The following is a 228,051-nucleotide window of genomic DNA, read 5'->3' as shown; positions in this document are numbered from 1 at the left end:
CCGCCCATCGTGGACGGCTCCAAAGGAGGTTTTCCTATGCCGAAGTTTGCGGCCAATATTTCATTGCTGTTCGCTGAGCTGCCCTATCTGGATCGCTTTTCAGCGGCGGCGCGGGCCGGGTTCGATGCGGTGGAAATCCTGTTTCCCTATGAGTTGGCCGCGAAGGAGACGCAGCGGGCATTGTTAGCAAACGGATTGGAGCTGTTGCTGATAAATGCGCCGCCGCCCAATTACACCGGGGGTATGCCGGGTTATGCAGCCTTGCCGATGGGATCCGACCGTTTTCAGCGCGATATCCGCCGGGTACTACGTTATGCGGAGGTCCTCAGGCCCAGGATGATTCACATCATGGCTGGGTATGCGAAGGGCGAGGTGGCGAAGGAGACACTGATCCGCAATTTGCAATGGGCTGCCGATTACGCGCCGGGCCAACAATTCACCATTGAGCCGCTGAACAATGGCGATCAGCCTGGGTATTTTCTTGATGACTACAATCTTGCGGTTGAGGTTCTTGAGGCCGTGGATCGCAAAAACGTTGGCCTGCAATATGATGCCTATCATGCGCAGCTGATCCATGGGGATGCAGCCAAGGTTTGGGAAGCCTTTGGAGACCGGGCCGCGCATGTTCAGATCGGTGCTGCGCCGGGTCGGTGTGAGCCGGGAACCGGGCCGGTCGATTTCGAGAAACTCTTTGCAGCTATTGATGAGAGCGGCTACGACGGGTGGGTTAGCGCAGAATACACCCCCAGCACCAAACGGACAGAGGACAGTCTGGCTTGGATAGGGAAGTGAGATTGATGTGACCGTCGGCATCATAATTTCGCGCAATAGGCGATTTATTGTGCGGCTAAGTGTCCATAAGCTGCATGTGCACATGTTCGCGAATTGAAACGTGATGATAGGCGGGGCATAAAGCGCAAAACAAACCCGGTTTGGAGTCTCTCATGTTCCCTGCGCGCTTCGCTCCTATTCTGTTTGGCCTGATACTCTCAGGCGTTATGTCTTTCATTGTTACCGGAGTGGCGACGCTCAAAGCAGTTGGCTTTGATGCTGATGCGCTGGGAGTATGGATGGCGGCTTGGAGTTTTGGCTGGCCGGTCGCTTTTGTTGTGGTTTTAGTGGTGGCACCCGCAGTGCGCCGACTGGTGGCATCGATGGTGAAACCACCCGCCACCACCAGTCACTGAACCAACCAACGCCGCCAAAGACAGCTGAAGCGCAACTCTCCCGCCCGTCTTCACAGCATCACAGATGCAGCTCTTTCCGTTGGGCCACGCGCCATGCAAAGGCATGGCGCGGTGTCTATTTGCCGATTGGGTTGTTCGGATACGCTAGAGAGGTGTTTCTGAGTAGAGACCCTGCCGAGACTAGTGTGCTTCGGCCCAGTTTTGTCCTTGGCCTGCATCAACCACCAGTTTCACATCCAGATGAACTGCGGGGTCTGCTGCGGTTTCCATCACCTGACGGGCGGTTTCGATGGTTTCCTCCACCGCGGCTTTGGGTACTTCGAACAGCAGTTCATCGTGAACCTGTAGCAGCATTCGTGCGGGCAGATGAGCGATCGCTGCTGGCATACGAACCATGGCGCGGCGGATCACATCGGCTGCGGTGCCCTGGATTGGCGCATTGATGGCGGCGCGTTTGGCAAAGCCGGCACGCGGACCTTTGGCGGCGATTTCCGGGGTATGGATCTTGCGGCCGAATAAGGTTTGAACGTGGCCGTGTTCTTTGGCAAAGGCGACGGTGTCATCCATGTAGCGGCGAATGCCCGGGAAGCGTTCGAAATAACGGTCAATAAACCCCTGAGCTTCGACGCGTGGGATGCGCAGGTTTCGGGCGAGACCAAACCCCGAAATGCCGTAGATGACACCAAAATTGATAGCCTTGGCCTGACGACGAATTTCGGGTGTCATCTCGTCCAGCGGAACATTGAACATTTCCGAGGCTGTGAGGGCATGAATATCTTGTCCCTCGGCAAAGGCCTGTTTCAGAGTGTCGATCCCTGCAACATGAGCAAGGATGCGCAATTCGATCTGGCTGTAGTCAAGTGACAACAATACGTTGCCATCTTCGGGCACGAACGCTTCACGGATGCGGCGGCCTTCCTCGGATCGGACCGGAATGTTCTGCAAATTGGGATCGGTTGAGGCCAGACGCCCGGTGTTCGCACCGGTCTGCACATAGGATGTATGCACGCGGCCCGTTTCGTCATTGATATGGTCCTGCAAGGCGTCGGTGTAGGTCGACTTCAGCTTGCTGAGTTGACGCCAGTCCAGCACCAAACCGGGCAAGGCGTGTTCGGTAGCGAGATCTTCAAGGATGTCAGCACCGGTCGCATAGGCACCGGTCTTGCCCTTTTTGCCGCCCTCCAGACCGAGTTTGTCAAAGAGGATCTCGCCCAATTGCTTGGGGGATCCAACATTGAAGCTCTGACCGGCCAATTCGTGAATTTCAGCCTCTAAACCGGCCATCTTCTGGGCAAATGCATTGGACATGCGCGATAGCGTATCGCGGTCAACCTTGATGCCCTCGCGCTCCATTCTGGCCAGGACCGGTACCAGGGGCCGCTCTAGTGTCTCGTAAACCGTGGTGACACTTGCCTGATGCAGCTGTGGTTTGAACACCTGCCAGAGGCGCAGGGTAACATCTGCATCTTCGGCGGCGTAGGCGACGGCATCACTAATTGGCACCCGGTCGAAGGTGATCGCAGATTTACCAGTACCCAGCAGCGGTTTGATCGGGATTGGCGTGTGGTTCAGATACCGCTCTGACAGGGTGTCCATGCCATGCCCGTGCTGGCCTGCATGCATAGCGTAGGACATCAACATTGTATCGTCGATTGGTGCCACATCAATGCCACGACGGGCAAAGATCTTGGCGTCATATTTCATGTTCTGACCAATCTTAACAATGCTGTCATCCTCAAGAATCGGCTTCAGCAGGGCGAGCGCCTCTTCCAGCGGCATCTGTCCCTCAGCAAGCTCGTCGGAGCCGAACAGATCATCGCTGTTGCCTGACTTATGTGTAAGCGGGATATAGCAGGCGGTGCCGGGCTCAACACAGAGCGAGATGCCAACAAGGTCCACTACCATTTCGTCGAAACCAGTGGTTTCAGTGTCTACGGCAACCCAGCCGCGTTCGCGGATCTGGGCGATCCACTTCGACAATGCCTCGGCATCGCGGACGCATTCATAAGTAGAGCTATCAAAGGGCAGGTCGATTAAGGCAGGCGCTTCTGCAGCTGATGCGCTTGTGACGGATGTCTCTTTTATTGCTGGCGCTTCCTTGCCGAACTGGTCAGCGACGCGTTTTGAAAGGGTGCGAAACTCCATCTCTGCCAGGAAGGTCAGCAGACGGTCGCCGTCCGGGTCGTTTACGCCCAAATCGTCGAGCGTGAAATCCAGCTCCATATTACAGTCCAGCTGAACCAGTTTCTTAGACATTTCGATCTGGTCGCGGTTTTCAATCAAGGTTTGGCGGCGCTTGGGTTGCTTGATCTCTTCGGCGCGGTCCAGAAGATCCTCCAGCGAGCCGTATTCGTTGATCAATAGCGCTGCGGTTTTGATCCCGATGCCGGGCGCGCCAGGCACATTGTCAACCGAATCCCCAGCGAGGGCCTGCACATCAACCACACGATCCGGCCCGACGCCGAATTTTTCTACTACACCGTCGCTGTCGATACGTTTGTTTTTCATCGCATCCAGCATTTCGACGCCGCCGCCAACCAGCTGCATCAGATCCTTGTCCGAGGAAATGATAGTGACGCGGCCGCCAGCGTCGCGGGCCAGGCAGGAGAGGGTTGCGATGATGTCGTCAGCTTCGAACCCTTCCTGTTCTTTGCAGGCAATGTTGAAAGCTTCGGTTGCGGTGCGCGTGAGCGGGATCTGAGGGCGCAGATCCTCGGGCATGGCTTCGCGGTTGGCCTTATATTGATCATAGAGGTCGTTGCGGAAGGTGTGTGACCCTTTGTCGAAAATCACTGCAACATGGGTGGGCGCGTCCGGGCCGGTATTTCCCTCGACATAGCGGTGAAGCATATTGCAGAACCCGGCAACTGCGCCAATTGGCAGCCCGTCAGATTTACGGGTAAGCGGCGGCAATGCGTGGTAGGCGCGAAAGATAAAGGCCGATCCATCGATCAGATGCAGGTGGCAGCCAGTGCCAAATGGGGTGGTTGTCATGGCCGATGCTCCGGGTTTTTCGCGTTGTCCCTGTTATCGGTGATCGTGCAAGGGAGAGCAATTGCCGTTTCACCTATTGCAGGTGCAAGCCAGTTTTGACCGTTGCATTCCAAACGCGCCCTTGGTGACCGGGCTGTACGCAAAACGCCGCCAAAATTGGCGACGTTTTCTAAGATGGAAATTTCGTTGATTGGCTAGGCGTGGTTTGCCCTAGCGTCTCTATGGACAAATTTGCAATCACAGTAGGGGCATACGACAAAGCCCTCGTCCTCTGGAATTTGCAGGTAGACCCGCGGATGTCCCAGCGCACCTTCGCTGCCGTCGCAGGCGACGCGGTAGCTGTCCACGATCTTGGTTTCCGGCGCTTCGATGGTCATCTCTGGCGGTCCTCTTGGTTATCAGTTAGGGGCTTTTATGAGCCAAGGCAAAACCGGGGGCAAGGGCCGCGATGACAGAGGACGCAATCCGTATCGAAGGTTTGCAAAAAACCTACAAGGGCCGCAGGGGGCAACCTGCCAAAGACGCGCTAAAGGAGGTGGATCTCTCTATTCCCCGCGGATCAGTCTTTGGTTTGCTGGGACCAAATGGTGCCGGAAAATCCACCATGATCAACATCCTGGCGGGTTTGGTTCTGAAAACCGCGGGCAAAGTTACAATCTGGGGTTTCGATCAGGATACCAATCCGCGTCAATCCCGCGCGTCCATTGGGGTGATGCCGCAGGAGCTCAACCTTGACCCGTTCTTTAGTCCACGCGGAGCGCTGGAAGTACAGGCGGGGCTTTATGGTGTGCCAAAATCCGAACGGCGTAGTGATGAGATTCTGCGCATGGTCGGGTTGGAGGACAAAGCACATGCCTACGCCCGGACCCTGTCTGGAGGCATGCAGCGACGTCTATTGCTAGGTAAGGCGCTGGTTCACCATCCAAATATTTTGGTCCTGGATGAACCTACAGCCGGGGTCGATATCGAGTTGCGCCAGATGCTGTGGGAAAACATCCGCAAGCTGAATGCGCAGGGTATGACCATTATCCTGACCACGCATTACCTCGAAGAGGCCGAGGAGATGTGCGACGAGATTGCGATCATTAATCAGGGTGAATTAGTTGCACGCGACACCACGGCGAACCTGTTGGGCCGATTGGATGGCAAGGCGATGGTAGTACATCCTGCCGCTCCGGTTACAGATCTGCCAACTGGCGATGGCATAACGTCGGAGTTGCGTGGCGATGGAGCTGTGATTTTGCGTTACCACGGCGATATCACCAGCGCAGAGGAAGTCTTATCGGCGGTGCGCAACGCTGGGATTTCCATTCGCGATGTAAAGACTGAAGAAGCGGATCTGGAGGATGTGTTCCTGGAGCTAACCAAGTCACGCAAGTGAGCGAGGCTGGTGCCAGCTTATGCCTTGGCACGTGAGCATGCTGTGATCATGTCAGAGGCTGATTTTTGGTATCCGCTGTTATTGGGTGTCGACACAATGACGGCGGAACGCGCGTTTCAACATATCCAGTTCTGCGCGCAGTAGCTCGACCTCGACCCGCAGCTCGTCGCCGGTCAGCTCACCGCAGACGAGAGTAAAATCGCCCAGTTTGGCATCACCGGTCAGGTCATAGATCACAAAACTCTGGACGCCATCGGCAATGGCTTCGGTTGGAATCGGAATTGTTAGCGACCATTCACGTGGGGTGTCGCTCTCCACAAGAGTGACATTTGAAACAGGACGATCCAAATGGCGAACCTCAACCACCGGTGCGTTTTCGGACTGTCCGGCATCAGCAATTCGTCCTTCCCACAGCCCGTCGCGAAAACGAATTTTGGTCAATGTCAGTTGGCTCATATCGGGCCTTTCGAATTCTGGTTACAGGCTGGCACGGCGGCTGCGCGATAGGGTGACATCCCGAAGTGTTACCTGGTTCATTTCCGGCGCTTCAAAGATCAGCTCGAGCCAAAGCCGCTCGACCCGTTTTTCATTCAACTCCGCATAGGCCAGGTCGTACTCAACATGAGTACGTTTCTCGCCCATTGGCATTTCACGGACCAATTGCTCGGTGTTTGGACCGTGTTTGATGTTGAGACGGGCAAAGATCTCAATCGGATTCTCTATTTCCAGCGTGCAGTCCACACGGATCAGATGTTCCCTGCTTATTCCATCGGTAACGTCTTTCGGTAGTTCGATCACCAATGACAGAAATGAACCGTCAAATCGGAACACGTCCAGACGCACGCCATAGGGCGCGAGGTCCTCTTCGCGATTGTTGCGCAGCTGGCGTAGAGTAAGTTCAGAGACAGTGCAGTCATGGAATAACTGCACCTCTTCGCCGAGTTTAGTTTTACTGGGAACTGCGGAAGCGCCGGGTACCGGCAGAGGGCCTCGCCACAATTCTGGCCTCCAGCTCCAGTCGGTACCATGTGGGCGTGGAAAGGCGCTTGAGCCGATTTGTGGTAGTGCCAGCCGCCCTTCGGCAGTGTGGATGAGCCTATCCAGATGCAGGCGCAGTGCTCGGGCTCGGTTGCGCAGCTCTCTCAGGCGGCTAAGCGGGATCTTGTGCGCTTCTTGTGCAATATTGCGCCAACGTCGGAGAACGCGCGTATAAAGCAGCTTTTCGATCATCCTGCCCATGGGCGAAATTTCCTGTCCTGCGCGATACGGTCATAGATGTGATGCGGAAGCCGCAGCGTGCTCGTTGTTTTTCCTGACCCTAGACAAAGCAGTGACCGCTGACAAACCTCTGGCGTCTTAAACTTGCAAGTCTGGGTGATATCAATGGCTCTATAGCGGTGCTAATATCGGTTTGACGACGGCTATTGCGTGATCTCATCTACCGAAAGGTCAAGGTCTGCAGTGACCGAAGCTTCAAGCGTCTTGGCAGTCAGTTCATTCAGCAACTGAGCGCCACGACGGCCAAGGTTACGACTGCCGCTGGGAGCATAAAGCGCGACTGCGACCAACTGATCGTTCAATACAAAGGCGCCGCGCCAATGGACCGGGCTGGCCCCACGCGCGCGATGATCTGGCATGTTCAACTTGACCAGCGGCAACATCATGTCGTTGCGTTCGGTCAGCAGGCGTGCTCCGCGTGCGTTTTGAAACAAGTCAGCATTGGTCAAGGCGGCGTCTGCAGGACCTGCCGGTCCAACCGTGACAGTAATCAACGCGCGATTGCGGTTGGAGGACCCTGGACGTAGGCTGGAACAGGGCACCACGATGGCAAACCCACCTTCGGCCCGATTGCCTGTCATGCGCGGATCAATGCAAAACCCGGCTGGCGGAACAACGTGAATGGTATCGCTGGCAAAGCTCATCCGAGTGATGTCACCGGGCTGATGTTCGGAACCGTTACTGGCGCGTGATACATCACTTTCGGAACTACAGGCGACCAGTGCGAGACCCGCAGCGGTCGCTAATGCCGCTCGGTGGAGCCTACGCCACCAGATCAAAAGGGCTATACGATGTGCGCTATCGCAAACGCGCTGTGCAGAGGCAGCGTTAAAATTGCAGGCGGATATTCGTACTTGCACAGATCGATATTCGTTGACCTGTTGTCCTTCAGTTGGGGTTTCGACGTGAATAAGCGCTATCTTTCCGCTGGTTAGAATGCTCACGGTACTCTCTGCCTGCCTTTGCCTTGCTTGACCACGGCATAGTCTGCGGCTCGTCTTGCGGCAAGCATTTCGCGCAAAAGTCGACGGGGTGTTGCCTTGTAATGTCAGGGGGCAATGATTAGGCTCTGAACGCTGCACAGCCAGCAGGCGAGTTCTCGCCATACTTTTCCGACACACAAAAGGAGCAGGGGATGCAACCCACCCTGTTTTCATTCATCTGGGCCTATTCGCGACGCCAGCAGATAGGTCTGTTGGCGCTGACTATGGTCACCTTTCCCTTTCTTTACGCGGCATTGGAATTGCCTAAGAGAATTATCAATGACGCTATCGGCGCACCGATGGACCGTGTTGAAGTCCTGGGTCGGGAGATCGGGCAGGTCGACTACCTGTTGCTGCTTTGTGTTGGATTTTTAGCTGCTGTCTTGATCAGTGGCTTGTTGAAGATGCGCCTGAATACAATCAAGGGGATCGTGGCCGAACGTTTGCTGCGACGCTTGCGATACACGTTGATCAACCGGATGATGCGCTTTCCAGCGCCTTATTTTCACACCACCAGTCAGGGTGAGCTGGTGTCGATGATCACGTCGGAATCAGAACCTATGGGCGGTTTGATGGGCGATGCAGTGGCGCAACCCGTGTTTCAGGCCGGGCAGATGCTGACGATTGTTGCATTTCTGTTTATGCAAAGTGTGTGGTTCGGCCTTGCATCGGTGGCTCTTATCCCTTTGCAGGCCTGGTTGATCCCGATGCTGCAAAGACAGATCAATCTGTTGAATAAGGATCGTATTCAGGAGGTGCGGGCGTTCTCGGCTGAGATCGGTGAAAGCGCGGCAGGCATCAGCGATCTGCGGATCAATGGCGGGCGTCGGTATCGGTTGGCCCAGATCTCAGCGCGTCTGGGGCGGCTGTTTGATATCAGGCGGCGTATTTACAGCAAAAAATACTTCATGAAGTTCCTCAATAACATGATCGGGCATTTGACGCCGTTTGTGTTTTATTCTGCCGGCGGGGTTCTGGCGATCCGCGGCGATATTACGGTGGGTGCACTGGTGGCGGCGTTGGCGGCTTATAAAGATCTGTCCGCCCCATGGCGTGAGCTATTGACCTATTACAATCAGGTACAGGACATGAGCTTGCGTTGGTCGATCATGACGGATCGTTTCAACCCCAAAGGGATGATATCCGAAGAGCTGATCGAAGGCGTGCCTGCCGACATCCCGCATCTGCGCGGGGCAATTGAACTGCGCAATGTGTCGGTGAAGGATGCCGACGGCAGTATGATCCTAGAGGATATATCTTTAACCATTCCTGCGGGTGGGCGTGTCGCCATCCAAGGTAGCAGCGAGGCAGAGCGTGCGGCGTTTGCGGCCTTGCTGACGCGGGAGGTCTGGCCATACCGGGGGTCTGTTACCATTGCGGGCCATCGGTTAGACCAGTTGCACCAGGGCGTGATCGCCGCTCGTGTCGGCTACGCATATTCTCGACCGTATCTGTTTAGTGGGTCGCTGGGCGACAATGTTTTGATGTCCTTACGTGATCAACCCCACATGCCCGCCGGGTCCGAAACGCGTGGCAAAAGTCGGGCCATGATTGAGTCTTGCCGGGCGGGCAACAGCCCGGATCCTCTTGCGGCGGATTGGATCAATCCAGCCTTGGCTGGGTTGGGTTCTGAGACCGAATTGCGTGACTGGTGGTTCAAGTTGGTTGAGGCGATGGGTATCGATGAGCAATTGTTTCGTCGCACATTGCACACCCGCTTTCAGATTGGGCCACATCTGGGTCTGGTCAAACAGCTTATATCGCTACGGCCACTGATCGCAGAACGGTTGGAACGCGCGGATCTTTCTGATGTGGTGCACCGCTTCGACCCTGATGTATTTAATCCGTCGGTTCCGCTGGGTGGCAATATTCTCTTTGCGGCACCAACCCGCCCAATCGCCCCGGAAGAACTAATTGCAGAAGACGGGCCGATTGTCAGTTCATTGCGAGACAATGGTCTGCAGGACGAGGTGATCTCTTTTGGTTTGGGTGTTATGGAAACCTTGCGGCAGACCTTTGGTCGGGCTGATACAGATCATCCGTTGTTCAAGCGGCTAGGACTGGATGAAACGCTATACCACCGCATTGCCGAAGTTGCCGAAAGACAGGCGACGGTTGGTGTGCTTGGGTTGCGGGAGGACGAGCGTGTGCTGCTGGCATCGGTTCCCTTTCTGATTTCAGAAGAGCAAATTGGTACGGCATTCCCAGACAAATTCAAACAGCGAATTCTCGACATTCGGCGCGATATGGCGCCAACCCTACAGGCGCAATTGGGGGATTTGTTTATATCGATCACGCCGGAGGCCTATTTGCCACGGCTTACGGTTTTGGAAAACATGCTCTACGGGCGGTTGTCGCTGAGCGCGGGGGCCAAGGCCAAGCAAGTTGAAGATCTGGTCGCTGAATTGCTGGAAGAAAATGGTCTGCGTGAACGTCTAGCGCTGATTCTCTATGATTTGCCCACAGGGCTGGGTGGTGCCGCATTGGAACCCGTGTTTCAGGAGCGCGCGGCATTCACCCGAGCAGCCATTAAGCGACCGGATATTCTGATTTTGGATCGCGCTTTGGCGAGCCATGACAGTGCCAGCCGGTTGCAATCGCGAGAACGGCTTGCAAAGCTGATGCCCAATGCAACTATGTTGTTTCTAGAAGACCAGTTTAACCATCCCGAACGCTATGATCTTTTCGTGAAAATCCAAAACGGACGTATTGATGGGGTTGAGGGAGAACTGACCGAGCCGATGGAGAAAGCTGCGCGCAACGATCTTAGCAAGAGGCTGGAATTGATTCAGAGTACTGAGCTCTTCTCCAAATTGGATTCGCGAAATCAGCGCTTGCTGGCGTTTTCGGCGCGGTGGCACGACGTGGCCAATGGGGAACATGTGTTCCGATATGGCGAGAGTGGCGATGCGGTCTTCCTGTGCCTTAGCGGTAAAGCGAATCTGTTCTGGCCAGATCGCAGCCCTGAATCCGCACCGATCTCTCAGATCGAACCGGGCCGCCTGATCGGAGATCTGGCTGTTATTCTGCGTGATACACGCCAGTTAGATCTGATTGCGGTAGAAGATTGTAGTTTCCTCAGGATCGGGGCGGAGGAATACCGCGCCGTGATTGAAGCCGATGCGGGTGTTGCGGTGCAGCTACTTGAAACCGTTTCACGGCATCTGGTGGCGGTTGCGGGCGTGGTACATGCCGCAGATCAGAATGTTGCAGACCAAGGAGCACCTGCTTTGGGCGCGACCACTAGTGGTACGGAGGAGCAACCCGGCAATGTCCATTGATCCTGCCACGAGCGCTTACGCGGCTCATGCGCGTTTGGTTGATCCAGCACGGCCTAGGTCAGAGATATGGCGCATCCTATTAGGTATTTTTCTGATTGGTGTGATCAGTTATGCGGCCACACATGCAGTACTACAATTCCTGATCGCTGTTTTTCCAGGAGCATGGATAGGTGATCTGCCGACGGGTAAATCCCCGGTGGCTATGTTGGTTCTGCTTGGCAGTTTCGTGTTCGTTACCTTTGCTGTGGCGGCTGTACTGCGCTTGTTGCATCAACGCCGCCTGGCTGGCCTGATCGGCCCGCTGCGTCTGACTCTGCACCAGTTTTGTCGGACCGGTCTTGGCCTGTTGTATCTGATGGGTGGACTATTGGTGCTGTGGCTGATCCTGCCGAGTGGGCTGGATGGCGGTGCGATGTCGAGTTTGGTGAAAAATTTTGATCTGGGGCAGTGGCTGCTTTTGCTGCCCTTGGCTTTATTCGCTGTATTCGTGCAAATCAGTGCCGAAGAGATCCTGTTTCGTGGCTACCTGCAGCAAGCTCTGGCCGCTCGGTTCTCTCACCCAGTGATCTGGCTCCTTGTGCCTTCGATCCTATTTGCGATTGGTCACTACGCACCAGCGGATGCCGGGGTGAATGCCCCGCTTATTGTGCTTTGGGCTGGTGGGTTTGGATTTCTCATGGCCGATCTCACCGCCAGAGCAGGCACGTTGGGACCGGCCATCGCGATTCACTTTGCGAATAATATTATTGCGATTCTGTTGTTCGGCTCACCAACTAGCTTGTCTGGCCTGGCCTTGTATCTGGTGCCGTTTGAACTGTCCGATCCGATCATCTTGCGACAGATGCTGTGGCTCGACTTTGCTATTGTCGGGCTTTGCTGGCTGGTTGCACGTCTTGCCATTCGGCGCTGATTGCAATTAGACGCGCGGGGCCTTATTTGAAGGTCCAAACCGCCCCTACAAAGGCATGGCTTATGAACTGGATCACCAACTACGTCCGGCCGCGGATCAATTCGATCTTCTCGCGCCGCGAAGTTCCCGAGAACCTTTGGCGCAAATGCGATGAATGCGGCACCATGCTGTTTCACCGCGAGCTGAGCGACAATCTGAATGTCTGCAATAACTGCGGACATCACATGCATATTACCCCACGCGACCGTTTCTTGGCGCTTTTTGACGGGGGCGTCTTCACAGAGGTTTCCGTTCCGGAGCCATTGGCTGATCCGCTGAAGTTCCGCGATCAAAAACGCTACCCCGACCGGATGAAAGCGGCGCAGAAGAAAACCGCTGAAAAAGAAGCGATGCTGGTGGCAGCAGGTGAGATTGGTCGCACCCCAATTGTCGCTGCTGCACAGGACTTCTCATTTATGGGCGGGTCCATGGGCATGTTTGTTGGCAACGCGATTGTCGCCGCTGCCCAAGAGGCTGTGAAACTAAAGCGTCCTCTGATCCTATTCTCTGCCGCCGGCGGTGCGCGCATGCAGGAGGGCATTCTGTCGCTGATGCAAATGCCGCGCACAACTGTGGCTGTACAGATGCTGAAAGAGGCGGGTCTGCCTTATATCGTCGTGTTGACTCATCCGACCACCGGTGGTGTGACCGCTTCCTATGCGATGCTGGGTGATGTGCATATCTCCGAACCTAATGCGTTGATCTGCTTCGCCGGCCCTCGCGTGATTGAGCAGACCATCCGTGAGAAATTGCCTGAGGGATTCCAGCGGGCTGAATATCTTTTGGACCACGGGATGCTGGACCGGGTGACCCCTCGTACTGAAATGCGGGATGAATTGATCAACATCACCCGCATGCTGATGGGTTTGCCTCCGCAAGTTGTTGGTGACCTGCCTGCACCGGATGAGAGCGAGCAAGCCGCGAATGACGCAGATGTTGACGCAGACGCACCCGCGCAAAGCAACTGAGCGCGCTAGAGTTTGATGCAACGGCCCGCCTGTTACATGGGCGGGCCGTTTGCATATTATCCCCAGGTTTTAACGCCAGTGAGCCGCAACATGACCCAGACCTCCGATGTGATTCTTGCCCGCATGATGGCACTGCATCCCAAGATTATTGACCTGACACTGGATCGGGTCTGGCGACTGTTGGAAGCGCTCGGAAACCCACAGGATGCTCTGCCGCCGGTGATCCATCTGGCAGGCACCAACGGTAAAGGGTCGACACAGGCGATGATCCGTGCCGGGTTTGAAGGGATGGGGAAATCTGTCCATGCCTATACCTCGCCGCATCTGGCGCGCTTTCATGAGCGGATACGGCTCGCAGGGACACTGATCTCTGAGGCGTATCTGTCCGAGGTACTGGACGAGTGCTACGCCAAAAACGGTGGTGAGACGATCACCTATTTTGAGATTACTACTGTAGCTGGGTTGCTGGCGTTTTCCCGCACGGCAGCCGATTATACCCTGCTTGAAGTCGGCCTCGGCGGGCGTCTGGACGCAACAAATGTAATAATCCCCGAGGTGTCGGTCATTACGCCTATCTCGATCGACCATGAGCAGTTTCTCGGGAATACACTGGCCAAGATTGCAGGCGAAAAAGCGGGAATTATCAAGCGTGGCGTGCCGGTTGTGGTCGGCCCTCAGCCGGAAGAGGCGATGAACGTGATCGAAGCAACTGCCGCCGGTCTTGGTGCACCGCTCATTGCCTATGGTCAGCATTGGCATGTTTACGAAGAGCGTGGTCGGTTGATTTTTCAAGACGAGGCCGGGTTGCTGGATCTGCCGCTGCCTGCGTTGCTCGGCGCACATCAGGTTCAGAACGCTGGGGCCGCATTGGCAGTTCTACGCCACCTCGGCGCGGATGAGGCCGCTTGTGAGGCGGCAATGGCAGACGCTGAATGGTCTGCCCGGATGCAACGGTTGAAATCCGGTCCAATGATGGATGCCGCGCCAATGGCAGAGCTATGGCTGGATGGTGGTCACAACGCAGCGGCGGGTTTGGCGCTGGCAGACGTTCTGGCCGGACTTCCCAAACGTCCAACCCATCTGATCTGCGGTATGCTGAACACGAAAGATGTCACCGGGTATATGACCCCACTGGCGGCTCAGGCGGAGAGCCTCATCGCAATTTCAATCCCAGATGAGGTGAATACCCTGCCAGCGGAGGAAACAGAGGCTGCGGCAAAGGAGGTTGGATTGGACGCAACGAGTGCCGACAGCGCCATGGATGCCTTGAAAGCCATTGTTGCGGATGATCCTCAGGCGCGGGTTTTGATCTGCGGATCGCTCTATCTTGCTGGTTACATTCTGCGCGAACACGGCTGATTTTATAGCCGTATTCGCTTGGGGTCGTACTCACCTAGGTCGCTTTCAGAAAGAGCTTGGGCGGTGTAAACTCTTAGCGGCAGAGGACTGCGCCGACTGTTCACATCTGCGAGGTCATGTGTCTTGTCCCCAATCTTTGTCCTGCATCTCACGCAGGCGTGAAGCGGTGCGTTCAAATTCAAACGTGCCTTCGCCCTCAACGTAGAGCATCTCCGGCTCAGCTGCCGCTGAACAAATCAAACGCACACCGGCTTCATAAATCGCATCGATTAATGTGACGAACCGCTTGGCTTCGTTGAAGTTATTCCGCGACAGGCGCGGGATGTCCTCTAACACTAGGACTTTCACGGCTTCGGCGATGGCCAGGTAATCGCCCGGTCCCAGCATCTTGCCACAGAGGTCGTAAAACCCAGCGCGGGCCACACCGTTGCGAAAGGCGGGTAGCGTTACTTCTCTCCCTTTGATTTCCAGTGTTAGCGGAAGGGCGAGACCGCCGGATAGATCCTCCCAGATCGCACGGATCTTGGCGTTGGCTTCTGCGTTTACAGGCGAGAAGTAGACTTGAGCGCCGGTCAGTCGATCTTGGCGGTAGTCAACGGGGCTAACCATTTCATGAACTTGCATCTGGTGCTTAATCAGTTCGATGAATGGTAGAAACAACTGACGGTTCAATCCGTCTTTGTACAGATCGTCCGGCACCCGATTTGATGTGGTGATCACCGTAACGCCAGCAGCGAACAGCGCTTCGAAAAGGCGCCCGACGATCATTGCGTCAGTGATATCGGTTATTTGCATTTCATCGAAGGCGAGGAGACGTACGGAAGCTGCAACCTCCGAAGCCACTGGGGCAAGTGCGTCTTCGATCCCTTGTTGGCGGGCCTCATGCATCTTGCTGTGGATCTCTTGCATGAATGCGTGGAAATGCACCCGACGCGAGGGCACGTCGTCAAGGCTATCCACAAACAGATCCATAAGCATCGACTTGCCGCGCCCGACCCCGCCCCAAAGATAAAGTCCCACGACCGGTTCATATGTGGCCTTACGAAACAGTCCGCGTTTGACAGGGGGAGCTTTTAGCTCTTCGGCGATGCGATCAAAATGCGGCAGAACGGCTTCCTGTGCAGGATCCGGTTTCAACACGCCTGCGTCGATTTTCTGCTGATAGAGCGCTGTCAGATGGGTCATATCGCAAGGGATAGCGCGGGCGCATTCGGATGGAAAGCCATGTCTGATTGCTGATGTGATCGCTCGCGTATCTGAAATGTGGAGATGGAAGTAGTCTGCGTGTCTAAATGATCCATTTCAAACACATCAATAATTCTTACCTATTGGCGCAAAAATCCTGATTTGACCGAATATGAAATTCCCGTACCGTCCGTCGGGCCGGAACAACCTCCGGGAAGGAGAAATATCATGCACCGCCCTGCGCCACTGTTTACCCCCGTGCTGATCGTGGGTTGCGTCATTATTATGGTCAGTTTCGCGGTGCGTGCGTCCTTTGGTGTGTTCCAAATCCCAATTGCCGAGGAATTCGGCTGGTTAAGATCTGAGTTCTCGCTGGCGATTGCGATTCAGAACCTGGCTTGGGGTATCGGACAACCGATTTTCGGAGCCATTGCTGAGAAGATCGGAGATCGCAAAGCGATCATAATGGGGGCGGTGGTCTATGCTGCGGGACTGGTGTTCAGTGCCTGGGCAACCACCCCGTTTGAAATGCAAGCCTATGAATGGTTGGTTGGTTTTGGCATCGCGGGTACCGGGTTTGGCGTTGTTCTGGCCGTTGTCGGACGGGCCAGCTCGGACGAGAACCGATCGATGTCACTGGCTATTGTCACAGCCGCAGGCTCTGCCGGGCAGATTTTTGGGGCTCCAACTGCCGAGTGGTTCTTGACGTTTCTAAGCTGGCAGAGCGTGTTTCTGATTTTTGCAGGCGTTGTTCTGGCATTGATCGCAACCTTACCGTTGATGCGGGCGCCCGAAGCGGCATCGAAGGCTGAGTTGGAAGAAAGCATGGGCGCAATCCTGAAAAAGGCGTTCAAGGACCCGTCCTATACGTTGATTTTTCTAGGCTTTTTCAGCTGCGGCTATCAATTGGCTTTTGTGACTGCGCATTTCCCCGCCTTTGTCACCGAAATGTGCGGGCCAATCCTACCGGGTGGAGCGCTCCATTCGATTGGCATCACCTCGACGTCTGCGCTAGGGGCTGTTGCGATCTCTCTGATCGGGGCGGCCAATGTTGGCGGAACGCTACTGGCAGGCTGGCTTGGCAATCGGTATTCTAAAAAATATCTATTGGCGGCGATCTATACCGGACGCACGATTGCGGCGGCTGCCTTTATCCTCATGCCGATTACGCCGGTGTCGGTTATTGTCTTTTCTATCGTGATGGGGTCGTTGTGGTTGGCAACAGTCCCGCTGACATCTGGTCTGGTCGCCCATCTCTACGGGCTGCGCTACATGGGAACGCTTTACGGGATCGTCTTCTTTAGCCACCAACTTGGTAGTTTTCTGGGCGTTTGGCTGGGTGGCCGGATGTATGACATTTATGGCGACTATACGCTTGTTTGGTGGATTGGTGTCGGTATCGGAGCCTTCAGCGCAATTGTTCACCTCCCGATCCGTGAGAACCGTCCCGCTCCGGTTGCCGCCTGATGCATGCAACCGGGGCGGCGGATCAGCATTCGCTTCGCCAACGGTCCAGAATGTGACGGCTGGTCATAAGATCGAGATGTGCGCCGCCGCCATTTTTGAACAGCGTGATCTGCGCCGGGTCAAATGTAGGAAAACGATCCAGATCGTAGAAATCGGCCAGTATGTCGCTGCGGTTGATCACACCCGCAGCGAGCGGGATTTTGAACTCACCGACATGATCAATGGTTGTCTCAAAGCTATCGCAATAGATCTGTGCGCGCTGCAGCGCATCGTCGTCCGCCTCGCGCATGTCAGGACGGTAGGCCCCTATCAGATTAAGATGCTGACCGGGCCTTAGCCAGTCGCCCTTGATAATGGGATTGGACGACATGGTGCAGGTGATGATGATATCTGCCGCCCGCACTGCGACCTCCAGATCAGGTGCGGTTATCGTACCGGGATATCTGCTTACCAATGCATCAGCTTTATCTGACGTGCGATTCCAGACGCGAATTTGCGCCGTGGGGTAGGCGGCGCTGAAGGCTTCGATCAAGGAGGCTCCGACAGTGCCCGCACCGACGATCAAGATTTCGCGGCTGTCTTGATTGGCCAGCCGCTGTGCGCCCAACAGACTGTCACCGGCGGTTTTCCATTTGGTCACCAAATGGAAATCAACCAAAGCCTCAAGCATGCCGTGCTGATCACCATATAGACAGACAGCGCCGTTTACCGTCGGTTGACCGAATTCCGGATTGTCGGGAAAGATCGTGGCGTTTTTGACAGCGAGGCCGAGGCCGTCAATCCAGGCTGCACGGTTCAGTAACGTGTCATTGCCACGGTACAGAAAACTGTCGGCGACTTCGGCCTTTGGCAGGCGATGACCTGCGGCAAGCGCGTCACAAAAAGACAGCCATTCTAGATTGGCCTCACCCTCATTGAAAGGGATTTGCAGAGTGTTGGTCATTGGGCAGCCTCCGCCGTCAGCAACCCTTCAGAAACCAGACGATCTGCCCAAGTCTGGGGATGTGTAAAGAGATGTGTCTGCCATCCCCGCGCGGCTGCTGCTTCGATGTTTTCGGGGCGATCATCGGTGAAGAGGAGCTGCTTGGGCGCTATTCCTGTCTCCTGTTCAAGATGGGCGTAGATCTCGGCCTCGGGTTTGATGGTTCTCAGGTGGCCCGATACAAACGCGCGGTCGAATTCACTGAAAAACGGATAGGTGATCTTGGCTAGTTCAAACGTGCCCACACCAAAATTGGTCAGCGCAAATACGGGAACCCCGTTCTGACGTAATTCGCGCATCAGGCGGACGGAGTGAGGAATGTCTGGGCTTGCCATTTGAAGCCAACTGTCATGCCAGTGGCGGATTTCATCCGCCCATTCAGGGTGCCGGTCTGCAAGGGCATAGACCGCGCCTTTGAAATCATCACCTCGATCAACCCCAAGGTTCATCCCATGGAGGTCGACCTCACGAAAAAGCGCTTCGCGTTTAGACTTGCCAATTTTGGCGTCATAGAACCGCTCTGGTTCCCATTCGATCAACACGCGGCCGATATCAAAAACAACAGCTTTGATGGTCATGTTGTGGCTTTCCTATCCGGTGGAGCGCGGTCGCGGACGAGGTGCGGGGCGACTGCGGCGGGTTTCGCGCCAGACGGAAATAAGTCCGGCGCCAATGATTAAGGCAGATCCGATCCAGACTGGCCCGTCGGGCCATTCATCAAAGACCAGAACGCCCCAGAAAACGGCCATAGGCATGGCGATATACTCAAAGGGGGCCACCAGACCGGCCTCGCATTGGCGATAGGCTTGGCTGACCAGATAGCCGCCGACAGATCCAGCAATCCCGACTGTAAAAAACAGGATCCAGTCCTGTGGTGCAGGCCAGATCCATGCGCGTAGGAGGAACTGCAGCCCCACGCTGTCGGAGGTGGCGAAGCGCCCATCGCCTGTTGCCAGCCCGATCGAGGCGCTGACCAGCAGAAAGCCCAGCGTTGGGTAGAATGATAGAGTTGCGGCTTTATCCGAACCGCCCGCACGTCGAGTGAGAACATGGAGGGTTGCATAGCCACAGGCGCCCAGAAACGGCAGGATCGCAGCAGCTTGAAATGTTCCTGGACCGGGGCGCATGATCATCAGGATACCCGCAAAGCCGATGACCACCGCCATCCAGCGCCAGGGGCCTACGCGTTCCTTCAGGAAAAGGACCGACAAGCTGGTCACGACCAATGGGGTTGCAAAGGCAATGGCTACGGCCTCGGCGATGGGCATGATTGCAAGACCGGTGAAGAAACAGAGATTGGCAAACAACACCGCGAGGCTGCGCAACATATGCAGTTTGGGTTGGTGCGTGCGCAGAATACGATACCCGCCTTCCAATGGGATGATCAGCGCCAACAGTACGAACATTGCGACGACGGATCGAAACATCACCACCTGATATAGCGGATAGTCCCCAGAGAGGAATTTGAAGATGACATCGATGATGGAGAAGCAGGTGGCGGCCCCAACCGCGGCAAAAACGCCAAACAGCGATATCTTTGCCTGTTGCTGCGTCACGGCTGCCTCTCTTGTGCTACTATTGTACGATCAGTGACCCAAAGGCAGACAAAGGGCAAGAGCGGCCGAGGGTGCCTGCGACTAGCCTGAGCTGGCGGCGCGGATCTCACGTTCAAGCGCGTCTAGAAACCGGGAACGATCGGCCTTGGTAAAGCCTTTGCCGCTGCCGCCTGCGCCCAGCGGATTGGCGGCCCTCAGATCAGCCATTAAGTCGCGCATGGCAAGTTGCTGGCCTATGTTTGCTTCGGTGAAGCGTTCGCCATTGTGCCGCAAAACGCGCGCACCGGTTTCGATGCATTTGGCGGCCAGCGGGATGTCCCCGGTGACCACAACATCACCTTGTCCGCAGCGTTCGGCGATCCACATATCAGCTACATCTGCGCCTTCGGATACGATCACAGTTTCCACCAGTGGGTTCTGGGAAGGTCGCAGCCCACCGTTGGAGACCACAAACATAGTAACCTTGTGACGTGTCGCCACCCGCTCTGCCTCTGCTTTGACAGGGCAGGCATCGGCGTCAATGTAGAGCGCCATTACTCTGCAGCCTTGGTCGATTTCGCCTTGGGAGCCGCTTTGGCCTTGGTAGCAGATTTAGGCTTTTCTTCGTCCGGTTTACTTACCTTGAATTCGTCCGGAATGGGCATCCGGTTGAAAGCATCAAGCCCTGCAATTTTATAGGCTTCTGCCAAAGTCGGATAGTTGAAGGTGTTCTGTACGAAATAGTCCACTGTGCCCTTGAGGTTGAGCACCGCCTGAGCGATGTGGATCAGCTCGGTCGCACCTTCGCCAACAATCTGAACACCTAAAACCCGACGTGTTTTGAGAGAGAACAACATTTTGAGCATGCCGTGCTCTAACCCCATGATGTGCCCACGCGAGGTTTCGCGGAACCGGGCGATACCGATCTCATAGGGGATGCCGCGTTCCTGCAATTCCTCCTCTGACATGCCACAGGTGGACATTTCTGGGACCGAATAGATTCCATAGGGGAACCAAGGGCTTTCGGGCAGAGTTGGGGTGTCCAGCGCATGACATGCCGCGACCCGGCCCTGTTGAAGCGAGGTTGAAGCCAGCGATGGATGGCCGATCACATCACCGGTCGCATAGATATGCGGTACGGCGGTCTGGTAGGACTTTCGATCCACATTGAGACGCCCGCGATGATCTGTTTTCAGGCCAACCGCGTCGAGGTTCAGTGCCTCAGTATTCCCCATTCGACCGGCAGCGAACAACAACATGTCGCCACGGACATGGCGCCCGTTTTCAAGACTGACCTCGATATGGCTGCCTTCATCATCGATCTTGGTGATGGCTGAACCCAATCGGAGATCCACACCGTTTTCACGGATTTGATGAGTGAAATCCTGGATCAATGTGCTGTCGATAAAATCAAGGAAGGTGTCACGGGGCTCAACCAGCGTTACACGAACATCCAGAGCCGAGAACATGGTGGCGTATTCGACACCGATCACCCCGGCGCCTACGACGACCAGAGATCTAGGAATCTCCTCCATCTCGAGGAATTCATCGCCGTCTACGATGGTTTTGCCGTTAAAGGGTACATAGTCAGGGCGATAGGTGCGCGTGCCAGTCGCAATTAGGAATTTCTCACCGGTGACGCGGGTGGTATCGCCTGCTTCGGTGGCGACTTCGACTTCGTTCGGGCCAGTAAAGCGTGCCAGCCCGGGCAGCACTTCAACGTGGTTGCGGTTGAATTGATGCTCCAGCACGTCGACCTCATGGTCGAGAGTCATATGAAGACGTGCTTTCAGATCTTTGGCTTTGATCTGATCCTTAACCCGATAGGCGCGGCCGTAAAAGCTGCGCTCCCGCCAACCGGAGAGATTCAGTACCGTTTCGCGGAGGGTTTTGGACGGAACGGTGCCTGTGTGCACTGACACGCCGCCAAGCCGATCTTTGCGGTCGATGACCAACACACGGCGGTGCAGCTTGCCCGCCTGAATTGCGGCGGTCCGGCCTGATGGCCCAGAGCCTATGATAATGAGATCGTAGTCGAAGTCTGTCATGATTAGCCCCGATAGAGCGCTTCTGCATGGAACGACACGTGGTCCTCCATGAAGGTTGAGACAAAAAAGTAGCTGTGATCATAGCCGGGCTGCATCCGCATCACAGCTTGTTGCCGTCTTTCCGCGCTGGCCTGTGCCAGAGCTTCGGGTTTGAGCAGATCGAGAAATTGATCGGACGTGCCGGTATCGATCAGGACCGGCCCGTCAAAACCAGTATCCTGCATCATCAGGGTGGCGTCGTGACGTTTCCAGGCGGCGGCGTCTTCACCTAGGTAAGCGGTCAGCTGCTTACGTCCCCAATCACTGGCAGAGGGATTACAGATAGGTGCAAACGCCGAAACCGAGCGGAAGCGCCCCGGTAGGTTCATCGCCATCGTCAGCGCACCGTGACCGCCCATGGAGTGGCCGGTGATCGCCTGACGATCCATATCCAGAGCATACTGTTCGCCGAGCAATGCTGGAAGCTCTTCGGTAATATAGTCCCACATCTGGAAGTGCGGTGCCCAGGGGTTTTGTGTCGCGTTCACATAAAAACCAGCGCCCTGACCAAGATCATACGCGTCATCGTCGGCCACGCCTTCACCGCGCGGCGACGTATCGGGGAACACGATCGCGATACCCTGTTCAGCACACCAAGCCTGCGCCCCGGCTTTGGACATGGCGTTTTCGTGGGTGCATGTCAGGCCGGACAGGTACCACAGCAACGGAACCGGGCCGTCAGCAACCTCTTCCGGGAGAAACAGGCCAAAGGTCATATCGCAATTTGTGCTACTGCTGGTGTGGCGATAGACGCCTTGCACGCCGCCAAAAGCTGCATTTTCTGAGACGGTTTCCATAGGACGATTCCTTTGTTCTGGTTGCACTATCGCTACCTGCGGTCAGCCATAGCGTCCAGTGACTGTGCGTCGATGGCCTTTGTTTTTGCGGCATATGATTGCAAAAACCTGAAGGCGGAGGTGTTTTTCTGTTGTCGAGGTGGTCAGAACAGGGTCAAGGCTGGGTAAAGGTTGTGACCCATGCAATCACCAAAGGCAGCGTCAGGATCGACAACGTGGTAGACAAAAGGATTGCAGCTGAGGCCCGGTGTGGCGCGACGCCGTAGTGTTGAGCCAGCATGTAGACGTTGCCTGCAACAGGCAGTGCTGCCGCCGCGATGGCCACTCCAGCGGCGTAGGGATCTACCGGAAATAATATCAATACACAGATCGCTACCAAGGCTGGGTGTAGCACCAGTTTGGCAAAGCTGAGCCAGCTTGCGATCTGCACCCGTTCCGCAGACTTTGATGCCAGAGAGGCCCCAATCGCAAATAGCGCACCGGGCGTGGCCGCATCACCGAGCAGTGCAAGAAACGCATTGGCAGGTGTAGCGATTGGCAGAGACAACGCTGACCAGGTTAGACCGGCACAGATTGATAGGATCATCGGATTTTGCAGCAAGCCGCGACCAACTAATCGGAACGTTTCCCCGCCCAAACCACTGCCACGGCCTACGTTTATCAGGATGACAATCAGAGAAGAAAACACAACAAGATCGACACTGAGGATAAGCATCATTGGCCCAATGGCCGCTGGGCCAAACAACAGAACCATCATTGGCAGACCCAGAAAGCCGACATTGCCAATGGCTGCGCATTGCGCCTCTACCGCTGCAGTCTGGGTATCAAGCTGTCTCATTGCTGCAACGAGGGTTGTCAGAAGATAGACGGCCATTGTGCCTAACAGATAGGCTAAGATTAGATGCGGATCGAAGATATCGGCAAAGGACAGGTTGGCAGCAAAACGAAAAATCATTGCAGACAGCGGGAAGTAGAAGACAAATTTTGTGAGGTGGGCAGTTGCTTCCTCTCCAAAGAACCGGCAGCGCCCAGCCCCGTAACCAAGGCCGATGATAGCAAAAAAAGGAAGGGTTCGAAGAAATATGTCGATCATTGCCGCAATTGGTAACCTGAATTGACCAACGCGGAAAGAGCGTTTCTGACGCCTTGAGATGCGGTTTCAATGTGAGGCAGGCCAGTCTACCAGCCTTCTGCAATTGGAGCCCATAGCGCGGAATCGCCTAAGGTGATTTCCATTCGCTCCATAGAACTATAGTTTTGTGGGTATCACGACGGATCAATCGTCTGCGAGGTCAAGATTGATCCGCTCCTCGATATGCAGGAGTGTGCAAAGATAGTGCAGTAACCTGTCGGGATTGCGCATCACAACAGAGAGAATTTATGAACCAACCAGCTGCCATCCCCCGCAAGGGTCGCAAATACGACCAAGTGCTGCAGGGCGCCCGTGATGTATTCATGGCTGAAGGGTTTGAGGGCGCCAGTGTTGACGAAATCGCCCGTAGAGCTGGGGTCTCTAAGGCGACGCTTTATAGTTACTTCCCGGATAAGCGGTTGTTATTCATGGAGGTTGCCCGCCACGGCTGTGCACGTCAGGCGGATACTACGGTGACCATTTCTGCCGGGTGCTGCAGTCCCAAAATAGCGCTGCGCGAGGCGGGGCTTCACGTCCTGTCGGTGATCCTGTCGGAATTCGGCGTAAAGATGTTTCGCATTTGCGTTGCCGAAGCGGACAGGTTTCCAGACCTAGGGCGTCGTTTTTACGAAAGCGGGCCGGCAACCATACGGACGCAGCTGCGGGAGTATTTTGCCGGGGCGACTGAGCGAGGTGAGCTTTTAATAGAGGATATGGATCTTGCTGCTGATCAGTTCGCAGAACTCTGTCGCGCTGATATGTTCCTGAGGTTGCTATTCAATATCGATGCTGAGATCGGCCAGGCTGAACGCGAGCGGGTGGTTGACGCAGCAATCAAGACATTCCTAGCTCGCTACAGTGCTGCGGACACGAATGCTGAACCCAACTAGCGGTAAGATGCTTGGTGCCGTTGCCGTTTTGAAGTCAATGAGTTGTAAACTCCCTCGGTGCGAGACGGTAGATCTGATGGCAGTTGTGGCAGGATGAAATCAAGCGAGGCAGACTGCGTCTTAGTCCAGCGGCAGATCGGACGTTGAGCGCGCGCGCTGCCTTTTTTGCACTATCTGCGTGTCGTGAAAAATCTTCCCAATTCACCCAGATGCCTCCGCGTGCATGGGAGGAGAGATCTGTAACATCCCGGCGAAAGCGTCGGGGAATGCGGCCCGCTGACCTTACCAGAATACGCTTGGCGGCGCGTGCGCTGGCGCGATCAAAGGCAATATAGTCACGGGTCATTGCCGTCAGTTCTTCTAATGCCCTCTTTTGTCCATTCATCAGGGCGATGCGCTGGGCGACAAGTGTATTGGAATGTGAGCTATCGGCCTTGGCCTTAGTCCCAAGTACTAGAAGGGCAGCAATCAACATAGCTGAGGCTAAGACAGCACAGATATTGGTTGGATTATTTGACGGGGGGCGCAGATATGCCGCAGTCATTGCAGGTTGAGGCAGATGTTTTTTCGGGGGGTTATGCATTGTCCGATGGTTCCTCATCCTGATGGCGGGCGACCTGCACAGGGTATGAGGATCTGGTTAGATCGCCGTTAATGCGTAGTTCGATGGTAAATCAGCCAACCATTCGATCGTGAGCGAAGTGTTTGAGCTAGGTTCTATTGACAACGATGGGCTATCTTTGGCCCATGAGCACACCACGATTTGATATTTTAGGACAAGCCCTTGCCGACGCCAGCCGGACGCGCATGTTATGCGAGTTGCTGGATGGACGGTCCTATACCAACAAGGAACTGGCCGCGGCGGCAGGAGTAACGCCGCCAACCGCTACTGCGCATTTGCAGATGTTGCAGTCTGCCGGACTGGTTATTGCCGAAAAACGAGGGCGCTGTGTCTTTCATCGTTTGGCGAGCGCAGAGGTGGCCCATGCCCTCGAACAGCTGGCCGCGATAGCACCTTCAGATCATCTACACCGGGCCCAGCAGAGAAAGGCCGGAGGCTTAGCACCGCTTCGCAGTTGCTATGATCACTTTGCCGGTCCATTGGCGGTCGCGATGACCGCTCGGTTTATTGATTTGGGAATCCTGATAGAACGAAACGGCGGGTTTGAGGTGGTCCCGGCGACGGAATGGTCCAAACTGGGCGTAGTCTTACCAAGTACAGTCGGTCGCCAGCCCTTTGCGAGGCCCTGCATGGATTGGACAGAGCGGCGTTTGCACATATCGGGAGCGCTGGGCCGACAAATACTGTCCCACGCACTGAAGGCAGGCTGGGTCAAGCGCCAATCTGTGAAACGTGGGCTGTTGCTGACCTCTCCGGGGCGGGCAGCATTTGACCAGATTATTGGTCTAAATATCCATGATGTGGCACCGGAAATTATTGCGTCCTGATATGTCTATGGCGGCTTATGTCAATAATAATACTTGATTTATTCGCCGATTGACGCAACGCTGATGTCATGAGCTTTGACCAAGTGCAGCCCTTCTCACCATCCAATGGCCCGCAACAGGTTGCCTTCCACCGCACGGAACTCTCGGTGATTCTGTCACTATATGGCCGCATGGTCGCCGCAGGAGAGTGGCGCGATTACGGTATATCGACCCTGCGGGACCTGGCCGTTTTCTCGGTTTTCCGCCGGACCGCTGAACACCCTCTCTATCGTATCGAAAAACGACCCAAACTGCGTGGGCGGCAAGGACAATATGCGGTTATCGGTATGGACGGTCAGATTTTGAAACGCGGGCACGACCTGAAGACCGTATTGCGCGTGTTGGAACGCAAGTTAATTCGCTCTGTGACATAGTGCGATTGCTGTGGGGGTTGCCTTAAATCTCAAGGCGTCGATGGGCGGTGACCGGGCCGTCACCTTGTGACATGATCCGTTCTACAGCACCGGCAACCGGTTCCAGTGCGACGGCCATATGGTAGGCATTGGCGTGGATCATAGTCTCACTGTCCTGCATCAGAGCGACGTGGCCTTTCCAAAACAACAAATCTCCGCGCCTTAAATCCGCTGGAACAGGGGTATTCCCTAGTTGTATCGATGTACCTAATTCGCGTTCTTGTTGGTCGCTGTCGCCGGGGCAGTTCACGCCGCAGGCTTGCATTGCAGTCTGAACCAGACCAGAGCAGTCGATTCCCAGGCGACTGTTTCCCCCCCATAGATAGGGAGTCCCTAGAAAAAGCTCTGCAACAGAAACCGCGTTGGCGTCCAGCTCTGCAAGCGGTCGCAGATGATGCGCCGGGACATATCCCTGATCGGTCTTCGCGAACTTTTCCGTCGTGGAGATTACTGCCAATTTGCTGCCATAGCTTAGGCTGCACAGGTCTGCAGATTTCATATCTGCAGTGCTATAGGCATGTGTAGCAGGGGTACAGACCCGATGGGTCACAGGTTCCGCGTCTTCTGTCAGTGCAGAGCTGGGCACATATCCGACATAGTCATCATAAACGGCCTGAACAAAGGCCCAGCCGTCACGCCGTTCAAAGGCCAATACGTCAGCCCCTAGTAGCAATTGGCGGTCTCTTGCTCCATTTGGCTGGCGCAGCAAGTCCACAACGGGCACCCCGATACGTGCGGGTTGCCCTTCAACGACGCTACGGTCGCCGGATGTCTGCGATAGATGAGCAGCAATTACGCGGTCGTTGGCGGGGGTGCGGCGCGGGTCAGGCATTTTAGAAATCAGAGCTTAAGCATCTGCGGGAGTGCCTCGAAGAGGGCCCGTGCACCCTGTAAGGCGCCTCCTTTTGGCCGCGCGGGCGCGTCGGTCGGTGTCCAACCGTAGATGTCGAAATGCATATAGCGGCTCTCTCCGGCGAACCGGCGCAAAAAGAGCGCCGCCGTAATTGATCCGGCAAAGCCGCCGCTGGGCGCGTTGTCGAGATCAGCGATCTGAGGTTCGATCATCTTTTCATAGGGGGCATGAAACGGCATCCTCCAAACTGGATCGGCTGACGCTACTGCTGTTGCGCAGATAGTCTGTGCGTCCGCGTCATCATCAGTGTAGAATGGAGCCAGATCCGGACCTACGGCCACCCGAGCGGCGCCGGTCAGTGTTGCCATGGAAATCAGCAAATCCGGTGACTCTTCTGCAGCATAAGCAAGTGCGTCAGCCAGGACCAAGCGCCCCTCTGCATCTGTATTGTTGATTTCAACGGTCATCCGATTGCGCGCAGTCAACACATCTCCGGGCCGGAACGCGTTGGCGGAGACGCTGTTTTCAACGGCTGGAATAAGGACACGCAGCTGCACAGGTAGCCCTAGCGCCATGATTATGTGGGCAAGTCCTAAGACGTTTGCTGCACCGCCCATGTCTTTTTTCATCAACCCCATGCTGCTGCCTGGTTTGAGGTTGAGGCCACCCGTGTCAAAGCAGACGCCCTTGCCTACAAGTGTTAGTTTTGGGCCGTTGTTGCCCCAGCGCATATCCAAAAGACGCGGACGACGGTCCGAGGCGCGACCGACCGTATAGATCATCGGGAAGTTTTGCGTTAGCAGATCCTTGTCCGCATTGATCTCGAGATGCGCGCCATGCTGGTCGGCCAGCTCTCTCGTGGCGTCTTGCAATTCGCTTGGCCCCATATCGGAGGCGGGTGTATTGATCAAATCTCGGGTCAGAAACTCTCCTGCCGCCAAAGTTTCGATGCGGCTGACATCGACGCCCTCTGGTGCAACCAGAAACTTGTCCGCTGCCTGTCCTGACTTGTACCTGTCGAACCGATATTGAGAGAGCAACCATCCGAGGCATTCTGCCGGGCGTTCTTCGTTCGCGATACCCTCGACTAAGCGGTATGTACCGCTGGGGAGTGCAGATAGAGCCCCTGCCAGAATGAAGCGGTGTCGTGTGCGATCTTTGGCAGTGCCATAGCCAACCAATGCCTGCTTGGGCTGGCCATTCTCACCCGGAATGGTGAGTGATTGACCGATAGAGCCGCGAAACCCGTTGGCTTGCGCCCAGTTCGCGGTTTCGGCAGGCGCACTGGCCAGCCAGTTCTTGCAGTCGTCTTGATTAAGAACATGCAGGTCTATGCTTGCCGCATCCGGCTTGGCGAAGGTCGGGCGCTTTGCTGAAGGCATGACAGAGAACTCCGGGTTCTGGGGATGATTTCATCGCCACAGTATCCGTCACAGCGCTGTCTGCAAGCCCTGCCGTGTTGTGTTCAACCAGTCGTTTCAACTGGTTGAACTGGGTAAGTTAGTTGTTTTGCAACGCAAATGGGGGCTCTTTTCAGAGCCCGAATATATGATAACGCCATACTGAAGACGCCTAGAGATCAGTGTGAGTCTTCGTTTCTGACAGGTAGAGAAATTCCCCGTCGCTGGCAGATCCGCGATCAAATTTATCCGGTCAAGTGCCCCTAGGGTTACTTGTCAGACCGAAAGGTCTTGTTGCTCCCAGACGGCAGTCAACGACCGTTCGCCAATCCGCATCAATCGGAAAAGTGTTGCTGAAATTGCTGCAAAATCGTCTATGTCAATTGCGTTGGTTACGTCACGGGATACCCCCGCCATGGCAGTCATACCGATCTGATCAGCGATTGCGATCAGCGACCGGGCGCTCTTGCGCAGGTTCGGCATATCATTCTGACGCCACAACCGTTCACAATGAGAAAGGCGTACGGCCAATTCTTCAATTGCGCGGCAGACCACATCTTCCGCCCCGGCTTCGCCAAGCTGCGCATAGAGGTCCGACAATTTGTCGGAATCCAAGCGCACGTTTTCTTTGTGTATTACAGTGAGTATTTGAGCCACCACATAAAACCCCATTTATTCATGCCCCCACGGCACGGGCCAAACTTGCGCCTCAGAAGTTGTCAAAAGGTTTCCAAGTGGATAGTCAAATCTCTCGAATTTGGTGACAATCCTTGATAACAGACTCGCCAGAGGACAATCGAGGAACGACAGATGCAATTTGCAAAACCCCTGCCAAGCTATCTGGTGACGCGCTATCATGGCTGGAAGGCCACGACCTATAGCGACAATCAGGGCTGGTATCGGCGGCTTGCCAGTGAGGGCCAACGCCCACGCGCTATGGTTATCTCTTGCTGCGATAGCCGGGTTCACGTGACTTCGATTTTTGGTGCCGATCAGGGTGAGTTCTTTATTCACCGCAATATCGCGAATCTGGTTCCGCCGTATCAACCGGATGGGGATCACCATGGCACCAGCGCAACGGTCGAGTATGCTGTCACCGTTCTAAAGGTCTCGCATCTGATTGTTCTGGGCCATTCACAATGCGGTGGTGTGCAAGGTTGCATCGATATGTGCAAAGGCCATGCCCCTGCGCTTGACGCCAAGGAAAGCTTTGTCGGACGCTGGATGGATATTCTGAAGCCGAAGTATTCTTTGGTGGAAGACATTGAGGATGCGGACGACCAAGCGCGCCAGTTCGAACGTCAAGCGGTTGTTGCCTCGCTTGAGAACCTGATGACGTTTCCCTTTATTGACAGCGCAGTACGTGATGGAACGCTGAGCCTTCATGGCCTGTGGACCGATATCGGTGAAGGCGGTTTGGAATGTTACGAACCCCGAAGCGCGAAATTCCAACCTGTCTGATTGGCGAGTTCGGGCTATCGGTGGCTTCCTCAGGTTACTGCTTGGTCTGAGGACGCGGCCATACTAAGCGCGGCCTGAGTATAGCCGCCAGCCGCGCCGTCGATGAAGTGCACATGATCGTCACGCATGACTGACGGTACGATACAGGTCACTAGCGCCTCCTCCTGCTCGTGCAGCCCGTAGCGCACAAGGCCTGCTGCGGCAGCTTGTCCAAGCGTGCGCGCGATCTCATCGCGTATCTTTGGTGGGCAATCGAGGGTCAGCTTGAGGCCATCGTCGAATTTTCGAAAGTCCGCATTTGCGGCCAGCATCTTGCGATAATGAGGCGCATCAAACCCGGCAAAAGGTCGTTTGCGGCTGAGCGCATATGCAGCCAGCATTGTCTGGATGAACAGCTGCATTTTTTTTAAAATCAGAGCTGTTTTTCCACGCGAAATCTGAGCTTCAAGGCTCAGGCCAGGTGGAGGGAAGCTGAAACTGGGGCCGTTCTCTGGTACCGGGTGGCCATTTCGTTGCAATTGATCAGCTAGGGAGAGGACATCGCCGGCAATCCTGGCAAAATCGCGTCCAGAGGTGCTTGGCTCGGGTTGCACTACTACAGATAAGATTAGCCCGTTGCGGGCGGGAATTGTATTCCAGCGGCAGGATAAGCCAGACAGGTCTGGCGGGTCTGGCAGGGCCGCATGGGGCACTTCGAATCCGCCCAGTTTCATCTGGCGTTCTGCCCAGTTCAGTCCACCGCCTGCAAACATAGCGTAGTCTGCGACATCTGACACAGCATAGCGGGCAACTGCCACATCGAGCCCTTCGGCCCTGATCCAGGAAACGGGCAGCAATGCCGCGCGTAGTTCGATATCAAACTCGGCGCTTGCCCAACTACGTAACCGGGCCAGGGTGTCGCGTGCAATATCAGCGTGTCCAGGAGCCACCGCAAAGGAGGCTCCGTCGCCGCCGAAGATATACGGAAATGGTGTGCCTTGCAGTGCGTTGATCATTGCAGCAATAGCGGAGGCTCCAATGGTGTTCACCGTTTTATAGCGCCCGGCTGCGATCAGGTCAGTGGAATTAACGATATCGCAGCACCCGACCATCCAATCCCTTGGTAGCGGGGTGAACGCCGCCGCACGGGTCAGACCGGAAAAGTCGCGACTGGGCGAGAGGCTTTGGTAAAAACCATCCTGTGTCATATGCGATCCGTTCATCCTGTTGGAACCATACCCTAGCGCTGGTATGGCACACGGCAAATCACAGCTAAGTAGTTTCGCACTCTTGTGAAATAATGCGAAATCGCCACTGTGGCCAGATATCAATTGCTGCGCTCTGTAATAGACCGCGTAATAGCATGCTATTCCGGGGGAGGCACCATGCAGGCCGGGCTTGTCATCTTATGTCTGGGTTATGTGCTCAGCCAGTTCTTTCGCGCGTTTCTGGCGGTGCTTAGTACTGCCTTGGAAAGCGACCTTGGGGCGATGCCTGAGGATCTTGCCTTTGCGTCTGGGCTTTGGTTTTTGACCTTTGCGGCAATGCAGTTGCCGGTTGGTTGGGCGCTGGATCGTGTTGGGCCAAGCCGCACGGCTTCAGTTTTGTTGTTGGTTGGCGGCGGGGGCGGGGCACTTGTGTTTGCGCTGGCATCCGCGCCAGTTCACATCAGTTTTGCAATGGTACTGATAGGCATTGGCTGCTCTCCGGTTCTGATGGCCTCCTACTATATTTTTGCGCGCGAATATCCCCCGCGACGCTTTGCAACACTGGCAGCGCTAATGCTTGGTGTCGGTTCGCTGGGAAATTTGGTGGCATCATACCCAACAGCTCTGGCGGTTGAACTGCTGGGCTGGCGTGGCACGCTATTTGGTCTCGCCAGTATTTCCACCGCAGTGGCGATCGGCATCGCGTTAACCGTGCAGGATCCTGCTCGAGTTGATGCCGCTGAGGGGCCTAAAGGATCTGTTCTAGATATCCTGAGAATGCCGGTTTTGTGGCCGATTTTTATTATGATGTTTGTGGCTTATGCGCCCTCGGCTGCATTGCGGGGGCTTTGGATTAGTCCCTATCTGAGTGATGTCTTTGACATGGATCGAGGGGCTGTCGGGATTGCCAGTCTCGTGATGGGAAGCGCAATGATCCTTGGAACCTTTGCTTATGGTCCGACGGATCGGTGGCTGGGAACGCGCAAAGGCGTCGTGCTTGGAGGCAGTCTGCTTGCATGCGTGTCGTTGGGTGGCTTGATGATATGGATCGATGGGCCGGTGTTACTCGTGATCGCTCTGATGGCAGCCGTCGGCTTTTTTGGTGCGTCTTTCCCGGTGATATTGGCACATGGGCGTGCCTTTGTACCTCCGCATATGGTTGGTCGCGGGGTCACTATGCTCAACTTCTTTGGCATTGGTGGCGTGGGAATCATGCAGTTCGCCAGTGGACGTCTGCACGCAGAAATGGTGGGACCGGACCTTTCCTTGCCCTATTTTGCTATTTTCGGTTTCCTATTGACGTTTCTACTGGTCGGATGCGCAATATATCTGCTCAGTCGCGACCGCTTGGATTGATCTGGCCTTTCCACACGCGATCTTTCCCGATAAGACATCGCAGCCGGTCACAAGGCCGGATATATTTGGAGAAATAATATGGGTTATCGCGTCGTTGTCGCCGGCGCCACGGGCAACGTGGGCCGTGAAATGCTGAATATCCTGGCCGAACGCCATTTCCCGGTGGATGAGTTGGCCGTTCTGGCTAGCCGAAAATCGCTGGGTACAGAGGTTATGTTCGGTGACAAGACGTTGACGACGCAGGACCTGGATACCTTTGATTTCACGGGTTGGGATATGGCGCTGTTCGCCATCGGTTCCGACGCGACAAAAAAATACGCCCCCAAGGCGGCGCGCGTCGGTTGTGTGGTCATCGATAACTCGTCGCTCTATCGCTACGATCACGATGTGCCGCTGATTGTGCCTGAGGTGAATCCAGAGGCTGTGCACGGCTACGCCAAGAAAAACATCATTGCCAACCCCAACTGTTCGACAGCACAGATGGTCGTAGCGCTGAAGCCGCTGCATGACCGCGCCAAGATCAAGCGCGTTGTGGTCTCGACCTATCAGTCGGTATCCGGTTCGGGTAAAAACGGCATTGATGAGCTGTGGGATCAGACCAAGTCGATCTATAACCCGACCGACGACAAGCCGCCGAAACAGTTCACCAAGCAGATTGCGTTCAACGTGATCCCGCATATCGATGTGTTTCTGGATGACGGCTCCACTAAGGAAGAGTGGAAGATGGTCGCGGAAACCAAAAAGATCGTTGATCCATCGATCAAGGTTACAGCGACTTGTGTTCGTGTTCCGGTTTTTGTTGGCCACTCCGAAGCGATCAACATTGAGTTTGAAGACTTCCTTGATGAAGACGAAGCGCGCGATATCTTGCGCGAAGCGCCAGGCATCATGGTGATCGATAAACGTGAAGACGGCGGCTACGTGACACCGGTAGAATGTGTTGGCGATTTCGCAACATTCATCAGCCGTATTCGCCAGGACTCGACTATCGATAATGGTCTGAACCTGTGGTGCGTCAGCGACAACCTGCGCAAGGGCGCTGCACTAAATGCGGTCCAGATTGCCGAGCTCCTCGGTCGCGAAGTCCTAAAAAAAGGCTAAAAACATATTCATTTAGCAGGGGGACTGTCTCGAAAGAGACGGTCCCTTTACCGTTTGTATAGCTGTTCTTGTCAGCCTTGGTGCCACTAATCTGTTGGGGGTTAGATAAAGGTATTTTGGGGGTAAGACTATGATACAAAAGAAGCCAGAAACCGTTGATGCAACACAAGGCCGTATTGGCGAGTCCGCTTGGGCTACTGCGCGCAATGGTTCGCGCCTCGACACCGAAATGGCGGCGCAGCTTCGGATGGTGCTGAGTGAGAGTTTCCGTACTGCCAGAAGTTGGCTGGACTTGATCCGGGCCTTGCGCAGTAAAGGTTTCTATCTACAGCAGAGTGAGGGGCGGATCCGTCTACGGGACGCACATAGCCATATCGAAATCTGTACCTGTCGGTTCCTAGGGTTCCCCGGCGCAGAGCTGGAAGCGCGTTTCGGGACTCCGCTACCTGACAACCTCAGACAAGCTTAAAGGTACAAACAGAAGGTAGGCAAAGCGATTGGCTATAGTCGGCTGGTAACATCCCGCGATGGTCTTTAGGCTTGGCAGCAGGCGGGGCATGAACCCGCGATGTTGATCAGCCGAGAGATGCCATGCGATCTGCTTTTTCAGTTATTGCCTTCGTAGCGGCCTCCGCCGCGATCACAAATATTCCGACAACTGTGGTTGCGGATGTGATCGCGGTGGACAGTCAAGTCACTGCGGTAACACTGTATCCCGGACTTGCTCAGATAACCCGCACGGCAGATATAGATCTTCCTGCAGGACGCCATCAATTGATCTTGCAAGGCGTGCCACACAGCGCTGAAACGGCTAGTTTGCAAGTTCAGATCTCGGGAGCGCGCCGGATCAGCACCATGACGAGGGAGGACTTCGTACCGCCCCGTGATGTTGCCAATCCAGAGATCGAGGCTGCCGAGGCGCGCATTCGCCAGATAGAGAAGCAGATCACTGTTGTGATGGACGATGCACAGCGTGCACGTGCGTCAGCCCTGGCGTCGCGCAGCTCAATCCAATTTCTTGAACATCTGGGTAGCAATGAGGGGCTAGCAGGTGCGGACGCATCAGCATTGGCGGACATCGCCCTGATGATCGAAAACCGGGTCGCCGCAAGCCACCGTGAGATTATTGATTCAGAGGCAGAAGCTCGTGATAAGGAACAAGATCTGACTGCCTTACAGGATGATTTATCTGATGCCCGTAAGGCGCTTGCCGCTATTGCGCTAGAGGACGAGGATCGCCTCTTCATCGAGCTGGAAGTAGACGTCGCAGAGGCTGGGCGTGCGAAGATCACGCTGAACTATCTGACAGGTGGAATGGGCGATATTGGCTGGTCACCATATTATGAACTGCACCTTGCAACGGATGATGAGCCCGAACTCACACTGGTGCGTAGCGTGATTTTGGCGCAGGGTACTGGCGAAAACTGGCAGGATATTGCGCTGACACTGTCGACGGCTGAACCCTTGGGGCAGTCCTCACCCTCTGTATTGCGCCCTCAGCTGCGGCGGATAGAAAAACCAGCTCCCCCACAAATCTCAAAGCAGCAGTTCTCATCTGATGCAGGATTGGGGGGGCTCGCCGATCAGATCGTGGAATCAGCGGTTATTGTCGAACAGCTCCCGCTATGGAATGTCGACACAGGTGGTGTTGCTGCCGTCTATTCCTTTGGCGAACCTGTATCCATTACCTCGGGAGCGGATACGTTGCGGCTTGAAATGGATAGTCTCACCACAACAGCCAAGCTGACGGCGCAAGCAGTCCCGTTACGCAATGAGACGGCCTATCGCATCGTCCAATTCACGAATGAGTTTAGCGAGCAACTGTTGGCGGCCACGGAGGTAGTCCATTTCGTAGACGATAAACTGGTCGCTGTTGCTGATTTTCCGGGGCTGGCACCCGGATCCGAGGCCAAGATTGGATTTGGTCCTATCAAGGGGCTTACGCTACGGCGTGATGTCATTGGTCAAAGCGAAGGTGAGCAAGGGCTGATATCGCGCAGTACCGAACAAGTCAGCCGGATTGAGATCGAGATTGAGAACCTGACCAACCGTGTTTGGCCGTTGCGGGTATTGGATCGTGTCCCTTATTCCCAACAGGATGCGCTGGAGATTACTTGGGATGCCAGCCCTGCACCGACGGAGCGGAATGTCGAAAAGCAGCGCGGTATTCTGGCCTGGGATCTGGAGATCGCCGAAGGGGAAGCTGAGACGATCCAGATTGAAACTGAGCTGAGCTGGCCTGAAGATCAGGTGCTGCGCTAGCAGGTCTCGGTCCGGTTGCTATCGATGACCGCGCAAACGGCCGACCACACCGCTGGGAAAGAAGTAGATGCTGAGGATGAACAGAACCCCCAGCCACAACAACCATCTGTCCGGGTTCAGTAGTTCGGGCAGCAGTGGCAAACCTTCGGCCGTTTCGGATAGTAAGCCCATAAGGTTTTGCAGGTAGTTCTGCGCCAGCACAAATAGAGTAGCTCCAATTACAGCGCCATAGATTGTCCCCATCCCGCCGATCACCACCATCAACAAGATATCGATCATGATTTCCATCGACAGTGTGGTATCTGGCCCGACATAGCGCAGCCAGATTGCATAAAGTGACCCAGCGAGTGCGGCAATTGCTGCAGACAGACAGGTAGCGCTGATCCGGTAGTAAATCACGCGGTAGCCTATGGATTCCGCCCGGAAGTCATTTTCACGTATCGCCTGCAGAACGCGGCCGAATGGTGAATTTACAATGCGCAGCAAGGTCAGGAACAAGACTGCGCTTCCTCCAAAGACTAGGTAGTAGGTCAGCAGCTTGCCATTCAGCTTTACACCGAACACTCTGCCGTCAAAGGTCTCTTGGCCGAATTTGAATGCAGGGCCTAGTTCACGCGGTGTTTTGAAAGAGAGCCCGTCTTCTCCACCGGTCAGAGCCGAGAGTTGACTGACCAGAACCGCAACAGCGGAAGCCACGGCAAGGGTGATCATCGCAAAGAAGATCGCACGGACCCTCAGTGAAAATAGCCCGATCAGAAGCGCCAATCCGGCGGCAACACCGGAACCCGCAATAGATCCTAACGCCAGCGCATCAAACCCGCGGCCCATATGGGTAGAGGTCAATGCTACGCCATATGCGCCAATTCCAAAAAACATCGTATGGGCGAAGCTGACGATACCGCCATAACCCAGTAACAGATCATAGCTCGCGACCAGCACAATAAAGATGCAGATGCGTGCGGCAGTATCGACGGTACGCACGCCGGGGAACAAAAACGGCGCAAAGGCCAGACAGATCAGAATTACGACCAGCGCTAAGGCTAGAACGCGAGAGCGCGGTAGGTCACCAGACAGAAGGGTACGGATCATTTTGCCTTTACCACCGGGATCATGCCCATAGGGCGCCACATCAGGATTGCGACCATTAGGGCAATATTGGAAATTAGGGCCAATTTCGGCTCTACAAAGGCGATATAGTTCTGCAAAAGCCCGACCAGTAATGCGCCGATAAAGCAACCTTCGACCGAGCCAAGCCCACCGATGATCACGACGATAAATATCAGGATCATGGCCTGATTGCCCATATGGGCGGTTATGACTTCTTGGTAGAGACCCCACATCACACCGCCGAGGCCAGCCAAGGCTGATCCGGCGATGAACACACCGATAAAGACCAGACGCAACCGATATCCAAGCGCAGCGACCATTTCACCGTTCTGCACTCCTGCGCGTACAATCAAGCCGATCTTGGTTTGTCGTAGCACGAAGCGCATCGCAGCAAATACCGCCAGACCGACAGCGACAGCGACCAAACGATATTTCTCGATTGCGGCATCGCCAAAAGTGAGCACGCCTTTCAGTGCCTCAGGGCGGGTGAAGTAGATTTCTTCCGGACCCCAAAGAACAATGATCAATTGCTCTGCGATGATAAGGCCACCCATTGTGACGAGTATTTGGTTCAGGTGATTGCCATAAACCGGTTTTACGATCACCCGTTCAAATGCCCAACCCATGCTGGCAGTTGCTGCCACAGCTGCCAAGACTGCGGCCAAGATGGCCAGAAGGTTCAATCCCAGAGAGGGTGCGTTGGTCAGATGGCCGAGTGACAGCAGAACTGATATACCGACAAAAGCGCCAACCGAAACAAATGCGCCGTGTCCAAAATTGATAACATCCATAAGGCCGAAGACCAGGGTCAGCCCGGACGCCATCAGAAAGATCATCATCCCCATGGCCAGGCCCGACACAGTTAGAGTCAACCAGCTGGACGGGTTTTGTACTGCGATGAAACCGGCGATGGCCAACAGCGGAACCAGCATCAAAGGCACATAGGGAGCAAGGCGCTCACTGAGCGTAGACCGCTTTATGTTAGGGGCGTGTTGTGGTGCTACGGTCATTTGTAGGTCTCGCATAGGGTGCAATGATCGAAGGGGAGGTCTTGAAGACAAGGCATTTGGGCTAATGCGCCTCCATGCTCAGGCCCATCAGCCGTTCCTGCAATGCCTCATCGCTGGCCAGCTCAGCCATCTCTCCGGACCAGATGAGCCGACCATTGTCCATTACGTTGGCAGTATCGCCTAGCGCTTTTGCCACCGCGAAATTCTGTTCGACCATGAGTATAGATGCCCCCTGGTTCTTCAGATCCTTAAGTGAGTGTGCCATGGTCGAAATGATAGCGGGGGCCAGTCCTTTGGTCGGTTCGTCAATCATGTAGAGCTTGCGCTCTTCAATCATTGCGCGGGCAATCGACAGCATCTGTTTCTGCCCGCCAGAGAGATTGCCCGCCTCGGATTTCCAAAATGTCTTTAGGGGCGGGAAGGCTTCAAAAACCCAGTCTAGGCGCGCAGCGTCAATCGGCCCTGAGACTGCGGCTAGCACCATGTTTTCCTCGACCGTTAGATCAGCAAATATGCCCATATCTTCGGGAACAAAACCAAGCCCGGAACGGGCGATGCTGGCGGTAGGCATTTCGGTGATATCTTCGCCATCGAACAGGATACGCCCTTTGTGAGCTCGCCAATGGCCGATGACGCTGCGCAGGGTTGTCGTTTTGCCAACTCCATTCCGCCCCAACAACATAGTGACTCCGCCACGCGGCACATCGAGATTGACCCCCCGTAAAATGTGATATTGGGCAATATTTGTATAGACCTCCTCTATCCGAAGGATCGGATCGGAGGCGGATGCGTCACGAGTTAGATCAGACATTGTCCAAGACCCCATCAAGCCCGCGGCCCATATAAGCCTCCTGTACCACGTCAGAAGCCATCACTTCGGCCGGTGGGCCATCGGCAGCCAACGCACCATTGTGCAAGACTATAATGCGGTCGGCGAGAGTCCTGATGACATCCATCTTGTGTTCGACGAGCAATATTGTGCGATCGGTTTGTTTCTTTAAATCGGCTATTAAATCCAGCACGACCGGGGCTTCGTCGACACTCATCCCGGCTGTTGGTTCATCAAGCATGTAGACCAGCGGGTCGAGTGCAATCAGCAGTGCGACTTCGAGTTTGCGCTGGTTACCATGAGACAGCTCCGAAACCAATTGATTGCATTCATCCAGTAGCCGCACACGGGCAAGGATCGCTTCGGCTTCGTTGCTGAGGTCTGTGTGACGCGTGACCATCGACCAAAGGTTGAACCCTCGTCCGGCCTTAGCCTGAATCACCAGCCTGACATTTTCTAGAACGGAGAGGTCGGGGAATAGATTGGTCATTTGGAACGCACGACCGATGCCTGCTTTGGTGCGGGCAGAGACGGGCTGTGTAGTGATGTCCCTGCCATTTAGTAGGACGCATCCCGAACTTGCAGGAATTTGGCCGGAAATCAGGTTGAAATAGGTGGTTTTGCCAGCGCCGTTAGGCCCCACGATGGCAGTCAACTCGCCGGGGTGAAAGGCACATGACACAGCGTCCACCGCTATGTGTCCTCCGAAGCGGACAGTAAGATCGCTAGTGGTCAAAAGCGGTGCGGGCATGAACGGATCCATGAAGAGGGATAAAGAGGATCAGCAATGATCTGATCAGCAGGCACAAATCATGCGCTGACTACCGCGCCCGGAGGCATGCCCTCGGACGCGGCTCTATAGGACGATCAGTTGCGCACAGGGATCGGCATGTCGTCGATGCTCAATTCACGCACCAGCTCTGGGATGGCCCATTCAACATCGTCGTCAACCCGCAGTTTGAAGTGGTACATCGTTTGCAAGGCCTGATGATCCTCGGCACGGAACTGCATGGTCCCCTTGGGGGTTTCCCATTCCATACCTTCCATTGCTTCAATCAACGTTTCGGTCTCGGTGGTTCCGGCCTTTTTGATTGCTTCAACGGCGGCGATGCCAGCGGTCATGCCACCAGCGGTGAAGAAGTCTGGCGGGCTGTTGAACCGTTCGAAATGGGTTTTTACCAGCCAATCATTCACCGGATTGTCGGGTAGTTCATAGTAGTAGTAGGTGCCACCTTCCATGCCTACGAAATCCTTAAAGCCCTTCAGAGCGGCAAGGATGTTACCAACTCCGGCAAACTCGATACCAAAACGGCCTGGGTCCATCGCGTTGATTTTAGCCCAGGGGTTGCCGCCTCCGGCCCAGATGATGAACAGTTTTTTATCGCCTTCGAGGTCTTTCATCGCATTAAAAATGCGTTCCCCAGCGGCGGTAAAGTCTGTGGTGTCGGTTGGGGCAAATTCTTCATGTACGATCTCATGACCCTGTGCGGCCAATGCTTCGCGGAAGGCGGCGATGCCATCACGGCCAAAAGCATAGTCTTGTGCCAGAGTGGCGATGTGTACGTTCTCACCCGCCAATGCGATGGCGCTGGCTACAGCGTCCTGCGATGAATTGCGCGACGTGCGGAATATATAGCGGTTCCAATTGGAGCCAGTGATGGAGTCCGCAACTGCCGGCTCCACAATCAGAAGCTTTTCATATTCTTCGGCGACGGGCAGCATTGCCAGTGCAACGCCTGAGCTGACCGGACCAATTGCCAGATCGACCTCGTCGTCGCCATATGCTTCTTCCAGCAAGGCTTTACCGTTTTCAGGCTTAAGCTGGGTGTCTTTTTCGATCACCACGATCTTTTCGCCATTTACTTCCATGGTGCCGCCGGTCGCGTATTCCAACCCGAGCATCAGCCCGTCATGGGATTGCTTGGCGTAGGCTTCAAATGGACCGGTCTTGCCATAGATATGGGCGATTTTGATATCAGCAGAGGCCGCGGTAGCCATGGCTGATGTTAGCGTTAGTGCGGAGACCATCCCCGCAACAAATGTGCGTTTCATCCTGTAACTCCCTCGTCGCGCACCAAGATGCTAGGTGCGGTCTCGCTCCTGTGGTGGCAGGCTAGCGGCAGGGTGTCAAACGGGTCAATTGCGCGAAAATAGGAATTTTTGCACCGGCTATTAGTCTCGCAGAAAACGGCGGCTATTTTGCTGCCCATTCTGCAGCAAGGGCGCGGGCACTTCGTGCCAGTACCATGACATCAATTCCAACAGCTAGGAATTGCGCGCCCATATCATGATAGACCTGTGTTGCCTCTGGTGATGTGCCCAAGATTCCAGGGGCTCTCCCCGACGCTTTGATCCGCGCCAGTGCATCTGCAATTACTGCCTGTACCTGCGGGTGTGCCGAGTTTCCTTGGTGTCCCATATCGGTAGACAAATCTGCGGGCCCGATGAAAACGCCATCGACGCCATCAACTGTCAGGATGTCATCCAGATTTTCGATACCTTTGCGGTTCTCGACCTGAAGTAACAGACAGATTTCCTGATCGGAAGTTTGAATATAAGCATCATGGCTGCCAAATTGTGTCGCGCGTGCAGCGGTTGCACCGACACCGCGAGTCCCCTGAGGAGGGTACTGACATGCGCGCACCAGTTCACGTGCCTGTTCGGCGCTTTCTACCATTGGAACCAGTAGGGTTTGCGCCCCGGAATCTAAAGCCTGCTTAATGATCCAGGTTTCGCCAATCGGTACTCGCACAACCGGGTGGCTGGGGGACGCCCCCAGAGCCATCAGCTGGTCGCGAATGGAGCGAATGTCGTTCGGCGCATGTTCTCCATCGATCACCAACCAATCGAACCCGCAGGTTCCCATTACTTCTGCTACCGCGGCCTCGCCGAAACTCATCCAGCAACCGATTTGACGATCGCCGTTGGACAGTGCCTGCTTGAACCGGTTCTTAGGGGCGGGCATGGGAAAAGCTCCTGTTTAGCAGATTGGAGAATATCTAGGTCGGGCGAGTGAGCAACCAGACATATGCTTGCTACGAGGGTATCGCCAGCAGACAGATCTTGTCCAGAAATTGGCCCCATCTGTGATGTTGGATCGTTCAGTTTTCTCAGAGGGTTCTGGCGATCTCAGTGATGACCTGGTGGGCCCGCATTACGTCGGCTTCCGTCGTTTCGAACTGGCCCGCCTGAAACCGGATTACCAGTGTGCCGTCGACGCGGGTCTGGGTCAGGTAGATACGGCCATCGTCGTTGATTGCATTCACAAGTTGCAGGTTCAGATCATCTAGATTCTCAACGCCGTCTGGGCGGTAGCGGAAGGACCATAACGACCACATCGGTGGCGTTACGATCTCGAAATCAGGCTCTAATTTGAGTTTGTCGTGCAGCTGGTTAGACCACGCTACATGATTGCGCAGCCGTTGGCGTAACCCTTCCAGACCATATGCGCGGATCAGGAACCAGATCTTCAGCGCCCGAAAGCGACGGCCCAGTGGCACCGACCATTCTGAGTAATTGATGATGCCGTCTTTGCCGTGTGTTTTGAGATATTCGGGGCTGATCGCGAGTGTATTGACAAGATCGTCTGGGTCTTTGAGGAAGTGAGCCGAGCAATCAAATTGCACGCCGAGCCACTTGTGCGGGTTGAACACGATGCTGTCCGCGCGTTCGATGCCGGGCCAATAATGCCGATATTCAGGGCAAATCATTGCAGAGCCGGCCCAAGCAGCGTCTACATGGGTGTAGAGGCCGTGTCTCTCGGCTACGTCCAGCACTTGATCAACGGGATCGGTCGCGCCTGTTCCAGTTCCTCCGACGCAAAGGATGATACCAGCGGGTTGGTGTCCTGCAGCGATGTCAGCTTGAATGGCGGCCTCCAAAGCAGTGGGATCCATGCCGCGCCAGTCACCTTTTACCGGAACGCGGATCAGGTTTTTTTGACCGACACCTGCGACCCAGATTGCCCGGTCAATTGAAGTGTGGACCTCTGATGAGCAGTAGATGCGCAGGTTTGTTTGCCCAAAAAGCCCCTGCTCATTTCCCTGCCAATTCAGGGCCTTTTCCCGCATCGTGAGGACTGCAGCAAGGGTGGCAGAGGAGGCGCTGTCTTGGATAACACCCCGGAATACTTCTGGCAGGTCCAACGACTGACGAAGCCAGTCCATCATCCGGGTTTCCATCTCGGTGGCGGCAGGAGACGTCTGCCAGAGCATGCATTGCGGCGCGATCGCCGAGGTCAGAAATTCAGCCAGAACCGATGGAGCAGCGGCGTTTGATGTGAAATAAGCAAAGAAGCGTGGGTGCTGCCAGTGGGTGATTCCGGGCATGACGATCTCTTCGAAATCAGCAAAGATGGCTTCCATGCCTTCCCCGGTTTCGGGCGGCGTTGTGGGAAGGGCATTCAGTACGTCACCGGGTTCGGTTCTGGCCCGCACCGGTTTCTCTCCGACTGTCAAATGATAGTCTTGTGCCCAATCGGCGACTTTCCGTCCCCAGTGAGAAAAATCACTCCAGTTCATTGCACGATCCTTTGGGCTGAAAGTTTGTACATCATTGCTTTGATTGTAATTAACATGTGCATCAGTTTGTGTCTATATTGCGCCTCTATCTGAAGACTGGAATGGTTCAGCGCTATTCCGCCAATTGACGCAAAGACAACGCAATATTGAGCAGCTTCGGAAGCAATCCTTCGTCAGATTGGGCACTGCGGATTTGCCTTTGTGTGCTTTGGCGGCAATAATCCGTCATGACCAAGCAGTTACCAAGCACAGACCGATCTTTGCCTATTGCTCTTTTGCGCGCGCGCGAGCGTGTGATGGGTCCAATTCGCGCATTGTTGAGCGATGCCGGGCTAACAGAACAGCAGTGGCGGGTGTTACGTGTTGTGCAGGAAGCTGGTGGCATTGATCCGACACAGATTTCTGAGCGTGCCTGTCTTTTATTGCCCAGTCTGACCCGCATCCTGCAAAAGTTGGAGGACAAGGGGTTGATCCAGCGTACAAAGGATCAGATCGACCGCCGCCGCCAGATTGTGAACATCACTGCTGCCGGCGGGCAGGTGATTGATAGCAATTTGCAGGCCAGCCTTGCTGTCATAGAAAAGACTCGCGATCAAATGGGCGATGAGCGCTACGAGGCGCTTTTAGATCTGCTGAATGAACTGCATCAGCTGGAAGAGTAGCTCTTTGACGCCATACTATCGCTCTGGCAATAACATGACTTGGACATCAGCGACATTGGTGCCCGTTCCTCCCGTTTTCAGAAGGTCACCCGCCATCGACAGTGCGGTGTTGCTGTCATTGTTGCTGAGTAAATCTTCCGGGTTTGCCCCTTTGTCATAAATCCGCTGCCATGTATTGCCATCGACAATACCGCCCGCCGCATCCGTGGGCCCGTCACGTCCATCTGTCCCACCAGTCAGGAAGGTCCAGCGTCCCCTTAGTGATTTTCTTCCGAGGCGCGCCACGTGCAATGCCAGTTCCTGGTTGCGCCCGCCTAAACCCGACCCGGTTAGTTGCACCGTGGTTTCGCCGCCAAAAATCAGCGCTGTCCTGTCTCTGAAGTCATGCGCCAGCGTGGCAGATACAATACGTTCGGCCGCTGCTTCAACGTCACCGGTTAACGCGTCATCAACGATGTGCGCTGACCAACCGCTACTTGAGGCCTTCTCTTGCATTGCTAATAGGCTGTGCCGGTTTGATCCGATCAGATGCGCCCTAGTTGCGCTTGTATCCGCTGAAACGTTCGAACTGCTCTCTGGCGTAGACAAATGTTCACGGACTGCGGTGGGGAGTTGCCCCCAAAGGCCATGTGACACAAGGCAGTCATGTGCCATTTTGCGCGAACCCAGTGGGGCGACTGTTGGGCCGGAGGCGATGGCTCTGAGATCATCACCAATTACATCCGACAGAATGTAGCTGGTTACTTGAGCAGGCCGAGCGCAGCGCAGTAGGCCGCCCCCTTTTAGATCGGACAGTTGCTGGCGCACGAGATTCATCTGGGTGATGTCAATTCCCGCAGCCAACAGAAGATCGGTTACCATTGTCTTATCTGCGAGCGTGAGGCCAGTTGCGGGCGCTACCGCAAGGGCGGAGCCTCCACCCGAGATCAATGCTACGACGCTATCATTTGGATTCAGGCCGCTAACTGCAGTACGAAGGGCTACCCCCGCTGCTACACTCATGCTGTTTGGTACCGGGTGGGCACCTGCCAAAACCTCAGCTCCGGTTACGTCAGCATGGTTTTCCGGGTTGGTTACAGCGACAGCAATGTCTGGATTTGGCAGTATTTCAATGGCCTTTCGCATCATCGGCACGGCGGCTTTGCCAAGTGCGATAAGGATCAGGCGGCCGTTGTGGTGCGGCGATAATGGCGGATGTTGTTGGAGACTCTCTGCGAGCGCCGCTGCCGGATTGGCCCGCGCAACGGCTGCTGCAAACAAGTCTCGGGCAGTTTTGCGAAGATCAGGCAGGTCATCCATTTTTACTATTCGCCTTTGAGAATGCAGTGGGCTGGTACCGTGTTTGTCTGCGTGGCCCCTTTGGTGTGATCGTATCAAGGGAAAGCGTATGATCCATGTTGCGCATACGGTGGCGTAGCATCTGCCGCGTCAGCCTGGCTAGATCAATCTGATATTCGGGGTGTTCGGCAACGTTCACTCGTTCGCCGTCGACCGCGTGATCAAACAGCAGTGGTGGCAGGTCGGCGGCAAATTCCACCAATGTGAATCGCGCGTTTCGCAAGATCGTGAGGCAAGAGTTACTGGCGTCCGTTCCAAGATGCTGCTGCCAAATACTGGGTTGTTCCGGCTCGGCAAAATCCAATTCGGAATAGCTGTAGTTGCGCCAATTGTCTGGGGTTTCACCAGCGAGAAGAGGCAGAAGGGAGCGCCCGTCCATTGCATTGGGTGGCGGTTGGCCGACCCATTCCAAAATAGTAGGTGTCATATCAATGGACTCGGTAATGTCCTGCACCACGGCTCCGGCCCTTGCCGCGTTACCTGGTTGGCGAATAATCAAGGGTGTCTGGTAAGCGGCATCATAGACCGAGAATTTGCCCCAGCTGTGCCGGTCACCAAGCATCTCCCCATGGTCAGCGCTGAGCACCACCAGCGTGTGTTCCAACTGGCCACTGTCACGCAGGTACTGCATGACCCGGCCGATATGGGTGTCTACTTCGCTGGCAAGACCCAGATAAATTGATCGAAGTGTCTGTACCGCCTCGTCGGTTGGCTTCAGATCCGGGAAGCCTTCGACAAAGGATGCAGGTGAAGAGGCTCGGGTTGTCGGATCAAGGAATGGATGCACAGCACGTTCATGTTCAACGCTGGCAAGCCGCTGCGGCAAAGGCAGGCTGGCGGGATCATACATTCGGTTGTAGGGCGCGGGCGCGACCAGTGGCGGATGTGGGCGTATATAGGTCAGATGCGCAAACCAGTTCTGGTCGCAATAGCCGGGCATCGTCGCCAGAAACCTATCGGTCAGAAAAGCGGTGTCGCTGTCTTCGGCCAAATAAGGTGCAGGATCATTCAGCTGCGCCGCGTCGCCATTTGGAGACAGTGGTTTGTAGATGTCCCAGTAGCGATCGAACTTATAACCTTTGCTTAGCAGATGCGCGCGCCAAGGGTGCGACATCTCCATTCTCATTTCCAGCATCTCGTGGAACCCACTCATGGGATATTCGTAGGTCTGCATTGCCGGATCGTTTGGGTGATAGACGCGAGGGTCGTGCGAGGTGTCAGTATAGCCAAACAGCATCGGTAAATAGCCCGCCTTCCGCATCTCTGAGGCGAGGTTCGGTGTGTCATGGCGTAGTGGCGTGCCATTGCGAACCGATCGATGGTTCATCGCATACTGGCCGGTCAGTATGGAGGCCCGTGATGGGCCGCATGGGTTCACGACAGTATAGTTTTTCTGAAACGTGACAGCATCTGCCATCAAAGCCTGAAGATTAGGTAGCGCCACATGTTCTGCCAACGCGCCAAACAGGCAATCCGCTCGCATCTGGTCAATCAAGATGAACAGGACATTCTTGCGCTGGTCTGAACGTGTATTCATGTGGTGCTTCCTTGCAGAGATCGCCGCCAGATAAGCCGGAATTTGAGAGCATAGCAAAGGGTTTGATGACCATATTACATCCCTATATGACCGAATATGTGGTGTTTTGTGCTTTTTTGTTTGATTGTATTGGTTGATGTGTGGTTTCATCCACCATGAAACTTTAGATATCTACCGAGGCTGCCAAGTGCCTGAAGATCAGAAGATGTCCCACCGCGAACTGGAGCTGCTAGAGGTCTTGCGCCGTCTGGGCGGTTCGGCGCGAAGTGGCGAATTGGCCAAAGTTCTGGGTGTGTCAGAAGAGACTGTACGACGTACGATCAAGGCCTTGGCCAAGCAAGGATTGGTGCAGCGGGTACATGGGGGTGCATATCTTACGGGGCCGGATGCAGCGGATAGTTTTTATCGGCGTATCTCCAAATATACGGAAGAAAAGCAATGTATTGCAGCCGGTGCTCTTTCCCATATCAGTGATGGGATGGCGGTCTTTCTCGATGTGGGGTCTACCACCGCATTCGTAGCAAAGGCGTTGCGCAGCCGAGCGAATCTGACGGTTGTGACCAATTCCATTGGTGTAGCTCAGACACTGGCCAATCATAATGGAAACAGGGTGCATTTTCTTGGAGGTGAGATCCAGAGCAATGAGCGTGGCACCTTCGGTCGTGTCGCAGAACAACAAGTGCGAGATTTTGCCCTGGATGTGGCGGTGTTGTCCGTGGATGCATTCTCTGCCAAACACGGTGCGCTTTATCAAAGTGCCACAGAAGCGCAGCTCGCGACTGTCGTCGCTGAGGCGGCGGAAGTGACACTGGTGGTTTTGGCTCACCCAAAATTTGAGGAGACCGGGCCGCATCGTGGACCGGAACCGGAAACACTGGATCTGCTTTTGACCGATGCGATGCCAGGCCGAAAGCATCGCCGCGCATTAGGAAATTGGGGCGTTCGCCTTGTGCTCGCTCCCGAGCCCGAGGGCTTTGAAGGGGCAAGCCTGGATGCCCAGAACAAAACAGTTGAGGCCACGGCTGAGTAAGAGGCTGATGAGACAGCGCGGCCTGTGTGGAACCATCACGCCAAGAAAAAACCGGCTGTCGAAAGGCAATGCCAAACAAAAGGATAAGACATCTCTCGATGGCTATTTTGAGCTTTCTTACCAGCCTCGCTGGCGCGGTCATGCTGCTGTTGTTCGCTGTGCGTATGGTGCGAACCGGCATCGAACGCAGCTATGGTGCAACGTTTCAGCGGCTTTTGACTGGGCAGCGTAGCCTGGTTCAGGCCTGTTGCGTTGGAGTTGGCATGGCCATTGTGCTGCAGAGCTCTGCCGCTGTAGCGCTATTGACCTCAGGCTTCGCCGCGAGCGGATTGCTTTCTTTTGCGTCGGGTTTGGCGATTGTTCTGGGCGGGGACCTTGGGTCGGCACTAATTATCCAACTGCTGTCGTTCCGGCTGGATTGGTTGGTACCTGTCTTGCTGGCGGTTGGCGGGTATTTGTTTGTTAAGGTCGAAGCCAAGAAAGCCCGTCAGATGGGGCGTATCTTGATGGGGGTTGCGTTTATCCTGATTTCGCTTCGCTTCCTGCGTGAGGCCATGGATCCGATCCGCGAAAGCGTTTTTCTACCCGCGATTGCCGAATACCTTGCGCGCGATTATATCACCGCATTCATCGTTGGTGCAGCATTGGCGTTTGTTATGCATTCATCTGTGGCGGCCATACTGATGTGTGTCACATTGGTACAGATAGACGCGATACCGTTTGCGGCAGGGCTATCACTAATGCTTGGCGCGAACTTTGGATCGGCTTTCATCCCGGTCTGGTTAAGCCGAGGCATGTCTGCAGCAGGACGGCGCATACCGCTGGCAAATCTGGGACTGCGCGGCACATGGGCGGTGATCTGCGTATTCGGAGCCAACATGGCGCTTCGGGCAGGTGTGTTAGGGGTTCCGGACGGAGGGCAGGCACTGGTCTATGCGCATCTGTTGTTCAACGCCACGCTGTTGATCTTGGCACTGCCTTTTTGCCGCAAGCTACATGAGGCCATGACCGATATCGTGCCGAACCCGATGACACCGCAAGACAATGCGCACGGTATGCCGGTCAGCGTGTTGAACACCGATGACTATTGCCAACCAAATCAGGCCGTCACCAGTCTTAAGCGGGAGCTTTTGCGAATGTCAGATTTGGTTGGGTCTATGTTTCGACCTATTCCTGACCTCTATCAGCATGGCGATCGCGAGCAGATCAAGGCGGTGCAGGCTCTGGATCAAGAGGTGAACAAGTGCCTTTCGGGTATCCGCAGCTATGTCGCCGGTATGCCAACTGAAGGGATTGGGAAAGAAAATGCCAAAGTAGCCCGTGATTTGGTGGAATATGCTATTCGGTTGGAGACAGCGGGAGATGTGGTTGATGAACGTCTCGCGGCCCTTGCCAGCACCATGCACAAGAAGGACGTCCGGTTTTCCAAAGAAGGCTGGAACGAGATCACCCGAATGCATGAGGTTATTGTTGCCAATATGCAGTTGGCATCCAATGTGCTGATCTCGGATGATTTGGAAAGTGCGCGCCTGTTGAGTCTTGAGAAGACAGAGGTGAAACGGATGGAGCGCGACAGCCGCAAACGCCATTTGCGTCGGCTACAGCGAGGCGCCACAGAGAGTTTTGAGAGCTCTGATATTCACCTTGAGACACTGCGTGCTCTGCGCGAATTCAACAGCCATATCGCTGCCATTGCCTATCCTATTCTGTATCGCAACGGACAATTGCTGGAGACTCGGCTTATCAACGATATGCCTGCCGACGAAATAGATCGGTTCCCGGACCGGGTCGAATAACCTGAAAGCCTGACATGACGCCCTTCGTAGTTGTCATCATTCTGTCGGCTGCCCTGTTGCACGCGATTTGGAATGCCATCGTCAAGACAGCAGTCGACCGGACCACAACATTGGGCCTGATCGCGCTGGGTCATGTGATTCCCGGCGCGGTCATGGTGGTTGCACTCCCCCTGCCTGCGGTGGAAAGCCTGCCGTATGTCGGACTCTCGACTGTCGTTCACTTCGGGTATTTCTATATGTTGTCGCGTGCCTATCAACATGGTGATCTCAGCGTAGTATATCCAATTGCACGCGGTATTGTGCCCGCACTGGTGTCGCTCTGGGCGATGATCTTTGTGGGTGAGATACTGCCATTGCAGGCCTGGGCGGGTATCGCATTGATCGCAGTAGGGATACAGCTCAGCAGCTGGAAGGCACTGAGGTCCGGCGTGGGACAGAAGCCGCTGTGGTATGCGCTGGGCACTGGGTTTTTTATATCGGTTTACTCTTTGGTGGATGGTGTTGGCGTCCGCCTGTCAGGCAATACAGTTAGCTATTGGGCTTGGGGCGCATTTTTACACGTGTTTGTTGCCGTGTTTGTTCTCAAGCGAAAACGCGAAACGCTGCCTGATTTGCCGCTTCGGGTGTGGGCATTGGGAATTGCTGGTGGCTTGGTGTCGATGTGCGCCTATGGGCTTGTGTTGTTTGCCAAGAATTTCGCACCTCTTGGCGCGGTGTCAGCCTTGCGCGAAACATCGGTCATCTTCGCGGCGCTTATTGGGTTTTTGATCCTGAAAGAGGGGAACTGGAAGCGCCGATTGGGTGCCGCGTTACTCATGGCCGGAGGCGTTGCGCTTATTGGTTTAGCGATATGAGGTTTACGTTGGTTTTGTGAACACTTCCGAGGTGTTGCGGCGTTGACGTGAGGGGTGTTCGAGGCGCAGACTGTTTGTTGTGGAACCATCTGAGAGTCGGCACTTACTGTCAAAATATGTGCAACCGTTTTGGTCCGGCTATAGACGGAGCAAAGCCAAAACTGGCCCCATAAATGTCCCGCTCGGACCTTTTCTGGCCTTATCGAATTCTGAATCTGTCACTGTAGCAACAGGAGTGTGTTTCGCAGAGTTCCACGACCAAAAGCAAAAGCAAAAGCAAAAACAAAAAACCAACAGATCCATAGGGAGAAAGACAATATGACTGCAAAGTCCAAAGTAAGCCGCCGCTCTATTCTGAAAGGGGCAGGCGCCGCAGCACTAGCCGCGCCGCTCTATTCCAAGAGCGCACTGGCGTCATCCGGCGAAATCAACATCCTGATGTGGTCGGACTATCTGCCACCCGAGTTTATCGCAGGATTTGAAGGCAAGACCGGAATCAAGGTGAACTACACCGGTATCGGGTCGAACGAAGAAATCATCAACAAGATGAAGGCCACCAAAGGCCAAGGGTTTGACATCGTCTCCCCGACCAACAACCGCTCTTTGCAGTGGGGACCTTTGGAATTGCTGAAGCCGTTTGACCTGAGCAAAGTCAACGTTGATGCAGTGAACCCTGCGATGGCCAAAATCGGCACAGACGCATGGAATTTTGACAATAGTGGAGCTCATTGGCTGCCCCACATCTGGGGGACCGAAGGCATTGCCTACCGGACCGACAAATGGCTGCCATCGGGTGATGCGCCGTCATATGGTGACGTCTGGAGTGAAGAGAACGCCGGTAAAACCATGGGTCGTGCGCATTCCATGATGTTGGGTGCTGGTCTCTATATGGAAGCTTCCGGCGAGATGGAGCCTGGCTCCATCTGGTCTGCATATGGCGATGAAGAAACCATGCGTAAAGTCTGGGGGCAGGTGACTGATTGGTGTGTGGCTCGTAAAAACCGCATCAAACTGATCTGGAACGACGCTGACTCTCAGAAAAACGGTCTGCTGAACGAAGGCGTCGTTGTTGGTCAGACTTGGGATGGTCCACCGCTGGCACTGAAGTCCGCAGGCGAACCTGTGCATTATCAGTCACCTGTTGAGGGTGCTATGGCTTGGGTGGACGGTATCTCGATGCCTGTTGGTGCGAAGAATGAAGAGCAGGTCTATGCTTTCATCGACTACGCATATGAACAGGAGCCCGCAGGTAAGGCCATCGACAGCCACGGATATAATTCACCTGTGCTGCAGGCTGACGATTACTCTGGCGATATCTATAAGAAGAACTTCGCCGAAGCCTATCCCGGCGACAGCCTTGCCAATCTGAACCCATGGCCTGCTGAGGCACCTTGGTATGCAGATGTGCGTACTGAGTTCGTCAACAAGTTCAAAAGCGCCTGATTTTCTGATCAGATGATCCTTCTGGCTCCCGTGTGAACGGGGGCCAGCCACACGCCTGAGGGCGTAAATTCAATGTATTATCAACCGGATGCTATCTGCATCGACCGGGGCTTTGTCGCCGGACGGACGGTTGCACCGAGGGAGAAGCCACATGAGTGCTGGGGTTGGCGTAGATCTTGAGAATCTCTGGATCCGCTTTGGAGATTTCGTTGCGGTACGCGACGCGAATGTCAAAATCAACGGAGGCGATTTCTTTTCGTTCCTAGGCCCGTCTGGCTGTGGCAAGACGACGATTTTGCGGGCTGTTTCAGGCTTTTTAGAACCGAGCGAAGGCAACGTGCTGATCGGTGGGAATAATATGCGCGGGATCGGCCCGAATAAACGTCCGACTGCGCTGATTTTTCAGAACTTGGCGCTGTTCCCGCTGATGAAGGTTTGGGAGAACATTACGTTCTCCATGGAAATCAACGGGGCCTCCGCCAAAGCCCGCCGCAAGCGTGCCGATGAGCTATTGGATATGATCGCACTGCCTGGCCAGGGCGACAAGCTACCATCGGAGCTGTCCGGTGGTCAGAGACAACGGGTTGCCATCGCGCGCGCGCTGTGTGCTGAGCCCGATGTTCTGTTGCTGGATGAACCGCTGTCGGCGTTGGATTTGAAACTGCGCCAGCATATGCGTACAGAATTGCGTGAGATCCAGCAGCGTGTCGGCATCACCTTCATTTATATCACGCATGATCAGGGCGAAGCGCTGACCATGTCAGACAATATCGCTGTGATGCGTGCAGGGGTGATTGACCAGATCGGTGACGGCAAGGCTGTTTACAACGATCCTGCCACAGCATTTGCGGCCTCGTTCGTGGGTGAAAACAATGTGTTTCGCGGTAAGGTCAAGCGCGTGATGGGCAATGAAGCGTTGATCGCCACCAACCGCTCCGGGGAGCTGGTCGCGCGAATTTCCTCTGCCAACCAAGGCAAATTGAAAGAAGGCGATGACGCGATGATGTTCATCCGTCCAGAAGCGTTTGCATTGGCGCCGCAAGGGAAGAGCGGAGACCGTGTCGTAACGGCCAAAGTCAACCACGAAGAATTTGAGGGCAATGCTTTCAATATCTTCATGGAGGGCGACGGTGGCAAGGAGTTGAAGGTCTCTATCCCCAACCTCGGCCAGTCGTTTGAGGACCATACAGGTCAGAATATCACCCTGGAATATGAGACGCAGAATGCTGTCATCGTACCCGCGGGTGAGCTGGCTGCAGAATAGGGAGGCCCAGACCATGCCAAGGTTCCTGAGGGAATTCTTCAATCGCAACGGCTATGGGCTTGGTTCCCTGATGCTGGGGTTGGTCCTATTCTGGACTATTGGCCTCATTATCCTGCCGCAGCTGTCGATGCTCGACTTTTCTTTCCGGCCTAATTTGCCGCCTCCGGAGATCGGGGGGCCGAAAGATGTGTATACACTGGAAAACTACAAATATCTGGTCTTCGGACCCGAAGGTGGTGGTCAGGACTTTAACGCGGTCGATCTGCGCGTGTTTTTCCGGACGTTGGTTGCTGCAGTCTGTGTGACTCTGTTCAATCTGGTCCTGTGCTATCCGATCGCTTATTACCTCGCACAGACCAAGGGAAATCACATTCGTATCTTCGCGTTGATGTTGATCATCCCTTACTGGATCAATGAAATTCTGCGGGCCTTTGCCTTGCGAATTATCTTTGGCGAAAGCGGAGTGTTGAATACGGCGCTTGTTGGTATGGGTGTATTCGACACCCCGTTTGATTTCATCCGCAACGATATCGCGCTCTATGCAGGGCTGGGATATGCCTACATCCTGTTGATGATCTTCCCAATCTATAACGTGATTGAGAGTCTGGACCGCAACCAGATTGAAGCCGCACGTGATATGGGAGCCAGCTGGTCGAAGATCCACCAACGCGTTGTTATACCCTATGCCAAACCCGGTATCAGCTCGGGCTGCACAATGGTGTTCATGCTATCCGCTGGTGCGCTTGCTGCACCTCAAATCCTTGGCGGGCCATCGTCTTTGTGGTTCACACAGCTGATCTATCAACAGTTCAACGATAACAGCGATTGGCCACAAGGGGCCGCCTATGCGGTGGTTCTACTGGTGACCTGTATTCTGTTGGTTCTGGCCGTCATGCGCCTGTTCAAGGTGAACATGGGAGATATCGGCAAATGAAGAACTTCTCCTTTCTGCGCCTGAGCGTCTGGTTCTATCTGGCGATTTTCTTCGCCTATCTGTTGGGACCGCTGTTGATCATGTCCGTCACGGCCTTCAATTCGCCGGGCTTCCCGCAGGCAACGCCTTGGGAATGCCTGACATTTGAATGGTTCTCGGCTCTATTTCAGGACGAACGTATTCTGAATGGAATCAAGAACTCGATCCTTGTGGGGGCTGGCACAGTAGTGTTGTCGGTGGCTATGGGTCTTGCGGGCGCGCTGATGCTGACCCAGATCTGGCCCAAGCTGCGCGCGACCTACTATACTGTTATCATTGCACCGATCCTGATCCCGGGTGTGGTGATTGGTATCTCCACACTTGTGTTCTGGGACCGTATCAATCGCCTGATCGGGTTGGAGGCTGATAGCTTCCTTTCAAACGGCCTGTTCCTGACAATCATCGGCCAGTCCACTTTTATCGCCAGCTATTGTATGCTGGTGTTGGTGGCACGTTTGCAGCGGTACGACATTGCGCTGACAGAGGCAGCCCTGGATCTTGGCGCGACACATGCGCAAGCATTCCGCAAGGTGCTGTTGCCGTTCATGAAGCCTGCGATCGCTTCTGCAGCTGTATTGGCGTTTCTCGCTAGCTTTGAAAACTACAACACCACCACATTTACCTTTGGTGAGTATCCAACCTTGACGATCGAGTTGGCACAGAAAGTTCGCTATGGGATTACGCCTGCGATTTCTGCTTTGGCCTTCATCATCGTTGTACTGACGGTCTTTGCTGCGCTCTTCAATGAGGCAACCATCCGTCGGCGCGAGCTTGTTGCTGCCGCACGTAAGGATGCGACGGTGGAAGAGTTGGAAAGTGGCCGTCTGCGACTTCCTGGTTTTCTGAGCTCAAACTGGGCTGCTCTCGGGTTGGTCGGAGTTGCCTGCTTTACCATTGTGATTGTTGGAACCGCGTCGGTCTATAGCCCTGCACAATGTATTGCGGACGTTAAAGAACAGAAGCGTTTGGAAACTGACCTGCGTATCCAGGAGTTGCGTCAGCGCCGGGCCGAAGATGCTGCCCGCCGGGCTGCGGAAGAGGCTGAAAACGGTGGCTCGAATACAACTGAAGTTCCCACTCAGCCTTCAACCGGTGGCGGAAACAACTCCGGCTTCGGGGGCGTATTCAACCCGAATGCTTTGGGTGGGGATAACAACTCCACTCCAGAGGCAGAGGAGAAAAGCAGCGCGCCTGCAGCACCAGAGACCGGAGGAAGTTCTGCCTTCGGGGGAGCCTTTGATCCAAATGCGCTTTCAGGTGGAGATGCCTCAGACGGCAACTAATTCCTATCTCCAGCAAGCGAAAACCCTGTCCAAGAATTGTTTTGGGCAGGGTTTCTTTTATGTAGAACGTCAATCTAAACTTTGAATAGGGCACTTGCCTCCAGCAAGGCCGGGTTCGTAGTGGTTTTTGTAACGATCTTACGACGAAGTAGCCTTGTTGCATCCTATGTCGTAATTTTGCTTGTTCAGTTGCTCATCCGGCGTGTGCGCGGGCAGCGACCGAGCGGCGGGCTGGCGCTTGAGCGGAACCAAAACGGCGCAGTTTGTGCCAACCTGTAAGGCGTCCGGTAAGGATCCGCCACAATGACCGATAGACATTGATGATCAGCAGCTGACGATAGATCAGTCGGTTCAGCAGCAACAGAAATACCATGGCTCGTGGCGTTGATGGCTCCGACCGTACCGCGTAGTCGGCCATAATCATTTCGAGAAGCGGTAACGCAAGGAAAATAGCGAGCACTGCATAGTCTCGGACAGTGAAAGCATCAAAGGTAGTGCCATCAAAACTGGAGACAAAACGGACGAGCATAAGCACCAAAAGGAGGTCGATAATCGGACCAAGCAGCGGCATGATCACTCCGAAAACCACTAGATCGGTAAGTCCGACCAGCCCGATGGCGTGCCCTTTTCGGATGGTACTACGATGTTTCCACGCCGATTGAAGGATCCCGATCGACCAGCGCATCCGCTGTTTCATCAGTGTTCCAACCGAAGCCGGAGCTTCAGTATAAGCATAAGCCCGCTCGGCTGCTCGGACTTCATACCCTCGCTCCAATAGGGAGATCGTAAGGTCTGTATCTTCGGCCAGGGTTTGGCTGGAATAATAACCACATTGGCGGACTGCCTCTGTCCGCCAAGCGCCAAACGCACCGGGGACCACCATGATTGCGTTGATCGTCTCATAAGCGCGGCGATCGATGTTCTGGGCGACGGTGTATTCCAACTTTTCAAGTTTGGTCAGAAGGTTGTCAGAATTCCCAACCATGATTTTTCCGGCTACTGCGCCGACTTTTGGATCCCGTAGTGGCTGCATTAGGCGGCGTATCGCATCCGGTGCGACGATGGTATCGGCGTCAATTGCCACAACGTAGTCAGTCGTTACATGTGCAAAAGCGAGGTTGGCAGCCTTCCACTTGCCACCGTTTGGCTGGCGTAGAATTTGGACGTTGGGATTGTGTCTATATGTTTTGGTGACCAGTTCGTATGTTGCATCGGTTGATCCGTCATCGACAACAAGTACGGATAGGTTCTGGTAATCTGAATCCAGTACGCTATAGATCGTTTTGAGAATGCCTTTTTCTTCGTTGTAGGCAGGGATCACGACAGTAACGGGGGCTGAGAAGTCGCCGGTCCGATGTCGAAGATCTGCACGGTCAGCCCGACGGGACCGGATAGCCATAACAAACAATACAAGAGCGCGGACCACTCCCAGCAGCACTGCAAAGGGAACGAGAAACGCGACCCAGGTCGCACTGTTGCCAACGCCTGTGAATGCGAGCGCTTCGAATGGCTCAAGGCTGGTGACCTGACGCGTTTCATAGGGGGTTCCGAACCCCGCCATTGCCTGGTCAAGAGTCAGAAATTGATAGCCACGCGCTTTCAGCTCCGGCACCAAAAGACGCAATGCCTCGATAGTATTGCTGCGCTTGCCACCGCCATCATGCAACAGAAGCACTTGGCCGCTACCGTCCAGCGCGTCCGTGGTATAGTTTACAAGCTGCTTGGGGCTAAGGCTGCGCCAATCTGGTGGGACGATATCAGCGCCCAAAAGATGGTAGCGCTGGTCGATTATCGTTTTCAACCGGCGCGCCAGATCGCCTTCTAGCGGACCTGGGCCACGCATATAGGGCGCGCGGAAAACGACAGGTGTACGGTCGGTCAGCCAAGAGAAAATCCGCGATTGCAAGGCCAGCTCCACCTGTACTCGGGCGGGCGATGTCTTATCAAGCTGAGGGTGGGAGAATGTATGAAGGCCGAAGTCAAATTCAGATCTCGCAAGTGCATCAACTACATTCTTCTGTTCGAACATCTGATTGCCGACCATGAAAAATGTCGCAGGCACATTGGCGTGGTTCAGTATGTCCAGGATTTCCTGTGTGTGACCCTGTGCTGGCCCGTCGTCGAATGTCAGCAGGATAGATTTGTCAGGCAACGCCCCGTAGCGTTCAGCAATAACGGGGGTCGGAAGTGGGTCGGTTACTGCATCGGTTACCATCAATGTCTCGGCGTCGCGGGTAACATGACGACGTCCAAGGACCTCGGTTTGGTCGAACCGAAGAAATGCGCCTGTTCCGCGATACGAGACGAAGCTGCCAAGATCGATTTCACGCAGCGTGTCGAACGCATCATCCGATAGGATATCGGGCTTGGTGAGAAGCGGCCAAATTGACGGGTCCTCTTGTCCTAAACCCCAGATCGCGACACCGTCGATCCCGGATTCGGCGATGCTAAGCAATTGGCTATAGTGGCTCACGGCATCCAAATACCAGATCATGTTCCGCTCGCCGTTGTCATCCATATAGGAAATCAAGCCATGGCCTTTGCCCGGAGCATATCCTGCGAAAGCGCCATATTGATCGGCTTGGGACATTGCATCTGCGTAACTGATGAATTCGGGTGTTGATGCGCCTGTGGTCCAATGAACTCCACCGGCGGCAAGGCCAATCACAAGTTTTTCGCTTGGAATGGCATCGCGTGCCCGTTCCAGAACAGTCTGAAACCAGTCCAATGGTGCAGGCGATTCTTCATAGATGCTGAGACGATAACTATTTTGTACCGCAGGTAGAATTACCCTGTCTGGCAACTCTGTCCCAGACGGTAGTGCCTCAATCTGATCAGGTGCAATGACAGCGCAGGATTCCAACCCTTTGGCGATGAAATCGTCTTTTACGTCACCCAACTGGGTCAGCGCCTTTTGCAGGTTCTGAGTTTCTAGCCGCCGCAAATCAAAACATAGGCCTGACCATCCGTGCCGAACGGCGAGTGCTGCTGCCTTGGACCAGTGTTTGGAAGCCCTTCCGTCAAGCGCATTGGCTTGTACGTGCATCAGAGGTTGGATTGGATGGTCGCCAAAGGGATTTGTACGCACCACATACGGGGTGCCGAAATCTTGATTGCCGGACTGCAACCAATCGATCCCGTTCTCGCTGATTATTAACCATTCCGGAACGAACACATTGATCGTGTCGCAGGTCCGCTGGACTGAGTTCGAGACATCTTCCAGATCGGCGGTCACAAAGGCGTATAGCCGAGAGGGATTATTGTTTGCACTGCGGGGGGTACCGGGTTCTTGCTGGCAATAATCTGAGAACGTAGAGGAGGTGTTGTGATGAAAGCTGTCGAGTTGATCGTTGCCGCCATTACCTTCCAGGCTATCGCTTTTGGGTAAGAAGCGACGCCAGTCCTGGCTGATAGTATTTTTCGGTTCACTATGTTGAAACAATGTGCGTGCCAGCTTGAATTCCACTATGACGCTTTGGGTCACAGCCACAACCATCGCAATCGCCAGCCCTAGAGCTATGACGAATAGGGCCGCTGCCAAAAACGGTCGAGTTGAACTTGTTGCCTTGAAAATCTGTTTTTGCGCATCCGTCGAGTTGGTCATCTCGGCGGGTAAGATTTCAGTTGGAAAGGTCTTGTGATGATAAGCACCCTGTGCAGAATCTTGCGATCTGCATGATGCTGGCTCCGGCCGGTTCTTAGTTTCTGTATACATCACTTGCCAACCCGTTCGAATAACGTGCTACTTTTTCAGTTACTAATTTGGGGGGCAGGCGATTCTCGCCAGAAGTCACATCCGCATGAACCATTTTGATTCCACGTCCGATAATTAAGTTTTTAACAAAGTCCTAATGATAATTCAAGATGGGCATTGCGAGTCGTTGCAGTTAAACTTGCCCGCGCTGAAACCAGAAAGTTGGACGATATTAATGCCATGGAAACGCCGTGAGTTTCTGGGTTTGGCCTCAAGCGGCCTGCTGAGCTCTGCATGGCCTGCTCTGGCTCAGACCGAGCAGGCGGACGCCATTCGAGCGTTCTCTATTCTTTTGACGGGTGTTCACCCGTCTTTGCCGGAAAACGCACTCGGGTCGCTGATCTTTGCATTTCTATCGCAAGGGGTGTCACTCTCACTCGAAGTGGAATTCGAAGAATTTGCCAAGCACGCACAGGATGGTGTTCACCCGGTTTTGACGATGCTCAGCGATACAGCCTCTCAAAATCGTACGTTTGTCGAAGTTGTTCCATCCACACGGAACCTTATGAGCAAGACCGGGTACTTCAAGGCACGGAGCCTGTGGAACCTCCGCTCTGATATCGATCAACTGTTGCCGGGATCGATAGCCGCCGCGGCCCAACCCGCACATTTTTCGACCGTGTCAACCAACACGATCGAAGGCGAGTTGCGGCAGGATGGTTTGCGGACCGGAGGATGTACTACGGTAATTTATGATGCCGTTGATGTTTCCGAACGCGAAGCGGTGCTTGGACCCGCCGCTGTGTTGATGCTGCCATTGAAAGCACGTCTGGATCTTCGCGAGGCACAGAAAAACATGACGTCCGAGCTGTTCTCCCAGCTAGGGGATGGAACTGTTCTGGCGCTTAATATCGCAGAGTTGCCGATTGATCCGGCCCGAGCCTATGAGGTTGGCCAGCGTATCGCTTCTGCCGTCAATCGGGCTCGTCTTTCAGGCTATTTGCTACCGGTATTACCGCGTGAGATTTACAAGAGATGCTGTGCGTTTCTTCCAAATCATTCACGCCACTACGTTGTTCTTCAAGAGCTCCCAAGCGAGACAGAGGCATACAACGCTATGCTAGCGCAAGCACGTGCGCGGCTTGACGTTGATTGTGTGACGCTGGTGCGCGGAGGAGAACGTCGTGCCGATGGTACCTTGCTGGTCGAAACCCAGGATGGTGAGGAACTTCGCCTCGGCGCGCCAGGGTTGGGATCAGATGGAGAGGCGGTTGAAGGCCCTCTATTTCTTGCCGATAATGTGGCTCCTCAGCGAGGCGATATTCGACATCCGGACGCCGTTTTTGTTCACACCGCGGAAACTGTTGGCAAGATTTCGGCTAAAGTACCTGCGGCCAATGGAATTTGTTTGAACTACCCCACGCGGATCGTTGACCCTGCGCATGAGTTGTTGCTCGAAGCTCGTGAGACGCTGAGTGCAGATAGCCTGAAGCCAACACCGGTGGGTTTTGATGAGGCCATGATCGCTGATGCGCGTTTGGCTTATGAATACTTGGAACAGACTGAGCAGCACATCACAGGATTGGCGCTGACTGTCAGAAAGCAGATTAACGGCAAATCTTTCGATAACTCTGAAATTACCATGTGGGATGTCGGAAGTCTGATCCTCGGCTTGCTTGCAGCGATTGAACTGGACCTAGCGCCGACAGAAACGATTTATAGCCGTATTCGGAAGATCATGAAGTCGCTACCGGTGATTAAGGACGGCGAGGCTGCCTACCCGCCGACGCTTATCAATGTCCGGGATGCCTCTATCGAGAGGCACGGTTTTGATGCTTGTGATTTCGCGCGCCTGACCAGTGCCGTAACACGTGCGGCGCAGCACTCGCCACTTGCGGATGTTTGTTCTGAGCTGATGAAAAGATGGCAGATCACGAGCTTGATGCAAGGTGGGGCACTGAATAACATTCTGAAGACTCGAATTCAATCTTCCTACATGTCTCATTGCGCTCACTATCAGGCGCAGGTTCTTCCTTTCTTGGGTTTGGAGAACGTGCGGTCCCCCTATCGCGAAGCCTTTGTGGGGGATACGGTAGCAGATAGAACAGTTAGCTTGCTTTACGCCGTTGATAAAATTGGAGTTCTACCTACAGAACCACTGTTGCTGGAGTACGTGGAACTGGGCCCGTCTGCGGAATGTGCCGTCTTGACGGATGTCTTCCTGGGCGCCATGAAGCATCACTTTGATCAAACTGGACAGTTGTTGGCGCCATCAGAGACGCCAATCGATACCGCGCCTTGGTTTGTCTATCAGGGGTTCGATTTAGGTCATGAGACGCGTTGGAATGTGAGCTATCGCAAGGGGCGTGATGTGTACTTCGATCCGGTGGCTACCAGTCCGTATGGTATCTTTTCCACGAAAGCTGCTTATCTGTGGTATGCGGTCAGGCCCTGTGATTTCACTCGTAAGATGCTCGAAATGGCGCAAAGCCGGGCGCAGATCGATGGCTTGGGTATGAGCAGCGGCTTGTTCCTTGATGGGTATGGCCAGATTAAAAACCACGCTGACCTAAACACCAATGGGATTGTGCTGCAGGCGCTTGCGCATCTGAAGCGCCGCGCCCGCTAGAAGGTCGCTTAGCTTACCGGGCCAAACACCTGACAGCCGCTGGCAGAGATCTCGCCTCTGGCTACTGGATAGCCTCTGCGCGGGTTGAGACGGATCGGTTGCATTCCGGTTAATCTATTCATGCATCTTTCGGTATCGCGTACTGAGTTTTGCTTGCCGCCGATGTAGATATCCAACCAGGGACGGCCGTTTTTACCGATGTGGCAGGGTCCGTTTTGAGGTTGGTGCCCATCACCACATACATCTTCCACGATGGCGTATTTGCGAAGCCGTTCGATATAGAATCGGGTGCCGGCCGGGAAGTCTAGTTTCTGGCGCCCTCGTCGAATAGCATGACCCACGGCGATTGTTATTGGGTCATTAAATGTCCCGGTTCCACCGGCTTGTCGCCGCAAGACAGGGCGCGCGATAGCCGCGCTGCCCGGCGGGGTATTGTCCCAATAGCTGTAGCCGGTCAGGTATCCTTCAAACCGAACCTCAGTTCCACGTCGGACGAACTGGTCAAACTGGCTCTTGAGATCATTGTTGATGCTCTGTGCGGGCAGAATGCTGGCGCAGATGCTCATCATGGACAGGGCAGCGGCAATCACTGCAGCTTTTTTGATAATCGAGTTCCATATCGTCGACATGACATGTTCCTTGTCGAGGGCAGCCTCGGGTTGTCGCTGCTGCCTGCGGAGGTCAGCGCGAAGGTGTCGATGCAGCTCGCCAGACGTGTCGACAATTCATCGACGCGTTTCGGCTGTAGCCGGGTTCTGTATTGCCCTGTCGGCGATGATTGGCGTTATGAGGCAGCCCGCGAGCTGGACTTGCGGTCGCCCGGTTGCGAATACTGATGCGTCTGTGTTGTACGATCCGTTCTGCGACGCCTCACGACTGAGGTGAAGCGGATACACCAGATGCGGTCCCGCTCTCAAACGGCGCGGGCTGGTTTTGGCGAGATCTCTCCCACGGATAGGCGGATTTCAGGCGGCACCAAAACAGATGACTGCTTGCTTTTTTATCGGTTTGTTACCTAGTCGGAGCACCGTCGTCGTTTCCAACGTGATCTGAGGCATAGTTGCCCTGATGATCCGGCCAATATCGGGCCGTCGTCTGGGCCGAATACAGAAGACAGCAGAATGCCTGCAGTCGCGCCGAGGAAGGGGACGATCTGGCCGAGTTTGCACTTTGCCTGTATGATCTGCCTGCCGACACCACGCTTAGAAAGTAGTGGCGTTGACCCACATTTTTTATATTGGTCAAAACTGCCTATATCGTCCCCTTGCGGCGCGACGCCAGATGAGATGCCATGTATTGGCAATTTGGTCGGTGGGTGATGCTGTCGTTTATGATCTGTCATTCAACCCTCCGGATCTGGATGTCACTGCTGAGTAAGCAACCTGGCGCTTTTGCAAGATCGCGGTTCGTAGGATTGAAGATGGCGGGCGAACATTAAAATCAGCCTTAATCAGCGCGATTCGGATGGAGTAAGTTGTCGACAATTTGATTCAACAGCAATTGCCCGCTAACAGTGGCGGATGATTTTGAGCTTTATCCCCAGGTTCGAAACAGCGTTTGCGAATCGCGAGCTGTTTTCAGGTCAAATCGATTCGCACCGGTTCATTGAAGGGGAATTCGACTAGATAAGTCGGGGTAAACAGAACAGCTCTGCCGATTGGGAATAGGGCCGTTCTGCGCTGCAATATCAAGCCACAACCGAAGGCGACAAACAGCCAAATAATGCCGTAATATCATGAAAAGGAACTGTTTTGGAAACTGGTGCTGCTGGAGAGAATCGAACTCTCGACCTCTCCCTTACCAAGGGAGTGCTCTACCTCTGAGCTACAGCAGCGCCGGTGAGGGGGCTTTTAGGCATAAACGAACAGTGGCGCAAGAGCATTCTGGACGGTTTTTTCACACTCCGTTACAGAAGGGATATGGCAGATAAGAAAACAGCAAAAACTGGTGGCTCGGTGGTCACGCGTGAAGATCGGTTGAAGGCGGCATTGAAGGCGAATATGGGCCGCCGCAAGGCTCAGGCGAAGGCGCGTGCGGTCAGAGATGACAGCAGAGATAGCGCAACAGACACCACCGCTGCAGGCAATTCCAAGGAGTAAGGGCAGATGGATTCGATTTTGGTTACGGGCAACGGCCCTCTTAAAGGACAGATTCCCATCGCAGGGGCGAAGAATGCCTGCCTTACACTGATGCCAGCAACGATGCTGAGCGAGGAGCCGCTGACGCTGACTAATGCGCCACGGCTTTCGGATATTCGCACAATGACGACGCTACTTCAGTCTCTTGGTGCTGAGGTTTCATCGCTTCAGGATGGTCAAGTCTTGGCAATGTCCAGCCATGATATTCATAATCATACTGCTGACTACGATATCGTGCGCAAGATGCGGGCCTCAATCCTTGTGCTGGGGCCAATGTTGGCACGTGATGGGCACGCAGTTGTATCGCTGCCCGGTGGTTGTGCCATTGGTGCCCGTCCAGTTGATTTGCATTTAAAAGCGCTTGAATCGCTGGGCGCGCAGCTGGAGCTAGAAGACGGCTATGTTCACGCCAAGGCGCCTATGGGCGGACTGAAAGGGGGAACTATCGACTTCCCTCTGGTTTCTGTCGGGGCAACTGAAAATGCACTGATGGCGGCCACATTGGCAAAAGGCACGACAGTCATCAACAACGCAGCACGAGAGCCAGAAATTGTCGATCTCGCGCAATGCCTGCGCAAGATGGGTGCTCAGATCGAAGGTGAAGGCACATCGACGATCACAATCCAAGGTGTAGACCGCCTGAATGGTGCCACCCATCCTGTTGTTACAGATCGGATCGAACTCGGCACCTATATGCTGGCACCTGCAATTTGCGGTGGTGAAGTTGAATTGCTGGGGGGTAAACGCTCCTTGATCGAAGCTTTTTGCGACAAGCTGGAAGCGACCGGTGTCGAGATCGTTGAAAACGAGAACAGTCTCACCGTGCGCCGTGGCGGCAACCGCGTAAAGGCGGTGGACGTGGTGACTGAGCCTTTCCCCGGATTTCCGACGGATCTTCAGGCACAGATGATGGCCTTGATGTGCACAGCTGAGGGTACCAGCGTTCTGGAAGAGAAAATCTTTGAGAATCGATTCATGCATGCGCCAGAGCTGATGCGTATGGGGGCGAAGATCGACGTCCACGGTGGCCATGCGACAGTAACCGGTGTCGAGAAATTGAAAGGTGCGCCGGTGATGGCCACGGATCTACGTGCTTCAGTATCCTTGATCCTTGCTGGTCTGGCTGCTGAGGGCGACACAACGGTTAGTCGCGTCTATCACTTGGATCGTGGGTATGAGCATGTTGTGCGTAAGCTGTCATCGGTTGGCGCAAAAATTGAACGAATCCAGGAGTAGTGATGTCAGATGCAAGTTTCGATGATGGACGCGAAGCTCCGTTGAATCTTGGCGCTCTTAGCGCCGAGGATTTGCAGGTCGTGGCCTCTCTTGCACAGGATGCTGTGTTTCCGGTGACCGAGATCAGTTGGCGTCCTACGGAACACCGCTTTGCGCTTTTGCTGAACCGGTTTCGTTGGGAAGATAAAGATTCCGCTGAAAAGCGCGGGCGTCCCTACGAGCGCGTGCAAAGCGTTTTGGTTGTTGATCATGTTCTGTCTGTGGCGTCGCAGGGTCTGGATCGCAGAGATAGTGATCTGATCCTTTCTTTGCTGTCGCTGACGTTCGAGCCCGGAACGGACGGTGATGGGCATATTGTTCTGACACTCGCCGGGGACGGCGTCATTCGTCTGGCTGTTGAGGCGATCGAGATCACGTTGCGTGATGTTACACGCCCCTATCAGGCCCCTTCCGGTCGGGCGCCACAGCATGACGAGACATGATCCTACGTCGTCTGGCGAAGGCTGATCTTAACGATCTTCGCGCCCTTTGGCGTGAGGGTCTGATGCAGTTTCCGGCATCTTTCCTCATGACAGTAGAAGAGGCGGCCGACATTTCAGACGCGACCTTGCTAACTGGATTTGAGAGCGGCGCTTACTTGGGCGTGCTTATCGAGGATCGTTTGGTCGGGTTTGCGGTCTTGCGGCGGGGTGGGCTGTCGCGCATCTCGCACGCTGCCGATCTGGGGCCGTTTTATATTTCCTCAGCGTATCAGCGTCAGGGGCTCGCAAAAGCCTTGTTGGCTCATGTGCTCGACCACGCCAGAGAGGCGGGGGTGAGGCAGATTGAGTTATGTGTGGACGCGGAGAATAGCGCGGGACAGGCACTATATCTGCAAGCTGGATTCCGTCCGTTTGGCCTGCGTCCACGCTCTGTCATTATTGGCGATAAGCCTCGAAACGACGTGCTGATGTTATGTCCATTGGATGGCGCGTTGGCCGCTGACGCGATCCAATCACTGGCAAAGCAGGTGCTTGACTGACGCACAACATCAGCAATCATCTTGAGACTGTGGGCAGTGGCCTATATTGCAGGCCCAAAGGAGAGCCATGATGCCCGTTTTTCTGAACGCGTCCGACGCTGATTTCGACAAGGCCTTTGCTGCCCTTCTAGGGGCCAAACGCGAGGACAGCCCTGACGTTGACGCCGTGGTAGCCGATATTATTGCGGATGTTCGTGCCCGCGGCGATGCGGCGCTGATAGCTCTGACTGCAAAATTCGACCGGTTGGAATTGGCAGCGGAGCAATTGCGTATTTCCGACGCTGAAATCAGTGCTGCGGCCCAAGATGTCTCTGCAGAAGAGCGGGCAGCGCTTGAACTGGCGGTGGAACGGATCCGTGCCTACCACGTTCGCCAGATGCCAAAGAATGAAGAATGGCAAGACGATACTGGGGCCTCGCTAGGATGGCGTTGGTCGGCCATCTCGGCCGCTGGTCTGTATGTGCCGGGCGGTTTGGCGAGCTATCCCTCTTCGGTGCTGATGAATGCGGTCCCGGCAAAGGTGGCAGGGGTGGAGCGGCTGGCGATGGTTGTTCCCACGCCGGACGGGAAGATCAATCCGCTTGTACTATTGGCAGCGCAGTTGTCTGGCGTCGATGAAATCTATCGTATTGGCGGCGCGCAAGCAGTTGCCGCTCTTGCCTATGGTACCGAGAGCATAGCACCTGTCGACAAGATCACCGGCCCTGGAAACGCTTTTGTCGCAGCGGCCAAACGCCGAGTATTTGGTAAAGTTGGCATCGACATGATCGCGGGTCCGTCTGAAATCCTTGTGATTGCCGACAAGGACAACGACCCTGACTGGATTGCACTGGATCTGCTCAGCCAAGCTGAGCATGATGAAAGCGCGCAGTCGATCCTGATAACCGACGATGATGGCTTTGGCCGAGCTGTGGCAGACGCGGTTGAGACACAGTTGAAAACGCTTGAGCGTTCTGCAATCGCTGAACCCAGCTGGCGTGACTACGGTGCGGTGATTACTGTCGCTGATATGGATGAGGCTGCACGGCTCTCGAACCGGATCGCGCCCGAGCATCTGGAGCTATGTGTCGCCGATCCACGCGCGTTGAGCAAAAAGACCATTCACGCCGGCGCTATTTTCTTGGGCCAGTACACGCCGGAGGCGATTGGGGACTACATCGGCGGGCCAAACCATGTTTTGCCAACGGCACGGTCTGCACGTTTTTCATCAGGCCTTTCGGTGATGGATTTTCTGAAGCGCACGACGCTGAGTGAGATTACGCCCGAGGCGCTGCGTGCCATTGGTCCTGCTGCCGAGACCTTGGCCAATAGTGAAAGTCTCGAAGCGCATGGCCTGTCGATCCGCGCACGACTGGATCGCCTGAACCAATAGGCGTTGATCACAGCTCACTTGGCCAATGGCAGGCCAAGGCGTGCCCCACAGGACTGTGGCATTGGGCACATCGTTGCGACACATCTGTGTTGTGCGGATTGCCGTGGCATCGACCATCGGCTAGTCAGTTATCAACATGACCCGCGCACAGAGATCTGACCTATGAGCCGCATCAGCCAAATCGACCTTGATGACCGTAATTTGCCACCCCCGACGCCTGAGATTGAGCAGGAGCGCCGGGTCGCGATCTTTGATTTGATTGAGGACAATAGCTTTGCATTGCCTGCTCGGGATGAGCGCGAGGTGCCTGAAGGCCCTTACCACCTTAGCCTTGCGATTCGCGATAAGCGGCTGGTCTTTGATGTTGCGTCTCAGGGAGGGGAGAAAGCTGCGGAGTTCCATCTTTCGCTCTCGCCCTTTCGTCAGGTGGTGAAGGATTACTACCAGATCTGTGAGAGCTATTTTACCGCAGTCAAAACCCTGCCTCCGAGCCAGATCGAAACGATTGATATGGCCCGGCGGGGAATTCACAACGAAGGTAGCCGGGTCCTGCAAGAACGGTTGGAGGGTAAGGCCGAAATCGACACTGACACTGCCCGTCGGTTGTTTACTTTGATCTGCGTTTTGCATTTTGGAGGCTGAAGCGTGAGCGAGTTACCGCAGTCGATATTGTTCTGCTGTGACCATAATGCAGTCAGGTCTCCCATGGCCGAAGGGATCATGAAGCAATTCTATGGCTCTGGCACCTATGTGCAGTCGGTTGGGGTCAAGAATGACATGGAGATCGATGGCTTCTGTATCGCTGTGTGTCAGGAAATCGGTGTGGAGCTTTCCCGCCATCGTTCGCGGTCATTCGATGAAATGGAACAATGGGGTGATGATCTGTCGTCATTCGATCTGGTGGTCGCGCTTTCGCCCGCGAGCCAGCGTCGCGCATTAGAACTTACGCGGTTTTTCCACCTCGATGTCGAATACTGGCCAATTATGGACCCTACTGGGCTGGGGGAATCCCGGAATGCCAAGCTAGACAGTTACAGACAAACTCGAACGCAGATTATCGAACGTTTGACTGAACGCTGGGGCAACCCGATGGAGATAAAATGAACAGCACGATTACCCGCTACTTTGAGGCGTTCAACGCCAATGATACCGCCGCCATGTTAGAGTGCTTGTCTGAGGATGTTGCTCATCATGTGAATGAGGGTGAAATCCGGAGGGGCAAAGCGCTCTTTGCTGCGTTCAGCGAGCATATGAGCCGTTGCTACGATGAAACCCTGACAGAGGTCGTAGTGTTCAGTACCGAGAACGATACCCGAGCTGCCGCGGAGTACACCGTAAATGGCACTTATCTGCAAACTGATGCCGGACTGCCCGAAGCGACGGGCCAGACCTATCGCCTGCCTGCTGGGTCGTTCTTTGATCTTAAGGGCGGTCAGATCACTCGTGTCACCACCTATTATAATCTAGCGGACTGGGTCGCGCAGGTTTCGACCTGATGACATTGGATGTGCGGCCTCTTATTGGCGCGGCACTAGAGGCGGCTCTGCCGGATTTGGCGGCTCTCCGTATAGAGGTGTTTCGCGACTTTCCCTATTTGTACGAAGGCAGTCCGGAGTATGAGAGACGCTACCTGCGCTCCTACCAAGAGACGGCGCGCGCTGTATTAGTGGCGGCCTATGATGGTGCACGTGTCATTGGGGCTGCTACTGGCATGCCGCTTTCAGATCATGGCGACGCAAGTCAACTGCATGGGTCCGTCGGAGACATAGCATCAGTGTTCTATTGCGCGGAAAGCGTGTTGCTACCGGAGTATCGTGGCCAAGGGGTTGGGCACGCCTTCTTTGATCATCGTGAAACCCATGCCCGGTCGCTTGGGTTTTCCAAGATCGCTTTTTGTGCGGTGACACGCCCCGAAGACCACCCGATGCGGCCAACAAACTATCGCTCGCACGATAGGTTCTGGACCAAACGCGGATATGCGCCACTTCCAAATAAGGAAGCTGTGTTCTCATGGCGCGATGTGGGTGATGAGAGCGAAAGCCGCAAAACGCTAAAGCTGTGGATGAGGACACTGTGAGGTCATGACATGAAGATTGCGACAGCTGCCTATCCTTTGGACTGGTTCGACAACTGGGCCGCATATGAAGCCAAGCTTACAAGATGGGTAGGTGATGCTGCTGACCAAGGCGCGGATCTTCTAGTCTTTCCGGAGTATGGCGCGATGGAACTGGCGACTTTGGCTGGAGCCGAGATCGCAGCTGATCTTGAAGACTCATTACGCGCCGTCTCCGATCTTATGCCGGCAGTACATGCGCTGCATCTTCAGTTGGCAGCGAAACATGGCGTTCATATCTTGGGGGCCTCGGCGCCCGTTTTCGATGCCCGGTCGCGACCGGTAAACCGCGCCAGCCTATATGCTCCAAACGGTAAGGTAGGTACGCAAGACAAACAGATCATGACGATGTTTGAGCGCGCCCCATGGGGCGTTACCGGCGGAGATCCGTTGACCTTGTTTGATACGGCCCTGGGTAAGATTGGTATCCTGATTTGCTACGATAGCGAGTTTCCACTGTTGGGCCGCGCTCTGGCCGAGGCGGAAATACTACTCGTTCCATCTTGTACCGAAGCCTTGGCCGGGTATTGGCGGGTGCGGATTGGTGCCATGGCGCGCGCGCTGGAAAATCAGTGTGTGAGCGTAATGGCATCATTGGTTGGTGTGGCAGATTGGTCCGAGGCGGTTGATCAGAACACTGGTATGGGCGGCGTCTTTGGTCCACCGGATACCGGATTTCCGCCAACGGGCGTCCTCGCCGAAGGGGTCTTAAATGAGGCTGGTTGGATCTATGCTGATGTCGATCTAGATGTCATAGCCGAGGTGCGTGCAAATGGTGTGGTGCGTAATCGAACGCATTGGAACGAACAGCCTGACACCGAGAATTCCATAACAATATGCTCGCTGCGGTGATTGCGCCCTTGAAAATCAGGGAAAAAGCGCCCATTTAGGCGCAGATCCCGCGAGATTGCGGGAAAACTCAAAAATGGAGATAACATGGCCAAGGAAGATACGCTCGAATTTCCCGGTGTCGTGAAGGAACTCCTGCCGAATGCGACGTTTCGGGTCGAGCTGGAAAACGGCCATGAGATCATCGCACATACGGCAGGTAAGATGCGCAAAAACCGCATTCGTGTTCTGGCTGGCGACAAGGTGCAGGTTGAGATGACCCCTTATGATTTGACCAAGGGGCGGATCAACTACCGCTTCAAGTAAGCGTTGGTACCAATAGTGTAACAAAAGCCCGGCCTTTTGCCGGGCTTTTGTTTTGGGTACCTGTCGGCTGAGTGTCCCGATATCACCTTGGGAAACATCAGGTCGGCTCAGGCAAGTTGGGATTTTCAGGTTCGCTGAACCCCGAATGACTGAGCCAAAGCAGAAGCAAGCGCAGTGTTCACTGCGCCTTAGGATAAGAGGGCTGAAGATGGCATTCATTCTGGGATCGGGCAGTCCGCGCAGGCTGGACTTACTGGCTCAACTGGGGATCACCCCCGACGCCGTTTGCCCACCTGATATAGATGAGACACCTAAACCGGGAGAATTGCCGCGTATTTATTGTGCGCGTATTGCCCGGCAAAAGGCTGAAGCAATCAGCGCAGATTCCGATGATCTCATCCTTTGTGCAGATACAACTGTTGCGCTCGGTCGCCGTATTATGGGCAAACCTGATGATGCCACTGAGGCTGCACAATTTCTGTTGAGCTTGTCCGGGCGTCGCCACCAGGTCATCACCTCGGTAGTGGTGCGCCGCGGCGACAGGCTTTGGTCCCGTGACGTCGTCAGCGCGGTTAAAATGAAGCGGCTTTCGGATGAAGAGTTGAACGCCTATCTCGCGACCAACGACTGGAAAGGCAAGGCTGGTGCCTATGCCATCCAGGGACCCGCTGGGGCTCTCATTCCATGGATTAACGGGTCGTTCACCGGAATTGTAGGCCTGCCATTGGCAGAAACAGCCGCCCTCCTTCGAGGGGCGGGCTGGACACAGAGCAAGGAGACAGCAGCATGAAGGGTAGAACGATTGTTCTGGACCATATCGATGGGCGAGAAGCCGCAGCTCTCATCGTCGATGGCCAGCTCGAAGATCTGTTGATCGACAGTGATGCACCAGCGCCCGGCACGATCTACCGCGCACGGGCAGATCGGCCGGTAAAAGGGCAGGGCGGCATGTTCCTGACAACGCCGGATGGACCCGCTTTTCTGCGTCAAGTCAAAGGCCTGGCGCCCGGTCAGGAATTGCTGGTGCAACTGACTGGATATGCTGAACCAGGCAAGGCGCTGCCTGTGGCCCAGAAGCTGCTATTCAAGAGCCGCTACGCCATAGTCACACCCGAAGCGCCAGGATTGAATATCTCCCGCTCTATTCGTGACGAAGGAGAGAGGGACCGGCTTTTGGAGGTCGCCCATGATGCTATGGGTGACTGCAGTTACGGCCTCATCTTACGGTCCGCCTGTGACGGCGCCGATGCGGGTGAAATCGAAGAAGATATCCTGTCTATGGTGTCGCTCGCGATCCAAGTTTTGGATGATGGTGATAACGGACCAGAGGTCCTATCGGAAGGTGATACCCCGCATCTATTGGCTTGGCGTGATTGGACCGATCCGGCGGATGTAGAGCGGGAACCCGGCGGTTTTGAACGGCTCGGCGTATTGGATGCATTGGAAACTGCTCAAGGTATTCGCGAACCTTTAAGCGGAGGTGCTTTTCTGTTTATCGAACAAACACGGGCGCTGATTGCTGTGGATGTGAACACAGGTGTTGATACGTCGCTTGCGGCTGGAGTTAAGGCGAATATGGCCTGCGCCAAGTCACTGGCCCGTGCGCTGCGCCTGCGCGGCCTTGGCGGCCAAATCGTGATTGATCCCGCTCCCATGCCCAAGAAAGATCGTCGCGCTTTCGAAAATGCTCTGCGTGCAAGCTTTCGTACCGATAGTGAAGATACCGTGCTGGTCGGATGGACCACGCTTGGCCATTTTGAACTGCAGCGCAAACGGGGACGTATTCCGCTGACAGAGGTGCTGTCGTGAGTTGCCCGATCTGTAGTGAGGAGAGCCACCAGGATTATCGCCCTTTCTGTTCGCGCCGTTGTGCAGATATTGATCTTGCAAAGTGGTTTAATGGCGCTTACGCGACACCAAGCACAGACCCGGAAGATATTGAAAACGCTCTGGAAGAGGCCGAGAAATCGCAGGAAATCAAACATTAGCGAATTTCTTTGAAAATCCCTCTGGACACGGTCATGCGCACGTCATAGAAGGCCCACACCCAAGGTAAACAGCCTTCCCGTGCCCGGGTAGCTCAGGGGTAGAGCAGTGGATTGAAAATCCTCGTGTCGGTGGTTCGATTCCGCCCCCGGGCACCATTTAAATAAAGCAAAAACATAAACTTACGGTATTTCTGCGCTGCAGCGAAAACCGTTGGAAATCCCAAGATACCCTATCACAGCGTTAGCACAGCCTTAGAATTACCTGTTAGCACAGTTTGTTGTGAGCGCCGCGCCGCGCGCCTAGCACAGTTCTAGCACAGTGCGGTAGCAACGCTTCTTGCCGTGCTTATGGTGCTATGGGAGTGATGATACAGATTTAAGTTTTTGATATCATTTACTTTTAGGGTTCAACTCCAGTCAGTGCGTACTCCATGGCTGATTGTTTTGACGTTAGAGGGTAACGGCACATGAAATTTTCATTAGAGGGTTCGTCACAGTCTTGGACTGGAAGATCATTGTTGAAGTTGTTTGCCACCGCGTTCAATAGTTCTGAATAGCCTTGCAAACCAAGGCTCCAGCCAAGAGGAAGCCCTAGAGACGTGGCGCTGACTTCAAACCTTTGCACTTTTCCGTCAAAGGGTTCGATGCCGTGACAACCTTTTCCAGAGTAGCCACAGCCTTCAACTTCTAAATCAATGATAGCGTCCCGCCCCCTGGAAACACGTGTAGCGAATAACGTAATAATGGGATCAAAGAAGCTCTGACGCCCAGTCTCCACGCCGTTCTCAGGGTTGGTGTAGTCGGCAAAAATTGGGATGTGTACGAATGAAACGGGAATGATCTGCTCCGCCCAAAGCTCTTCAGAACATAGCGGATTGCGTTTTTCCAACTCGGCATTCACGGTATTGCGTAAATTGTTCTCCGGTACATCGAACACACAACCATATGTTACGTCGACATAGTTTCCGCATTGCCAGGAATTCTCCGAGATACACCAGTCAGGTGCTAACCATTCCTGTTCGCGAATATCCCGATGTATCGCCAAGCTTGCAGCCGCGCCTGTATTTTCATAATAGCCGCCGTCGGCATATCGCTCACCCAAGGTACTATGCGTATCCGGCACCTTTCCGGTTGGTGTAATGAATGGGAACCGTGCGGCCAAGCTCGCTCCAGTCACAATTGATACCGGGTAGTCGAACCAATAGTACTGTATGCGATCTGGAATATTCCCTTGCCCTGCAAATAGGTGGCGATCTAGGGGGAAGGGAGCTATTAGTTCTGTTCGCCCAGTTCCCACATTTGTAGTATTTAGGAAAACTGCGGGGTCGCTTGCTTCAGGTCGCCAGTATTCACGGACAGGCTGAGACAGCGCACCACTCTTGTCTTGTTGCAGAAATGAAGTCTCGAGGAACTCTCCGCTGCTGGGAGCTCCGATATCAAATGGGACAAGAAACTGAACGATATTTCCAAAGATGAAACCGCCCAGCACAGTCGAAAAATAGTCCTCAGATAGGTCCATTGTTCTAGCTGGAGTTTGTGCATCGATTTCGACACAGTCATGGATTTCCTCGATGCCTTCTGAAAAACGATCATCTGCAACGAACATCGCCGCCCCCATCGCTCCGCCGGAAACAGCACTGATTGCAAAAACATGCTGCCTGAAGTTTGGGCATGCGAGGCTCGCGTGTTCCAAAGTTGCAAAAGTGTGCGCAGCGGCATAAATCCCGCCTCCCTCGGCTGAAACGAGGAACACGGGATACGGCAACCCTTTCGCAGCATAAGCTTCCAAATCAGGGCGGTTCCTCAACCAGTCCTGAAATGCACACTGAGCCGTTGCAAATTGGCAGTTGGAGAGCTCGCTATGATCGTCGATCGCCCAATGCTGATTAGGTTGTGCTTTCGCGACATCGAAAGGATGATCAATTTCACCAAAAGTCAGCCGAGTTATCAGAAGTAAAGCCACGACGAAAGTTGCCGTTTTTCCTAGCCGAGTGAGAACTACCGTCAAGGCAACACAACAACCAATAAAGAACTGAAGGAGCGCGGGAGCGCCCAGGAGCTGCGAAAAGCCAACAGGCTTCGCATGAAATGCTGTGGACAAGACAACAAGCACAAGTAAGTTGCCCCCCAGAAGGTAATCATTTCTAATTCTCTGGGAGGAGAACCCAAGTAGTTTCAAGAGGTTCAAGCCTGTCAACGCTGTGAAAAACAAAAAGAACAGCATGTGTTGCCACAATGGGAAACCTGTACTCGGAGAGAAGTAGATTACGAATTGATCGAGCCAAAGACTGGGGCTCACAAGGAGAAGGAAAATCGCGGCAAAGACAATTTTGTGAAATGATTTTTTGCTAAGCATTTGCAACCTCAAAGCGCAAAGTGAATATGTGTCACGCTTGCAGCGAGCATCAATCCAGTCAAGTCCACACCTTAGGTTCTGGACCTATTAATTTGGTTGCCGTCATCCCGCCTGCGTGATTCATGCCCTTGAGTTTCAGGGGTATAACATGAGCAATCTATTCTGGCTGACGGATGTGCAGATGGCGCGACTTCAGCCTTACTTTCCAAAGAGCCATGGTAAGCCGAGGGTTGATGATCGACGCGTGCTGAGCGGGATTATTTTCATCAACCGCAATGGGTTACGTTGGTCCGATGCGCCGCGTGAATATGGGCCGCCAAAGACGCTGTATAATCGCTGGAAACGATGGAGCGATATGGGTGTGTTCGCTCGGATCATGAACGGGCTGGCTGCAGAGGGAACCGCTCATAAAACCATCATGATCGATGTGAGCAGGCGAACGCCATGCGTTCGAGTGAGCCTGCGCAAGTACCTCAAAGCGCACCGCACGGCTTCCAGTCTGCGGTTGAAAAAGGGGGCGTCGCAGGCTGATATGGCGCACCAAGGGTGGCATGAATACGAAACTGCACGCCGTTACTGACAGTCTGGGACGCCCCATCCGCTTCTTCATTTCCGCTGGGCAGGTGAGCGATTACACGGGCGCCAGGGCTCTGGTGAACAGTCTGCCACCGGCTGACTGGCTGCTGGGAGATCGAGGCTATGACGCAGATTGGTTCCGCGAAGCCCTTAATGACAGGGGAATAAAGTCCTGTCCCAGGTCGAAAGTCACGCGACAAGCCTGTCCGATACGACAAGCGCCGCTACAAACGACGCAACCGCATTGAGATCATGTTCGGACGCCTGAAGGATTGGCGGCGCGTCGCCACTCGATATGACAGATGCCCAAAGGTATTCCTCTCGGCCATCGCTCTCGCTGCAACGGTCCTATTCTGACTGTAAATCAATGAGTCTCGAGCCTAGCTTTTGGGAAACCAATTCCAACAACAGGAACCCCAAAATGTCTATCGTCCACGTGCTTGCAATCATTACGACAAAGCCAGGTCAGCGCGATGCTGTGCTTGAGTTGTTTAACGCTAATGTCCCTGCCGTGCTGGCCGAAGACGGTTGCATTGCATACGAAGCAACCGTTGACACCAAAAACGCCGGGGTGATGCAGACCAAATTTGGCCCCGACACTTTTGTGGTTGTGGAAAAATGGGCAAGCATGGCAGCACTTGGCGCACATGCAAGTTCAGACCATATGAAGGCTTACGGTGCCAGCACCAAAGACATGTTGGCAGACAGAGTGGTCCACATTCTGTCGCCTACCCAATAGCCCACATATCTCAAAAGGCGGTAGGAGAGACGCTGATGATCACATCATCAACGCCTTGTTCACTTTCGCATCTTTGCCTTCATACTGTGAGACATCCACTCCGCGGTCAGCAAGGGCTGCGTTGAGCTCTTCTTCACTCAACGCATCAATTGCTTTCTCCGTCATTTTCATGAGGTTGATCTTTCGCTTGTACGCGGGATTGGTCTTTCCGAAGAAGCTCCGGTTTTCAAACGCAAAATCATCCGCATATTTGCCCAAGAAGAATGACAAGAACGTATTGATACTGATGCGCACACGCCGGTCATCGGTCATCACGTCGGATGATCCATCCAACGTTTCCAACATAAGATTGGACCAAAGCTCAGCGCCCTTGTCGTTCATCAATGCCATCGCATTGTGCGTGTGATGAAAATTCAGACGGAACTCTGCACCATGATAATACGGCCCCCCGCCCATCACATCGATCCACATCGACGCCTGCGTGTTGATGTGATGATTGATGCCGCCGACACGTTCGAATACCGACTTGAACCAATCATCCTGCTCAAACACACGCTGATAGAAACGCTGCACAATCTCCACGATGGGATCCTGGCCGAGAACAGAATGCAGTTGCCAAAACTGGATCGGCTTTGCTGTATCGTTGGGGGCGGTCAACGACAAAATTTCCGCCATTCGGTGCGCATCCTTAGGCAGAATGCGTTTGGTTATCGCTGACGTGATGTAATCTCGCTGGATCTTCTCTGTCATGTAGCCGGTTCGTGTTGGAAACTTGGGAAGGTCAACATTTTCCATAATGTGGTCTCGCCGGGTGTCTTGCCCTCTTTGATGGTGGATTGGTCGCGCTTTTAATGGTTTAGCGCAGGACAAGGTACTTATGTTTGTACCCCCCTGTTTTCAACCGCTGGGCTTTGGCTTGGAAAATGCTTGTCAAGAAGTTTGAATTTCAGAGGAAAATTCTCACAAAAACTTTCCTGAGGAAAATTTCTGCGAGTTCTTACGCTGAGAAAGCGTTGAACAAAAAGTTGATTTGATCAAGTTTTCCAGTGATGCGGACCTTCGCTGCAGGGTGTTTGGATGGGCAAGATGCGGACATTGCTGCCATTACCCCTGCGAGTGTTTGCTGACGCAGCATCCGCTCGCAGGTGCGGCACACTCATCGCCGCATTGCAGTCAATGCCGCCAGACCGGACATTCAAAGCCAGTCACAGGCACGAAATTCAATCAGCCCCTTCGCTGATGCGGCTTTTGCTTGCACAGTAATGCCTCGCGACTTCAGCGCGCTTTTCTCCGCAATCCGGTGGCACTCCCTAAAGCCAGCATTCGACTTTTCCCAGAGACGCCGAAGTTAGCGCTCGTGGCACTCAGATATCGAAGTTCGTTGGCAGCACGATCATGTCGCGGATCGTGACATTCCGCCCCCGGCTCAGCGCGAAGATCAGAGCGTCAGCCACTTCTGAGGGCTCGATCAAAGATCCGTTTTCTTTCGCCTTGCGCAGGTTTTCTTCGGGCCAATCGGCAAGCAGCGCCGAGACCACTGGCCCAGGTGAGACTTGGCCCACTCGGATCCCATGCTCCCGCAGCTGACGGCGCATGGTTTGGACGAAACAGGTCATCGCCCATTTGGAGCCGGAATAGACAGGCTCCCAAGGGATTGCCGAATGACCCGCGACCGAACAGGTCACCCAGATATCGCCAGTTCCGCGTGATTTCATATGGGGGATTACTCCGTGGACGTTTTTCATCACCGCGTTGACGTTCAGGTTCAGCATCCGGTCGATGGTATCGGCATCAGTCTCATCCAGATCGCCGCCGATATAAGTTCCGGCGTTGCAGTGCAGGATGTCGATGTGATCAACCTTTTCAAGGATTTCAGGGACCATTGCCTTACAGCTCTCGGCGTCCAGAAGGTTGGTGGCCTGGATGATGGCTTTTTCCCCCAGTCGTGCGGTTTGGTCCGCCAAGGCCATTTCGTCACGATCGACCATGACGACGGTTGCGCCCTCGGCCAGAAGGGCTTCGGTGGCGGCAAGGCCAATACCCGAGGCCGCGCCCGTAACAACAGCGATTTTTCCGTTGAGAGTTGTGGCCATGTTGGCCTCCCTTGTTGTTCGAATGAGAAAGCTCAGACGGCGAGAAAACCGCCGTCGATGGGCAGCACAGCGCCCGTTATCATCGGGGCGTCGTCACCAAGAAGCATTACGATGGATTTGGCTACATCCGTGACCTCGGCGAAACGGCCAATGGGGTGGCGCACCATCATTGGGTCTTTCTTGGCTGGATCTGACCAAGCGGCTGCGGCGAGTTCTGTCATCGTGACAGTGGGTGCAACGGCATTGACGCGGATGCCATGCGCGCCCAATTCCTTGGCCATGACGCGCGTGGCCCCTTCAAGCCCGGCCTTGGAAGCGGCATAGCACATGTGTTCCTGAAACCCGCGATGGCCAGCGATTGAGGTGACGTTCAGGATCGCGCCCCCGCCGCCTGCTGCAACACGGGAGCGGGCAAACTCCTGTGCGCAGATCAGGGCGGCACGCAGGTTGATGCCCATGACGGCCTCGTAGCCATCGTCAGTCATGTCCAGCACCGATTCCAACACGTTTGTCCCGGCGCAGTTGATCAGGAAATCGCAAGTGCCCGCCTTTTTCATGGCAGCGCGGGCGGCGTCATTGTCCATCAGGTCGACATTGATGGATGTACACCCGGTTTCCTGCATCAGACGATCAAGGTCGGATTGCGTGCGGGCCATCGCAACAACTTTTGCGCCCCGGTTTGCCATCTCAATTGCGCAGGCGCGGCCGATGCCTTTTCCGGCTCCCGTGATGATGACGCTTTGTCCGTCGAACTGTCTGGTCATTTTGTCTAATTCTCGTTGTGCAATGTGGCGTTCGTAGAATGACAGGCCGCGTGATAGGTGCTCAGGCTGTCCTGGACGCGCTCGATAAGAATGTTCTCGGGTTCCAGCGCTTTGTCGGCGGCATGGGCGGCGTGTGGCATGTGTTGCCACATCAGTGGCATCGGCACGATCTGGCCGCGCAGCGCCCCCAACAGCCGATTTACGGCGGCCTGAGCTTGGGGCGTGCTCCAGTAATACCGAATACGATCTGATAGTGAGTAGTGGCGCATCTGGCGCTGCTGAGCCCGGCTACCGTGATAGTGGCGCGCCCAATTTTCAGGGTCCGATTGCATCACGGTTTCCATCTCATGATAAAGCGGGCGGTCGCCGTAATCCGGCAAGAGGTCACTTGCGATAAGGTCCAGAGCATAAAGTGCCTCGCGCAGCACAAAAGTCAGTTCCGGCCCGACTTTCAGGATCGCGAATCCGTCACGCACCAATTCGGACAGCGGCCCTTGCCCCTGATAGTCGGTCGAATGCGCCTCGAACACGAGGTCGTCCAGATTGTTCAGAACCTGTACTAACGCGCCCGCTTTTGAGGCGTCATAGGTCATGACATTGTGATTGCCGAATTCAACGCCCGGCTGAACCACCAGACCAATGATCCGGTTCAACATCTGGGATAAGCCTGCTTTTTTTAACACCTCGTAATGAATTTGAAGCGTCTTGCGGGCGGAGGCGGCGTTTGTTGGTGCGATCTCGTCCAGGGCGTGGTCTGCCCCACCGGGAGGCGGCACCTCGGTTCCGATGATGTAAAGCGGCGGCACCAACCCAGCCGTTTGTGCTGTTTCCTCTGCACGCAAGGCCAGTTGTGCAGCGCGGTGCGCAGTTGTTTCATCGTCCAAGGCCGCAGGTTCTCCGGCGCACCCCATTGAGGCATCAAGGTGCAATTTGCCAAAGCCCGCAGCGACATAAGCCGAAATCATGTCGCAGGCTTGGTCCATTGCTTCATTAACGGGCAGATCGCGCCATGGATTTGGGCCGAGGTGATCGCCGCCAAGAATGATCTGCTTACGGGTACAACCCTCTTGTTGTGCCAGGCTGAATACCAGATCCGCGAAGTGAGCGGGTGTCATGCCGGTATAGCCACCGAGGTGGTTGACCTGATTGCAAGTCGCCTCAATCAGGACCGTGCTTTCTGTAGCTCGCCCGTGTCGCAAGGCAGCGCGCAAGACAATTGGGTGGGCCGAACAAATCGAAGTTATGCCACACGGTGTTCCGTCACGGTACAATCCGCCAAGGTCGGTCAATTTTAACGCAGTCATGCCCTGCGCTCCGTCTCTGCGATGAAGGCGTCAAGCTCGTCGCGGGTGCCTGCGCCCTCCATCGGGCCAAGCACGGTTACGTTTCTCGCACCGGCTGCATTCGCATAGATCAGCGCTTGATCGATAGACATCCCCAGCCGCCGCGTCGCCACATACGCCCCGCCAAAGCAGTCTCCGGCACCGGTTGGGTCGATTTCTTTAACAGCAAATGCGGGGACATGCGTAACAGTGTCTGCCGGTCCGTAAGTGGTTGATCCTTGCGCGCCACGCTTGACCGCAATCTCTGAAATACCGATCGAAAACAGGCGTTCAATTGCTTGTTCCTCATCGCTGTCCGCTTGCATCTCTGCCGCAATGTAAAGTTCGTCATCTGACGGCAAAAGCAAATCTGTCATGGCCATCATCGTGGACATCCGCGCACCAGTTTCCGCATCGGTCTGCAACTCTTTGCGCATATTGGGATCAAGCGAGACGGTTCCGCCGCGCGCCTTGATCATCTGCGCCGCGCGCTCGATCATCGGCCAAATGACAGGATTTCCCAGAAGCGTGCCCATAACATGAAGGTGACCGGCACGCGACACCACCGCGTCAATGGCCTTTGTCCAGACCAGCCCTCCGGCGGCCGAGGTCCACATGTTGAAAACAAAATCGCGACTTCCGTCAGGACGATACCGCACAAAGGCTGTGCCGGTCGGTAATTCCGGGTCTGTGATGACGCCGGTCACATCAACCCCTTCGCGCTTCAAACGCGCAAGATTGACCCGACCAAATTCGTCATCTCCGACGGCTCCGATCATTGCGGCAGCACCGCCGATACGACCACATTGGGCGATAAAGATCGCCGGGGCACCGCTGGGGTAGGGTCCGATCAGAGGGATCGGTTCTGAGAACCCATCGCCAACCGTTGTCGCAACAATTTCCGCAAGGATTTCACCAACACAAATAGTCGGGCCCAGGCTGTCAGGCGCAAGTGTCATAGTTCATCGCCGCCTGTTTTGGCGGCCTGTGTTTCTGAGGCCTCAAGAAGCAGCCGCGCGGTCGTGTCATCCGTGACAAGCGTATCAACAAGCCCTCTTTGGCAAGCAGCTTTGATAATTTCCACTTTGTGAGGGCCCGCAGCCGCCATGATTTTTTCGGGTATGTCGATGACCTGTTCCAATGGCATCCCAACCGCTCGGCCGTCAACTTGAGCCGAAACCGGGCGACCTTCCCTGTCGAGGAACTGACCGAGCACATCGCCAATCGCACCAGCGTCGATCAACGCTTCTGGGGTCATACCCTGTGGCAATCCGTGTTCCACGAGAAACGATTTTTCTGAAACGTTCGAACAGGTCAGCAATACGGCATCCAGTGATGCGAATTTCGCGAAGTGCTCCTTGAGCGCGTATTGCGATAGAAAAATGTCACGATCGATTCCTTCCGACAGGTAGATCGGCGCAGTCAGGACGGAATATTGCGCCCCAAGGACATTTGCAAAGCCCGAAGCAATCCCGAAAGAATTCAATGTCGAACCCTTGGCTGTACCGCCAAGGATCGAAACAACTTCAAAGTTAGGGTGAGATTGCCGGGACAGTTTCCGAATGGCAGAATCCAACGTCAGGCCCCAAGATACGCCCAAAGAGGTCCAGTCGCCAGTCGCCAGTCGCTCGGTCAAAAGTTCTGCAAGAGCCGCACCGACAGATCTATGATAATCATAGTTGGCTTCATTTGACGGGCTAACGATCGCTCGTTTCAGACCGAGGGCCGATTTGAGCTTTTCTTGAATTTCAATCCGCGGCAGGAACGGCGATTCAATATGAATCTTCACGAACCCGAGTGACTTTGCCCGCTGGATCGCCTGATTGACGCGAAGACGCGTGACATTGAGCAGGCGTGCGATTTCGGCTTGCGTCATTTCGTTCACGTAATAATGCCAGCAAATTTCCGTAACGAAAGCATCGCTTTCTTCGAATTGTTCACGCGCCAAACCGATGCACTCCCTTGTCCTCTGGCGCCATTATGCGCTGCCAGTATGGGCCATCCTTACAGCATTACATTTGTATGACAATATATACATTCGAAAATTTACAGTTGAATGAAATAAGATGCAATTGTAAATTGACTATAGGAGGTGGTGCGAATCGTACGGCTTGATGTTGCCGAATGCCTGCGCCGAACTCCGATAAAAACATGGGAGGAAAGCCGTGAGCTTTGCATTAAAACTGGGCGCATCCGCGCTTGCACTAACAGTCGCCACTACTGCTGCGTTCGCAGATGGTCATGCTGATTTCTGGAAAAAAGCCGCTGAACCCTATCAGGGTGTCACAATCAGGGGCGTGACGGAATCGTCACCGCCTTCGCTTTATATTCGCGAAGTTCTTGCGCCTGAGTTTGAAGCGCTGACCGGTATTCGGGTTGATGTTGAAACCACATCCTGGGACCAGATGTTCGACAAAGGCATCAAAGACATGGAGGCCGGCACCGGCATCTATGACATGGTCTATATCGAGCAGGACATTATCTATTCGTATCTTGCGCGGGATTTTCTAACGGACTTGTCCGGCTTTCTGGAGGCCAACCCAGCCCTGAACGCTCCAACCTATGATGAAGCCAACTTCACGACGTTCGCGGACTATTTCAAAGATGCCGAAGGCAACCTGTATGGTGTGCCAATGGAAGCTTTCCTGAAAGTGTACCTGTATCGCACCGACCTTTTTGGTGACGCGGACATTCAGGCGGCCTTCAAGGCAAAAGCTGGCCGTGACCTTGTGCCTGCCAAAACCCACGCAGAATACGCAGAAATCGCGCAGTTCTTTACCGATTACGGCAAAGAAAATGACATGGACCTGTGGGGCACAACGGCACAGGCACACACAGGCCATGTGGCATCCTGGTATGAATACTACGAATCTGTTGTGCCAACGTTTGGCGTGTACAGCTGGGGTATTGATGCGAACAACAACTATGCCGCGTCTGTCGCCAATGGCGGTGCGATGAACGGCCCAGAAGCCGTTGAGGCCATGACGTGGTGGCTGAGCATGCGTGACATCGCGCCACCAGAAAGCCCAGCATCCACCTGGACCGAAGTCGGAACCACGTTTGGTGCCGGTCGTGCCGCTCAGGGTCTGGTCTATGGCGAAAACGCCGGTTGGATCGCCGCAGATGCAGAAAAGTCGCTTGTTGTTGGCAAAGTTGGCGTCGCATTGCCGCCGCTGGCTGACGGCGTGCTTGCTGCCGCTGAATCTGGTGACGGCTATATTGGTTACTATGACGGTGGCGCATTTGGTATGCCGCATTCGTCAAAAAACAAGGAAGCGACAGCCCTATTCCTGCAGTACATTGGCCAGAACGAAGTTCAGCCTGATTGGGCAGTTGCTGCACCTCGTGTGACCAATACCGCGACTTATGATGATCCAAAAGTTGTTGCCTTCAACGAAGAATTGGGCGGCTATTACGATCTGATCAAGGACAAAGGTTACCTGTTTGCAGGTGCGCCAGCCTATCCGTTCCACGCCCAAGTGCGTGAAGCGACGGCTCCAATCTTCTATCAGATCCTGCTGGGCGATCTTGCACCGCAAGAAGGTTTGGACCAAATGGCAGCCGCAGCAGAAGCAACGCTGACCGAACTTGGCTACCGCAAGTAACCTAGCCTCCCGATAGGTTACACTTCGGGTCGCCGCTGTCATTGCGACGACCCACAATCAAAAACAATACTGCTGACAACAGGTATGTTCGGTGCCATCACCTTTGCATCGACACAGTAGGGGGAAAATACCATGCAATCCAAAAGACTTGGCTGGATACTACTGGCCCCAACATTGGTCATCTTGTTCTTTTTCGGCGTGCTGCCCTTCATCTATGTTGTCTATGTGTCGTTCCATTCCTGGAACCCGTTCGCGGTCAATCCCGAGATGGTGTTCAATGGTGCGGACAATTTCCGAAAGATCGTTTTTGACGCGGCATTCCTGAACTCTGTCGGCGTGACCGTGATGTTCGTCTTTTTCGCCGTCTTGTCCGAATTGATCCTTGGTTATCTTTTGGCGCAAGCCTTCATGCGGGACTTTCCCGGCAAGGCGATTTTCCGCACGATCCATACACTGCCCCTGATCATGGCCCCGATCATTGTCGGTTCAGTCTGGAAACTGATGACCACGCCGTCGATCGGGATTATTCCACACTACTTGGACGAATGGTTTGGCATTTCGATGAATATCGGCACCTCGGCACCGGCCGCATTTGCCACAATTGTCCTCATGGACATCTGGCACTGGACGCCGCTCGTCACGCTGACGCTGATCGCCGCCCTTGTATCACTGCCGTCCGATCCGTTCGAACAGGCGCAGATTGATGGCGCGGGCAAGCGGCAGATGTTCTGGCACATCACTTTGCCGATGATCGCTCCTGCCGTGGTCGCCACCGTCTTTATCCGTCTGATGGACGCGTTGCGTACCGTGGATGAGGTTTGGATGCTTACCGGGGGTGGGCCGGGATCAGCAACCCGCTTCGTCGGCGTTCACATCTTCAAAGAAGTGTTCCCAAAAACAAATTATGGCTACGGATCGACGATTTCCGTCATCGTGCTCTACCTGACAATTGTGTCGTGCTGGCTGCTCTACGTGACCATGCTCGCCCCACGCAGCAAGAAAGGCTGAAGCCATGAAAAAGCAAAGCCCAATCGTCGGCATCATCTTTTGGAGCCTCGTCAGTGTGCTGACATTGTTCCCGATCTACTGGCTGTTCGTCATTTCAGTCAAACCAGCGGTGCAGTTGTTTTCCACACCGGAGCTGATCTTGTCAGACCCGTATTGGGGCAACTACGCCAAGGTCTGGGGTGACCGCCTTCTGCGTAGTTACATGCTGAACTCGGTCATCATCTCGACCGGCAACGCTGTGATCTGTACCGTGCTTGGGTTCTTCGCCTGCTACGCCCTGTCGCGTTTCAACATGAGCGGCAAGGAGTCGATCTTCTTCTGGACGATCACCAACCGGATGGCCCCGCCTGCCGTGTTCCTGCTGCCTCTGTTTTTGCTGATGACACAGGTCTACACTGTGGGTGAATGGCGGCTTTTGGACACGCGGATCGGCATGATCCTAGTCTATTGTACCTTCAATCTGCCGTTTGCAATCTGGACATTGCGCCCAACAGTGGATGGTATCCCCAAAGAATTGGACGAGGCTGCCTTTGTTGATGGGGCAAGTGCCTGGCAGGTGATTACGAAAATCGTTTTCCCGCTGTGTCGGCCCGGTCTTGCCGTGACGTTGATCCTGACCTGGGTTTTTGCCTGGAACGAATATCTGCTGGCCGCGACGCTGACTAATTTCAACGCGCGGACACTGACAACAGGTCTGTCGGAATACGTCACCACAACCGGCACGGAATGGGGTGTCATGGCGACAATTTCAGTCTTCACGCTGATCCCCGCTTTGATCGTTTTCGGTCTTGTGCAAAAGCACATCGTGGCTGGTCTGACCTTTGGCGCGGTGAAAGGATAATCCATGAGCGATCATCACGAAGAACCGCTGATCTCGGCGCTGCTGGAAGAGGAAGACGCGCCCGAGATCGCGCCCGCGCCAACCGGGTTTCTGCCAATTGAGACAAACTGGTTCGACCGCCTGTTCATAGCGCTCGTGATCTGGATCGCCCTGTCGCTGTTCTGGTTTCGGTTTATGGAACCGATGGGCCTTTCGATCTGGATTTCCAATGCCATTGCTGCCGCTCTGGCCTTCATCATCATCAAGAAAGGCTGAGACATGCAATCGCTTGTTCTGGAAAAGAAAGACGAACTCAGCCTGCGCGACTTTCCCGCGATAGACCGCGTCGAAGAGGTTCTTGGGGCGCGTGATGTGCGCATCAAACTGCACACAGTCGGCATTTGCGGTTCTGACGTGCACTATTACACCCATGGGCGGATTGGGCCGTTTGTGGTGAACGCGCCAATGATTTTGGGTCACGAGGCCTCGGGCACGGTGATCGAGGTTGGCACAGACGTTACTACCCTAGAGGAAGGCGACAGGGTCTGCATGGAACCGGGCATCCCCGATCCAAACAGCAAGGCGACGCAACTGGGTATGTACAACATTGACCCTGCTGTGCGCTTCTGGGCGACACCGCCGGTGCATGGCATCTTGCGCCCGACTTGCGTTCATCCCGAGGCCTTCACCTTCAAGCTGCCTGACAATGTCAGTTTTGCAGAAGCCGCGATGGTCGAACCTTTGGCCGTTGGCGTACATGCGGCAACCAAGGCGCGGGTAAAGCCGGGTGACAACGCTGTCGTCATGGGCGCGGGCCCCATTGGTCTGGTGACTGCCCTATCCGCACTCGCCGCTGGCTGTGCCAAGGTCTATGTAACCGATCTGGCCGCGAAAAAGCTGGAAATTGCCGGATCCCTGAGCCCCGCAATTGTCCCCGTCGATGTGACCTCGCAAAACCTGACGGATGCGGTCAAGCGTGACACTGACGGCTGGGGTGTTGATATCGTGTTCGAAGCCACCGGCAGCCCGCATGCGGCAAAAACAGTGTTCGAACCCCTATGCCCGGGCGGTTGTGTTGTCATGATCGGCGGCCAGCCTGATCCGATCCAATACGATGCGGGTGCTGCGATGATCCGCGAGGCGCGGGTCGAGAACATCTTTCGATACGCGCATGTTTTTCCACGCTGTGTGGGCATGCTCAGTTCGAGTGCCATCGACGTTAAACCGCTCATCACGCGAACATTCGACTTTTCTGACAGTTTGCAGGCCTTTGAAATTGCGGCTTCGGCGCCACCGGCGGATGTGAAGATGCAAATCGAAATGCCGCAATAAGGAACCAAAGACATGGCCAACGTAACAATCGACAACGTAATCAAAAGCTATGGTGCGACGCAGGTCATGCACGGCGTCAGTGTCGACATCGAAGACGGTGAATTTGTGGTGCTGGTCGGCCCATCAGGCTGTGGCAAATCCACCTTGCTTCGGATGCTGGCGGGACTGGAAGAAATCAGCGATGGCACGATCTCAATCGGCGATCGCGTTGTGAATGATGTGCTGCCAAAAGAGCGTGACATCGCAATGGTTTTCCAAAGCTACGCGCTTTATCCGCACAAAACCGTTTATGACAATATCAGCTTTCCGCTTCTGATGGCGAAACGGTCCAAGGCAGAAATTGAGGAAAAGGTCACCAATGCCGCTGAGATTCTCGACCTGACCAAGTATCTCAAGCGCTACCCTAAAGAGCTTTCTGGTGGCCAGCGTCAGCGGGTTGCCATGGGCCGCGCAATTGTCCGCGACCCGCAGGTTTTCTTGTTCGACGAACCCTTGTCAAACCTTGACGCAAAACTGCGCGTAACAATGCGGATCGAAATCAAGGAACTGCATCAGCGCCTTGGCACTACCATCGTTTACGTGACCCACGATCAGGTCGAAGCAATGACCATGGCCGACAAGATCGTCGTGATGCGTGATGGTCGTGTTGAACAAATCGGCAGCCCACTCGATCTTTACGACAATCCCGTAAACACCTTTGTGGCAGGCTTTATTGGCTCTCCGTCGATGAATTTTGTCCATGGTAGAATCGCATGTGAAGGTGGCTCTCGCTTTTTTCAGTCCGATAGCGGATTGAAGCTTCCGCTTCCGCAAACGGCGGCGGAGGACGGCCAAGAGGTGACATACGGCGTGCGGCCCGAATTCGTTAAGGTTGGCGACGGCGGCGTAGAAATGGAAGTTGTCGCAGTGGAACCCACTGGTTCCGAGACGCAAATCTTCGCGCGCTCAGGCAAGGACCTGATTGACGCGCTTGCAAAAGAGAGGATCAGTGCCCGGCCAGGTTCCAAACTTGGGTTCGTGATCAACCCTGATGACGTGCATCTGTTCGACCGCAGGACAGGACAACATATCTGATGCCTTCAGTCAGGGGCGTCATTTTTGATCTGGACGGCTGTTTGGTCGACAGCGAGCCCTTGTCTTTGGAGGCAATCGCCTCTGAGATGCGCAGGCTTGGGATCGAGGATGCCACGGCCCAAGAGATCGGAGACAAGTTCCTCGGGGTCGCCATGCCGGTGATAGCTGATTATGTTTCTGATCGCCTTGGCGCACCTGTTCCCAAAGACTTTGCAGACCGATTCGAGACCCAATTGCTCGCAACCTACCAAGCTGATTTGCGCCAAATCTCTGGTGCACCTGAATTGCTGGACGGTCTTAATGCACAGAAATGTGCAATGGCTATTGCCACTGGCGGATCGTTGAAACGCATGACGGCGACGTTGGAAATCTCGGGGCTGGCCGATTGGTTTGCAGGCACCGCATCTAGTGCGGCAGAAGTTGCGCAAGGCAAACCTGCCCCCGATCTTTTCCTGTTGGCTCTTGAACGGCTCAAGTTGACCCCGTCGGAATGTGTGGTTTTAGAGGATTCCCCGCACGGTGTGAAAGGCGCTTTGGCGGCGGGTATCCCGGCCATCGGCTTTGTCGGTGGCAGCCATCTGGAAGGGAAACGTGACACACATGCTGCGATCCTACGAGATGCTGGCGCGGCCCATATCTTTGAGCGGCTGGAAGATGTCGGACGCCATATCTTGACCCATACGAACGAGCTTCTGAGATGAGTTTTTTGGCGCGCGATGCACTGGATGATCTGCCTGAATGCGTGCAGCGCCCGCTTTATGACAGGGATCACTTGACGCCGGGGATCGTTCATATCGGAGTGGGCAATTTTCACCGTGCGCACCAATCCTGGTATCTGCACCGTCTGATGCAGCAGGGCTATGCGCATGACTGGGCCATAATCGGGGCCGGTGTGCGTCCCTATGATAATGACATGCGCGCCAAGTTGATGAAGCAGAACTGCCTGACCTCTTTGATTGAGCTTGATCCCAACGAGACGACAGCTGAAGTCGTAGGATCGATGATCGGCTATGTCGCAGTTGAAAAGGGCAACCGGCCTTTGATCGAACAGATGGCGGCGCGTCAGATCCGCATCGTTTCACTCACAGTAACAGAGGGCGGCTATTACCTTGATCCGGTGTCAAGGGCATTTGACAGTGCCCATCCTGATATCCAGCACGATGCGGCGAACCCTTGCGCCCCGCTAACAGCTTTTGGGGCCATTGTCGCCGCACTCAAGCTGAGACGGGATCGCGACACCGGCCCCTTTACTGTTCAGAGCTGTGACAATTTGCAAGGCAACGGCAATATACTGCGTCAAACCGTGGTTTCGTTGGCGCGTCTCAACGATCCGGGCCTTGCGGTTTGGATAGATACCAACTGCAGTTTTCCCAATTCGATGGTCGACTGTATCGTCCCCGCCACCGGCCCGGATGAACTCGCCATGGCAAGAGAGTTTGGCCTTTCTGACGATGCCCCTGTCACCCATGAAAACTTTCGCCAATGGGTGATCGAAGATGACTTCTGCGCAGGCCGCCCGGACTGGAACAAGGTCGGAGCAACCTTCGTCGATGACGTACATGGGTTTGAAGCCCAGAAAATCCGCATTCTGAACGCGGGTCATCAGATAATTGCCGGCGCAGCCGAGATCATGGGCATTGAAACCGTGGCGCAGGCGATGTCGCATGAAACGATAAGCGCATTCTTCGACAAAGTTGAGCGCGAAGAGATTTTGCCAGGTGTCAAAGCCGTTCCCGGCATGACGCCGCAGGACTATCTGGCGTTGACAGCGCGCCGCTTTGCGAATCCCGCCATCGGTGACACCATTCGCCGGATTGCGTGCGACGGGTCGTCGCGGCATCCGGGATTTGTCCTGCCGACGGTAAACGAAGCGATCACCGCTGGTACACCGCTCGATGGTCTTGCCCTTGTCGAGGCAACCTGGGCGCGGATGTGTTTCGGCGCGCGCGAAGACGGTAGTAGGATTGCGCCGAATGACCCAATATGGGATCAGCTAACAACCCGAGCGATCGAAGCCCGCACGACCCCTCAGCGATGGTTGGAAATGCGTAATATCTACGGTGACCTTGCCCACGTTCCGCGTTTTGCCGATGCTTTTGAGAGCTGGCTCGGGAAAATCTACAAAGACGGTGTAGCATCCGCTCTTCAACACTATCTGAAAGGTGTTTGAATGACGTTTCTCGGCATCGACCTGGGAACTTCGGGTCTGCGCGCATTACTCGTTGACGAAGACGGTGCGCCGATTGGTTCAACCGAGCAGCTCTACAATGCGGCTCACCCTCAACAGGGTTGGTCCGAGCAGGACCCTGCTGACTGGGTGATGGCTTTGGACGCCGCGATTAGTGAAATGCGGGACACCTATCCTGCGTTTTCCAGACTGCGGGGCATTGGCGTGGCCGGTCACATGCATGGGGCGACACTGCTGGATAACTCCGGAGACGTCCTGCGGCCGTGCATTTTGTGGAATGATCAGCGCTCGCACGCCGAAGCTGCCAAATTGGATAAGATAAAGGGTGTGCGTGACCTCTCCGGGAACATCGTATTTCCGGGCTTTACAGCGCCAAAGCTGAAATGGATTTCCCGGAACGAACCCGAGATTTTCAATGCGACGGCCAAAGTTTTGCTGCCAGCGGCCTACCTCAACTACTATCTGACCGGTGAATATGTCGCTGACATGTCCGACAGCGCCGGCACTTCCTGGTTGGATGTGGGCAAGCGGGAATGGTCGGACTATCTGTTGGACGCAAGCAATATGCGTCGCGATCAGATGCCGCGCCTTGTCGAAGGATCTGATGCGGCGGGCGTCTTGCGCAAAGAGTTGGCCCAAGATTGGGGGCTTGGTGGAACTGTAATCGTGGCTGGTGGTGCAGGTGACAATGCAGCTGCGGCCTGCGGAATCGGTGCCCTGGACGAGGGGCAAGGATTTGTATCGCTTGGCACGTCAGGCGTTCTTTTAGCTGCACGCGATGGATATCAGCCAGCGCCTGAAACCGCTGTGCACACCTTTTGCCATGCTATGCCGGGGCGCTGGTATCAGATGGGGGTGATGCTTTCGGCAGCGGACAGTCTGAATTGGTTCGCGCGCATGTCCGGCCAGAAACCATCAGAACTGACTGCGGACCTCGGCGATGTTCTTCACGCGCCCGGAGAGGTGCGCTTTTTGCCTTATCTGTCAGGTGAACGAACGCCGCACAATGACGCGGAAATCCGAGGCGGCTTTACCGGATTGTCTGCAGGAACGACGCGCGAGGACCTCACACGCGCAGTTTTGGAAGGCGTGGCCTACGGGCTGCGCGACAGTTACGATGCCCTTGCCGCGACCGATGCGAGACTTGAAAAGATCATTGCCATCGGGGGCGGAAGTGCCTCGCGATATTGGGTACAATTGATCTCGACCTTATTTGGTGTCCCGCTGCAATTGCCGGCCTCTGGTGAGTTTGGCGCCGCACTTGGCGCCGCGCGGTTGGGCATGATTGCATCCACCGGCGTTTCACCCGAGGGCATTGTCACCCCGCCGGAAATTTATGACGAAGTGCATCCTGGCGGAGCCCAAAGTGCTGCATTTGAAGAGGGCTACCAAGGTTTCCGAGAAGCCTACGCCGGACTAAAACAAATTCAGTGACCAATCTTCCATTTTCCGAAACGACAAGTTCCGTGTTTCAGTCGGTGACACAATTTGACGTCGAAGACAGGACGAACAACGGCAAAAGTAGAAAGAAATCCTGATGAAGAATGCTCTTGAACAACTCAGCGAAATGACCGTAATCGTCGCAGACACCGGCGATGCATCGATGGTAAAGCTGCATAGACCTCAGGATTGTACAACCAATCCATCTTTGGTTATGGCGGCCCTCAACAGCCCTGACGCACAAGACCTGATCTCTGCCGAGATTGAGACTGCACGCGGCAATGCGTGCAATGCCGCATCGCTTTGAGATACATTGACTGTTGCGATTGGTGCAAAACTGGCAGCGTTGATACCCGGGCGGGTATCGACAGAGGTCGATGCACGCCTGTCCTTTGATGTTGATGCTTCCGTAAGGCGAGCTCATGAAATTGTGGCCGAATATGACCGCCGGGGTGTCTCCCATGATCGCCTCCTGATCAAACTTGCATCAACCTGGGAGGGCATCCGCGCCGCAGAGCAGCTCGAAAAAGACGGCATCAACTGTAACCTCACGCTTCTATTTGCGATCGAACAGGCCAAGGCCTGTGCTGATGCCGGTGTTTTTTTGATCTCTCCTTTTGTCGGGCGGATAACAGATTGGTTCAAACAAGCCGAAGGCGTTGAAGATTATGCGCCAGATAAAGACCCGGGCGTGCGCTCAGTTCGCGAAATTTATGAGTATTACAAAACCCATGGAATTGAGACGGTCGTCATGGGGGCTTCTTTCCGCAACATCGGCCAAATCAAGGCACTTGCTGGATGTGACCGGTTGACGATCGCGCCTAAACTGCTCGCTGAACTCGCCGCGGACACTGGGTCTGTATCGTGTGTTCTTCAACCAAGTGGCATATCGCGAAACGGCCCAGTCCGCATGGGCGAAGAAGCGTTTCGATGGGGCCTAAACAATAGCGCGATGGCGACAGAGAAGCTGGCAGAAGGGATTCGAGGTTTCGATGCCGACCACCAAAAGTTGCTGCGCATACTGGATGGTAGGCTTTAGGTGGATGGGTATCGCCTCCAGCAGCGGGCAACTTGGCTGAATGATACGGCAAGCGCTAAAGGATGTTCAATGCTCTTGTTACCAGCAATTTCTGCTGGTTCGGGCCTGTTTTGGTTTCATTGAATGGCCGGTTCTCCCGCCGCACAGCGGCACCAATTTTCTTGCGGACGCGGCATTTCTGACGCTGCGAGCGCGCGCAGCGAAAAGAGTGAATTCACAGTTCGGGCTCGGAACGGTCACCCGACGCTTTCTGTCAGGCAAATCCTAGGCCAATCAGGTGCTTTAGGTCGGGTGTGCGGACCAAACCGCCTTACGTTCCGGATGCGTGAGTGCCCGCTTTTCAATTTCAAGGTGGCAAAAGAGTCATCCGAGCAACCGATGGAGATCGCTCGCCGGTTGTTAATTCGCTGACAGATTCAGCAATGGAGTGGCGGTCAATACGGAAATGGCAGTAGAGATCATCGATTGTACCCGTTTGCCCAAAGTGCTCCACGCCGTGTGGGATGGTCTTGTGCCCAGCGACGGCTCCAAGCCATGACAAAGTGGCGGGGTGACCGTCGATAACTGTTACAATCGTGCAGGTGTTTGGCAGCGCATCCATCAGTGTCTCAACATGGCTTACAGCCTCCGGATTGCCCCGTGCCCGTTCGCGTTGGGCCGCTGTCCATCCCGCATTTAGACGGTCAGCGGATGTCACGGCCAGTACAGCGACGTCACGACGATATTCTCCGATCATGCCAGCGGCGGCTATGGCCTCGGGTGCAACTGACCCTTGGTAGGCGATGACGATAGTGCAATTCGGACCGGGTTTGCGCAGCCAATAGGCTCCATCAATGGCACCTTGGCGGAAGTCATCATCGACCCGCTTACCCGGCTGTTCGATTGGGTTAGTCGACAACCTGAGGTAAACCGAACCGCCGGTTTCATCGCGCAACCAGGTTCGCTCGTCCGGGTCGCCGTCGCCGCTGCGCTGCATGTAGTCAAAGGCCCATTTCATAATCACCGCCAGTTCATCCACGAATGCGGGCTCAAATGCTGCCAATCCATCTTGCGACATGCCGATCAGGGGCGAGGCGATGGATTGGTGCGCCCCGCCTTCGGGGGCCAGTGTGACACCGGATGGCGTTCCCACCAGCATAAAGCGGGCATCCTGATAGCAGGCGTAGTTCAAGGCATCGAGCCCGCGCGAGACAAAGGGGTCGTAGACTGTGCCAATCGGGATCAGGCGTTTGCCAAACAGCGAATGAGACAGACCTGCAGCGCCCAATAGCAGCATCAGGTTCATCTCGGCGATACCCAGCTCGATATGCTGACCTTCGGGGGCGAATTCCCATTTGGCGGTCGAGGGGATTTTGTGGTCTTTGAACGTGTCTGTTTGTACTTTGCGCGCGAACAGCTTGCGCCTGTTCACCCATGGGCCAAGGTTTGTTGTGCCCGTCACATCTGGGGACGTTGTCACGATCCTGCTTGCCAAATCACTTTCGCCTTTGGACAGGTCATCTAGGATTTTGCCAAAGCCCATTTGGGTCGAGATTTCGCGGTCGCTCGCAATGTCGATATTTGGCACCCCGATTGCATCGTCGGTGAAGCGACGCAGGCCGTTGGCGAAGAACGGAACCGCCTTGAGATAATCTTGGAACTCAGAAGGGTCGCTTACCGTTGCAAGCGGCTCCCATTCATCCCCCGTTGCCACGCCCATATCCGCCTGCCAGTCTGCCATCTGAGCCTTGTTCATCAGGCCGCCATGGTTGTCCTTGTGTCCGGCAATGGGCGTGCCCCAACCCTTGATCGTATAGGCGAGGAAACAGACAGGGCGGTCGTGGTCGATGGCAGCGAATGTCGCGGCCATGGTGTCCACACAGTTCCCACCAAGGTTTTCCATCAAAGCAGCCAGTTCCTCATCGCTGCGTGCATCCAGCAAAGCCGTGACGTCGCCTTGATCGCCCAGATCATCCATCAGATGTTTGCGCCAGACTGCACCACCCATATAAGTCAGCGCTGAATAAAGCTGGTTGGGACAGTTATCGATCCATGCCTGCAACTTCTCGCCACCAGGTTCCGCAAAGGCAGCTCGTTGAAAATGCCCGTATTTCACCCGCACAACTTCCCAGCCGAAGGCGTCAAAGACCTTCTCCGCCCTCTCGAACAGTCCTTCGCGCACGATCCCGTCCAACGATTGGCGGTTGTAGTCGATCACCCACCATGTATTGCGCAGATCGTTTTTCCAGCCCTCTTGCAGGCACTCATAGATGTTGCCTTCGTCCAGTTCGGCGTCGCCCATGAGCGCTATCATCCGCCCCGTGGGGATGCTTTTGCCCCATGATTTCGCCTGGACATAATCCTGTATTATCGATGCGAATGATGTGATGGCAACTCCCAGCCCGACAGAGCCAGTGGAAAAATCGACATCGTCGATGTCCTTTGTCCGTGAGGGATAGCTTTGCACACCACCAAAACCGCGAAAATTCTCCATCTTTTCACGCGTCATATTGCCCATCAGATATTGCATCGCGTGGAATATGGGCGAGGCATGAGGTTTGACCGCGACTCGATCCTCTGGCCGCAGTACGCCAAAATAGAGCGCGGTCATGATTGATACCATCGACGCAGAAGAAGCCTGATGCCCGCCCACCTTGATCCCATCCGCCTTGGGGCGGATATGATTGGCATTGTGGATCATCCAATGGGACAGCCACAGCAGGCGTTGTTCCACGGTTTTAAGATGGGGGACTGGAGCAGACATCGTGATTTTTCCAAGCTTTGTTTTCTTTGATCGACTCTGCCATCGAACAGAATGGGCACGTTAACGATCAGATTTCGATTTCATAGACGGGACCCTAAAACCCAACTCCAAGAGCATCGATGTCCGGTGTATCGACGTTCTGAAGCAGATCGAATTGGACCAAATTCTGGACAGCACCCTCTGTCGCGTCAAATTCAGAACGATACGTCTCAGCATTATTCTTGCCACCAAGCGCCATGCACAGAACCGAAGAACCCCTTTCCTTTCATTGTTCGGGGTCAATTCGTCAGCTAAAAACACCTTCTGCGCATCACCCCTGATAATCCAACGACCCAGTTGTTGTGTGAGTGCATTTACTGCACTCACTTCGGTTTTCGGAACTCTCAGATAAGAAGAACAGGCATGCCCTTAACCGTTGCGGTAGGTGTAGCTGTAGCCGTTCAACGCGGGCTGGCCGCCTAGATGCGCATAAAGTACTTTGGACCCGTCTGGGAAAAAGCCCTTCTTCACCAGATCGATCATGCCCTGCATGGATTTGCCCTCATAAACCGGGTCGGTGATCATCGCCTCGGTCCGCGCGGCCAATCGGATCGCATCGTTGGTCTCAGCACTTGGAACACCGTAGGCGGGATATGCGTAGCTTGGGTTGATGTGGATGTCTTCATCTTCAATGGAATATCCGCATTCGATCAGATCGCAGGTCTTGTTGGCGATTTCTTTCACTTGCGCACGGGTTTGATCAACAGTGCCAGAGGCATCAATGCCGATCACACGATCCGCACGGCCATCCTTTTTGAATCCTACGATCATGCCGCCTTGGGTAGAGCCTGTGACGACGCAAACCACAATATAATCGAACTTGAAACCAAGCTCCGCTTCTTGTTCGCGAACTTCTTCGGCGAAGGCCACGTAGCCCAAGCAACCAAAGGGGTGAACGGAGGCACCAGCGGGAATGCCATAGGGCTTGCCGCCTTCTTTTTTGACATTCTCAATAGCATCTTCGTAGCTGGTGCGAATGCCAATATCGAACCCGTCTTCGACAAGACGGCTGTCCGCGCCCATCAAGCGGGTCATCATGATGTTACCCACGCGGTCGTACACCGCATCATCGTGAGGCACCCAAGCCTCTTGCACCAACCGGCATTTCATCCCGATCTTGGCCGCCGTCGCCGCAACCATACGCGTGTGGTTGGACTGGACGCCGCCAATGGACACCAAAGTGTCGGCACCTGACGCAATCGCGTCCGGCACGATGTATTCCAGCTTACGTAGCTTGTTGCCGCCTTGGGCGAGGCCAGAGTTGCAATCTTCGCGCTTGGCGTAGATTTCGACTTTGCCGCCAAGGGTCTCTGTCAAGCGGGGCAGATGCTCAATCGGCGTTTTGCCAAAGGTGAGGGGGTAGCGTTCGAATTTTTCCAGCATGGTGTGCTCCTTTTTCTACTTCGGAGACTAGCAAAGGTGGCGTGAGGGGTGCTTTCAAATACACATCCAAAATTTCCTTTGACCGCTTTAAATGATCAATGAATTACACTATAAGTCCATTAAGTGCGGTATTTTCGGAAGATTCTTTCATCATGTCCCTGGACCGAATCGACAAGCGGATGCTGCGACTGCTGCAAACAGACGGTAGGATGAGCAACGCTGACCTCGCTTCCCAAGTGAACGTGAGCCCTGCAACGTGCCACAGGCGCACCCAACGGCTGTTTGACGACGGCCATATCCAAACAGTGCGGGCTGTCGTTACCCCTGAGAGTGTCGGTCTCGGAGCGATTGCGATGGTAGGCGTCGTTCTGGATCGCTCAACGCCTGAAAGTTTTACGAACTTCGAGACCGCAATCCTTGATCTGCCGATGATCCTTGATTGTCACCTCGTCGCCGGTGATTTTGACTACCTGTTGAAAATCCGGGTTGCCGACATGGCCGACTTTAACCGGCTCCACGGAGAGGTCTTGATCGCATTGCCCGAGGTCAGACAGGCTCGGACATTCTTTGTGATGAAAGAAGTGAAGGACGGCGCGCCTCTGAACTTCTGATCCTCCAAAGCGGGCTTTAGGGCAAGTCGCGGCATCGGTCACATTGGGCTCCAAGCCGCCTGATGCTGGTGCTGCGTCGCTGACGACGAAGGCTGTTCTGAAGCAGCCGCTTAACTAGTGGGCTACGCAACTGAAATTTTGCTGCTTTTTGCGGATGCGCCGACATCCCCGCTTCAACAGCCGGTGTTGAGGCACAGCGCCGTGAAAACCGACTGCGATCCCATAATTCCGGATGCTACGCTACACTTAGAGGTCAGCTTTAGGTCGCAGCGCTTTCCGGACAGCACCTTGCGAATGCAACGTCGGCAAGTGCTGCGAGCGCTGCCGTCGTGGCGACAAGAGCTAGAAAAACGTACAATCCAACCGGGCCAAAAACCGCCATTGCCGAGCCAGCAAATACCGGCCCAATGAACGCGCCCGCATTGTAGGCGATCAGACCTGTACTCGTGGCTTCGACATGCGCGCTGTCACTGCTGGCGTCAACGATACGACTTAGACCAAAGGCGTACATCGGTACCATGGACGCACCCACGACGGCCCCGCCGATGCACGCAAGCCAAAGTGGTGGGGTCTGAACCATGATCAAAACCAGGCAGGCTCCAACTGCGGCCAAGGCACAGAGGGCTGCCACACCCATTCTCGTAAACCGGTCCGCAAGCGCTCCCAGAGGGATTTCGCTGATCGCCGGTGCGACCAATACGAACGCCACGAAGAAGGCGATACTTTCAACCGAAAGTCCTATGCCCGTCGCATAGAGCGCGCTCAGCCCATAGAAACTGGCGTTTGCGATCCCACCGCAGAGGGCCACCAAAATAGGAGCAGAAAAACAGCGGGCCATTTCGACCAAGCCTGTAAACCGATAGGATTTGCCGGTCGTTTCATGGGGTTCTTTTGTGAGAAGCGCTGGCAAAATCGACGCGATATAGGCGACCCCCACAATCACTAGACTACCGTTGACAGACCCCAGAACCAGTAGAAAGGGGCCGAGTGCCGTCGCTGCCAATCTGACTGTCTCGTAGGTCGCAAACACCTTTCCGCGTGACCGGCGATCAGCGAGCGCCTGAAACCACCCGTCTACAACGACATAGTAAGCGCCCAAGGAAAACCCGCCTGCAAACCGCAGAAGCAGCCAGGCGGTCTGGCTTTCAGTCAACGTCAAAGCGTAGGTCGCGCCTGCGGCCACGAGGGCACTGACGGCAAATCCTGCGCGATAGCCGATCCGGCTCAGCACGATACCAAACGTCAAAGCGGCGAGGAATGACCCGCAGTAATAGACGGTAGTGACCAGACCGATGAATGCCGGAGCGCTTCCTAAATCCTGCAGCCTCAAAGCTACAATCGGAAACAGCGCGCCTGTCGCAAGTCCGAACATCGGCACCGCTAGAAGCAAGCGCCCGGATTTAAGCAATAAGTCGATGTAGTTCATACTCAACTCCGATTTCCAGCATGAGTGATACGCGTGAAGTGTGACATTCAGACGTCAGAATTTGCGAGTCGACTTTGGAAATCCGGACATTCCAAGCCGTTGCACCAAAGTTCGGTTTGTCCCGCGTGTCGTTTGTCCAACCTGGCCGCAGCGAAAGCGCGCTTGTACTATGGAAATCGGGTCGAATATTCTCTCGGCGTCATTAGGTTCTGGACCTATTAATTTGGTTGCCGTCATCCCGCCTGCGTGATTCATGCCCTTGAGTTTCAGGGGTATAACATGAGCAATCTATTCTGGCTGACGGATGTGCAGATGGCGCGACTTCAGCCTTACTTTCCAAAGAGCCATGGTAAGCCGAGGGGTGATGATCGACGCGTGCTGAGCGGGATTATTTTCATCAACCGCAATGGGTTACGTTGGTCCGATGCGCCGCGTGAATATGGGCCGCCAAAGACGCTGTATAATCGCTGGAAACGATGGAGCGATATGGGTGTGTTCGCTCGGATCATGAACGGGCTGGCTGCAGAGGGAACCGCTCATAAAACCATCATGATCGATGTGAGCAGGCGAACGCCATGCGTTCGAGTGAGCCTGCGCAAGTACCTCAAAGCGCACCGCACGGCTTCCAGTCTGCGGTTGAAAAAGGGGGCGTCGCAGGCTGATATGGCGCACCAAGGGTGGCATGAATACGAAACTGCACGCCGTTACTGACAGTCTGGGACGCCCCATCCGCTTCTTCATTTCCGCTGGGCAGGTGAGCGATTACACGGGCGCCAGGGCTCTGGTGAACAGTCTGCCACCGGCTGACTGGCTGCTGGGAGATCGAGGCTATGACGCAGATTGGTTCCGCGAAGCCCTTAATGACAGGGGAATAAAGTCCTGTCCCAGGTCGAAAGTCACGCGACAAGCCTGTCCGATACGACAAGCGCCGCTACAAACGACGCAACCGCATTGAGATCATGTTCGGACGCCTGAAGGATTGGCGGCGCGTCGCCACTCGATATGACAGATGCCCAAAGGTATTCCTCTCGGCCATCGCTCTCGCTGCAACGGTCCTATTCTGGCTGTAAATCAATGAGTCTCGAGCCTAGCAGTAAGTTCTCTGATTTTGACTATGCATGTCCGATCATTCCGCGTTTGTGTAGTGCCATGATATTTTCTTGGTCCGTTTTGAATTCAACCCAGCATCCATCTCTACTCGATTTCAAAAGGTAGTTAGGCAAATACCTTTTGGGACCAGTTGATGGATGGACGTTCGCTCGGCTATCTATTTACTATTCTGTAAGTGAGAGAGTGCAGAATACGCGCAAGTGTGTGGAAGGAGCAGAATACGCGCAAGTGTGCGGAAGGAATCGCCATGAAGATATGTATCGTTATTCCGACATATAGACGCAATGTTCAAATCGTGCGCTTGTTGTCTCAGTTGGCGAAGTTGCGCGAGGCGTACAAGGGACAAGCTGAATACACCGTTTTCGTAACGGATTCTGACCAAGCTAACCCTGCCTGTGAGATCATCAAGTCGCTTTGTGACCGTTACATACTGAACAAGGGAACGGGGTTCGACGACAACCTGTTCCATTATTATCAGGATCATGCTGGCTATTTTGATTTTGTGTTCAGCTGCAGTGATGACGACCTATTTGCCTGTGGGCCGGTCAATGCGCTGGATCTTCTGGAAGTGGCCGCAAGGCAAGACCGGGCAGCAGTTCACTTCAACCACTTCGAATACAAAACAGACAGCGCCGAATGCACGGAAATGCAATACACGCTTTCGCCTGCCGCCTACCACCTACCCGACCTCAGCAATAACCCGGAAAAACTCCGTGAAAGGTTCCTGTGGGGGCCGCCCAGACATGTAGGGCTACTCTACAAATCCAGCCACATTGCAGGCCTGCTAGACAAGTTGCCTGCGTTCAGGGGCACATTGCATCTTTATGCGGTTCCCTTCATGTGCGCTCTTGAAAGCGGAGAGGCCTCTTTTTTTGACTATCCTTTAAACTATTTTTCGGCGGAAGTAGAAAAAGACGGTGCCTGGGAGAGCACGGCGAACGTCTTCCACGGCTTGCTCCAGTACCTTATCGCATCCAAGCAGCTGTTAAGCCCGCAGGGCTTTGAGATTGCGCATACAGGCTTTATGCACGCCTACCTCGGACAAGCTGCCTGGTTGAGGAATATAATTTCTGCCCCCCTGCCGACTGAAGCAGAGGTGCTGGCCTGCATTGAACAGGCTTAGTTAGAAACCTCAAACATAGTGAACTTTAAGTCTACATTTGGCCTGAACCGAAAGCCTATATTAACCAAATCCGGACTACAAGTTACTGCATACCAACACTGCGGACCGAAGTCCGCACGCAGCAACGTAAAGAGAAAATCTGTCTAATTGGTGCCGCGTCAGCCAGAAGGTCGATGAATGTGAAGCCTAGATCCCGTGAACAAATCGTCGCAGACGCAAAGGCCTATTTTGAGGCCCAGCCACAGCCGGAATTCTTACCCGGCGAGACTTACATTCCACCGTCGGGCAAAGTTCTGGATGGAGAAGACTGTGCCAACCTGATAGACGCCGGCTTGGACATGTGGCTGACAGCGGGCCGTTATGCGGACAGCTTCGAAGATCGTCTGGCAGCCAAATTCGGCACAAAACTCTCCAAACTCACGGTGTCGGGCTCGGCTGCGAACTTGCTAGCCTTTTCAACGCTGACCTCTTGGAAGCTTGGATCAGAACGGATCGAGCCTGGATCGGAGGTCATTACCGTTGCTGCCGGCTTTCCGACAACTGTGACGCCGATCATCCAAAACGGTTGCCTTCCCGTTTTTGTAGATGTCGACCTGGAGACGCATAATGTGAACGTCGACCTGGTGGAGGCGGCGATCACCCCTAAAACGCGTGCTATCGTGATCGCGCACAGTCTTGGCAACCCGTTCGATGTCATCCGTATAGCCGAACTTTGCAAGGCTCATAATCTGTATCTGATCGAAGATTGCTGCGACGCTTTTGGCGCTACTGTTCAGATGCCGGACGGCACCGAAAAGGGGGTCGGCACCTTCGGAGATCTGGCGACGCTTAGCTTTTATCCCGCACACCACATCACGATGGGCGAAGGCGGAGCTATTCTAATGAACAGCATCCGTTTGGCCCGTATTTGCGAAAGCTTCCGGGACTGGGGGCGGGATTGCTATTGCGCTCCCGGGAAGGACAATACCTGCGGTAAGCGATTTGATTGGAAACTGGGCGATCTACCGGAGGGTTACGACCACAAGTACATTTACAGCCATATCGGATACAATCTGAAAGTTTCTGACATGCAGGCCGCCATTGGGCTGAGCCAGCTTGGAAAATTGGACAACTTCGTTGAAACAAGGCGGGATAATTTTTCAGGTTTGACCAAGCGGATGAAAAAGGCCGGCCTAGATGAATATTATCATTTGCCTCAGGCGACTCCAGGCACGAATCCCTCCTGGTTTGGGTTTCTATTGACTATTCGGGACGGAGTTCCGCTGGTCCGGCGCGACGTGACTGCCGCGCTGGAAGATCACAAGGTCGGCACGCGGATGCTATTTGCTGGCAATCTGATCCGTCAGCCTGCATTCGCGCGGGCAAACTATCGCGTGAGTGGCCCTTTAGATGTCACGGACAAGGTCATGGCGGATGCATTCTGGATTGGTGTCTGGCCAGGCCTGTCCAGCGCCCACTTGGACTATATGGTGGATACGCTCGCAAACGTCACAAAAGATCAACTTCAAGCAGCAAAGGTTGCCTCAAAATGAAAGCTGTCATCCTTGCGGGTGGGCTGGGCACCCGTCTTTCAGAAGAAACCAACCTGAAACCAAAGCCAATGATCGAAATCGGCGGTCGACCGATCCTGTGGCACATCATGAAAATCTACACGTCCTTCGGGATCACGGATTTTGTGATCTGCCTTGGCTACAAAGGATACGTCATCAAGGAGTTTTTTGCCAATTACGCTCTGCAAACCTCCGACGTGACCTTTGATATGTCATCCGGCACAGTCGAAGTTCACCGCGCTACGGCTGAGCCCTGGCGCATCAGCCTGATTGACACTGGCGAGCAGACTATGACTGGTGGTCGTCTGAAGAAAATTTCCCATTTGATCGACGGCACGTTTTGCATGACCTACGGCGACGGTGTTGGGAATATCAACATCAAGGAGTTGGTGTCCTTCCATCACTCCCATGGGCTTAAGTCGACAGTCACAGCGGTTGCGCCTCCAGGCAGGTTCGGGCTGCTTGACTTAGACAATACTCGGGTCGCCGGATTTGTTGAGAAACCGAAAGGGGAAGGTGGACGGATCAACGGCGGCTTCTTTGTGCTCGAAGCAGAAGCTTTGGATGTGATCGATGGTGACGCCGACATGTGGGAGGAAAACCCCATGCGGCGACTTGTTTCGCAGGGGCAGATGGCAGCTTTTCAACATGATGGCTTCTGGCAGCCCATGGACACCCTAAGAGACAAGAATAACCTGGAGAAACTTTGGAATGAAGGCCGGGCCCCTTGGAAGACTTGGGATCAGCATCCTGTGAATGCGGCGGCCAACAGCAAGCTGATCCGCCCATCGCTTAGTTTGCATTGAAGGAACCCGCTGCAATGAGCTGGGAGACACCAGAAGCGTTTTGGAACGGGCGCAGAGTATTTCTGACAGGGCACACTGGGTTTAAGGGAAGTTGGCTTGCCCATTGGCTTCTGATGCTGGGTGCGGAGGTCCGCGGGTTTGCTTTAGCGCCCGACAGTGTCCAGGTACCTGACGGTTTTAGATCTTTGTTCGAAGAACTGGATCTGAACGCCAGGCTAGATCATATTGTCGGGGACATTCGGAATGAGGAAGCTCTCAAAGAAGCTCTGCTGGCATTCAATCCTGAAATTGTCCTGCACCTCGCAGCACAGCCTCTGGTCCGTGCGTCATATCAAAACCCGGTCGAGACCTATGCTACAAACGTCATGGGAACAGCGAATCTGTTAAATGCCTGCCGTTCAGTAGCTGGCCTGCGGAGCATTGTCGTTGTTAGCAGTGACAAATGCTATGAAAATCGCGAGCAGATATGGGCGTACCGCGAAACCGATCCAATGGGCGGCCATGATCCCTACTCAAACAGCAAGGGTTGCACAGAGCTGGTAACAGCCGCATTTAGAGCTTCCTATTTTCCTGCCGAACGCGCTGGAGAGCATGGCGTATCCATCAACAGCGCCCGGGCAGGGAACGTGATCGGTGGAGGAGATTGGAGCGAAGACCGCTTAATCCCAGATGCCATGCGGTCGATGCTGGCTGGTACCCCTCTGCAAATAAGAAACCCAAGAGCTGTGCGTCCTTGGCAGCATGTCCTCGAACCGCTTCAAGGATATTTGACGTTGGCTCGCAAAGGCGCATCGGATCCGTCATTCTTCTCAAAGGGATGGAACTTTGGTCCCGTGAACGAAGAAACCCTCTCGGTCGGCGAATTAGCAGAACACCTTGCAGCTAGATTGCATGGTAAGTTCTCTTGGCAGGAAGTCACGGATAAAGGGCCGCATGAAGCACAACTCTTGGCTTTGGACAGCACTGCGGCCCGCGCTTTGCTTGGATGGAAACCGGCACTGTCTCTGCAAGACATGCTCGATTTCACAGCAGACTGGTACAGTTGCCGCCGCCCAGAACAGCGGGCAGAAATGGTGTCTGGTCAGATAATCCGATATACTCAAAGTCTGATGCAATGAATGAGCTTGAGGGAAAGAGGGTTCTGCTTACAGGGGCCACAGGGTTCTTGGGCGGTAAAGTTCTGGAACGCTTGCGTCGTATCGACGCCATCATTGGCTGTTTGATAAGAAAGAACCGGAGTACGGTACTATTCCCAGAAGCTGAACGTCTTGAAATAACAGACAGAGCGACTGACATTGTCGAAACGGTCTGTGGTTTCCGCCCAGATGTGATGATCCACTGCGCTGGCTTGGTTCAAACCACACACGGTCCGAGTGATATAGATGCGATGCTGCAAAGTAATATCCAACTGGCTGTAGCACTGTTGGAGGCCGGACGGCAGCTTGGTGAGCTTCGCATCGTCAATCTTGGCACCTATTTAGAGCACGACAGTAGCGGAACGGTTGCGCCGACAAGTCTTTATGCCGCGAGCAAGCGTGCTGTGGCTGAACTGCTGAATTACTACACGCATGCGGTTCCTACTCGTGCAATCTCAATCAAACCTTCCTTGATCTACGGAGCCGGAGATCCGCGCCCGAGATTGTTGCCCTCTCTGGCAAAGGCCATTGTCAATGGGCAAACACTAGAGCTTTCAGAAGGGTTGCAGAAGTTGGATCTCATCCACATTGATGATGTTGTTGAGGCTATTATCCAGGCCGCTACTCATCTGCTATCATCTGAATCCAAGACCGGGCACCAAGAATTTTTTGCTATTTCTGGTACCAGATTTAGCCTGCGTGATCTTGCTAGGAAACTTGAATATATTGCTGGCGGGGAAACTGATTTGCGTTGGGGAGCGCATTCTTACAAAGCAGAAGAGGTTATGGAGCCATTTTCGGGTGGGGCACCTTTGCCCGGATGGGTTCCAGCGGTTCCGCTGGATCAAGGATTGGCTGAGCTGGTTTCACAAATAGGCGATAAGGCTGGGTAGCGGGAAGGCTGGCGGGGCGTCGCTACTCGCTATGACTGATGTCCCTAAGTATTTCTGTAAGCATTCGATCTCGCCGTAACCCTCATATTTTGGATTTAGGTATTGAGCTTGCTCTCCGAGATGAGTTGCAAAGAGACAGAATGATGAGTTCCCATATATAACCCTTCTTTATCAACCAGAATAAATGTGTTCCTGTCGTTCGTATTTTCAAAGAATGGAACGATTAAGGTAGATGGGGCAAGGTGTTACGCCATATTTTGCCTATATCGCATCGCCATTCAAACTGACTTGTTTCTCACCTTTTGATGCCTTGTTTTTAGCGCTCGAGGGAAAAATAGAGCAGATGCTCGACGTATCCTGATCAGAATTATCTTTAACAATCGTGATGGTGAGATGAGCCTGCTGAGAAACATTGGAGAGAGCAGTGCGTTTTTAGATAGGATACGGCTGAAGTTGTCTCGGGCCTAATGAAAGTCTCGGCTTGGAAAGAGACGTTTTGCTTGGTCTCTTGGATGCATCGCACGGGCTGGATAACGGGAGCGTTTCGGGGTGTCGTCAGCACGGGTCCCTTCAGATTCAATCGCTTCGTCCAAAGGGTGTCCAAGCTCTGACAGTTGAGAAGATTTATCTTCGATATTCTGTGCGATGATGTGAACGACAGCGCCTTCCCGTTGAAGATATCCCGTGACACGCAGTAATCGACCGCCCATGACAATGCGGCGAAAGCGTTTATATATCTTCTTCCAGACCACGACATTGCAAACGCCAGTTTCATCCTCAAGGGTAAGGAATATCACTCCAGAAGCAGTCCCCGGGCGCTGTCGGGTGATAACTAGCCCGCATACGGAGACATGCTGGATAGGAATTTCTGTCAGACGGTTGTTACAGGTCAGGCCTGCTAGGGTCGGGCGTAATAGTTCCATTGGGTGGGCCCGCAAGCTCAGGCGCATGGAAACATAGTCTTCAACGACCTCTTCTCCAAGATGCATATTCGGTAGGACCACGTCCTGTTCGTTGATCACCTCTCCATCTAGTTGGTCATTAAATAGCGGAAGCTGTGTAGATGTTCGGATCGCCCTCACTTGCCAGAGTGCTTGCCTGCGGGGCACTCCCATTGTTGAGAAGGCATCGGCCTCCGCCAAGCGCTCCAGTACAGGGGGTGCAAGCCCCGCGCGTAGCCAGAGGTTTTCGGGATCCATGTAACCATTGCCGCGCGCATCAATAATCCGGTCTGCATCGTCTTCTCTGAAACCTTTGATTTGACGAAAGCCGAGGCGCAGAGCCAATACACCATCAGGGCGGCGCTCAAGAGAGTTGTTCCACTCGGAATGGTTTACGCAGATTGGGCGGACCTCAGTGCCATGATCGCGCACATCTCTGACAATCTGCGCCGGGGCGTAAAAGCCCATGGGTTGAGAGTTGAGTAATGCGCAGGCAAAAATGGCTGGGTGGTGACATTTAAGCCAAGCTGAAACATAAGCTAGCATGGCAAAAGCCGCTGCATGGCTTTCTGGGAACCCGTAGTCGGCGAAACCTTCTATTTGCCCAAAACACCGTTCGGCAATTTCCAGGCTGTATCCATTCTTTAACATGCCGGCGATGAATTTATGGCGATATTTTCCAATCGTACCCATACGCCGAAACGAGGCGAGTGAACGGCGCAGATGGTCGGCTTCTTCTGCTGAAAATCCCGCGCCAACAACAGCGATTTGCAAAGCTTGTTCTTGAAACAGAGGAACCCCTAGGGTGCGCCTGGTTACCTGTTCCAATTTAGGTCCAAATGGTTCTGGGTTTTCTAAACCGTTGCGGCGACGAATATAGGGTTTAACCATATCACCTTGAATGGGACCAGGCCGTACGATGGCGACTTCAATAACCAGATCGTAGAATTCTCGTGGCCGCATCCGAGGCAGGAAATTCATCTGTGCTCGGCTTTCAACCTGAAATACTCCCACTGCATCTGCCGCACAGAGCATATCGTAGGTCGCTTTATCCTCTTGAGGAACAGTAGCGATTTTATGTGTTATATTCTCGTGTTGTTGCATCAAAGAAAATGCCTTTTGAATGCAGGTGAGCATGCCCAATGCCAGCACATCGACTTTGAGAATGCACAAGGCATCAATATCACTCTTGTCCCAACAGATAACGGTGCGATCTTCCATTGCTGCATTCTCAATCGGGGCAAGTTCATCCAACCGCCCACGGGTGATGACAAAACCGCCTACGTGTTGCGAAAGATGGCGGGGAAAGCCGATGATCTCCCCGATCAGTTGAAGCGTCTGCATCAGACGACGGTCCCCAGGATTGAGCCCCAGTTCGCGTATGTGATCCAGATCGACACTGCCGTTGCTCATGCCCCAAATCTGCCCGGACAAACCTGCAGTCACATCTTGACTAAGCCCCATGACCTTACCAACCTCTCGGATGGCAGCGCGTGTGCGAAAGTGGATTACCGTCGCGCATAGCCCGGCGCGATGGCGGCCATACTTCCCGTAAATCCATTGAATCACCTCTTCGCGCCGTTCATGTTCGAAATCCACGTCAATATCCGGCGGCTCGCCTCGGTGTTTTGATACAAAGCGTTCAAAGATCATTGAAATTGTATCGGGACGGACGTCCGTGATGCCTAAGAGATAGCAAAGGATGGAATTGGCCGCAGATCCGCGACCCTGGCAAAGGATGCCTTCGGACTTGGCGAATTGCACAATGTCATGCACGGTCAGAAAATAGGCTGAAAATTCCAGCTCTTTGACCACTGCTAGCTCTTTTTCCATCAGTTGAGTTTCCCTATCTGGTGGACCATCAGGGTAACGATGCTTCAGGCCTTCCTTTACAAGTCGCTCCAAACGCTCCTGAGATGTCTCGCCTGCGGTGTCCTCATGTGGGTATTCGTAGGACAGTTCGCCCAGGTCGAAATTACATCTGCTTGCAATCTCGATTGTGCGCTGCACTGCGGCTGGATGGTTCCTAAAGACCCGTGCCATATCCGCACCTGCTTTTAGGCGGCGTTCTCCATTGGGTAGAGCCCGGGTGCCGATCTCGTCTATCTTGATATTCTCGCGCATGCAGGTCAGCACGTCGGCGAGTTTTCTGCGTTTGGCGTGGTGCAGCAGTACGTCTCCGACAGCGACCATCGGGGTACATGTTCTTTGCGCCAACTTTGCACAGGATGTCAGGTAAGCTTGATCACTACCATCATAGCGCGGAGCGGCCCCCAGAAAGACATGGTTCGGGAACTGTCTTCCCATTTTCTGAATGTCTAAGGCGACTTCGCTCAATTGGCCTTTTGGTAGAGCGATCAGTATCATATCTTTGCAGGCAGTGATCATATCCTCAATATAAAGGATACATTGGCCTTTTTCGGCGCGCCGTTTCCCCACGGTCAGTAAGCGCGCTAACCCCTTATAGGCCATTCGATTGCACGGAAGTGCGATCCAATCAACTGGACTATCTTGCAGGACGAGGCGGCTCCCAACAATAAGCTTAGGGAGAGACGTTGTTGGCGGTTTGGCAAGAGCACATGCCTGCCCAACCTCTTGCCGGGACGAAGAATCAATCCGGTGCTGAGACCGAATTTTCAACGTGTCTTGTATGCCACGCCTTAGCTCTTTCATTGCAGTCCATGCGCGGACGACCCCCGCAAGCGAGTTGTGATCAGTGATGGCAATTGCTGACAGGCCCAATTCTGCAGCACGCACAACAAGCTCTTCTGGATGCGACGCCCCGGTCAAAAAAGTGAAGTTTGAGGTGACACAAAGTTCCGCGTAATCTTGCCTTTCAATGCGCGTTGACCACGGGTTTTGTTGACCTTCCTCTACAGGATGGTGGGTTTGTTTGAGCTCCGTCATGCGAATTCCCCCTGCACGAACCAACCGGGTTTTTGAGGTGTGTAAAACAGCCAGAGCCGTCGCCCTTGTGTGGTTTCCACCTGCCAGTAATCACGTAGGCCAGATAACCAATTGTCATCTTCCAGCCACCACTCAGGGGTGATGCGTTCAGGGCCGGTGGCACGACCTATGGTCAGGGAAATGCGTCGCCAGCGAAAACGCTCTGGTGGATGGGAGCCGATGCCCGCAATTGGTTCGGGAGGGAACAAGCAGAGTGGTCGAGGGTTTTTAGAGACCCAACCGCTGGCTGCCGTTGTATAGGCCGCGGGTGCAACGATAAAACTTCGCTCCGGAATATGGCTGTCGGCGGGTTGAAACCGCTGAATATTTTCGAGACCGATCCGTGTCCCGATCCGGGTGATAAGATCGTCTAATTGGTCATCGGTTTTAGTTTCAACGTGGGTGATTTGTTGTGTTGGCAGTGCTTCCGTCTGTGTCGATTCAAGGTGAAGCTGATCGATGCCAAAGCCCGCGTCGATTTCCGCCAACCCTTTTTCAAACAAGGGGAGAATGCGGAGAGGGTCGCTTAAGGGGCGGGCGAGACGTAACTCTACCTCTTGTTGATCCTGATCTACGCGTCGCAGTGTTAATACAAAGACACGTGCGCCTCTCTCGTGTGCTTTCAGTTTGGCACAAAGCTGCGTCAGCAACCTTTCTGTACCGGCCATCACATCGTGAATAAGGCCGATAGGGTCTGGCAGCGTTATGCGGACCCTATAGTGAGGCGGGTCGGCTAAGGGGGTGATTTCTTCTCGTTGTCTCCCCAAAGCCTGATCAAGCCTTAATAAGATGCGCGGCCCAAAACGACGGGTAAGCGGGGCGCGAGGGGTTGCAGCTAGGTCACCGATTGTGCGTAGGCCCAATCTGGCTAAAGCCGTCGTTGTTTTTCCGTCTAATCGAAGCGCGGTGGCAGGAAGATTTTGAAGATGAGACAGCATATTTCCGGGAGAAGCCAGCCCTTCGCCGTAATGCGCCAAAGCCCAGGCGGCTCCGCGTGTATCTGCCACACCAAACTGCACAGAAAGACCTGCACGCATCAAACCAGCGCGCATGTCGGCGAGCATACTTTCCTCTCCTCCAAAAAGATGAGAGGAGCCGCTGATATCAAGTATCAAACCGTCTCGGCCTTCTAAACCAACCCATGGGCAATACCGGGTAGCCCAGTGGCGCAGAGTCAGCAGGAATTGGTGATCCTGATAAATATCCGCCGTTTTTGTCTGTAGATCTGGGCAAAAAGCACGCGCATCTGAGTGCGCCATATCTTGATGTAAGCCCTGCCGCATGGCTTCGATGTTGAGGCAATAGAGCCGATTTGCATTGCTATGATTGATTGTGAGCGCAAAAGGACCGGACAGCGGATGCTGCCGGAGAAACCGGTCACTGGCTAACCGGGGAAACCATATCGATACGACGCGACGCGTGATTCCATCGAACATGCCAAGATCCAAGTGTTCCTGATTTGTTCTTAATAAGACTCCAGCGTTGTTGAGTCGAGTCTTGCGATTGAAAAACGGGATGGCAGTACCATCGTGTTTCGGCAGCGTGACTCCCCATGCCTTCAGGAATCACACACAGGCCGGTGCTATTCCCGGCCTTCGCGGCAAGCTGTAATCGTCGTCCTGCGGTTAAGCTTAGCGGCTTACTGATGTCGACCATAACCAACGTCACTGCTTTCTCGCGCAGAGCTTCTTCAGCGCTGGCGAGCCCGTCGGTCTGATGTCTTACATTTGCGATTAACAGTTGAGAGGGGTTTGTAAACTCGCTTAATCCCTGAGGATTGATGCATTCCAGGCGATAGTTTTCTCGTATCCAAAGAGTGGTGCCGCTGGTCTGGCCCATCAATGCTGCAAAAAAGCCAAAGCTACCTGGTCCGTAAACCTCATGTACGCGTCCACGCTTGAGAGGAAAATATGGGAGCACTGAAGAGGACATGATCAACATATATATTTTCCCGAAGCTATGCAAAAGCGCGGAACTTTATGAGACATCAAGATTTCTACAGATGCAGCGGAAGACGAAGGGTCGTGAATCCCAAGGAGGCGTGTGACGAGACGCGAGGTTAAGCCTGACCAGGGGGGCTTGGGGGCGGGTCATTGATCACTCATTTCAGGTCAGGATGCCTGACTGTAGCGTACACCTTGTGGTTTGTGCGCGTCGAATGCGCTAGCAATGATCCGTGTCAGGGCACGCCCTTCGGGATTGATCCGCAGGACATTTTGGTCAAGCGTTACCAGATCGCTATAAGTCGCAGCCACTCTTTCCAGGTCCGTGTTCAACTGATTGCTCAATTGTCCAAAACGGCCGTGCAATTCAGTGCGGTCGAGACAGAAATCGCACATCAACATCTCAATGGCGCGGGCGCGCATTTTGTCGATTGGTGTGAGCATGTGGCCGCGTGCACCTGCAAGCTCTCCGGCCTCGATTTGCTGGATATAAGCAGCGGTCGCGGCCGTGTTTTGTACGTATCCGCCTTCGAAGCGAGAGATGGAAGATGCGCCAACGCCGATCAGCGTAGGACAAAGGTCGTCTGTGTACCCTTGGAAATTGCGACGCAGGCGGCCGTTCTTACGAGCCTGATTTAAACCATCCTTTGAACGTGCAAAATGGTCTATCCCGATGCTTGCCAACCGGGCAGAATGAAACGTCTCAGCAGCCAACTCTGCCAGATGATAACGGGTTTCATCACTGGGCAGAGTATTGTCGTCAATCAGCTTTTGTCGTTTTGCGACCCACGGGACATGAGCATACCCAAACAGAGCGACCCGATCAGGTGCGAGGGTCAGCACTTTGTCTACGGTGTCTGCAATTCGGGTCGTATCCTGATGAGGTAGGCCATACACGAGATCTGTATTGAGTGATTTTATTCCGGCTGAACGCAGGTCGGCAACACAGTTTTCGGTTATGCTAAAAGGTTGGATCCGACCGATGGCGGCCTGCACTTCTGGATCGAAATCCTGAATACCAATACTGGCCCGCTTCATGCCCTCTTGTGCGAGGGCATTGATCTTGTCGCGATCTACCATTGTGGGGTCAATCTCGACCGAGAATTCCCAATCATCTGCGGGAGGGATTGCGGATTTAACCGCTCGCGCCAGTCGATGTATGAGGGCGGGTGGTAAGATTGTTGGTGTTCCACCTCCCCAATGTAACCGTCCCATCCGCAACCCTTTTGGTAGGGTTTTGGCTAACAGGGCCAATTCCTTTTCCACTGTGGTTACATAGTTCTCAACTGGGCTGAGCGTTTGAGTCCCCTGAGTCCGACATGCGCAGAACCAACACAACCGTTCGCAAAACGGTATGTGAATATAGACCGAAACGGGCACGGTATGGTCCAGTCTCGATAGAGCGTTGCTTTGAAACGCGCAGTCTACGGCAGTGTTGAATACCGGTGCGGCCGGATAAGAGGTGTAGCGGGGCACGCGGCTGTCAAAAAGTCCCAGCGCGCGGAGGCGGTCGATCTGTTTCATACTGCCAGATATGCCCGTTTCCAGCATATCTGACTTTGCGCCAAATCAAATATCCCTAGGGAAGTGGTGAACCAGCGTCTTGAACTGCGTCGGGATGGGCATTCGCAAAGGCGTGATTTTCCACACAGGTGGTCTCTATCGCAGAAAGCCGGTGAAGATCCCCAAAATCCACGCCCCAGCGACGGGCGTTGTAGAGCTGCGGCATCAGGCAGAGATCGGCAAGACCCGGACGGTTCCCAGTGCAGTAGGGCGCAGAGGGATATTTTTCCAACAACATGTTAAAGGCAATGAGACCGGGGCGGATGAAATGGCGCATCCAGGCTCCAGGCATGTCGATCGATTGCTCAGCGTCAGACAAAGCAGGGTCTCTAACAAGACTGGTGGCGTAGCGCGCAACTCTCAGGTTGCAGACAGGATGTAGGTCAACCGCAATGGAATGGGCAAGGGCCTGAACCCCGGCGCGCTCTGCCGGGCTGTCGGGTAGCAGGCCTAGGTCTCGAGTTTGGTCGAGGTAGTCCACAATGGCCAGCGATTGTGTTAGGCGCAGCCCATCGATCTCCAGTACGGGTACCAATCCCTGAGGGTTTCGGCCCAGATGATCCGGGTTGCATTGCTCGCTCTTAACTAGATCTACTGTTACTGCTGTATAGCGGATCCCTGCGAGGTTCAGAGCTATCCGGACCCGGTAGCTGGCCGAAGATCGCCAATAGTCATAGAGTACGACATCGGACATTGCGGTTCTCCTGTATTATCAGAGTGCATGATAAAACCACTGTTGTGGCCAACTCCAAATTTTGTGCGCTCTTTGGAACTCAGCCGATCTCCTCTTGAGAAAGCGTGGCTGCATCCAGCGCTTGGGACAGGATTGCACGTGTTCCGATGTGGTTTGCCAGCACAAGCACAAGCCGTGCATTAAATGCGTCACTGTCAGCTTTACTCAGATCTTCATGAGCGGCCAGTAGCTCCGCGTAGAAGTCATCGGCCCGTTCGATATTCGGGGCCAGGATCAGCTGTTCCAGTTGCGTATCTAGGGCACTCATACTGATGTTTCCTTGCCAATTGCGCGACGCAGCGCTGTGCGAAACTGAATTTCGTCAAATGTCGGGTGGCGTGCAGCCACATGCTGATCAGGCCGAATCAGGTAGACTGCGCTTGTCGCTTCACCAAGGTAACGGTCACGTAAGGTCTGTGTCGTGTCGTCTTTGGCCGATAGCGCAAGCCGCGTTACTGTGATGCCTTCTTCTTCGAAATAATCCGGCGCATCCGCATCGATGGTCAGCAGGGTAAACCGGTCTGCCAACTGTGGCAGTAGATAGCCATCCGGAGTGGTGGCGTCGGGGCAGGGGCTGCCAGGTTCTGTCCGCTGCGGCCCACCGTTCAACGCGTCAGTGGAATTCAATGCCGATCCCGCATAGGTGCAGGGGACGGACAGCCGCCCAGAGTTCACCAACGGACGGGCAAAGGCGTGGTGTTCGGACAGATCCAGAACCGCGTCGCGGAGAACCCGGCTCATCTCTGACTTGGGGGTAATGAAATCTGTGGATCGAGAAGAGTTAAGAATATTCTCATCTGCGCCATAAACGCGTTCGCTGTCATAGCTATCGAGCAGGCTTTCAGGTGCTTTGCCGTCCAACACCAGTTTGAGCTTCCAGCACAGGTTATCTGTGTCTTGTAGGCCTGAATTGGCACCACGTGCGCCAAAGGGAGAAACTTGGTGCGCCGAGTCGCCCGCAAACAGCACTCGTCCATGGCGGAACTTCTCCATCCGGCGGCATTGGAAGGTGTAGATCGACACCCATTCTAGCTCGAACTTCACATCGTCGCCCAGCATTTCCCGGATGCGAGGGATGACGTTTTCGGGGCGTTTTTCGTGTTCTTTGTCGATATCCCAGCCTAATTGCAGATCAATGCGCCAAACGCCATCCGGTTGCTTATGGAGTAGTGCCGACTGACCTTTGTTGAAGGGGGGGTCGAACCAGAACCAGCGTTCAGTTGGGAAATCTGCATCCATGACGACATCGGCAATCAGGAAGTTGTCCTCAAACACCCGGCCGACAAAATCCAAGCCCAGCATCTGGCGAGTCGGTGAGCTTGCCCCATCACAGGCAATCAGTGAGTCGCCTTCTATGTTGTAGAGGCCTTCTGGGGTGTCGATTTCGATTGTAACGTAGTCGTCATGAGAGCCAATCGCGGAAACCTTGTTACGCCCGCGAATATCTATTGGTGCCCCAGCGGCTTTAAGCTCTTGCGCGCGCTTTACCAGATATTCTTCAAAGTAATACTGTTGAAGATTAATAAACGCTGGTTGAGCATGACCGCTCTCCGGCAGCAGATTGAATTCATAGACTTTGCGTTCGTCAAAGAACACTTTCCCCAGGTTCCACTGCACCCCCTTGTCTACCAGAGGTTTCGCAATCCCAAGCCTGTCCGCGATTTCAAGCGTGCGTTTGGAAAAACAAATGGCACGGCTGCCGGAGCTAACCTTGTCATTGTCATCCAACACTACAACGCTGACACCCTGTTGCGCAAGATCAATGGCTGCAGCCAGACCAACGGGTCCAGCACCGATCACGATGACCTGATGGCGTACCGGAGACGATGCGTCCTGATCCTCGCTGCGTTGATAGGGGTACATGGGAACTTCAAAGATCTTGTTCATTTGGTTTCCTCCCAAAACCGCGTGCCATTTGGCATAGCTCACTCATGCCCCGGCGTTGGTCCTCCGGGATCGGGCAAAAGTCCGTCATAGGTTTCTGTGGGGCGATCCGACCTAGATCAAATCGCCTCCATTTGAAGTGCCGACCTTGGCAGGCCGCAAATCTTAACCCTGCAAGGCTTCCCACATTTCCAGATCGCGTTGCGCTGTCCAGATCCGAGGGGTGTCAATGCCGCGAGCCTCATCATAGGCGCGCGCGACGTTGAACGGCAGGCAATGTTCGTAGATCGCGTAATCGATAAACTTCGGGTCACATTCGGCGCGCACCGCATCCCAGGCCTCTTTTAAGGAGCCGTTGCGGGCTGCGATTTTGGCTGCAGGGCGGTAGGTGCTCTCTACAAAATCGCGAGTGTTTTCGATGGCAGCGTTGACCATTTCCTTGCCAACCAGTGCATCACCCCGACCCGGAGCGATGGCGTCGACGTCAAACCCGGCAATATTGTCCAGCGTATCACCCCAGTCGCTGAAATGACCGTCACCGCAGTAGCAGGCCGAATGGTATTCGACGATGTCGCCAGTGAACATAACGTTTTGATCTGGGACATGAATAACGATATCGCCTGCGGTGTGGGCACGGCCCAGATGCATCAGATCAACCCGGCGATTGCCCAGATAGATTGTCATATCCTCAGAAAACGTGGTGGTCGGGTAGGTTAGCCCAGGAATGCTCTCGTGACCTTCAAATAAGCGAGGGAAGCGTTGAAACTCGCTGTCCCAGTCCTCTTGCCCACGTTCAACAACCATCGCTCGGGCTGCATCGCCCATGATGATCTGATCGGTTCCAAAAGCTGAAGCGCCCAGCACCCGCACTGCGTGGTAATGGGTCAATGCCACATGGGTGATCGGCTTGTCGGTGACCGAACGCACGCAGTCGATCACTTTTTGTGCCAGGCGCGGCGTCGCCTGTGCCTCGACGATCATCACACTATCGTCGCCGATGATCACGCCAGAGTTCGGATCCCCCTCGGCAGTGAAGGCATAAATCCCGTCGCCGATCTCATCAAAGGTGATTTTCTTTTCGGTCATGTCCCCTTGGGACGCAAATGCCTTGGCCATAACTATCTTCCTTATCTTGCGTAGGGATCGTCAAGCGCGGGTAGGATGCTACCCGTGCAATCGCCAAATCCGATTGTATAGCCCTTGCCTTTAGCCGCGCCTTTAAGCGTCAGCGTATCGCCGTCAGCGATGAAGGTACGTTCTTCTCCGCAATCCAGCGTGAGCGGCTCTTTCCCCCCCCAACTGAGTTCCAATAGCGAACCGCGGCTCTCTTTGGTGGCGCCGGAAATCGTGCCGGAGCCCAATAGGTCACCAGCATTCATAGGGCAGCCTGATGTGCTGTGATGCGCCAGTTGTTGTGCGGCGGAGTAGTACATTTCTTTGTAGTTTGTTTGCGCAATGGTCGAGGCTTCTTTCCCCGTCGGCGCCATGGTTACCTCCAGATCAATGTCGTAGAGCATGGGTCCACAGTCTTTGATGTGATCCAGCAATGCCACCTCACGTTCTGGAGTGTCACAGCGGAACGGTTCCAATGCCGCTTTTGTCACAATCCAAGGGCTGATCGAGGTTGCGGTCGCCTTCGCTTGGAAGGGGCCAAGGGGCTGGTATTCCCATGCCTGGATATCCCGCGCTGACCAGTCGTTCAGCAAGACGTAGCCAAAGATATGGTCATCTGCTTCTTGTACAGTAATCGGTCCGTCTGAAGGTGTGCCGACGATAGCGCCCATTTCCAGCTCAATATCAAACCGCGCGCAGGGGGCCCAACGAGGAGCGGCATCATTCGGGCCTTTCAACTGACCCCAAGGGCGACGGACATCCGTGCCAGACACTACAACGGAGGAGGCACGGCCATTATAACCGATCGGAATATGCAGCCAGTTTGGCGGCAGCGCGTTCTCAGGGCCACGAAACATTGTGCCGACATTCGTGGCGTGGTTCTTGCCCGCATAAAAGTCGGTGTATTCGCTGACAGCAAAAGGCATGTGCAGCTCGGCTTTTTCAGCCGAAACCAGCAGTGCCTCGACTTTCGCCTGCTCGGCAGTTCCGTCTGATAACAGCAAAGTAAGACGTTCGCGCAGAGCGGCCCAGACAGCTGGCCCTTCCTCCATCAGGTCATTCCAATAGGGGACATCGAACAGTGGTGCGTCGCCAAGCTGGATTAACCCGGCTTCTTCAGCGGCCTGCATATCAAGGATCATGTCGCCAATGGCCACGCCGCAGCGCGGATCATCTCCGTCGATGGAAAACACGCCATAGGGCAGGTTATTTAGAGGAAACGGGTGGGTCGGGCTGTTCGCCGAAGCAACCCAGGATTTTTTCAAAGGCATGTGTTGTCCTTTTCATCTGAGAGTTGTCGCTCTCGTCATCATTCCCGCAATAAGCCGGGGGTGAATGTAGCCTATTTGGCCTCAGAGGGGGTTGCCCCCTGCTGTTGTGCTATTTTTTGCCGGGCGTTCCGTCGAAATTCTTTTCGATATCTGACCAGCAATCGATGTAATCGTCCTGTAGCGGCGCTTCCTTCGCGGCGAAAGCCGTCAGGTGCTGCGGGAAACGGGTCTCGAACATAAAGGACATCGTGTTGTCTAGTTTTTCAGGCCCCAGGTTCGCATTGGACGCGCCTTCAAATGCATTCTTATCTGGCCCGTGTGGCAGCATCATATTGTGGAGGCTGACACCACCCGGAATGAACCCCTGCGGTTTGGCATCATACTGGCCATAAATATTGCCCATCAGCTCTGACATGATGTTCTTGTGATACCAAGGTGGGCGGAAGGTGTTTTCAGCCACCATCCAACGTTCACGGAACAGGACAAAGTCGATATTGGCAGTGCCGGGCTGGCCTGACGGCGCTGTTAGCACCGTGAAAATAGATGGATCCGGGTGATCGAATAGGACAGCGCCTACCGGACAATAGGTGCGCAGATCATATTTTAGCGGTGCATAGTTGCCATGCCATGCTACGACGTCCAGCGGAGATTGGCCAATCTTGGTCTCATGGAACTGCCCGCACCATTTGATGGTCACGGTGGAAGGGGTTTCGCGGTCTTCAAACGCAGCAACTGGCGTCTTAAAGTCGCGTGGATTTGCCATGCAATTTGCGCCAATCGGTCCTCGCCCAGGTAACTCGAATTTCTGGCCGTAGTTTTCACAGACAAATCCGCGGCACGGGCCTTCCAACACCTCGACCCGGTAGACCAGACCGCGTGGGATGATCGCGATTTCCTGCGGTTCTAGATCAATGATACCCAGCTCCGTCGCGAAGCGAAGGCGCCCTTCCTGCGGAACAATCAGCAGCTCAGAATCTGCAGAGAAGAAATAGCTGTCCACCATCGATTCTGTCACAAGATAGATGTGGCTGGCCATACCGACCTGCGTGTTCACATCGCCTGCTGTGGTCATGGTACGCATACCTGTCAACCAGGTACGGGCTTGGTTTGCATGTGGTGCCGGGTCCCAGCGATATTGGCCCAGGCTGACCACATCGGGGTCGACATAAGGGGCCGATTTCCAATACGGCAGATCTATTTTTTCGTATCGATGTGAGTGTTTTACCGAAGGCCGGATGCGATAGCACCATGTACGCTCATTCTGATGGCTAGGGGCCGTAAAGGCTGTGCCACTCAGCTGCTCTCCATAAAGGCCGTAGTTGCATTTCTGCGGGCTATTCATGCCCTGTGGCAGGGCACCGGGCAAAGCTTCGGTCTCAAAATCATTCCCAAAGCCGGACATATAGCCTTCGTGGACTCCTGCGAGCGAGGGCGCTTGTCTCATTTGATTGGGATCGACCTGGCGTGTCATGGTGCGTTCCTTTCGTTGCTTAGCATGTCGGTAATAGTTGATTTTGTAACTAACAAGGGATAGCTCTGCTGAATGGATGAAAAAGTTGACTTTGCTTTGCAAGATTTCCTGCCGTATCTGCTCAATCGAGCGGCGGAGGAGTCATCGCTTGAGTTTCAAAAGCACTACAAGAACCGCTATGGGATGCTGCGCAACGAATGGCGCGTCTTGTTTCACCTGGGGAACTACGGCCGCATGACCGCAACTGAGATCGGCCAGCGCGCGAAGATACATAAGACCAAGATAAGTCGCGCAGTGGCCAAACTGGCAGAGCGGCGATTCGTGTTGAGGCACCGCGATGAAAAAGACCGGCGGGCTGAACATCTGGAACTGACCCCTCAGGGGGAGGCCGCCTACCGTGACCTGAGCACCCAGGCTGCGATTTATGACCAACAATTGGCGGCACGGCTTAGTGAAGGTGAAAGCGAGGCGCTGCGTCATATGCTACGCAAGCTGGCGGGAATTGCCCCATAGACATCCACCGGATGAGACTTCAGATTGGAATGAGACCACAATATGAGGCAGAGCTAAATGACGGATGCGGATCCGCGCGCCACGCCGATAATCGATTGGATTACTGTTGAAGGGCTACGTGGTGCGAGCCGTCAGGAGATGTTGCAAGGCTTCTGCCAGCGGCTTGCGGATAGCGGTGTGCCACTTTTGCGGTTTCACTTGGCTCAGCGTGCCTATCATCCGAAATATGGCGGCATTGGGTTTAGCTGGACCCGGGCAGATGGGCTGTCACACGAGTTCTATGAGCACAGCGATACTCCGCGCGATGAATGGCTCTACAGCACCTTCTACTATATGTTGGAGCGAAAAGTGCCGGAGTTCCGTAGCAAATTGACGGGACATGTGCTGGAACGGTTTCCCGCCTTGGCGCAGTTCAAAGAGCGTGGAGCGACCGACTACTTTGCGCTGGCAAAACGATTTGGAGATTTTGCTGATGCTCCCTTTGATCCACGACGTCCTGGGGAAGGGGTTCTGTCATCCTGGACGACGGACAGGGCCGATGGGTTCTCTGATGCTGATCTATCCCTAATTCGAACGACCTATCCGCATATAGCGCTGGCATTGCGCGCAGCATCAGCCCAGCAGATGGCCAAGGACCTGTTGCAGGTTTATCTGGGACGCGACGCTGGGCAGCGGGTTCTATCAGGAGAAATTCAGCGAGGATCCTCGCGACAGATCGATGCCGTGGTTTGCTACTTTGATCTCAAGGGGTTTACCCAGCTTGCGGAGCAGATACCCGGCGCCGAGCTGATCGATATGCTTAACGACTATTTTGGCCTAGCAGTTGAAACGATGCAGGCCAATGGTGGCAATATTCTCAAGTTCATGGGAGATGGCATTTTGGCGATGTTTGATCTCGGCAGCATTGACGAAGATGCCACCGCCGCTCTCGCTGCTGCCGGCGATCTTCAAGGGAAAATTCGACAGCGCAACGTTGAACGCGCTGAGCAGGGAGTGCCGGTTGCGGATTTCACGTTGGCTTTGCATGCGGGAGAAATTCTTTACGGCAATATCGGATCGGCAAACCGGTTAGACTTCACCGTTATCGGAGCAACGGTCAATCTGACGGCGCGGATCTCTGGGATGCACACCTCCGTTGGGCGTAGCATTATTGTTTCGGAACAGGTCCAAAGAGCGGCTCAGCCGACCAACCATGATCTGGTATCCTTGGGGCGCTATATGTTGCGTGGGGTAGCGGAACCAGTGGAACTGTTCACGATTTACGAGGGTGACCCAGCTGATGGGCCAAGTGCAGAGCCTTAACAAAAGATAAATTTCGCCATATTTTTCGCATTTTCCTTCTTTAGTTCTCTGATCAGAGGTGATGTCGAGGCCATCAAGTTTCGGACAGGTGATCATAGAACATCACGCATGATACAGAGAGAGCAGCAAGGAAATGATGCGATGAAGCGAACACTGCGCTTGAAAGATCTGACGACCGCTGCCGCTGTGTGGCTAGCTACAGGCCCGCTAGCGTTTGCGGCTGGCGAATGGCCTGTTGAAGGTGGCGGCCCTGGAAATGGCAACGGCTGGGGTAACGGCTGGGGAAATGGTTGGGGCAACGGCGGAGGGAACGGTAACGGAAATGGCGGCGGCCAAACGGTCCCTGAAATTGATGTCAGCGCTGGGCTACTCGCCGTCGCGGCCGTCGCGGCTGCATTGCTGTTGGCTTGGGAATTGCGCCGACGTCGCTCTGTTCTGGACTGACGCGACCAAGCTTGCAAAATTAAGATAGGTTTGAACTGGGCTTAGATCAGGGCCCAGTTTTTTGTTGCCAAAGCAACGTATGCGATCAAGGCATTTGCGACCATATGAGCAACGATCGCTGCCGGTAGCCCGCCGCGGCGTAGGTAAAGCGCACCAAAGATTGCTCCTGCTACCATACCAAGCGCAAAGCGATCATGCATCAGACCAAAGAGCGCACTGCTAATAAGAAGCGCAATGACGGCTCTTAGGATGTTACCTTGCCCGGCCATACGACGAAGCAGATATCCGCGAAAGAACAGCTCTTCGATAATCGGGACAAGTACAATGGTTCCAAGTAGGCGCACGATGATCCAAAGCGTATCCTGATCATCAGTAACGTCGCCCCTAGTGATATCTGGTGTAGACATTACGATCCAAACAGACGCGATCGCAGCGCCAGCGGCGATATCGATTGGGCGTGGCTTATACCGTAACTGCGTTAGAGCAGGCCAGAAAAGCAGCAAGACGGCTGTCATCATAGCGGTACGCATCGGATAGCCTTGCGATGGCTCGGCCCAGATTGCGGAGACCATAACCCCGCTCATCATCATCACGATAAACGGTACAATAGAAGCCATCAACATGTCGGCACGCATGGGCGGCAAGCTAGCTGTTGCAGCGGCCAACGCGTCGGGGTTGCGTTGCAGCCAACGAGAGCGATGCGCAATTGCCAATACCAACAGTGCAAGGATTGTGAACATTAGCCAGCCCGCATAGCTGTGAAATCCGTTTACGGCATGCTCCGGCGCAATCCAGGCTCCGATCAGGATCAGGATAGCAATGCGGACTACGTTAAACGCCCAACTGAGTAGGAGAGCTGCGGGAAAAAGCACTAGCCAATAGCGGCTCTGTCGAATGTCCCGCCCCATTAGGAGAGCGTAAAGCCCCATGAAGGTGGTGACTAAGGCGAAGCCTTCCACGCCCGAGCATGGTTCACCAATTTCGACCAGAAACCCGTCAACACGGATCAAGTGCAGCGCGGGATCCGACCAGACTGAAGCGCCAGAGATTTCCAGCAACCATGTGACCAATACAAAGGTAACAGAGGTCAGAGCGTCGATGTTCCAGATCGGCTCCATCATGCGGGTTATGTCAGGCATAACAAGCGCCACCACGAGTGCCAGCGGTAAAGTAGACCCGCAGCCGCGCAACCAATTGAGCCAACTCCGCAGTGGCATAAGTGCCAAAAGGCCGCCCAGCCCGGCAACAGCGCCGCCCAGGCAGATCAGAATAAGAGTGGGCGAGATCCAAGCGTTTATTCCACTCGGGCCAAACAGTGCCAAGGGAACAAGTGCAATCAACAAACCTGCAAGGTTTAGGGCCACGGCTGTTGGTCGCCGTTCGGTTCGTCCGATAGCGGCTACTAGTGAATGATAGGCACTGCGCACCAGCACCAAATAGAGACCCAAGACGGTCAGCAGGGCAAGTAATCGACCTGCGACCGAGCGTACTGTTGTGCAAGCGAGATCTGCACCGGTAAATTTGCAATGGACGTTGGCCAGCAGCTGATAGGCCACCATGATGATAAAAAGCTCCGCAACAGCCAGTCCAAGGACCAAAGCCAGTCGACGGCTGCCGCAACGCGACGCCCGCCCGGTTTCCCCGGCTGTATTAGAATGGTCAGATATCGACATCCACGCCTGGCAAATTCAGGGATTTCATCATGTCGCGCAGCTCTTGGCGGGCTGCGACATTGGAAATGTTCAGCTGTTTGACACCAATATCCTTGAGGTCCAGTAACGTCAGCCCGCGTGGAAACAATTCCCGAAATACGACACGTTCCGAAAACCCGGAGGCAACGCGAAATCCAATGCGCTTTGACAGCATGGAAATGGCGCGTTCCATCTTTTCCTTGTTCACCATTCGCTGGGTACCGACGCGATTACGGATCACGATCCAGTCAATCGGCTTCAGTCCGGCCTGCGCCCGCAGTTGCCGCGCGTTCCAGACCATTTCGGAATAGACGGATGGACCGGTGATCTTTTCGCCCTTTTGGTCTGTGTGCGCGAGGAGATCGAAATCAACAAAACTGTCATTCAACGGTGTGATCAGTGTGTCAGCCAAGGAATGTGCGACCTGGCTTAGTCGAGTGTGTGACCCGGGGCAGTCAATCAGGATAAAGTCGTTATTCGGCTCTAGCTCAGAAACGGCGGCAGACAGACGGTGATCATAGATGTTTTCGCCTGGTTGTAAGCTGTCTGCATCAATCTCAGGCAATTCATGCAGTTCTACCAGCGGCAATTCCAGTGCTGCGTTTTCCATGAAGGCTTTGCGGTTTTCTAGATAACGCCCCAATGATCGCTGTCGCAGATCAAGATCAAGTGCAGCAATTTTGTAGCCCAAACGGGCCAAGGTGGTTGCCACATGCATGGAAACGGTGGATTTGCCCGCGCCACCCTTTTCGTTTCCGACGACAATAATATGCGCCACGTTCACTTCCCCCAATCATGGCGCAAATTTCTGCGCATCTTTACGAGAGTATACTGCTCGCACGAATCGATGGGAAGCGGGATATCTACAGGTTAGGGCCTGATTTAGGCTCTCTGAATAACCGCAAGCGAACGACGAGCCGGGTATTGTCACCTATTTGGGAACAAAAAACGCCGCCCCGAGGGAGCGGCGTTTTCCGAAACATCGATACAAGGTCGGCTTAGAAGCCCAGACCTTCGTACTTCTTTTTGAATTTGGATACGCGACCACCGGCGTCCATCAGACGGGTGGAGCCACCGGTCCAGGCGGGGTGAACGGTTGGGTCGATGTCCAATGCCAAGGTGTCACCCTCTTTGCCCCATGTGGAGCGCATCTTGAGGATAGTGCCATCTGTCATTTTGACGTCGATGAAGTGGTATTCGGGATGGGTGTCGGCTTTCATTATACCACTCCTTACGCTTTGGCTTTGTAGTTTGTATCTTCTGCGATCCGTGCGGATTTACCACGGCGAGCACGCAGATAGTACAGTTTCGCGCGACGGACACGGCCACGGCGAACGACAGTGATGCTGTCGATGTTGGTCGAGTGCAGCGGGAATACACGTTCCACGCCTTCGCCAAACGAAATTTTGCGAACAGTGAACGAACCGGCAATGCTGGAACCATTCTTGCGGCTGATGCAGACGCCTTCATAGTTCTGAACGCGCGAGCGGCTGCCTTCGGTCACTTTGTAGCCAACACGGATAGTGTCACCGGCTTTGAAATCGGGAATCTCTTTTCCCAGGGCGGCAACTTGTTCCGCCTCCAACTGTGCGATCAGATCCATCGCAGGTCTCCTATAGTTGCTCGTGGTTTTGTCCACGAAGTTTTGCGCGGTTGCGAGAGCTCTTGGTCTTCACCGGGTCCCGCTGATAGCAGCCCGCCAGAGATCGCTCCGTTCTTTCCTGAAAGTGAGCCGACATCCCCCAAATTGCCGAAGAAGGCGGGTTAAGGGTATCATGATGCAACAGCACACAAGTCCACAGACGCAAAAGCGAATCTAGACAGGGCCTTCTATGCTTGATTGATAAGTGAATCAAGAGGGCTGAGGGTGTCTTGTATCAACCGGCGCGGTCTCACTGCGGATTAGATGTCTTTCTTTCGATCCTGATGAGCTTGCCATAGGTCCGGACGACGGGCTTGGGTTATCTCTTCGCTCATTCTCTGACGCCAGTCGGCTACTTTGCCGTGATGACCGGACATCAGAACATCGGGAATGGTTTGACCTTTCCATTCTGCCGGGCGGGTATATTGCGGATGTTCAAGCAAGCCGGAGGAAAAGCTCTCTTCCTCTGTCGACGCCTGATTACCTAGGACGCCAGGAATTAGACGAACGGTGGCGTCAATCATCGCTTGTGCGGCGATCTCACCGCCTGTCATGACAAAATCACCCAAGGATACCTCTTGGATGCCATAGTGCTGTAAGACCCGTTCGTCGACGCCTTCGAACCGCCCGCAAAGTAGTGTCAAACCGTCACAGCGTGCAAGGTCCTGCATCAGGCCTTGATCCATCCGGCGGCCACGCGGTGACAGGTAGATCAAAGGCCAGTTGCCGGATGTACCTGCCATTGTGTGTTCAATCGCATTGCCCAGCACATCGGCACGCAAGACCATTCCAGCGCCACCCCCCGCAGGAGTGTCATCAACATTTCGATGTTTGCCGACGCCAAATTGCCGCAAGTCCACCGTTTCCAGTTGCCACAACCCCTCTTGCAGGGCCTTCCCGGTCAGGCTTTCGCCCAACACACCTGGGAACGCGGACGGAAACAGTGTCATGATCTTGGCCTTCCAAACGCCAGCCAGATCTGGATTGGGAGTCATCAGCTCACGCGGCTTGAACGATGGACGGATGGCCTTGCGGCCGTGAGATTTGTTTTGTGCACTCATGGAAGGCTGTTTAATCCAGTTAAAATTACACGCAATAAAAAGCTTTGGTGTTTGGATGAGTTTGGAAAAGCGTCGCCAGTTAACTGGCGAGGATTTGCATGCAGCAATTGATGATGTGCAGGCACGTACTTTGGCCTTGTGGCCGCGTATCGCATCAGATCTCGGTCTGCCAGTCGCTGGAGCCAGTTTTCGCAGGCTGCAGGTGAACAGTCGACGTCAGGACAGTCGCAGTGTTCAGGAAGTTACAATAGCGACTGGGCAGCGCTTCGTACTCAGAGCAGTTTTCGAGGAAACCAACACTTTGCGGCAGCGTAGGTTTTTTGATCGGCATGAACAGGCAGCAAATAAACTGAAACCGGTGTTCGGTGTGTCATCGCCTAAGTTGTTGTGGCGAGATCAAGACAGGCCTTTCGTCTTGATGGAATTTGCGCACGGGAACACAGCCTTCCGCGAGCTGGCTCTGACGGAATATGGCTTCGGTGACAGAAGCCAGACGATCCGAAGAATTGGACGTGCTGTTGCTGAACTGCATAGAGTGTCGGACGTTGGATACATGAAGTTTTGGCCAAAACCGTTATTGATCAAAGTCTCAAAACGAGCCCATGCTCTAAGAAGCGGTGATCTATCGATCCCGAAACCCAAGAGGTTTTTGGGATTATGTGCGCATCTCCATCGGGCAGGTCAGCGTGCGCGTGGGCAGGTTTTTCGCGGGGCGTCGGAGCATGGAGATCTGCACCTGCGGAATATACTGATGTCCGAAAGCGAGGTGTCATTTATCGACTATTCGAACCACGATGGAGTGTTTCCCCAACGCGATATCGCCGACATATGGTTGTCAAACTGTCCCGATCATCTGGCATCGGGTGGTCGCGCCCCCGGTTTCGGCCACATTGCTAAGGAAGATTGGGCCGCTTTTGCAGAAGGCTATGGCGCGGATTTAACAACAGATCCTGTCTTCAGATTCTTCTTCGCGTTGCGTCTGTTCAAGCTTTGGTCGGGTCTCGGCCATAAACGGCCGGATCAGCAACAGAAGACCAATTCAGTAGCCGCTGCAGCTGTTGAGGTATTCGAGGCCTTGTTGGGGAATGAAGATTGAGTCACCTCAGCCTCAGAACACTCCGTCCGGCGGGTCAGCAATAATGCGGCCTACGGAGAGGTCGACAGTAGGTACTGCTGCCAAAGTGAACGGCAGAAGTACTGTCTTGCTTTCGGCCGGGATGCTGACTTCTAGCAAATCGCTGGCACCGTGGTTCTGCACTGATTTAACAGTTCCCAGGAGGGTGCCGCCGGTATCATAGATCTCGAGACCCATCAGATCGGTGTGGTAATATTCATCGTCCGGCAAACTAGGAAGCCGGTCGCGTGGTGCAAACAGTTTTACGCCCTTTAACGCGTCCGCCTGCTCTTTGGTCTCGATCCCGCCGATACGTGCGGTGAAGCCGTTCTTGATGGCACGGACCAAAGTCAGGCTGTAGGTCTGGCTCGCGTCTTCATTGCTGAGCGGGGTGTAGTCTTCGATGTCTTCCGGCATCGCGCAAAAGCTCTTTAGCCGCACTTCGCCCCGCACCCCATAAGAGCCGGCAATCGCACCAACGCAAATCTGCTCCGTCATTTCGTCCATCCTTTGCAGAATCGCTCAGCGGTCCAGGTGCCGCCTGCGAGATCGCAGCGTTCCGTTTGGTAGTTGCGTTCATACAGAACGCCTGCGGTAAAGGCGATCAGAACAAAAACCGCAAGCCGGATCAATCTCCACATCGGTGGGTTACCGTGTTTCGACAGGCAATGCGTTGCGTCGGGTTTCCCAACCAAGCTGTTCCAACTCTGGCGTGTGCGACATCTGTTCGGGGTGACCAACGCAGAAATAGCCGATCAGCTGCCAATCTGCGGTTACATCCAAGTCACGGTTTAGTTGTTTGGGATCCAAGATGGATACCCAGCCAAGCCCCAGACCTTCGGCGCGAAGCGCCAGCCAAAACAAGGTCACTGCGGTGACCACCGAATAGCGTCGCATTTCCGGCATCGTACCGGCACCCAATTTATGACCTTTCGTGGTCGAGTCGTCACAGTAAATTGCCAGCTGTACGGGGGCTTCACGCATACCGGACAGTTTAAGTTTAGCATAGCGCTCTGCTTTGGCCTCTGAAAGCCCAGCTAGAGCCGTTGCATTAGCTGTTTCGAAGTTGGCTAGTGCTGCAGCTCTGGCAGCGTCGCTTTCGACGCGAATGACCCGCCAAGGCTCGCTAAGCCCCACAGATGGGGCTAGCTGAATGGTGTCGAGGCAGCGCGTCAGCACTGCCTCATCCACCGGATCTGAGCGAAACCGGCGCACATCGCGTCGGACACGCATCAACAGATCAAGTTGCATGCGGAAATCTTCTGAAAACGAATTGTCCCGCATGTCTATCAACTTACTCCGCGTCTGCAGTCGCTTCAGCAGCTTTGGCTGCTTTTTCTTCGGCGCGTTCCTGAGCTTTCTTGCCAGGCGTGCCTTTCTTGGGGTTGTTGCGATCAACCTTAGCGCGTACGCCAGCGGATTCCAACATGCGAGCGATACGATCGGTGGGCTGAGCGCCCTGGTCCAGCCAGTGCTGCACGCGCTCCATGTCCATTTTCACGCGCTCTTCGCTATCTTTCGGCAGCAGCGGGTTGTAAGTGCCCAGCTTTTCGATGAAGCGGCCATCGCGCGGCATGCGGCTGTCAGCGGCCACGATGCGGTAGAAAGGGCGCTTTTTCGAGCCGCCGCGGGCCAGACGAATTTTCATTGCCATGGGTTCAATCTCCTTTAATGGCGTTTACAGGGATATCCCTGTTATTCTTGGTGTTTCTTGTGGTGTCGGATGACTTCCTGAATGATAAAATTCAGGAAAGCTTTGGCGAAGTCGGGGTCGAGGTCGGCCTGTTCCGCCAGGTCTTCGAGCCGTGCGATCTGCGCAGATTCGCGCGTGGGATCGGACGGGGGAAGGTCATGTTCAGCCTTAAGCTGTCCTACCGCCTGAGTATGTTTGAAACGCTCACCCAGTGTATAGACGAGAATGGCATCCAAGCGATCGATACTTTGGCGGTGGCCTTTCAGCAGCGCCGCTGCGCGAGTTATTGGATCTTGGGTCTCGGTTGTCATTTGAGGCTCCGCAAGGCGGTGAAAGAGCAGCACATTACGCGGTTTTGAGCGATGGAAACAGTCAAGTGCCCATCTCTCCGGTTGTAGCAAAGGATCATTGGATACGTCCGGACATTGATGACTGGTCCAGCAGTTGCTCGTTTGGCCTATGACGCCAAGCACGCATATTCTCTGCAGGAGCAAGGCGGAACGATACTCGTTTCTCAGGGCGAGCGCCGATACGCTGCGCCAAAGCAATGGATGCTAGGTTATCCTCGGGAATGAAGGATACGATGCTGTTCCATTTTTTTTCGCGGAACAGCCAATCTAGCACGACTTCGGCAGCTTCGTTGGCATAGCCCTTGCCACGTGCATCTTCCGTAAGATGCCAAGACAGTTCGGGCTCTGGCCAGCCCTTTGGATACCATGGCCCGATCATGCCGACGGGGCGGCCGGTGCTGCGCTCGATAAGGGCGAACAGACCGTAACCACGCAGGTGCCAATGGCCAATAATGGTCGCGATCGACCACCACAGGGCATCAGGGTCTTCGGCGGCGTCGATAAATCGCGGCGCTCCGACCCGCAGGAAGGCATCATGCGCATCAAAACCGGCCTCTGCAGGAGAAACCAGTGTAAGCCTCGGCGTCATGAGGCTGGGAAAACGATTACTCGTATCTGACATTACCACATCCGTTTCGACCCCGGCTGCGGGCGCAACTGTGATCTGTTTATGCATCGATGACCGATTGATCATGCCAGATGTCCGGAAAGAATGGGTTAAGGCAGTGTCGTATTGTCGATATGTGGTGACGGCAGCTGATGTGCCGAAGTGGAGTTGATTTTGGGAGCAGGCAGCTGTCATGTGCTGGTCTCCATTCCAATGTCATTCAGGTCGTAGGGGGCGGGATGGCGCCAGACCTGTACCTCGCCAAAGCGTTCGTGAGTGAAATGCCCATCATGTTGCGCGTCGAGGCGCTGAGCTAATGCGCGAGATTCATGGTTGTCAGCATCAATCAAACTGATCGCAGTGGACCAGCCGAGAGTGTTATATGCGTATGCGCGGGCAGCTTGCGCTGCTTCGGTTGCATAGCCTTTTCCGCCGAACCCTTCAAAGAGATCCCAGGCAATCTCGGGCTCTGGCCAGCCGTGTGGAAACCATAGACCGATAAGGCCGGCTGCCTGCCCGGAGTGTTTCTCTGTTACGGTCCAGCGGCCGTAGCCCCGCAATGGCCAGTGGCCAATTTCGATTGCGAGCTGGCGCCAAGCCTGTTCTTCATTCATCTGCCCACCGACGAATTTTGCCCGATCGGAGGCAAAAAACATGCACAGTGCCTCGAAGTCCGCCAGCGTTGGTGCGCGGAGGATGAGGCGATCTGTTTCCAAGGTGGGGATGGTGATTGTCATGGCGTTATTTCTTCTTCCCGAAGCCGCTCAGGCCGCCGGGTAGCGCCACGCCACCGAGGCCAGGCATGCCGCCCATACCACCGGGAAGGCCCTTAGCGCCTCCCATTGCCTTTGCTGCAGCTTCCAGTGCTTTAGGGTCCATCTGGCCGGGATCCATTCCTGCCATATCAGGCATGCCACCGCCTTTGCCGAGCATGCCTTTCATGGCTTCTTTCAGCATTTTGCCTTTGCCCATTTTGCCCATCTTTTTCATGACGTCGGCCATTTGGCGGTGCATTTTCATCAGCTTGTTGAGGTCAGAAACCTGCATGCCTGAGCCTGCAGCGATCCGTTTCTTTCGGCTGGCTTGCAGAACGGCAGGGTTGGCGCGTTCTTTCTTGGTCATGGACTGGATCATGGCAATCTGTTGACGTAGAACTTTGTCGTCAAAGCCTGAATCTTCAACCTGTTTAGCCATCTTTGCCATACCGGGCATCATTTGCATCATGCCTTGCATGCCGCCCATCTGGATCATTTGCTCCAGCTGCATCTTCAGGTCATTCATATTGAAATGACCCTTCATCATGCGCTTCATCATGCGCTCGGCCTGTTCGGCCTCGATGGTGTCTTGTGCTTTTTCGACCAGCGCGACGATATCGCCCATGCCGAGGATACGGCCTGCGATTCGGTCAGGTTCGAAAGTCTCGATGGCGTCCATCTTCTCGCCAAGACCAACAAAGCGGATTGGCTTGCCGGTGACGGCACGCATCGATAGCGCAGCACCACCACGCCCATCGCCGTCCATCCGGGTGAGGACGACACCAGAGATGCCAATTTTGGCATCAAACTCTTCGGCAACCTCAACAGCCACCTGACCGGTCAGGCCGTCGACAACAAGCAGTGTCTCACGGGGGGAGACGACATCGCGGACATCTTCAACCTCCTGCATGAGGACTTCATCGATCTGCAGGCGACCGGCAGTGTCGAGCATGTAGACGTCATAGCCACCCAGCGCAGCCTGCTGCTTGGCGCGTTTGGCGATGTCGACGGGTTTCTGTCCGGGTACAATCGGGAGCGTGTCAACACCGATCTGGGTGCCAAGTACGGCCAACTGGTCCATCGCGGCCGGGCGATAGACGTCAAGCGAGGCCATCAGCACTCGTTTGCCTTCTTTGTCTTTTAACCGCTTGGCAAGTTTGCCGGTTGTTGTGGTCTTACCCGAACCCTGCAAGCCAACCATCAAGATAGGCGCGGGAGGGCTGTCGATTTTGAGCTGGCCTGGGTCTTCGTCACCACGCAACACGTTAACCAGCGCGTCATGGACGATCTTTACAACCTGCTGACCGGGTGTAACCGATTTTGTTACCGCTTGACCCGTCGCTTGATCTTGCACGCGTTTCACGAAATCGCGGGCGACCGGCAGCGATACATCAGCCTCGAGGAGGGCAACGCGAACTTCGCGTAGCGCTGTCTTGACGTCTTCCTCGGATAGCGCGCCCTGTTTGGTCAGCCGGTCAAAGACACCGGATAGGCGTTCGGATAAATTTTCAAACATGCCTTCGGCCTCCTATGCCGGTTTAAACGTGGGCGCCCCACATGTAGGGAGCAAATGATCCATGCGCAATCACCCCCACGGGCGTAACACGCTGGTGGGGGGCGATCCCTGACATAGGCAGGGACCGGAAGGCTTGGTACAGCTTCCGGATTTGCAGCACCGGTTACGCCTTTGGCTGCGATGAGTCAACCCGACGAGAGAAGCTGAAGCAGCACGCCGATCCGCCATGCACTGTGTGCAACGGTTGACGGAGGGTGCACCACTGAGAGATTGTAAATTGGTACGGGCGGGCCTGCAGCAATCTGCATAAACGTTCCCTAAGCGGCAAATGGTAAAGGGATGCGTATCCTCAGATGGCGTCGGGCGCGTGCCGTGACGCTGTGACGGCCTGATACCGTCATGGATGAGGCAGTTAACAGCAGGCATCTGGAGCGGCATTCCTGTCGCACTCCTTCATCGGGCGGCCTTGCAGCCATCAGAAGGATCAAGACAGATGCGTGTATTTACGATTGTGGGTCCCTCCCATTCTGGAAAAACCGAGTTGGCGACCGCTTTGGCAGCGCTTGAGGAGCCTGAACATAAACCGCAGCAAGCCAACGGCGTGGCGGATCTGCGAACCTTCCGTTTTATGAATGAGGCTTGGGGAGTGATCGATGTCGCAGGCGGTGTTGAGAATCTGTCCATCGCCGGTCCTACACTTGCTGCCAGCGATGCAGCGGTGATCTGTGTGCCAGCTGATCCCGAAGCCGGTGTACTGGCCGCGCCCTATTTGCGGATGATTGAAGAGGCGGGCATTCCCGCCTTTCTTTTTATCAACCGTATGGATCAGGCAAAAGGGCGTGTGGCGGATGTTGTGGCTGCGCTGCAAACCTACTGTCGCCATAGCATTGTGCTGCGCCAGATCCCGATGCGGGCGAGTGGTGATGTGATCGGAGCCGTGGATCTTATCTCTGAACGTGCATGGAAGTATCAGCACGGTCAATCGTCAGCCTTGGTCGCCTTTCCGGACAGCATTCATGTACGTGAACGTCAGGCTCGTGGAGAGATGCTGGAAGCATTGGCAGACTATGATGATGAATTGCTGGAACAGCTGATCGATGATCGGAAACCGCTGACAGAAGCTGTCTATGATGTTGCCACCCGCGTCTTGCAGCATAGTGATCTTATCCCGGCGTTGCTGGGATCTGCGTTGCACCGGAATGGTATTCTGCGGCTTATGAAATCTCTGCGTCATGAAGCTCCTACGGTAGAGGTTGCGGCACAGAGACTCGCGACAGACGGTTCAGCATTGGCAGTAGGCTGTATCGGCGATCTTGTAAAACATCTGGGAAAGACTGTTGTGGTTCGTGCTCTGCAATCGCCTGTAGCAGCTGGTGCGCAGGTTGGTGGAAACAGTTTGGGGGTGATCAAGAATGCACTGAGAGAGCAGGACAACGTGGGGGATGGCATCCCGCGTGCAAATAAAAGGGTGAACTCTGGGACTTCTTCTGCTGCTAACTTGGGGTCTGGCGAAATCGGGCAGGTTCTAAAATCCGATCATCTAAATCTGGGTTACTCCTATTCAAAAGACCATGCTTTGGAGTTGCCGGATTGGGCGCACCCCCGCCCTTCAAGCTATCAGCGGATTATCATGCCTGTGCATGATCGCGATGATGTCCGTCTGACCTCGGCTTTGGAGCGAATCGCCGAGGTGGAGCCGGGGCTAGAGGTTGATCAGGACGAAGTTAGCGGCAATGCGCGGCTCCACCTACAGGGGCCGCTGCACTTGCGGCGTATTTTAGCGCTGCTGCGGGGGGCATTTGATATTGATGTAAGTGATGATCCGGTTTTGCCTCCTCTGAGAGAGACCGTTGCCCGGACAGCCACCACTCACTACCGCCACCGTAAGCAGTCCGGCGGCGCAGGCCAATTTGCAGATGTCGTGTTGAGCATCGCGCCGGCAGCGCGTGGATCGGGCTTTGAGTTCACGGATATGGTGAAAGGTGGCGTTGTACCCAAGGGTTATATCCCTTCTGTTGAAGCCGGCGCACGCGATGCATTGGCCGCGGGCGTCAATGGCCATCCGGTGGTAGACGTTCGGGTGGTTCTGGAGGATGGCAAACATCATTCAGTCGACAGTTCCGACTATGCGTTCCGGACCGCTGGTAATTTTGCTGTGCGCGGGGCGCTGGTCGATGCGGGGTCAGTTGTGTTGCAACCGATCATGCGTGTCGAAATCCATGTCCCTTCGGTCTTTACCGGCGGGCTGGTACCGGTTGTTAGTAGTATGCAGGGGCAGATCCTTGGTTTTGCCTCTCATCCCAGGGCCGCAGGCTGGGACGTGTTCGAGACCTTGATGCCAGTTGCCGCCCGAGATCAACTCACCAGTAGTCTTGCCAGCGCGACCCGTGGTACGGCTTGGTTTTCTAGTGGATTTGGCCACTATGAAGAGGCGCGAGGGATCTAGTTCGGTCTGGTTAGCTTCTTGCATGGGAGTAACGTGCGAAAATCCCGGTTGTCGCCTTGCATTACCGCCGCTTTGGCATTGATCTGTGCGCTATATTCGATGTGCAGATCAAAGAGGCCAGAATGGACGCATCATCTCAGTTTCAGGATAGTTTGCCGTTTTCATCCGATGCGCTTCTGGCGCAACTGGACGAATGGGGGATCACCTATCAGCTATACCATCATACACCGCTGCGCACGGTAGAGGATGCAAAGGCTGTTGAGGCAGGTTTTGTGCAGACCGGTGAGGCGGCGCTACGTTTGAAGAACCTCTACCTGCGAGACAAGAAAAAGCGAAATCACCTTATCAGTCTGGAACAGGATCGCGATGTCGATCTCAAAAGCCTAGCTGCTGAACTAGGGCTCGGAAATCTGTCGTTTGGTTCTCCGGATCGACTGTTCGAGACCCTTGGTGTGCGACCGGGGGCAGTCACTCCGCTTGCGATGATTAATGGCGCCAGCAATGGAGTGAATTTCTATATGGACCAAGCTGGGCAAAAAGCGGACTTGGTGTATATGCATCCTTTGGTCAACGATCGCACCGTTGCGCTAACGCAGTCGGCGTTCTTGGACGTGATGGAACGCCTGGGGGTGACGATCACCTGGATTTGAGGCGCCGGACCGTTCGATGTCGCTGCGCGCAGATTTGCACCTTTCGCTGGTTGCTCCGGATGGGCAGATTTGCACCTTTCGCTGGTTGCTCCGGATGGAATGTGCATATTTGCGTAAAACCACGCGCAATTGAGAGATGGCTATGGAAAACTGGGACGAGGTACGCACGGCGTATCAGGTGGCGCGGATGGGGACCGTTAGTGGAGCGGCCGAGGTGCTGGGTGTGCATCACGCTACAGTTATTCGTCATGTCGATGCCATCGAGGCGCGCTTGGGCGTCAAATTGTTCCAGCGTCATGCCCGGGGCTATACGCCGACAGAGGCCGGCCAGGATCTTCTGAGGGTTGCGCAGGCAACTGATGATCAGTTTGGTCAATTGGTTGGGCGGTTGAAGGGGCACGGCGACGCTGTTTCAGGCGAACTGGTTGTGACCTCTTTGTCAGGGATGTCGGGAATACTGGTTCCAGCTCTCACTGAGTTTCAGCGCCAGTATCCCGAACTTTTGATCCGCTTCCTAACCGGCAGTCGCTTGTTTCGGTTGGAATATGGCGAGGCACATGTGGCGATCCGGGCTGGTTCTCCGCCGGATCAGCCAGACAATGTGGTGCAGCCTTTAATGACGCAACAGCACGGGCTTTATGCCAGCGCGTCCTATCTGGAGCGCTATGGTCCGCTAAAGGGTGTAGAAGATATGCCCAATCACCGGTTCATATGTAATGACGACGTAGACAGCCGCGCCCCTTATTCGCGCTGGCTACGCGCCCACGCGCCTGAAGCAGCCCTTTCGTTTCGATGTGTGAATTCGGTTTCGATGCACGATGCCCTACTGGCGGGTGCGGGTGTAGGGTTCATGACGCGGTGGGAAGCTGCCCGTCATCCAGAGCTGATCCAGGTGATGGATCCGCTGCCGGAATGGATCAGCGAGCTATGGCTGGTTACCCATGTCGATCTGCATCGCACTACCAAAGTACAGAGCTTTCTTAGTTTCTTGAAGGCAGAAGCGAAGGCCTGGGCTGTATGAGTTCCCACTATCGCGGACACTTGGCGATGTTGTTTTTTTCGGCCCTTGTAGCGGGGTCGTTTTCTCTAGGTTCAATGGTGGCGAATGATATCGCCCCTATGGCCCTCAATGCCGTACGGTTTGTGATCGCTGCGGTAGTCATCGGTATCGCGGCCCAGCTTACCCATGGCTTGCGGCGTAAGGATTTTCGGGCACCTTGGCGTTTCATCGTGTTGGGTGCGCTGTTTGCGATCTATTTTGTGTTGATGTTCTACGGGCTGCAAACCGCCGCCCCAGTAAGCACGGCTGCAGTCTTTACACTGACACCTGTACTGACTGCAGTGTTTGGCTGGGTGTTATTGCGGCAGGCGACAACCGGGCGCATGGCCCTGGCGCTGTCTATCGGTGCCATAGGCGCAATCTGGGTTATATTCCGTGGTGATCCGGAGGCGATCTGGGCCTTTGAAACTGGTCGAGGCGAAATGATATATTTCTTGGGCTGCGTGGCCCATGCGCTTTATACACCAATGGTGCGGTTGTTGAACCGGGGCGAGCCTGCGGTGGTATTTACCTTTGGTATGTTGGTGGCGGGTGCAATGATTCTGCTGGCCGTAGGTTGGTCTGATATCCGCGCAACTGATTGGGCCGGGCTCTCTCCGCTTGTGTGGTTGGTATTGCTGTATGTTGCACTGATCGCCAGCGCAGCGACGTTTGTGCTGCTGCAATATGCGACGCTGCATCTGCCGTCGGCCAAGGTTATGGCCTATACCTATCTGACGCCAAGCTGGGTGATGCTGTGGGAGATAGCGCTGGGCCGTCCAGCGCCGAGTGCTGTCGTTGTGCTTGGTATCCTTTGCACGTGTTGGGCGCTTTGGCTCTTGCTGAGGGACGACTCCGTGCCTTTGACAGCCACACAGTCGGGATGATGCCTGTCACTCGAAAGAGTCGTTGGTACTCTGGTCATCTAACTCTGTTTCCAGAAACCGTTCGAAAGCATCCAGATTAACTGGCTCAAACTGGCCGAAACCCTGCATCCAGACAGTTGCCGTGCGCATGGCGTCTGGTTGCAGTTTACACCACTTAACCCGCCCGCGTTTTTCCTGCGTGATCAAACCCGCGCGCGTCAGGATGGTCAGATGCTTTGAAATCGCAGCCAAAGACATTTCAAAGGGATCAGCCACATCGGTGACGGCCATATCGTCTTCCAGCAGCATGGTTAGGATGCTGCGCCGGGTGGGATCCGCAAGCGCGGCAAAGACTATATCAAGAGTGTGGCTCATGTCGACACACCTAAACCGCAACAACCGGGTCGACAATCCCACGCCGAGCCCGGCATATGGCCTGAAAGTAAGATCGCGAATTTGGAGAGGCGCAACATGGCACTAAAATACTGGGTAGCGATCTTTGTACTGGGTATCGGCTGGGGCATGTCATTCATGTTCAACGCTGTTTTGCTGCGCGAGTTGGGGCCTTTGTCTGTTTCAATGGGGCGCGTCGGTTTTGGGGCATTGGGTTGCTGGGTCTATGTGTTTGCAGCCCGAAAGCGCGTTCCAGACACGCCTGGGAGCTGGTTTGCACTGTTCGGCTTTGGGGGGCTGAGCTACGCAGCACCGTTTGCCTTCTATGCTTTGGGGCAACAACATATCGCGAGCGGCGTGGCCGGCATTCTCAACGCCTTTACTCCGGCACTTGCGGTGTTGGTGGCACATTTCTGGCCTGGTGGCGAACGTGCCACCTGGCAGAAATCGATGGGTGTTCTCTTCGGCTTCTTCGGCATTGTTGTGCTATCTTTGCCGTTGATGCAGGGCGGTAGGCAGTCTGAGATCTGGGCGGTGTTGATAACGCTGTGTGCACCTTTGTGCTATGCGTTCTCGGTGAATATCGCCCGGCAATTCCGCGATATGGATCCGGTCGTGCTTGTGGCTATTGCTCTAACCGGTGCGACGGCGGCGATATCGCCATTGGCCCTGTGGGTGGAGGGAACGCCGGTTATCACCCGATTGGAAACCTGGGCGGCGCTGCTGATAATCGGTTTTATCCTGACTGCCGCTGCATTCATCTTGTTTTATTGGGTTCTGCCCAAGGTCGGGCCCACCAACATCACGTTGCCAACTTTGATCGCACCGGTTTCGGCCTTGGCCATGGGGGCCTGGGTGTTGCATGAGCCGATCAAAATTGAACAACTGGCGGGGATGTTCGCGATCCTGGTTGGTCTGGTGCTGATCGATGGACGATTGATGCGCAAGATCCGTGGCAAACCGACCCTTTGGTAAAATCAACCTATTGGTTGAATATGGGTTCGATGTGCGAAATTCGCACCAGTAGTCGACATATGTTAGTCAGGGCAAATATAAAGTTTGAAAAAGTAATTTTAAATCAATGACTTGGATCAACTTCTTCTTTGGGATCTGGGTTGTTGACTCCTAGCCAAGGACTCCTTAGCACCGCACCTAGAATTCACGTGAGGATGGCGCCCGTGTCGCATGAGCCAAACAAGCAGCGCTTGGCGCAGCTAGAGGCCAAGTTGGCAGAGGCGCGTAAGGCTCAAGAGCCCAAGCCGCGCGTAGATGAGCATTATTCAACGGCAAGTGATGCCTGGAGAATGGTGATTGAATTGGTGGCTGGTCTGATGATCGGCTTTGGCATTGGATACGGATTGGACCTTCTGCTTGGGACCATTCCGATTTTTCTGGTGCTTTTCACGATGCTGGGTTTGGCGGCCGGGGTGAAAACGATGCTCCGCAGCGCGCAAGAGATCCAGGAAAAGAAACTGGCCGAAGAGGCCGAACAAGATGCGCAGGACCGGGATTGATCCCCCGGCGACAGGAGAAACGGGACAATGGGTAAACTAATCTTTGGAGCGGCATTTCTGCTGGTACTTGCGTCTGGGCTGTTCTTTGCACCCGCTATTCCGGGTTTGCAGATCCACCCGACTGACCAGTTTCTGATCAAGCCACTGGGTGGCGCAGATGAGCTGAACTTCTACACACCGACCAACGCGACCCTATGGATGGGGCTGGCGATTGTCGCAATCTTTGCACTTATGGTGCTGGGATCCTCCAAGCGTGCAATCGTACCTTCGCGAATTCAGTCGGTTGCTGAGCTGGCCTATGGCTTCATCTACAAGATGGTAGAAGATGTTACCGGCAAAGATGGCCTGAAGTTCTTTCCGTATATCATGACCCTGTTCATGTTCATCTTGACCGCCAACATGCTTGGCTTGCTGCCTATGAGCTTTACCAGCACCTCGCATTTTGCAGTGACCGCTGTTCTGGCGATGTTGGTGTTTGTGACCGTTACCGTCACCGGCTTTGTGCTGCACGGTACCAAGTTTCTGGGCTTGTTCTGGGTCAGCTCCGCACCGCTCGCGCTGCGTCCGGTCCTTGCCATCATCGAATTGATTTCCTACTTCGTGCGTCCTGTCAGCCACTGCATCCGTCTTGCGGGTAATGTCATGGCTGGCCACGCGGTTCTGAAGGTATTCGCAGGTTTTGCAGGCGCGCTGGGCCTGTTCAGCTTCCTGCCGATCTTTGCCATCACCGCAGTGTACGCACTCGAAGTTCTCGTGGCCTTTATTCAGGCTTACGTATTCACCATTCTGACCTGCGTGTACCTGAAGGACGCGCTGCATCCGTCGCACTAAGGCACGGATAGGTCTGAACACTAAGATCCTCAACTTCCAATCGTAAGGAGATACACAATGGAAGGCGAACTCGCACACATCGGCGCTGGCCTGGCTGGCATGGGTACTGGTATTGCTGCACTGGGCGTTGGCAATGTTGCAGCCAACTTCCTGGCAGGCGCACTGCGCAACCCCTCCGCGGCTGCGTCGCAGACCGCAACACTCTTCATCGGCATCGCATTTGCAGAAGCTCTGGGCATCTTCTCGTTCCTGGTTGCTCTGCTGCTGATGTTCGCCGTCTAAGAACCTTCGGAACCATTTTCCTTACGGCCGGGCGGTGTGGATTCCCGCGTTGCCCGGTGTAACGGCAAGTTCCCTAGGAGGACGACATGGCAACTCAGACGCAGGACGCAGGTCACGGTGCCGCAGAGGCCGCCCACGGTTCGGGCGGCATGCCGCAACTCGACTTCTCGACCTATGCGAACCAGATCTTCTGGCTCGTGGTCACGCTCGTCGTGATCTATTTTATCCTGTCGCGCATCGCGCTGCCTCGCATTGCGGCAGTGTTGGCCGAGCGCCAGGGAACCATCACCAACGACCTCGCCGCGGCTGAAGACCTTAAAGCCAAAGCCGTTGAGGCCGAAACCGCTTACAATCAGGCTCTGACAAATGCCCGTGCCGAGGCTCAGCGCATTGCTGCTGAAACCCGTGCTGAAATCCAGGTAGATCTGGATGAGGCCATCGCTAAAGCAGATGCTCAGATATCGGCCAAAGCAGCGGAATCAGAAGCCTTGATTGCTGAGATCAAGGAAGGCGCAATCGCCAGTATCGAAGCTGTTGCGGTTGAAACTGCCGCCGAAATCGTCGCTACCTTTGGTGGCAAGGCTGACGAAAAAGCCGTTGCAGCTGCGGTTGCCGACCGGATGAAGGGATAAGAACATGCGTTCAGTACTCGCTATTGCTCTGACCTTTGGTGTCACAAGCCCCGCCTTTGCAGCGTCTGGTCCATTCCTGTCGATGAGCAACACCGACTTCGTTGTGACGCTCGCATTCCTGCTGTTCATTGGTATCCTGCTTTATGCCAAAGTACCCGGTCTACTGGGTGACCAGCTGGATGCACGTGCTGAAGGTATCAAAAAGGACCTCGAAGAGGCTCGGGCCTTGCGTGAAGAAGCTCAGACTGTTCTGGCATCTTATGAGCGTAAGCATCAGGAAGTGCAGGCTCAGGCTGATCGTATTGTTGCCTCGGCGCGTGAAGACGCAGCCAAAGCTGCAGATCAAGCCAAGGCGGATCTGGAAATCTCGATTGCTCGTCGTATGACGGCTGCCGAGGAACAGATCACCGCTGCTCAGGATTCTGCAGTAAAAGAGGTGCGAGATCAGGCAATCACAGTTGCGATTGCAGCTGCGGATGCAGTGATCTCAAAACAGATGACAGCGACTGAAGCTAATAAGCTGATCGATGCTGCTATCGCTGATGTGAACGCCAAGTTGCACTAAACTTGTCGATACGGACGCGTTAAGAACCCGGCTCATGTAGCCGGGTTCTTTGTTTGGAACATATCTGTTGATGCTGCTGAAACAGGGAGTTTCTGTCGCCTACGGCTTGCCGGTTTCATGTTGAAGCCGTTGCTTTGCGATTTCGCTATTGCGCAGGGAGCGCTGGTGATCAGTCAGGGCTTGTTTTACGTAATCCAGATGAGTTTCGACGGCTGCGCGTGCAGCCTGGGGGTCACGGTTTTGCAGGGCTGAGTTGATCGCGCGGTGTTGAGCGAGGAGCGCATCACGGGTCGTGTGCTGCTGAAACATGATCCGGCGATTGTAGAACACGCCCTCACGTAGCAGATCGAACATGGACCGCATCATATGCAACATGACGACGTTGTGGCTGGCGTCCATTATCGCCGAATGGAACTGCGCATCTAGCGCTGCCGCTTCCTCAGAAGTAGCGGGATCACCTGCCAGTTCCATCTTATCAAAGATAGTCTTAATCACCTGCAGATCGTAGTCAGATCCGTATTTCGCAGCGCGTTCGGCGGCCAGGCCCTCCATGTCACGGCGAAAGCTCAGGTAATCGAATACCGCTTCATCGTGGCTTGCGAACAATTGCACAAGTGCCGGAGAGAACGCGGAGCCAAGTACGTCGGCAACGAATACGCCTGCACCGGCACGTGAGATGAGCAGACCACGTTCTTGCAACTCAGCCAATGCATCGCGCAATGACGGACGAGAGACGCCTAAGCGTTCGGCGAGTTCCCGTTCGGCAGGCAGGCGCTCACCCGGTGTCAGAATGCCCCTTAAAACGAACTGTTCGATCTGGCGTACCACTGACGCAGAGAGTTTTTCGGGCTGAACTTTTTGAAACGGCATGATGTCTGGTCTGTTAGTATGTTTGATTGGTCAAATCATATGACCACGCGCCCTCTACTACCGCAAGAGGCAGCGTCATTCGGCAGACATGGTCTTAAATCCATGTTAGATCTGACATACGGCTAAAGATGCCGATTTAGTTGCTACGGTGATGCCCATGTTAGATCTGATCGGGTCAGCTACTCTCCGGCGCTTGATTGTAATACCTCTTCTTGCTCTATTGCTTGCTGCCTGTAGTTCAGCGAGCCCGCATTTTCAGAGACAATCTGTACAGCGGATTGAGGTTGGGAACAGCATTTTTGATGTTCGCCTGCGCGGATCATTGGCAGAAGCTGTACGGGTCAATCCGCAGTATGCGCCACGTCTTGGGGGGATCCGTCACCGGGCCAAACAAGCGATGGAATTGGCCAGTGGTTGTTCCGTTCGTAATGTTCTGGGGGATCAGGCTCTCTTGGTCGGTCAATTGGACTGTGCAAGCCGAGAAACCGAAAAATAGAAAGTTATCCACAATATATGGTGGCGATATGGTGCTGACCTATAGGATTTGGGGGGCAGCCACATTGACAGTGGTGTAACAAACCCATGACACTTGGACCCCAATGAATCATAGGATATCGGCTTGCGCTTCTCGAAACTCAGACTGAACGGCTTCAAGAGCTTTGTGGACCCAACGGATCTATTGATTGCTGACGGCCTGACAGGCGTTGTCGGGCCGAATGGCTGTGGCAAGTCGAACTTGTTGGAAGCGTTGCGTTGGGTCATGGGTGAAAACCGCCCGAAGGCGATGCGCGGCGGTGGCATGGAAGATGTGATCTTTGCCGGTACCAGTTCTAGGCCGGCGCGTAATTTTGCTGAGGTCAGCCTGCAGATCGACAACAGCGAGCGTCTGGCGCCTTCTGGGTTCAATGAAAGCGATAATCTGGAGATATTGCGCCGCATCACGCGTGATGTTGGCAGCGCCTATAAGACCAACGGAAAAGATGTGCGCGCGCGTGATGTACAGATGCTGTTTGCTGATGCCTCTACCGGCGCGCATTCACCGGCGCTGGTTCGGCAGGGTCAGATTGCTGAGCTGATCAACGCCAAACCAAAGGCGCGGCGGCGGATCCTGGAAGAGGCCGCAGGCATCTCTGGCCTGTATCAACGCCGACATGAAGCCGAGTTGAAGCTGAAAAACACCGAACAGAATTTGTTGCGTGTGGATGATGTGATAGAACAGCTGGCTGCGCAGCTTTCTCAATTGGCGCGTCAGGCGCGTCAGGCTCAGAGATACCGAGATATTGGTGAACAATTACGCCGGGCAGAGGGGATGCTGCTCTATCGCCGTTGGCGCGAGGCCGACGATGCGCGGCTCGAGGCGGAGGATATCCTGCGCACGCGTGAAACTCAGGCGGCCAAGGCGGAAGCGCTGGAACGTGTAGCTGATGGAAAACGGCTTGAGGCAGAGAGCACGCTTCCACCTCTGCGTGAAGAAGAGGCGATTGCGGCAGCGGTTTTACAGCGACTGTTCGTACAGCGGGATGCTCTGACCGATCAGGAAGCACAGGCACGCCAAACCATCGAAACCCTGACCAGCCGCGTCGTGCAACTCGGCCGTGATATCGAACGTGAAAGCGGCTTGAACCGGGATGCTGGCGAGACGATCGAGCGGCTTGATTGGGAGCAGCGTGAATTGGCCCGGGCTTCTGTTGGACATGACGATCGAATGGCGGAGGCTGCGGAGTGTACCCGTGAGGCCGGATCGGTTCTGCAAGCCCGCGAAAATCATCTCAGTAGCCTTACAGAGGATGTTGCTCGGCTTGCAGCTCGGCACCAGTCGGCCCAGCGTCAGCATGAGGATTGTCGCCGTGCGTTGACACGTGCCGAAGAGGAAGGAGGGAGCTCGCGAGAGGCGATGGCAGCTGCCCGCGCAGCATTGGCGGAGGCCGAAGTTGCATTTGAGGCTGGAAGCGAAGCTGAAGAAGAGGCACGCGCGGCCGCGGAAGTCGCCGATGAGGCGCTCATCGCAGCAGATGACGCACGTACTGATACCCAATCACGCGAAGCAGAGGCTCGTGCGCGACGTTCTGAAGCGGAAGGAGAATTGGGGGCGCTGCGGGCAGAGGCGACAGCGTTAGCAAAGCTGGTTGAACGTGACACCGCAGAGGGTGGTCATGTGCTGGACGAAATGCGCGTCGCTGCGGGATATGAAAAGGCGCTTGGTGCGGCCCTGGCAGATGATCTGCGTGCGCCGCTTGCTGAAATAGACGGCCCAAGTGGTTGGGTCACACTGCCACCCTACGACGGTGATGCGACTTTGCCTTCAGGCGCTACACCGCTTTCGTTGCATGTCAGTTGTCCTGATGCATTGCATCGCCGGATTTCGCAAGTCGGCCTAGTTGATGGCGATGTGGCACGGGACCTTCATTCGCATCTGTTACCTGGTCAGCGTTTGGTGACACTAGAAGGCGATCTATGGCGTTGGGATGGTTTCCGTGCATGGGCAGAGGATGCCCCTAGTGCAGCTGCGCTACGGCTTGAGCAGATGAATCGTCTGGAAGCGCTAAAGCAAGATATGGAGCATGTCGGAGCGCGCGCTGACGGGGCACGGGCTGCGCATGACCTTTTAATGCGCAAGCTGGAAGAGGTCACGGCTGCAGACCAGGCTGCGCGTCAGGCACGTCGCGTAGCAGATCAGCGTGTCGCTGATGCAGCACGGGCGTTGAGCAGGGCGGAAAGCCATCGCAACCTGTCTCAAGGGAAGCTGGAGACTCTGAGCATTGCAGTTGCGCGCCACGAAGAGGATGCTGCAGCGGCACGCGCGCAGTTGATTGAGTCAGAAGCCGTGATGGAAGAATTGGAAGACCTCTCGGAAGCACGCGCCAAAGTCGAGGATGTGAAGCACGCAGTCGAAGCGGCGCGTATTACCATGCTCACACATCGATCAACTCAGGATGAGTTGCGTCGTGAAGGTGAGACCCGGACCGCACGTGGGCAACAGGTCACCAAGGATTTGTCAGGCTGGCGTCACAGACTGGACAGCGCCGAGCGACGCATTGCTGAGTTGACCAACCGCCGCGGGGCGACAGAGGAAGAGTTGGAAGAGGCGCTTGCAGTTCCAAGTGAGATTGCTGAGACCCGCGATGAGTTGAATGCTGCCATCGAAGAGGCCGAAGCGCGCAAAGCAGTCGCGTCTGACGCGCTTATCGGGGCCGAAACTCTATTGCGCGATGCAGTTCAAAATGAGCGTGAGTGCGCACGGCTTGCATCAGAGGCGCGCGAAGCCCGGGCACGTTCAGAAGCTCGCTGTGATGCCGCCCGTGAGGCTGTCGGACATGCAGAGGCGCGGATCCGCGAGGAACAGCAGACAGTGCCTGACGATCTGTTGGCCAGTCTCGATACAACACCCGAGGATATCCCAAACTCCGAAGAGCTGGAGGCCGAGGTCAATCGCCACAAACGCCAGCGCGATGCTCTGGGTGCCGTAAACTTACGTGCAGAAGAAGACGCCCGTGCCGTGCAGGACGAGCATGATCAGTTGGTACGCGAAAAGGCCGATCTGGAAGAGGCCGTAACAACATTGCGCGCTGGGATCGCCAGCCTCAATCGCGAAGGTCGCGAGCGGCTATTGACCGCGTTCGAGGAGGTGAACGCAAGCTTCACCATGCTATTTACGCATCTGTTTGGAGGCGGTGAGGCCAACCTCGTTATGGTCGAAAGCGACGATCCGCTGGATGCTGGGCTTGAAATCATGTGTCAACCTCCAGGTAAGAAACTATCGACACTTTCGCTGCTTTCGGGAGGTGAACAGACGCTGACTGCCATGGCGTTGATCTTTGCGGTGTTCCTATCTAATCCAGCGCCCATTTGCGTGTTGGACGAAGTCGATGCGCCACTGGATGATTCAAATGTCACCCGGTTCTGCGATTTGCTCGACGAGATGTGCCGACAGACCGATACACGCTTTCTGATTATCACTCACCATGCCGTAACGATGGCGCGTATGGACCGGTTATTTGGAGTCACGATGCAGGAAAAAGGCGTTAGCCAGCTTGTGTCTGTTGATCTCAAGAAAGCCGAAGCCATGGTCGCCTGACCCCTTGTTCCAGTGCGATAGGCGTTTTATCGTTGCCGCGCCAATGACAGGATTTGCAATGAAACTTCTTTCAATAATTACCGCCGCCGCACTGATCGCTCTCCCTGGTCTGGGGCACGCTGAGAACATCCTTGCAAAGGATGCGACTACGCTTGCGAACTTCTTCGAAACCGAAGGTGTCGATTTTGAAGTCATGGCTGATGATGTTGGAGATCCGAAGCTAACGGTCGACTACTATGGCAACGATTTCTCAATCTACTTCTATGGCTGCGAGGACAACAAGAACTGTGACGCGATCCAGTTCTTTTCTGGTTATCAAACCGATGGTGGCATTCGTCTGGTCAAGATCAACGAATGGAACACTGAAAATCGCTTTGGACGGGCGTACGTTTCGGAAGAAGGGTCTGCGCGAGTGGAACTGGATGTCTATCTAGGCGATACGGGTATGAACCCCGATGATTTTGCCGAGCTTTTAGGCTACTGGTCACGTATCGTTCAGGATTTTGAAGAGTTCATCAACTGGTGATCGCAGGCCCGCTGTCACTGAAACGTGACGCAGAACTAAGTTAAATATCGCTAGGATAGCCGTATGAGATATTCCATGCTGCTGGCCTTTTTTCTTTCACTGGTTGCAAATATCGCGCCTGATCTGCTGTTGGCGCAGCAACGAGAAACGTTGGCCGAAGATCAGCCCTACAGCGCAAAGACACTTGCTGCACTGCCCGGGCGATCTTTTGTGTTCTACGACGAAGGCGAGGCCTTGTTCGGGGCAGATGGAGCTTATTCTTACACCTATTCCGCTAAAAACGGCGGAGGGACAGCCTGGGGCAGTTACCGTGTCGGCGAAGACGGCTATGTCTGCGTCACATTTGTCAACGGAGCGTCGCGGTGCGATCAATATGTGACCAACCGTGCACGCACAGTGGTAATCGACTCTGATGGGCAGAGGTTTCCTGTGCGTGCAACTCGCTAGATTCAGCTATGCAAGCCGCAGGCCGATTTACGCAAACAACATGTGGGGACTAGAGGCGTGACAGGAGCGTCGGGGTAGGCCATGCATCGGCGGGCAGCCCAAGGCGCTCTTGTTCCTTTTGAACTGCGATACGCGTCTTGGCTCCTAGTATTCCGTCGACATGTCCAACATCATGACCGCGCGTCCTTAGCTTGCGTTGCAATTGTTCCATCTGCTTGGATGTAAGGCCTGTATCGGGCGTACCGGCATGATACGGATCGGTGCCCGACAGCCGGGTTGCGAAATACGCTGCGGTCAAAACGTAGGTAAAACTTTGGTTCCATTCAAAATAAACGTCAAAGTTTGGATAGGCGAGGAATGCAGGTCCCTTGTGCCCTTGTGGCAGGATAAGCGCTGCCTTCGTATCGGGATCTGCGAGTCTACCTGAGCGAGGACTGATGCCCAAAGATTGCCAATCTGCTACAGTCTGTTTGCGATAAGCACCGCTAAGTCTCAGATCTAGATTGGCCGGAATTGTCACCTCTTGCATCCAAGGCTCATTCGCGGTCCAGCCTAGGTGTGATAGCATCTTGGCTCCGGACATCAGAGCATCCGGCGCTGACGTCTTGAGGTTTACATGGCCATCGCCATCCGCATCCACACCATTTTCAAGGATATCGCGGGGCAACATCTGCACCATTCCGATTTCCCCTGCCCAAGCACCGGTCGTACGAAGGGGATCAAAATCATTTTGGCGGAATAATTCCAGTGCCGCGAATACCTGTGGGCGGAACAATTCTGGCCGACGGCAGTCATGGGACAAGGTGACAAGCGCATTCAGGGTGTTGAAGTCCCCCTGCACGGCACCGTAGTCGGTTTCAAACGCCCAGAAGGCTAGCAAAACACCCCGATCTATACCATAGGTCGTCTCAATTCGGCGGAACGTAGCATCATATTTGCGAGACATCGCTTTGCCGCGATCCAAGCGGCCTTTGGAAATCAGGCGGCGTGAAAACTCGATGAACGGTTTTTGGAAAACACCTTGAGCACGGTCGGCTTTCAGGACAGCGGGGTCTTGGCGGACGTTCTGAAAAAACCGATTTACAGTGGCACTGTCATACCCTCCTGTCAGTGCTTCCTCTTTCATCAGCTGGACAAAGTTGCGAAATCCACCACCACATTGGGCGTGGACCTGAAGCGGCAGGAGGGTAGTGGCGAGGGCAATAATACTGAAGCGCAACACTGGGGCGTGTCCTTTTCGATGGTGCTGCCCCTTGTTAGCTACAAGAGCGCTACAATGGCAACCGTTAGCGCAAGCCCTAACGCCCAAGTGGCCCATAGTACACTGACAGCTTTGTTTATGCTGTGGGCGCCAGCGCTTCTTGAACCGGATCCGTTGACCCATGGAAATTCTTGCATTTTGCCATCGTAAGAACGCGGCCCGGCCAGCGCGATCCGTAGTGCGCGTGCCATTGCGGCTTCGGGCCAACCTGCGTTGGGGGATCTGTGACGGCGCGCATCTTTCACAATCTCAGACCAGCTGCGCAGTACGCGCCCGACCACAGCGATCATTAGCGCGGACAATCGGGCAGGGATCAGGTTTAGCAAGTCATCAAGCCGGGCAGCAGCCCAGCCAAAGCTGCGGTAGCGGGGTGTTTTGTAGCCAATCATGCTGTCGGCGGTATTCGTGATTTTGTATATCATCAGCCCCGGCAATCCGCCGATCAGGAACCAGAAGGCAGGGGCAACCACACCGTCGGAAAAATTTTCAGCACCGCTTTCAATAGCGGACCGCACGATCTGCGGAGTCGTCATGCCAGTGGTGTCACGACTTACGATCATCGCAACAGCGGTGCTCCCTTCGTTGGGACCGCGGCTAAGGCTACTGGCTACGGCCTCGACATGTTGGCACAACGAACGCTGGGCCAGCAGGATAGCCGCCACTAGAATTTCCACTAAGGGGCCAAACAAGGCCAAGACCCATCCAAGCCAACCCGCGCAGGCAACTAACACGACAATAGCGAGCACACCGCGCGCCTTCCGGTGTTTTCCTGTATTCAAGGTTTGATCAACCACTGTAACGGCGCGGCCCATCAGAACAGCAGGGTGAGGCAATCGTGACCACAGCCAGCGGGGCTCGCCAAAGATTGCATCCAGTAATAAGGCCGGTATCAGCAGGGAAGCAGTTGTCACAGAGCGGCCTCTAGCCGGGTCCAGCCTTCACCTGTCGGTAAACCGAGGCGCAGATAGGTTTTTGAGTATGGAAAGATACGAGTCCAAATATGGGCACGGGCCAGCTGGGCTTGCCATGCGGCAGCATCGTCTACGTCGTAGAGACGAAAAAGATCTGTGCCGCCGACAAGGTTAGCACCTTTTGCGATAAGCATCTCGTCCAGACGCATGGCGTCTTGGTGTAGCCGCGTCCGGGTGGATGCAGCCCAGTCTTCATCTCGTAAGGCCGTCGCGCCGATGCGCAAAGCGGGGCCAGAAACCGCCCAAGGCCCCTGCCATGCGGCGAGATCACCAATCAGGCAAGGGTCGCCAATGGCAAAGCCAAGCCGTAACCCAGCAAGTCCCCAGAATTTGCCAAAACTCTTGAGGATGATAACACCGGGGCGTTCCGCAAGATGCATTAGGCTATCTGTCGGACAGACATCACAGAAGCTTTCGTCGATTACTACCAATGGGGCCTGTACATCATCTGCGCACCACTGATGCCCGTCTGGATTGTTTGGATGAACCAGCACGCGGGCCTCTGCTGGGCCGCCGGTGACCGTTTGCCATCCTCGCGCTTTGAAAGCCGCGGCGTGTTCGTTATAGGTCGGTGGTGTGATGTGAACCCAGCGCGGGTCCGCCAGTGCGGGAATGGCGGCGATGAGAGCTGAAGCGCCAGGGGCCGGTAGGATTGCAGCACCTGACGGCACATTCCAGAACAGTCGCGCAGCGCTAATCAGTTCAGTCATGGCTGCATGGTCTGGCAAAGCCCCCCAATCCGAAGTAGTAAGCCCTTTTACCGGATAGGGCACTGGGTTGATCCCGGTCGAAATATCGACCCAGTCACTGGCTACACCACCATATTCCGAAATAGCGGCGCTGAGGTTGCCGCCATGGTCCCGTTTAGGGACCTCTGTCAGATCCAGCATGCCAGTCATCTTGGGCCTTGAACAAATGAACCAGAACCTAGGGCCAAGAAGAGCGCAAGAAGAGCGCTGGCCCAGTACCGCCGTATGGAACAGCAATCGCGAGAAAGCAACCATAGCGGAATGCGATCAACAATTCGCTAATATGGGGGAGTTTGGAGCCGCTCAACTCTCCTTATGGGTGTTTTGGATGGGCGGCATTCCAAAGTAATAGCAGTAAACCCTGAACGCTTCAGGCCATGTGCGGGTTTAAGTTTGTCGAATCGCCTGGCATGGATAGTCAAAATAGGCGTCGCGGCGGGACAAAATAGCGCACTCTTTGGCGACAACCGTCATGAAATCCGGAGATTGTTTGGCGCATAAGGCGTGCCACGAATGTTCAATTGCCGCCAAGGCGCTGCTTGGCGCCCGCACTATGTCGTGCGATTTGGAGATTAATCGCGACCATGTGGGGCCATCCAGTCGATGCGTGGGTTGGTTGGTATAATCCGATGCGGGTTTATTGTCTCATGGCTGTAGTGGTAGTGGCGTACAATGTGATTCATTCCTACCGTTTCTGCGACACCCAGCCATTGGTATAGGGCCCGCGTGTAGGCCCAAAGGTTGGGATAATCCACCAGTCGCTTCCGGTTACATTTGAAATGCAGATGGTAGACAGGATCAAAGCGCACGAGTGTGGTGAATAGTCGCCAGTCGGCCTCGGTCAGCTTGTCACCAAGCAGGAAGCGATGTTCGGATAAGATGTCTTCCAGCCAGTCCAAGGTGTCAAATAGCGGGTCCACGGCTGCATCGTAGGCCTCCTGAGTTGTGGCAAAACCGCATTTGTATACACCGTTGTTCAGGGTGGAATAGATCCGGCTGTTCACGGCTTCGATTGGTTCGCGCAGCTCCTCCGGCCAATAGTCATCAAGATTTCCTGTGATGTCATCAAACGCACTGTTGAACATGCGGATGATGTCTGCGCTTTCGTTTGAAGCGATAGTGTTTTCTTTTTTGTCCCAAAGGATTGGGACGGTCACTCGTCCCGAGTATTGCGGATCGGCCTGAGTGTAGATCTGGTATGTATGATCGTATCCGAACAGATCATCCCCTGTCGCTCCGTGGTCGTCTTTGGCAAAGCTCCAGCCCTTGTCCAACATATCTGGATGGACGACAGAAACGCTGATGTGATCGGTCAGTTTCTTCAGTTGGCGGAAGATGAGTGTGCGATGTGCCCATGGGCAGGCCAGCGACACATATAGATGGTAGCGCCCGCTTTCTGCAGCAAAACCACCTTTGCCCGTTGGCCCGGCCTGACCATCCTTGGTAATCCAGTTGCGGAACTGCGCCTGCGAGCGTCTGAAAGCGCCACCAGTTGAAGCGGTATCATACCATTTGTCGTGCCAGACGCCGTCAATCAAGAGGCCCATCGTTGTCTCCTATGCGCTGTGGATACGTGTATTGCAGGGTAACCTAGGCGGGGTTGATGTCTGCGCCCATGGCCGTTTTCCGCGCAACCTCCCTGCGCTAATGCACAGGTGATGCCTGCCAGATAGTAGAAGGCACGGCGGCGGCCACCTTCGGCACATCTAAAGAGGTGTCGCAGACAAGGGGCTGAAACGACTCAAAAAGTTCACTTGATTTTATCCTTTCAGAGTTCACTCTTTAGGAGAGACGGGCATCACGCCTGATTGTTTTGGACCGATATCCCCAGATGTTTGGAGCCAAGGCGGGATTAAATCGAAAGGTCACTGCGATGACGACATTTGTTCCCAAATCAGTGCAGGACGCATTGGATGCCGCACGGTTGGATGGCATTAAAGCTAAGAGCCGCTTGCGGGTGGCTGTGGACAGCCACGATTTTCCTGTATTGCGCATGTGGAAAGACGGCTTTTCGGTCGAGGCGGCGGATTCTCCTCAGCTGCGCGGCTTGGTAGACCTCTATGATGGTACTCGGCATCTATCGCAGTGCCTAATCGTTGCTTCCGATGAAGAGGCAGGCGAGATACGATATGAGTTCAAGCGTGCGACACCGGTTTCGGATAAAGCTCCACTGGATTTCTATCGCGCTCCAGACGCGCCTGTGGCTCTGATCACACAGGATGATATGCGGTTCTGAGCATAGTCGGGCGAAACCTGCTATCAGCAAATTGATTCAGAACGGGGACCACCAGATAGTGATCTCCGTTGTAGATTGAGGCCCGGAGATTTCAGTCCGAGCTGTTCTATTAAGCGGTTATTGTAAATCGGAGAAGGCGTAGCGCAGACGCTCGCAGGCTTCTTCAACCCGCGCACGTTGAGTGCCGAGATTGAACCGTAGGAAATTTTCACCGCCGCTACCAAAGCTAGGCCCGTGGTTGGCGGCAATTTTTGCGCCCTGTTCCACACGTACCGTAAATTCCTCGCGGCTCATTCCGGTGCCAGAGAAGTCGACCCAGGCCAGATATGTCGCCTCCAATCGGGTCGAGCGCAGGCCAGGGATTTCGTTCACAGCCGCATCAAAGATCTGTCGGTTACCATCCAGATAAGGCACGAGCTCATCGACCCAGGCGGCTCCTTCGGGTGAGTAGGCCGCGGCTGTCGCCCATTGCCCGGGTGAGTTTGGTGACAGAGCAAGCGCCTGCATCCGGCGAGAGAACTTTGCGCGCAGATCGGGGTCAGGGATAATCACCTGACCAGTGTGCATACCGGCAAAGTTGAAGGTTTTGGATGGGGCCGTCAGCATCAGCAAGCGATCGGTGATATCGGGAGCTGCGTTCTGCATTGGGATATGGGTTGAGCCGTCGAAAACCAGATCGTGGTGAATTTCGTCCGACAACAGGATCAGATCGTGACGCTTGGCGAAATCAGCTACGCCACGCAGTTCTTCTTGTGTCCAGACGCGACCCACCGGATTGTGCGGCGAGCATAGGATGACCATTTTTTCAGACCCGGACATCTGTTCGTCATAGGTCGAAAAATCCATTTCGTAGCGCCCGTCATTGGCGGTCAGTTCACATTCGACCACCTCACGCCCAGCGTTGCGGATGACCTTGGCGAAGGCGTGATAGACTGGAGTAAACACGACAATACCGTCGCCCGGCTGCGTGTATGTTTCCAGGCACATACCGACGCCATTTACCAGACCGGTCGTGGTAAAGATCGCCTCGGGTTCTACCGACCAGTCATGACGGTTTTGCATCCACCAGCATATCGCAGATTTATAGGGGCTATCGCAGTTCACATAGCCGTAGATGCCGTGGTCTGCCATTTCGCGCATTTTGTCTGTTACAACTGATGGAACGGCGAAATCCATGTCCGCAACCCACATCGACAAACCTTCGTCCTGCGGCACATGATAGAGTTCCTCCATCATGTCCCATTTCATGCAATGTGTGTTTTGGCGGTCAATAATCTTGTCAAAATCCATGTCAGAGCTCCGGTTGTTTAGGGGCGAAGCTAACGCCAATCCTGCCATGTGCAAGGGGGGCGTTGCAGGGCGGGCGTCAATGGCCTAAATCAGCGGCATGAAACGACCGATCCTGATCCATCCTGATCCCCGCCTGAAAAAGGTCTGCGCTGCTGTCCCGGACCTGTCTGATGCACTACGTATGCTGGCCGACGACATGTTGGAAACCATGTACGATGCGCCGGGTATCGGTCTCGCAGCGCCCCAGATCGGTGTGATGGATCGTTTGATTGTGCTTGATTGCGTCAAAGAAGAGGATGGTACGGCCCGGCCGTTGGCGATGTTCAATCCTACGGTGGTCGCCGCCTCGGATGACGTTAACGTCTATGAGGAAGGGTGCCTGTCAATTCCTGAACAATACGCTGAGGTAACCCGTCCCAAAGTGGTCGATGTCGAATGGATTGACCGCGACGGAAACACACAACGTGAGACTTTCGACGGCCTTTGGGCGACCTGCGTGCAGCATGAAATTGACCATCTCGATGGCAAGCTATTTATCGACTATCTGAAGCCACTGAAGCGGCAGATGATTACGCGCAAGATGCAAAAACTGAAACGCGAACGTGCACGCGGCTAATATGCGTGCATTGAGGTCGGGCGAGCTTTGACGCTGGCGAACCTTTCGGGGAAAGGCGGACAACATGGCAGTTCTACAAATCATAGCTTGGCCAGACCCTGTGCTGGGCAAGGTCACGTCGCCGGTGGTTGCCATCTCCGATGTAGCCGATCTGGCACACGATATGCTGGATACGATGTATGCCGCACCGGGGCGTGGATTAGCGGCACCACAGGTCGGCATACTGCTACGGCTTTTTGTGATGGACACGACTTGGAAAGATGGTGTGCGCGATCCGCTTGTGTGCGTAAATCCGGAAGTTATAGCCCAATCTGATGAGATGGCCACAAACGCTGAGGGATGCCTGTCGATCAAAGGCGTTAGTCTCGATGTGACACGCCCGGCCTGGGTCGAGCTATCCTGGACTGATCTGCAGGGTATACGCAATCAACGCAGGTTTGACGGGTTCGCCGCCGCTTGCGTGCAACACGAATATGATCATCTCGAAGGTCGCCTAACATTTGACCTGGTGACGCCGACGGCGCGCGCCTCCGCAGAAGCCACCTACCACGCCTATCAGGAGACCCATCTATGACCGTGCGTCCTTGCCTGCCTTGGCCCGACAGACATCTGCGCAACCGCGCCGAAGACGTGAGCGAAGTTACTGACGAGATACTGGTGCTGTGGCAGGACATGATCGACACGATGGAGGCGATGCCTGGGGTCGGTCTTGCTGCGAATCAGATTGGCGTCCTGCTACGGTTGGCTGTTGTTGACGGGTCAAGCGAGCGCGGCCGCGCAGTGCGGTTGGCGAACCCTGAGATACTGCACGCCTCGGTAGCGCTGCGTGAGCATGAGGAAGCAAGCCCGAACCTCCCCGGTGTTTCTGCCAGGATCAAACGCCCCCGCGCGGTGACTGTGCGGTACATGGATGAGACTGGTGCAACGGTCGAACGTGATTTTGTCGGCATTGATGCAACCAGTGTTCAGCACCAGATTGATCACCTGAACGGGCGTATGTATTTTGATAAGCTGTCCAAGGTGAAACGCGATATGTTGATACGAAAAGCTAAGAAACTGAACGGCTAGAGGCCGTTCCGGGGTCTCGCAAAGTGCAGACTCATATACTGGCGAGATGGTCAAAATTGTGAGGCGACATATGCGTATTGTTTTTATGGGGACGCCTGAGTTCTCTGTGCCGGTTCTCAACGCGTTGGTTGGAGCAGGTCATGAGATTGCGGCCGTCTATTGTCAACCGCCTCGCCCCGCTGGGCGAGGTAAAAAGGACCGCCCAAACCCCGTACATGCCCGAGCGGAGGCGCTGGGTCTTGAGGTGCGCCACCCTGTCAGTCTTAAAGGCGTGGAAGAGCAGGTCGAATTCGCTGCATTGAAGGCGGATGTGGCCGTGGTTGTCGCCTATGGTCTGATCTTGCCGCAGGCTATATTGGATTCTCCAAGCCGCGGCTGCCTGAATATTCATGCAAGCCTTTTGCCACGGTGGCGCGGCGCTGCTCCTATTCATCGCGCTATTATGGCAGGGGACGCACAAACTGGCGTTTGCATTATGCAGATGGAGGCGGGACTGGATACTGGCCCTGTCTTGCTGCGGGAGGCCACTGATATCGGCGTGGAAGAAGTAACCGCGCAATTACATGATCGGCTCTCCGCGATGGGTGCGGCATTGATCATTAAGGCGCTGGCGCGACTGCCAGACTTGACGCTGGAACCACAGCCAAGCGAGGGCGTCACCTATGCCCATAAGATTGACAAGGCTGAGGCACAGATCGACTGGCAGCGCCCAGCGATCGAGGTGGATCGTAAAATTCGTGGGCTGTCCCCTTTTCCAGGTGCATGGTGCGAAATCGACGGGCAGCGAGTGAAACTCTTGGCCTCTCGCGTTGTGCAAGGGCAGGGAATTCCAGGGCGGGTTCAGAATGATCACCTGACTGTTGCCTGTGGCGAGGGGTCTGTTGAATTGCTGCGGTTGCAGCGCTCAGGAAAGGGCGCACAAGATAGCGATATCTTCTTGCGCGGTTTTCCGGTTGCCGCCGGTCAAGATCTGTAAGGAGAAATGGTTTGTTTTTAGCTCTGTTTGGCAGTGTCGTGATCGCCGGTATTGTTGGCTATTTGGCAGAACGCACCGATTTCACCCGCAATGGATACCTTTCGTCGATTATCATCTGTGTGGGAGGCGCATTCTTGTTCCATTTGGTGGTGATCATGTTTGGCCTCGGTTTTCGTGCTCCGGGCTGGAACGCGATCGCAGCCTCAGTCGGGGCGCTGATCATCGTACCATTCCACTGGCGTCGTTGAAACTACGAGATCGCCCTACTTCAAACGCGTGGCGGACGTGATTTATAGACTGGAAGATGCCAACCAAAGGTGATGGAGCCTGCCCTCAAGATCCAGCAGATCACTGCGCAAGCCACAAGCGCCCAGCCGGTCGAAACACCAAAGGCAATGCTGACAACAGCAGCTATCGCACCAGCCATTGCGCATGAGATATAAAGCTCTCCCTGTTTCAGGACCAGCGGCACCTCATTGCACACCACATCGCGCATCAGCCCGCCGAGGCTGCCGGTTGCCATGCCCATCAGCACTACGATTACCGAGGACTGTCCAGTCAGCAAGGCCGCGCCAGTGCCAGCAGAAACCGCAACTGCAAGCGCAAAACTGTCGAGCCAGACGATCCAGCGCAGGCGACTCTCGACCAGATGGGCGGTAAAGAACACAACCACGGCGGCTCCGGCGGCGAGCAGAATGTTAGTGGAATCTCCGATCCAAAACACCGGATGACGATCCAGTAACAAATCCCGTACAGTGCCCCCTCCTACGGCTGTCAGACAGGCCACAAAAGCAAACCCGACGATGTCCAGCTGTGCGCGGCTGGCAACCAGCGCGCCGGAGGCTGCAAAGACCAGCACTGAGGCATAGTCCAGGAGCGTGAGAATTGTCATGCTCTAGTTTTGCTTGGTTTGAATGGGGCCATGCCGGCGCGCGCCAGCTCGTCGGCGCGCTCATTCTCTGGATGACCCGCATGGCCTTTTACCCATTCCCAAGTGACTGTATGATTGCGCTGTGCTTCGTCCAGGCGTTGCCACAGTTCAACGTTTTTCACCGGTTTCTTGGATGCCGTTTTCCAGCCATTGCGTTTCCAGCCATGGATCCAGCCAGTGACGCCATTTTTGACATAGGCCGAATCCGTTACAACAGTAAGCGTCGATGGGCGTGCCAGACTTTCAAGGGCATTGATAGCGGCCAGTAGCTCCATCCGGTTGTTGGTGGTCTCGGCCTCGCCCCCGTGTAGCTCCTTTTCCTTGACGATTGTGTCGCCATCCATGGCACGGAGCAATACGCCCCAACCGCCGGGACCCGGATTTCCTGAACAAGCGCCATCGGTATAAGCAAAGAGATCAGCCATGACAGGCCACCGAGATCCAACGTGCCATGACGCGGTCCAGCCCGAGGCTTTCACCGGTGGTGCAATTATGCGGGGCAAACCCGGCAGAGCGCAGCAAATCCATTAATTCGTCTTCCTGATAGTAGGTATAGTACCGTCGAAGGGCATCGCGGGCCTCGCCCTTACCCAGCTTTAACGCAATGTAAAAGGGGGCATTGGGGCGTAGCGCCTGACGCAGGGCGGCAAGGTGTCGGGGGAACTCTGTGCGTGGCGCATGTAACAGGCTGAAATTGGCCCAGATGCCATCGTAGATATCGACGCCCGACAGTTGATCAAAGCTGGCGAGGCGCGTGTCAACGCCAGGCAGCTGATCGGCCAAGGCTATCATTTCAGCCGAAGCATCCATCGCCAAGGGTTTCAGCCCTGCGGTGGCCATCACTGCACTTGCAGTGCCGGGACCGCTACCCAAATCAAGGACGCGTCCACCCTGCTTGCAGGCGTCGATAAACTGTAGCAGTCGTGGGTCCTGCCGTAGGTGTCTCTCACTGCTCTCTGCATATTCCGCAGCCTTGTCGTTATAGACATCCAAAGTCTCAGGGTCTGGACGGCTCATAGGTACACTCCCGTTGCGAGGCTGATGATTACAATCACGCTTAGAAGCAGACGCAGCCGCATCCACCATGAGGGCGTCAAACCCCAGGTGAAAAACGCATAGTCGAGCAACAACAATCCAGCGAAGCCATAGATCAAGTTGATCCCGGCGCTGGTTGGCCCGCCACCTGTCATAAAAAACGCCCAAAGTGCCGGCAATACCGATAGCACATAGCCAGTTGCTGCACGTAGACCAGATGTCTTGGTCGCAAACCCCCAAAGCACGCCAGACATAAAACTAAGAATGACGGATCCATAGAAAAGCTGCACATATGGGCCTACAAAGCGTGGTCCTAAATTGCTTGCCCCCCAGGCCTGCAAGGATGGTAACTGCGTTGTGACAGCCCCCCAGACGAAAGGGGTCAACCCGGCTAGCCCGAGGCACAGTGGCGCTAGGGGTATTCTAATCATGCTCGTTCCATAGCTAGTCGCGCAGCCAAAGCGGCGAAAAGCGCAGCAAAACTGCGGTTCAACCATTTAACCACGGTGTTCGAGCCTAAGATCAGTGTGCGAGCCTGGGCCGCAAAGAGCCCATAGAGAACAAAGACCGAGAAGGTCATTGCCATGAAAATAGTACCAAGAACTACCATCTCCAACGTGGCGCTTGTCGCGTCGCCAGAAAGGAAGGGGGGCAGCAATGCCAGAAAGAACACTGATAGTTTCGGGTTCAGGATATTGATCAACGCGCCTCGCTGAGCAATCCGTAGTCCCGACTGTTGTGTCGGGCTAGCTGCGGAAACAGATAGAGCGCCGTCTGCTCTTACCATTTGCCACGCCAGATAGAGGAGGTAGAGCACTCCCGCAATCTTAACGGCCTGAAATAACAACGCCGACGCATGCAAAACTGCTGCGAGACCCAAAATTGCGGCAGCCAAATGCGGTAGAATACCGATCGTGCATCCAAACGCAGCCCAAACAGCTGCACGAGGCCCCTGACCAAGGCCTAGGGCAAGCGTATAGATGACGCCAGTACCCGGTGCGAGCACGACAACAAAAGCAGTGATGAGAAAATGCAGCGAAATCACGCGATAAGTTCCTTGCGACACAATTGGGTTAGCCACAGGGTAGTAGCCTGCCGATCAGTTGCAACCATCCATTCCATGTCGTGTTGGAAGGCGCAGATAGGATTTGTCAGGGTCAGGCGGGTTGCCGCAATACGCGTGGCACTTTGAATTCGACGTTCTCAATAGCAGTTTCGACGATTTCCACGGTAACGTCAAAGCGGACCCGGAACGCATCGATCACTTCATTCACGAGTAGTTCTGGAGCTGATGCCCCGGCTGTGATTGCGACTGATGAGATCCCGTCTAGCGCGCGCCAATCAATGTTCTCTGCGCGTTGTACAAGTTGCGCATATTGGCACCCTGCCTTTGCGCCAACCTCTACCAGGCGGCGGGAATTCGATGAGTTTGGTGCGCCAACGACCAACAGGGCATCTGCCTTAGGGGCCACTTCTTTTACGGCCTCCTGTCGATTGGTTGTGGCGTAGCAAATGTCTTCCTTATGTGGGCCGACTATGTTTGGAAACCGCGCCTTTAGGGCTGCGACGATGTCTTTAGTGTCGTCCACTGACAGGGTGGTCTGGGTCACATAGGCCAGATTGTCAGGATCTCGGACCGCGACCAGGGCCACATCATCTGGTGTTTCAACCAGCAGCACTTCTCCATCAGGCAGCTGTCCCATGGTCCCAACGGTTTCTGGATGCCCCTTGTGACCGATCATGATCATTTGAAGGCCGTTCTCCGCGTGGCGTTGGGCCTCAATGTGCACCTTTGAGACTAACGGGCAGGTTGCGTCGACATAGATCATCTGGCGGCGATTGGCCTCTGCCGGGATGGATTTAGGTACACCGTGAGCAGAGAATATCACAGGCCGGTCATCCGGGCATTCGTCCAGTTCCTCGACAAACACGGCACCTTTATCACGAAGCCCATCGACCACATATTTATTGTGCACGATTTCATGGCGGACGTAGACCGGCGCACCCCATTTCTCCAGCGCCATTTCGACAATTTTTATTGCCCGGTCAACACCGGCGCAAAAGCCGCGTGGCGCGGCGAGATATAGTGTAAGGGGTGGCTTGGTCATCTCTGTCTCCTTGCTCATCAGAGCTAGGGCTTTCTGATGGAGAGGTCCACCCCTGCGACGTCGCATCGCTATGGGGGTTAGGCCAAACGGAGACCGTTCTCGACTGGCCAACAAAAAGCCCGCAGTCAGTGAAACTCACTACTGCGGGCCTTTGTTTCAATGACTGACTATCTGGCGATTTATAAGCTTGATATCAGTCGTTGACCGCTGCGATGGAGCGGGGATCACTTTGTTCGCGAGGCGGGCGACCAATTACATCCTTCAACTCTTCCAACTCGATGAAGTTGTCGGCTTGGCGGCGCAACTCATCTGAGATCATAGGTGGTTGGCTGCGGATGGTTGAAACCACCGAAACCCGCACACCCTGACGCTGGAGGCTGGCGATCAGCGGACGAAAGTCGCCATCGCCGGAGAAGAGCACAATGTGATCGACACGCGGCGCCAGTTCCATGGCATCGACAGCGAGCTCGATATCCATGTTCCCCTTAACCTTACGACGACCCATGCTGTCGGTGTATTCCTTGGCTGGCTTTGTCACCATGGTGAAGCCGTTGTAATGCAGCCAGTCCACCAGCGGTCGGATCGGAGAGTACTCATCATTTTCCAGCAAAGCCGTGTAGTAGAAAGCGCGCAGTAATTTGCCTCGGCGCATGAATTCTTGCCTGAGCAATTTGTAATCGATGTCAAATCCTAACGCTTTAGCTGCTGCGTATAGATTCGAGCCATCGATGAACAGCGCAAGCCGTTCGTCCTTGTAAAACATCAAATATGTCCTTCCGGTAGATCCGTTTCAGCAGTGAGGTTCCGTGAGTGAATGCTGAAATACGCCAAAACGGGTGGACTTAATGTAGATTATTTGACATTTGCCGCAAGTGTGTCGGTATTAAGAAACGAGGGCAAAAATGACCGAATTCCGGTCACATTCGCTTGTTGCCATGGGGGGGAACCTGCCTATCGGCGAGCAGTCGGTGGCGCATACCCTCATAGGGGCTATTGGTCAGTTGTCCGAATCAGACATCTGTCTGCAAGCGGTGTCTCGTTTTTACAGCACGCCTTGTTTTCCAGCGGGCGCAGGCCCTGACTATGTGAACGCCGCGATTTCTATACGCACAAATCTAAGCCCGGGCGCTCTGCTAGACCTCCTGCATCAGATCGAGGCAGATTTTGCTCGACGGAGGACTCAACGTTGGGGGATGCGGACGCTGGACCTGGACTTGATCGCCTATGATGATCTGATCTGCCCAGATGTGGATACGTTTGAGCGCTGGAAAGAGTTGCCGCTTAGTCAGCAGATGCAGGAGGCGCCAGGGCAGTTGCTGTTGCCGCATCCGAGGCTTCAGGATCGCGGGTTTGTATTGGTCCCATTGCGAGACGTAGCGCCGGATTGGCGTCACCCGATTCTCGGGCAAACTGTTCGCGAACTCTGCGCAGCGTTGCCCGTGGGCGATTTGAGTGAAATTTCCCCACTTTGAATGGCCCTCGGGTCCCATTCGGCGCTTGTCAAGAGAAAGCTTTGGTTTTAGAAGTCACGCTTCTGGACTTATTTTGATTTGGAGAGTCGCCCATGGCCCGAGTGACGGTTGAAGACTGTGTAGACAAGGTTCCCAACCGCTTTGAGCTGGTGATGCTCGCAGCGCATCGCGCCCGTGAGATCTCGGCCGGTGCTGCGCTGACGGTCGAACGTGACAACGACAAAAACCCAGTCGTATCTTTGCGTGAAATTGCCGACGAAACACAGAGCGCTGATTCTCTGCGCGAGCGCTTGATCGAAAGCAATCAGACCCAGATTGAGGTTGATGAGCCTGAAGACGATTCCATGGCTTTGTTGATGGGTGCTGAAAGCGACAAACCGGCGACTGACGATATGTCAGAAGAAAAACTGTTGCGCGCGCTTATGGAGGCGCAAGGGCAGGGCTGAGACGTCGCACGACATAACTAGCTGAGGCTGCGGACCGGAATGATTTCACCAGAAGACCTGATTGCTCTGGTCCGCAACTACAATCCCAGGACCAATGTTGACAGGATTGCTGACGCCTATGCGTTTGGTGGCCAGATGCACGAGGGGCAGTTACGTCACTCAGGTGAACCCTATTTTACGCACCCGGTTGCCGTTGCCGCGATCCTGACTGAACAGCGGTTAGATGATGCTACAATCATAACCGCGCTCCTGCATGACACCATCGAAGATACCAAAGCGTCATACGACGAAATCTCCAGTCGCTTTGGAGATGAGGTGGCGGTATTGGTCGATGGCGTTACCAAGCTGACAAACCTTCAACTGTCCAGCCGCGAAACCAAGCAGGCGGAGAACTTCCGCAAGCTATTCATGGCGATGTCCAAGGATCTACGGGTCATTCTGGTCAAACTGGCAGATCGTCTCCACAATATGCGTACGATTAAGGCGATGCGCCCTGATAAGCAGGCTCAGAAAGCTCGCGAAACCATGGATATTTATGCGCCGCTTGCAGGACGTATGGGGATGCAATGGATGCGCGAAGAGCTTGAGGATCTGGCATTTCGCGTGCTCAATCCTGAGGGAAGACAATCGATCATCCGCCGTTTTGTGACACTCCAACGGGAAACCGGAGATGTGATCCATCGGATTACCGGTGACATGCGCGCAGAACTGGAAAAAACCGGGATTGAAGCCGAAGTCTTTGGTCGGGCTAAGAAACCCTATTCGATCTGGCGCAAGATGCAGGAAAAGGATCAGGGCTTTTCGCGGCTCTCAGATATCTATGGGTTTCGTATCATCACCGCGAGTGAGGAAGATTGCTACAGAGCGTTGGGCGCTATCCACCAGCGTTGGCGCGCGGTACCGGGCCGCTTCAAGGACTATATCAGTCAGCCGAAGTCCAACGGGTACCGATCAATCCATGCGACGGTTTCCGGGCGTGATGGCAAACGTGTCGAAGTGCAAATCCGTACCCGGCAGATGCACGATGTAGCGGAAACCGGGGTGGCGGCGCATTGGTCCTATCGTGATGGTGTTCGTTCAGAAAACCCCTTCGCAGTTGACCCTGCCAAATGGATTGCTTCGCTGACAGAGCAGTTTGATGCCGAGGAAGATCACGACGAGTTCCTCGAAGCCGTCAAACTTGAGATGTATTCTGATCAGGTTTTTTGTTTCACGCCCAAAGGTGATGTCATTAAGTTGCCTAAGGGTGCAACGCCGATCGACTATGCATACGCGATCCATACGCGGATTGGTCATGCCTGTGTCGGTGCTAAAGTAGATGCTATTCGAGTGCCGTTGTGGACCCGTCTACGGAACGGTCAGTCAGTCGAGATTATCACGGCTGAGGGGCAAACCCCGCAAGTGAGTTGGCTGGATATTGCGACCACCGGCAAAGCACGCACTGCCATTCGTCGGGCTCTGCGGGAGGCTGACCGGGCTCGTTTTGTTAAGCTGGGGCACGAACTTGCGCGCTCCGCGTTTGAGCATGTTGGGCGCAAGGCCACGGATAAAGCGCTGGAGACAGCCGCGCGTGCATTGCGTGTAAATACCGTCGGCGAATTACTTGCCCGTTTGGGTGCTGCCGTACTAACCGCACATGATGTGGTACAAGCCGTCTACCCGGAGTTGGCGGCAGACGACGGTGACGAAGTCTCGCCGCGCCGCGCTGTGATCGGCCTGGAACCAGGGCAGAGCTTTGAGCGTGCGCCCTGCTGCCAGCCACTGCCGGGAGAGCGGATCATCGGTATTACCTACCGTGGTCGCGGCGTTGTCGTTCATTCCGCAGATTGCGATGCCTTGGGCGAAGTTGAGGACCAACCGGAGCGCTGGGTCGATTTGCATTGGCATAGCGGGACGCATCCGGCTGTTTATGGTGTGACCCTGGAGCTGACCATCGGGAATGATGCTGGTGTGCTGGGTCGTATTTGCACATTGATCGGAGAGAAAAAGGCCAATATTTCTGACCTTGAATTTGTCGATCGGAAACCAGACTTTTACCGGCTGATGATTAATGTCGAGCTGCGAGATGTGGAGCAGCTGCATTCGCTGATGTTGATGTTGGAAGCCGAGAGCGACGTAGCCGCCGTAGCTCGTTTCCGCGATTTGCCGGAAAGCCGCCCAAAGCTAGGGTAGCGGTTCAGCACGAATTGGGAAGGACGCGAAGCTTTGGTATTCAGGCGCCGTGATAGACGTCCGCCTCTGCGCGTGGTTTCGGACTTCCTGTGGCCGCGAGGCGGTTGGGGACGCGCGTTCCACTACGTGAAACATCGTGTCCGGCGTTTGCCCGATTCTCCGGAACGGATTGCGCGAGGTATCTGGGCTGGGGTGTTCACAACCTTTACGCCTTTCTATGGAATGCATTTTGTTGTTGCGGTGATCATTGCAAGGCTGATGAACGGCAATATGCTGGCAGCGCTCAGCGGAACATTCTTCGGCAACCCGTTGACCTATGTGCCTATTGGCGTAGCCTCGCTGCAGACGGGGCATTGGATTTTAGGAACCGAATTTGATGCCGATGTCGATAAGTCCCTAGTTGGCAAGTTTTTGGCGGCGGGCAGCGACCTCTTCGACAATATGGTCGCGCTCGTTACCGACCGCCCTGCAGATTGGCAGGGACTAACCCTTTTCTACCACGATGTATTCTACCCGTACCTCGTGGGAGGCGTTATCCCCGGTATTGTCACGGCAACCGTTTGTTATGTGCTGAGCGTGCCGGTGATCCGCGCCTATCAGCAGCGTCGCCGGGCTAAGATAAAAGCCAAATTCGACGTTATCAAAAAACGCGCTTCTCTGGACGGTGCAAACGACAATAGTCATTAAAGCATCTGCCCAAGAGTAGAAATTGGCGCTTTACGGGCTTGCTCTCGGGGCTGCAGCGCCTAGTGTCGAGCAAAATACAATGTAATGGGAATTGCGATCCATGGCACAGACTTCCTTGCAAAACACCGGCCTGAGGCTTGGCGTGAACATCGACCACGTGGCCACCGTACGCAATGCGCGTGGCGGCGATAATCCAGATCCGGTGCGCGCTGCTGTTCTGGCGCAAAACGCCGGTGCGGATGGCATCACGGCCCATTTGCGCGAAGATCGCCGCCACATCATCGATGCCGATATTGACGGGCTGATGGCCGCCCTGCGAGTGCCGTTGAATTTTGAAATGGCAGCAACGGCAGAAATGCAAGATATTGCTCTGCGTCACAATCCACATGCGGTTTGCTTGGTGCCGGAAAAACGCGAAGAGCGCACCACCGAGGGTGGTCTGGACGTGGCTGGTAATGACAATGCGTTGGCCGACTATATCGCGCCTTTGCGTGCAGGGGGCAGCCGGGTGTCAATGTTTATCGGTGCCGACAAGACACAGGTTGAGGCCTGCCATCGCATCGGCGCACCGGTGATCGAGCTTCACGCCGGAGCCTATGCCGACGCTTGGGCTGAGGGCCGCTGGGATGAGCGTGATGCAGAGCTTGCCAAGATTACTGAGATGGCGACCTATGCCCATGGGTTGGGTCTTGAGGTGCATGTGGGTCATGGCCTGACCTATGACAGCGTCGGCCCGATTGCTGCCCTGCCGGAGGTGAAAGAGCTCAACATCGGCCACTTTCTGATGGGAGAGGCGATGTTTGTCGGTTTGCCTGCTGCACTGGCTGAAATGCGCCGCAAGATGGATCTGGCTCGGCAGGGTTAGGTCATGATCCTTGGCATTGGAACCGATCTTGCCAATATTGAGCGTATTCAGCGCGCATTAGACCGGTTCGGGGATCGGTTCAAAAATCGCGTCTTTACCGACATTGAGCAACGCAAGGCCGAGCGCCGGTTAGATGTAGCAGGCACCTATGCTAAACGTTGGGCGGCTAAGGAAGCCTGTTCCAAGGCACTAGGGACCGGATTGCGCATGGGAATCGCCTGGAAGGATATGGCTGTTTCCAATCTACGTAGCGGTCAACCAGTGATGCATGTAACTGGCTGGGCAGCCGACCGGCTAGCAAATATGACGCCGGCAGGTCACGAGGCGATCATCCATGTAACACTGACCGACGATCACCCTTGGGCGCAGGCCTTCGTGATTATTGAGGCGCTCCCCACAGTCAGTGAACCGTTTGCAACGCCGGGCGATACTTGACTTACCCGGATCGGCCCCGCATGTAGCGCCGGACCCTTGTTCACAGTTAGACCGGAGAGCCTGATGACGGCCAAATCAACAGTCGGAAGTTCGATCCTTGAGACGGTCAAGACGATTGTCTACGCCCTGCTGATAGCCGGTGTGTTCCGTACCCTGTTCTTCCAGCCGTTTTGGATCCCATCGGGTTCTATGAAGGAAACGTTGCTGATTGGCGATTTTCTGTTCGTGAACAAAATGGCTTATGGATATTCGTCAGCCTCCTGTCCCAGTCTTAAATTTCCAAGCATTGGCATCGATATCGACAGTAGCGACATCTGTGGCTTTCTGGATGGCGATAACTCTCGTATCTGGTCGGACGAGCCTGATCGCGGCGATGTTGTGGTGTTTCGTCACCCGGTAAACAACAACGATTTCATTAAGCGATTAGTCGGTCTCCCAGGTGATAAAATTCAGGTCAAAGACGGTGTTCTTCATATCAACGGGACTGCTGTTGTTCGGCAGGATGCGGGTGAATTTGAGGAGCTGATGGCGCCGCAGGGACCTGCCGGATCGTATCCGCTGTGTGAAAACGCGCCGGTGGGTGAGGGGGCAACTTGTACGAAATCCCGCCAACTCGAAACCCTACCGGGCGGCAGCGAGCATATCGTGCTCAACATCGGCAATCAGGGTATGGATCACACCGGTATCTATCAGGTGCCCGATGGTCACTATTTCTTCATGGGTGATAACCGCGATAATTCCTCGGACAGCCGCCTTCCGCAATCCGCTGGTGGTGTTGGCTATGTCCCTTTTGAAAACCTGATTGGTCGCGCAGATCGGATCATGTTCTCCTCTGCTGGCCGTTCTATGCTGTTCTTCTGGACTTGGCGTGGGGATCGCTTCTTCAAGGGGATCGAGTGAAACTATCTAAAGATATGCGCGCGTTTGAGACGCGGATCGGCTATAACTTCTCCGAGCCTGCGCTCTTGGTGCGGGCTCTGACGCATGCCTCTGTTTCATCGCCGAACCGGCAGGATAATCAGCGGCTTGAGTTTTTGGGAGATCGGGTTCTCGGCCTCGTAATGGCTACGGCGTTGTTGGATACGGACAAAACTGCGACCGAAGGCCAGTTGGCGCCAAGGTTTAACGCGCTAGTGCGCAAGGAAACATGTGCGGATGTAGCTCGAGAAATCGATATTGGGGCGGTTCTAAAACTTGGTCGCTCTGAGACCATGTCTGGTGGGCGGCGCAAGCTGGCATTACTGGGGGATGCTATGGAGGCGGTGATTGCAGCCGTCTACAAAGACGGTGGTTTTGATGCGGCACAGCAGCTGATTCTGCGGCTTTGGGATAACCGGATCGGTCGGGTGGAGGCGGATGCCCGTGATCCGAAGACGACATTGCAGGAATTTGCCCAAGCGCGAGGCGAGCAGCCACCGGCGTATGTGCTGGTTGAGCGTAAGGGCCCGGATCATCAGCCGGAATTCACCATTTCCGTGCAGTTGCAGGACGGCACCGAGGGCCGCGCTGCCGCCGGATCTAAACGCCAGGCCGAACAGGCCGCCGCCAAGGTTCTCTTGGCACGATTGGAGCAAGAAAAATGACCACACGCGCCGGCTTTGTTGCCCTGATCGGTGAACCTAACGCGGGTAAATCAACCCTGCTCAACCGCATGGTTGGTGCGAAGGTTTCCATTGTGACTCACAAGGTGCAGACCACACGTGCCCGCATCCGGGGTGTTGCGATGGAGGGCGAGAGCCAAATCGTCTTTGTTGACACGCCAGGCCTATTCCAACCACGTCGCCGCCTTGATCGGGCAATGGTTGCTGCCGCTTGGGGCGGTGCTGCAGATGCGGATGTGGTTGTGCTGATGATCGAAGCCCACCGTGGCATCACCGAAGGTGTGGAACGCATTCTCGAAGGTTTGGACAATATCGGTGAGGGTCGCAAGATCGCTCTTGCGATTAATAAAATCGACCGCGTCCAATCCGAGGTGCTTCTGGGCCTAACAAAAGAACTGAACGATCGCTATGCTTTTGCCGAGACGTTCATGATCTCTGCTGAGAAAGGCCACGGAGTTGAGCATCTGCGTGGTTGGCTGTCGGAAAAGCTGCCCGAAGGGCCTTGGCTGTATCCTGAGGACCAGATTGCTGATTTGCCGATGCGCATGATTGCGGCAGAAATGACCCGAGAAAAACTGACCCTGCGCCTGCATCAGGAGTTGCCGTACCAGCTGACGGTGGAAACCGAAAATTGGGAAGAGCGCAAGGATGGGTCGGCCAAGATCGACCAGCTGATCTATGTTATGCGTGACGGTCACAAGGGGATAGTATTGGGCAAACGTGGTGAGACCATCAAGGCGGTTAGCCAGGCGGCAAGAGCTGAGCTTGAGGAATTTCTGGATCGCAAGGTCCATCTCTTCTTGCAGGTCAAAGTGCGACCCAATTGGCTGGAAGAATCTGAGCGCTATTCCGAGATGGGCCTCGATTTCAAGGACGGAAACTAGTCGTCCATGGCGCGGCTCACCGCGAATTTCTGGGTCCAGGCCTATCTTACTCGATTGCGGCTGGCGGATATTCCCGCCTTTGTCACCTCCCATGGAGATGACACAGCCGGGGCCGTGTTGATCAAGTTGAACACACTGGATCGCCGGGCTGAAGCTTTGCATCGTTCCTATGATTTGATGAGCGGTGCACGCAGTTGGGTGACGCTGGCCAAGGGTGATGAAAACGATGTGGATGTGGCCATTGCCAAGCAACGTAGTTTTGACCCGGATCTCTGGGTGATTGAGGTCGAAGATCGAGATGGGCGACATCTGCTGGATGAACCAGGGTTAGATTGATCATGGAATGGCGCGACGAGGGCATATTGCTGACGCTGCGCCGCCATGGCGAGGGGTCGGCAATCGTCGACGTCTTTACCGCAGAACACGGGCGACACGCCGGAATTGTTCGTGGTGGTGCAGGCCGTAAAATGGCACCTATTTTGCAACCGGGTGCCCAGCTTGACCTGATTTGGCGTGCTCGGCTTGAAGACCATCTGGGGAGCTATCAAGCCGAACTGATGCGCAGTCGTGCCGCTGCTGCATTGTCTGGGCGTTTGCCGCTTGCGGGACTGAACGCAGTAACAGCGCTGCTCGCATTCTGCCTGCCAGAGCGGGAATCCCACCCCGAATTGTATCTACGCAGTACACAGCTTCTGGATTTACTAGATCGCGATGATGTCTGGCCACTGGCTTATCTGCGCTGGGAGGTCGCTCTGTTGGAGGAGATGGGCTTCGGTCTTGATTTTAGCCAATGCGTGGTGACTGGCAGCCGCATAGACCTGACTTATGTCTCGCCAAAAAGTGGCCGCGCGGTTTCCCGTCAGGGAGCAGGAGAATGGGCGGATCGTATGTTGCCCTTGCCGCCTGTCCTGATGGGGCGTGGCGGTGCAGATACAAGTGAGATTGTAACGGCGCTGTCCACAACAGGTTTCTTTCTACAAAACCATCTTGCTCCCTCGCTCGGGAACCGGTCGCTGCCGGATGCTCGCGGACGTCTCATCGATGTGCTTACTCGGCTGCGCTGAACACCATTTCGCGACCAGCCTCATTTGACAGGATCATCACATCTCCCTTGATTTCAACGATCTCCATAACTTTTAGAGTGGTCAGGATCTCGGTCTCTTCCCGCAAAGCGGGGCAAACCATTCGGGTTGTTGCTAGGGCCTCAACTTCAAACCAGGGATAGGGGGTGGTTAGTCGCCCTGTGACACGGTTGCACGGCAGTTCGCCGGTGAGAACGCCAGGACGGGGAAACGTCAGTGTGGTCGCCGCAGACACAGCGGCGTTGTCAATCTCGCGTAGGTGCCACGTAGAGTCGCCGCCACCATGGGCCCGCAGCGTTTCATCGCCAAAACAGGCTGTCAGAAAACTGGTGCAAATAGCAATTGCGAGAGGTGGAGATATCTGTTTCATCTCGGTACGTTAGTCGATAGCCATCCGGGGTCAAGCCTTCCGGGTTGAAAGAAAATGGTCCAGCACTGCTCGGCCAGACCATTGGAAATTTGCTAACGGAACCTCACATTGGAGTGTGGAAGTGACACGCTGTCCCTCTGATCAGGCCAATAGCCTGCGAGCAATGACCTGGGCCTGGATCTCGGCGGCACCTTCAAAGATGTTGAGTATCCTCGCGTCGCACAAAACGCGGCTGATCTTATATTCAAGTGCAAACCCGTTACCGCCGTGGATTTGCAGCCCGTTGTCTGCTGCGGCCCAGGCCACACGTGCGCCCAAAAGTTTGGCCATACCAGCCTCCAAATCGCAGCGATGGCCGTTATCTTTTTCCCAGGCCGAGAAGTAGGTGAGTTGGCGGGCAATCATGATCTCGACCGCCATCATCGCCAGTTTGGAGGCAACACGCGGGAATGCTATCAGAGGCTTTCCAAATTGCTTGCGGTCCTGTGCGTATTGCATCGCGATATCCAAGGCAGATTGGGCGACACCAATGGCTCGGGCAGCGGTCTGGATACGGGCAGATTCAAAGGTCTCCATCAATTGTTTGAAGCCTTTGCCTTCATCACCACCCAGAAGATTTTCACGCTTCACGTGAAACCCATCAAAGGCCAACTCGTATTCCTTCATGCCCCGGTAGCCAAGAACTTCAATCTCGCCACCTGTCATACCTTCAGTTGGGAACGGATCTTTCTCACTCCCCGGCGTCTTTTCCGCCAAGAACATCGACAGGCCGCGATGGTCTGTGCTGTCAGGATCGGTGCGTGCAAGTAGTGTCATCACATGGGTACGGGCAGCATGGGTGATCCATGTCTTATTGCCCGTGACCTTGTAGTCGCCGTTGCCATCTTTGACTGCACGGGTGCGCAAAGACCCTAGGTCAGATCCGGTATTTGGTTCTGTAAAGACGGCCGTGGGTAGGATTTCCGCGCTGGCGATTTTAGGCAGCCAGTCGGCTTTTTGCTGGTCGGTCCCGCCGGCAATGATCAACTCTGCCGCAATCTCCGAACGGGTTCCCAGGCTGCCGACACCGATGTAACCGCGCGACAGTTCCTCGGAGACTACGCACATAGACGCTTTGGATAGGCCAAAGCCGCCAAACTCCTCCGGGATGGTAAGGCCAAATACGCCCATCTCCGCCAACTCCTCGATGATCTCAATCGGGATCAGCTCATCCTTCAGATGCCAGTCATGGGCGTGCGGTTCGACCTTCTCAACCGTATAGCGGCGAAATTGATCACGGATCATTTCCAGCTCTTCATCCAAACCGGAGTTGCCAAACATCACAGATCCAGCTTGCTCCTGCATCAACTCAACCAGGCGCATCCGGGCTGCTTGGCTGTTGCCGCTGTCACAAAGGGTCATAACTTCTGGCACCATCAGCAGTCGTTGACTGTCCTGCGACAGCCCCAAGTCCTGAAGACGCAGGATTTCGCCCTGGTTCATCGGAATGCCGCCATAGGTCTGCCAGAGGTATTCCCCAAAGCCGATCTGCAACAACAGCTGCTCCATCTCGCCTAGCTTACCCTCTGCTTGCAGCCGTTCGGCCCAACCATGCATCTGACGCAGGCTGTAGGCGTAGGTTGCGAGCCAAGCGAGGCCATGCGCGGCTGTCTGATGCTGTTCGACCAGCTTGCCAGACACCCGGCCGTCTTCGCTGACCAGATCACGCACAGTCTTGCGCGCGGTATCGAGTAGTTGATCCACCGGTTCCAACGCAGCGGCAGCCAATGTCAGTACATCAGGAATGAGCGTCGTTTGCATTTGCGGGTCCTGTCCATCGTGGGCCATGAATCAATTCCTTTTAGGTTGGCCAGTGGTAAATCATTTTGCAGTTGCAGCGCAACATAAATACAATAACATAGTGGCGTTGGATCAATAATTGCGCGAATATTTCGCAAGTGCAGCGAAGTCTGAATGTGATAGGAGCAAGGAATGATTGATTTCTCATTCCTGTTTGCCACGTTGCCTCAAGGGCTTGATGGTACAATGCTGCTAGCGGCTTTGGTCATCGCTGTATTAGCTGGAACGGTGAAAGGGATGGTTGGATTTGCAATGCCAATGATCCTGGTCTCCGGTCTCAGCATGTTTCTGACTCCGGAGACCGCACTGGCGGGCCTGATTTTACCCACTGTGGTCACCAATGGCATGCAGGCCATGCGGCAGGGGACAAAGGCGGCACTGCAATCAATCAAACGGTTCCGGGTTTTTCTTCTTGTCGGTTTGGTTTTTCTTTTGGCCAGCGCGCAATTGGTCAGAGTGTTGCCGCAGGGGGTCATGCTGGTCGTTATTGGAGCGCTGGTCACGATATTTGCACTGATGCAATTGATCGGGCAGGGCATTCGGATCAATCGCGCTACGCCGCGAACTGAGGCCGCCGTGGCGGCAGTTGCAGGCTTCATTGGCGGGCTTTCGGGCATCTGGGGACCGCCAACCGTGGCGTATTTGACTGCGCTCGGCACCGCAAAGCGTGAACAAATGCGAGTGCAGGGCGTTATCTACGGGCTCGGCGCCGTCGCATTACTCGTGGCACATATGGGGTCTGGGGTGATGCGGGCCGAGACTGCACCGTTCTCAATGCTACTTATTCCTCCGGCCATTGTGGGCATGTGGATCGGAGGACGGTTGCAGGACCGGATCAATCAAGCCACCTTTCGACAAGCCACTCTTGCTGTTTTACTGGTAGCCGGAGCAAATCTATTGCGGCGCGGCCTTATGTATTAGGCTCTGGGAAACTCTTTAGAGCCTATACAACCTGCCAAATCACGCAAAGGACAGTCGATGACAAAGCGATTGGATGCAGAACAGCTTGCAACTGCATCTATAGCCGTTGCCGTGCTGGTGCTGGCAGGCAAGGCATTGGCCTGGTGGTTGACCGGATCGATTGCTCTGTTTTCTGATGCAATGGAATCCTTGGTCAATATCGGCGGCGCGGTCATGGCGTGGTTTGCAGTTCGCTATGCCAATCGCCCCCCTGACGCTGGCCATCCCTTTGGTCATCACAAGGCCGAGTATTTTTCGGCGGTGGTCGAAGGTATAATGATCATAGTTGCCGCGCTGTTGATTTTGCATCAGGCCGTCAAAGCCCTGCAGGCACCCGAACCGCTGGTATGGAATAGCGCAGGGCTTTGGCTCAATGCCGGAGCAATGGTGGCGAACTTACTCTGGGCGCGGGTGCTGCTCTCGCGGGGCGCGGTGCTTGGGTCGCCAGCGCTCGCGGCAGGTGGGCGCCACCTGATGAGTGATGTCTGGACCTCAGCCGGTGTCTTGATCGGCCTGGTTTTGGCAATGGCGACGGGCTGGCCGTTGTTAGATCCCGTTCTGGCCCTTTTGGTAGCAGTCAATATTCTGCGTGAGGGCTACCTCGTGGTTGCGTCCTCGGTTGGTGGCTTGATGGATCAGGCTGCACCGCAGCACGAACGTAGTCAAATTGCCGATATTATTCACCACACTGCGCATGGCGCCCTGCAGGTACACGGGCTGAAGACCCGACGCGCCGGGCAGGCGGTCTTTGTCGAGTTTCATATGGTTGTTGCAGGTGAGATGACGGTTCGCGCCTCTCATGCGATTTGTGATCGTATCGAAGAGGCGATCCGCGCGTCTTTGCCGACCGCTCAAGTAACGATCCACGTGGAACCAGAACACAAGCTGGAGGACAGCGGTATCAAGCCGGGAGGATAGTCGAGCAATGTCCGACCAAGAGGCTTCTATGCTACCAGCAGTAAATGAAGAAGTCCCGGACGGTCGGCCGGGGCTTCTTTTGCTTGTCTTTCCATCTGAAGAGCTTAGCTGATCGCAGCCGCTTTCACGTCTTCGTCGATGTAGGGCAGGTATTGCTCAAAGTTGTCAGAGAACATCTGCACCAGTTTGGCCGCCTGAGTGTCATAGGCGGCCTGATCATCCCAGGTGCGACGTGGATCCAGCAGGACCTCGGCTACGCCGGGGACCGTTACAGGTACGTCAAACCCAAAGTTAGCGTCCTTACGGTATTCGGCCTCAGCTAGCGACCCGTCCAGCGCCGCAGTCAACAGTGCGCGTGTGGCACGAATAGGCATGCGTGAGCCGATGCCATAGGCGCCGCCGGTCCAGCCGGTATTCACCAGCCAGCAGGTCGCACCATGTTGTGCAATCTTCTCGCGCAACAGATTGCCATATACCTCAGGGCGGCGTGGCATGAAGGGGGCGCCAAAACAGGTGGAGAATGTAGGTTCCGGTTCGGTAACGCCGCGCTCGGTTCCGGCCACCTTGGAGGTAAACCCAGACAGGAAGTGATACATCGCCTGCGCCGGTGTAAGTCGCGCGATAGGAGGCAGGACGCCGAAAGCATCGCAGGTCAGCATGATGATATTTTTGGGGTGGCCACCGCGGGCGCTCTTCGAGGCATTAGAGATATAGTGCAGTGGGTAGGCGCAGCGCATGTTGGCAGTCAGGCTGTCGTCGTCGAAATCCAGCTCTTTGGTTTCCTCGTCGAACACCATGTTTTCAATCACGGTGCCGAATTTGGATGTTGTGGCATAGATCTCGGGCTCTGCCTCGGCGTTCAGATTGATTGTCTTGGCATAGCAGCCACCTTCGAAATTGAAGGTACCATTGTCGGCCCAGCCATGTTCGTCGTCGCCGATCAGTACACGGTCAGAGTCAGCTGACAGCGTGGTTTTGCCGGTGCCACTGAGACCGAAGAACACGGCCGCGTCGACGGGGTTGCCCTTGGCGTGGTTTGCGGAACAGTGCATCGGCATGATGCCTTTTTCCGGCAATAGGTAGTTCAGCAACGAGAAAACAGATTTCTTGTTCTCGCCCGCATATTCAGTGCCGCCGATCAAAATAATCTTGCGATCAAAGTTCATCGCGATGACCGTTTCACTGCGGCAGTTGTGACGTTCCGGGGTGGCTTGGAAACTGGGGCAGTTGATCACGGTGAAATCGGCGATGAAGTCATCGAGATCTTCGCGATCAGGACGGCGCAACATAGTGCGGATGAACAGACCATGCCAAGCCAGTTCGGTGACCATGCGGACATTGATCGCATGGGCCGGGTCTGACCCGCCTACTAAGTCCTGCACATAGTAGTCTTTGTCCTGCATATGGACCAGCATATCCTCGTACAGCGCGTCAAACCCCTCAGGGCTCATTTCGGCGTTGTTTTCCCACCAGATGGTGTCGGCAACGCCGTCTGTCTTCACAACGTGCTTGTCCTTGGGGGAGCGTCCGGTGAATTTCCCGGTCGTCACCAGAAAGGCTCCGCCTTTGCCAAGAGTACCTTCGTCGCGCTTTAGAGCTGCCTCAATCAGGGCCGGCTCCATGAGGTTGTAATAGACGTTCCCCAGTCCTTCGATACCTTGATCTTCGAGGCGGAATTGCGGGTTAACCCGTCCAGATGCCATGTGTTCTTTCTCCTGTGTCGACCATCAAAAGTCGCAAACATAAAAGCCGCGCCCTGGGGCAGAAATCGGCACAACTGGCCGATGTGGCTGGTCTTAACATGACGCTTTACAGGGTGAACAGAAGGGTTTGATGCAGTTAGCGCCATCAAGGCAATGTTTAGCGCAACCATTTATTCTACAGACAATTTGGAGAGGTATGTGCTCACATCTTTAGCGGCTGCTAAGATATTTTTGTCTCAATTGAGGCAAAACTGTGTTGTGATTCTTCAATTAGCATTGATTCGCTTCGGTAGAACGGCGATGAACGTCTAAAAACGTAAAAAGAGCAGTTTAGGGGCCAACCAGATGTCTAAGATCGCTTTAGTCGATGATGACCGGAATATCCTGACTTCGGTATCGATGACCTTGGAAGCCGAAGGTTTCGAGGTTGAGACGTATAATGACGGGCAGGCTGCGTTGGATGCGTTCAACAAAACACTGCCGGATATGGCTGTGCTCGATATTAAGATGCCGCGCATGGATGGAATGGACCTGTTGCAGCGACTGCGACAGAAAACCCAGATGCCGGTGATTTTTCTCACGTCAAAAGATGATGAGATTGACGAGGTTTTGGGCTTGCGCATGGGGGCCGATGACTACGTTAAGAAACCGTTTTCACAGCGTCTTCTGGTCGAACGGATCCGTGCCTTGCTTCGTCGGCAAGAAGCCATCAATGGCGATGAGGTGGCGACGACCACTGAGAACAAGGTGATGGAACGCGGCAACCTGCGAATGGATCCCTTGCGTCACTCGGTCAGTTGGAAAGGGCAGGACGTGTCGCTGACAGTGACCGAATTCTTGCTTCTGCAAGCACTGGCGCAGCGCCCTGGATTTGTAAAAAGCCGGGATCAGCTCATGGATGTTGCTTACGATGACCAAGTCTATGTGGATGATCGAACCATCGACAGTCACATCAAGCGTTTGCGCAAAAAAATGCGCAGCGCAGACACTGAGTTCTCGGCGATTGAGACGCTTTATGGTATCGGATACCGTTACAATGAAGAGTAAACCTCGTACGGGGTCAGGCGGAGTAGAACGCGGATGCGCGATTCTGGCATAACCCGTTCACAACGCGATAGCGATGTTGTGCTCGGCGACGACTGGGTCGCGCCGGATCAAAACGTCACGCGTGAACTGCAAGATAAACGCGCCCGTCGGGGTGTGCTGTCGTTGCGCGGCTCGCCGCTGACACGTAAGATCGTCACCTTGAATCTGATCGCGCTAATTATACTTGTTTCGGGTATTCTCTACCTTAACTCTTCGCGTCAGAGTTTGGTGCTTCAGCGAGCAGGCGCACTGGCCGCTGAAGCAATGCTGATCTCCGACGTGTTTGAGGCACAGTTGCCCGAAGTTGGCACTGTAAGCCTTGCTGTCGGGGATGGCATAGACCCGGTAACGACGCTTCAGAACATCAGTCTACGCGCAGGTGCCGAGGTTTTCGTCTTTGACACAGCAGGGACGCTGATTGCCCAAACCAAAGGGGTCGAGCAAGGCGGTGCGCTGGATCTGTTGAATGACGATAGCCCGTCCGCCACTATAATAAGCGATGGCCTCGCAGCGATATGGACTGCTGTCGGTGGACTGTTGAAAACAGACACCACGGAAGTACAGGCGTCGCCGCTTGAAGACCAGTTGCGCAATATGGTTCAGCAAGCGTTGATTGGCGCCACCGAAGTGAAGGCGGTTGTTGATACCAGTGGTGGTACAGTGTTTTCCGCAGCCACTCCGATCATGTTCCAAGGTGATGCCATTGGCGTTGTTACCCTCGCTTCGCCGACGGGCGAGATCGATGCGCTAGTGCGTAGCGAACAAGAACGGGTCTTGCAGATGTTCGTGGTTGCTTTGCTTGTTTCCATTGGATTGAGCCTTGTACTTGCTTCCACGATTGCCAATCCGCTTGCTGATCTTGCCCAAGCTGCGGAGTTGGGTCGGGATGGTGACAACCGTAAATCCAAACCGGGCCGTATACGTATTCCAGATCTGACTGCCCGCCCGGATGAGATCGGGCGCCTTAGTCGGGCTCTGCGTGGGATGGTCAAGGCGCTCTACAACCGGATCGATAGCAACGAACAATTTGCCGCTGATGTGGCGCATGAAATCAAAAACCCTCTGGCGAGTCTGCAATCCGCTGTAGGCACGTTGCGAATGATCAAGCGGGAAGACCAGCGCGAAAAACTGCTGAATGTTATTGAACATGACGTGCGGCGGTTGGATCGGTTGGTCAGTGATATTTCCAACGCGTCACGCTTGGACGCCGAGCTGGTTAAAGAAGACGAAGAGCGTTTTGATCTGCTGAATATGCTCGGTAATCTCAATCAATTCCTAGGCGAGGATGCACGCGGAAAAGGTATCGACTACATTACTGATCTTCCGAAAACCCCGATCACTATCCAAGGGCTGGAAGCGCGGCTTGCTCAGGTGTTTGTCAATCTGATTACCAATGCGATATCTTTTTGCGAAGATGGCGATGCAATCCGTGTTTGGGCGCGTCGTCGCGATAACCGCGTTTTGGTTGTGGTTGAAGATACCGGCCCCGGCATTCCCGATCAGGCTCTGAGCAAGGTGTTCAAACGATTTTATTCACAGCGACCAGTAGAGCATTTCGGCAATAATTCCGGACTTGGCCTAGCGATCTCAAAACAGATTGTTGAGGCTCACGGTGGTGTAGTCTGGGCCGAGAATATCCGCCCGACCGAGGCGGACATCACGTCGGAACCTTTGGGTGCTCGCTTCGTCGTTGGCTTGCCGGTCTGACGCATGACTGCGCAACAAACCTGTCGACTGCACGCCAGCTGTGTTGATGTCGAAGGTTCTGGGGTTTTGATAACTGGTGGATCAGGAAGCGGAAAATCTACGCTGGCGCTTCAACTGATAGCGTTGGGGGCCAGACTTGTCGCCGACGATCAGGTAAAGATCGCAGCCAGCAATGAAGGGCTGGTGGCTTCTGTGCCGGAGGCTCTGCACGGCATGATTGAGGCGCGTGGTATTGGCCTGTTACGTGTCCCTCCTATAGAACAGACACGGCTCACTGTTGTGGTCGATCTTGAACAACTTGAAACGGATCGCTTGCCGCCCCAGCTAATGATGATGATCCTGAACCAGCCTATCCGTCAATTGCGCCGCGTCGACGGTCCGCAGTTTGCACCAGCATTACTGCAGCTTCTCAAACATGGAGCTTTGAACCCCGATGCGTGATCCTGCTGCTGTCATTGATCCAACGGCCGTGCCAATTGTGCTGGTGACTGGTCCATCTGGGGCTGGGCGCACCACCGCGATCAACGTGCTTGAGGATCTCAGATTTGAGGCGATTGATAATCTACCGCTTCGGCTTTTGCCGGGCTTGGTTGAGACCAATAGCTTGACCCGTCCTATGGCGCTCGGCCTTGATAGCCGCAATCGTGATTTTTCTCCCGCTGCGTTACTAGATGTTATCGACATGCTGGCCAGTCGTCGGGATTTGGCTTTAACAGTGCTGTATCTTGATGCCGACCGCGATGTTCTACTTCGACGCTATTCAGAAACACGCAGGCGTCACCCGCTTTCTCCAGCCGAGGATCCAGAAGTAGGGGTCTTGCGTGAGATCGATCTAATGCTGCCGATCCGGGAGCGTGCTGATTTTCTGTTGGATACCTCAGAGATGAATATCCATCAGCTCAAAGCGGATATTGAACGACGCTTTGCACCCGATGGGCGGTCGTTGGCCGTATCATTGCAGAGCTTTTCCTACAAACGTGGGGTGCCCCGTAGCATTGATATGGTGTTTGACTGCCGATTTTTGCGCAATCCCTATTGGGAACAAAGCCTTCGTAGTCTAGATGGGCGAGATGTTGGGGTTCAATCCTACGTTCAACAGGACGGCAGATATCAACCGTTCTTTGACAGGGTGCTCGATCTAATCCGCTTGCTGTTGCCAGCCTACAGAGAAGAGGGTAAATCGCATCTCTCTATTGCATTCGGATGCACCGGAGGTCAGCACCGCTCGGTCACAATGGCAGAAACCCTAGCTAAGGACCTTGCACAAGACGGGCAGCAAGTGTCAATTAGGCACCGCGAGCTGCATGGCCAGCGACAGAAGTGAGGAACCGGCTTGATCGGAATCGTGATCGTTGCACATGGGGGGCTGGCCAGAGAGTATCTGGCCGCCGTTGAACATGTCGTGGGCCCTCAAGTCTGCCTCGAGGCCATTAGTATTGGACCGGAAGATGATCGGGACGACAAGCAACGAGAGATTTGCCGTGCTGCCGACACTGTGGACAGCGGGGGTGGTGTCGTCGTCGTGACAGATCTCTTTGGTGGTTCTCCTTCCAACCTTAGTCTTCTGGCCTGTACTCCGGCAAATCGCCGGATCCTATATGGGGCAAACCTGCCGATGCTGATCAAACTGGCGAAATCCCGCCATTTACCTGTGGCGGATGCCGTTCGGCATGCCATGGAGGCCGGCCGGAAGTACATTAATGCCCAAAATATTAACCCCGAAGGGGAGCAAGCGCACTAAATGGTTCAGAAAACGCTGAAAATCGTCAACGAAAAGGGGCTGCATGCGCGCGCATCAGCCAAGTTGGTCGAGGTTGTCGAGGGTTTCGATGCCACTGCAGAAGTGTCGCGGGATGGGCTGTCAGCCTCGGGTGACAGCATCATGGGGCTTTTGATGTTGGCAGCCTCAAAAGGAACGACTATTGACATCGATACTTCAGGCCCGGATGCCGAGGCGCTAGCCTCGGCGCTGGATATACTGGTTGCCGACAAGTTTGGCGAAGGTTACTGAGGCATCTTTCGAACTTACGGAACGGGACAAGGCATTTGGCGGACACTGCGCATGATCGGGACGCTGGCGTGACGCCAGGGACTGAAGAGAATGGCGAGACCTACGATCGTCGGACGCTCACCTATGCCAACTCCTTTGACGACCGCTGGACATCCTTCGCAATCCGGGCGATCGAGTGGTGCACAGGTAAGCTGACAATTCTGCGTATGGTGCGTCGCTTCGAACGCAGTAATGCGGAACATCGAGGTCAAAAATTCTGGCGCGGTGCTCTAAATGTTATGGGGATCGAGCTGGAAACGCCGATGGAGCAGATCCAGCGTATCCCGGGAGAGGGCCCGGTTGTCGTGGTTGCAAATCATCCTCACGGCATGGTCGATGGCATGATTTTCGCCGACCTTATCGGCCGGGTTCGTCATGACTATCGGATTTTGACCCGCTCTGTTTTGACCGGGTTAGATGAGGCTGCGACCTCTTTTATGATTCCCGTCCCATTCCCTCATGACCCAGAAGCGCAAAGAAAAATGGTCGAGATGCGCGCCAATACGATGGCCCATCTGAAAGAGGGCGGCGTCGTTGCGCTTTTCCCCTCTGGGGTCGTCATGTCTTCAGAGACATGGTTTGGTCCTTCAATCGAGCAGGAATGGAATGTTTTCACCGCTCAGCTGATCCGCCGCTCAGGCGCGAGAGTGGTTCCAATGTTTTTCCCGGGTAGCAATTCACGCTGGTATCAGATTGCTAATCGGGTGTCGCCGATCCTGCGTCAGGGCTTGTTGCTTCACGAGATTGTTCGCTCCTGCAACAAGCCGCAGAGCCCTGTAGTCGGTGAGCCTCTGACTGACGAGCAGATGGAGAAACTGCAAAGTGATCCGCGCGGCTTTATGGCTTGGCTGCGCGAGCATACGTTGTCACTGGGCGAAACCAGTTAATTCGCTTCCCTCTAAATCTAAAGAAGAAACGACGCTTACAAGCGCCGTTTCTTCTATGGGCTGCTATCGTGTTGGAACAGGTGTTTCTCCGCGGTAGTCATAAAACCCACGCTGGGTTTTGCGGCCAAGCCAGCCAGCCTCAACGTATTTGGTCAGCAGCGGACAGGGGCGGTACTTGGTGTCAGCCAGACCATCATGCAAAACGTTCATGATGGCGAGACAGGTATCCAATCCGATGAAGTCAGCCAATTCCAACGGCCCCATTGGGTGATTGGCACCTAGCTTCATGGATTCATCAATGGATTTCACCGAGCCAACACCTTCATAGAGGGTATAAACGGCTTCGTTAATCATCGGCATCAGAATGCGATTAACGATGAATGCGGGAAAGTCTTCTGCACTTGCAGCGGTTTTACCTAATTTCTCAACTACGGCATGACAAGCTGTGAAGGTTGGTTCGTCGGTCGCAATCCCTCGGATCAATTCCACGAGTTGCATCACCGGGACCGGGTTCATAAAATGAAACCCCATGAACCGCTCTGGTCGGTCCGTCCTGCTGGCTAGGCGGGTGATGGAGATCGACGAGGTGTTCGAGGTTAGAATCGTGTGTGGAAGCAGATGCGGGAGCAGATCTTCGAAGATAGCCTGCTTAACAGTTTCACGTTCTGTTGCGGCTTCTATGACCAGATCTGTCTTGCCAATATCTGCAAGTTTCAACGTCGTCGAGATACGCCCTAGCGTTGCGTCCACATCCGCTTGTTCAATCTTGCCCTTGCTGGCTTGGCGCGAAAGATTTTTTTGAACAGCGTTGACTGCCGCATCGAGTGCTTGCTGACTTATATCATTTAAGACAACGTCATAACCCGCAAGTGCCATGACATGTGCGATGCCGTTGCCCATCTGGCCTGCACCAATCACGCCTATTTTCTGGATGTCCATCACTCATGCCTCTCAGGAGTTTTCTGCCAGATCATACTGGTGGCCTTGTGGAGGGCACAAGGCCGATTGACGTGGTTTTTAGGCAAAGTTTAGCGTTAGCAATTCGTCAACGGATCTGAGGTTAGGTGAGTCTTGGGTGAATTTGGTGGGTACTATGAGCTATGAACTCAAGAGTGCGACAGCGCTCGCGGGCGAGCCTTGCAGTTATGCGGGGTCGAAATTGTTGGTCCGCGGGCCAGAGCGTGATCTGACTGAACCATATTTGGCATTTGTCGGCGGCACTGAGGTCTTTGGCCGATTTGTTGAACGGCCGTTTGTTGCCGAAACAGAAGCGATTTTGCAGCGGACCTGTGTGAACCTCGGCAGTGTGAACGCCGGGGTCGATAGTTTTGTGAGTGATGCAGATATTCTGGAGATTGCCAGAAAGGCAGAAATGTCTTTGGTGCAAGTGCTGGGGGCACAAAATATCTCCAACGAGTACTACAAGGTACATCCCCGTCGTAACGACAGGTTTCTATGTGCTCATGAGCCATTGTTGGATTTGTACCCAGAGATGGATTTTACCGAGTATCACTTCAACAAGCACCTGCTGAGCGCGCTTAAATCTTGCTGCACAAACCGTTACGAAACCGTTCGCGACCATCTGCAGGAAAGCTGGGTAGCGCGTATGGGTGAGTTGATCGGTTCATTGGATGGGCAGGTAACCCTGCTTTGGATCCACTACGATGTTGGTCAACAAGCCGTGTTTGGGCAAGAGCCTGCGTTGGTGGATCGCCCAATGGTGGATGCGTTGCGGGCTCGGGTGCTGGGTATCGTGGAGATACCGGTGCATACTGCGCGAGATGCCGCAGATATCGATGGCATGTTCTATGGTCAACTTGATCTGCCATCGGCGCAGTTGATGGTGGGCCCAAAGGAACATCAGAGAATTGCTGTGCAGCTGGCTCAGTACCTGCAGTCGCGGCTGCAAGATTGACTGTCACTCAGATGGGTCGCCACACTACAAGTAAAAAAGCCCGCAACAAATGTTGCGGGCTTCGACTTGTTAAGTCTGCTGTGCTTACAGCTTTTCGATCAGTTCAGGTACAGCCTGGAATAGGTCGGCGACCAGACCGTAGTCGGCAACCTGAAAGATTGGTGCCTCTTCGTCTTTATTGATCGCGACGATGATCTTGGAGTCCTTCATACCTGCGAGGTGCTGGATTGCGCCGGAAATACCAACCGCAACATACAGCTCAGGTGCAACAACCTTGCCGGTTTGACCTACTTGCCAGTCGTTCGGGGCATAGCCCGAATCGACCGCCGCGCGGGATGCACCAACCGCTGCGCCCAGCTTGTCGGCTAGGCTCTCGATCAGTTTGAAATCTTCCTCGGAGCCGACACCGCGACCACCGGAAACCACAACGCCGGCAGAGGTCAGCTCGGGACGATCACTTGCGGCGACTTTGTCCTCGACCCATTCAGAGAGGCCGGGGTTTTCGGTGGTCGCGATGGTGTCAACAGAAGCAGAGCCGCCGTCGCCCGCTGCATCAAAAGTGGATGTCCGGAAGGAGATCACTTTCTTGGCGTCGCGTGACTTCACAGTTTGAATCGCGTTGCCTGCATAGATTGGGCGCTCAAATGTCTCGGCATCGACGACGCCTGATACATCAGAGATCACCATCACGTCCAAAAGCGCGGCTACACGGGGAAGTACGTTTTTGGCGTCGGTAGTCGCTGGGGCAACAACGTGCTCATAGTCGGAGGCGAGCGATGCGATGAGTGCCGCGGTCGGTTCCGCCAAACGGTGGCCCAAGGCGGCATCTTCTGCGACCAGAACTTTTGCAACACCTGCAATCTTGGCAGCTTCGTCCCCGGCAGCTGCAGCTGATGCGCCTGCGCAAAGAACGGTTACGTCGCCGAGTTTACCAGCCGCAGTCACTGCCTTGGCAGTGGCATCCAGCGCCAGTGCGCCGTCGGTCACTTCGGCAAGGAGAAGAACAGCCATTATACAGCCCCCGCTTCTTTGAGTTTCCCAACCAGCTCATCCACAGAGCCCACAATGATACCAGCGGCACGGGCTGCGGGTTCAGTGGTGGAGATGATTTCTAAGCGTGGCGTGACGTCAACGCCGAAATCAGCTGCGGTTTTCTCATCCAGCGGCTTTTTCTTCGCCTTCATGATGTTAGGCAGCGAAGCGTAGCGTGGTTCGTTCAGGCGCAGGTCTACGGTTACGATGGCAGGCATCTTAACTTTAATTGTCTGCAGGCCACCATCCACTTCGCGGGTCACAACAGCCGTGTCACCATCGATGTTCAGTTCCGATGCAAAGGTGCCCTGAGACCACCCCAGCAGAGCCGACAACATTTGGCCAGTGGCGTTCATGTCGTTGTCGATCGCTTGTTTGCCCGCCAGAACGAGACCAGGCTGCTCTTCTTCGACAACTTTCGCTAAGATCTTGGCAACTGCCAGAGGCTCGATGTCTGTGTGGACGTCATCCGCCGCATTGACCAGAATCGCGCGGTCGGCTCCCATAGCGAGTGCAGTCCGCAGTGTTTCCTGCGATTGCTTCACACCGATGGAGACAACGACGATCTCATCAGCTTTGCCTGCTTCCTTAAGGCGGATCGCCTCTTCGACAGCGATTTCGTCGAACGGATTCATCGACATTTTGACGTTGGCGAGATCGACACCGCTGCCGTCCGCTTTGACGCGGACCTTCACGTTGTAATCAATCACGCGCTTGACAGGCACAAGTACCTTCATTTTGCGTTCTCTCCTTAACAAACGGTAAGCCGCCGAGGCGACTCTCCTCCATGCTCTCGCGATGTTGATAGCGGCTTAGATTAAGCCGCAACAGGGTAAAATCGTCACGTTACCGCTCTCCGACGTCGCGTCTGACGCTTTGCCTCAGCAGTTTTGCAAGAATATTTCGGCAAGAATGCTGCGCTGCCGCAGCTGAAGCAGTCCGCCGCCTGGAGTCAGCGGTTTGCTCCAGGAACCCACAATACATCGCGGGCGCCGTTGTCGTTGGCAGCCCGTGAGGCAACAAAAAACCAATCTGAAAGCCGGTTGAGATACTTCACCGCTGCAGGATTGATATCTTCCTGTGTAGCCAGATCAGTTGACAGCCGTTCAGCACGGCGGGCCACTGTGCGGCAGACATGTAAGTGGGCGGATAACGCCGCACCACCGGGCAGCACAAAGCTGCGCAAAGGCGAGAGATCAGCATTCATAACATCAATTTCGGCCTCCAGCCGTAACACCTGCGCGTCGGCTATGCGGAGCGGTGGATATTCAGCGGTTGCATCCTTGTCCATTTCTGGGCGGCATAAGTCTGCCCCCAGATCAAATAGGTCGTTCTGGATGCGGGCCAGCGCTTCATCCATCTTGCCCTCAGCTTGCAGCCGGGCAACTCCGACAAAGGCATTCAATTCGTCCGAGGTACCGTAGGCATTGACCCGGACTGAGTGTTTAGCAACCCGGTCACCGTTGCCAAGCGCGGTATCGCCATTGTCGCCGGAGCGGGTGTAAATCTTGTTTAGAACGACCATAGGTTATTGGCCTCCTTGGCTGCGAAGATAGACATAGCCAAGAATCAGCACCACAGCGATGAACTGAAACAGGATGCGCAAGCGCATCATCTTATTGGCGTTTTTCGCATTGAATGCGCCACCGGCGCCGAAGCCGCCGATACCGATCACCAGTACAATAACGGTTGCTGCGATCGCTGCGATCGCCAGAATATAGAGCGGATCGCCCATCTTCTCATCTTCCTTGTTTTCGTCGCATGGTCGCTACCCCTATAGCAGGGACTGTTGTGCATATGCTATCTAAGCCGCGCGAGGATCCGGTCAATCGCGCGCGTTGTCAGGATGCGTTTTAACATGCCGCCCAGATGTGTGGGTATGGTGACATAGTATCGCGGTCGAGGGTGTCTGGATTCGCAGGCGTGGATCAGCTTGGCCGTGACGGCTGAAGCCGGCAACTCGAACAGGTCGGGGCCGTCACTTTCATACAGACGCTTCAGCAAACTCGATTTGTACCTATCGCGCAGAGCCGAGCTTTCCCAATCGACGTGTTTTTCAAAGTGGGGGATCGCTTTTTCGCGGATTTTGGAGGTCACCGGGCCGGGTTCGATTAGTACAACCTTGATGCCGCTGTCGCGCAGCTCTACCCGCATGGTATCCGTGAGCCCTTCAATGGCGTGTTTTGTGGCCACGTAGGCTCCACGCCAAGGAAAACTCACGAACCCAAGGATTGATGAGTTCTGTATGATACGGCCGTATCCTTGGTCGCGCATGACAGGGATCACGCGTCTGGTAAGTTCATGCCAGCCAAAAAAGTTGCTTTCGAAGATACTGCGCAGACCATCGGTGGAGACATCTTCCACGGCACCGGGTAGGCCATGTGCGCCATTGTTGAATAAGACATCCAGGGTGCCGCCTGTGTGTTCCAGGACCGCTGCCAAACCACTGCGCAGGGTTTCGGCATCAGTGTAATCCATCAGTGGGCTAACAAACCCCTGAGCACGCAGTCGGTCGCAATCTACCTTTTGGCGGCAAGCGGCAAACACCGTCCAACCTCGCTCACGCAGGCCATGCGCAGCATCCAAGCCGATCCCGGAGGAGCAGCCCGTAATCAGGATTGATTTTTGCATAAAGCCCCTCGCGCGGTCACCTGTACCGGCGTTTATGGGCGTTTCTGGCTCACCAGGGAAGCAGCAATCCAACCGACCGTTCCACCTTTCACAGTACGCAGGTGCAGCCAACCAGTGCCGATATCCTCAAACACGGAGACCTCTTCGCCATTGGTGAGGCGTTTGAGGATTGGATAAACCGTACCCGGGCCGGATCGCATGTTGACGCGGGTCGCTGTTATTGTGCGGATATCTGTCTCCGTTTCAGAGACTTCCTGCGCCTGTATGTCTGTGTTTGCTGCGGCTTGCGCAACGGGTAGGGCGGACAGGCCCTCCGAAAGAGAGGCCAGCTGCAAGGTTGCTGCGCCGTCTGTGTCTGTCTGGAACGCGAGCTTATTCACAGAAAAGGCGGCATCACTGTCGCCGATGCCATCGCCAACGGCGGCAATTTGTTCCATCGCAACACGCGTCCGTAGATTCGGATCGGCGGCAGGTCGGGTTGATCGGGTACTAGCGGATTGTATCACGCCATCCTCTTGCGCTGAACGCAGAGCGACTTTGCTGACCAGTGATTCTGCGGTGATCGTCCGACTGCGCACCGCAGCGTCGCCCGTGCCAGTATCGCTGCTAAACGTCGCTTTGGCGATATCTGCCGCAGCAGAAGGGCCTTTGGGTGGCTCAAAATCTGCTCCACCGCTGAATTCGTAGAACCCCCAACCTAAAAACAAAAACGATGCGATAACAAAGCGTGACATATACAAATCCCCCCCAGGATTGGCCTGAAAACCTGTGCTATCTCCTGAGTCTTGGGCGGTTGCCCTGTTACAGACAATACACATCTGCGACACAGATCTTTTCAGGTGAACTCTAACCTATAGCAATCTGCTGAGTCGCAATAGGGGAGAGGTAGGCGCATTCTCCCCCAATTGACAGCCATAAGCTGTGAAAGACGTTTCCGACGCTGCAGGTTGTGGTGTGATCAATATATGGGGGTAACTCAGCATTTTCGCACGGCCCCGCTTTACCAAGACCTGAGGGGGCAGTATCACCAATGCATGACCGACCTGGTAGATGATCAAGACACACCCGCCTCCCCCGAAACCGGAGAAGTGCTGGAACCATTGCGCCGCGCGATTGGCGAGCGTTACCTGACATATGCGCTTAGCACCATCATGCACCGGGCGCTGCCCGATGCCCGAGATGGTCTAAAGCCGGTGCATCGCCGCATTCTCTATGCCATGAGCCGTCTGCGGCTTACCTCAACTGGTGGTTTCTTGAAATCGGCTAAGATTTCTGGCGACACGATGGGGGATTTCCACCCGCACGGTGACGCCGCAATCTATGATGCGATGGCGCGTTTGGCGCAGGACTTCAATGTTCGCTACCCGTTGGTCGACGGGCAGGGGAACTTTGGCAATATCGACGGTGACAACCCGGCGGCCTCGCGTTACACAGAAGCCCGGATGACTTTTGTCGCCGAGGCGATGCTGGACGGTTTGAGCGAGAATGCCGTTGATTTTCGTGACAATTACGATGGGCGCCTGACCGAACCAGCGGTGCTTCCTGCGACGTTTCCCAACATTCTCGCGAATGGCGCGGCGGGCATTGCGGTTGGTATGGCCACCAATATTCCGCCCCACAATATAGGTGAGCTGATCGATGCTTGCCTGCATCTGATCAAGACACCGGATGCGCGCGACGAAACCCTGCTGAATTATGTTCCGGGGCCTGATTTTCCAACCGGCGGTGTGATCGTCGAGCCGCGTGAAAATATCGCCAAGGCCTATAGCAGCGGTCGTGGGTCGTTCCGCCTGCGCTGTACGCATGAGGTCGAAGACCTCGGTAGGGGCCAATGGCAGATAATTGTCACTGAAATCCCTTATCAGGTTCAGAAATCTAAGCTTATCGAGAAGATCGCAGAGCTGATCCAGACCAAGAAAGTGCCAATCCTCGCTGATGTGCGCGACGAATCGGCCGAAGATATTCGCATCATTCTTGAGCCCAAATCCAAGAACGTAGACCCCGACGTGTTGATGAACATGATGTTCCGCAATTCGGATCTGGAAATTCGCTTTAGTCTCAACATGAATGTGTTGATCGATGGCGTGACGCCCAAGGTCTGCTCGATGAAGGAAGTGCTACGCGCATTTCTCGACCATCGGCGCGACGTTCTGCAACGGCGCTCGCAGCACCGGATGGACAAGATCGACCACCGGCTTGAGGTGCTCGAGGGTTTTATCATTGCCTTCCTCAATCTGGACCGCGTCATTGATATCATTCGCTATGATGATGATCCCAAAGCGGCATTGATGCGTGAAAACTGGTCGCTCGACCATCCGCGCGCCTTTACCGAATCGGACTATGTGTCGCCTTCCTCCGGAAGCGGAGAGCTGAGCGAGGTTCAGGCCGAAGCCATCCTCAATATGCGTTTGCGCAGCTTGCGTCGTCTGGAGGAGATCGAGCTGGTTCGTGAACGGGACGCTCTGCGTGAGGAACGCGCGGGGCTGGTCGAGCTGCTGGCTTCACAGGATCTGCAGTGGAGCCGGATCGCGGAGCAGCTGAAAGAAACGAAGAAACAATTCGGCAAAAGCTACGAAGGCGGCCCCCGCCGTACCCGTTTTGCCGAGGCGGGCGAAGTCGAAGAGGTGCCACTGGAGGCAATGATCGACCGTGAACCGATTACTGTTGTCTGCTCACAGATGGGCTGGATCCGTGCTATGACCGGTCACATTGATCTCGGTCGTGAATTGAAGTTCAAGGATGGCGATGGCCCGCGGTTCATCTTCCACGCAGAAACCACCGACCGGCTCTTGGTCTTTGCATCAAACGGGCGGTTCTACACGATTTCTGCAGCGAATCTACCTGGCGGACGAGGTATGGGTGAACCCCTGCGTTTGATAGTCGATCTGCCGAACGAAGTCGAAATCGTCGATATTCTGATCCATAACCCCGAAGGCAGGCTTCTGATCGCATCCGATGCGGGCAACGGCTTTATCTGCGCAGAAAAAGAAATTGTAGCTCAGACCCGAACCGGGAAGCAGGTGTTGAATGTTAAGGACGACGACCGCGCCAGGATATGTATTCCGGTATCCGGTGATCATGTCGCTGTTGTTTCCGAAAACGGTAAATTCCTGGTCTTTGCAGTTGAGGAAATGCCGGAACTGACCCGTGGTAAGGGTGTGCGCCTGCAGAAATACAATATGGCGCGGGGCAAGCAGGGCTCGCTGGAACTTGATGGTGGGCTGAGCGATGTTACGACTTTTAACTGGGATGAGGGTCTCAGTTGGGAAATGGGTGGTGGTAAGACCCGGCATGAGACAGATCTTGCTCAATGGCTTGGGAAACGCGCGGGTATAGGCAAACGCCCACCTTATGGCTTCCCACGCAATTACAAGTTCAAATAGGGTTCCCTTATCCACCTGTGAACCTGTGTCTTCAACGCCACCAGGCGGAACCGCGCAGCCATGATGGCTTTACCGGCTTGGCTTGGGACGGCTATCTGATGGCGCATGTTAATCAAAATGAGACTGTTATGATCCGGATCTTTGCCCTCCTAGCCGCCATGGTCGCCGTTGCCGCCTGTACCGCAGCTGCGCCAGATGAACCGCTAGAGGATCTTGGGGCGTTTAAACTGGGTCATAACATCGTCATCGCGTCCAAGGTGCAGAAGGTGCCGGGATCGCGTGAAGTCTCCAAGGATGAATGGGTCGATATCCTAACCAATGAGGTTGGTGCCCGTTTTAGCCAATATGAAGGCGACAAGACTTATCACTTTGGCATCAGCGTAGAGGGGTACTTCGTCGCTCCGGGGGGCGTGCCACTTGTGCTCAGTCCTAAATCGGTTCTTGCCGTCAACGTGACCGTTTGGGATGATGTCGCTGGAACCAAACTGAACAAGAAAGTGAAGAAATTCACTGTGTTTGAAACAACGACGGCTGACAGTTTCCTTGTGGGTTCCGGACATGCTCGTACCCGCGAGGAGCAGATGCGGGGGCTTGCTCGCAACACGGTTGGTCAGATTGAGGATTGGTTGGTCGAGCAACGCAAAGAAAATGGTTGGTTTGCGTCCGAACAGGACAAGGAGCCAGATAGGGCAAAAGCCCCGAAGCCTTCGTCCGCCGAAGCAGATAGCGTTCCTCCATCTGCAGGCTGATTGCGCCCACTAAACTCACTATATTGAGCCGAATGTACAACAAGACAGGCCAGCCGCTGATGGCGGGCGTCTTGATGGCTGCCGACGGGCGACTACCCCGTCTGGTGACGATTTACCGTGCGTCGTACAGGAACGGGTTGATTTTTACCCACAAACCAAATAAGCCGCGCGCGCAGAGGAAATTCGGGTCACGCTTCGACCCCCAATTCAAAAGGGCGCCTACAGAATGGCTAAGGAAAAGTTTGAACGTACAAAACCGCACGTCAACATCGGCACCATCGGCCACGTTGACCACGGTAAGACCACGCTGACCGCAGCGATCACCAAGTACTTTGGTGACTTCAAAGCCTACGATCAGATCGACGGCGCACCCGAAGAAAAAGCCCGCGGGATCACCATTTCGACCGCGCATGTTGAGTATGAAACCGAAGGCCGTCACTACGCCCACGTTGATTGCCCCGGCCACGCTGACTATGTGAAGAACATGATCACTGGTGCGGCGCAGATGGACGGCGCGATCCTGGTTGTGAACGCTGCTGACGGCCCGATGCCTCAGACCCGTGAGCACATCCTGCTGGGTCGCCAGGTTGGCATCCCGCACATGGTTGTCTTCATGAACAAAGTTGACCAGGTCGACGATGAAGAGCTGCTTGAGCTGGTCGAAATGGAAATCCGTGAGCTGCTGTCGTCCTACGACTACCCTGGCGACGATATCCCAATCATCGCGGGTTCGGCTCTGGCCGCAATGGAAGGCAACAAGCCTGAAATCGGCGAAGAGAAAATCAAAGAGCTGATGGCAGCTGTTGATGATTATATCCCAACGCCTGCACGTGCGGTTGACCAGCCGTTCCTGATGCCGGTTGAAGATGTGTTCTCGATCTCTGGCCGTGGTACTGTTGTGACCGGTCGTGTTGAGCGCGGCGTGATCAACGTTGGCGACAGCATTGAAATCGTTGGTATCCGTGACACCCAGACCACCACCTGTACCGGTGTTGAAATGTTCCGCAAGCTGCTGGATCGCGGTGAAGCTGGCGACAACATCGGCGCCCTGCTGCGCGGTATCGACCGTGACGGCGTTGAGCGTGGCCAGGTTCTGTGCGCACCCAAGTCTGTGAACCCGCACACGAAGTTCGAGGCAGAAGCCTACATTCTGACCAAAGAAGAAGGCGGTCGTCACACCCCGTTCTTTGCGAACTACCGTCCGCAGTTCTACTTCCGCACCACCGACGTGACCGGCACCGTGACCCTTCCTGAGGGGACCGAGATGGTTATGCCTGGCGACAACCTGAAGTTTGACGTTGAGCTGATCGCCCCGATCGCCATGGAAAACGGCCTGCGTTTCGCGATCCGCGAAGGTGGCCGCACCGTTGGCGCTGGCGTTGTGTCCAAAATCACTGAGTAAGGTCGAGTTTTCATAGGAAACTCCGGCCTCTGGTGACAGGTGGTTTTCCCTTGGGGGAATCACCGAGAGCCACTCAGGTGAAAAATAGAAAGGGCGCTCCAAATGGGGCGCCCTTGCTTGTTGTGAAGTTGTCCGGTTCAGGTCTGTTGTTGTATGTTGGAAGAGAATATTCGGGCCGTCTTACGGCCTGTTCTTCATTGCATATTCTTCGGTGATCGAATCCGCTGTATCAGTGATCTTGTCCAGTGATTTTTCGAGGCTTTTACGCAGGTCTTCCACCTGCTGAGCTGTTGGTTTTCTTGGAACCGTGTTGACCCATTCCTGGCACATCAGGGTTCCGCGCGAAAATGGCATAGGCAGCATCTGCTTGTCCCAAGTCGGCAATTTGATCACCCTTTTTTCTGAAAACGCGACCGTGAAAACTCTGCAGCCAGTCATGCGCGCCCAGACAATAGGAACATCTGATGAGATTCGCGCGGGGCCGCGCGGGCCATCTGCCGCAATGCCGATCGAGCAACCTTCCTTTGTTCGACGGAGGACTTCTCGTGAGAGGGCGACGTGGCGCTTGTGGCTCGACATTGGGATGGTTTCAAATCCCAGGCGAACGAGAATTTGCCCCGCAAGTCGGCCAGCACGTGCAGAAGACGTCAGAGCACAAATACGGCCTAGCGACGTGTCAAACAGGTAGGGCGCCATTATTAATCGCTGGTGCCAGAGAACAAAGATTACCGGCTCTCCCGCAACGACGCAGGCATCCATCTCTTCAAATCCACGACGATCCCAGCGCGACGTTCGATAGGCAAAACGCACGTAACTGGCCAGAAGGGCTTCAACGGCACGGTTCACTCTTGGGCTGTCGGCGATTTTCTTTCGCAGGCTCACTCTTGGCTCTTTCCTATGTATGCTTTGCTTCGTCATACTGAAGCTAGGCAAAGGGGGCTAGTCGTTGTGCTAGGTCAGGCGGAAATCCGAGCCCTTTCGTTGATTTCCCTCTTGCCAGCCATGCAGCTCTGGCTTAGGAACTTCCGCACTGCAGGGGTATAGCTCAGTTGGTAGAGCGACGGTCTCCAAAACCGTAGGTCTCGGGTTCGAACCCTGATGCCCCTGCCAGTAAAACAAGGGATTTGCGGCCTTGTTCTGGTTTCTCTGAAAAAAAGTTTCCCAAACAGCTTCCCGCGATCATGTTTTGTTTTTGCTCTGTTCTCGCAGCGCTTGCATCTGCTTGGTGAGGGCTTTTTGATTCGCGCCGCGTGAATACTTTTGGATCATGGACTGGCGTTTGTGCCCAGTGATGGCTGCGATTTGATGGTCCGTACATCCTGCCTCTGCTAGCTCATCAGCTGCGCTGTAGTGAAGGCCGTGCAGGCTTTGACGGGGCATTGCGTGAAGAGTAGCCCGCAAACTGACAGTGAATGGAATCCACAGCCTTACGCTGGTTTTGTTTTAGGTTACCCAAATACCATCGTCTTCAACGTCTGACCATTTCATTCTGGTTAGGTCTGAGGCTCTCTGCCTGGTACCGAGCGCCAATTCAAATGCGAGTAAGTAAGGCCGTCGGCATTCTCACGGAGTGTTGTGATTGCCAACTTTGGCAACCGTCTGTGACCTTCATAGGTCTTGATTTTCTCAGTTAAATTGGCTGGGTTGTCCCGTCGCATTCAAGACCAATTGCATGATCAAACAGGATTGAGATCATGTATGGAATATAATTGGCAGTCCGAGCCCAGTGTCGATTTTCCATATGAACGTAGTGGCCGATGAGCGGCGCACTTTTGTGGGGTTCTTTTTCCTAATTGTACCGTGTAGTTACTCTAGAACCTTGGAATAGTTGGGCTTTGTACGTGGCGCCAAGCGGGCCCATTTTTGGGCTCTTCTTGTAGCTTGATATTAGTTTGTCAAAGCTAAGCCTACTAGCAAGCTCTCTACGACCTCGTATCAGGCGCTAGTATTCCCAGTCATATTTTTCGCCTGTCGGATCATCTGGCAAACGGACATCGAGGCCGTCCTATCGTAAATATCCGTATATCCCGTCCTTAGCCTTCTTGGTGGTCGTGAGTCTTGTTTTTTGCCACTGGATGTCCTCAAATCCGTCTGAGAAGTCACCGTGCTTCACCGCCCGTAACTCGCCCGTATCTCGGCGCTCATCGGGACAAACCTTGCGTGGTCGCGGCAGTACACCTTGAGAGGCCAGCGTGCGAGGCTCTGCAGGCTTCAAATCAATAGGCTGCGCTGCGCCTTTCTCGGTAATTGCAACAGGGGTCATGTTTCTCAGGTAGCTGGTGGCTACCTAACGTTGGCGCTGGGCGCAGATGGTTTCCGTGAGTGGCGAATGCTTCGCCCAGGTTGAACGGGCCGCCATCCTGCATGTGTTGGAAATGGGCCGGAACCGTAGCACCAGCGGGTTGGTGCCTCGGCAGGTTTCAGGCATCACCCATGACAGTAAGATCAAGGCGCAACGCCGGAAGTTGCTGAAGCTGTTGCAGGCGAGTGGGGGGCGATCTGTGGCCTGCGGCGGTGTCCCGCCCGCTCATTGGGCGGTCAGTGCCTCCATGCGCATCACAGGCGGCCTTGGCGCAACGGCAACAAATACCAGATGTAGTACGCTTCCCATTAGCTCAATTCGCAGCTGGGCGCGGTTGCAAGGTTCCGTTGCCTGAATTGGTATAGGAGATTGTGGAGGTCGTAGGCCGGGAGAATGCGGCGAAGCTCGTGGAGGGTACGCGCCAGAGCGGAAAGCGCCGTTGGCGGAGGCACCTCTATGTGCCTGGCGAAATGGCTGAGGGACACCGGGCTGCCAACCTGATCGGTTTTGCTGATGCGGAACGGTTAAGTTTCAGTCAGTCAATTGTGAGCTCGAACTCCCTTCCTGCCACGGGCTATGCAAAGCCTACTTGGCATATCTGGCGTTACGGTTATCCGAGCAGGGTGCGGAAGAGGTCGACATTGCCGCCGAGGTCGGGGTCGAAAAGAAGACTATGAACACGTTGCCTGAAGCTCCTGACTATTGGCGTGTTAAGTTAGGTTTGGCGCTCTGTCGGTTTTTCGGAAGCAACCGTTCAGGGCGAAGCCTAGCCACTGAATATGGTGTAGAGGTGACATGCTCCCCTGAAAAGTCCGCGATTTGAAGTTAGCCTGTTCTCCAAGCGAGGAGACAGGCGATGCGGAAAAGCCGTTTCAGCGAAGAGCGGATCATTGGCATCCTTAAGGAGCACCAAGCCGGAATGGGGGCGAAGGAACTGTGCCGGAAGCACGGCATCAGCGATAGCACTTTCTACAAATGGCGTTCGAAGTATGGCGGCATGGAAGTGTCCGAGGCCAAGCGGCTGAAGGCTCTGGCGGTCGAGAACGCCAAGCTCAAGAAGATGTTGGCCGAGCAGATGCTTGATGTGGCAACGCTGAAAGAGATCCGGTGCAAGGCGGAGAGCCGTGGACTGGGCCATGACAGAGAAGAACGACAACCAGCGGCGGGCCTGTGCCCTGGCCGGGATCGATCCGCGCGTCTATCGGCGTGGATCAACCAGGCCTGCGGACGCCGAGTTGCGAGAGAGGCCGAGGGAGGTGTCCAGCGAACGGCGGCGGCGTCGGCTGCACCTGCTGCTCGGCCGCGAGGGCTGGCAGGTGAACTGGAAGAAGCTCTAGCGGATCTACCACGAAGAGGGGCTGAGCCTGCGCAAGCGCGGCGGGCGAAACCGCGCCATTGGGACGCGTGCGCCCATGGCGATCCCGCAAGGGCCGAACCAGAGATGGTCGCTGGACTTCGTCTCGGACAGTTTGTCTGATGGCCGCCGTTTCCGGGTGCTCTGCGTCATTGACGACTTCAGTCGGGACTGCCTGGCTGCGGTCGTGGACACCTCACTTCTCCGGCCAGCGGGTTGCCCGTGAGCTCGACAATATCGCTCGAACGCGTGGCTATCCCTGCATGGTGGTCAGCGATAATGGGACCGAACCCTGAACAGAGCGAACTAATAACCGAGGACGCTGCGGGGAGCACGTCAGAGGCCATGACTGAAAGTGATGCACAGAAAGCGGGCTTTGCAAAGTCACCATTTTGAACAGCCCAAACTTCTGCCATCAGCTGCGACGCCGCGCCGAGAAGCCGCGCTTCCCTGTAAGCGCAGGCCGTCGGCGTTTCCGAGCGGAAATTGTGAGGATTTCCCTGATTCACTTTCGATCAAACTAATGCTCAGCTAACAGTGTATCGGGTGGGGGCGGGAGACCGCCGAGGATACAGGGTCAATTTTCTGAATTAGAAAGCTGTCATTGCTCGCTTTGACATTGGCTGAGACACGGTATCAAACATCCTTCGCCCAAAGTTTCATCAGCCTCCGGGCGATTTCGACTGTTTTGTCAGCGTAAATCGCCACCTGAAGTGCTTCTTGACCGTAATGGTTTGCAAGCGAAATCAACTCCCCACTTTCGATTTCTCGGTACGCCATGCTGAAAGGAAGCCAACCGATGCCCAATCCTTTGAGAACAAGCTCTCGGGTACCACTTGAGAACGCTGAAACGCTAAACGTGTTGGCGCTGGAACTTGGAATGCCGAAGGGTTTGTTATTCTTGCGCAGCACTTCACCAAAGTAGCTGTCTTCAGGGTAGACGATTGCGGGCGTATTTGTAGGAACATTCCCGTAGTCTGTCACGATATAGCGTAATGCACCGCCAACAACTGGCACCAGATAGTCATTCCCCCATACGCCGCGCTTGATGTCTGGGCCGAATTGAAGCGTGCGGACGCTTTTGGCCTCATAGCATAGTAACATGCTTGTATCGCCGCGTAGAAACATAGACACACAGTCGTTCAGATTACCGGCACGTAACCGGAATTGCAGACCTTGAAACTCATTTTTAGCGCGTAAGGCCATGTCTGGAAATGTCGCACATATTGGAGCGTGTTGTGCGGCTATTTCCACTGTCATCCGTGACTTTTCGAAATGCGCAATCTTTGTGCGAAGCTCGCGCAAGCGGGTCATAAGTGCACGAATTTCATTTTCGTTGGACGTTAGTGCTTCGCTGATCTCAACCCGGTTCTTTTTGCGGTCAAGAATGTCTGTGCCAAGCCAGTCTTCAAACCCTCGAATCCGCCTTGAGAATGCGGGTTGGGTGATGTTTCGGCGCGCCGCGGCTCGCGACATGTTGCCTTCCTCTAGTAACACAAGAACATCGTCCAACCATTGGAATTGCATCTGTTAGTCTCCTTTGCTCATATCAAATGTATGGGTATACATAGAAAAAAGCACTGTTTTTATGTTTAACCCCAGGCAATGCTTTGTCTGAAAATGACATGGGGCATATTATGACTGCAACAGAACACGCACCGGCGCACCAACTTACAGAGCCGACAGAATTGATGGCAAGCCGCTGCAAGGACCTCGCCGTTCGGCTGGCAAAATTTCCGCGTGTGACATTGGGCCATTTCCCAACACCACTCGAACCCATGGATCGCCTCAGCGAAGAACTCGGGGGCCCACGTCTCTGGGTAAAGCGCGACGACTGCACAGGACTATCATCTGGCGGCAACAAGACGAGAAAGCTAGAGTACTTGATGGCTGACGCCCAGAAAAATGGTGCGGGCACGATCATCACCCAAGGTGCAACCCAGTCAAACCATGCTCGGCAAACCGCCGCCGCTGCTGCCAAACTGGGAATGACATGCCATATTCTGCTAGAAGATCGCACGGGATCGAATGACGGCAGCTACATCATGAACGGCAACGTTCTGTTGAACCGTCTGCATGGCGCAAGTGTGTCCAAACGCAGTGGCGGCACGGACATGAATGCTGAGATGGAAGTTCTTGCCGACAAACTACAACGAGAGGGCAATACCCCCTATATCATTCCTGGTGGTGGGTCTAACACCATTGGCGCGTTGGGTTATGTTAACTGCGCCCGCGAGTTGGTGGAGCAATCTATTGGCAAAGGGCTCGAGATTGATGCCCTCGTCCATGCTACCGGCAGCTCAGGAACTCAGGCAGGTCTGGTCACCGGACTGGCGGCGATTGAGAGCGATATTCACCTTCTCGGAATCGGTGTGCGGGCTCCGCAAGAAAAACAAGAAAGCATGGTGTATGACCTCGCGCAACGTACCGCCGCTTACCTTGGCGCGCCAAAAGAGATTGTACGCAGCGCTGTGCGTGCCAATTGTGACTATGTGGGCCCTGGCTATGGTTCGCCAACGGATGGGATGATCGCAGCACTCAAGCTGCTTGCGCAAACCGAAGGGCTTTTGTTTGACCCAGTCTATTCAGGCAAGGGCCTCGATGGCCTGATCGACTTGGTCCGCAAGGGCCATTTCGACGGCATGAACAACGTTGTTTTCCTGCATACAGGGGGCAGCGCTGCACTCTTTGGCTATCCCGAAACCTTCGGGCTGCCCGGTTACTCAGCATAAAAACTACAAAAAAAGAACCAACAAGGAGATAGGAAATGACTGTGAAAATGAAACTGATGACCGCGGCGCTCGCCAGCGTGATAAGTGTCCCGGCCTTCGCTGAAGAGGTCAAAATCGGCGTGCCGACATGGACTGGCGCACAGGCGATTGCCTATGTTTTGGGCGAAGCGGTCACAACCCGGATTGGCGGCACCGTCGACTACGTCCCAGGCAACAATGCTACGATTTTCCAGGCGATGGACCAAGGCGAAGGCGACATTGATGTACACCCTGATGTATGGCTACCCAATCAGGAGAGTTTTACGAACGAATACGTCGGTAAAGCTGGCACCGTCACACTTTCTTCGAACCCTTACCAGGGCAACCAAGGCTTCTGTGTTTCCAAGGACTTTGCAGCTGCCAACGACATTACCGACATCGCTGATTTGGGCCGCCCGGACGTTGCGGCGTTGATGGACAGTGACGGCAATGGATTGGGTGAAATGTGGATAGGCGCACCCGGTTGGGCCTCTGCAAATGTCAATGAAGTAAAGGTTCGCGACTATGGTCTGCTTGATTTCATCGAGCCTATTCGTGCTGAAGAAGCCGTGAAAACAGCTCGGATCAAAGACAGCATCGCGAAAGGTGAGGGTTACGCATTCTACTGCTACGAGCCGCATGCGGTTTGGTACATGTTCGACGTTGTCATGCTGACAGAGCCTGCGTTTGATCCAGAAAAATACATAATGAAACAGCCCTCAGATGACGCCGACTGGTATGAAAATTCGATGGTCGCGACCAAGGATGATCTCAAGCAGGTTCAGATAGCCTGGTCGAATTCCTTAGCTGATCGTTCCCCAGCGATTGCAGAGTTCTTTGCCAACTTTGAACTAACCGCTGATGACGTTAGCAGTCTTGCCTTTGAGATTAGCGCGAATGGCCGTGAACCAGCAGAAGTAGCGGCTGAATGGGTCGCAGCAAATTCTGACCGTGTTGATGCGATGCTCGGCCTATAAATCGCGCATCAAATTGAACAGTGCCGACGCAGTAAGACTGCGGTGGCAACCCAAATAGCGGGTAGGGCGACCATGCAAACCAACGACGGCGTTATTGAAATCTCGAATGTTTGGAAGATTTTTGGTGCGAAGCCAGAAGTCGCTCTAAAGGCAATCCGCGACAGGGGGCTCTCCAAATCAGAAGTTCTGGCTGAATTTAACTCTGTTGTTGGGGTCGCTGATGTCTCGCTCTCAGTCAATCGTGGCGAAATCTTTTGCATTATGGGTCTGTCAGGCAGCGGCAAATCGACCTTGGTGCGCCACTTCAACCGACTTCTTGAGCCCACTGCGGGCAAAATCGAGATCGAAGGCACGGATGTGATGGCTTTAGGTCCGAGAGAATTGCAGTCCTTCCGAAATCGCAAGATTGGGATGGTGTTCCAGAACTTTGCTTTGATGCCGCATAGGTCGGTTTTGGATAACGTGGCTATGCCGTTGGAAATCCGACAAGTCGCCAAGAATGAGCGCCTGCGACAGGCGGCAGCGATCCTTGAGATCGTTGAACTTCGTGCATGGGGGGCAAAATTTGCCCATGAGTTATCAGGAGGGATGCAGCAGCGCGTCGGATTGGCACGAGCTCTTGCCGCAAACCCCGATGTCTTGCTGATGGATGAGCCGTTTTCGGCCCTTGATCCTTTGATCCGTAGACAGTTGCAGGATGAGTTCATCCGCCTTTCTGAGATCTTGAAGAAAACCACCATCTTTATCACACATGATCTTGATGAAGCCGTTCGTATTGGCGATCGGATCGCGATCATGCGGGACGGACAGGTCGTGCAGATCGGCACCGCCGAAGACATCGTCATGAACCCTGCCGATGATTACGTAGCCGACTTTGTCGCCGGAATCTCGCGTTTGAAGGTGGTGCATGCGCATGCTGTCATGCAGCCGCTTGATCGCTACATTGCCAAAAGTGGCCCTGTTTCTAGCAATGCACGTCGTGTTGAAGGGCACGAAACACTCAGTAATCTTATCAACCTTGCTATTGACGACGATAATCCAATCATCGTGCAAGGTGATGGTACCGATATTGGCATCGTCACACGTGCTGATTTGCTGCGTACCGTTATTGAAGGGACCGAGATATCATGATGGACACAACCGTAAATCCGCTCGATGATCCCAACAGCGAAGCCGCAATCGCCTATGCCGAAGAACGGTGCGACAACATTCGCACCTTTGTGCGAACCAACCCTGATTATTACACTGCGAACTTTAGCAAGATCGGGGCCTCATCTCGATTTACGCCAACGTTCAATCTGATGGCCGGTATATTCGGCCCTGTTTGGTTTGGTGCACGAGGGCTTTGGTCTTGGGCGCTGCCTTTTCTGATCATAGAAGTGTTGGCGCTGGTGCAAATTGCACGCGGTCTTTTTGGTGATCTTGGCGCTGACGCGATGGCCAGGATAGCCTCCATTGAAGGTACCTTGGAACTCCGCCGCCAGCAGCTCGCGGCGGCGATCGAGTCTGGCTCTGACCGGGTGGATGCGTTCCGCCGTGCTGTGGACGGCTTAGAAAGCAACATCGATGGGATGCGCGACGAAGCGGTCGCAATGGCAGCACAAGGACCGCACATCGCATTGATCGGTTTTGTTATCCTAATCTTGGCAAAAATTGCTCAAGCCACCGTGGCCAATTGGGCGCTTGAAGCGCGGTTCTCGGATTGGGTGTCTGATCGCACGATCCGCTCGGCGATGCCTTTAGTGCATATCATCCTCAGCGCTACTTTCATGGTGCTGATCGTCATGGCAGCGATGTTCCACTACAGTTTTCCAGGGCGTTTTGATCTTCTCAGCAGCTTCCCGACCAATCCCGACATCCGGCTGAGTAGCATTGATTGGGTAGAGAATTTCTTTAACTGGGCTGTCTTGAACGGTGATACGCTCTTTGATGCGATAACATTTGTGATCAGGCTCTTGTTGGATGCGTTGGAGATCGTTTTTGTCAGCACGCCTTGGATTGTGATTGCCGCGCTGATCATCTTGCTGACGTGGTTGACCGCTGGTGTCCGCATGGCGATTTGGTCAGGTGCTTTCTTGTCCTACATGGGCTTGTTGGGGTTTTGGGAAAAGGCGATGACCACTCTTGCCTTGCTGGGCACAGCGGCCTGTCTGTCCATCTTGGTCGGGATTCCGCTGGGGATGTTTGCGGCCCGTCGCCCACGCTTCTATGCAGTTATTCAACCCATCATGGACTTTATGCAAACGATGCCCGCTTTTGTTTTCATGATCCCCGTGATCGCGTTTTTCGGCACGGGTAAACCTGCGGCAGTGGTTACGACAATGATCTTTGGCGGCACACCCGTGGTGCGATTAACGGTTCTGGGGCTACGCGGTGTGCCCGCAAGCGTGCGAGAGGCTGCGATCTCATTCGGTGCAAACAAATGGTATCTCCTCACACGAGTGGATCTGCCCTTGGCCAGCCCGTCGATCCGTGCGGGTATCAATCAGACGATTATGTTATCATTAGCAATGGTCGTTGTTGCATCGCTGATCGGCGCCAAGGGTCTTGGAGAAGACGTGCTGGAGGCCTTGCAATATGCTAATGTAGGGCAAGGTATTCTAGCAGGCTTTGCGATCCTGTTCTGTGCCATGATCCTCGACCGAATTGTGCAGGGAAAGCGCAAGTGACACCGCTTGTGATGGTGCATGGTTTCATGGGCGGCAGCGCACAGTGGGCCGGAGAAGTCGCGCAACTGTCGCAGATACGCGAGGTCATTGCACTCGACCTGCCTGGATTTGGTGCAAACAATCATCTCGCCCCGATTGATACCATCGGTGGGTTTGCGGATTGGATGATTGCCGAGTTGAACAGCCGGGGTGTGCAGGTTTTTGATCTGCTAGGTCACTCGATGGGCGGGATGATCGTGCAAGAAATGGCCCGCAAAGCCCCGGATAGGATCAAGAAGTTCGTGCTTTATGCCACAGGAGCAAAAGGCGTCTTGCCCGGGCGATTTGAGACGATCGCTGAAAGTAAAATGCGCGCCCGCTCGGACGGTGCGCAAGCTACGGCGCGACGCATTGCTGCGACATGGTTTCAACATCGTGAGGAGGCAGTCGGGTACGCACGTTGTGCGGCAATCGCAGAACACGCTAGTCTTGAAGCCATATTGGCAGGTTTGGACGCCATGCAAAACTGGTCAGGAGAAACCGAGCTTTGCAACTTTACACAAGAAACACTGGTGATCTGGGGGGATCGTGATCGCACTTACGCCTGGGAACAGACGGCTCTATTGTGGAGGACGATCCAGAAAGCTCAACTTGCGGTTGTACCTGGGTGTGCGCATGCAATTCATCTTGAAAAACCAAAGCTATTTGCAGCGTTGTTGCGCGACTATTTGGAGCAAGAGGCTTGATACCTTAGGCCCCTAGAGTAAATTTCGCTCCCAATCCTAAAAAGTGTATAAGACCGCAAGCCTTTCTAGTCAGGGTGTTGAAAAATATTCAAAATATTGGTACGTAGGCGTTCAGAACCAGCCCTTTGTTCCGATGCAAAGACAACGACCCTGTTGACCTGAACTGTCACCGAAAAAGACAGGATGCTAGTTTGCAGCCAAGTTTCCGTGGTAATTTTCACAATATGCAAGACGGTCTGATCGTAGGGTGAATAAGAAGCCTATAGTACGATTTGGCAAAGTATACGTTGATCGTCTATTTAACCGCCATCTGCCACTTCCGATACGTTGTAGAAAGCTGCCTTCCAGCGGTATGGCTTCCTGATCGAGAGGCTGAACAGCCGACTGAACTTCCTCAGTTGGCCGCAAGCGGCCCAAAGCGGCCAAATGAAAACTCGGGGTTCCAAGAAAGCAGACCTTCGCGGCTCCGCTATAGACTTGCCAGAAGATGGGCACAATTGTGAGATTGGGTTCGCTCCAGTTGTCCCTTTTGGTTGTCATGCTACCTCTGATCACCTGCGACAATCACACTGGAGAGTATGATTCAATTGTTCTTGATCCATAGCCAGAGTATTCACTCTTCATTAAGAGTGAAATTTTGAGACAGGCTGTCTGACCATGGGAACTTTGGAAGAAAGAAAAGAGGCAAAGCGTGTCGCCATACTGGGTGCTGCGCGAGAAGAATTCTTGTCGGCCGGATTTGAAGCCGCCAACATGGATCGAATTGCTTCTCTTTCAAACGTCACCAAGCAAACAGTCTATCGATATTTCCCATCAAAGACCGACCTGTTCGAAGCGACAGTAAGATGGATTGGACAGTTGAGTGGCGCAGATTTCTCGCGGCATCTGGATCATCCCGATACCGATGAAGCCCTTGTTCGATTTGCTGAGGGTTTTATCCGTTGGCACCTAGAAGACGAACCTTTAAATATCTTCAGGCTGCTGGTGGCGGAAAGTGGCAAATCTCCAGAAATCGTCACAACCTTTTTCACGGCAGCCCCGGATGAAACCAATGCCATACTGACAAAGTTCTTCAGTGAACGATTGGGAGTTGAACACCCTCGTGAACCCATACGTCTATGGACCTCGATGCTTTTGGCCAACCGGGATGATGTCTTGCTTGGCTTGGGCCGACCAGGCGATCCAGAGATCGCCCAACTGGCAGTTTCTGCGACCCGACTGGTGCTTGCGGATCTCCAACGAGAGTGAGCAGGCGCTACTCGGACAGCTGGGTGGCCCACCGTCGACCGATCGCCGATCTGCTTTGCGCGATTTTTGCAAGCGACATTTCTTCATAGGTATCGAGGATGGAGTGTCGCACCGACGATCGGCTGAGCACACTGGCTGCCCATTGCTTGACCAAAGGCAAGTCAGCCAGAATGCCCGTCGCGAAATGCAAATCAATCAGATTGATTGATCTGAAAACAGGAGCATATGTCGCATCTACAAGGCTGAACTGATCGCCATCAAAGAACGGCCGATCCCCAAGGTTTTCTCCCAATGCCCGGAGTTTGGTGCAAAGCTTCTCTTTTTCAACCTCAACCGAAACAGGATCTAACGCAGTTTTGATTTCATAGATGTGATCAAGAAGATCATAGCTGTGATCGATCCATAGTCGGTTCAGGGCTTTCAGAAAGACATCCTGCGGATACGGGCTTCCTGGCGTCACCTCATCAATGAAGTCATTCATGATCTCCGATTAAAAAAGCGCTTTTCCGTCAGCCAAAAGGAATGGGGTGATCCCCTTTGTTGAATGCTCCTGAACCCACTCGGGTTTATTGTTCGGTTCGATATAGGTGACGGTGTACGCCACTTGTTTTTCTAATAGTGAAATGATGCAGGGCTGCAGGAATGGGCATAAGTCATAGCCCACGATTTCCGACTTGATCATGGATGTCTAGCGTATTTGTGGATGCGGAGAAGGGTTTGCGCTTGCGCGCTCAGCTGTCTTCTTTGGTCAGATACAGGGTATAGGCCAAGATCGTGATCAGGACGACCGCGCCGCCAAGGATGCTGTTGATCCATGGAACCTCAGTGAAGAACAAGTAGGCCCAGACCGGAGCCAATACGGTTTCAAGCATAAGTGTCATCGACACTTCGGTCGCTGTGGCATAGCGCGTTGTAACCATCGACATGACGCGGCCAAAGACCGCTAGCAGATCTCCCAGCCAGTTGCCTGATCCGGCAGATCCGGATACGACAATCGCGATGCCGATAAACACACCTACAATTGCTAGCAGGGTTTGCTGGGTCACCTTTTCCCTCAGAAACAGCCAGCTGAATGACGCTGCAATTGCCGGTGTAGCACTGAAGATCAGAAAGGTGTACGCAATAGAAGTATTCTTGATGGCGAACACTAGGCCGCTGGCGCTTTCCAGCATTAAGAAACCCGAGACAAGCCACTGTCGCGCAGGACTTGAACCAGCCCGCGTCGGTCGTTGAGCTGAATGACAACGGACATAGAAATGGCGGTAAAAAGGCCGAACAATAATGATGTCTCGAGTTCGTTTACTCCAGAAAATCGGATAAAAACTGGATCAAGGCTCATCAAGAGCGCGCCAATGAGCGCTATTCCTAGCCCCTTGAGCCGGATGCTTTGGGCAGTTTCAGCGGAGGTGGTGTCAGTCATGTTCTGGCTCCTTTGTACCGCTAGGGGCGTTTCCGTGCACGGTACGAGTAATCATACTCATTAGCATGATTAGTGAAACGCGACGCTTTCGTTAACTCCCGTCATGCTCTTCAGTATGATGGGAGTGCGAGCAGCTTGGTTCAGATCTTCAAGAGGTCTCCCTAGGACAAAGGCTATGAGCATGAAGCGCAAAGTTCTGCGCGTAACACCAACATCTCTTCGAAAGTCGGCGCTACCCGAACCTTCCGTCTGAAACTCGCGTTTCGTTCTAGAAACGGCTTCATCTCGACGACCAGAGAGCCCTGTTTGAAGGCCGGCTTCGAAGAAATGGTCGAAGTTTGCAAATGTCGCTATCTGCGCGTCGCCGATGTCCCGCAGGTTCATACTTGCGTAGCGCTGCTCCAAGTGCCGGAGCCCGATACTCCACAGACGAATTTGACGTTCGGTCTCGCCACCACCTGCTATCCGCAAGCTACAAAAGACTGCTTGGCATGGCTTTCGCACACTGGCTATTGTTGCCTGAAACACAAAACGCGCCTGGGTTACAGGGCACTTCAATCTGGGTGGAACATCGGTATGACGGAGAACAACGCGAGCTCTGATAGCCAAATTTGGAATGTTCCAGGTTTTGGAGTGCATCACATTGCCAAACTTCTGGACAACTGCGGTGCAGATATTGTTGCGCTACTGAGATCGGCCAACCTACCCATAGATATTCACGAAACGCCCCCAAATTTTGTTGATGTTCGGAATGAGCTGAGGCTCCTGGAGCTCGCCATCCAAGAAACCGGTGACCAGTTGTTTGCGATCTCAGCCGGAAAGACATTCAATCCCAGAAAGACGACACTTCTGAGTTATGTCGTTTTGAACTCTCCAACCGTTGGAAATGCAATTGAGAAGGCGGTGAACTACGCCCGCCTAGCGCGGGGATTTGCCAAGCTGTCGTTCTATGAGGAAGGTGACGGCATGTTTCTTGAGATAGATTCGATGGCCGAGCTGATGCGCGCGGATGGTGCTCATAGTGAATTTCGAACCTCCGCTCTTTTAACTAGCCTTCAGATTGCGGCGGAGACACCACTGCCCACCCACGAGATACGTTTTCGGCATAAACTGTCCGAAGAAATGCTGGCACAAATCTCTGATGCATTATCGGTCAAAATCAAACAAAGCCAACGCGTTCCAGGTATTCTGTTTGACAAGAAAATTTTGGATATTCCGATCAGAGATGCGGATCCTGCGCTGCTTTTGCACCTTGAAACACATGTGGAAGGTCTGATGTCGGCACTAACGCCTGAAGTTGGTGAAACAAGTTCTTTGGTGCAGAGCGAAATAACGTCGCGACTGTCTTTTAATGCTCCGACGCAGGACGACGTCGCGAAGGTGCTTGGGATGAGTATCAGTACGCTTGGCCGTAAGCTGGCCAAAGAAGGCACGACCTATAAACAACTTCTGAAGGACATCAGAAAACGGCTGGCAGAGCAGTATCTTGATGACGCTAAGCTCACTCTCTCCGATATCGCATTTGCGCTTGGCTATTCTGACCAAGCTGCGTTTAGCAATGCTTATAAGACCTGGACGGGCCGTTCTCCGGGCAGTGTTCGAACTGCTTAGGTTGTGTCTTAGTCGGCGAGCACGGAGCCCTGTAAAAGCCCTATCTCGTTTCAGACCAGATGCAAAACGCATTAAAACTGGAACTCGAACTCGATATTCCAACCGAAGTCACTGTCGCCCGAAGCGCTTCCCATTCCGGTTTCGCTGGTGAGCTCAACATAGAGCTGCGAGCGATCCGACAGGGCGACAATGCCGCCGAGGCTCATAGCGGTCTTGTCCTGTCCAAACGTCACTGAGGTGTCGTTGTCGAACGCATGGTAGACGTCGATTTGACCATACAGCATCGAATTGTTGGAAAAAGCACGTTCAGCGCGCAGTCCGAACCGAGCCATCAAAGCATCGTCATCGGCCAAGGATCCGAGCCGACCACCTCCAACTGCGATTTCGCCCATATCGATATTGCTATACATGAGCTGCATTTGCGGGATGAGCGTCAATTCATTCGGGAATGTGAACGTCTTACCAATTTCAACAGATATCCCATACCCACTGCCGTCGATATCCGCTGAGTTGCCGCCACGCGTATGTATCTGACTATCGAAGTGCCCATAACGAAGCCGTCCATCAATATATAGCCGACTATCTGCAACCCAAAGCGCGCTAAGGGTTGCATCGTAAGCGTTGGCCGAGATATTGGCGCTGGCCACCCTGGTGCCGACGTTCGATGACAGGCTGCTAATGCCAAATTCCAGTCCGACAGTCAGCTGTCCGCCCGAGACCTCGCCCAAAGGGAAGTCCGATTCAAATTGACGGCTATCGCTGTTTGTCGACATATACCGATCACCGAAATCATAGCTGCCGTGTTGGCCTTCACCCCGCAGCGGGTCGGCTATGGACATTCCTGCGCTCACAATAAGCGCGAAGATAGTAGCGGTTGTAGTCATTACCTTTTTCATCTTTTCGCGCCTTTCAGTTAAGCGTATCGGTTACGCTGTATGTGCAATCACTTTGTCAATCTGCGGCTCAGATTGATTGCGCGGGCACATCAGGGTTTTGCGAAAAGACTTCAAGTTAGCGACCATTGGTGCTGCTTTTGCGAGTGTGGCAGTTGCTGTCAGGTGGACGTCAACAAACGCACCCACTCCGCCGTTGGTCTGATAAAGAGGAATGGCATAAGGGTCTGCGCTATGGAAAAGCTTAGATCTGCTGATGAGCTAGGAGCATTGCAGTTCCGGGGCGATCCTGCGCAATTGCGATAGGCATCCGGTACATCAACTTCCAACACAGATGATAATCCAGCTCGGACCAAAGTCTTTTTGGTACGCTTTGGCCGCAGCGAGCATGTGCTGAATTGTGTGCCTAAAAAGGCCACTGTATATCGGGCCCCGGAGTTAGAATCCGGTGCCCGATATACAGTGGCGGCACGTTGCGGTATTTTGGGTATACCTGCCTAGATCAACACGATGCTACCAAAGGGTCAAACTTTTTGGGATAATCTGCTTAGTTGCCATAGATTGGCATATTACCCAAGTTGGTACCCGACTGCTTGCCAAAAATCACAGTGTAAGTGCCGCCATCGTCAATCGTGAGTTCTACAACATTGGGTAACTGCGTGCTCGGGTTTGAGCCATCCATTTGAGCGGCATTTTTGTATATTTCTGCGTTCTCAGGGAAGTTGCCTATTCGCGTATTTGTTGAGATCGTGCGCTTTACAATCCCACTGTGGCTGTTGCCGCCCAACGGGCCGGCCATTGACATTCCCGCGCTTAAAACAAGTGCGAACACTGTAGCTGTTGTAAACATTGCTTTTTTCATCTCTTAGCTCCTTTTGAATTAAGCGTATCCGTTACGTTGTGTGTGCAATGAATTTAGCAATCTACGATCCGGGTTTATTGCGCTAGCAAGTCAGGGTTTTGCGAAAAGACATCAAGTTTACTCCGCTTAACTTAGTCGTCTGCAACTGGGCAGCCCGAGTTGCAGAAAATACAGGATTTGCGAAAATCACCCATAAAATCTAGGTTCTTTGGTGTTGACGGAGTAGCGCTTCATATCAAAGACCGCTTTGGACTGGCTGGCCTTATCTGCCTGAAGGTGCCAGGCACGGATTCGGTGCGACCCTGCCGCCGCCGCCCCGCCGCATGCCAGCTTTATGGCCAGACTCACCGATGCAGCGCCTGAGTTGAATAGCGGCCTTCAAGCGGTGGCGTTCTTGAATAGCCGCGTCCTATGGACGTCAAGCTCTAATTGAATCCCGCTTTATGCTGGTAGTCTTGAAGGGTTACACGATTCTAACTTTTAGTGTTTCATGACGGCAGAATGTCGCACGAGATTTAGGATGTCTGATGTAAATGGAAAGAGAAGCCACAACGTGCGAACCCAGAGTCAACGGTGAAACTTTCTCTAAATGGCAGTTTTTGGTCAACCAGATCTCTGAAATTGCGGGCGTACCTGCCGCGTTGATCATGCACACCGACGAGCAACAGCACAGCGTTTTTGTAAAAAGCGCAGGCAACGTGAATCCTTACCTAGAGGGGCAATCCTTCCAACTGCATGACAAACTTTATTGTTCCGGCGTTTTCCAACGAGATGGTGAACTCTGTGTCGAAGACGCAACGCAAGATCCGCATTGGCATGACAATCCTGACATGGAGTTCGGGATGAGTTTTTATGTTGGACTGCCGCTCAAATGGCCGGATGGTTCGAATTTTGGGACTATCTGCATGCTTGACCGATTCAGAAATCAGCGTGCTTTGCAGTTTCGCGAAGGGTTGAGACGCTTCAGCCAGATTGTCGAGGACGACTTAGCCATGCTTGCCGAAATTGAGCACCGGAAACAGGCGGAAGCCAGTTTGCAAAAGGAGCTGGGGTTACGGGAAGCGCTTATCGAAGAGCGGACTCGAGACCTGAAAGACGCCAACATTGCATTGCAGGTGCTGTTGAAAGGCGTCGAGCGTTCCAAAGCAGAAATCGAGGAGCGTGTCGCACAACAGATTAAGGGGCTTGTATTGCCGCATGTCTCGCGGCTTCGGCAATTGAACGGTGATAACGAACGCGCGCGCTCATATCTTGACACCGTTGAGGTCAATCTCAAAAATATTACATCATCTTTTGCGGGCAAGCAGGCTCAGGCACTTGAGGGGCTAACGCCAACGGAATCCGAGATCGCCCAATTGATCGTTCAGGGGCGCAGCACAAAAGAAATTGCCAAGACGCTGTCGCGTAGCACCAGCACCATTGACTTCCATCGCCACAATATCCGAAAGAAACTTGGGTTGACGCATGGGCGTCGGAACCTTCAGAAACACTTGGAAAATCTCTAATAATATTGGGTTGTTCCTCACATTGTCCCCATATTATTCTAACATCGCAGCAAGCCCGTAGTTCCTTATCCTTGATAGTCATCCGCACAATGAGCGGTGGATCGCAATAGGGAAATCAGAACGATGGGCAAAAAAGATCTCAAACCAATCAAGATAAACGGGCAAAAAGATGATTTGGCTCCCGGTTTGTCACGACGCTCTTTTTTCATGGCGGCCGGTGCTGTGGGCGTCGGGAGCGCGGCGGGCCTGCTGACATCCACGACTGCTCAGGCTCAATCCACAGACTGGACACAGCCAGGCAACAACAACCACGTAATTGAACTGCAAAACACGACGAGCTTTCCAGAGGGGGCGGTCGGTATTGAGTACTTTGGCCATTGCGCATTCAAAATTACGTCACCTGGTGGTGCGACTGTTGTAGTTGACCCTTGGCGTGATGACCCCTCTGGCGCTTGGGGCTTGTGGTATAAATACAAGTTTCCCGAAACTGTGACGGACATCACGTTGTCCACACATACGCACTTTGATCATGACGCCATCGACCGACCGGTTTCGACTATGGTGCTAGACCGCATGGTCGGCACGTTCGAATTCGCTGATCTGAAGATAACCGGTTTCGCGGACAAACACGTTTGCAAGGCACCCGGCTATTACGATTGGACCAATGCCCTTGCGGAATTTGGTGTCGAAGCCTGCGCGCCGAACAATGTCGGCCATATGGATATGGTTGTGTATCTGATCGAAACGGGGGGCATTCGCACGTTAATTTGGGGTGATAACCGTGCCGATCCCGGTCCTGGTTTCTGGGAGGCCATCGGCCAGGTTGATGTTTTGACGATGCCGGTTGATGGATCGGAGCATATCCTGTCTTACGAACAGGGGAATGCGATTGTTAGCCGCCTTAAGCCCAAGGTCGTTATTCCGACACACTACCTGAACGAAACTTCCACCTACACATTATCGACGCTGCGCCATGCAGATGATTGGGTAAAAAGCCAAAAAAGCTTCAAGATGCTCGACAGCGCCAATCTATCACTGAATGGAGCCGAGGTCGCGAGCATGGATCGCGAGTTCATGTACTTTGGCAGCAACGTTTCAACCGTATAAGAAGGTCAAGACGTGACCCAGTGCGGATCTTGGAAGCGAAGCTTTCAGGGTTCGCTCGATTGAAAGACTAACTGAGTGCGGACATCCGAATACATGCTACAATTGGCCATTTTGGGCACCAAGCTGTTATTCAGAGACGACCGGCAGCTATCTAGATGGTGAATAGTGGATCAGACTGGCGTGCATCAACTCGATAGCGTTGGACTTCGCACAAACATCTAAGTCTAGTCGGTTGACGAGGGCAAATTTGGGGTTTCCTACCTTCTCTTTATGTTCCTGGATTGCCGTCGGGAATTTGTGGGCTATCCATCAAATATTGCGAACCTTCCTAAGTAATGCAGATCCGTAGGTCTCGGGTACGAGCTCTGAGACCCCTGCTAAAAGTTGATCACGTAAAGTAATACTTTGATTTAGCTTTTCAGGATCATTTGTCGGTGCTCATGACCTTATGGCTAGATGTGTCTTTGCTTCATGAAGAATAGCGATCACGAACCCCCACTACCCAGCTGGGTAGAGAGGGCACTATTTGATGGAGAATGACAGTCGTCAGGCCGCGTGGATAGGAGAGCCTGCGGCTTGTGCTGAAGCGATGCCGTTAACAGCCGTTTCCTCCGTTAGGATGTCCTGGGAGGGTACGTTGAAATGCTGCGGCGGAAGACCTTTGCAATGGTGCGCAAAGACCAGATCTAGTCCTCGCTCGAGATCTTTTATGTAGCGTGCCGTATCAAATAGCGGCGCCTTTGATTGCATAAGCCGCAGTTTGCTGCGCAGGGCCATCAGTTGGTCGCTGTCCTCAGCCAGCTCAATCGCACGCTTCTCATAGGCTTGAGGTGTTGTACTCAGCAGTTCATCCATATCGGCTGCGACCAGCAGGCTGGCTGTGGTCCGCGCAGCGAATTGGCGGCCAGCCATGGACAGAACCGGTAACCCGGCAACCAATGCATCGCGGGCAGAAGGGCCTGCGTTGATTGTGAAACTATCGAGGAATAGGTCGGCTGCCATGCTGCGGGCCATGTGTTCTTCACCGGCGCTTGGCTCGGCAAATATCAAGCGATCAGGATCTACGCGTCGGTCACTTGCGGCCTTTTTCAGCGCTGCCTGTGCCTCGTCAGGACAATCACTAAGCCAGAGGACACTATGGTCCACCTTAGTCAGTAGGCGCATCCAGATATCGAATTCACGAGGTGTTATCGCGTGGCTGGCCGCGAAACTGCAGAACACAAAGGCGTCATCCGGCAGACCGCAATCACGGCGACTGAACTGATGGCCAGACAGATCTTGCAGGCTTTCTGTGCTTTGGTAGCTGTTTGGCATACGGATCAGATGTTCTTCAAAGTACCGCTCACTGCCAGATGGACAGGTGACTGCATCTCCGAGGATATAGTCATAGGCTGGTGTGCCCATGGTCCCGGCAAAGCCGGGCATCGCGATTTGTACAGGGGCAATACGGGCTGAAAATATGGCTAGATCTGCTTCATGCGCATAGCTTGTAAGATCAATTGCAATGTCCAGTTTATCTGCAGCCGCTTGGGTCTTGATTGTGGTGGAAGATAGCCCACGGGTATCGCGGTGCTGAATGCCCTGCAGATCAGCGCGTGGTGTGCTGGCAGAGTATACATAGAGTGTGAAGCGACTCTGATCATGACCTGCCAGCAAACTGTCTAGTAATCGTAAGGCATCCTGATCTTGTCCCGAGCTGGCAAAATATCCGACGCGCAGTTGTTGGGGGCGTACGTCGGCGTGGGGGCGCTGTGGTGCCGGTGCAGATTGTAGCCCGGCATTGGCATGGGCTTGCATTCGAATACGTAGGAGGTCCGGGTTGTCTTCTAGCCCCAACACTGCTTGCGGCGCGCAGGCCGTACCGCGCAGGCCGAGGTGTCGGCGGTGATCCTGATATTCATCCAACCAACGCCAATCGCAAAGATCCGCCATCAAGCGCAGTTTCTGTGCGCGAGCGCGATCGTCATTAGGTCGCGCTAATAGAATCTGTTCCAGATTGCGGATCGCGTCTCTTTGATTGCCGGCCAGACCGGTAAGTTGAGCGAGATTATAACGCGCCTCCAGGAAGCCGGGTGCAAATCGTGCGGCCTGGCCATATAGATCGCGGGCAATCTCCAGGTTGCCGAGCTGGCGCTGAATATTTGCCCGATTATAAAGCAGCTGCGCGTTGTCGGGTGCCTGATCAATCGCTGTTGCGAAGCACTGGTCGGCCTCGATGATGCGATCCTGATCCAACAATGTGTTGCCCAGATTGTTGAGCGCAGGCAGGCAGGCCGGATCAAGCGACAGTGCTTTTCTATAAAGCGCAATCGCGTCCTCGGGTCGATTTTGGCGACGGTAGACGTCACCCATGGCGGCGAAGGTCGTGGCCGATGTCGGGTTGAGTTCACAGGCTTTATTGAGACAGGTCGCGGCCTCATCGAGCGCGGCCTGAGCGAGATGGCAGCGGCCCAGAAGTTCCCACAGGAACGCACATTTTCGATGTGTGTTCAGCAACTCGGCGCAACGGGCTGCAGCCTTCTGGAGTTGCCCGTGCTGAAATAGCGCCGTTAGTTCCTCCTGAAGCTCTGGATCCAGTTTGGCATCCTCCGGCGGAGGCAGCCGTCGATTGCGACCGGAGAGCTTTCCGGAAATCTGTACTGTAAGCGGTGGGTTCGCCTGCGCTTCGCGCTGGGTGGCGGCCCCTGCTTGGACGGTTTGGTTCAGGCCGGTCGCCTGCTGATCGTTCTGTGCGAGGGTCATGGAATCCTATCTCATAATCGCGCTCGGAAACGGGCAGAGTGTGATGTTCAGACATCTCCGCTGCCCTATGGAGGATATTTATGCCTCTCGAAAATTAAGATAGAATTGATTGTACCAACGGATATCGACGCAGCCTCTTCCCAGAGGTCATGCATGCTGTCGCCGTTGATGACCGCGAACCGGATTTGCTGGCGGGATCTATCAGCGGGGCGCGAAAGGGAAATTTCTGAACACCTGTTACACTGGCTGGGATGCAGCAGGGCTTGAAATTATCATAGTCTGAGGTTAAATCGCTGCTTAATTGCTAGCAGAGAGAACAACGCCTCATGGCCACCACCAATCCCGTCCAGTTCATCCAGCAGGTTCGCGCCGAAGTTTCCAAGGTCGTATGGCCGACCCGTCGTGAGGTGCTGTTGACCACCGTGATGGTGTTCGTCATGGCGGCTCTAACGGCTGTGTTCTTCGCCATCGTTGATATCCTGATCCGCTTCGGGCTCGAGGGTATTTTGGGAATGTTTGGCTAATTCAGCCCAATAGCCCATCTGGTTCAAGCCTTTGCACTATTGGGGCGACTCGCGTTTGCAATTGGTGGCTCACCTCTTGATCTTGGACTCCCGGGGCGGTAGGTGAGCGCTTAGCTCTGACATAGGCGCGTGGCGATTCGTGTTGCGCGCCGCTTTTTGTTAGAGCGCAGCCCAGTGGCTGTATTTTATTTTATCAGTGGCGCGACGGTCCTGTCGGCCAAGAGACACAAGGACGATCAGGTTCATGGCGAAACGGTGGTATTCGGTCAGCGTTCTTTCGAACTTCGAAAAGAAAATCGCAGAGCAGATCCGTACGTCGGTCGCAGAACAGGGTCTTGAAGATGAGATCGACGAAGTTCTGGTCCCCACCGAAGAGGTGATCGAGATTCGTCGCGGCAAAAAAGTTTCGACCGAACGTCGCTTTATGCCCGGCTATGTACTTGTGCATATGGAGATGTCTGATCGTGGTTATCATCTGATCAGCTCGATCAACCGCGTTACGGGTTTTCTGGGTCCACAAGGCCGCCCAATGCCGATGCGTGACGCCGAAGTGCAGGGTATCCTTGGCCGGGTCCAAGAGGGTGAGGAAGCACCACGCACCCTGATCTCCTTTGAAGTGGGTGAGCGGGTCAAAGTTAACGATGGCCCATTCGAGGATTTCGACGGGATGGTCGAAGGCGTCGACGACGACAATCAGAAGCTCAAGGTTACCGTATCCATCTTTGGTCGCGAGACTCCGGTAGAGTTGGACTTTACCCAGGTTACCAAGCAGGCCTGATCCTCTCTGAGACCCAAGCGTTCAAACGCCGTGCTGTGACTGCAGCGCGGCGTTTTTCTTTTGTGATATGTAGATGGCTACCATTGCCAAACTGGGCCCATCACATCGGACGTCTTGGAGATTTCTAATAAATGCTGACGTAAACGAGGTCATGTGGCCTGCGGACAATCGTTTGACCCTAGCGACTTGATCCGTATAGATCGCGCTATGGCTCATAACCCAATTCTCTGGACCTTCCGTCGATGCCCGTACGCGATGAGAAGTCGCCTCGCTCTGTTGAGCGCGGGTGTCAAAGTTGAGCTGCGTGAAATCCGGTTAAAGGACAAGCCCCTAGCATTCTTGCAGGCGTCCGCCTCAGGTACGGTTCCGGCTCTGCGTTTGCATGATCAGGTTTTCGATGAGAGTCTTGATATCATGATCTGGGCGCTAAAAAAGAGCGATCCCATGAACCTTCTGGATATGCCTAAGGAAGGCTGGGACCTGATTGAGGTAAACGACGGCCCGTTCAAGGCGGCCTTAGATCATACTAAATATGCGATCCGTTACCCGGATTTGGATGCGGTAGCGGAACGCGATAGAGCTGCCGGGTACTTACATCTCTTTGATGCGCGATTGAGAGGACGATCCTGGCTCTTTGGCGAGCGGTGTACAATTGCCGACTTAGCGCTTCTGCCTTTTGTTCGTCAGTTCGCACATATTGATAGGGTCTGGTTCGATGCGCAGTCTTGGCCAGATCTTATTTCATGGCTCGACCGTTTTCTGGGCAGCGATACCTTCGCCCAGGTTATGACAAAATACACACCGTGGTCTGAAGGTGATGAGCCGATCTGGTTTGCCGGCTGAAGCGACGCAAGCGCTTGCCAACTTGTGCGTTCCTCTATAAATGCCGCCTCTATCGTCTTAGGGCGAGATTCTCTCGTGGGAGAAGGATGGGTCGCGACCCTGAGATCTGACCACGCAACATACTTCGGATGGGACGCGTCCCGTCTTCGTTGAAAGGAACACCAAATGGCTAAGAAGCTTGTTGGCACGATGAAGCTGCAAGTGCCCGCCGGTAAGGCGAACCCATCCCCGCCGGTCGGTCCGGCACTGGGTCAGCGCGGCATCAACATCATGGAATTCTGCAAAGCATTCAACGCTAAGACCGCAGATATGGAGCCCGGTGCGCCGTGCCCGACCGTGATCACCTACTATCAGGACAAGTCCTTCACCATGGACATCAAGACGCCGCCTGCGTCTTATTACCTGAAAAAGGCTGCCAAGGTAAAATCCGGCGCGAACAACCCGTCGCGTGAAACCGTTGGCTCCGTCAGTGTTGCTCAGGTGAAAGAAATTGCCGAAGCAAAAATGAAAGATCTGAACGCGAACGATATCGACGCCGCAATGCAGATCATCCTGGGCTCTGCCCGCTCCATGGGCATCGAGGTGAAGTAAGATGGCTAAGCTCGGTAAACGTACCCGCGCTGCGCGCGAAGCTTTCGCTGGCAAGAGCAATCTGTCGGTGGAAGAAGCAGTCGCACTGATCAAAGCGAACGCAAACGCAAAATTCGACGAAACCGTCGAAATCGCGATGAACCTCGGCGTTGACACCCGTCACGCAGACCAGATGGTTCGTGGCGTTATCGGCCTGCCCAACGGCACCGGTAAAGACATGCGCGTTGCTGTTTTTGCACGTGGCGCAAAAGCTGACGAAGCCAAAGAAGCTGGCGCGGATATCATCGGTGCAGAAGACCTGATGGAAACCATCCAAGGCGGCACCATCGATTTCGATCGTTGTATCGCAACTCCTGACATGATGCCGATCGTTGGTCGTCTGGGTAAGGTGCTTGGCCCGCGTAACCTGATGCCAAACCCCAAGGTTGGCACCGTGACTATGGACGTGAAAGCGGCCGTGGAAGCAGCCAAGGGTGGCGAAGTCCAGTTCAAAGCTGAAAAAGGCGGTGTTGTGCACGCCGGTGTTGGTAAAGCGTCTTTCGATGAAGCTAAGCTGATCGAAAACGTACGTGCCTTCATCTCTGCTGTGGCAAAGGCCAAGCCAGCTGGTGCCAAAGGCGCCTACATGAAGAAAATCGCTCTGTCGTCCACTATGGGCCCAGGCGTAACTGTTGATGTGGAAACCGCAGTCACCGAGTAATTTCGGCCTGCGCCAATGATCCTTGTCGGCGCGAACTATCGCGTCAGAGAGGGTCGCATTTATGATGATTTTCCGGGGTCCCTTTACGGGGGCTCCGGTTTTTGTTTTTCGGGGCTGGTTTGCGGCGATTGCTTCCAGTCGTATCTATCGGCGCGGGACTGCAATTTTGCCCTTGGAAAACTATAAAAATGAGACTAACTACGACCGCGAGATAAAGCGTGCGATTCGTCGTGCGCTTTATTTCATTTCGTCCAAGATGGTGGGTGGCCGGTCGATCGGGCCTTAATTTCCCTCCTGAGACGGGAACGACCAAAGGATCGAGGGAATTCCTACCCTCGGGTGATTTTGGCTCACCCCGTTAAAACGGACTTGAACGCCGGGCAGAAATGTTCGGCATATCAATGAGCCGGGATGCGTAAGTGTCCCTAACTTGGAGAGAACTGTGGATAGAGCCCAGAAAGAGAGAGTGGTCGAGGAACTCGGCCAGATCTTCGAAAGCTCTGGCGTGGTGGTCGTAGCCCACTACACCGGTCTGACAGTTGCTGAGATGCAGGATCTGCGAGCGCGCGCAAGCGACGCTGGCACCTCCGTGCGTGTTGCCAAGAACAGGCTCGCCAAAATCGCCCTCGAGGGTAAGCCGTGTGAAAACATGTCTGACCTGCTGACAGGGATGACCGTACTGACCTATTCCGAAGATCCTGTGTCCGCCGCTAAGGTGGCAGAGGATTTCGCCAAGGAGAACAAAAAGTTCGAGATCCTTGGCGGTGCAATGGGTGAGAACGCTCTGGACCGTGCCGGCGTTGAAGCCGTGTCGAAAATGCCTTCGCGCGACGAGCTTATTGCTCAGATCGCAAGCTGCATCGGCGCACCTGCTTCCAACATCGCTGGCGCAATTGGCGCACCTGCAAGCAATATCGCAAGCATTCTTTCGACCATCGAAGAGAAGGCGGAAGCTGCGTAAGCGGTTAGCACTGAATGACTGGCGTCGGGCACCAGCCTGCACGTTGGAACACACACACTGTAAACGGAAAGAGCTGATAAAATGGCTGATCTGAAGAAACTGGCAGAAGACATCGTTGGTCTGACCCTGCTTGAAGCACAAGAACTGAAAACCATCCTGAAGGATGAGTATGGCATCGAGCCCGCAGCTGGCGGCGCAGTTGTCATGGCAGCTGGCGGCGACGCCGGTGGCGCAGCTGAAGAAGAAAAGACCGAATTTGACGTCGTTCTGAAGAACGCTGGCGCTTCCAAGATCAACGTGATCAAAGAAGTTCGTGGCATCACTGGTCTTGGCCTGAAAGAAGCCAAAGAGCTGGTCGAAGCTGGCGGTAAAATCAAAGAAGGCGTGTCCAAGGACGAAGCCGAAGACGTCAAAGGCAAGCTGGAAGCAGCTGGCGCCGAAGTCGAGCTGGCCTAAGCTACGCGATACGGGACAACAGTGGAAATCGATTGCGGTTTTTACTGAACATCCCGAAAATTTGGCTGGGCCCGGTAAAAACCGGGTCCAGCCGAACCTGTCTTAGAAAGGGCCCGGTTGCATGGGCGTTTTTTCAGGCGAGGTTCAAAGGATCGGGAGGCCGCCATTCGGGAAGGTGGTCATGAATTGATCCGAACACGCTGTCTCGTATGGACAAGGTGCCGGGGCCCGGCGGCATCCTTGTTCAGTGAGAATTGGAAAGGTGACATCTGACATGGCTCAATCGTTCCTTGGCCAGAAACGTCTTCGCAAATACTACGGTAAAATTCGCGAAGTCCTGGACATGCCGAACCTCATCGAGGTCCAGAAATCTTCTTACGACCTCTTCCTGCGCTCTGGTGATGCAGAACAGCCGCTCGACGGCGAAGGCATCATGGGCGTGTTCCAGTCGGTATTCCCGATCAAGGACTTTAATGAGACGTCGGTTCTGGAGTTCGTGAAATATTCCTTCGAGCGTCCGAAGTACGACGTCGAGGAGTGTATGCAGCGCGACATGACTTATTCGGCTCCGCTGAAGGTCACACTGCGTCTGATCGTCTTTGATGTGGATGAGGATACTGGCGCAAAGTCAGTGAAAGACATCAAAGAACAGGATGTCTACATGGGCGACATGCCCCTGATGACGCCGAATGGTACCTTTGTGGTCAACGGCACCGAGCGTGTGATCGTATCCCAGATGCACCGTTCGCCTGGCGTGTTCTTTGATCACGACAAGGGCAAGACGCATTCTTCGGGTAAGCTGCTGTTTGCCTGCCGTATCATCCCGTATCGCGGCTCTTGGCTCGATTTCGAATTCGACGCCAAAGACATCGTCTTTGCGCGGATCGACCGTCGCCGCAAACTGCCTGTGACAACTCTGCTTTATGCGCTGGGTCTCGACCAGGAAGGCATCATGGATGCCTACTATAATACCGTGAACTTCCAGCTGGAGAAGAGCCGTGGCTGGGTTACGCCGTTCTTTCCTGAACGTGTGCGTGGTACTCGCCCGACCTACGATCTGGTTGACGCCGCGACTGGCGAGATCTTTGCTGAAGCCGGTAAGAAGGTCACACCTCGGGCCGTGAAGAAGATGATTGACGAAGGCAACATCACCAACCTGTTGGTGCCGTTCGAGCATATCGTCGGGAAATTTGTTGCCAAAGATATCATCAACGAAGAAAACGGCGCGATCTACGTCGAAGCTGGTGATGAACTGACCCTCGAGTATGACAAGGGTGGCGAGCTGATTGGTGGTACGGTTAAGGAATTGATCGATGCCGGTATTACCGACATCCCGGTTCTGGACATCGACAACATCAATGTCGGCCCCTACATGCGCAATACTATGGCGCAGGATAAGAACATGGGTCGCGATACTGCGCTCATGGATATCTACCGCGTCATGCGTCCGGGTGAGCCGCCGACCGTCGAAGCTGCGTCTGCTTTGTTCGATACGCTGTTCTTCGATTCCGAGCGTTATGACCTGTCTGCTGTTGGTCGCGTGAAGATGAATATGCGCCTTGCTCTGGACGCCGAGGACACTCAGCGTACCCTGCGCAAGGAAGATATCATCTCCTGCATCAAAGCGCTGGTTGAACTGCGTGACGGTAAGGGCGACATCGACGACATCGACCACCTTGGTAACCGTCGTGTACGCTCTGTTGGCGAACTGATGGAAAACCAGTATCGCGTCGGTCTTCTGCGCATGGAGCGTGCGATCAAGGAACGTATGTCCTCTGTTGAGATCGATACGGTCATGCCGCAGGATCTGATCAACGCCAAACCGGCTGCTGCAGCCGTTCGTGAATTCTTCGGCTCTTCACAGCTGTCGCAGTTCATGGACCAAACCAACCCGCTCTCCGAAGTGACGCACAAACGTCGCCTTTCGGCGCTTGGGCCTGGCGGTTTGACCCGCGAGCGTGCTGGCTTTGAGGTGCGCGACGTGCACCCGACCCACTATGGTCGGATGTGCCCGATTGAGACACCTGAAGGTCCGAACATTGGTCTTATCAACTCGTTGGCGACCTTTGCCCGCGTGAACAAGTATGGCTTCATCGAGACCCCCTACCGCGTCGTTAACGAGGCGAAGGTGACCGACGAAGTTCACTACATGTCTGCGACCGAGGAAATGCGGCACACGGTTGCTCAGGCCAACGCGACGCTGGATGGTGACGGTAAGTTCGTCAACGATCTGGTTTCGACTCGTCAGTCCGGCGACTACACGTTGGCACCACGTGAAAGCGTGGATCTGATCGACGTTAGCCCGAAACAGTTGGTCTCTGTAGCAGCCTCGCTGATTCCGTTCCTGGAAAATGACGATGCGAACCGGGCTCTGATGGGCTCGAACATGCAACGTCAGGCGGTTCCACTGCTGCGCGCAGAAGCGCCGCTGGTCGGTACCGGCATCGAAGAGATTGTGGCGCGGGATTCCGGCGCGGCAATCATGGCCAAGCGTGGCGGCATCATCGACCAGATTGATGCACAGCGTATCGTGATCCGGGCTACGTCTGATCTCGAACTGGGCGACGCAGGTGTGGATATCTACCGCATGCGCAAGTTCCAGCGTTCGAACCAGAATACCTGCATTAACCAGCGCCCGCTGGTGAAAGTTGGTCAGGAAGTCCGCAAGGGTGAAGTGATTGCCGATGGTCCGTCCACCGATATGGGTGAACTGGCTCTGGGTAAAAACGTCGTCGTGGCCTTTATGCCGTGGAATGGCTACAACTACGAAGACTCCATCCTGATCTCCGAGCGCATTGCGCGCGACGATGTCTTTACCTCGATCCACATCGAGGAATTCGAAGTTGCCGCCCGTGATACAAAGCTTGGGCCGGAGGAAATCACTCGCGACATTCCTAACGTTGGTGAAGAAGCGCTGCGTAACCTCGATGAGGCTGGCATCGTTTACATCGGCGCGGATGTGGAACCGGGCGATATTCTCGTTGGTAAGATCACACCCAAGGGCGAAAGCCCGATGACCCCGGAAGAAAAGCTGCTCCGCGCCATCTTTGGTGAAAAAGCATCTGACGTGCGTGACACCTCGTTGCGCGTGAAGCCGGGCGATTACGGGACAGTGGTTGAAGTGCGTGTCTTCAACCGTCACGGTGTCGAAAAAGACGAACGTGCGTTGCAGATTGAGCGTGAAGAAGTCGAGCGTCTGGCCCGTGACCGGGACGACGAGCTGGGCATTCTGGATCGTAACATCTACGCCCGTCTGCGTGGTATGTTGCTGGGTAAGACCGCTGTTAAAGGTCCCAAAGGCATCAATTCAGGCGCGGAAATCACTGAAGAGCTGCTGGAGACACTCAGCCGTGGTCAGTGGTGGATGCTGGCGCTTGAAGACGAGCAGAGCGCACAGGTCGTTGAAGCCCTGAACGAGCAATACGAAGCACAGAAGCGTGCTTTGGATGCCCGTTTTGAAGACAAGGTTGAAAAAGTACGTCGCGGCGATGATCTGCCGCCGGGTGTGATGAAGATGGTTAAAGTCTTTATTGCTGTGAAGCGTAAGCTTCAGCCGGGCGACAAGATGGCTGGTCGTCACGGGAATAAAGGTGTGATTTCGAAAGTGGTTCCAATGGAGGACATGCCGTTCCTCGCAGATGGTACCCCGGTTGATTTCTGTCTGAACCCGCTTGGCGTTCCATCGCGTATGAACGTTGGTCAGATTCTGGAAACCCACATGGGTTGGGCCGCTCGCGGCCTGGGTATCAAAGTCGACGATGCTCTGCAGGACTATCGTCGTTCTGGGGATCTGACTCCGGTCCGTGAAGCGATGAACCATGCCTATGGCGATGACGTCTACGGTGAAGGTATTGTCGATATGACCGAGACCGATCTGGTTGAGGCTGCAGGCAATGTGACCCGTGGTGTGCCCATCGCGACACCTGTCTTTGATGGCGCCAAAGAGGCCGACGTCAACGATGCTCTAGTGCGTGCTGGCTTTGACACGTCTGGTCAGTCGATCCTGTTTGATGGCCGCACCGGCGAGCAGTTTGCCCGCCCTGTAACCGTCGGCATCAAGTATCTTCTGAAGCTGCATCACCTGGTGGACGACAAAATTCACGCGCGTTCTACTGGTCCGTACTCGTTGGTCACTCAGCAACCGCTCGGTGGTAAGGCGCAGTTCGGTGGTCAGCGTTTTGGTGAGATGGAAGTCTGGGCACTGGAGGCCTACGGCGCCGCCTACACCTTGCAGGAGATGCTGACTGTGAAGTCGGATGATGTTGCAGGCCGGACCAAGGTCTATGAATCGATCGTCAAGGGCGAGGACAACTTTGAAGCGGGCGTACCGGAATCGTTTAACGTTCTGGTAAAAGAAGTCCGTGGCCTCGGCCTGAATATGGAACTCCTGGATGCAGAGGAAGACGAGTAAGGGCCTCGGCCCTTGCTTCACCCCTTTCTGCACGAATTTGAGGTATCAAAATGAACCAGGAACTGACGAATAATCCGTTCAACCCGCTTACGCCGCCGAAGGTCTTTGATGAGATCAAGGTGTCGCTGGCTTCGCCCGAGCGGATCCTGTCGTGGTCCTACGGCGAGATCAAGAAGCCGGAAACCATCAACTACCGGACGTTCAAACCTGAACGGGACGGTCTATTCTGCGCACGTATCTTTGGCCCGATCAAAGATTACGAATGCCTCTGCGGCAAATATAAGCGCATGAAATATCGCGGCGTTGTCTGCGAAAAATGTGGTGTGGAAGTCACGCTGCAAAAGGTTCGCCGCGAGCGTATGGGCCACATAGAACTGGCTTCTCCGGTTGCGCACATCTGGTTCCTGAAGTCGCTGCCATCGCGCATCGGCCTGATGCTGGACATGACGCTGCGCGATTTGGAGCGGGTTCTGTATTTTGAAAACTACGTTGTCATCGAGCCGGGTCTGACCGACCTTACTTACGGCCAGATGATGACCGAAGAAGAATACATGGATGCGCAGGACCAGTTCGGCATGGACGCGTTCACCGCCAATATCGGCGCTGAGGCGATCCGCGAAATGCTGGCGGCCATCGATTTGGAAGCCGAAGCCGAGCATCTGCGTGCAGAGCTGGCCGAAGCCACAGGCGAACTGAAGCCCAAGAAGATCATCAAGCGCCTGAAGGTGGTTGAGAGCTTCCTGGAATCCGGCAACCGGCCGGAGTGGATGGTCATGACCGTCATTCCGGTTATCCCGCCGGAACTGCGCCCTCTGGTGCCGCTGGATGGTGGTCGTTTTGCGACATCCGATCTCAACGACCTCTACCGTCGTGTGATCAACCGGAACAACCGGCTGAAGCGCCTGATTGAGTTACGCGCACCTGACATCATCGTCCGTAACGAAAAGCGGATGCTGCAAGAGTCGGTTGATGCTCTGTTTGACAATGGTCGTCGTGGCCGCGTGATCACCGGCGCAAACAAGCGTCCGCTGAAATCGCTCTCCGACATGCTGAAAGGTAAGCAGGGTCGCTTCCGTCAGAACCTTTTGGGTAAGCGCGTCGACTTCTCCGGTCGTTCGGTCATTGTGACCGGCCCCGAGCTGAAGCTGCATCAATGCGGTTTACCCAAAAAGATGGCGCTCGAACTGTTCAAGCCCTTCATCTATTCGCGTCTGGAGGCCAAAGGTCTGTCCTCCACCGTGAAACAGGCGAAGAAGTTGGTCGAGAAAGAGCGTCCTGAAGTTTGGGATATCCTTGATGAGGTGATCCGCGAACATCCGGTCATGCTGAACCGTGCTCCGACGTTGCACCGTCTTGGTATCCAGGCGTTCGAACCCACGCTGATCGAAGGTAAGGCTATCCAGCTGCACCCGCTGGTCTGCTCGGCGTTTAACGCGGACTTCGATGGCGACCAGATGGCTGTGCACGTCCCACTTAGCCTTGAGGCCCAGCTGGAAGCGCGCGTCTTGATGATGTCGACCAACAATGTTCTGTCGCCAGCAAACGGCGCACCGATCATTGTTCCGTCGCAGGATATGATCTTGGGTCTCTACTATGTGACCCTTGAACGTGAAGGTATGCCGGGCGAAGGCAAGGTGTTTGGTACCATCGACGAAGTTCAGCACGCTCTGGACGCGGGCGAGGTGCACCTGCACACTAAGATCACCGCACGGATCACCCAGATCGATGATGAAGGTAACGAAGTTCTGAAACGCTTCGAAACCACGCCGGGTCGTGTACGCCTTGGCGCGCTACTGCCGAAAAACGTCAAGGCACCTTTTGAACTGGTCAACCGGCTTCTGCGGAAAAAAGAAGTCCAGCAGGTTATCGACACCGTCTACCGTTATTGCGGTCAGAAAGAGTCGGTTATCTTCTGTGATCAGATCATGACCATGGGTTTCCGTGAAGCGTTCAAGGCGGGCATCTCGTTCGGCAAAGACGACATGGTTATCCCCGACAGCAAATGGACGCTGGTCGATGAAACACGCGATCAGGTTAAAGACTTTGAACAGCAGTACATGGACGGCCTGATCACTCAGGGCGAAAAGTACAACAAAGTCGTTGATGCTTGGTCCAAGTGTAACGACAAGGTCACCGACGCGATGATGGGCACCATCTCCGCAGACAAGCGCAGCGATACTGGCGCCGTAATGGAACCAAACTCGGTTTACATGATGGCCCACTCCGGTGCACGTGGCTCGGTTACTCAGATGAAGCAGCTCGGCGGAATGCGCGGCCTGATGGCCAAGCCGAACGGCGACATCATCGAGACCCCGATCATCTCGAACTTTAAAGAAGGTCTGACCGTTCTCGAGTACTTCAACTCGACACACGGTGCCCGTAAGGGTCTGTCGGATACCGCTTTGAAAACAGCGAACTCGGGTTACTTGACGCGTCGTCTGGTTGACGTCGCACAGGACTGCATCGTGCGTGTTCGGGATTGTGGTACCGAAGCAGCGATCACAGCAGAAGCGGCTGTGAACGATGGTGAAGTTGTGGCGTCGCTTGGTGAACGTATCCTGGGTCGTGTTGCGGCAGAGGACATCAAAAAGCCGGGCACCGACGAGGTAATCGTTGCGATTGGTCAGCTGATCGACGAGCGCATGGCGGATGCAGTGGAAGAGGCCGGCGTTCAGTCGACCCGTATCCGCTCGCCGCTGACCTGTGAAGCTGAAGAGGGCGTCTGCGCCCAGTGCTACGGTCGTGATCTGGCTCGTGGTACGCAGGTGAATACCGGTGAAGCGGTTGGTATCATCGCCGCCCAGTCTATTGGTGAACCTGGCACACAGCTGACGATGCGGACCTTCCACATCGGCGGCGTTGCACAGGGTGGCCAGCAGTCGTTCCTTGAGGCATCGCAGGAAGGCAAGATTGTCTTTGAAATGCAGCAGACGCTGGAGAACGCCAATGGCGAAATTCTGGTAGTTGGTCGGAACATGAAACTGATCATCCAAGACGAACACGGCGAAGAACGTGCCAGCCACAAGCTGGGCTACGGTTCCAAGTTGTTCGTTAAGGAAGGTCAGAACATTGCACGCGGCGACAAACTGTTCGAATGGGATCCTTACACCCTGCCGATCATCGCCGAGAAACCTGGTAGCGTGAAATACGTTGACCTGGTGTCCGGTATCGCAGTGCGCGATGAGACCGATGAAGCCACCGGCATGACCCAGAAGATCGTGATCGACTGGCGTGCGGCTCCAAAGGGCTCAGACCTCAAGCCTGAAATCATC

219 protein-coding genes, 3 tRNA genes and 4 pseudogenes (1 of these 226 only partly in view) are annotated in these 228,051 nt (G+C 54.6%); 130 read left to right on the top strand and 96 right to left on the bottom strand.

Features of this window, described 5'->3' with window-relative positions; genetic code table 11:
* Positions 1-36 precede the first annotated feature (36 nt).
* Together ACEWZM_RS08700 and ACEWZM_RS08695 are read left to right on the top strand one after the other, a co-directional pair.
* The gene (locus ACEWZM_RS08700) at positions 37-792 is read left to right on the top strand and encodes a hydroxypyruvate isomerase family protein (protein WP_414006062.1); all 756 of its coding nucleotides are present in this window, start codon (positions 37-39) and stop codon (positions 790-792) included.
* Positions 793-944: 152 nt separating this feature from the next.
* The gene (locus ACEWZM_RS08695) at positions 945-1,187 is read left to right on the top strand and encodes a DUF2798 domain-containing protein (protein WP_414006061.1); all 243 of its coding nucleotides are present in this window, start codon (positions 945-947) and stop codon (positions 1,185-1,187) included.
* Positions 1,188-1,367: 180 nt separating this feature from the next.
* Here the strand turns inward: ACEWZM_RS08695 and polA are convergent, their stop codons facing one another.
* The gene (gene polA, locus ACEWZM_RS08690) at positions 1,368-4,181 is read right to left on the bottom strand and encodes a DNA polymerase I (protein WP_414006060.1); all 2,814 of its coding nucleotides are present in this window, start codon (positions 4,179-4,181) and stop codon (positions 1,368-1,370) included.
* A gap of 194 nt (positions 4,182-4,375) precedes the next feature.
* Positions 4,376-4,558: a zinc-finger domain-containing protein gene (locus tag ACEWZM_RS08685; RefSeq protein WP_414006059.1), complete on the bottom strand. Its 183-nt coding sequence runs from the start codon at positions 4,556-4,558 to the stop codon at positions 4,376-4,378.
* Between the two features lie 71 nt (positions 4,559-4,629).
* Between ACEWZM_RS08685 and ACEWZM_RS08680 the strand changes: the two genes are divergently transcribed.
* Positions 4,630-5,562: an ABC transporter ATP-binding protein gene (locus tag ACEWZM_RS08680; protein WP_414006058.1), complete on the top strand. Its 933-nt coding sequence runs from the start codon at positions 4,630-4,632 to the stop codon at positions 5,560-5,562.
* Between the two features lie 78 nt (positions 5,563-5,640).
* On the opposite strand, the gene ACEWZM_RS08675 is transcribed toward ACEWZM_RS08680, so the two are convergent.
* The 3 genes from ACEWZM_RS08675 to ACEWZM_RS08665 form a co-directional block, all read right to left on the bottom strand.
* A complete protein-coding gene (locus ACEWZM_RS08675) occupies positions 5,641-6,018 on the bottom strand; it encodes a hypothetical protein (protein WP_414006057.1) in 378 nt (125 codons plus the stop codon).
* 21 nt (positions 6,019-6,039) lie between these two features.
* Positions 6,040-6,801 (bottom strand): DUF6478 family protein, encoded by a 762-nt coding sequence (locus tag ACEWZM_RS08670; protein ID WP_414006056.1) that lies wholly within the window; start codon positions 6,799-6,801, stop codon positions 6,040-6,042.
* Between the two features lie 182 nt (positions 6,802-6,983).
* A complete protein-coding gene (locus ACEWZM_RS08665) occupies positions 6,984-7,784 on the bottom strand; it encodes a hypothetical protein (protein WP_414006055.1) in 801 nt (266 codons plus the stop codon).
* A 191-nt stretch (positions 7,785-7,975) separates the two neighbouring features.
* Here ACEWZM_RS08665 and ACEWZM_RS08660 point away from each other — a divergent pair, with 191 nt between their 5' ends.
* From ACEWZM_RS08660 to ACEWZM_RS08645, 4 genes are all read left to right on the top strand, one after another.
* Positions 7,976-11,104: an ABC transporter transmembrane domain-containing protein gene (locus tag ACEWZM_RS08660; RefSeq protein ID WP_414006054.1), complete on the top strand. Its 3,129-nt coding sequence runs from the start codon at positions 7,976-7,978 to the stop codon at positions 11,102-11,104.
* The gene (locus ACEWZM_RS08655) at positions 11,094-12,014 is read left to right on the top strand and encodes a CPBP family intramembrane glutamic endopeptidase (protein WP_414006053.1); all 921 of its coding nucleotides are present in this window, start codon (positions 11,094-11,096) and stop codon (positions 12,012-12,014) included. Before ACEWZM_RS08660 ends, ACEWZM_RS08655 begins: the two co-directional genes overlap by 11 nt.
* Before the next feature lie 62 nt (positions 12,015-12,076).
* A complete protein-coding gene (gene accD, locus ACEWZM_RS08650) occupies positions 12,077-13,021 on the top strand; it encodes an acetyl-CoA carboxylase, carboxyltransferase subunit beta (RefSeq protein WP_414006052.1) in 945 nt (314 codons plus the stop codon).
* A gap of 90 nt (positions 13,022-13,111) precedes the next feature.
* Positions 13,112-14,380 (top strand): bifunctional folylpolyglutamate synthase/dihydrofolate synthase, encoded by a 1,269-nt coding sequence (locus tag ACEWZM_RS08645; RefSeq protein ID WP_414006051.1) that lies wholly within the window; start codon positions 13,112-13,114, stop codon positions 14,378-14,380.
* A gap of 114 nt (positions 14,381-14,494) precedes the next feature.
* Here the strand turns inward: ACEWZM_RS08645 and zapE are convergent, their stop codons facing one another.
* Positions 14,495-15,565 (bottom strand): cell division protein ZapE, encoded by a 1,071-nt coding sequence (gene zapE, locus ACEWZM_RS08640; RefSeq protein ID WP_414006050.1) that lies wholly within the window; start codon positions 15,563-15,565, stop codon positions 14,495-14,497.
* Between the two features lie 228 nt (positions 15,566-15,793).
* Here zapE and ACEWZM_RS08635 point away from each other — a divergent pair, with 228 nt between their 5' ends.
* Positions 15,794-17,032 carry an MFS transporter gene (locus ACEWZM_RS08635; RefSeq protein ID WP_414006049.1) on the top strand — a complete coding sequence of 413 codons (1,239 nt, stop codon included), beginning with the start codon at positions 15,794-15,796 and terminating at the stop codon, positions 17,030-17,032.
* Between the two features lie 22 nt (positions 17,033-17,054).
* Here ACEWZM_RS08635 and ACEWZM_RS08630 read toward each other — a convergent pair whose 3' ends face one another.
* The 7 genes from ACEWZM_RS08630 to ACEWZM_RS08600 all read right to left on the bottom strand — a co-directional run bounded on the left by ACEWZM_RS08630 (position 17,055) and on the right by ACEWZM_RS08600 (position 23,526).
* Entirely contained in the window at positions 17,055-17,975 is a 921-nt protein-coding gene (locus ACEWZM_RS08630) for an ornithine cyclodeaminase family protein (RefSeq protein ID WP_414006048.1), read from the bottom strand.
* Positions 17,972-18,592 carry an HAD family hydrolase gene (locus tag ACEWZM_RS08625; RefSeq protein ID WP_414006047.1) on the bottom strand — a complete coding sequence of 207 codons (621 nt, stop codon included), beginning with the start codon at positions 18,590-18,592 and terminating at the stop codon, positions 17,972-17,974. The genes ACEWZM_RS08630 and ACEWZM_RS08625 overlap by 4 nt, the downstream gene beginning before the upstream one ends.
* 12 nt (positions 18,593-18,604) lie before the next feature.
* Positions 18,605-19,570, bottom strand: a complete 966-nt coding sequence (locus ACEWZM_RS08620; RefSeq protein ID WP_414006046.1) for a DMT family transporter — start codon at positions 19,568-19,570, stop codon at positions 18,605-18,607.
* 81 nt (positions 19,571-19,651) lie between these two features.
* Positions 19,652-20,104 (bottom strand): YaiI/YqxD family protein, encoded by a 453-nt coding sequence (locus tag ACEWZM_RS08615; protein ID WP_414006045.1) that lies wholly within the window; start codon positions 20,102-20,104, stop codon positions 19,652-19,654.
* The gene (sthA, locus tag ACEWZM_RS08610) at positions 20,104-21,597 is read right to left on the bottom strand and encodes a Si-specific NAD(P)(+) transhydrogenase (protein ID WP_414006044.1); all 1,494 of its coding nucleotides are present in this window, start codon (positions 21,595-21,597) and stop codon (positions 20,104-20,106) included. Before sthA ends, ACEWZM_RS08615 begins: the two co-directional genes overlap by 1 nt.
* A 2-nt stretch (positions 21,598-21,599) precedes the next feature.
* Positions 21,600-22,433, bottom strand: a complete 834-nt coding sequence (gene fghA, locus ACEWZM_RS08605) for an S-formylglutathione hydrolase (RefSeq protein WP_414006043.1) — start codon at positions 22,431-22,433, stop codon at positions 21,600-21,602.
* A 154-nt stretch (positions 22,434-22,587) separates the two neighbouring features.
* The gene (locus ACEWZM_RS08600) at positions 22,588-23,526 is read right to left on the bottom strand and encodes an AEC family transporter (RefSeq protein WP_414006042.1); all 939 of its coding nucleotides are present in this window, start codon (positions 23,524-23,526) and stop codon (positions 22,588-22,590) included.
* 287 nt (positions 23,527-23,813) lie between these two features.
* On the opposite strand from ACEWZM_RS08600, the gene ACEWZM_RS08595 reads away from it, so the two are divergent.
* The gene (locus ACEWZM_RS08595) at positions 23,814-24,455 is read left to right on the top strand and encodes a TetR/AcrR family transcriptional regulator (protein ID WP_414006041.1); all 642 of its coding nucleotides are present in this window, start codon (positions 23,814-23,816) and stop codon (positions 24,453-24,455) included.
* Positions 24,456-24,489: 34 nt separating this feature from the next.
* Here the strand turns inward: ACEWZM_RS08595 and ACEWZM_RS08590 are convergent, their stop codons facing one another.
* Positions 24,490-25,038, bottom strand: a complete 549-nt coding sequence (locus ACEWZM_RS08590) for a c-type cytochrome (protein WP_414006040.1) — start codon at positions 25,036-25,038, stop codon at positions 24,490-24,492.
* Between the two features lie 164 nt (positions 25,039-25,202).
* Here ACEWZM_RS08590 and ACEWZM_RS08585 point away from each other — a divergent pair, with 164 nt between their 5' ends.
* Positions 25,203-25,904: an ArsR/SmtB family transcription factor gene (locus ACEWZM_RS08585; RefSeq protein ID WP_414006039.1), complete on the top strand. Its 702-nt coding sequence runs from the start codon at positions 25,203-25,205 to the stop codon at positions 25,902-25,904.
* A gap of 68 nt (positions 25,905-25,972) precedes the next feature.
* Positions 25,973-26,317, top strand: a complete 345-nt coding sequence (locus ACEWZM_RS08580; protein WP_414006038.1) for a DUF2794 domain-containing protein — start codon at positions 25,973-25,975, stop codon at positions 26,315-26,317.
* 22 nt (positions 26,318-26,339) lie between these two features.
* On the opposite strand, the gene ACEWZM_RS08575 is transcribed toward ACEWZM_RS08580, so the two are convergent.
* The 3 genes from ACEWZM_RS08575 to ACEWZM_RS08565 form a co-directional block, all read right to left on the bottom strand.
* Positions 26,340-27,188, bottom strand: a complete 849-nt coding sequence (locus ACEWZM_RS08575) for a C40 family peptidase (protein ID WP_414006037.1) — start codon at positions 27,186-27,188, stop codon at positions 26,340-26,342.
* An 8-nt stretch (positions 27,189-27,196) separates the two neighbouring features.
* Complete coding sequence (locus ACEWZM_RS08570) at positions 27,197-28,591, bottom strand: leucyl aminopeptidase family protein (protein ID WP_414006036.1); 1,395 nt, start codon at positions 28,589-28,591, stop codon at positions 27,197-27,199.
* Positions 28,592-28,885: 294 nt separating this feature from the next.
* Positions 28,886-29,281: a hypothetical protein gene (locus ACEWZM_RS08565; RefSeq protein ID WP_414006035.1), complete on the bottom strand. Its 396-nt coding sequence runs from the start codon at positions 29,279-29,281 to the stop codon at positions 28,886-28,888.
* A 138-nt stretch (positions 29,282-29,419) separates the two neighbouring features.
* On the opposite strand from ACEWZM_RS08565, the gene ACEWZM_RS08560 reads away from it, so the two are divergent.
* On the top strand, positions 29,420-30,070 hold the full coding sequence (locus tag ACEWZM_RS08560) for a carbonic anhydrase (RefSeq protein WP_414006034.1): 651 nt from the start codon (positions 29,420-29,422) through the stop codon (positions 30,068-30,070).
* A gap of 29 nt (positions 30,071-30,099) precedes the next feature.
* Here ACEWZM_RS08560 and ACEWZM_RS08555 read toward each other — a convergent pair whose 3' ends face one another.
* Entirely contained in the window at positions 30,100-31,257 is a 1,158-nt protein-coding gene (locus tag ACEWZM_RS08555; protein ID WP_414006033.1) for a DUF3095 domain-containing protein, read from the bottom strand.
* 177 nt (positions 31,258-31,434) lie between these two features.
* On the opposite strand from ACEWZM_RS08555, the gene ACEWZM_RS08550 reads away from it, so the two are divergent.
* The 4 genes from ACEWZM_RS08550 (at position 31,435) to ACEWZM_RS08535 (ending at position 35,976) form a co-directional block, all read left to right on the top strand.
* On the top strand, positions 31,435-32,613 hold the full coding sequence (locus ACEWZM_RS08550; protein ID WP_414006032.1) for an MFS transporter: 1,179 nt from the start codon (positions 31,435-31,437) through the stop codon (positions 32,611-32,613).
* A gap of 78 nt (positions 32,614-32,691) precedes the next feature.
* Positions 32,692-33,714, top strand: coding sequence for an aspartate-semialdehyde dehydrogenase (locus tag ACEWZM_RS08545; RefSeq protein WP_414006031.1), 1,023 nt, complete (start codon positions 32,692-32,694; stop codon positions 33,712-33,714).
* A 130-nt stretch (positions 33,715-33,844) separates the two neighbouring features.
* A complete protein-coding gene (locus ACEWZM_RS08540) occupies positions 33,845-34,183 on the top strand; it encodes a hypothetical protein (protein WP_414006030.1) in 339 nt (112 codons plus the stop codon).
* A 122-nt stretch (positions 34,184-34,305) separates the two neighbouring features.
* The gene (locus ACEWZM_RS08535; RefSeq protein WP_414006029.1) at positions 34,306-35,976 is read left to right on the top strand and encodes a DUF4139 domain-containing protein; all 1,671 of its coding nucleotides are present in this window, start codon (positions 34,306-34,308) and stop codon (positions 35,974-35,976) included.
* Positions 35,977-35,994: 18 nt separating this feature from the next.
* Here ACEWZM_RS08535 and ACEWZM_RS08530 read toward each other — a convergent pair whose 3' ends face one another.
* The 7 genes from ACEWZM_RS08530 to ACEWZM_RS08500 all read right to left on the bottom strand — a co-directional run bounded on the left by ACEWZM_RS08530 (position 35,995) and on the right by ACEWZM_RS08500 (position 43,442).
* On the bottom strand, positions 35,995-37,065 hold the full coding sequence (locus ACEWZM_RS08530) for a branched-chain amino acid ABC transporter permease (protein ID WP_414006028.1): 1,071 nt from the start codon (positions 37,063-37,065) through the stop codon (positions 35,995-35,997).
* Positions 37,062-38,093, bottom strand: a complete 1,032-nt coding sequence (locus tag ACEWZM_RS08525) for a branched-chain amino acid ABC transporter permease (RefSeq protein WP_414006027.1) — start codon at positions 38,091-38,093, stop codon at positions 37,062-37,064. Before ACEWZM_RS08525 ends, ACEWZM_RS08530 begins: the two co-directional genes overlap by 4 nt.
* Before the next feature lie 61 nt (positions 38,094-38,154).
* Entirely contained in the window at positions 38,155-38,904 is a 750-nt protein-coding gene (locus ACEWZM_RS08520; RefSeq protein ID WP_414006026.1) for an ABC transporter ATP-binding protein, read from the bottom strand.
* Positions 38,897-39,673 carry an ABC transporter ATP-binding protein gene (locus ACEWZM_RS08515; RefSeq protein ID WP_414006025.1) on the bottom strand — a complete coding sequence of 259 codons (777 nt, stop codon included), beginning with the start codon at positions 39,671-39,673 and terminating at the stop codon, positions 38,897-38,899. Before ACEWZM_RS08515 ends, ACEWZM_RS08520 begins: the two co-directional genes overlap by 8 nt.
* Before the next feature lie 116 nt (positions 39,674-39,789).
* Positions 39,790-40,974 carry a substrate-binding domain-containing protein gene (locus ACEWZM_RS08510; protein WP_414006024.1) on the bottom strand — a complete coding sequence of 395 codons (1,185 nt, stop codon included), beginning with the start codon at positions 40,972-40,974 and terminating at the stop codon, positions 39,790-39,792.
* A 142-nt stretch (positions 40,975-41,116) separates the two neighbouring features.
* The gene (locus ACEWZM_RS08505; RefSeq protein WP_414006023.1) at positions 41,117-41,887 is read right to left on the bottom strand and encodes an HpcH/HpaI aldolase family protein; all 771 of its coding nucleotides are present in this window, start codon (positions 41,885-41,887) and stop codon (positions 41,117-41,119) included.
* Between the two features lie 145 nt (positions 41,888-42,032).
* Entirely contained in the window at positions 42,033-43,442 is a 1,410-nt protein-coding gene (locus tag ACEWZM_RS08500) for a pyridoxal phosphate-dependent decarboxylase family protein (RefSeq protein WP_414006022.1), read from the bottom strand.
* Between the two features lie 227 nt (positions 43,443-43,669).
* Here ACEWZM_RS08500 and hpaR point away from each other — a divergent pair, with 227 nt between their 5' ends.
* A complete protein-coding gene (hpaR, locus tag ACEWZM_RS08495; protein WP_414006021.1) occupies positions 43,670-44,104 on the top strand; it encodes a homoprotocatechuate degradation operon regulator HpaR in 435 nt (144 codons plus the stop codon).
* A 15-nt stretch (positions 44,105-44,119) separates the two neighbouring features.
* On the opposite strand, the gene ACEWZM_RS08490 is transcribed toward hpaR, so the two are convergent.
* Positions 44,120-45,394, bottom strand: a complete 1,275-nt coding sequence (locus ACEWZM_RS08490) for a glycerate kinase type-2 family protein (protein ID WP_414007984.1) — start codon at positions 45,392-45,394, stop codon at positions 44,120-44,122.
* Position 45,395: 1 nt separating this feature from the next.
* Positions 45,396-46,979, bottom strand: a complete 1,584-nt coding sequence (locus tag ACEWZM_RS08485) for a sulfatase-like hydrolase/transferase (protein WP_414006020.1) — start codon at positions 46,977-46,979, stop codon at positions 45,396-45,398.
* Between the two features lie 205 nt (positions 46,980-47,184).
* Between ACEWZM_RS08485 and ACEWZM_RS08480 the strand changes: the two genes are divergently transcribed.
* The 7 genes from ACEWZM_RS08480 to ACEWZM_RS08450 all read left to right on the top strand — a co-directional run bounded on the left by ACEWZM_RS08480 (position 47,185) and on the right by ACEWZM_RS08450 (position 55,622).
* Positions 47,185-48,009, top strand: a complete 825-nt coding sequence (locus tag ACEWZM_RS08480) for a DeoR/GlpR family DNA-binding transcription regulator (protein WP_414006019.1) — start codon at positions 47,185-47,187, stop codon at positions 48,007-48,009.
* A gap of 98 nt (positions 48,010-48,107) precedes the next feature.
* A complete protein-coding gene (locus ACEWZM_RS08475) occupies positions 48,108-49,805 on the top strand; it encodes a Na/Pi cotransporter family protein (protein WP_414006018.1) in 1,698 nt (565 codons plus the stop codon).
* A gap of 14 nt (positions 49,806-49,819) precedes the next feature.
* Complete coding sequence (locus ACEWZM_RS08470; RefSeq protein WP_414006017.1) at positions 49,820-50,659, top strand: EamA family transporter; 840 nt, start codon at positions 49,820-49,822, stop codon at positions 50,657-50,659.
* 318 nt (positions 50,660-50,977) lie between these two features.
* Positions 50,978-52,102 carry an extracellular solute-binding protein gene (locus ACEWZM_RS08465; RefSeq protein WP_414006016.1) on the top strand — a complete coding sequence of 375 codons (1,125 nt, stop codon included), beginning with the start codon at positions 50,978-50,980 and terminating at the stop codon, positions 52,100-52,102.
* 151 nt (positions 52,103-52,253) lie between these two features.
* Entirely contained in the window at positions 52,254-53,366 is a 1,113-nt protein-coding gene (locus ACEWZM_RS08460) for an ABC transporter ATP-binding protein (protein WP_414006015.1), read from the top strand.
* A gap of 13 nt (positions 53,367-53,379) precedes the next feature.
* The gene (locus tag ACEWZM_RS08455) at positions 53,380-54,300 is read left to right on the top strand and encodes an ABC transporter permease (protein WP_414006014.1); all 921 of its coding nucleotides are present in this window, start codon (positions 53,380-53,382) and stop codon (positions 54,298-54,300) included.
* Positions 54,297-55,622, top strand: coding sequence for an ABC transporter permease (locus ACEWZM_RS08450; RefSeq protein WP_414006013.1), 1,326 nt, complete (start codon positions 54,297-54,299; stop codon positions 55,620-55,622). Before ACEWZM_RS08455 ends, ACEWZM_RS08450 begins: the two co-directional genes overlap by 4 nt.
* 193 nt (positions 55,623-55,815) lie before the next feature.
* Here the strand turns inward: ACEWZM_RS08450 and ACEWZM_RS08445 are convergent, their stop codons facing one another.
* Positions 55,816-59,337: a glycosyltransferase gene (locus ACEWZM_RS08445; RefSeq protein ID WP_414006012.1), complete on the bottom strand. Its 3,522-nt coding sequence runs from the start codon at positions 59,335-59,337 to the stop codon at positions 55,816-55,818.
* Between the two features lie 214 nt (positions 59,338-59,551).
* Here ACEWZM_RS08445 and ACEWZM_RS08440 point away from each other — a divergent pair, with 214 nt between their 5' ends.
* On the top strand, positions 59,552-61,945 hold the full coding sequence (locus ACEWZM_RS08440; RefSeq protein WP_414006011.1) for a DUF3131 domain-containing protein: 2,394 nt from the start codon (positions 59,552-59,554) through the stop codon (positions 61,943-61,945).
* Positions 61,946-61,953: 8 nt separating this feature from the next.
* Here the strand turns inward: ACEWZM_RS08440 and ACEWZM_RS08435 are convergent, their stop codons facing one another.
* Positions 61,954-62,574, bottom strand: a complete 621-nt coding sequence (locus ACEWZM_RS08435) for a hypothetical protein (RefSeq protein ID WP_414006010.1) — start codon at positions 62,572-62,574, stop codon at positions 61,954-61,956.
* Positions 62,575-62,577: 3 nt separating this feature from the next.
* On the opposite strand from ACEWZM_RS08435, the gene ACEWZM_RS08430 reads away from it, so the two are divergent.
* Entirely contained in the window at positions 62,578-62,781 is a 204-nt protein-coding gene (locus ACEWZM_RS08430) for a hypothetical protein (RefSeq protein WP_414006009.1), read from the top strand.
* 923 nt (positions 62,782-63,704) lie between these two features.
* Here ACEWZM_RS08430 and ACEWZM_RS08425 read toward each other — a convergent pair.
* A tRNA-Thr gene (locus tag ACEWZM_RS08425) sits at positions 63,705-63,779 on the bottom strand.
* 85 nt (positions 63,780-63,864) lie between these two features.
* On the opposite strand from ACEWZM_RS08425, the gene ACEWZM_RS08420 reads away from it, so the two are divergent.
* The 15 genes from ACEWZM_RS08420 (at position 63,865) to ACEWZM_RS08350 (ending at position 73,124) form a co-directional block, all read left to right on the top strand.
* Positions 63,865-64,044 (top strand): hypothetical protein, encoded by a 180-nt coding sequence (locus ACEWZM_RS08420; protein ID WP_414006008.1) that lies wholly within the window; start codon positions 63,865-63,867, stop codon positions 64,042-64,044.
* Positions 64,045-64,050: 6 nt separating this feature from the next.
* Complete coding sequence (gene murA, locus ACEWZM_RS08415) at positions 64,051-65,319, top strand: UDP-N-acetylglucosamine 1-carboxyvinyltransferase (protein WP_414006007.1); 1,269 nt, start codon at positions 64,051-64,053, stop codon at positions 65,317-65,319.
* 2 nt (positions 65,320-65,321) lie between these two features.
* A complete protein-coding gene (locus ACEWZM_RS08410) occupies positions 65,322-65,801 on the top strand; it encodes a DUF2948 family protein (RefSeq protein ID WP_414006006.1) in 480 nt (159 codons plus the stop codon).
* Positions 65,798-66,340, top strand: a complete 543-nt coding sequence (locus ACEWZM_RS08405) for a GNAT family N-acetyltransferase (RefSeq protein WP_414006005.1) — start codon at positions 65,798-65,800, stop codon at positions 66,338-66,340. The genes ACEWZM_RS08410 and ACEWZM_RS08405 overlap by 4 nt, the downstream gene beginning before the upstream one ends.
* A 70-nt stretch (positions 66,341-66,410) precedes the next feature.
* Positions 66,411-67,712 carry a histidinol dehydrogenase gene (gene hisD / locus ACEWZM_RS08400; RefSeq protein WP_414007983.1) on the top strand — a complete coding sequence of 434 codons (1,302 nt, stop codon included), beginning with the start codon at positions 66,411-66,413 and terminating at the stop codon, positions 67,710-67,712.
* Positions 67,713-67,874: 162 nt separating this feature from the next.
* Entirely contained in the window at positions 67,875-68,354 is a 480-nt protein-coding gene (locus tag ACEWZM_RS08395; protein ID WP_414006004.1) for a UPF0262 family protein, read from the top strand.
* 3 nt (positions 68,355-68,357) lie between these two features.
* Positions 68,358-68,816, top strand: coding sequence for an arsenate-mycothiol transferase ArsC (locus ACEWZM_RS08390; protein WP_414006003.1), 459 nt, complete (start codon positions 68,358-68,360; stop codon positions 68,814-68,816).
* On the top strand, positions 68,813-69,208 hold the full coding sequence (locus ACEWZM_RS08385; protein WP_414006002.1) for a ketosteroid isomerase-related protein: 396 nt from the start codon (positions 68,813-68,815) through the stop codon (positions 69,206-69,208). Before ACEWZM_RS08390 ends, ACEWZM_RS08385 begins: the two co-directional genes overlap by 4 nt.
* The gene (locus tag ACEWZM_RS08380) at positions 69,208-69,789 is read left to right on the top strand and encodes a GNAT family N-acetyltransferase (RefSeq protein WP_414006001.1); all 582 of its coding nucleotides are present in this window, start codon (positions 69,208-69,210) and stop codon (positions 69,787-69,789) included. Before ACEWZM_RS08385 ends, ACEWZM_RS08380 begins: the two co-directional genes overlap by 1 nt.
* Before the next feature lie 9 nt (positions 69,790-69,798).
* The gene (locus ACEWZM_RS08375; RefSeq protein WP_414006000.1) at positions 69,799-70,677 is read left to right on the top strand and encodes a carbon-nitrogen hydrolase family protein; all 879 of its coding nucleotides are present in this window, start codon (positions 69,799-69,801) and stop codon (positions 70,675-70,677) included.
* Between the two features lie 84 nt (positions 70,678-70,761).
* Positions 70,762-70,980: a translation initiation factor IF-1 gene (gene infA, locus ACEWZM_RS08370; protein WP_005978431.1), complete on the top strand. Its 219-nt coding sequence runs from the start codon at positions 70,762-70,764 to the stop codon at positions 70,978-70,980.
* A 208-nt stretch (positions 70,981-71,188) separates the two neighbouring features.
* Positions 71,189-71,770 (top strand): Maf family protein, encoded by a 582-nt coding sequence (locus ACEWZM_RS08365; RefSeq protein ID WP_414005999.1) that lies wholly within the window; start codon positions 71,189-71,191, stop codon positions 71,768-71,770.
* On the top strand, positions 71,767-72,789 hold the full coding sequence (locus tag ACEWZM_RS08360) for a ribonuclease E/G (RefSeq protein WP_414005998.1): 1,023 nt from the start codon (positions 71,767-71,769) through the stop codon (positions 72,787-72,789). Before ACEWZM_RS08365 ends, ACEWZM_RS08360 begins: the two co-directional genes overlap by 4 nt.
* Entirely contained in the window at positions 72,786-72,968 is a 183-nt protein-coding gene (locus tag ACEWZM_RS08355; protein ID WP_414005997.1) for a DNA gyrase inhibitor YacG, read from the top strand. The genes ACEWZM_RS08360 and ACEWZM_RS08355 overlap by 4 nt, the downstream gene beginning before the upstream one ends.
* 81 nt (positions 72,969-73,049) lie before the next feature.
* Positions 73,050-73,124, top strand: a tRNA-Phe gene (locus ACEWZM_RS08350).
* A gap of 244 nt (positions 73,125-73,368) precedes the next feature.
* Here ACEWZM_RS08350 and ACEWZM_RS08345 read toward each other — a convergent pair.
* The gene (locus tag ACEWZM_RS08345; protein ID WP_414005996.1) at positions 73,369-75,324 is read right to left on the bottom strand and encodes a hypothetical protein; all 1,956 of its coding nucleotides are present in this window, start codon (positions 75,322-75,324) and stop codon (positions 73,369-73,371) included.
* A 148-nt stretch (positions 75,325-75,472) separates the two neighbouring features.
* Here ACEWZM_RS08345 and ACEWZM_RS08340 point away from each other — a divergent pair.
* Positions 75,473-76,257 (top strand): annotated as a pseudogene (locus ACEWZM_RS08340) (IS5 family transposase).
* A gap of 64 nt (positions 76,258-76,321) precedes the next feature.
* Positions 76,322-76,639 carry a putative quinol monooxygenase gene (locus ACEWZM_RS08335; protein ID WP_414005995.1) on the top strand — a complete coding sequence of 106 codons (318 nt, stop codon included), beginning with the start codon at positions 76,322-76,324 and terminating at the stop codon, positions 76,637-76,639.
* Between the two features lie 39 nt (positions 76,640-76,678).
* Here ACEWZM_RS08335 and ACEWZM_RS08330 read toward each other — a convergent pair whose 3' ends face one another.
* The 6 genes from ACEWZM_RS08330 to ACEWZM_RS08305 form a co-directional block, all read right to left on the bottom strand.
* The gene (locus tag ACEWZM_RS08330) at positions 76,679-77,389 is read right to left on the bottom strand and encodes a globin domain-containing protein (RefSeq protein ID WP_414005994.1); all 711 of its coding nucleotides are present in this window, start codon (positions 77,387-77,389) and stop codon (positions 76,679-76,681) included.
* A gap of 614 nt (positions 77,390-78,003) precedes the next feature.
* Entirely contained in the window at positions 78,004-78,732 is a 729-nt protein-coding gene (locus tag ACEWZM_RS08325; protein WP_414005993.1) for an SDR family oxidoreductase, read from the bottom strand.
* 32 nt (positions 78,733-78,764) lie between these two features.
* Positions 78,765-79,496, bottom strand: coding sequence for an SDR family oxidoreductase (locus ACEWZM_RS08320; protein ID WP_414005992.1), 732 nt, complete (start codon positions 79,494-79,496; stop codon positions 78,765-78,767).
* Positions 79,497-79,501: 5 nt separating this feature from the next.
* Entirely contained in the window at positions 79,502-80,800 is a 1,299-nt protein-coding gene (locus ACEWZM_RS08315) for a class II D-tagatose-bisphosphate aldolase non-catalytic subunit (protein ID WP_414005991.1), read from the bottom strand.
* A complete protein-coding gene (locus tag ACEWZM_RS08310) occupies positions 80,797-81,777 on the bottom strand; it encodes a tagatose kinase (RefSeq protein ID WP_414005990.1) in 981 nt (326 codons plus the stop codon). The genes ACEWZM_RS08315 and ACEWZM_RS08310 overlap by 4 nt, the downstream gene beginning before the upstream one ends.
* Entirely contained in the window at positions 81,774-82,766 is a 993-nt protein-coding gene (locus ACEWZM_RS08305; protein ID WP_414005989.1) for a sugar-binding transcriptional regulator, read from the bottom strand. The genes ACEWZM_RS08310 and ACEWZM_RS08305 overlap by 4 nt, the downstream gene beginning before the upstream one ends.
* A 217-nt stretch (positions 82,767-82,983) precedes the next feature.
* Between ACEWZM_RS08305 and ACEWZM_RS08300 the strand changes: the two genes are divergently transcribed.
* The 11 genes from ACEWZM_RS08300 (at position 82,984) to ACEWZM_RS08250 (ending at position 93,324) form a co-directional block, all read left to right on the top strand.
* Positions 82,984-84,423, top strand: a complete 1,440-nt coding sequence (locus ACEWZM_RS08300) for an extracellular solute-binding protein (protein ID WP_414005988.1) — start codon at positions 82,984-82,986, stop codon at positions 84,421-84,423.
* A gap of 174 nt (positions 84,424-84,597) precedes the next feature.
* Complete coding sequence (locus ACEWZM_RS08295; protein WP_414005987.1) at positions 84,598-85,431, top strand: carbohydrate ABC transporter permease; 834 nt, start codon at positions 84,598-84,600, stop codon at positions 85,429-85,431.
* A gap of 4 nt (positions 85,432-85,435) precedes the next feature.
* A complete protein-coding gene (locus tag ACEWZM_RS08290; protein ID WP_102883538.1) occupies positions 85,436-86,272 on the top strand; it encodes a carbohydrate ABC transporter permease in 837 nt (278 codons plus the stop codon).
* A 3-nt stretch (positions 86,273-86,275) separates the two neighbouring features.
* A complete protein-coding gene (locus ACEWZM_RS08285) occupies positions 86,276-86,527 on the top strand; it encodes a DUF2160 family membrane protein (protein WP_414005986.1) in 252 nt (83 codons plus the stop codon).
* Between the two features lie 3 nt (positions 86,528-86,530).
* A complete protein-coding gene (locus ACEWZM_RS08280; protein ID WP_414005985.1) occupies positions 86,531-87,583 on the top strand; it encodes an NAD(P)-dependent alcohol dehydrogenase in 1,053 nt (350 codons plus the stop codon).
* A 12-nt stretch (positions 87,584-87,595) separates the two neighbouring features.
* Positions 87,596-88,657 carry an ABC transporter ATP-binding protein gene (locus ACEWZM_RS08275; protein WP_414005984.1) on the top strand — a complete coding sequence of 354 codons (1,062 nt, stop codon included), beginning with the start codon at positions 87,596-87,598 and terminating at the stop codon, positions 88,655-88,657.
* Positions 88,657-89,358 carry an HAD family hydrolase gene (locus tag ACEWZM_RS08270; RefSeq protein WP_414005983.1) on the top strand — a complete coding sequence of 234 codons (702 nt, stop codon included), beginning with the start codon at positions 88,657-88,659 and terminating at the stop codon, positions 89,356-89,358. The genes ACEWZM_RS08275 and ACEWZM_RS08270 overlap by 1 nt, the downstream gene beginning before the upstream one ends.
* Positions 89,355-90,827: a mannitol dehydrogenase family protein gene (locus ACEWZM_RS08265; RefSeq protein WP_414005982.1), complete on the top strand. Its 1,473-nt coding sequence runs from the start codon at positions 89,355-89,357 to the stop codon at positions 90,825-90,827. The genes ACEWZM_RS08270 and ACEWZM_RS08265 overlap by 4 nt, the downstream gene beginning before the upstream one ends.
* Complete coding sequence (gene xylB / locus ACEWZM_RS08260) at positions 90,828-92,279, top strand: xylulokinase (protein WP_414005981.1); 1,452 nt, start codon at positions 90,828-90,830, stop codon at positions 92,277-92,279. It begins immediately after the preceding gene.
* A 103-nt stretch (positions 92,280-92,382) separates the two neighbouring features.
* Positions 92,383-92,592 carry a hypothetical protein gene (locus ACEWZM_RS08255; protein WP_414005980.1) on the top strand — a complete coding sequence of 70 codons (210 nt, stop codon included), beginning with the start codon at positions 92,383-92,385 and terminating at the stop codon, positions 92,590-92,592.
* A 6-nt stretch (positions 92,593-92,598) separates the two neighbouring features.
* Positions 92,599-93,324: a transaldolase family protein gene (locus ACEWZM_RS08250; RefSeq protein WP_414005979.1), complete on the top strand. Its 726-nt coding sequence runs from the start codon at positions 92,599-92,601 to the stop codon at positions 93,322-93,324.
* Positions 93,325-93,670: 346 nt separating this feature from the next.
* Here the strand turns inward: ACEWZM_RS08250 and ACEWZM_RS08245 are convergent, their stop codons facing one another.
* A complete protein-coding gene (locus tag ACEWZM_RS08245) occupies positions 93,671-96,067 on the bottom strand; it encodes a transketolase (RefSeq protein WP_414005978.1) in 2,397 nt (798 codons plus the stop codon).
* 408 nt (positions 96,068-96,475) lie between these two features.
* Positions 96,476-97,489: a 1-aminocyclopropane-1-carboxylate deaminase gene (locus ACEWZM_RS08240; RefSeq protein WP_414005977.1), complete on the bottom strand. Its 1,014-nt coding sequence runs from the start codon at positions 97,487-97,489 to the stop codon at positions 96,476-96,478.
* Positions 97,490-97,641: 152 nt separating this feature from the next.
* Here ACEWZM_RS08240 and ACEWZM_RS08235 point away from each other — a divergent pair, with 152 nt between their 5' ends.
* Positions 97,642-98,100 carry an Lrp/AsnC family transcriptional regulator gene (locus ACEWZM_RS08235; protein ID WP_414005976.1) on the top strand — a complete coding sequence of 153 codons (459 nt, stop codon included), beginning with the start codon at positions 97,642-97,644 and terminating at the stop codon, positions 98,098-98,100.
* A 259-nt stretch (positions 98,101-98,359) separates the two neighbouring features.
* Here ACEWZM_RS08235 and ACEWZM_RS08230 read toward each other — a convergent pair whose 3' ends face one another.
* A complete protein-coding gene (locus tag ACEWZM_RS08230; RefSeq protein WP_414005975.1) occupies positions 98,360-99,526 on the bottom strand; it encodes an MFS transporter in 1,167 nt (388 codons plus the stop codon).
* Between the two features lie 279 nt (positions 99,527-99,805).
* Here ACEWZM_RS08230 and ACEWZM_RS08225 point away from each other — a divergent pair.
* From ACEWZM_RS08225 to ACEWZM_RS08200, 6 genes and pseudogenes are all read left to right on the top strand, one after another.
* Positions 99,806-100,596: pseudogene (locus ACEWZM_RS08225) on the top strand (IS5 family transposase).
* Between the two features lie 287 nt (positions 100,597-100,883).
* Positions 100,884-101,759 carry a hypothetical protein gene (locus tag ACEWZM_RS08220; RefSeq protein WP_414005974.1) on the top strand — a complete coding sequence of 292 codons (876 nt, stop codon included), beginning with the start codon at positions 100,884-100,886 and terminating at the stop codon, positions 101,757-101,759.
* A gap of 173 nt (positions 101,760-101,932) precedes the next feature.
* Positions 101,933-103,291 carry a lipopolysaccharide biosynthesis protein RfbH gene (gene rfbH / locus ACEWZM_RS08215; protein ID WP_414005973.1) on the top strand — a complete coding sequence of 453 codons (1,359 nt, stop codon included), beginning with the start codon at positions 101,933-101,935 and terminating at the stop codon, positions 103,289-103,291.
* Positions 103,288-104,115: a glucose-1-phosphate cytidylyltransferase gene (rfbF, locus tag ACEWZM_RS08210; RefSeq protein WP_414005972.1), complete on the top strand. Its 828-nt coding sequence runs from the start codon at positions 103,288-103,290 to the stop codon at positions 104,113-104,115. Before rfbH ends, rfbF begins: the two co-directional genes overlap by 4 nt.
* 14 nt (positions 104,116-104,129) lie before the next feature.
* On the top strand, positions 104,130-105,233 hold the full coding sequence (gene rfbG, locus ACEWZM_RS08205) for a CDP-glucose 4,6-dehydratase (RefSeq protein ID WP_414005971.1): 1,104 nt from the start codon (positions 104,130-104,132) through the stop codon (positions 105,231-105,233).
* Entirely contained in the window at positions 105,230-106,144 is a 915-nt protein-coding gene (locus ACEWZM_RS08200; RefSeq protein ID WP_414005970.1) for an NAD-dependent epimerase/dehydratase family protein, read from the top strand. The genes rfbG and ACEWZM_RS08200 overlap by 4 nt, the downstream gene beginning before the upstream one ends.
* Positions 106,145-106,608: 464 nt before the next feature.
* Here the strand turns inward: ACEWZM_RS08200 and ACEWZM_RS08195 are convergent, their stop codons facing one another.
* The 10 genes from ACEWZM_RS08195 to hmgA form a co-directional block, all read right to left on the bottom strand.
* Positions 106,609-109,992, bottom strand: a complete 3,384-nt coding sequence (locus ACEWZM_RS08195) for an error-prone DNA polymerase (protein WP_414005969.1) — start codon at positions 109,990-109,992, stop codon at positions 106,609-106,611.
* The gene (locus tag ACEWZM_RS08190; protein WP_414005968.1) at positions 109,989-111,467 is read right to left on the bottom strand and encodes a Y-family DNA polymerase; all 1,479 of its coding nucleotides are present in this window, start codon (positions 111,465-111,467) and stop codon (positions 109,989-109,991) included. Before ACEWZM_RS08190 ends, ACEWZM_RS08195 begins: the two co-directional genes overlap by 4 nt.
* A complete protein-coding gene (locus tag ACEWZM_RS08185) occupies positions 111,409-111,972 on the bottom strand; it encodes an ImuA family protein (RefSeq protein ID WP_414005967.1) in 564 nt (187 codons plus the stop codon). Before ACEWZM_RS08185 ends, ACEWZM_RS08190 begins: the two co-directional genes overlap by 59 nt.
* Positions 111,973-112,142: 170 nt before the next feature.
* Entirely contained in the window at positions 112,143-113,498 is a 1,356-nt protein-coding gene (hemN, locus tag ACEWZM_RS08180) for an oxygen-independent coproporphyrinogen III oxidase (RefSeq protein ID WP_414005966.1), read from the bottom strand.
* Between the two features lie 55 nt (positions 113,499-113,553).
* Positions 113,554-114,231 carry a maleylacetoacetate isomerase gene (gene maiA / locus ACEWZM_RS08175; protein WP_414005965.1) on the bottom strand — a complete coding sequence of 226 codons (678 nt, stop codon included), beginning with the start codon at positions 114,229-114,231 and terminating at the stop codon, positions 113,554-113,556.
* A gap of 79 nt (positions 114,232-114,310) precedes the next feature.
* The gene (locus ACEWZM_RS08170) at positions 114,311-114,538 is read right to left on the bottom strand and encodes a DUF2783 domain-containing protein (RefSeq protein WP_414005964.1); all 228 of its coding nucleotides are present in this window, start codon (positions 114,536-114,538) and stop codon (positions 114,311-114,313) included.
* Complete coding sequence (locus ACEWZM_RS08165) at positions 114,535-116,157, bottom strand: FAD-dependent oxidoreductase (protein ID WP_414005963.1); 1,623 nt, start codon at positions 116,155-116,157, stop codon at positions 114,535-114,537. Before ACEWZM_RS08165 ends, ACEWZM_RS08170 begins: the two co-directional genes overlap by 4 nt.
* Positions 116,158-116,319: 162 nt before the next feature.
* Complete coding sequence (locus tag ACEWZM_RS08160) at positions 116,320-117,270, bottom strand: MBL fold metallo-hydrolase (protein ID WP_414005962.1); 951 nt, start codon at positions 117,268-117,270, stop codon at positions 116,320-116,322.
* Between the two features lie 11 nt (positions 117,271-117,281).
* Positions 117,282-118,538 (bottom strand): fumarylacetoacetase, encoded by a 1,257-nt coding sequence (gene fahA, locus ACEWZM_RS08155; RefSeq protein ID WP_414005961.1) that lies wholly within the window; start codon positions 118,536-118,538, stop codon positions 117,282-117,284.
* Between the two features lie 109 nt (positions 118,539-118,647).
* Positions 118,648-120,009 carry a homogentisate 1,2-dioxygenase gene (gene hmgA, locus ACEWZM_RS08150; RefSeq protein WP_414005960.1) on the bottom strand — a complete coding sequence of 454 codons (1,362 nt, stop codon included), beginning with the start codon at positions 120,007-120,009 and terminating at the stop codon, positions 118,648-118,650.
* Between the two features lie 72 nt (positions 120,010-120,081).
* On the opposite strand from hmgA, the gene ACEWZM_RS08145 reads away from it, so the two are divergent.
* The 3 genes from ACEWZM_RS08145 (at position 120,082) to ACEWZM_RS08135 (ending at position 122,268) form a co-directional block, all read left to right on the top strand.
* Positions 120,082-120,522: a MarR family winged helix-turn-helix transcriptional regulator gene (locus ACEWZM_RS08145; protein WP_414005959.1), complete on the top strand. Its 441-nt coding sequence runs from the start codon at positions 120,082-120,084 to the stop codon at positions 120,520-120,522.
* Positions 120,523-120,579: 57 nt separating this feature from the next.
* Positions 120,580-121,824, top strand: coding sequence for an adenylate/guanylate cyclase domain-containing protein (locus ACEWZM_RS08140; protein WP_414005958.1), 1,245 nt, complete (start codon positions 120,580-120,582; stop codon positions 121,822-121,824).
* 141 nt (positions 121,825-121,965) lie between these two features.
* Positions 121,966-122,268, top strand: a complete 303-nt coding sequence (locus tag ACEWZM_RS08135) for a VPEID-CTERM sorting domain-containing protein (protein WP_414005957.1) — start codon at positions 121,966-121,968, stop codon at positions 122,266-122,268.
* Positions 122,269-122,309: 41 nt separating this feature from the next.
* Here ACEWZM_RS08135 and xrtE read toward each other — a convergent pair whose 3' ends face one another.
* The 5 genes from xrtE to trmD all read right to left on the bottom strand — a co-directional run bounded on the left by xrtE (position 122,310) and on the right by trmD (position 126,662).
* Complete coding sequence (xrtE, locus tag ACEWZM_RS08130) at positions 122,310-123,941, bottom strand: exosortase E/protease, VPEID-CTERM system (RefSeq protein WP_414005956.1); 1,632 nt, start codon at positions 123,939-123,941, stop codon at positions 122,310-122,312.
* A complete protein-coding gene (locus ACEWZM_RS08125; protein ID WP_414005955.1) occupies positions 123,928-124,737 on the bottom strand; it encodes a division plane positioning ATPase MipZ in 810 nt (269 codons plus the stop codon). Before ACEWZM_RS08125 ends, xrtE begins: the two co-directional genes overlap by 14 nt.
* Positions 124,738-124,957: 220 nt before the next feature.
* Positions 124,958-125,179: a 50S ribosomal protein L31 gene (rpmE, locus tag ACEWZM_RS08120; protein ID WP_014876110.1), complete on the bottom strand. Its 222-nt coding sequence runs from the start codon at positions 125,177-125,179 to the stop codon at positions 124,958-124,960.
* An 11-nt stretch (positions 125,180-125,190) separates the two neighbouring features.
* Complete coding sequence (gene rplS, locus ACEWZM_RS08115; protein ID WP_414005954.1) at positions 125,191-125,562, bottom strand: 50S ribosomal protein L19; 372 nt, start codon at positions 125,560-125,562, stop codon at positions 125,191-125,193.
* A 299-nt stretch (positions 125,563-125,861) separates the two neighbouring features.
* Complete coding sequence (gene trmD / locus ACEWZM_RS08110; RefSeq protein ID WP_414005953.1) at positions 125,862-126,662, bottom strand: tRNA (guanosine(37)-N1)-methyltransferase TrmD; 801 nt, start codon at positions 126,660-126,662, stop codon at positions 125,862-125,864.
* A 55-nt stretch (positions 126,663-126,717) separates the two neighbouring features.
* On the opposite strand from trmD, the gene ACEWZM_RS08105 reads away from it, so the two are divergent.
* Entirely contained in the window at positions 126,718-127,758 is a 1,041-nt protein-coding gene (locus ACEWZM_RS08105) for a phosphotransferase (protein ID WP_414005952.1), read from the top strand.
* A 12-nt stretch (positions 127,759-127,770) separates the two neighbouring features.
* On the opposite strand, the gene rimM is transcribed toward ACEWZM_RS08105, so the two are convergent.
* The 7 genes from rimM to ffh all read right to left on the bottom strand — a co-directional run bounded on the left by rimM (position 127,771) and on the right by ffh (position 132,697).
* Positions 127,771-128,274 carry a ribosome maturation factor RimM gene (rimM, locus tag ACEWZM_RS08100; RefSeq protein ID WP_414005951.1) on the bottom strand — a complete coding sequence of 168 codons (504 nt, stop codon included), beginning with the start codon at positions 128,272-128,274 and terminating at the stop codon, positions 127,771-127,773.
* A gap of 150 nt (positions 128,275-128,424) precedes the next feature.
* Positions 128,425-129,060 carry a 5,6-dimethylbenzimidazole synthase gene (gene bluB, locus ACEWZM_RS08095; protein WP_414005950.1) on the bottom strand — a complete coding sequence of 212 codons (636 nt, stop codon included), beginning with the start codon at positions 129,058-129,060 and terminating at the stop codon, positions 128,425-128,427.
* 10 nt (positions 129,061-129,070) lie between these two features.
* Entirely contained in the window at positions 129,071-129,430 is a 360-nt protein-coding gene (gene rpsP / locus ACEWZM_RS08090) for a 30S ribosomal protein S16 (RefSeq protein ID WP_414005949.1), read from the bottom strand.
* A 41-nt stretch (positions 129,431-129,471) separates the two neighbouring features.
* Complete coding sequence (locus ACEWZM_RS08085; RefSeq protein WP_414005948.1) at positions 129,472-129,780, bottom strand: chorismate mutase; 309 nt, start codon at positions 129,778-129,780, stop codon at positions 129,472-129,474.
* Between the two features lie 94 nt (positions 129,781-129,874).
* A complete protein-coding gene (locus tag ACEWZM_RS08080; RefSeq protein ID WP_414005947.1) occupies positions 129,875-130,513 on the bottom strand; it encodes a GNAT family N-acetyltransferase in 639 nt (212 codons plus the stop codon).
* 104 nt (positions 130,514-130,617) lie between these two features.
* Positions 130,618-131,163 carry a GNAT family N-acetyltransferase gene (locus ACEWZM_RS08075; RefSeq protein ID WP_414005946.1) on the bottom strand — a complete coding sequence of 182 codons (546 nt, stop codon included), beginning with the start codon at positions 131,161-131,163 and terminating at the stop codon, positions 130,618-130,620.
* Between the two features lie 4 nt (positions 131,164-131,167).
* Positions 131,168-132,697, bottom strand: coding sequence for a signal recognition particle protein (gene ffh, locus ACEWZM_RS08070; protein ID WP_414005945.1), 1,530 nt, complete (start codon positions 132,695-132,697; stop codon positions 131,168-131,170).
* Positions 132,698-133,190: 493 nt separating this feature from the next.
* Between ffh and ACEWZM_RS08065 the strand changes: the two genes are divergently transcribed.
* From ACEWZM_RS08065 to ACEWZM_RS08050, 4 genes are all read left to right on the top strand, one after another.
* Positions 133,191-135,143: an elongation factor G gene (locus tag ACEWZM_RS08065; protein WP_414005944.1), complete on the top strand. Its 1,953-nt coding sequence runs from the start codon at positions 133,191-133,193 to the stop codon at positions 135,141-135,143.
* Positions 135,144-135,265: 122 nt separating this feature from the next.
* Entirely contained in the window at positions 135,266-135,793 is a 528-nt protein-coding gene (locus tag ACEWZM_RS08060; RefSeq protein WP_414005943.1) for a prolyl-tRNA synthetase associated domain-containing protein, read from the top strand.
* Positions 135,794-135,935: 142 nt separating this feature from the next.
* Complete coding sequence (locus ACEWZM_RS08055; RefSeq protein WP_414005942.1) at positions 135,936-136,814, top strand: LysR family transcriptional regulator; 879 nt, start codon at positions 135,936-135,938, stop codon at positions 136,812-136,814.
* Positions 136,811-137,719, top strand: coding sequence for a DMT family transporter (locus ACEWZM_RS08050; RefSeq protein WP_414005941.1), 909 nt, complete (start codon positions 136,811-136,813; stop codon positions 137,717-137,719). The genes ACEWZM_RS08055 and ACEWZM_RS08050 overlap by 4 nt, the downstream gene beginning before the upstream one ends.
* Positions 137,720-137,725: 6 nt before the next feature.
* Here ACEWZM_RS08050 and ACEWZM_RS08045 read toward each other — a convergent pair whose 3' ends face one another.
* On the bottom strand, positions 137,726-138,073 hold the full coding sequence (locus ACEWZM_RS08045; RefSeq protein ID WP_414005940.1) for an ArsR/SmtB family transcription factor: 348 nt from the start codon (positions 138,071-138,073) through the stop codon (positions 137,726-137,728).
* Positions 138,074-138,169: 96 nt separating this feature from the next.
* Between ACEWZM_RS08045 and ACEWZM_RS08040 the strand changes: the two genes are divergently transcribed.
* The 6 genes from ACEWZM_RS08040 to ACEWZM_RS08015 all read left to right on the top strand — a co-directional run bounded on the left by ACEWZM_RS08040 (position 138,170) and on the right by ACEWZM_RS08015 (position 141,915).
* Complete coding sequence (locus ACEWZM_RS08040) at positions 138,170-139,066, top strand: DMT family transporter (protein WP_414005939.1); 897 nt, start codon at positions 138,170-138,172, stop codon at positions 139,064-139,066.
* A gap of 194 nt (positions 139,067-139,260) precedes the next feature.
* Complete coding sequence (locus ACEWZM_RS08035) at positions 139,261-139,605, top strand: AtpZ/AtpI family protein (RefSeq protein ID WP_414007982.1); 345 nt, start codon at positions 139,261-139,263, stop codon at positions 139,603-139,605.
* 27 nt (positions 139,606-139,632) lie between these two features.
* Positions 139,633-140,436: a F0F1 ATP synthase subunit A gene (locus tag ACEWZM_RS08030; protein WP_414005938.1), complete on the top strand. Its 804-nt coding sequence runs from the start codon at positions 139,633-139,635 to the stop codon at positions 140,434-140,436.
* 57 nt (positions 140,437-140,493) lie between these two features.
* A complete protein-coding gene (locus tag ACEWZM_RS08025; RefSeq protein WP_008562443.1) occupies positions 140,494-140,718 on the top strand; it encodes a F0F1 ATP synthase subunit C in 225 nt (74 codons plus the stop codon).
* Positions 140,719-140,804: 86 nt separating this feature from the next.
* The gene (locus ACEWZM_RS08020) at positions 140,805-141,350 is read left to right on the top strand and encodes a F0F1 ATP synthase subunit B' (protein WP_414005937.1); all 546 of its coding nucleotides are present in this window, start codon (positions 140,805-140,807) and stop codon (positions 141,348-141,350) included.
* Between the two features lie 4 nt (positions 141,351-141,354).
* Complete coding sequence (locus ACEWZM_RS08015; RefSeq protein WP_414005936.1) at positions 141,355-141,915, top strand: F0F1 ATP synthase subunit B; 561 nt, start codon at positions 141,355-141,357, stop codon at positions 141,913-141,915.
* A gap of 99 nt (positions 141,916-142,014) precedes the next feature.
* Here the strand turns inward: ACEWZM_RS08015 and ACEWZM_RS08010 are convergent, their stop codons facing one another.
* Positions 142,015-142,785 carry a FadR/GntR family transcriptional regulator gene (locus tag ACEWZM_RS08010; RefSeq protein WP_414005935.1) on the bottom strand — a complete coding sequence of 257 codons (771 nt, stop codon included), beginning with the start codon at positions 142,783-142,785 and terminating at the stop codon, positions 142,015-142,017.
* 157 nt (positions 142,786-142,942) lie between these two features.
* On the opposite strand from ACEWZM_RS08010, the gene ACEWZM_RS08005 reads away from it, so the two are divergent.
* The 4 genes from ACEWZM_RS08005 to ACEWZM_RS07990 all read left to right on the top strand — a co-directional run bounded on the left by ACEWZM_RS08005 (position 142,943) and on the right by ACEWZM_RS07990 (position 147,833).
* Complete coding sequence (locus ACEWZM_RS08005; RefSeq protein ID WP_414005934.1) at positions 142,943-143,281, top strand: hypothetical protein; 339 nt, start codon at positions 142,943-142,945, stop codon at positions 143,279-143,281.
* A 123-nt stretch (positions 143,282-143,404) separates the two neighbouring features.
* Positions 143,405-146,860 carry a chromosome segregation protein SMC gene (gene smc / locus ACEWZM_RS08000; protein ID WP_414005933.1) on the top strand — a complete coding sequence of 1,152 codons (3,456 nt, stop codon included), beginning with the start codon at positions 143,405-143,407 and terminating at the stop codon, positions 146,858-146,860.
* A 58-nt stretch (positions 146,861-146,918) separates the two neighbouring features.
* A complete protein-coding gene (locus ACEWZM_RS07995) occupies positions 146,919-147,386 on the top strand; it encodes a YbjN domain-containing protein (protein ID WP_414005932.1) in 468 nt (155 codons plus the stop codon).
* A 63-nt stretch (positions 147,387-147,449) separates the two neighbouring features.
* Entirely contained in the window at positions 147,450-147,833 is a 384-nt protein-coding gene (locus tag ACEWZM_RS07990) for a hypothetical protein (RefSeq protein ID WP_414005931.1), read from the top strand.
* A 49-nt stretch (positions 147,834-147,882) separates the two neighbouring features.
* Here ACEWZM_RS07990 and ACEWZM_RS07985 read toward each other — a convergent pair whose 3' ends face one another.
* From ACEWZM_RS07985 to ACEWZM_RS07970, 4 genes are all read right to left on the bottom strand, one after another.
* Positions 147,883-149,055 carry a lytic murein transglycosylase gene (locus ACEWZM_RS07985; RefSeq protein WP_414005930.1) on the bottom strand — a complete coding sequence of 391 codons (1,173 nt, stop codon included), beginning with the start codon at positions 149,053-149,055 and terminating at the stop codon, positions 147,883-147,885.
* Between the two features lie 38 nt (positions 149,056-149,093).
* Entirely contained in the window at positions 149,094-150,005 is a 912-nt protein-coding gene (gene cbiB, locus ACEWZM_RS07980) for an adenosylcobinamide-phosphate synthase CbiB (RefSeq protein ID WP_414005929.1), read from the bottom strand.
* Positions 150,002-150,955 carry a threonine-phosphate decarboxylase gene (locus ACEWZM_RS07975; protein ID WP_414005928.1) on the bottom strand — a complete coding sequence of 318 codons (954 nt, stop codon included), beginning with the start codon at positions 150,953-150,955 and terminating at the stop codon, positions 150,002-150,004. The genes cbiB and ACEWZM_RS07975 overlap by 4 nt, the downstream gene beginning before the upstream one ends.
* 431 nt (positions 150,956-151,386) lie before the next feature.
* Positions 151,387-152,361: a glutathione S-transferase family protein gene (locus ACEWZM_RS07970; RefSeq protein ID WP_414005927.1), complete on the bottom strand. Its 975-nt coding sequence runs from the start codon at positions 152,359-152,361 to the stop codon at positions 151,387-151,389.
* Positions 152,362-152,687: 326 nt separating this feature from the next.
* On the opposite strand from ACEWZM_RS07970, the gene ACEWZM_RS07965 reads away from it, so the two are divergent.
* Entirely contained in the window at positions 152,688-153,050 is a 363-nt protein-coding gene (locus tag ACEWZM_RS07965; protein WP_414005926.1) for a hypothetical protein, read from the top strand.
* Between the two features lie 117 nt (positions 153,051-153,167).
* Here the strand turns inward: ACEWZM_RS07965 and ACEWZM_RS07960 are convergent, their stop codons facing one another.
* Entirely contained in the window at positions 153,168-154,340 is a 1,173-nt protein-coding gene (locus ACEWZM_RS07960; protein WP_414005925.1) for a MalY/PatB family protein, read from the bottom strand.
* Between the two features lie 97 nt (positions 154,341-154,437).
* Here ACEWZM_RS07960 and def (ACEWZM_RS07955) point away from each other — a divergent pair, with 97 nt between their 5' ends.
* The 5 genes from def (ACEWZM_RS07955) to ACEWZM_RS07935 all read left to right on the top strand — a co-directional run bounded on the left by def (ACEWZM_RS07955) (position 154,438) and on the right by ACEWZM_RS07935 (position 157,248).
* The gene (gene def / locus ACEWZM_RS07955; protein WP_414005924.1) at positions 154,438-154,956 is read left to right on the top strand and encodes a peptide deformylase; all 519 of its coding nucleotides are present in this window, start codon (positions 154,438-154,440) and stop codon (positions 154,954-154,956) included.
* A 64-nt stretch (positions 154,957-155,020) separates the two neighbouring features.
* On the top strand, positions 155,021-155,530 hold the full coding sequence (gene def / locus ACEWZM_RS07950; RefSeq protein ID WP_414005923.1) for a peptide deformylase: 510 nt from the start codon (positions 155,021-155,023) through the stop codon (positions 155,528-155,530).
* Positions 155,527-156,024 (top strand): peptide deformylase, encoded by a 498-nt coding sequence (def, locus tag ACEWZM_RS07945; protein ID WP_414005922.1) that lies wholly within the window; start codon positions 155,527-155,529, stop codon positions 156,022-156,024. The genes def (ACEWZM_RS07950) and def (ACEWZM_RS07945) overlap by 4 nt, the downstream gene beginning before the upstream one ends.
* A gap of 70 nt (positions 156,025-156,094) precedes the next feature.
* Entirely contained in the window at positions 156,095-157,000 is a 906-nt protein-coding gene (gene fmt, locus ACEWZM_RS07940) for a methionyl-tRNA formyltransferase (protein WP_414005921.1), read from the top strand.
* Between the two features lie 11 nt (positions 157,001-157,011).
* On the top strand, positions 157,012-157,248 hold the full coding sequence (locus ACEWZM_RS07935; RefSeq protein WP_414005920.1) for a hypothetical protein: 237 nt from the start codon (positions 157,012-157,014) through the stop codon (positions 157,246-157,248).
* 20 nt (positions 157,249-157,268) lie between these two features.
* Here the strand turns inward: ACEWZM_RS07935 and ACEWZM_RS07930 are convergent, their stop codons facing one another.
* From ACEWZM_RS07930 to ACEWZM_RS07900, 7 genes are all read right to left on the bottom strand, one after another.
* Entirely contained in the window at positions 157,269-157,892 is a 624-nt protein-coding gene (locus ACEWZM_RS07930) for a trimeric intracellular cation channel family protein (protein WP_414005919.1), read from the bottom strand.
* The gene (gene rnhA, locus ACEWZM_RS07925) at positions 157,889-158,356 is read right to left on the bottom strand and encodes a ribonuclease HI (RefSeq protein ID WP_414005918.1); all 468 of its coding nucleotides are present in this window, start codon (positions 158,354-158,356) and stop codon (positions 157,889-157,891) included. The genes ACEWZM_RS07930 and rnhA overlap by 4 nt, the downstream gene beginning before the upstream one ends.
* Positions 158,349-158,948, bottom strand: coding sequence for a class I SAM-dependent methyltransferase (locus tag ACEWZM_RS07920; RefSeq protein ID WP_414005917.1), 600 nt, complete (start codon positions 158,946-158,948; stop codon positions 158,349-158,351). Before ACEWZM_RS07920 ends, rnhA begins: the two co-directional genes overlap by 8 nt.
* Positions 158,945-159,397, bottom strand: a complete 453-nt coding sequence (locus tag ACEWZM_RS07915; RefSeq protein ID WP_414005916.1) for a DUF3429 domain-containing protein — start codon at positions 159,395-159,397, stop codon at positions 158,945-158,947. The genes ACEWZM_RS07920 and ACEWZM_RS07915 overlap by 4 nt, the downstream gene beginning before the upstream one ends.
* A complete protein-coding gene (locus tag ACEWZM_RS07910; RefSeq protein WP_414005915.1) occupies positions 159,394-160,011 on the bottom strand; it encodes a LysE family translocator in 618 nt (205 codons plus the stop codon). The genes ACEWZM_RS07915 and ACEWZM_RS07910 overlap by 4 nt, the downstream gene beginning before the upstream one ends.
* A 112-nt stretch (positions 160,012-160,123) precedes the next feature.
* Positions 160,124-161,074 carry a 4-hydroxy-3-methylbut-2-enyl diphosphate reductase gene (gene ispH, locus ACEWZM_RS07905; RefSeq protein ID WP_414005914.1) on the bottom strand — a complete coding sequence of 317 codons (951 nt, stop codon included), beginning with the start codon at positions 161,072-161,074 and terminating at the stop codon, positions 160,124-160,126.
* A gap of 193 nt (positions 161,075-161,267) precedes the next feature.
* Complete coding sequence (locus tag ACEWZM_RS07900; RefSeq protein ID WP_414005913.1) at positions 161,268-161,837, bottom strand: LabA-like NYN domain-containing protein; 570 nt, start codon at positions 161,835-161,837, stop codon at positions 161,268-161,270.
* Between the two features lie 139 nt (positions 161,838-161,976).
* Between ACEWZM_RS07900 and folK the strand changes: the two genes are divergently transcribed.
* The 11 genes from folK (at position 161,977) to recO (ending at position 170,700) form a co-directional block, all read left to right on the top strand.
* Positions 161,977-162,546, top strand: a complete 570-nt coding sequence (folK, locus tag ACEWZM_RS07895) for a 2-amino-4-hydroxy-6-hydroxymethyldihydropteridine diphosphokinase (protein ID WP_414005912.1) — start codon at positions 161,977-161,979, stop codon at positions 162,544-162,546.
* A 92-nt stretch (positions 162,547-162,638) separates the two neighbouring features.
* Positions 162,639-162,992, top strand: a complete 354-nt coding sequence (gene rpoZ, locus ACEWZM_RS07890; RefSeq protein WP_414005911.1) for a DNA-directed RNA polymerase subunit omega — start codon at positions 162,639-162,641, stop codon at positions 162,990-162,992.
* Between the two features lie 39 nt (positions 162,993-163,031).
* On the top strand, positions 163,032-165,164 hold the full coding sequence (locus ACEWZM_RS07885) for a RelA/SpoT family protein (protein WP_414005910.1): 2,133 nt from the start codon (positions 163,032-163,034) through the stop codon (positions 165,162-165,164).
* A gap of 33 nt (positions 165,165-165,197) precedes the next feature.
* Entirely contained in the window at positions 165,198-165,851 is a 654-nt protein-coding gene (locus ACEWZM_RS07880) for a DUF2062 domain-containing protein (RefSeq protein ID WP_414005909.1), read from the top strand.
* Positions 165,852-165,951: 100 nt separating this feature from the next.
* Positions 165,952-166,716, top strand: a complete 765-nt coding sequence (locus ACEWZM_RS07875; RefSeq protein WP_414005908.1) for a pyridoxine 5'-phosphate synthase — start codon at positions 165,952-165,954, stop codon at positions 166,714-166,716.
* A gap of 3 nt (positions 166,717-166,719) precedes the next feature.
* On the top strand, positions 166,720-167,151 hold the full coding sequence (acpS, locus tag ACEWZM_RS07870; protein ID WP_414005907.1) for a holo-ACP synthase: 432 nt from the start codon (positions 166,720-166,722) through the stop codon (positions 167,149-167,151).
* Between the two features lie 63 nt (positions 167,152-167,214).
* Positions 167,215-168,051, top strand: coding sequence for a signal peptidase I (gene lepB / locus ACEWZM_RS07865; RefSeq protein ID WP_414005906.1), 837 nt, complete (start codon positions 167,215-167,217; stop codon positions 168,049-168,051).
* Positions 168,048-168,734, top strand: coding sequence for a ribonuclease III (gene rnc / locus ACEWZM_RS07860; protein WP_414005905.1), 687 nt, complete (start codon positions 168,048-168,050; stop codon positions 168,732-168,734). Before lepB ends, rnc begins: the two co-directional genes overlap by 4 nt.
* Complete coding sequence (gene era, locus ACEWZM_RS07855; RefSeq protein ID WP_414005904.1) at positions 168,731-169,636, top strand: GTPase Era; 906 nt, start codon at positions 168,731-168,733, stop codon at positions 169,634-169,636. Before rnc ends, era begins: the two co-directional genes overlap by 4 nt.
* Before the next feature lie 6 nt (positions 169,637-169,642).
* Positions 169,643-169,972 carry a DUF1491 family protein gene (locus ACEWZM_RS07850; RefSeq protein ID WP_414005903.1) on the top strand — a complete coding sequence of 110 codons (330 nt, stop codon included), beginning with the start codon at positions 169,643-169,645 and terminating at the stop codon, positions 169,970-169,972.
* A gap of 2 nt (positions 169,973-169,974) precedes the next feature.
* Positions 169,975-170,700 carry a DNA repair protein RecO gene (gene recO / locus ACEWZM_RS07845; protein WP_414005902.1) on the top strand — a complete coding sequence of 242 codons (726 nt, stop codon included), beginning with the start codon at positions 169,975-169,977 and terminating at the stop codon, positions 170,698-170,700.
* Here recO and ACEWZM_RS07840 read toward each other — a convergent pair.
* Positions 170,684-171,088: an META domain-containing protein gene (locus tag ACEWZM_RS07840; protein ID WP_414005901.1), complete on the bottom strand. Its 405-nt coding sequence runs from the start codon at positions 171,086-171,088 to the stop codon at positions 170,684-170,686. The two genes, recO and ACEWZM_RS07840, sit on opposite strands and share 17 nt — an antisense overlap.
* Before the next feature lie 141 nt (positions 171,089-171,229).
* Entirely contained in the window at positions 171,230-172,915 is a 1,686-nt protein-coding gene (locus ACEWZM_RS07835) for an acyl-CoA dehydrogenase family protein (RefSeq protein ID WP_414005900.1), read from the bottom strand.
* 144 nt (positions 172,916-173,059) lie between these two features.
* Between ACEWZM_RS07835 and ACEWZM_RS07830 the strand changes: the two genes are divergently transcribed.
* Both ACEWZM_RS07830 and ACEWZM_RS07825 read left to right on the top strand, forming a co-directional pair.
* A complete protein-coding gene (locus ACEWZM_RS07830; protein WP_414005899.1) occupies positions 173,060-173,848 on the top strand; it encodes a sulfite exporter TauE/SafE family protein in 789 nt (262 codons plus the stop codon).
* A gap of 57 nt (positions 173,849-173,905) precedes the next feature.
* The gene (locus tag ACEWZM_RS07825) at positions 173,906-174,805 is read left to right on the top strand and encodes a cation diffusion facilitator family transporter (protein ID WP_414005898.1); all 900 of its coding nucleotides are present in this window, start codon (positions 173,906-173,908) and stop codon (positions 174,803-174,805) included.
* Positions 174,806-174,909: 104 nt separating this feature from the next.
* On the opposite strand, the gene ACEWZM_RS07820 is transcribed toward ACEWZM_RS07825, so the two are convergent.
* Positions 174,910-176,508, bottom strand: coding sequence for a phosphoenolpyruvate carboxykinase (locus ACEWZM_RS07820; RefSeq protein ID WP_414005897.1), 1,599 nt, complete (start codon positions 176,506-176,508; stop codon positions 174,910-174,912).
* Between the two features lie 345 nt (positions 176,509-176,853).
* Between ACEWZM_RS07820 and ACEWZM_RS07815 the strand changes: the two genes are divergently transcribed.
* From ACEWZM_RS07815 to ACEWZM_RS07785, 7 genes are read left to right on the top strand one after another with little or no spacing between them, the layout of a single operon-like run.
* The gene (locus tag ACEWZM_RS07815) at positions 176,854-177,555 is read left to right on the top strand and encodes a response regulator transcription factor (protein ID WP_414005896.1); all 702 of its coding nucleotides are present in this window, start codon (positions 176,854-176,856) and stop codon (positions 177,553-177,555) included.
* Between the two features lie 33 nt (positions 177,556-177,588).
* A complete protein-coding gene (locus ACEWZM_RS07810) occupies positions 177,589-179,301 on the top strand; it encodes a sensor histidine kinase (RefSeq protein WP_414005895.1) in 1,713 nt (570 codons plus the stop codon).
* A 3-nt stretch (positions 179,302-179,304) separates the two neighbouring features.
* The gene (locus tag ACEWZM_RS07805) at positions 179,305-179,742 is read left to right on the top strand and encodes an HPr kinase/phosphorylase (protein WP_414005894.1); all 438 of its coding nucleotides are present in this window, start codon (positions 179,305-179,307) and stop codon (positions 179,740-179,742) included.
* Positions 179,735-180,625: an RNase adapter RapZ gene (gene rapZ, locus ACEWZM_RS07800; RefSeq protein WP_414005893.1), complete on the top strand. Its 891-nt coding sequence runs from the start codon at positions 179,735-179,737 to the stop codon at positions 180,623-180,625. Before ACEWZM_RS07805 ends, rapZ begins: the two co-directional genes overlap by 8 nt.
* A 9-nt stretch (positions 180,626-180,634) precedes the next feature.
* A complete protein-coding gene (locus tag ACEWZM_RS07795; RefSeq protein WP_414005892.1) occupies positions 180,635-181,042 on the top strand; it encodes a PTS sugar transporter subunit IIA in 408 nt (135 codons plus the stop codon).
* Positions 181,043-181,312 (top strand): HPr family phosphocarrier protein, encoded by a 270-nt coding sequence (locus ACEWZM_RS07790; RefSeq protein WP_414005891.1) that lies wholly within the window; start codon positions 181,043-181,045, stop codon positions 181,310-181,312.
* 35 nt (positions 181,313-181,347) lie between these two features.
* Positions 181,348-182,238: a lysophospholipid acyltransferase family protein gene (locus ACEWZM_RS07785; RefSeq protein ID WP_414005890.1), complete on the top strand. Its 891-nt coding sequence runs from the start codon at positions 181,348-181,350 to the stop codon at positions 182,236-182,238.
* Positions 182,239-182,301: 63 nt separating this feature from the next.
* On the opposite strand, the gene ACEWZM_RS07780 is transcribed toward ACEWZM_RS07785, so the two are convergent.
* On the bottom strand, positions 182,302-183,177 hold the full coding sequence (locus ACEWZM_RS07780; RefSeq protein ID WP_414005889.1) for a 3-hydroxybutyryl-CoA dehydrogenase: 876 nt from the start codon (positions 183,175-183,177) through the stop codon (positions 182,302-182,304).
* A gap of 154 nt (positions 183,178-183,331) precedes the next feature.
* On the opposite strand from ACEWZM_RS07780, the gene ACEWZM_RS07775 reads away from it, so the two are divergent.
* Complete coding sequence (locus tag ACEWZM_RS07775) at positions 183,332-184,153, top strand: DUF6473 family protein (RefSeq protein WP_414005888.1); 822 nt, start codon at positions 183,332-183,334, stop codon at positions 184,151-184,153.
* 84 nt (positions 184,154-184,237) lie between these two features.
* On the opposite strand, the gene ACEWZM_RS07770 is transcribed toward ACEWZM_RS07775, so the two are convergent.
* From ACEWZM_RS07770 to ACEWZM_RS07745, 6 genes are all read right to left on the bottom strand, one after another.
* The gene (locus ACEWZM_RS07770) at positions 184,238-185,164 is read right to left on the bottom strand and encodes an electron transfer flavoprotein subunit alpha/FixB family protein (RefSeq protein ID WP_414005887.1); all 927 of its coding nucleotides are present in this window, start codon (positions 185,162-185,164) and stop codon (positions 184,238-184,240) included.
* Positions 185,164-185,922: an electron transfer flavoprotein subunit beta/FixA family protein gene (locus tag ACEWZM_RS07765; protein WP_414005886.1), complete on the bottom strand. Its 759-nt coding sequence runs from the start codon at positions 185,920-185,922 to the stop codon at positions 185,164-185,166. The genes ACEWZM_RS07770 and ACEWZM_RS07765 overlap by 1 nt, the downstream gene beginning before the upstream one ends.
* A 215-nt stretch (positions 185,923-186,137) precedes the next feature.
* Positions 186,138-186,710, bottom strand: a complete 573-nt coding sequence (locus ACEWZM_RS07760; RefSeq protein ID WP_414005885.1) for a cob(I)yrinic acid a,c-diamide adenosyltransferase — start codon at positions 186,708-186,710, stop codon at positions 186,138-186,140.
* A gap of 3 nt (positions 186,711-186,713) precedes the next feature.
* A complete protein-coding gene (locus tag ACEWZM_RS07755) occupies positions 186,714-186,920 on the bottom strand; it encodes a twin transmembrane helix small protein (RefSeq protein WP_414005884.1) in 207 nt (68 codons plus the stop codon).
* A 65-nt stretch (positions 186,921-186,985) separates the two neighbouring features.
* Entirely contained in the window at positions 186,986-187,816 is an 831-nt protein-coding gene (locus tag ACEWZM_RS07750; protein WP_414005883.1) for an SDR family NAD(P)-dependent oxidoreductase, read from the bottom strand.
* A 32-nt stretch (positions 187,817-187,848) separates the two neighbouring features.
* On the bottom strand, positions 187,849-188,550 hold the full coding sequence (locus tag ACEWZM_RS07745; RefSeq protein WP_414005882.1) for an SH3 domain-containing protein: 702 nt from the start codon (positions 188,548-188,550) through the stop codon (positions 187,849-187,851).
* Positions 188,551-188,850: 300 nt separating this feature from the next.
* Here ACEWZM_RS07745 and ACEWZM_RS07740 point away from each other — a divergent pair, with 300 nt between their 5' ends.
* The 3 genes from ACEWZM_RS07740 (at position 188,851) to tuf (ending at position 193,350) form a co-directional block, all read left to right on the top strand.
* A complete protein-coding gene (locus tag ACEWZM_RS07740; protein WP_414005881.1) occupies positions 188,851-191,199 on the top strand; it encodes a DNA topoisomerase IV subunit A in 2,349 nt (782 codons plus the stop codon).
* A 128-nt stretch (positions 191,200-191,327) separates the two neighbouring features.
* Positions 191,328-191,948, top strand: coding sequence for a hypothetical protein (locus tag ACEWZM_RS07735; protein ID WP_414005880.1), 621 nt, complete (start codon positions 191,328-191,330; stop codon positions 191,946-191,948).
* A gap of 226 nt (positions 191,949-192,174) precedes the next feature.
* Positions 192,175-193,350 carry an elongation factor Tu gene (gene tuf, locus ACEWZM_RS07730; RefSeq protein ID WP_414005850.1) on the top strand — a complete coding sequence of 392 codons (1,176 nt, stop codon included), beginning with the start codon at positions 192,175-192,177 and terminating at the stop codon, positions 193,348-193,350.
* A gap of 180 nt (positions 193,351-193,530) precedes the next feature.
* On the opposite strand, the gene ACEWZM_RS07725 is transcribed toward tuf, so the two are convergent.
* The gene (locus ACEWZM_RS07725; RefSeq protein WP_414005879.1) at positions 193,531-194,232 is read right to left on the bottom strand and encodes a lysophospholipid acyltransferase family protein; all 702 of its coding nucleotides are present in this window, start codon (positions 194,230-194,232) and stop codon (positions 193,531-193,533) included.
* Positions 194,233-194,384: 152 nt separating this feature from the next.
* Here ACEWZM_RS07725 and ACEWZM_RS07720 point away from each other — a divergent pair.
* The 3 genes and pseudogenes from ACEWZM_RS07720 to ACEWZM_RS07710 all read left to right on the top strand — a co-directional run.
* Positions 194,385-194,460, top strand: a tRNA-Trp gene (locus tag ACEWZM_RS07720).
* Positions 194,461-195,659: 1,199 nt separating this feature from the next.
* On the top strand, positions 195,660-196,007 hold the full coding sequence (locus tag ACEWZM_RS07715; RefSeq protein WP_414005878.1) for a hypothetical protein: 348 nt from the start codon (positions 195,660-195,662) through the stop codon (positions 196,005-196,007).
* A gap of 501 nt (positions 196,008-196,508) precedes the next feature.
* A pseudogene (locus tag ACEWZM_RS07710) lies at positions 196,509-197,296 on the top strand (IS3 family transposase); the annotation flags it as partial.
* Between the two features lie 346 nt (positions 197,297-197,642).
* Here the strand turns inward: ACEWZM_RS07710 and ACEWZM_RS07705 are convergent.
* Positions 197,643-198,518: a LysR family transcriptional regulator gene (locus tag ACEWZM_RS07705; RefSeq protein ID WP_414005877.1), complete on the bottom strand. Its 876-nt coding sequence runs from the start codon at positions 198,516-198,518 to the stop codon at positions 197,643-197,645.
* A 179-nt stretch (positions 198,519-198,697) separates the two neighbouring features.
* Between ACEWZM_RS07705 and cuyA the strand changes: the two genes are divergently transcribed.
* The 6 genes from cuyA to ACEWZM_RS07675 all read left to right on the top strand — a co-directional run bounded on the left by cuyA (position 198,698) and on the right by ACEWZM_RS07675 (position 205,375).
* The gene (gene cuyA, locus ACEWZM_RS07700) at positions 198,698-199,738 is read left to right on the top strand and encodes a D-cysteate sulfo-lyase (protein WP_462047810.1); all 1,041 of its coding nucleotides are present in this window, start codon (positions 198,698-198,700) and stop codon (positions 199,736-199,738) included.
* 35 nt (positions 199,739-199,773) lie between these two features.
* Positions 199,774-200,733: an ABC transporter substrate-binding protein gene (locus ACEWZM_RS07695; RefSeq protein ID WP_414005875.1), complete on the top strand. Its 960-nt coding sequence runs from the start codon at positions 199,774-199,776 to the stop codon at positions 200,731-200,733.
* 72 nt (positions 200,734-200,805) lie between these two features.
* Entirely contained in the window at positions 200,806-201,864 is a 1,059-nt protein-coding gene (locus ACEWZM_RS07690; protein WP_414005874.1) for a quaternary amine ABC transporter ATP-binding protein, read from the top strand.
* Positions 201,861-203,402 carry an ABC transporter permease gene (locus ACEWZM_RS07685; protein WP_414005873.1) on the top strand — a complete coding sequence of 514 codons (1,542 nt, stop codon included), beginning with the start codon at positions 201,861-201,863 and terminating at the stop codon, positions 203,400-203,402. The genes ACEWZM_RS07690 and ACEWZM_RS07685 overlap by 4 nt, the downstream gene beginning before the upstream one ends.
* On the top strand, positions 203,399-204,127 hold the full coding sequence (locus tag ACEWZM_RS07680) for an alpha/beta fold hydrolase (RefSeq protein WP_414005872.1): 729 nt from the start codon (positions 203,399-203,401) through the stop codon (positions 204,125-204,127). Before ACEWZM_RS07685 ends, ACEWZM_RS07680 begins: the two co-directional genes overlap by 4 nt.
* A gap of 657 nt (positions 204,128-204,784) precedes the next feature.
* Positions 204,785-205,375, top strand: coding sequence for a TetR/AcrR family transcriptional regulator (locus ACEWZM_RS07675; RefSeq protein WP_414005871.1), 591 nt, complete (start codon positions 204,785-204,787; stop codon positions 205,373-205,375).
* 7 nt (positions 205,376-205,382) lie between these two features.
* On the opposite strand, the gene ACEWZM_RS07670 is transcribed toward ACEWZM_RS07675, so the two are convergent.
* The 5 genes and pseudogenes from ACEWZM_RS07670 to ACEWZM_RS07650 form a co-directional block, all read right to left on the bottom strand.
* On the bottom strand, positions 205,383-205,856 hold the full coding sequence (locus tag ACEWZM_RS07670) for a glutathione S-transferase family protein (RefSeq protein WP_414005870.1): 474 nt from the start codon (positions 205,854-205,856) through the stop codon (positions 205,383-205,385).
* Positions 205,857-205,865: 9 nt separating this feature from the next.
* Positions 205,866-206,057 carry a glutathione S-transferase N-terminal domain-containing protein gene (locus ACEWZM_RS07665; RefSeq protein WP_414005869.1) on the bottom strand — a complete coding sequence of 64 codons (192 nt, stop codon included), beginning with the start codon at positions 206,055-206,057 and terminating at the stop codon, positions 205,866-205,868.
* Positions 206,058-206,106: 49 nt separating this feature from the next.
* Positions 206,107-206,421: a hypothetical protein gene (locus ACEWZM_RS07660; RefSeq protein ID WP_414008085.1), complete on the bottom strand. Its 315-nt coding sequence runs from the start codon at positions 206,419-206,421 to the stop codon at positions 206,107-206,109.
* A pseudogene (locus ACEWZM_RS07655) lies at positions 206,422-206,547 on the bottom strand (EamA/RhaT family transporter); the annotation flags it as partial.
* Complete coding sequence (locus ACEWZM_RS07650) at positions 206,547-206,795, bottom strand: hypothetical protein (RefSeq protein WP_414005868.1); 249 nt, start codon at positions 206,793-206,795, stop codon at positions 206,547-206,549. The pseudogene ACEWZM_RS07655 and the gene ACEWZM_RS07650, both read right to left, overlap by 1 nt.
* Before the next feature lie 306 nt (positions 206,796-207,101).
* On the opposite strand from ACEWZM_RS07650, the gene ACEWZM_RS07645 reads away from it, so the two are divergent.
* The gene (locus tag ACEWZM_RS07645; RefSeq protein WP_414005867.1) at positions 207,102-208,406 is read left to right on the top strand and encodes an AraC family transcriptional regulator; all 1,305 of its coding nucleotides are present in this window, start codon (positions 207,102-207,104) and stop codon (positions 208,404-208,406) included.
* A gap of 71 nt (positions 208,407-208,477) precedes the next feature.
* On the opposite strand, the gene ACEWZM_RS07640 is transcribed toward ACEWZM_RS07645, so the two are convergent.
* Both ACEWZM_RS07640 and ACEWZM_RS07635 read right to left on the bottom strand, forming a co-directional pair.
* Entirely contained in the window at positions 208,478-209,302 is an 825-nt protein-coding gene (locus tag ACEWZM_RS07640; protein WP_414005866.1) for an autotransporter domain-containing protein, read from the bottom strand.
* Between the two features lie 544 nt (positions 209,303-209,846).
* Positions 209,847-210,161: a hypothetical protein gene (locus tag ACEWZM_RS07635; protein WP_414005865.1), complete on the bottom strand. Its 315-nt coding sequence runs from the start codon at positions 210,159-210,161 to the stop codon at positions 209,847-209,849.
* 533 nt (positions 210,162-210,694) lie between these two features.
* On the opposite strand from ACEWZM_RS07635, the gene ACEWZM_RS07630 reads away from it, so the two are divergent.
* Both ACEWZM_RS07630 and ACEWZM_RS07625 read left to right on the top strand, forming a co-directional pair.
* A complete protein-coding gene (locus ACEWZM_RS07630) occupies positions 210,695-211,666 on the top strand; it encodes a LuxR C-terminal-related transcriptional regulator (protein WP_414005864.1) in 972 nt (323 codons plus the stop codon).
* A gap of 123 nt (positions 211,667-211,789) precedes the next feature.
* Entirely contained in the window at positions 211,790-212,773 is a 984-nt protein-coding gene (locus ACEWZM_RS07625) for an MBL fold metallo-hydrolase (RefSeq protein WP_414005863.1), read from the top strand.
* A gap of 546 nt (positions 212,774-213,319) precedes the next feature.
* Here ACEWZM_RS07625 and ACEWZM_RS07620 read toward each other — a convergent pair.
* Positions 213,320-215,515 (bottom strand): O-linked N-acetylglucosamine transferase, SPINDLY family protein, encoded by a 2,196-nt coding sequence (locus ACEWZM_RS07620; protein WP_414005862.1) that lies wholly within the window; start codon positions 215,513-215,515, stop codon positions 213,320-213,322.
* 326 nt (positions 215,516-215,841) lie between these two features.
* On the opposite strand from ACEWZM_RS07620, the gene secE reads away from it, so the two are divergent.
* From secE to rpoC, 9 genes are all read left to right on the top strand, one after another.
* Positions 215,842-216,039: a preprotein translocase subunit SecE gene (gene secE, locus ACEWZM_RS07615; protein ID WP_008560174.1), complete on the top strand. Its 198-nt coding sequence runs from the start codon at positions 215,842-215,844 to the stop codon at positions 216,037-216,039.
* A gap of 244 nt (positions 216,040-216,283) precedes the next feature.
* Positions 216,284-216,817 (top strand): transcription termination/antitermination protein NusG, encoded by a 534-nt coding sequence (gene nusG, locus ACEWZM_RS07610; RefSeq protein WP_414005861.1) that lies wholly within the window; start codon positions 216,284-216,286, stop codon positions 216,815-216,817.
* 207 nt (positions 216,818-217,024) lie between these two features.
* Positions 217,025-217,660, top strand: a complete 636-nt coding sequence (locus ACEWZM_RS07605) for a glutathione S-transferase (protein ID WP_414005860.1) — start codon at positions 217,025-217,027, stop codon at positions 217,658-217,660.
* A 165-nt stretch (positions 217,661-217,825) separates the two neighbouring features.
* Complete coding sequence (gene rplK / locus ACEWZM_RS07600; protein ID WP_414005859.1) at positions 217,826-218,251, top strand: 50S ribosomal protein L11; 426 nt, start codon at positions 217,826-217,828, stop codon at positions 218,249-218,251.
* 1 nt (position 218,252) lies between these two features.
* The gene (gene rplA / locus ACEWZM_RS07595) at positions 218,253-218,951 is read left to right on the top strand and encodes a 50S ribosomal protein L1 (protein ID WP_414005858.1); all 699 of its coding nucleotides are present in this window, start codon (positions 218,253-218,255) and stop codon (positions 218,949-218,951) included.
* A 442-nt stretch (positions 218,952-219,393) separates the two neighbouring features.
* Positions 219,394-219,912 (top strand): 50S ribosomal protein L10, encoded by a 519-nt coding sequence (gene rplJ, locus ACEWZM_RS07590; protein ID WP_027248544.1) that lies wholly within the window; start codon positions 219,394-219,396, stop codon positions 219,910-219,912.
* Between the two features lie 81 nt (positions 219,913-219,993).
* On the top strand, positions 219,994-220,368 hold the full coding sequence (rplL, locus tag ACEWZM_RS07585) for a 50S ribosomal protein L7/L12 (RefSeq protein WP_072503626.1): 375 nt from the start codon (positions 219,994-219,996) through the stop codon (positions 220,366-220,368).
* A 274-nt stretch (positions 220,369-220,642) separates the two neighbouring features.
* Positions 220,643-224,779, top strand: a complete 4,137-nt coding sequence (rpoB, locus tag ACEWZM_RS07580; protein WP_414005857.1) for a DNA-directed RNA polymerase subunit beta — start codon at positions 220,643-220,645, stop codon at positions 224,777-224,779.
* Between the two features lie 50 nt (positions 224,780-224,829).
* Positions 224,830-228,051, top strand: partial view of a DNA-directed RNA polymerase subunit beta' gene (gene rpoC, locus ACEWZM_RS07575; RefSeq protein WP_414005856.1) — the 5' portion only. The gene runs 1,020 nt beyond the window's last position; 3,222 of the gene's 4,242 nt are visible here — the first part of the coding sequence; the start codon lies at positions 224,830-224,832; the stop codon falls past the right edge of the window.

The sequence above is a fragment of the Phaeobacter cretensis genome (assembly GCF_047372505.1).
In the GTDB taxonomy this organism is placed as follows: domain Bacteria; phylum Pseudomonadota; class Alphaproteobacteria; order Rhodobacterales; family Rhodobacteraceae; genus Phaeobacter; species Phaeobacter cretensis.
This window is presented reverse-complemented; position numbering and strand designations above follow the sequence as displayed.

Bases quoted from the DNA above. Each gene is read 5' to 3' on its own strand.
- ACEWZM_RS08700 (WP_414006062.1), top strand. From the start codon at position 37: ATGCCGAAGTTTGCGGCCAATATTTCATTGCTGTTCGCTGAGCTGCCC.
- ACEWZM_RS08695 (WP_414006061.1), top strand. From the start codon at position 945: ATGTTCCCTGCGCGCTTCGCTCCTATTCTGTTTGGCCTGATACTCTCA.
- polA (WP_414006060.1), bottom strand. From the start codon at position 4,181: ATGACAACCACCCCATTTGGCACTGGCTGCCACCTGCATCTGATCGAT.
- ACEWZM_RS08685 (WP_414006059.1), bottom strand. From the start codon at position 4,558: ATGACCATCGAAGCGCCGGAAACCAAGATCGTGGACAGCTACCGCGTC.
- ACEWZM_RS08680 (WP_414006058.1), top strand. From the start codon at position 4,630: ATGACAGAGGACGCAATCCGTATCGAAGGTTTGCAAAAAACCTACAAG.
- ACEWZM_RS08675 (WP_414006057.1), bottom strand. From the start codon at position 6,018: ATGAGCCAACTGACATTGACCAAAATTCGTTTTCGCGACGGGCTGTGG.
- ACEWZM_RS08670 (WP_414006056.1), bottom strand. From the start codon at position 6,801: ATGGGCAGGATGATCGAAAAGCTGCTTTATACGCGCGTTCTCCGACGT.
- ACEWZM_RS08660 (WP_414006054.1), top strand. From the start codon at position 7,976: ATGCAACCCACCCTGTTTTCATTCATCTGGGCCTATTCGCGACGCCAG.
- ACEWZM_RS08655 (WP_414006053.1), top strand. From the start codon at position 11,094: ATGTCCATTGATCCTGCCACGAGCGCTTACGCGGCTCATGCGCGTTTG.
- accD (WP_414006052.1), top strand. From the start codon at position 12,077: ATGAACTGGATCACCAACTACGTCCGGCCGCGGATCAATTCGATCTTC.
- ACEWZM_RS08645 (WP_414006051.1), top strand. From the start codon at position 13,112: ATGACCCAGACCTCCGATGTGATTCTTGCCCGCATGATGGCACTGCAT.
- zapE (WP_414006050.1), bottom strand. From the start codon at position 15,565: ATGACCCATCTGACAGCGCTCTATCAGCAGAAAATCGACGCAGGCGTG.
- ACEWZM_RS08635 (WP_414006049.1), top strand. From the start codon at position 15,794: ATGCACCGCCCTGCGCCACTGTTTACCCCCGTGCTGATCGTGGGTTGC.
- ACEWZM_RS08630 (WP_414006048.1), bottom strand. From the start codon at position 17,975: ATGACCAACACTCTGCAAATCCCTTTCAATGAGGGTGAGGCCAATCTA.
- ACEWZM_RS08625 (WP_414006047.1), bottom strand. From the start codon at position 18,592: ATGACCATCAAAGCTGTTGTTTTTGATATCGGCCGCGTGTTGATCGAA.
- ACEWZM_RS08615 (WP_414006045.1), bottom strand. From the start codon at position 20,104: ATGGCGCTCTACATTGACGCCGATGCCTGCCCTGTCAAAGCAGAGGCA.
- sthA (WP_414006044.1), bottom strand. From the start codon at position 21,597: ATGACAGACTTCGACTACGATCTCATTATCATAGGCTCTGGGCCATCA.
- fghA (WP_414006043.1), bottom strand. From the start codon at position 22,433: ATGGAAACCGTCTCAGAAAATGCAGCTTTTGGCGGCGTGCAAGGCGTC.
- ACEWZM_RS08600 (WP_414006042.1), bottom strand. From the start codon at position 23,526: ATGATCGACATATTTCTTCGAACCCTTCCTTTTTTTGCTATCATCGGC.
- ACEWZM_RS08595 (WP_414006041.1), top strand. From the start codon at position 23,814: ATGAACCAACCAGCTGCCATCCCCCGCAAGGGTCGCAAATACGACCAA.
- ACEWZM_RS08590 (WP_414006040.1), bottom strand. From the start codon at position 25,038: ATGCATAACCCCCCGAAAAAACATCTGCCTCAACCTGCAATGACTGCG.
- ACEWZM_RS08585 (WP_414006039.1), top strand. From the start codon at position 25,203: ATGAGCACACCACGATTTGATATTTTAGGACAAGCCCTTGCCGACGCC.
- ACEWZM_RS08580 (WP_414006038.1), top strand. From the start codon at position 25,973: ATGAGCTTTGACCAAGTGCAGCCCTTCTCACCATCCAATGGCCCGCAA.
- ACEWZM_RS08575 (WP_414006037.1), bottom strand. From the start codon at position 27,188: ATGCCTGACCCGCGCCGCACCCCCGCCAACGACCGCGTAATTGCTGCT.
- ACEWZM_RS08570 (WP_414006036.1), bottom strand. From the start codon at position 28,591: ATGCCTTCAGCAAAGCGCCCGACCTTCGCCAAGCCGGATGCGGCAAGC.
- ACEWZM_RS08565 (WP_414006035.1), bottom strand. From the start codon at position 29,281: ATGGGGTTTTATGTGGTGGCTCAAATACTCACTGTAATACACAAAGAA.
- ACEWZM_RS08560 (WP_414006034.1), top strand. From the start codon at position 29,420: ATGCAATTTGCAAAACCCCTGCCAAGCTATCTGGTGACGCGCTATCAT.
- ACEWZM_RS08555 (WP_414006033.1), bottom strand. From the start codon at position 31,257: ATGACACAGGATGGTTTTTACCAAAGCCTCTCGCCCAGTCGCGACTTT.
- ACEWZM_RS08550 (WP_414006032.1), top strand. From the start codon at position 31,435: ATGCAGGCCGGGCTTGTCATCTTATGTCTGGGTTATGTGCTCAGCCAG.
- ACEWZM_RS08545 (WP_414006031.1), top strand. From the start codon at position 32,692: ATGGGTTATCGCGTCGTTGTCGCCGGCGCCACGGGCAACGTGGGCCGT.
- ACEWZM_RS08540 (WP_414006030.1), top strand. From the start codon at position 33,845: ATGATACAAAAGAAGCCAGAAACCGTTGATGCAACACAAGGCCGTATT.
- ACEWZM_RS08535 (WP_414006029.1), top strand. From the start codon at position 34,306: ATGCGATCTGCTTTTTCAGTTATTGCCTTCGTAGCGGCCTCCGCCGCG.
- ACEWZM_RS08530 (WP_414006028.1), bottom strand. From the start codon at position 37,065: ATGATCCGTACCCTTCTGTCTGGTGACCTACCGCGCTCTCGCGTTCTA.
- ACEWZM_RS08525 (WP_414006027.1), bottom strand. From the start codon at position 38,093: ATGACCGTAGCACCACAACACGCCCCTAACATAAAGCGGTCTACGCTC.
- ACEWZM_RS08520 (WP_414006026.1), bottom strand. From the start codon at position 38,904: ATGTCTGATCTAACTCGTGACGCATCCGCCTCCGATCCGATCCTTCGG.
- ACEWZM_RS08515 (WP_414006025.1), bottom strand. From the start codon at position 39,673: ATGCCCGCACCGCTTTTGACCACTAGCGATCTTACTGTCCGCTTCGGA.
- ACEWZM_RS08510 (WP_414006024.1), bottom strand. From the start codon at position 40,974: ATGAAACGCACATTTGTTGCGGGGATGGTCTCCGCACTAACGCTAACA.
- ACEWZM_RS08505 (WP_414006023.1), bottom strand. From the start codon at position 41,887: ATGCCCGCCCCTAAGAACCGGTTCAAGCAGGCACTGTCCAACGGCGAT.
- ACEWZM_RS08500 (WP_414006022.1), bottom strand. From the start codon at position 43,442: ATGAACTGGAGTGATTTTTCTCACTGGGGACGGAAAGTCGCCGATTGG.
- hpaR (WP_414006021.1), top strand. From the start codon at position 43,670: ATGACCAAGCAGTTACCAAGCACAGACCGATCTTTGCCTATTGCTCTT.
- ACEWZM_RS08485 (WP_414006020.1), bottom strand. From the start codon at position 46,979: ATGAATACACGTTCAGACCAGCGCAAGAATGTCCTGTTCATCTTGATT.
- ACEWZM_RS08480 (WP_414006019.1), top strand. From the start codon at position 47,185: ATGTCCCACCGCGAACTGGAGCTGCTAGAGGTCTTGCGCCGTCTGGGC.
- ACEWZM_RS08475 (WP_414006018.1), top strand. From the start codon at position 48,108: ATGGCTATTTTGAGCTTTCTTACCAGCCTCGCTGGCGCGGTCATGCTG.
- ACEWZM_RS08470 (WP_414006017.1), top strand. From the start codon at position 49,820: ATGACGCCCTTCGTAGTTGTCATCATTCTGTCGGCTGCCCTGTTGCAC.
- ACEWZM_RS08465 (WP_414006016.1), top strand. From the start codon at position 50,978: ATGACTGCAAAGTCCAAAGTAAGCCGCCGCTCTATTCTGAAAGGGGCA.
- ACEWZM_RS08460 (WP_414006015.1), top strand. From the start codon at position 52,254: ATGAGTGCTGGGGTTGGCGTAGATCTTGAGAATCTCTGGATCCGCTTT.
- ACEWZM_RS08455 (WP_414006014.1), top strand. From the start codon at position 53,380: ATGCCAAGGTTCCTGAGGGAATTCTTCAATCGCAACGGCTATGGGCTT.
- ACEWZM_RS08450 (WP_414006013.1), top strand. From the start codon at position 54,297: ATGAAGAACTTCTCCTTTCTGCGCCTGAGCGTCTGGTTCTATCTGGCG.
- ACEWZM_RS08445 (WP_414006012.1), bottom strand. From the start codon at position 59,337: ATGTATACAGAAACTAAGAACCGGCCGGAGCCAGCATCATGCAGATCG.
- ACEWZM_RS08440 (WP_414006011.1), top strand. From the start codon at position 59,552: ATGCCATGGAAACGCCGTGAGTTTCTGGGTTTGGCCTCAAGCGGCCTG.
- ACEWZM_RS08435 (WP_414006010.1), bottom strand. From the start codon at position 62,574: ATGTCGACGATATGGAACTCGATTATCAAAAAAGCTGCAGTGATTGCC.
- ACEWZM_RS08430 (WP_414006009.1), top strand. From the start codon at position 62,578: ATGTTCCTTGTCGAGGGCAGCCTCGGGTTGTCGCTGCTGCCTGCGGAG.
- ACEWZM_RS08420 (WP_414006008.1), top strand. From the start codon at position 63,865: ATGGCAGATAAGAAAACAGCAAAAACTGGTGGCTCGGTGGTCACGCGT.
- murA (WP_414006007.1), top strand. From the start codon at position 64,051: ATGGATTCGATTTTGGTTACGGGCAACGGCCCTCTTAAAGGACAGATT.
- ACEWZM_RS08410 (WP_414006006.1), top strand. From the start codon at position 65,322: ATGTCAGATGCAAGTTTCGATGATGGACGCGAAGCTCCGTTGAATCTT.
- ACEWZM_RS08405 (WP_414006005.1), top strand. From the start codon at position 65,798: ATGATCCTACGTCGTCTGGCGAAGGCTGATCTTAACGATCTTCGCGCC.
- hisD (WP_414007983.1), top strand. From the start codon at position 66,411: ATGCCCGTTTTTCTGAACGCGTCCGACGCTGATTTCGACAAGGCCTTT.
- ACEWZM_RS08395 (WP_414006004.1), top strand. From the start codon at position 67,875: ATGAGCCGCATCAGCCAAATCGACCTTGATGACCGTAATTTGCCACCC.
- ACEWZM_RS08385 (WP_414006002.1), top strand. From the start codon at position 68,813: ATGAACAGCACGATTACCCGCTACTTTGAGGCGTTCAACGCCAATGAT.
- ACEWZM_RS08380 (WP_414006001.1), top strand. From the start codon at position 69,208: ATGACATTGGATGTGCGGCCTCTTATTGGCGCGGCACTAGAGGCGGCT.
- ACEWZM_RS08375 (WP_414006000.1), top strand. From the start codon at position 69,799: ATGAAGATTGCGACAGCTGCCTATCCTTTGGACTGGTTCGACAACTGG.
- infA (WP_005978431.1), top strand. From the start codon at position 70,762: ATGGCCAAGGAAGATACGCTCGAATTTCCCGGTGTCGTGAAGGAACTC.
- ACEWZM_RS08365 (WP_414005999.1), top strand. From the start codon at position 71,189: ATGGCATTCATTCTGGGATCGGGCAGTCCGCGCAGGCTGGACTTACTG.
- ACEWZM_RS08360 (WP_414005998.1), top strand. From the start codon at position 71,767: ATGAAGGGTAGAACGATTGTTCTGGACCATATCGATGGGCGAGAAGCC.
- ACEWZM_RS08345 (WP_414005996.1), bottom strand. From the start codon at position 75,324: ATGCTTAGCAAAAAATCATTTCACAAAATTGTCTTTGCCGCGATTTTC.
- ACEWZM_RS08335 (WP_414005995.1), top strand. From the start codon at position 76,322: ATGTCTATCGTCCACGTGCTTGCAATCATTACGACAAAGCCAGGTCAG.
- ACEWZM_RS08330 (WP_414005994.1), bottom strand. From the start codon at position 77,389: ATGACAGAGAAGATCCAGCGAGATTACATCACGTCAGCGATAACCAAA.
- ACEWZM_RS08325 (WP_414005993.1), bottom strand. From the start codon at position 78,732: ATGGCCACAACTCTCAACGGAAAAATCGCTGTTGTTACGGGCGCGGCC.
- ACEWZM_RS08320 (WP_414005992.1), bottom strand. From the start codon at position 79,496: ATGACCAGACAGTTCGACGGACAAAGCGTCATCATCACGGGAGCCGGA.
- ACEWZM_RS08315 (WP_414005991.1), bottom strand. From the start codon at position 80,800: ATGACTGCGTTAAAATTGACCGACCTTGGCGGATTGTACCGTGACGGA.
- ACEWZM_RS08310 (WP_414005990.1), bottom strand. From the start codon at position 81,777: ATGACACTTGCGCCTGACAGCCTGGGCCCGACTATTTGTGTTGGTGAA.
- ACEWZM_RS08290 (WP_102883538.1), top strand. From the start codon at position 85,436: ATGAAAAAGCAAAGCCCAATCGTCGGCATCATCTTTTGGAGCCTCGTC.
- ACEWZM_RS08285 (WP_414005986.1), top strand. From the start codon at position 86,276: ATGAGCGATCATCACGAAGAACCGCTGATCTCGGCGCTGCTGGAAGAG.
- ACEWZM_RS08280 (WP_414005985.1), top strand. From the start codon at position 86,531: ATGCAATCGCTTGTTCTGGAAAAGAAAGACGAACTCAGCCTGCGCGAC.
- ACEWZM_RS08275 (WP_414005984.1), top strand. From the start codon at position 87,596: ATGGCCAACGTAACAATCGACAACGTAATCAAAAGCTATGGTGCGACG.
- ACEWZM_RS08270 (WP_414005983.1), top strand. From the start codon at position 88,657: ATGCCTTCAGTCAGGGGCGTCATTTTTGATCTGGACGGCTGTTTGGTC.
- ACEWZM_RS08265 (WP_414005982.1), top strand. From the start codon at position 89,355: ATGAGTTTTTTGGCGCGCGATGCACTGGATGATCTGCCTGAATGCGTG.
- xylB (WP_414005981.1), top strand. From the start codon at position 90,828: ATGACGTTTCTCGGCATCGACCTGGGAACTTCGGGTCTGCGCGCATTA.
- ACEWZM_RS08255 (WP_414005980.1), top strand. From the start codon at position 92,383: ATGAAGAATGCTCTTGAACAACTCAGCGAAATGACCGTAATCGTCGCA.
- ACEWZM_RS08245 (WP_414005978.1), bottom strand. From the start codon at position 96,067: ATGTCTGCTCCAGTCCCCCATCTTAAAACCGTGGAACAACGCCTGCTG.
- ACEWZM_RS08240 (WP_414005977.1), bottom strand. From the start codon at position 97,489: ATGCTGGAAAAATTCGAACGCTACCCCCTCACCTTTGGCAAAACGCCG.
- ACEWZM_RS08235 (WP_414005976.1), top strand. From the start codon at position 97,642: ATGTCCCTGGACCGAATCGACAAGCGGATGCTGCGACTGCTGCAAACA.
- ACEWZM_RS08230 (WP_414005975.1), bottom strand. From the start codon at position 99,526: ATGAACTACATCGACTTATTGCTTAAATCCGGGCGCTTGCTTCTAGCG.
- ACEWZM_RS08220 (WP_414005974.1), top strand. From the start codon at position 100,884: ATGAAGATATGTATCGTTATTCCGACATATAGACGCAATGTTCAAATC.
- rfbH (WP_414005973.1), top strand. From the start codon at position 101,933: ATGAATGTGAAGCCTAGATCCCGTGAACAAATCGTCGCAGACGCAAAG.
- rfbF (WP_414005972.1), top strand. From the start codon at position 103,288: ATGAAAGCTGTCATCCTTGCGGGTGGGCTGGGCACCCGTCTTTCAGAA.
- rfbG (WP_414005971.1), top strand. From the start codon at position 104,130: ATGAGCTGGGAGACACCAGAAGCGTTTTGGAACGGGCGCAGAGTATTT.
- ACEWZM_RS08200 (WP_414005970.1), top strand. From the start codon at position 105,230: ATGAATGAGCTTGAGGGAAAGAGGGTTCTGCTTACAGGGGCCACAGGG.
- ACEWZM_RS08195 (WP_414005969.1), bottom strand. From the start codon at position 109,992: ATGACGGAGCTCAAACAAACCCACCATCCTGTAGAGGAAGGTCAACAA.
- ACEWZM_RS08190 (WP_414005968.1), bottom strand. From the start codon at position 111,467: ATGTTCGATGGAATCACGCGTCGCGTCGTATCGATATGGTTTCCCCGG.
- ACEWZM_RS08185 (WP_414005967.1), bottom strand. From the start codon at position 111,972: ATGTTGATCATGTCCTCTTCAGTGCTCCCATATTTTCCTCTCAAGCGT.
- hemN (WP_414005966.1), bottom strand. From the start codon at position 113,498: ATGAAACAGATCGACCGCCTCCGCGCGCTGGGACTTTTTGACAGCCGC.
- maiA (WP_414005965.1), bottom strand. From the start codon at position 114,231: ATGTCCGATGTCGTACTCTATGACTATTGGCGATCTTCGGCCAGCTAC.
- ACEWZM_RS08170 (WP_414005964.1), bottom strand. From the start codon at position 114,538: ATGAGTGCCCTAGATACGCAACTGGAACAGCTGATCCTGGCCCCGAAT.
- ACEWZM_RS08165 (WP_414005963.1), bottom strand. From the start codon at position 116,157: ATGAACAAGATCTTTGAAGTTCCCATGTACCCCTATCAACGCAGCGAG.
- ACEWZM_RS08160 (WP_414005962.1), bottom strand. From the start codon at position 117,270: ATGGCCAAGGCATTTGCGTCCCAAGGGGACATGACCGAAAAGAAAATC.
- fahA (WP_414005961.1), bottom strand. From the start codon at position 118,538: ATGCCTTTGAAAAAATCCTGGGTTGCTTCGGCGAACAGCCCGACCCAC.
- hmgA (WP_414005960.1), bottom strand. From the start codon at position 120,009: ATGACACGCCAGGTCGATCCCAATCAAATGAGACAAGCGCCCTCGCTC.
- ACEWZM_RS08145 (WP_414005959.1), top strand. From the start codon at position 120,082: ATGGATGAAAAAGTTGACTTTGCTTTGCAAGATTTCCTGCCGTATCTG.
- ACEWZM_RS08140 (WP_414005958.1), top strand. From the start codon at position 120,580: ATGACGGATGCGGATCCGCGCGCCACGCCGATAATCGATTGGATTACT.
- ACEWZM_RS08135 (WP_414005957.1), top strand. From the start codon at position 121,966: ATGAAGCGAACACTGCGCTTGAAAGATCTGACGACCGCTGCCGCTGTG.
- xrtE (WP_414005956.1), bottom strand. From the start codon at position 123,941: ATGTCGATATCTGACCATTCTAATACAGCCGGGGAAACCGGGCGGGCG.
- rpmE (WP_014876110.1), bottom strand. From the start codon at position 125,179: ATGAAAGCCGACACCCATCCCGAATACCACTTCATCGACGTCAAAATG.
- rplS (WP_414005954.1), bottom strand. From the start codon at position 125,562: ATGGATCTGATCGCACAGTTGGAGGCGGAACAAGTTGCCGCCCTGGGA.
- trmD (WP_414005953.1), bottom strand. From the start codon at position 126,662: ATGAGTGCACAAAACAAATCTCACGGCCGCAAGGCCATCCGTCCATCG.
- ACEWZM_RS08105 (WP_414005952.1), top strand. From the start codon at position 126,718: ATGAGTTTGGAAAAGCGTCGCCAGTTAACTGGCGAGGATTTGCATGCA.
- rimM (WP_414005951.1), bottom strand. From the start codon at position 128,274: ATGACGGAGCAGATTTGCGTTGGTGCGATTGCCGGCTCTTATGGGGTG.
- bluB (WP_414005950.1), bottom strand. From the start codon at position 129,060: ATGCGGGACAATTCGTTTTCAGAAGATTTCCGCATGCAACTTGATCTG.
- rpsP (WP_414005949.1), bottom strand. From the start codon at position 129,430: ATGGCAATGAAAATTCGTCTGGCCCGCGGCGGCTCGAAAAAGCGCCCT.
- ACEWZM_RS08085 (WP_414005948.1), bottom strand. From the start codon at position 129,780: ATGACAACCGAGACCCAAGATCCAATAACTCGCGCAGCGGCGCTGCTG.
- ACEWZM_RS08080 (WP_414005947.1), bottom strand. From the start codon at position 130,513: ATGATCAATCGGTCATCGATGCATAAACAGATCACAGTTGCGCCCGCA.
- ACEWZM_RS08075 (WP_414005946.1), bottom strand. From the start codon at position 131,163: ATGACAATCACCATCCCCACCTTGGAAACAGATCGCCTCATCCTCCGC.
- ffh (WP_414005945.1), bottom strand. From the start codon at position 132,697: ATGTTTGAAAATTTATCCGAACGCCTATCCGGTGTCTTTGACCGGCTG.
- ACEWZM_RS08065 (WP_414005944.1), top strand. From the start codon at position 133,191: ATGCGTGTATTTACGATTGTGGGTCCCTCCCATTCTGGAAAAACCGAG.
- ACEWZM_RS08060 (WP_414005943.1), top strand. From the start codon at position 135,266: ATGGACGCATCATCTCAGTTTCAGGATAGTTTGCCGTTTTCATCCGAT.
- ACEWZM_RS08055 (WP_414005942.1), top strand. From the start codon at position 135,936: ATGGAAAACTGGGACGAGGTACGCACGGCGTATCAGGTGGCGCGGATG.
- ACEWZM_RS08050 (WP_414005941.1), top strand. From the start codon at position 136,811: ATGAGTTCCCACTATCGCGGACACTTGGCGATGTTGTTTTTTTCGGCC.
- ACEWZM_RS08045 (WP_414005940.1), bottom strand. From the start codon at position 138,073: ATGAGCCACACTCTTGATATAGTCTTTGCCGCGCTTGCGGATCCCACC.
- ACEWZM_RS08040 (WP_414005939.1), top strand. From the start codon at position 138,170: ATGGCACTAAAATACTGGGTAGCGATCTTTGTACTGGGTATCGGCTGG.
- ACEWZM_RS08035 (WP_414007982.1), top strand. From the start codon at position 139,261: ATGGCGCCCGTGTCGCATGAGCCAAACAAGCAGCGCTTGGCGCAGCTA.
- ACEWZM_RS08030 (WP_414005938.1), top strand. From the start codon at position 139,633: ATGGGTAAACTAATCTTTGGAGCGGCATTTCTGCTGGTACTTGCGTCT.
- ACEWZM_RS08025 (WP_008562443.1), top strand. From the start codon at position 140,494: ATGGAAGGCGAACTCGCACACATCGGCGCTGGCCTGGCTGGCATGGGT.
- ACEWZM_RS08020 (WP_414005937.1), top strand. From the start codon at position 140,805: ATGGCAACTCAGACGCAGGACGCAGGTCACGGTGCCGCAGAGGCCGCC.
- ACEWZM_RS08015 (WP_414005936.1), top strand. From the start codon at position 141,355: ATGCGTTCAGTACTCGCTATTGCTCTGACCTTTGGTGTCACAAGCCCC.
- ACEWZM_RS08010 (WP_414005935.1), bottom strand. From the start codon at position 142,785: ATGCCGTTTCAAAAAGTTCAGCCCGAAAAACTCTCTGCGTCAGTGGTA.
- ACEWZM_RS08005 (WP_414005934.1), top strand. From the start codon at position 142,943: ATGTTAGATCTGATCGGGTCAGCTACTCTCCGGCGCTTGATTGTAATA.
- ACEWZM_RS07995 (WP_414005932.1), top strand. From the start codon at position 146,919: ATGAAACTTCTTTCAATAATTACCGCCGCCGCACTGATCGCTCTCCCT.
- ACEWZM_RS07990 (WP_414005931.1), top strand. From the start codon at position 147,450: ATGAGATATTCCATGCTGCTGGCCTTTTTTCTTTCACTGGTTGCAAAT.
- ACEWZM_RS07975 (WP_414005928.1), bottom strand. From the start codon at position 150,955: ATGCTGGATCTGACAGAGGTCCCTAAACGGGACCATGGCGGCAACCTC.
- ACEWZM_RS07970 (WP_414005927.1), bottom strand. From the start codon at position 152,361: ATGGGCCTCTTGATTGACGGCGTCTGGCACGACAAATGGTATGATACC.
- ACEWZM_RS07965 (WP_414005926.1), top strand. From the start codon at position 152,688: ATGACGACATTTGTTCCCAAATCAGTGCAGGACGCATTGGATGCCGCA.
- ACEWZM_RS07960 (WP_414005925.1), bottom strand. From the start codon at position 154,340: ATGGATTTTGACAAGATTATTGACCGCCAAAACACACATTGCATGAAA.
- def (WP_414005924.1), top strand. From the start codon at position 154,438: ATGAAACGACCGATCCTGATCCATCCTGATCCCCGCCTGAAAAAGGTC.
- def (WP_414005923.1), top strand. From the start codon at position 155,021: ATGGCAGTTCTACAAATCATAGCTTGGCCAGACCCTGTGCTGGGCAAG.
- def (WP_414005922.1), top strand. From the start codon at position 155,527: ATGACCGTGCGTCCTTGCCTGCCTTGGCCCGACAGACATCTGCGCAAC.
- fmt (WP_414005921.1), top strand. From the start codon at position 156,095: ATGCGTATTGTTTTTATGGGGACGCCTGAGTTCTCTGTGCCGGTTCTC.
- ACEWZM_RS07930 (WP_414005919.1), bottom strand. From the start codon at position 157,892: ATGACAATTCTCACGCTCCTGGACTATGCCTCAGTGCTGGTCTTTGCA.
- rnhA (WP_414005918.1), bottom strand. From the start codon at position 158,356: ATGGCTGATCTCTTTGCTTATACCGATGGCGCTTGTTCAGGAAATCCG.
- ACEWZM_RS07920 (WP_414005917.1), bottom strand. From the start codon at position 158,948: ATGAGCCGTCCAGACCCTGAGACTTTGGATGTCTATAACGACAAGGCT.
- ACEWZM_RS07915 (WP_414005916.1), bottom strand. From the start codon at position 159,397: ATGATTAGAATACCCCTAGCGCCACTGTGCCTCGGGCTAGCCGGGTTG.
- ispH (WP_414005914.1), bottom strand. From the start codon at position 161,074: ATGACCAAGCCACCCCTTACACTATATCTCGCCGCGCCACGCGGCTTT.
- ACEWZM_RS07900 (WP_414005913.1), bottom strand. From the start codon at position 161,837: ATGTTTTACAAGGACGAACGGCTTGCGCTGTTCATCGATGGCTCGAAT.
- folK (WP_414005912.1), top strand. From the start codon at position 161,977: ATGACCGAATTCCGGTCACATTCGCTTGTTGCCATGGGGGGGAACCTG.
- rpoZ (WP_414005911.1), top strand. From the start codon at position 162,639: ATGGCCCGAGTGACGGTTGAAGACTGTGTAGACAAGGTTCCCAACCGC.
- ACEWZM_RS07885 (WP_414005910.1), top strand. From the start codon at position 163,032: ATGATTTCACCAGAAGACCTGATTGCTCTGGTCCGCAACTACAATCCC.
- ACEWZM_RS07875 (WP_414005908.1), top strand. From the start codon at position 165,952: ATGGCACAGACTTCCTTGCAAAACACCGGCCTGAGGCTTGGCGTGAAC.
- acpS (WP_414005907.1), top strand. From the start codon at position 166,720: ATGATCCTTGGCATTGGAACCGATCTTGCCAATATTGAGCGTATTCAG.
- lepB (WP_414005906.1), top strand. From the start codon at position 167,215: ATGACGGCCAAATCAACAGTCGGAAGTTCGATCCTTGAGACGGTCAAG.
- era (WP_414005904.1), top strand. From the start codon at position 168,731: ATGACCACACGCGCCGGCTTTGTTGCCCTGATCGGTGAACCTAACGCG.
- ACEWZM_RS07850 (WP_414005903.1), top strand. From the start codon at position 169,643: ATGGCGCGGCTCACCGCGAATTTCTGGGTCCAGGCCTATCTTACTCGA.
- recO (WP_414005902.1), top strand. From the start codon at position 169,975: ATGGAATGGCGCGACGAGGGCATATTGCTGACGCTGCGCCGCCATGGC.
- ACEWZM_RS07840 (WP_414005901.1), bottom strand. From the start codon at position 171,088: ATGAAACAGATATCTCCACCTCTCGCAATTGCTATTTGCACCAGTTTT.
- ACEWZM_RS07835 (WP_414005900.1), bottom strand. From the start codon at position 172,915: ATGGCCCACGATGGACAGGACCCGCAAATGCAAACGACGCTCATTCCT.
- ACEWZM_RS07830 (WP_414005899.1), top strand. From the start codon at position 173,060: ATGATTGATTTCTCATTCCTGTTTGCCACGTTGCCTCAAGGGCTTGAT.
- ACEWZM_RS07825 (WP_414005898.1), top strand. From the start codon at position 173,906: ATGACAAAGCGATTGGATGCAGAACAGCTTGCAACTGCATCTATAGCC.
- ACEWZM_RS07820 (WP_414005897.1), bottom strand. From the start codon at position 176,508: ATGGCATCTGGACGGGTTAACCCGCAATTCCGCCTCGAAGATCAAGGT.
- ACEWZM_RS07815 (WP_414005896.1), top strand. From the start codon at position 176,854: ATGTCTAAGATCGCTTTAGTCGATGATGACCGGAATATCCTGACTTCG.
- ACEWZM_RS07810 (WP_414005895.1), top strand. From the start codon at position 177,589: ATGCGCGATTCTGGCATAACCCGTTCACAACGCGATAGCGATGTTGTG.
- ACEWZM_RS07805 (WP_414005894.1), top strand. From the start codon at position 179,305: ATGACTGCGCAACAAACCTGTCGACTGCACGCCAGCTGTGTTGATGTC.
- rapZ (WP_414005893.1), top strand. From the start codon at position 179,735: ATGCGTGATCCTGCTGCTGTCATTGATCCAACGGCCGTGCCAATTGTG.
- ACEWZM_RS07790 (WP_414005891.1), top strand. From the start codon at position 181,043: ATGGTTCAGAAAACGCTGAAAATCGTCAACGAAAAGGGGCTGCATGCG.
- ACEWZM_RS07780 (WP_414005889.1), bottom strand. From the start codon at position 183,177: ATGGACATCCAGAAAATAGGCGTGATTGGTGCAGGCCAGATGGGCAAC.
- ACEWZM_RS07775 (WP_414005888.1), top strand. From the start codon at position 183,332: ATGAGCTATGAACTCAAGAGTGCGACAGCGCTCGCGGGCGAGCCTTGC.
- ACEWZM_RS07770 (WP_414005887.1), bottom strand. From the start codon at position 185,164: ATGGCTGTTCTTCTCCTTGCCGAAGTGACCGACGGCGCACTGGCGCTG.
- ACEWZM_RS07765 (WP_414005886.1), bottom strand. From the start codon at position 185,922: ATGAAGGTACTTGTGCCTGTCAAGCGCGTGATTGATTACAACGTGAAG.
- ACEWZM_RS07760 (WP_414005885.1), bottom strand. From the start codon at position 186,710: ATGGTCGTTCTAAACAAGATTTACACCCGCTCCGGCGACAATGGCGAT.
- ACEWZM_RS07755 (WP_414005884.1), bottom strand. From the start codon at position 186,920: ATGGGCGATCCGCTCTATATTCTGGCGATCGCAGCGATCGCAGCAACC.
- ACEWZM_RS07750 (WP_414005883.1), bottom strand. From the start codon at position 187,816: ATGCAAAAATCAATCCTGATTACGGGCTGCTCCTCCGGGATCGGCTTG.
- ACEWZM_RS07745 (WP_414005882.1), bottom strand. From the start codon at position 188,550: ATGTCACGCTTTGTTATCGCATCGTTTTTGTTTTTAGGTTGGGGGTTC.
- ACEWZM_RS07740 (WP_414005881.1), top strand. From the start codon at position 188,851: ATGACCGACCTGGTAGATGATCAAGACACACCCGCCTCCCCCGAAACC.
- ACEWZM_RS07735 (WP_414005880.1), top strand. From the start codon at position 191,328: ATGATCCGGATCTTTGCCCTCCTAGCCGCCATGGTCGCCGTTGCCGCC.
- tuf (WP_414005850.1), top strand. From the start codon at position 192,175: ATGGCTAAGGAAAAGTTTGAACGTACAAAACCGCACGTCAACATCGGC.
- ACEWZM_RS07715 (WP_414005878.1), top strand. From the start codon at position 195,660: ATGGTTTCCGTGAGTGGCGAATGCTTCGCCCAGGTTGAACGGGCCGCC.
- cuyA (WP_462047810.1), top strand. From the start codon at position 198,698: ATGGCAAGCCGCTGCAAGGACCTCGCCGTTCGGCTGGCAAAATTTCCG.
- ACEWZM_RS07695 (WP_414005875.1), top strand. From the start codon at position 199,774: ATGACTGTGAAAATGAAACTGATGACCGCGGCGCTCGCCAGCGTGATA.
- ACEWZM_RS07690 (WP_414005874.1), top strand. From the start codon at position 200,806: ATGCAAACCAACGACGGCGTTATTGAAATCTCGAATGTTTGGAAGATT.
- ACEWZM_RS07685 (WP_414005873.1), top strand. From the start codon at position 201,861: ATGATGGACACAACCGTAAATCCGCTCGATGATCCCAACAGCGAAGCC.
- ACEWZM_RS07675 (WP_414005871.1), top strand. From the start codon at position 204,785: ATGGGAACTTTGGAAGAAAGAAAAGAGGCAAAGCGTGTCGCCATACTG.
- ACEWZM_RS07670 (WP_414005870.1), bottom strand. From the start codon at position 205,856: ATGAATGACTTCATTGATGAGGTGACGCCAGGAAGCCCGTATCCGCAG.
- ACEWZM_RS07665 (WP_414005869.1), bottom strand. From the start codon at position 206,057: ATGATCAAGTCGGAAATCGTGGGCTATGACTTATGCCCATTCCTGCAG.
- ACEWZM_RS07650 (WP_414005868.1), bottom strand. From the start codon at position 206,795: ATGACTGACACCACCTCCGCTGAAACTGCCCAAAGCATCCGGCTCAAG.
- ACEWZM_RS07640 (WP_414005866.1), bottom strand. From the start codon at position 209,302: ATGAAAAAGGTAATGACTACAACCGCTACTATCTTCGCGCTTATTGTG.
- ACEWZM_RS07635 (WP_414005865.1), bottom strand. From the start codon at position 210,161: ATGAAAAAAGCAATGTTTACAACAGCTACAGTGTTCGCACTTGTTTTA.
- ACEWZM_RS07630 (WP_414005864.1), top strand. From the start codon at position 210,695: ATGGAAAGAGAAGCCACAACGTGCGAACCCAGAGTCAACGGTGAAACT.
- ACEWZM_RS07625 (WP_414005863.1), top strand. From the start codon at position 211,790: ATGGGCAAAAAAGATCTCAAACCAATCAAGATAAACGGGCAAAAAGAT.
- ACEWZM_RS07620 (WP_414005862.1), bottom strand. From the start codon at position 215,515: ATGACCCTCGCACAGAACGATCAGCAGGCGACCGGCCTGAACCAAACC.
- secE (WP_008560174.1), top strand. From the start codon at position 215,842: ATGGCCACCACCAATCCCGTCCAGTTCATCCAGCAGGTTCGCGCCGAA.
- nusG (WP_414005861.1), top strand. From the start codon at position 216,284: ATGGCGAAACGGTGGTATTCGGTCAGCGTTCTTTCGAACTTCGAAAAG.
- ACEWZM_RS07605 (WP_414005860.1), top strand. From the start codon at position 217,025: ATGGCTCATAACCCAATTCTCTGGACCTTCCGTCGATGCCCGTACGCG.
- rplK (WP_414005859.1), top strand. From the start codon at position 217,826: ATGGCTAAGAAGCTTGTTGGCACGATGAAGCTGCAAGTGCCCGCCGGT.
- rplA (WP_414005858.1), top strand. From the start codon at position 218,253: ATGGCTAAGCTCGGTAAACGTACCCGCGCTGCGCGCGAAGCTTTCGCT.
- rplL (WP_072503626.1), top strand. From the start codon at position 219,994: ATGGCTGATCTGAAGAAACTGGCAGAAGACATCGTTGGTCTGACCCTG.
- rpoB (WP_414005857.1), top strand. From the start codon at position 220,643: ATGGCTCAATCGTTCCTTGGCCAGAAACGTCTTCGCAAATACTACGGT.